Below are 230,172 nucleotides of genomic sequence, written 5' to 3'. Positions count from 1 at the left end.
CGGTTCTCGTGAATGACGCTACCCAGAAGCCGTTCAGCTACAATGATGAATGCGTGAGCATAGGCCCGACCGTCGGATTCGATCCAGAGGCCACGCAGGCCGTCACGTCAGCGGTCCAGGCTTTCCTAAAATCGACATTGGGCGCCCAGTAGTCGATCGCCGCGACGCCGATCTCTCGACAACGAAGGAAGCGAATTGTCCCTCGTTACCCGAACTGAATCGCAGGGGTAGAGCAAGTCTACCCCTGCGACTTCGAGCTTTATTTGCCTTTGGAGCGTTTTCTTCCCGCGAACCGGAGTTCGTTTCGCTCGAAAACGTTCAGAAGCGGCGTATCGCGTCGCGTCAGACCAGTTCGGCCAGCGCCGCGACATCGAAGCCCTTCAGCAGCTCTGTCTCACAGCCCGCGGGATCGCGGGAAAATCTGATGATCACAACAGCCTCTAGGGGCTTGGACAGCCTGTCGAATTGGCCGGCAAGACCGCGCGCATCGCTGCGTCGAGCTGGGGGTCCTGGCCTTTGGACCAGGCCGTGGGGTTCGACAGAACCGGGATATCGGGCGTGATATCCTCGTTCTCGATGAGCTTGCCGTTGAGCTTGCGGATCGGAAGCTGCGGGAGGCCGTAGACGAGCCCCGGGATGAGGTTGGATTCGGCCCACCAGACGAATGTGCCGGTCCCGGCGACGGAATCTCCGACGAGCGGCCCGAGCTTCAGGTCACGATAGGCTTGCGGGAAGACCGAGGCGTCGGAATAGCTCACCGCATTCATGATGACGGCGGAGGGTTTGGACCAACGGTCGCGCGGCTCCTGCTGCGTCGGGCCGCCGCGCGGCGGAACATAGGTCATATAGCTCCGGCCCGAGAGCAGCGTCAGCAACTGGTTATGGAGATTGCCGCCGCCATTGTAGCGAACGTCGACGATCAGGGCATCGGCCTGCTGGAAGCGCCCGAAAATCTCCGAGAACACCCAGCGATAGGATTTCTCGTCCATATCAGCCACATAGACATAGCCCAGATGCCCGCAGGATTTGGCGACGACATAGTCGCGCTTGCGCTTGAGCCAGCGGGCGGCCGCAAGCTCCTGTTCCTTGCCAAGGCTGACGGGGACATGCTTTTCGGTGAAGCGCTGGCCGCCGGGATGTTCCGCGGTGATCGCCAGGAGCTGCTTGGCGCGGCCCCGCAGGGAGCGTCGGATACCGCCTTCATTCGGCACCGGCTCGCCATCGATCTCCAGAATGACGTCGCCTGGCCTGAGGGCGGAATCGGCACTATCGAAGGGGCCGTTCGCCAGGACCTCCGTGACCTTCATCCCCGGGCCGGAATAGCGCTCGTCATAATAGAGTCCCAGCGACGCCGTCTGTTCGGCCGGGGGAACGCTGCTGCGCAGCCTGCCGCCGGTGTGAGAGGCGTTCAGCTCGCCGGCCATCTCTGACAGGAGCTCGGCCAGATCCCTGGTATCGACGATGGACGGCAGGAGCTTGCTGTATTTGACCCGAACCGCCTCCCAGTCGACGCCGTTGAAATTGGGGTCGTAGAATTTCTTCTTCGTCAGCATCCAGAACTGGTCGAACGCCGCCTGTCGGGTTTCCGCGGCGTCGCGCGTCGTGTCGGCGGTGATCTTGATGACGCGCGAGCTGCCTTTGCCCGTATCGACCTCGGTGACGCCGTCCTGGGAGAGGAAATAGAGCTTCTTCTGATCCTTGCTCATCCGAACGGGGCCGGAGCGGACATAGCTCAAGCCGGAGAACAGGGTCCTGCGCCGCTCCCGGCGGAGGTCGCGCACGACGCCGGTGACGGTAAAGCCATCGCCTTGCGGGGTTGGATACCGTTCTACGGACAAAACGCTGACGCCATCGGCCAGGAAGCCGAAATAGACCAGGTTCGCCGGCTGTTGGGTCAGCCTGATCGTCCTGTCCTCAATGCCTGCCGGTTCGAAGGTGAACGCCTCGCGCGGCTTGGAGGTCCTTGGCCTGGCGCCGTCCTTTGGCGGGGTATTCGCCTCTTTCTCGTCCGGCGTGCCGGGGCGTCGTTCCTCTTCGTCCGATCCGGAAGGCGCGTCGCCGATCACGGGCACGCGCAGCTTCTGCTCGAAGGCGTCGCGAGCCTTGCGCGAAACATAGACTCCCTCGATGTCGGCACTCCAGGTGCGGCCATTGATGTAACGCAGGCCTTCCGCGTCGGAGGCCCAGAGCAGGAAGCTGCCATCCTGGCTCCATTGCGCCGGGGACTGGTCTTCTCCCGAGGGAGCAACCCGCATCGCAGGCGCGTGGCCATCGGCCGGCGCGACGGCGACGTTGTCGATCTGCTGGCTGGGCTGGATGGGAAAAGCGAGCCATTTCGAATCCGGCGACCAGGACAGCCACCACGACCAATCCCCGTAGAAATAGTTCATCCCCTTGGGCAGAATCTCGATATCGGCCTTGGTCGCGACATCCACAACCCGCACGGAGTCGCGGTTGGCGATATAGGCGACATGCTTGCCGTCCGGCGCGTAGACCGGCGTCATCGCGTCCTCCTTGCCGGCCTGGAGCAGCTTTTCGTCAATGCGCGTCGCTTCGAAGAAGCTCTTCTCGTCGGGGTCGACGATCCCAGCCTCATAGAGGCCCCAGCGCCCGTCGCGTTCCGCGGCGTAGACGAGTTTGCGGCCATCGGGCGAAAAGCTCGGATTGCGCTCTTCTCCCGGCGTCCTGGTGATCCGCTTGACATAGCGGCCGTTGAGCGAGGCGACGAAGATATCGCCACGTGTCACCAGCGCGATCTCCTTGCCGGTCGGCGACGGAACGATGTCGTTGAAGCTGGAGGTCTGGCTTGGGCTTTCGCCACTAAGGGCCGATTGCGCGACATTGACCGCGACCCGCTCGGGGTCTTTCGCACCAGGCCGGAGCAGATAAAGTTCGCCGCTCCGCGAGAAGGCCAATGTGCCGGAGCGCGACATCGACAGCGACCGGACGGGATCGCCGGTGAGATGCGTGACCTGCTCGGGCTTGCGGTCCTTCAAGGACAGGCGCCAGATGTTCAGCGAGCCCGATGCCTCGCCAAGATAGTAGACGGCGCCATCGGGCGACCACACGGCATCGCGGCTCTCATGCGTGTCGTCGGTCAAACGCTCATGCCGGCCGCTGCCGGCCTCATAGAGCCAGACCTGACGGGCCGCGCTCGATGTCTGTCCCTTGCGGAAGGACTGCTCGATGCTCGGCGCGGTATAGAGCAGGCGCTTGCCGTCTGCGTCCCAGCGCGCATCGAAAGCGGCGTTCGGCAGAACGAGCGTGTCGCGCCCGCCGGAGATCGGGACCTGATAAAGCTGGCTGCCCTGCTCGAAGCGGTTGGGAATGGCGAATGTCTCGACGGCATCGCCAAGGCGTCGCGCCGAAAACATCACGGCCTTGCCGTCCGGCGTGAAGCTCGACGGCCTTTCATCGAGGGAATACCAGGTCAGCCTCCTCGCTTCCCCGCCATTGGCGGGCACCGCAAAGATGTTCATCGCGCCGAAACGATCGGCGGCAAAAGCGATGCTGTTGCCGTCAGGCGACCAGATCGGCGTGGCCGCATGAGAACCGGCCGGCGTCAGCGGCTGTGCGTCCCCTCCCGAAGTCGACACGGTCCAGATCTGGCCTTGATACCGAAAAGCCAATCGGGTTCCGTCGGGCGAAATCGCGGGCTCGCGCAGCCATAGCGGCCGGCTTGCCGCTTGAGCTGATGAGAACAGGCCGCTCAAGGCAAAGGCCATCAGAATTCTGAGCACATGCGCAATCATGAGATGATGAGCTGCATGAAATGATGACCTGACCGAGTGGAGCGCCCGCGCAATTCGTAGCGATGGCCTCTGGCCGGGTAAAGCAGGCTTGGCGTGAGAAGGAAGCGCCCTGGAGGCGGTTGAATGCAGCAGCCTATCAGGTGGAGGCGTTGCGCCGCTTCGGCACCGGCCGCAGCCTTGGATTCAAGCGGCCTTGGATTCAACCGGCGGCGGCGGAACCGCGCATGGCCCGGCGCCAGACGGCCGGCGTCTCGCCGGTCACGCGGCGGAAGGCGCGCGTGAAATGCGCCTGATCGGAGAAACCCGCCTCGATCGCGATCTCGGTCAGGGAGCGTTGTCCGGCGAGCAGCATCTCCTGCCCTTTGCGGACGCGCTCCTGAATCTGCCATTGGTGCGGCGGCACCCCGGTCGAGGCCTTGAAGGCATGGCTGAAATAGGATTGCGACAGCCCGACCAGCTTTGCCAGATCCTGCAGCCTGATTGAACCATTGCAATGCTCGGTGATGTAGTCGGTCACGCGCCGCAATTGCCAGGCGGACAAGGTGCTGCCGCGGCTCGGCTCGCGCCGCTCGACGCCGAACAGATCGATCAGCAGGGCCAGGATCAGGCTGTCGCCATAGAGGTCGTGTCGCGCATCGGGTTCGGCCACCTCGCGCGCGATCAGCCCGGCCAGCGCGAAGAGATGCGGATCATCGAACATCAGCCGCGGCTTGGCCATCTGGCGCGCCGAAAGCCGCTCGCAAATCTGTTCACACAGAGCCTCGGGATCGAAATGCAGATCGAGGTGGCGCAGACGCATCGGCGCCTCCACCCGTCCCCAGAGCGGCAGATGAGCGGGTACGAAATTGATCGAGCCCCGGCCGCCAAACCCGCGCAGATCGTCGCCATGCGGCTTCAATCGGGTCTCGAACGACCCGCCCTCCGCCTCCAGCACGATGAACAGGCGCGGATGCGCCGAGACATAGTGACCGCGCGCCTGGAATTCGCAGGCGGCATGCCAGAGATCCACCACCACGCCGTTCCAGCGGCGCCAGCGCAGTGGCTCCAGAACCGTCACGCCCTCATGGGTCGAGGTCATCGAGGGCTGGAAGGTCATGAGGCCTCAGACACCGTTTGAGAATGTGAGCCCTCTTCCTGAGGAGGCCCGAAAGGGCCGTCTCGAAGGATGCTCCAGATGGTTCGGGAGCCTCCTGGAGTATCCTTCGAGACGCCATTCCCAAGGGAATGGCTCCTCGGGATGAGGGCTGAGGGAATTCTCAAACGGACTCTCAGCTTCGCGTCAACGCGCATTGTTGGCAGGTACCAGCCATGATAATTCCATGAGCAAGAACGTTCAATGCAAAGCATGAACGATCAATCAAAATACCAATATCGCTGATATTCGCAACTCTATCAGGATTGACCCGCTTTTGAATGATTCTAAATTTGAATAATTCTGAGATGGCGGGCTAATATCAGCTCGGAACCGGATATGCGCTGCGGCAGACAGATCATTACTCGCCTTATCCTTGCGTCGACAGTGTCGCTGGCCGCGTTTCATCTTCCCGGAGCAGCGCTGGCGCAGCAGCCCGAGGCCACGGTCCAGCTCGACACGGTCGTCGTCGAGGGACAGGGCGGCCCGGCCGCGCCGGTCAATGGCTATGTCGCCACGCGCTCGGCGACGGGTTCGAAAAGCGACACGCCGATCGCCGCGATCCCGCAGAGCGTCTCGGTCGTCGGCCGCGAGGAGATCGACGATCGCAAGGCCCTGAAGGTCGATGAGGCGCTGCGCTACACCTCGGGCGTCACGGCGCAGCCCTTCGGGCCGGATCCGGATACGGACTGGTTCTTCATCCGCGGTTTCCAGGCGACGCAGACCGGCGTCTTCCTCGACGGCATGCCGCTCTACGCCTATGGCTTCGGCGGCTTCCAGATCGACCCCTTCCTGCTCGAGCGCGTCGAGGTGCTGAAGGGGCCGGCCTCGGTGCTCTATGGCGGCGCCAATCCCGGCGGCATCGTCAGCCTGGTCGGCAAGCGCCCGAACTTCAAGAATTTCGGCTTCGCCGAGGTCGGCATCAACAATTCCGGCAATGCCTATGTCGCGATCGACATGGGGCTGACCGACAAGCAGGGCATCTGGAGCACGCGCCTGACCGGCCGGCTCGCCGGCGGCGACCAATATACCGACGTTTCCAAGGATTTCCGCGGGGTCATCCTGCCGCAGATCACCTATCAGCCGTCAGGCGCGACCCGTTTCACCGCCTATGCAATGTATGAGGCGCTCGACCAGGTTCGAGCTGGCGGCGGCTTCCTGCCCTATGTCGGCACGGTGGTCGACGCCCCCTTCGGCAAGATCGCGCGCAAGGCCTTTCTGGGCGAACCCTCGATCGACAATCAGGATCGCACCCAGGCGCTCGTCGGCTACGAGTTCCAGCACCAGTTCGACAATGGCTGGAGCTTCAGCCAGAACGCGCGCTACGGCCATATGACGGGCTCGCAGATCGGCCCTTATGGCTACGGTTATTCCGCCGCCGATTCGCCCTTCGGAAACCGCTACCTGCCGGTCGGGCCCGACTATCAGCTCTATCGCATCGGTTTCCAGGAACGCACGCGCGTCGAGACCTTCACCATCGACAACCGGCTGGAGCGCAAATTCGCGACGGGCTTCCTCGACCATGCGCTGATGCTCGGGGTCGACTACAAATACTTCAACATCGACCATGTCCAGGCCTCGGGCGGAGCGACGACGATCAGCGTCACCAACCCGGTCTATGGCGCGCCTCAAGGGTCGACCTTCACCTATCTCGACCAGAACCTGAAGCAGCACCAGCTCGGCTTCTACCTGCAGGACCAGATCCGCTTCGGCGGCGGCTGGCTCCTGACGCTGAACGGCCGCTACGACTATGTCGACAAGAAATCCGTCAGCCCAGCCTCGCTCGCCTTCTCCCCGAGCTTCGAGAAGACGGAAGCCGCCTGGAGCGGCCGCGCCGGCCTGGCCTATGAATTCGCCAATGGGCTGACGCCCTATGTCAGCGCCGCGACCTTCTTCAATCCCGTATTCGACGCCAACGGAACCAATGTGCCGGGCGTGTTCGTGCCCTTCCAGCCGGAGAAGGGTTATCAGCTCGAGGCGGGCGTGAAGTACAAGCCGGCCTTCATGGATGCGCTGATCACGGCTTCCGTGTTCCATCTCGTCAAGCAGAACGTGCTGACCCCGGCGCCGACCTCCTACAACGCCTTCGCCCAGCAGCAACTCGGCGAGGTGACCTCGACCGGCGTCGAGCTCGAGGCCAAGGCGAACCTGACCGAGAACCTCAAGCTCATCGCCGCCTTCACCGCCTTCGATCTCGAAACCACCAAGGACACCCGCCCGGCCTATGTCGGCAAGACGCCGCAGATCGTGCCCGAGGTCACGGCCTCCGGCTGGGTCGATTACAGCTTCAACGAGGGCATGCTGAAGGGCGTGAGCCTGGGCGCCGGTGTGCGCTATGTCGGCAGCTCCTGGGCCGACAACGAGAACACCTTGAAGGTGCCGGGCGCGACGCTGGTCGACGCTGCGCTGCGCTACAAGATCGGCGATTGGGGGCTGGCGTTGAACGTCACCAATCTCTTCGACAAGGTGTATGTGAAGAGCTGCCAGGGCTATTCCAGCTGCGCCTATGGCGACGCCCGCACGGTCACTGTCTCCGCCAATTACAAGTGGTAGACAGGAGGATCGACTGGGGTGGGGCACAGCAGTCGCGTCCCGTTTCCGCAGCACAGCAAGAGCAGATGTGACCGCGCCACGCTTCGATCTCGCCGACATCAGCTTCACGGTCCCTGGCCGCGCGGTCCCCGGCCGCGATATCCTGAAGCCGCTTTCGCTCGCGCTCGAGCCCGGCCGGATCCACGGCCTGATCGGGCCAAACGGCTCGGGCAAGAGCACGCTGGTCAAGCTCCTAGCGCGCCAGCTCGCGCCGAGCGCGGGCAGCGCGCGGTTTGCAGGCCTTCCGCTCGAGCACTGGCGCGACCGTGCCTTCGCCCGCCGCGTCGCCTATATGCCGCAATTCACCCCGGCCGCCGACGGCATGAGCGTGCGCGAGCTCGTCGCGCTCGGTCGCTTTCCCTGGCATGGCACGCTCGGCCGCTTCACGGCGGAGGATGCCCAACATGTCGAGCAGGCGCTCGCCCGCACCGACCTCCTCGGCATGGCCCAGCGCATGGTCGACACGCTCTCGGGCGGCGAACGGCAGCGGGCCTGGCTCGCTCTGATGTTCGCGCAGGCCGGCGACTGCATCCTCCTGGACGAGCCGACCTCGGCACTCGACATCGCGCATGAGGCGCAGATGCTCAAGCTCGTGCGCGAGATCAGCCGCGAGCGCGGCGCCACCGTCATCGTGGTGCTGCACGACATCAACCTCGCCGCGCGCAGCTGCGACGACATCCTGGCGCTGCGCGACGGCCGCCTCGTCGCGCATGGCCCGGTCGCCGCGATCATGCAGCCCGATGTTCTCGGCGCGATCTATGGCGTGCCGATGGGCGTGATGCCTCACCCCAGCCGCGACGAGCTGATCGGCTATGTGCTGTGACAGGGTCGCAACCGTCCCGCCGCCAGGCGCTTGCCGGTGGCCTTGCCCTGACGCTGGCCCTGCCTGGCGCGGGGCGCGCCGCCCTGCCCCGCCGCATCGCGACGGTCGATTGGTCGGTGCTGGAGACGCTGCTGGCGCTCGGTGTCGCGCCGGTTGCGGCCACAGAACTCAGGCAGTTCGCCGAGATCGCGGTCGAGCCCGCCGTCCCGGCAGCGACGGCCGATCTCGGCCTGCGCGGCACGGTCAATTTCGAGATGCTGCGGCTGGTCGAGCCCGAGCTGATCTATAGTTCGAGCTTCTATGCCGCCTCGGAGCCCCAGCTTCGCAGCATCGCGCCCGTCGAGAGCTTCTCGATCTATACGCGCGGCGGCGAGCCCTTCGCCGCCTGCGAGGCGATGACACGCCGCATCGGCGAGCGCCTCGGGGTCTCCGAGCGGGCCGAGCGCTATCTTGCGGAGACGCAGGCCGAATTCGCGGCGCTGCGCGCTGGCTTACCGGGGGATGGGCGGCCCGTCATCCCGATCAATCTCGGCGATGCCCGCCATTTCCGCGTCTTCGGCGCCGACAGCATGTTCGGCGAGGCGCTGGCCCGCCTCGGCATCGCCAATGCCTGGACGCAGGCGACGAGCTATTCGGCCATGGCGCCGGTCGGGCTGGAAGCGCTGGCGCGCGTTCCCGAGGCCTGGATCGCACTCATCCCGCCGGTCCCGCCCGAAGCGATGCCGGTGCTCGCGCGCAGCGCCTTCTGGAACGCCTTGCCGAATATCCGCGCCGGCCGGCTCCTGATCTTGCCTTCGATCAATCCCTATGGCGCGCTGCCGGCGGCGCGCCGCTTCGCGCGACAGCTCGCGCAAGCCCTGAACGCGGCGGCGCGACGATGAGCCTGGCCGTCTCGACGCCCTCACGCGGAGTGCTCGCCTGGAGTGGCCTCGCCTTAGTGAGTCTCGGGCTGCTCGCTGCCGTCATCGCGACGCGCCCGCTTGTGCCGGGCGATCCCGCCACGGCGCAGATCTTGGACGCCATCCTGCTCTGGCGCAGCACCTTGCCGCGCTTCGTCACGGCCCTGCTCGCCGGGGCGGCGCTCGGCCTGTCCGGCGCGCTGCTGCAGCGCGTGCTGCGCAACCCGATCGCCGATCCCTCGACGCTCGGCATCGCCTCGGGCGCACAGCTGGCGCTGACGCTCGCCACCGTCTTCGCGCCCTCGCTGCTGGCGATCTCGCGCGAAGCCGTCGCCTTCGCGGGCGGGCTTGCCGCCGTTGCGCTCATCCTGGGGCTGAGCTGGCGGCGCGGGCTCGATCCCGTCACCGTCGTCCTCTCCGGCATGGTGATCTCGCTCGTCGCGGCGGCGCTGAGCGCGACGCTCATCCTGGCCAAGGGCGAATATGTCCTCTCGCTGTTCATCTGGGGAGCGGGCTCGCTCAACCAGCAGAGCTGGGATGCGGCCCTGACACTGGCGCCGCGCATCCTGCTCGGCGGCCTGGCGGCGGTGCTGCTGCTGCGGCCGCTCGCCTTGCTCGGTCTCGACGATACCGGCGCCCGCAGCCTTGGCCTGGCCCTGCACAGCGCGCGGTTTCTCGTCCTCGCCGTTGCCGTGTGGCTTGCCGCCAGCGTGACGGCCGAGCTTGGCGTCATCGGCTTCGTCGGGCTTGCGGCGCCGGCGCTCGCGCGCCTGAGCGGCGCGCGCTCGGCGCGGCAGATCCTGCTCGCCACCCCGCCGATCGGTGCGGTGCTGCTCGCCTTGACCGACGGCCTGGTCCAGCTTCTCGGCAGCGGCTTCGCCGATCTCGCACCGACCGGCGCCGCAACCGCTCTGCTGGGCGGCCCCCTGCTCCTCTGGCTGCTGCCGCGCCTGCCCATGCTCGCCTCGGCGCGCACCGGGCTGCCGCCGTCCCCGATGCGCGCCCTCGCTCGGCCCTGGCGCGGCGCCATCATTCTGGCGGCGCTGGCTGCGGCCCTCCTGCTTATCGCGCTCGTGATCGGGCGCGGGCCGCAGGGCTGGAGCCTGGCAAGCGGCGCGCTCTTCCTGGATCTCCTGCCGTTTCGCGGCCCCCGCATCGTCGCCGCCGGCACAGCCGGCGCCATGCTCGGCGCCGCCGGCGTGCTGATGCAGCGCCTGACCGGAAATCCGCTGGCGGGGCCCGAGGTCCTCGGGGTCAGCGCCGGCGGCGGCGTCGGACTCACCGCCGCGCTCTACCTCTCCCCGGCGATGACACCGCTCGTCATGATGCTCGGCGCGGCGGGCGGCTCGCTCTGCGTCATCGCGGTGATGGTGGCGCTCGCAGCCCGCGCCGGCTTCGGCTCGACGCGGCTCTTGCTCGCCGGCATCGCCATGGGCGCGCTGAGCATGGCCATCATCTCGACCGCGCTGGCGCAGGGCGATCTGCGCTCCTACACGCTGCTGCTCTGGCTGTCGGGCTCGACCAACCGCACTGGCGCGCTCGAGGCCTGGACCGGTATCGCAGCCAGCATCGTCCTGATTGCGCCGCTCTTCCTGGTGTCGCGCTGGCTCGACATCCTGCCGCTCGGCCCGGCGGCAAGCGCCGGCCTCGGCCTGGCGCGCCGCGGCGCGCCAGCGCTGCTTGCGGTGGTCGCGGCCCTGCTGACGGCCATCGCCTCTCTGCTCGTCGGACCACTCAGCCTGATCGGGCTCGTTGCGCCGCATCTGGCGCGGCTGCTCGGTTTCGCACGCGGCCGCCATCAGCTCGCCGCAGCCGCGCTCTGCGGCTTGGCGATCATGATCGCCGCCGACTGGCTGTCGCGTATCGTCGCGTTTCCCTACCAGGTGCCGGTCGGGCTCTTCGCCTCGCTGATCGGCGGCCCCTATCTGATCTGGCTGCTGAGCCGGGGAGGCTCGCGCCAGAATTGACGAAAGCGTGGGGTGTGTCCCTCGCCTTTCGGCTCGGAATGGCATCACGACCCTCCGGGACCAAGCGCCTGGGTGGAAACGCGACTGACCAGTCTAGAACTCGCCTCTGACCGCGACCATTCACGGTTGCCACGCAGACACCACAGCAACCATAAGGAACGATGTTCAGCTTCTTCGACACTCTCGTTGATTCGACAGCATCGCCTCCGGGCGAGCCTCCCAGCGGACTACGAAGCTTCTATTGGCATTTCGTCCGTCAGGCGAAGGGCCTGTTCGCAGCGCTGTTCCTGCTCGGCTTTGCGCTTGCCGTCGTTGAGGCCGTGGTGCCTTATCTTGTCGGACGCCTCGTATCTGCCTTGTCGTCGGTGCCGCGCGAGCGCGTTTTCGATGCTGCTGGCCATCTGCTTCTGATCTTGGCGGCGATCGTGCTCTTGGTGCGGCCGCTGGGCACGATCCTGTTTCGCCTGCTCGTGAACCACTCGATCGCCGTCTCCTTCACGACGCTGGTTCACTGGCAGAATTACTGGCATGTCGTCCGCCAGCCGCTCGCCTTCTTTCATGACGACTTCGCCGGGCGCTTGGCCAACCGGGTCATGCAGACGGGCCGGCCGCTGCGGGATACGATCGTCTCCTTCGTTCGCGCGGTCTGGCAGATCCTCATTTTCGGCGCGACCGCGATCGGTCTTCTCGGCACGCAGGACATTCGCCTGGCCGCGCCGATGATGGCCTGGTTTCTGTTCTACGGAGCGCTCCTCGCCTACACGCTGCCGAAGGTGCAGGTCCGCTCGCGCGAGACCTCGGAGACGCGCTCGGCCATCACCGGCAAGGTCGTCGACACCTTCACCAATATGATGACCGTCAAGCTGTTCGGGCGCCGGAGCGATGATGACGCCTATATGCGCGACGGCTTCCGACGCTTCCAGGCCGCTTTCGCCCGCCAGCAGCGGCTCAATACCGTCTATGTGTTCTGCCTGGTCTGCCTCAACGCGATCCTGCTGGCGACGACGGGCGGTATCGGCGTCTGGCTGTTCTCGCTGGGACGCGTTGATGCGGGCACGCTGACGACCGCCGTTCTCCTGACAACCCAGATCATCGCCATGTCAAATTGGGTGGCGTTCGAAATCTCAGGCATCTTCGAGAATATCGGCGTCGTGCAGGAGGGCATGAAGACGATCGCGCAGCCGCTGAGCCAGCTCGACCGGCCTGATGCGCGTCCGCTCGCGGCTCCCCATGGCGAGATCCGGTTCGAGGACCTGCATTTTCATTACACCAAGCCGCACCGCGTGGTGGACGGGCTGTCCTTGACCGTCGGTGCCGGTGAAAAGGTCGGCCTGGTCGGGCGCTCGGGCGCGGGCAAGTCCACGCTCGTCAATCTGCTGCTGCGCTTTTACGAACCGCAATCGGGCCGTATCCTGATCGACGGTCAGGACATCGCCGGTGTCACTGAGGAAACGCTGCGCGCCCGGATCGCATTGGTGGCCCAGGATTCCTCGCTCCTGCACCGCTCCGTCGGCGAGAACATCCTCTACGCCCGCCACGACGCCGATGACGGGATGATGCGCGACGCGGCCCGGAAGGCGCAGGCGGAAAGCTTCATCGACAAGCTGGTGGACAGCAAGGGGCGCCAAGGTTTCGAGGCCTTCGTCGGCGAGCGCGGCGTCAAGCTCTCCGGCGGACAGCGCCAGCGCATCGCCATCGCGCGGGTGATCCTGAAGGACGCCCCGATCCTCCTGCTCGACGAGGCGACGTCATCCCTCGACTCGCAGGTCGAGGCCGCGATCCAGGATGCGCTCTCGGACCTCATGCAGGGCAAGACCGTCATCGCCATCGCGCATCGCCTGTCCACGCTGCAACTCATGGACCGGCTTGTGGTGATGGATGGCGGGCGCATCGTCGATCAAGGCACCCATGCGGAGTTGCTCGATCGCGGCGGGCTCTACGCCGAGCTGTGGGCGCATCAATCCGGAGGCTTCATCGTGCCACAACGCCCGCAGGGCTCCCGGAAGCGGTAAACGCCCCTGCCGGCGCAACTTCTGCCGGCTTGCCGTCTCGAAGGATGCTCCAGATGGTTCGAGTGCCTCCTGGAGCATCCTTCGAGACGCCGCTGACGCGGCTCCTCAGGATGAGGGCTGGAGTTTCCAAACGGGCTCTTAGAGCGCTTTCGAGCGACGTGGAGCCCGGTTCGCGTGAGAAAACACGTCAAAACAAACCGCAGGAGCCATTGAACGATCCGATTGGGTCGGAACCTGCTCTAGAAGCTGACCCTCAACTGCGCTGTGCCGCCAACACGGCGGGTGTTTGCCGAGAGTTCGGAATCGACGCGCAGGCCGAGGCTGACGCTTTGGCTCAGCCTGATATCCGCGCCGGCGGCGAGCAGGGCCGCGTTGCGAGCGGGCCGGACGCCCGCGGCGGAGAAGTTCGCGCCGGGGAGGCCGTTGAGCGAGGCGGTAAGATCGGCGTCACGCTGATAATAGTGGGCCCATGCGGCGCGGACGAAGCCCGTGACCGGTGTCGCGCCCGCCATCAGCTTCACGTCGATCTGCAAGCCGAGTTCGCTGCGGCTGGTGATGTCGGAGCGGCGGGCGAGCGTCAGCGTACCGGGGGCCGCGCCCGACCCGTCGCGCTCGATCGCGGCCGGGCTGGTCGCGCGCACCGCCTGGAAGGCGGCAAGCGGCGAGAGCGTGAGGCCGCCCCAGTTCGCCACCGGCAGGTTCGCTTCGATCCGCCCGCTCCAGGCCTGCGTCGCATAGGAGGCGGTGACGCCCGTGCGGGCGAGCGCGGGAATGGCACGGGTGGTGTCGGTGTCGAGCCGGGCATAGCCGAGCGCTGCAGCGAGGTTGACGGCTCCCAGCGTCGTGCGCCCGTAAAGCCCAGCCTGGAAGACATCGGCTTCCGCCTTGCCGAGCCCGCCCGAGAGCGAGGCGCGCGACTGGCCGCCCGAGACCGCGACGCCCGCCACCGTGTTGGAGCCGAGCCGGATGTCGGCTCCAACCGCGACATGGCCGTCGGAGAGGTTGCGATTGGCCGAGCCCACGGTCCGGTCGCCATCCGTGCGGCCGGTCGAGCCGAAACTCGCGCCCCAGACCGAAAAGCGCGAGGGGTCGAAGCTCGCCCGGCCCGGCCCGTCCTGTCTGGAGGGCCGGTCGGCGGTGAAACCGGCGGCGGCGGCGGGACCGCCCGACGCGCCCGCGAGCCGGCCGGTGGCGGAGCCGTCGAGCATGGTGGCGAGGAACTGGCCCGCCGCGCTGTTGGCCATGGCGGGCGCGGCCGCATGGACCTCGCCCGAAAGCTGGTTCACGGCGGCGGGTATCGCCGCGGCCGGCAGGTTGTAGATCGCAAACAGCGCCGACGGATCGGCACCACTGGCCACCGCCGCGTCGATGCCCGTCGCCACCGCAAGCGCATTGGCCGGGCGGCCCAGGCCGAGGCGCGGCGCGGGGGCGGGCGTCGGAATGGGCGTAACAACCGGCGGCGGCGTGGGGTCGGCGACGATCGGCGCCAGCGGCTTCGGCACCAGGGTCAGCGTGACGTCGGTTCCGCTATAGGCGATGCTCGTGGTGACGCCGTCGCCGAAGGAGCCGGCCGTGTCGAGGGTTCCAAAGCTCGTGCCGCCGAGCCCGCCCGCCGCCGAGAGCAGCGTATAGGGCGCGGAGAAGAGATAGGCCCCGCCGAGCGGCACCAGCCGCAAAGTGCCCGCGAGCGCAGCCGTCCCCGTGACATTGACCCGGTCCGACACCGCGCCCTGAACCTCGGCAAGATAAAGCGAGCCCGCCCCCAGCACGAGGTTGCCGTTGACTGTCAGCGTGCCCGGCGAATTGCCCGGGGACAGAATGCCGTTGACCGTGGTCGAGGGCAGTTGGCCCGAGCCGCCGAGCGTCGCACCGGCTGCCACGGTGAGACCGGAGGACGAGGCGATCGAGCTGTTCACCACCAGCTTGCCGGCATCGACGTGGGTGGTTCCGGTATAGGTGATCGTGCCGGTCAGGACCGTCGTCCCGGTGCCGGATTGGATCAGCGCTCCCGTGCCGGAAATGTCATTATTCACCGTCAGCACATCCGAGCGCTTGAAGGCCAGGGTGCTCGTGTTGACGACGGCACCCGTGCCGAGCGTCCCGGAGGTGCCGCCGTTCCCGATCTGCAGCGGGCCGCCGAAAATCTCCGTAGTACCGGTATAGCTGTTGCTTCCTGTCAGGATCGTCGTTCCTGCCCCGTCGCTGGACAGCCGACCCGTTCCTGAAATGTCATTGCCGATGACGACATCATCGGAGCGCTGGATATGCAGGAGACCGTTGTTGACGACGGCACCCGTGCCCAGCGTCCCGGAAGGGCCGCCGCCCCCGACATTCAGCACACCACTGCTGATCGTCGTTGTCCCCGTGTAAGTGTTGGCCCCTGTCAGGATCGTCATTCCGCTGCTGGACTGGACCAGAGAGCCGGTTCCGGAAATCGGGTTGCTGACGACATGCGCATCCGAGCGGGCGAACGCCAGGACGCCATTGTTGACGACCGCACCGGTGCCCAGGGTCCCGGAGGTGGCACCGCTCCCGATTTGCAGCGTGCCGCCGCTGATCGTCGTCGTGCCGGTGTAAGCATTGGTGCCCGTCAGCGTCAGGGTTCCAGTGCCCGCCTTGATCAGCGCGCCGGCGCCGGACAGCACACCAGAGAAGGTCGTGCTGCCGCCGTCCGCGCCCGCGCTCAGGGTTGCCGCCCCCAGCGTCACTGCGCCGGCGCCCGCAAGCGAGCCGATCGTCTGGCTGAAACCGTTGAGGTCGAGCGTCGCGCCGGTCGCCACGGTGAAGGCCGAGTTCGGTGCGAAGCTACCTGCCGCCCCCGCGCGCAAGGTGCCGGCATCGACCAGGGTCGTGCCGGTATAGGTGTTCAGTCCCGACAGCGTCAGCACGTCCCCGCCGGCCTTGGTCAGCGATGTCTGCCCGGTGCCGTCGCGGATCACTCCGGAGAAGGTCGAGGCGAAGGCGCTATTATCGGCCGTCAGCGTCGCCGCCGCGCCGCTGTCATTGGTGACCGTGCCGCCACCTGCCAGGCTATGCACTGTCGCCGGGCCGTTGATGTCGAGCGTTGCGCCGGCGGCGATTTCGGTGCTGGTCGCAGCGTCGGTGATGAGCGCGCCGTTGCTTCCCAATTTCACGATGCCGCCATCGACGAAGAAGAAGATATCCGACATGGTCACGGATGACGGGCTAAGGATGACCGTGCCGTTGTCCGTGGCATGCCCGGTGCGGAAAGAAGCGCCGCCCCCGGCGAACGCGCCAGTCATGGTCAGGGTTTGGCCTGTCGAGGCGGAAAGCCAGGCCTGACTCGCGCTTATGACCAGGAAGTTGTTCGCGAGCGTGCCGGTCAATGTCGCGTTGAGGCGGCCGCCGCCCATCGAGATCTGTCCGGAGCCCAACGCCGCCATATTGGCGAGATTGACGACCCCGCTGCCAGAGATGCTCGTTCCGCCGGTGTAGGTGTTGGTGCCCGAGAGGGTGAACGTGCCGCTGCCGCTCTTGGCGACAGTGCCGGAGCCCGAGATGACGCCGCTGATAGTGCCGTTTCCTGCGCCTTCGAGGCTGAGCGCATTGCCGCCCGTAGCGATCGTGCCGCTGAAGGTCGCGGTCGTGTCCAGCACACGGATCGCGCTGGAGCTGGTCAGCGAGACGTTGTTGCCGATGGCGCGCGCACCCGTGGTCGCCAGCGTGCCGCCATTCAGCGTGACTAAACCGGTGCTGAAGGCCGAATCGCTGCCTGCGATGATTGAGCCGGCATTGATCGTCGTTCCGCCGGTATAGAGATTGGTGCCTGACAGAGTAAGCGCGCCGGTACCGACTTTGGTGAGGGCAACGAATTCCTGGATCGTGCCGGCATAGGTCGTGCTCGAACCCAGGCCGCCCACCGACAGAGTTTGTGCCACCCCGAGGGCTCGTATTATCCCGGTGCCCTCGATCGAACCGATCGACAGCGAGTCACCAGCGCCCATGGTCAGATTCAGGAACCCATTCTGGCCGATAAATCGCGAGCCCGCAGCCGAGGCCCCGGCGTTAAACTGGATCGAGCCGTTGCTTGGTCCAGCAATAAGTGCCATCGCGCCCGCAACCGTGCCAGAGATGGCGAACCCGCCCCCCGCTCCTGCAAACAGCGTCTGCTCGAAGGTCGAGTTATTGGTGATGCTGCCGATATACAGAATGTTGCCGGGGGCCGTCGACAGCGTGTAGCCGAGCGCGTTGTTGTTGTACTCGAGCAGCGTGAGTGTACCACCGCCGGACGTAACGGTGACATTTCGCACCGCCGTGGGGCTGTTCGTGAAGGTCGCCGTTGTCGGCACCCCTCCGCCAACCCAGTTCGAACCGAGGTTGAAGTCCCCGGTGGCGCCTAGCCAGTCCGCCCCACGCGCGGTGCCGGGCATCATCGCAGCAACGGCGATGGCGACACCGGTCATCATCGTTGTGCCCAACAGCGCACCGCGCCACCGCGAAAACGTCATGGCGGCGAGGTCAGGGCCTATCAAAAGTGTCATTTTATGCCCGCCCACAGAGCATCGAATTATTGGCGGAGGCTGGCCCAACCCTGTCACATTGCCCAAAAAGCCCTACGGAAGTCAGGTCAGCGTCAGGAGCCATTGTTGTGCACTCGCAGCGCCGGCCGTAGTTTGGCCGGCAGAGCCAGGGGGCCCTGTCGCGACGATGCCCGGAGCCCACCGCCACATCGCCGTGAACACCGCCGGTGCCGCCTGTCGTGCAAGCTACCGGGCTGCTGCCGGCGCCTCCTGTCCCCACGCCAGCACCGCCGCCGTCGCCACCGCGGGCACCAGCAAGCGAAAGCGACATTGAAAGTGACGGCACGACGAAGGCTGTCGTCCGGCGCAGAGCGCGGCAGAAATCGTAGCTCATCAATCCCTCAGCCATCGCCATTGCAGCGATCCGCTGCGCGATACGTTCAGCAATGTAACTCAGGGCGGCCGGGCCTACTTGACGCTGCGTCCGCTATCTTTTGATATTCCGTTCCGGGAATGAGGCGTTGCTGATTTGCAACGGGCGCGGGGGCGATGGTTGATGACGGACGAGAATCGGCAACCGGGCGACTCGGGCGGCACCATGCCCTCCGCCGAGCAGGTCCTCGGCGGCCCGCAGATCGCCATCGTGCTGCCGCCGACGGCGGACGGCGCCTCGTTCAAGGCCTGGCAGCACCATCTCACCTTCGCCTGCAGTGCGGAACTCGTCACACCGAGCGAGGCCCCGGCGTTCCACGCCTCGACCAGCCTCTACATGCTCGACCGCTTCATCCTCAGCCTGTCGACGAGCTCGCATGCCAACCACCTCGTCCGCACGGCCAAGGATGCGGCGCGCACCGGCGTCGACCATGTCAACATCTCGCTGCATCTCGAAGGCAGCTATGAGGGACGCTGCGGAAGCCGCGCCTTCCATGCGAGGCCCGGCGATGTCAGCTTCATCGATTTCGGCCTGCCCTTCGACTTCGAGACCGCGCCCTACCGCACGCTGGCGCTGACGGTGCCGCGCAGCGCCATGCCCGAAGCCCTGCGCCAGCGCGCGATCCACGGCCTCGTGCCGGATGCGAAGCTGCCGGCGACGCGCCTCCTGTCGCAATTGATGCGGGATGTTTACGCAGCCCTGCCGGGCCTGACATTGGGCCAGGGCATCGCCGCCGCCAGCGCCATCGTCGAGCTGGCGATCGCGGCCTCGCAGGGCGAGCATGGCCCGCGCGAGGAACTGACGCCCGCCGATCTCGACCTGTTCAGCCGGGCCCAGATGCATATCGAACGTTCGCTGGGCGATTTCGGCCTGACCGTTACCTCACTCACGCGCAAGCTCGCCGCCACGCGAGGCGCACTCTACCGCGCCTTCGGCGAGCATGGCGGCGTGCAGGCCTATATCAGCGAACGCCGGCTGCAGCGCTGCTACGAGGTCATCAATGGCGATGACCGCAGCAGCGAGACGCTCAGCGCCATCGCTTTCTCCTACGGCTTCCGCAGCGAGGCGCATTTCAGCCGCGTCTTCAAGGAGCGCTTCGGCATGGCCCCGCGCGAGCTGCGCGCCGTGGCCCGCCAGCGCGGCGTCGACATGCTGCCGCCGACCGTGATCGGCGTTGCCCCGGACAGTGTCCAGAGGCTTGGGCGCTGATGGGCCTTGGGCGCATATAGTTCTTGGCGCTGATAAGCACAGCCCGTGGGCCGCTTATGCGAGCCGCGAAGACGGAACGAGGGACGCGTCGCGCTTCGACGATACCTTACGCCCGAGCGCGATCATCGGGCGTTCGACCGTTCGGTAGACCAGCCAGGAGACCATCAAGGTCAAGCCGATGCAGAGCAGCATCGTGGCGATGTCGCCGCGCTCTCCGGTCAAGGGCAGGACGCGATAGACGAGCGCGTTGACCGGCCCGTGGAACAGATACATCGAATAGCTGATCAGCCCGATCCGCGCGAGCAGGGCGGAATGCGGCCGACCCAGCCCGACCGCGGCAAGGAAGACCGCGAAGGCGAGCATATAGGCGCTCAGGACGGGGGTGAGCCCCTCCATGATGAAATTGTCGCCGCGCGCCAGGGAAAGTTGCGAGACCGACAACAGCGCAGCGATTTGCACGAGACCGAGAGCCAGCACCGAGAGGCACGATTCAACTTATACGATCAAAATCGCAAGCGACGCGTAAAGCGAGGATGAGGGTGCGCTTTGAACCACGCCGTCATTCTCGGGCTTAGCCTGACCCACTGCTGTCCGGTTGGGGTTTGGCCCTGAGCAGATCATGCAGGGCTCTCCCCTCGCGGGCGAGACGAAGCGAAGTGCCAGATGAAGGGCGCGGGGAACCCTTCAATGAACGAGGCTTCTCGACGGGCGCTCACAGCGAACCGGACAGCCTTGGGTCAAGCCCGACCATGACGGATGAGACCAATGGCCATCGACACCGACCCACGGCAGAGAACAACACCCGCGCTCATCGCTGAAAGCCGTCAGTAACGCCGGAACATCGCCTCGATCTCGTTGACGTCATCCGATCGCGTCAGTGCGAGCGCCAGCAGGATGCGCGCCTTCTGCGGGGTCAGGTCGTCGGCGCTGAGGAAGCCGCTTGTCGCAAGCCCGCTGGTCTCGGGGACACGCCCCATCCCTGCGCGTGAGGATTGGACGACGATGATGCCATTCGCGGCAGCCTCGCGTAGCGCTGCCTTCTCCGCCTGAGTGGTTGCTCCGGGTGCGAAACCCGCGGAGACGATGCCTTTGGCCCCGGCCCCGATCGCGGCACGGGCCAGCACATCGTCCCCGCCGACATAGGCATAGAGGATGTCGACGCGCGGCAAGGCCTCGATGCGCTCGATGTCAAATTCCGTATCGGGCGCGTGCGTGCGCAGTGGACGGCGATAAAATGCGATCCGGTCCGAATCCACCTGCCCCAGAAGTCCATGGACGGGAGACTGGAATGCCTGCACGCGGGAGTTGGAGCATTTCGTCACGTCCCTGGCCGAATGGATCTCGTCGTTCAGGACGACGAGGACGCCGAGACCGACAGCCTCCGGACAGGCCGCGACGCGGATGCCGTTTCGCAGGTTCAGCGCGCCATCGCTCGACAGGCCGTTCGACGGGCGCATCGACCCGACCAGGACAACCGGGATCGCCACTGTGACGGTGAGATTGAGGAAATACGCCGTCTCCTCCAGGGTCGAGGTGCCATGCGTGATCACGATCCCCGTCAGCTCCGGATCGTCCGCGACGAGCCTGGTGCAGAGCCGGGCAAGCTCGCGCCATTCCGCAAAGCCGATGCGCGTGCTCGGCACGGCGCTGAACGGAACCGCATAACAGACAGGGTCATCCTCCCTGCGGGGCAAGGCTTCCAGCAATTGCCCGGCATCGAGGATGACGCCGTTGGCATCGTAGTCGTGGAGGTCGAAGACATCCCGTCCGACCGCACCGATCGTGCCCCCCGTGCCGATAACCGCGACCCGCCCCCTGCCCATGCGCTTGTCCTCTTCCGCTCGCTCACCAAAGCCAGAGCAATTGCTCTAGCTCTTTGTTTTGACGCGTTTTCCGGGCGCGAACCGGTGTCCACTTCGCGCGAAAACGCTCTTGCTAGGCCACATCCCGTGCCCGCGGCAGCATAGCGCCGCGCTCAGTGAGAATCTGGGCGAAACGGTCGACATCCCCGGCATTATTGAACAGGCCGAACGAGACGCGGATGCCGTCGCGCTCCGGCGAGACGCGCACCTGCCGGCTCGCGAGATAGTCGGCCCAGTCCTGCGCCGGCAGGTCGAGCACGTAGATATGGGGCGAGCGGTCGGCGCGGGCGCGCGGCCCCACCAGCCGGATTCCGAGCGCGTCGATATGCTCGATCAGGCGGTCGCCGAGATCCTGGAGATGGGCCTCGATCGCGGCGACACCGACACTTTCGATCAGGCTCAGCGCGGCGTCGAGCGCGTGGATATCGGGCAGGTTGACATTCCCGATCTCGAACCGGCCCGCACCCGGCTTCAGCGCCATATTGTCGGCGCGCGCAATGTAATCGCCCGGCGGATCGGCGAGGCTCGACATCGCCATATAGGCCGGCTGCAACTCACCGAGGTCCTGCCGGCAATAGAGGATGCCGAGGCCCTGGGGGACGAGCAGCCCCTTATGGCAGCCCGAGCCGATCAGGCTTGCGCCGCTCGCTGTGACGTCGAGCGGCACGACGCCCGTCGACTGCATCGCATCGACCACGAAATACAGGCCTTTCTCCGCGCAAAGCGCGCCGATCGAGGCAAGGTCGAAGCGGTGCCCGGCATGGAAGGTGACGTGGGAGAGCGAGATCGCCCGTGTCCGGCCATCGATATGGGGGGCGAACATCTCGGCCCGTGCCGTCGCGCCCGAGATCGGCACGAAGCGCACCTCGACGCCCCGCCGCCGCAGATTGAGGAAGGCATAGGCATTATTGGGATGGTCGCCCTCGACCAGGAGCACATTGTCCCCGGCCGCCAGCGGCAGGGCGTTCGCGGCGATGTTCATGCCTTCCGAGGTGTTCTTGGTGAAGGCGATTTCGGAAGGCTGCGCGTTGAAGAGCTTCGCCACCCTGGCACGAACCTGTTCGACCCGGTCGAGCCAGACAGGCTTGGGCCCGGCGGTTTCGCTGCCCTCCCGGTAGAAGCGCATGAGCGCGTCGCGGACACTGGTGGCGAGCGGCGTCTGATGGGCGGAATCGAGATAGAGCATGCGCTCGGTCACCGGGAACTGGCGACGGATCGCGGCGACGTCGTAATGGCGGGTCATGATCGGCTCCGGCAATCGGGTGGTAAAGCCGGCCGGCGCTCGTGAAGGCTGCCATCGCGGCTGCCCTTCACGCTTGCGCCGGCGGCGCGGCTTCTCAGTCGACGCGGCATTTCAATCGACAAATGACGGGATCGGGTGGGCGGCGGCCAGGTCTTGCAGCCGGCGCAGCCGCGCGGGCTCCACGGAAGCGGCGGGGCCGGCGCGCAGGATGCCGGCGACCTCGCGGCCCAGGCTCATGGCCTCGCTTGGCCTGAGACCACGGATCGTCAGGGCGACGCTGCCGAAGCGGAAGGCGGTGCGCGGCTCTCCCCCCTGCCCCGGCGCGCGCATCGCATTGCCGAGAATGCCGTGGGCGGCGAGCCCGGTGACGAGCGCAGTTTGCGTCCAGTTCTCGCCGGTATAGGCCATGATCATGTGGGAGTCGGTGCCTCCGGTGTAGAGCTCGATCCCACCGTCCTCGAGGCCCGTCGCGAAAGCCTTCGCATTCGCCACGACATCAGTCATCAGCTGCGCGAAGGCGGGCCTTGCGATCATCTCCATCTGCACGGCGCGGGCCGCGATCATGTTCGACGCCGCCGGCCCCTGCAGCCCGGGGTAGATGGCAGCATCGATGGCCGCGCCGAAGCGCTCTTTGGCGAAAACGAAGGCGCCGTTGCGCGGTCCGCACAGCGTCTTCTGCGTCGAGGTGGTGGAGACGTCGGAGAACGGCACCGGGTTGGCGTGGAGGCCGGCCGCGATCAGGCCCGCCACATGGGCGATATCGCTGAAGAGCAGCGCTCCGACCTCGTCGGCGATGCTCCTCAGCGCGGCAAAATCGATCTCGCGTGGATAGGACGAAGGCCCGGCGAGCAGGACATGCGGCCTCGTCTTGCGCGCAAGCTCACGGGCCTGGTCGAGATCGACCGCACCGGTGCCGGTCACGCCGAAGGAAACGACCTCGCGGCCCACCCCGGTGATGTGGCGCAAGGCGCCGTGGCTGACATGGCCGCCGGCGAGCTCGTCAAAGGTGAGCAGCCGCGCGCCTTCGACGGGCAGGATCGCACGCAGCACCGCGACATTGGCGATGGTCGAGGAGAGGGCCTGGACGTTGACGTATTCGGCACCGAAGATCGCCTTCGCCCGGTCGATGGCGAGATTCTCGATCGTGTCGAGCTGCTCGCAATTGGCGACGCTGCGGCGGCCGGGCAGGCCCATCGGCGCGCGGTTGACGAGATGGCTTCCCTCGATCTGGCGCAGGCCCAGCGGGGCGTAGGAGGCCGAGGCGATCATGTTGAGGGATTGCGTCTCCCTCTCGCGATCCTGGTCGATCAGCGCGACGACATCGGCGCCGAGCTGCCGGGCGTCAGTGCCGAAGAAGCCATGCCAGTCGGCATCGGGGGAGCGTGTCTGCAGGGCGGCCGTCGTCGGTGACATGTCATGTCCTCTTTGAAGGGGGGTGAGCGCCCGCTCGCGGCGCGGGCGGGATAGCAAGCGTTGCGTTTCGTCAGTGCCGCAGCACGCGCGACAGGAAGGTTCGGGTGCGCTCATGCGAGGGCCTGTCGAAGATCTCGGCGGGTGTGCCGATCTCGAGGATGCGACCGTGGTCGATGTAGACGACGCGGTCCGCCACCTCGCGGGCGAAGCCCATCTCGTGCGTGACGATCATCATGGTCATGCCTTCGCGAGCGAGTTCGCGCATGACGTCGAGCACCTCGCCGACCATTTCGGGGTCGAGCGCCGAGGTCGGCTCGTCGAACAGCATGATGTGCGGCTCCATCGCCAGCGAGCGGGCGATGGCGACGCGCTGCTGCTGGCCGCCGGAGAGCTGGCCCGGGAATTTATCGGCGTGATCGCGCAACCCAACCCGCTCCAGCAGGCGCAGCGCGATGGCCTTCGCCTCCTCGCGTGTCCGGCCGCGGACCCTGACCGGCGCGATCGCGACATTGTCAAGCGCGCTCATATGCGGGAACAGATTGAACTGCTGGAACACCATGCCGACGCCCTTGCGTATCCCTGCCAGCTCCTTCTCCCCGCCGATCTCGCGGTCGGCCTGGGTCGGCATCTGGAAGCCGTCGACCGTGAGCTTGCCGCTCTGGTACATCTCGAGCCCGTTGACGCAGCGGATCAGGGTCGATTTGCCCGAGCCGCTGGCGCCGATGATCACGAGGACTTCGCCGCGCCCGACAGCGAGATCGACATCCCTGAGGACATGGAAGGCGCCGAAGGATTTGTTGAGGCGGGAGATGCTGACGATCGCCTCGCGCGCAGGAGCGGCGGACAGGTTCTGGATGGCGCTCATCGCGACCCCCTTGCGAGATGGGCTTCGAGCCGGCGCGAGGCGTAGGTGATGGCCCCGCCGATGGCGAAGTAGACGGCGAAGAGGAAGACGTAGATCTCGTAGGTCCGCCCGCCATTCTGCGGATCGGCCAGGATCATCTGGCCGGCGCGCAGGAAATCGGTCAGGCCGATGATGAAGACCAGCGTCGCGCCGTTGAAGATGTCGAGGATCTGCCCGACCAGCGAGGGCACGACGACGCGCAGCGCCTGCGGCAGGACGATGTCGAGATTGAGCGTCCAGGTGCCCATGCCGAGCGAACGCGCCGCCTCGATCTGGCCCTTGGGCACGGCCTGCAGGCCGCTGCGGACATATTCCGCGACATAAGCGGCGAAGAACAGCGCGTAGCCGGCCATGCCGCGCAGCAGGCTCGGAACCGCGGTATCCGGCGCGAGCAGCGGCACGATGATCCAGATCCAGTAGACCACGAGGATCAGCGGCACCGACCGCATCGTCTCGATATAGGCTGTCGCGATCAGGCGCAGGCTGGCGATGCGGCTCTGCCGCCCGAGCGCGAGCAGGATGCCGAAGGGCACGCTCAGGATCGAAACCGTGATCGTCAGCACGATGCTGAGCAGCAGGCCGCCCCAGACCTCGAAGCCCGGCGCCGAGAGCACGACGAAGATCGCGGCCACCCCGGCAAACAGCCCGGGCAGGACGAGGCGCTGGGCGCGCGTGGAATGATGGACGCCGCTCCAGGCCGCGAGGCCGAGCGCAGCGCTGCCTGCCGCGAGAACCCCGGCGCCTGCGCCGATCACGGCCGCGACCGTCGCCGCGATCAGGACGGCGACCGAGGCGACGGCCGTCAGCGCAACCAGGCCGGGGCGCATAGCGAGGCCAAGGCCCGCCCCGAACATCGCGCAGAGCGTCGCGGCCGAGAACCAGGCCCGCCAGATCTGGTCGGCGGGATAGATGCCGACCATGAGCACCTTGAGGCTGCCGCCGATCACCTCCCAGCGCGCCTCGACCAGCACCCAATGGAGCGAGGCATAGGCTGCCCAGGCCAGCGCCGGAATGACGACGAGCGAGAGCGCGGCATCGAACGGCTTGGCGAAGAGATTGCGGTGGAGCCAGCGCAGCGCGACAGCGTTCATCGCGTCCCTCCCTGCCCGTTGATGCGGGCGTTGAGGGCATTGACGCAGGCGCTGATGATCCAGCTCAGGGCGAGATAGGTCAGCATCACGATGATGACGCCTTCGAGATTCCGCCCGGTCTGGTTCGAGACGGTGCCGTAGACGTTGAACAGGTCGGGAAAGCCGATCGCGATCCCCAGGGACGTGTCCTTCGTCAGGCTGATATAGCGGTTGGCGAGCGAAGGCAGGACGATCCGCACGACCTGGGGCAGGATGATGTCGCGCAGCGTGTGGGAGCGCGACAGCCCCAGCGAGGCGGCAGCCTCCCATTGCCCCTTCGGAAGTGCGTCGATTGCGCCGCGCACGATCTCGGCGACATAGGCTGAGCTGTTGACGGTGATCGCGAGCAGGATCGCGGTCATTTCCGGCGAGAGCGCAAAGCCGCCGCGCGCACCGAAGCGGGTCGCGACCGGCAGGTCGAAGCTGAGCGGGAAACCGAGCGCAGCCGCGAGAGCAAGTGCAACAAGCGCCACAGCCAGGCAGGCCAGCTTGCGCCGCCCTCCCCGCATGACGAGCGCGGCGATTGTCGAAGCGACGGCCGCGACCAGCAGCCCCAGGGATACCAGGCTCGCATCCTCGGACACCGCCAGCCCCGGCAGGAACAGGCCCGAACGGCTGGCGATGACGCCGCTGAGCCAGCTGGAAGCGGCATTGGCCGGCGGGAAGCGCAGGACGACGGCGAAGTACCAGAACACGATCTGGATCAGCAGCGGCGTGTTGCGCACGCACTCCACCAGTCCAAAGCACAGGTTTCGCACCAGCCAGTTGGTGGAAAGGCGGCCGATGCCGAGCAGCGTGCCGGACACGGTGCACAGGACGATCGCGGTGAGCGCGACCTTGAGAGAGTTCCAGAGGCCGGCAAACAGCGCCTGCGCATTGCTATGGGTGGGGCTGAACGGCTCCAGAACCGGCCAGACGCCATCGAGCGACAGGCTGAGCCCCTCGCTCAGGCTGATATTGGCGGCGTTCCAGAGATAGCCGAACGAAAACTGGATGCCCTTGCGCGCCAGCGCTTCGCGGACTGCGAGGCCGAGCCAGATCGCGAACCCCGCCACCACGGCCACGATCGCGGCCTGGAGCAGCCATCTGGACGCCACCAGAACACGCCGGCGCCTCGGGGTGATGTAATGAGCTTCGGCGATCTGCATCGTCATGACCCGCTCTCCCGATCGGGGCGAGCCGGACGGCCCGCCCCTGCTCTCACCTGGATGAGAAACGGCTCAGTTCCACGGCGGCGAGTATTCGGCGCCGCCCTTGACCCAGGAGGCGTTGGGGGTGCCGGCGCGATCGATGAAATAGGGCGTCTTCGGCCCGAGGCTGCGGTCGTAGATCTCGCCGTAATTGCCGACGGACTTGATCATCGCGGTGATGAAACTGTCCGAAACGCCGAAATCCTTGCCGAAACCGCCCTTCACGCCGAGGAATTTCTGGATGAAGGGATTTTCGTCCTTCAGCTTCTCAGCGAGGTTGGCGGAGGTGATGTCCCATTCCTCGGCCTGGAACAGCGCATAGCTCGCCCAGCGCAGGAGGTTGCGCCATTTGGAGTCGTTGGCGACGACGAAGCCGGCGAAGGGCGATTTGTCGAGCGTGTCCGGCAGGATCATGTACTCGGACGGATTGGCCGAATTGCCGCGCCAGGCGGCGAGCGCCGATTTGTCGGTCGACATCGCGTTGCAGCGGTCGCCCTGCAGGGCAGCGAACAGCTTCTCGAGGTTCTCGAACGTCAGCACCTTCGTGCCCTTGAAGCCGCGCTGCCGGATGACGCCGGCCAGCGTGCTCTCGGTGCCCGAGCCCTGCGTGGTGCAGATCGTGGCGCCGTCCAACTCGGCGACCGACTTCACGCCCGAGGCCGCCTTCACCATCACGCCGGTGCCGTCATAGAAATTGATCGGCAGGAAATCGATGCCGATGGCGGATTCACGCACCGGCTTGACCGTGGTGTGGGCGAAGACGACATCGACCTGCCCGGTCTGCAGGGCGTTGAAGCGGCTTTTGTCGGTGACAACGACGAAATTGACCTTGCCGGCGTCGCCGAGCACGGCGGCCGCCATGGCGCGACAGAAATCGGCGTCGAGCCCCTCGATCTTGCCCGTCCTGGTGTTGAGATAGCCGAAGCCGGGCGCGGTGTTGTCGGTGCCGCAGTTCAGCACGCCGCGCTGCTTGACGGCGTCGAGGACGGTCGCGGAGGCGCCGGTTGCCGAGAGCCCGGTCATCAGGAGCGCTGCCGTGGCAGCGAGCGCAGTGGCAAGACGTTTCGAGTGAGACAGTTTTAAGCAGGACATAGGAACACCCCTCTTTTTCGTTGTCGTTGAGTTCAGTCGTCGTTGAGTTCAGTCATCGTTGAGTTCAGTCATGGCAGCCGAGATCACAGGCGCAGACACAGGCTGGCGGGACCGCTCCGGAACCGCGCTCCACGCGCCCCCTTGCCGCCGGACGCCCCCCGAAAGCCGCGGCCGGGCTCGGCGAAGCGCTCCTCCCGCTCGCGAGACATCGACCGTGCTCCCTGGGCACCCTGTTGGGGCAGCCCGGCGTCTTGAGGAGGAGGCTACTGCCGGAAAACAATTCTGGTCTACTTAATTAACTTTGAGCTATACATTAGAGAAAATGCATGATTGCGCTTCAGGCAGAATGGGGTTCCCTGCGATGGATCTGGCCCGGCTTCGCACGCTCCGTGAGCTGTCCCTGCGAAAAACCATGGCCTCGGTGGCCGAGGCCCTGCTGATCTCGCCATCGGCGGTTTCGCAGCAGATCGCCCTGCTCGAGGACGAGACGGGGATCGAGCTGGTGGAGCGTCGCGGCCGGGGCGTGCGGCTGACGCCAGCGGGGCAGCGCCTCGTCGAGCATGCTGGTCGCGTCATCGGCATTCTGGAGGAGGCGAAGACCGATCTCGCGGAGCTGAAGAAGACCGTCGCGGGTGAATTGCGCGTCGCGGCCTTTCCCTCCGTCGCGGCTTCGCTGATCCCGCCGACGATCCGCGCCTTGTCGGCACGCTTCCCCGATCTGATGACGACCTTCGAGGAGCTGGAACCGACAGACAGCCTGGCCGCGCTGCGGGCCTGGCAGACGGATGTCGCGATCGTCGACGACCTCACCACGGCGTCCGGTCTCGCGGAAGCGCAGGTTGAAACGTTGCATCTGCTGGACGACCAGCTCCACGTCCTGCTGCCGCCCGGCCACCGGCTGGCCGAGCGGGCCCATGTCACGCTTGAGGAACTGGCGACCGAACGCTGGGCGCTCGACACGAATTCGTCCACCTATTCCGACGTCATCGTCGGAGCCTGTCGCGATGCCGGCTTCGACCCGATCATCAATGGCCGCTGCCACAGCTTCGAGGTGGTCCGGGCCATGGTGGAGGCAGGCTGCTCGGTTTCGATCAATCCCGGCCTGCGGGGGCGCGACTATATCGGGAGGCTACTGCTCAAGCAGATCCGGCCTGCGATCATGCGACGGATCTTCGTCACCTTCCGCAGCGGCGAGCGGCGCAATCCGGCCGTGGCCGGCTTCGTCACCGAACTTCAAGCCGTGGCGGCAGCGATGAACACCCAGGCCGCTCCTGCGCCAGGCTGAGGTCTTCGCGTAGCAGGTGAACACGCGGCCGGCTGTCGTCGCGCTTGCGATCCATCCAGACGAAAAGGCAGAGCTCTATTACGCAACGTCCTGCGGTTTGCCGGAGAGACACAGGCGCTGCTTCGCCCCCCGGGCGCTAGGCGATGTGGTCGTAGAAGGTGAAGCTCTGGCCGAGGAGATTGCCGAGAGCGCCGTCCGGAACCGCGGCGCCGTTATAGGTCGCCGAGTCCAGGTAGAGATTGCGATCGGTGGTTGGTGTGCCGTCCCAGCGATCGTTGAGGAAGTGGATGAAGACGCTGTGTGCGCCGGCGCTCCAGCTTCCCTGCACCGTGACGATGTCGGACTGTCCCGTTCCATGGGAGGCGCCGGCCGTGAGTGGCCCTCCGACCTGCACGCCATCCACGTACACCGTGTAGAGCGCGTCGCCGAGATAGGCGTCCTGGCTCAGCTTGAGCACGAGCTTGTCGGCGCCGCTGCCGATCGTCGTCCCCGCCGGATCCGAGGGGGTCGGAGGCGGCGTGGTCGCGGGCGGCGGGGTGGTTGCTGGAGGAGGCGTCGTCGCCGAATTCTGGAAGGTGAAGCTCTGGCCGAGGAGATTGCCGAGAGCGCCGCCCGGAACTGCGACATCGTTATAGGTCGCCGAATCCAGATAGAGATTGCGGTCGGTGGTTGGTGTGCCGTCCCAGCGATCGTTGAGGAAGTGGACGAAGACGTTGTGTGCGCCGGCGCTCCAGCTTCCCAGCACCGTGACGATGTCGGACTGTCCCGTTCCATGGGAGGCGCTGGCCGTGAGTGTCCCCCCGACCTGCACGCCATCCACGGACACCGTGTAGAGCGCGTCGCCGAGATAGGCGTCCTGGCTGAACTTGAGCACGAGCTTGTCGGAGCCGCTGCCGATCGTGACCGCGGTCGCACCGCCAGGCTGGGATGGCGGGGGGGTTCCGGCCGCGGAGGCGCCGTGGAGACCGGGATCATAACCGTCCGGCGACGAGACGGTGCCCAGGGCAACCGCCTGCGCATTGGGATCGGCGGAGTAGACGCGGACATAGTCGATCTTCGAGGTCAGCGGCACGCCGGCGATCTCGGCCGGATCCTGCACGGCGAGGTCGAGCAGCAGATACATCGGCGCATGCATGTCGCTCGGCGTCGCCTGCGAACCGACCAATTGCCCATCGATGTAGAAGCTGATCCGGTCCGCCTGCCAGTTCATGCCATAGGTGTGATAGCCGGACGGGCTGGGCATCTCGCTGTAGACCTGGAGATATTGCTGCCAGTGTTCGTTCGGGGCGGCGTCAGTGGTGTGGATGCCGCTGTAGATGCCCTTGTCCCACACGCCGTAGTGCTCGAGCACGTCGAGTTCCTGCCAGTGCCCGAGGTTGTTCGGGTCGGGAATCTGTGCGTTCGGCAACAGCCAGAAAGCATCCCATCCACCCGGAGCGTCGGAAAGGTCCGCACGAACCTCGAAATAACCGTAGGTCTGCGAGAAATTTCCTTGCGTGGTGATGAGCCCCGACTCCCAGGCGCCGGGATAGCCGTAAGGTGTGCGGTCCGGGACGGCGGTGATCGCGAGCGCGCCGTTCGAGATATTGAATGGGTCGTAGCCAGAGCTCGCATCGACGAAGGAACTGATCCCGAAGCCGATGTCGGAATAGCCATCGTGGCGCCATTCCTGACGCGTGCTGGCCCAACTCGTCCCGCTGCCGGTCAGCGAGATGCTTCGCGTATTGAATTCCTCGTCGAAGGTCAGGCGGTATCCGGTGAGATCGACCATAGGCATGTCCTCGCCATCTGAAATCGTTCCAGCGGGAGGCAGCGCCCGCCCTCGCTCATGACACTCAAGCAACCTGTGAAACGGAGACTATGACGATCGGGCCCGCGCCATCTCAACCAGAGGCGCAGTTTGCCCGCCCGATCGGACCGCTCTTAGATCCGCCAGGGCGATTGGGAACTGCCGGCAGGCATATCGATAGGCATCTTCGCCGCGTCGCCGCGGCGAGTATCCGCTGTCGAGGGAGCTTCTCGGACCTGGCCGATGTCTCGGCTCGTCCGATCGTCGGGCATCGATTACCGTGACTATGACGCGCTGCAGCATCTGCGGCAAGTGCCGTGGCTCGATTCTCGCATGAGCGTTCGGCCTGGCCTGCCCGGGCCCGAGAGCCGAACCGGTCACGTTGGAGCGATACGGTCGGCGCTTTGGCCTTTGCCTATGCGACCGAGAGCGCACGAGCGGATCGGCCCGTGCCCCGAAGTCGTCCCTGCCCGAAGTCGCCCCACCGGAATTCGCGACCTTTGCCGTTCGTCGTCGCGGCGCAGGCGATCCCGACGCGGTTTCGGAAGCCGAAAATCGCCGAAAGGTGCCTGATGAGGCAGCGCGAGCATCTAGCCGGAGTGATGTCGGGTGTCAGATCCGAGCTGGAATCGATCGGTTCCTGGCTCCTCTGGGTCGCGATCTTCTCCGCATTCATCAGTGTTCTCTACCTCGCCGGCACGCTTTACATGCTTCAGGTATACGACCGGGTTCTGACCAGCCGCTCGCTTCCGACCCTGCTGGCGCTCTCCGCGATCGCTTTCGCGGCTTATCTTTTCCAGGGCATCATCGACGCCGTAAGGGCACGCATGCTCGCACGCATCGGAGCGCGTTTCGAGCAGATGCTGTCGCCCCGTGCTTATGCGATGGCAGTAGAATTGCCGGTCCGTGGATCGCCCGATCAGCAGGGCGTGGCGCCGATCCGCGATCTGGACCAGGTGCGCAGCTTCCTGGCGGGGCTAGGCCCTGCCGCATTGTTCGACCTGCCCTTCGCGCCGCTCTTCATCATCGTGGCGTTTCTGCTTCATCCCTGGCTCGGCTGGTTTGCTCTGCTGGGCGCTGTCCTCGTCGTCGCCGTGGCCGCCTGCACCGAAATGCAGAGCCGTGCGCCAGCGCGGGCTTTCTCTGCGATCTCGCTCGAGCGCCAGGCACTTCTCGACGCCACGCGCCGCAATGCCGAAGTCATCTGCGCGCTGGGCATGCGGCAGGCATTCGCCGGGCGCTACCGCGAGATCAACAACAGGCTCGCCGGCCAGGCGCTGCGCATGAGCGATGTCGTCAGCGCGACCGGAGCGCTCGCCAAGACCCTGCGCCTCGTCCTGCAATCGGGAGCCATCGGGCTCGGCGCCTATCTCGCGATCACCGGAGCGATCTCGGGAGGTGCGATCATTGCCGCGTCGATCCTCACCGCACGTGCGCTTGCGCCGATCGAGGCCGCCATCCTGCATTGGAAAGGCTTCATTGCAGCCAGGCAGGCTCTCGGGCGTCTCGATCGCGACCTCGCGGCACATCCGACTGGCGAGCGCGAATTCGCCCTGCCTGCTCCGGAGGCGCGCCTCGAGGTCGAGAATCTCGTCGTCGCCCCTCCCCGCGCGTCCCTGCCTGTCCTCAAGGGCGTCTCGTTACAGCTATCCGCAGGCGACGCGCTCGGGATCATCGGCCCCACCGGCTCAGGAAAATCGACACTCGCCCGTGCCTTGGTCGGGGTGTGGCCCGCTGCCATGGGGAAACTGCGCCTCGACGGCGCGGACCTCGCGCAATGGGGGAACGAGCTTGGCCGGCATGTCGGCTATCTGCCGCAGGACATCGAGCTTTTCGAAGGCACAGTGGCCCAGAACATTGCGCGCTTCCGGAACGTCACCGACTCTGCGGCGATCATTGCTGCCGCGAGAGCCGCGGCCGCCCATGACCTGATCCTGGGCCTGCCTCATGGCTACCAGACGCAGATCGGTCCATCCGGCGTCCTGCTGTCTGGTGGGCAGCGCCAGCGGATCGCCCTGGCGCGCGCGCTCTTCGGCGATCCCTTCCTGATCGTGCTCGACGAGCCCAATGGCAATCTCGATCGCGAGGGCGACGAGGCCCTGTCGAAAGCGATCGCATCGGTAAGGTCGAGAGGCGGCATCGTCGTGATCATCACGCACAGGCCTTCGGGTCTCGCTTCCGTCAATCTCGTCGCCCTGCTCGATGGCGGGCGGATCACCATGCTGGGTGCGCGCGACGAGATCATTCGCGCACTGACGCGGCCGGCCTCGCCCCCCGCACCGGCGGGCCATGTCCGGCCGACCTTCGCATGAAGGCTCTTCGTCCTGCCCAGCCGACCGCCGGGGATGGCCCCGACTATCTGCAGGCGCTGCGTCGGCAGCGGCGCGTCGCGCTGGCAGCCATGCTGGTCTTTGGGGGCAGCCTGGCTGCGTGGGGCTGGAGCGCGAGCCTTCAGGGCGCAGTCGTGTCGAGCGGCCAGCTCGTCGTGGCCGACGAGGTGAAGAAGATCCAGCACCAGACCGGGGGCACGGTCGTGGCGCTTCCCGTGAAGGAAGGGCAATCGGTGAAAGCAGGCGATGTCCTGCTGCGGCTCGACGAGACGGTAACAAGAACCACGCACCAGATTCTCTCTCGTCAGCTGGACGAGTTCTCCGTCAAGTCATCCAGGCTGGTTGCCGAGCGGGAGGGGCGGAAGGAGCCCGACTTCGCGGCTGCAATCCTTGGTCGGGCGGCTTTGCCGGACATCGCGGAACTGATCGCAGCGGAGCGGAGGCTCTTCGAAGTCCGCCGCACATCGCGAGAGGGCCTGCGCTCCCAATTGCGCAAGCGCATCGTCCAGCTCAACGAGGAAATTCGTGGAACGAGGGCTCAGCAGGTCGCGAAGGACCGTGAGGCAAGGATCATCGCCGTCGAGCTTGCCGGCGTCGAAACGCTGTACAGGAAGAATCTGGTGCAGCTGACGCGCCTGAGCGAATTGCAGCGTGGCCAGGCGGCAATCGAGGGCCAGATCGGCCAGCTGATCGCCAGCATCGCGCAGGCGGAAGGCAAGATTGCCGAGACCTCGCTGCAGATCATGCAGATCGACGACGATCTGCGCGCGGAGGTTTCGAAGGAGCTCACCGAAGTCAAGGCGCGCGAGAGCGAGGCGATGGAGCGGCGTGCGGCTATTGACGCGCAGCTCCGGCAGATCGACCTGCGTGCTCCGGTGAGCGGCGTCGTGCATCAACTCGCCATGCATACGATCGGCGGCGTCCTGCAGCCGGGAGAAGTGGCGATGCTGATCGTGCCAGGCGACGTCGACCTCGTCGTCGAGAGCAGGGTCGCGCCGACGGACGTCGATCAGCTCGCGGTCGGGCACAGCGCACGTGTGAAAATCCTCGCCGGAAATCGCGCCAGCGTTCCCGAGATCACCGGTCGCCTCTCGCAGGTCGGCGCCGATATCCGGCGCGACGAGCGCACCAACCTCTCATACTACGCCGCGCGAATCGTTCTGGAGCCGGCAGAGATCGCCCGCCTCGCGCCGCTCAGGCTCGTTCCCGGCATGCAGGCCGAGGTCTTCATCGAAACGGAGGCCCGCCGACCGATCGATTTTCTCCTCAAGCCGATCAGCGATCATTTCCGACGGGCCTTGACCGAGCGCTAGCGCATTTTCGAGCGAAGTGGACGCCGGTTCGCGCGAATAAAATGCGATAAAACAAATAGTTAAAGCATTTCCGCGATTCGGAGAAACGCGGAAATGCTCTAGAAAGCGGAGATTTGCGTCTCGGCTGTCGCAGCGGCGAGCGGCGCAATCCGGCTGTGGCCGGCTTCTTCACCGAGCTTCAATCCGTGGCGGCGGCGATGAACAGCCAGGCCGCTCCTGCGACAGGTTGAGGCTTAGGCGACGCAGGTGAAGACGCGGCCTGCTGTCGTCTCGATTGCGCCATTAACGGGCTCTGGCCTCTTGCCCGAAGGCGGACCCAGCCAAGCCGGGTCGTATGCTTGACGGTGTTTGCGCGGCAGTGCCACGGAAGGCGAGCCTCAGCTCGCTGGCTTCGCAGCCGCCTCTTTCTGAAATCCGATGGCGAGGTGGTCGATCAACGCCCGAACCGCAGGTGGCAGACCACGCCGGGTTGTGAAGACCAGATGCACGATGCCTTCGAGACCATGCCAGGCGGGCAATACTTGGACCAGGCGCCCATCGGAAAGCGCGTCACGGCAAACATGATCCGGCAGGATCGCGACACCCAACCCGTCGATCGCAGCACGGCGAACGGCCATCATATCGGCGCAACCCATCCTCGGCACGATACGCACGGAACGGCTGCGCCCGTCTTTTGCCTCCAGATGCCATTCGAGATCGTCCGCGTCATCGCTGGTCGAGAGGGTCGGCAGTGCCGTCAACTGCTCCACATCTGCGACCTTGCTCGCAAGCCTTGGAGCGGCAACGAGAATGCGCATTGACAGCCCGAGCGTGCGCATCGTCAAAGCAGCGTCGCTCGTCAGCGCCGCCCGGACCCGCAGCGCGAGATCGATGCGCTCGGCGATCAAATCGACCGGCCGGTCGGTCGCCACGAGTTGCAGCCGCACCTTGGGAAATTTGGCTAGGAACGACGATATCAGGCTCGATATCGGCTCCACCATGCCGGTGGGACAACTGAAGCGGATGCGGCCGTGCGGTTCCGCCTGGGCTTGCATCACGAGTGCCTCGGCCTGTTCCGCCTCCGCCATGATCGCCCGGCACCGGTCGTAAAACGCCAGGCCGGTATCGGTCACGCGAAAGCGCCGGCTTGAGCGCTCGATGAGGCGTAGTCCGAGCCGATCTTCCAGCGCGGCGACGCGCCGGCTGAGCTTTGACTTGGGCTCGCGCAGCGCCCGGCCGGCCGGCGCAAACCCACCATGGGCCACGACCTCGGCGAAGTAGGCATAGTCGTTGAGATCGATCTTCATCATCGTCCCTTGCATGGAACGATGAGTGCCGCAATTGGCGACTACACGCATTATCGTTCTTGCATCATCTCTGAAGCACAGCGGCGCGTCGCCGCGAACACGCTTTCAGGAGATTGACCATGACGAGTAAGTTCTCAAGCAAGGTTGTGGTCGTTACGGGTGGGACCAGCGGCATCGGCCTTTCGACCGCCAAGGCATTCGCTGCCGAAGGCGCGTCGGTGTTCATCACAGGCCGCCGGCAGGATGCTCTCGATGCAGCGATCAAACAGATCGGCGGCAATGTCACTGGTGTCCGCGGGGACATGTCGAGCCTTTCCGACATTGATCGGCTCTATGATGCTATCCAGCAGAAACACGCCCAGATCGATGTGGTCTTCGCCAATGCCGGCGGCGGCGAAATGGCTCCTCTCGGCGCGATCACGGAGGAGCACTATCAGCGCACTTTCGACACCAATGTGAAGGGCGTGCTCTTTACCGTCCAGAAAGCCCTGCCACTGCTGAGGGATGGGGCGTCGGTTATTCTGACAAGCTCGACCACAAGCATTTCCGGCACGCCGGCCTTCAGCGTCTACTCCGCCACAAAAGCCGCAGTGCGCAACTTTGCCCGAAACTGGATTCTGGACCTCAAGGGCCGGCGCATCCGCGTCAACGCGATCAGTCCCGGCGTGACCGAGACGGCGGGACTCAATGAGCTCTTCGGCGGCGGCGAGCAGGCGCAGAGCACGAAGGACTATCTCGCCAGCTTGATCCCTGCGGGACGAGTCGGTCAGCCCGAGGAAATCGCCAAGGCCGTTCTGTTCCTTGCCTCCGATGACGCAAGCTTCGTCAACGGTATCGAGCTCTTCGTCGATGGCGGCCAGGCGCAAATCTGAGTTGCTCGCCCCAATCGGGCAACCGCACCTGGCGCTAGCCCTCTCCCCCTCAAACTCGATCGAACAGGCTCATCCAGTCATGCCGACCAATGAAGAAACCATCCGGACGCTGTATGCCGTGGCCGAGGCTTCGTCCAAGGACACGGACAAGTTCGTCTCTCTATTCGCCGATGACGGCTATTTCTACGATGTGCCAGGCGGCCGCAAATACTATGGCAAGGACATCGGCATGCCTGTCGATGCGATGGTGGCGGCGTTCCCCGACATGCATCGCGAGCTCTACAAATTTTACGTCAAGGACGATGTGGTCATCGTCGAGCTGGCTCTGCAAGGAACGCACAAGGGCGACTTTCATATAGCTGGCGGGGTTCTGGCGCCGACCGGCAAGACAATGGATGCGCCCTGCTGCGACGTGTTCCACCTGAGGGAGGGCAAGGTCACCTCCTTCCACTGCTACAATCTTCCATCGGTCGTCCTTCAGCAGCTCGGCGTCCTAGAAAACCTGGCTGCTGCGCTGAAGCTCGGATGACCCACCTCCAACCGCACGTCCGAGAGCAAGGCGTCTCGGACTTACGGTTTGACGATCGAAATCTCGTCGAGACAATCATTCGTCATTCCTTCCAGGGGAGTGACGGACTGCTTGGGTATTCTCATGGCGGGCGGCATTCGCAGCAACTGAGTTCTTCGTCGACGGCGGCCAAGCTCGGATCTGAATCAATCACGCGCCTCCGGCGCAATCCAGGCCAGCGGTTCAGGCCATAAGGGAGGTATTTCATGATACAGACGAACGAATCCGCAGAACGTATCCGCGAGTTGCTTGAAAGGAACCTTCAGGAGATCTTCGGCGAAGGCGACAACGAGCGCCGTCGCGCGGCGATCAGCGAACTCTGGGCAAAAGACGGAATTCTTTACGTGCCGCCGGGTGCGATCGTCGGGCACGATGCGATCGGCGAGTTTGCCGGCGATCTGCGGGCGACGCATCCAGATTATGTCTATACACCGATTGGCAAGCCACAGGTTCTTCATAACGCCGGCCGCTTGGCCTGGGGCTCCGGCCCGCGCGGTGCGACGCCTGAGTACACCGGCTGGGACGTCATCACCGTCCGCGATGGCAGGATCACGGCGCTTTATGTCTTCCTCGACGAGGCCTCCGAAGAATTTCGCCGGACAACCGGCGAGGTTTCGCAATGACCTCGACGGCCCAATGCGCCCGCCATCGTGCGAACGCTACCTCGTCTGGTTCAGGCTCAGGCCAGCAGCGCCGGCGTCGAGAAGCCGCTGTCTGTCGCAGCCAGCTCGGCCACGATCTCTCGCAGTGCTGCGCAGAATTCCAGCGATGAAGCGCTCTGCGCCGCTCCGACGGGAAGCGCGAGCCGTCCGACAATCGTCTCCGTGGGGAAGAACGGGACGAAAGCCAGCTTGTCGGAGCCCGACCGCCCCAGGACGCCAAGCTTGTCAATCAAGGCGATGCCTGCGCCAGCCTCGACGAGCACGCAGGCGATGTTCGATTGTGAGACCTCGACGGCGGGCCGCAGCTGGAGGTCGGCTCGCTCGAAGATTCGGTGGGCAAGCGCTCCGAGCGGCAACACCCGGTCGAGGCAGATGATCGGCTGCGGCGACAGATCGTCGATCGTGAGGTACGGCTTCTGCGCCAAAGCATGGCCGCTCGGCAGGACGCAGCCAAAGCGCGAAGTGCAGAGATCCTCCAGGAGGATTCCCGAAACCGCCGCCGCGTCGATGAGCAGTCCGAGTTCGCTCTTGAAGCTGGCCACACGTTGGGCAACGTCACGCGCCGTGAGGATCTCGACGACGAACTCGACGCCGGGCTTCCTGCTTCGGAGACGCGAAATGGCATAAGGCAGGATGGAGTTCGCGAATGCGGCAATCGTGGCAATCCTCAGTGCGCCTGTTCGACCCTCCCTGAGATCGCGGGCGCGCCGGGAAACGGTCTCGATGGAAGACACCGCCTGCACGACATCTGCGTAGAGAAGTTCCGTCTCCCGCGTCGGATGCAGTCGTTGCTTTTCGCGCCGGAACAGGACGATGCCGATGTGCTCCTCGATCTGTTGCAGCGTACGGCTCACGGCCGGCTGCGACACGTTCAGCGCCGCGGCCGCTGCAGTGACGCTGCCTTTCTCGATCACGGCACGAAGCACCGAGAGTTCACGGGAGTCGAATGTCATAATCCACGGACATTAAGTCAGGCGATCTTTGTATTGGCGAGCATGAACCCTTCGGCGTCAAGATCGTTCCCGATCGTTCGCGTGAGTGGGAAGCCGATGAGAGTCACCGAGATCCGCGGCCATCATGTCGGCTTCGCTCCAGCGCCGGCGATCGGCAACGCCCGGACCATGATCCGTCGCCGCGATTTCCTTCTGCTGGAAGTCGTCACGGACACCGGCAAAAGTGGCTGGGGCGAGGTGTTTTCGTCTCCGGACGCGGCCGCCGCTCTCATTCGCTCGCGTTATGCGCAGATCGTCATCGGAGAAGCGCCGGCGCGCTACCGCGCACTTTGGGAGAATATGGTCGCCAACCTGGGCTATGATCGCCGAGGGCCTGCCATGATGGCGATCTCCGCGCTCGATATGGCTCTCTGCGACCTCGCTGCGCAAGAACGCGGCGTCAGCGTCGCCGCCATGTTGGGCGGCGGGCTTCGCAGCGAGGTCTTCGCCTATGGCAGCGGCCCTTTCATCACGGAAGGGAACGACCCATACGGACATTACACGGACGAGATCGAACGGGCTCTGAAGGAAGGCTATCGCGCCTTGAAGCCCCGCGCGGGCGTCTCTCCGCGAGCTGACGGAGCGATGCTGGCGCAAGTTCGCAAGCTGGTCGGCCCGGAGATCGGGCTCATGGTCGACATCAACCAGGCCTATACGGCTCGCGCCGCCATCGCCTCGGCTCGCCGGATGGAAGCGTCCGACTTGCTCTGGATCGAGGAGCCGGTGGGACCGGAAGACATCGCGGGCTATGCCGAGGTCGCCAAGGCGGTTTCCACTGCGGTGGCCGGGGGAGAAGCGCTCGCCAGCGCGGGGGCATTTCGCGAGGTCCTGCTGGCGGGCTCGATGTCCGTTCTCCAGCCCGATCTCACGGTCTGTGGCGGCTATACCGGGTTCCTGCGGATCGCAGCCTTGGCGGCGGCCTTCGAACTACCGATCATGCCTCATGTGTTCGGTACGATCGTCAATCATCAGGCGGCGCTGCAGGTCGCCAGCCTGCTTCCGGCGCGGCGGGGTGGTGGTCCGGCGCCCTACCCTTATGTCGAGGTCGACATCTCCGGAAACCCTCTTCTCTCGCTCCAGGGCGCGGTCGGGCCCACGGCGACTGGCACGCTTGAAATTCCTGACCGTCCGGGAACGGGGCTCGACCTCGATGCGGCGCGTCTGGAGCCATGGCGAAGCGAAACATGGACCTGCCGCTAACCGACAGCGGCAGCAGCTCCATCAAAAAAGAGAAATGGGAGGAGAGAATGCTCATGAGGAGGCGGACCTTCATGCTGTCCCTTGTCGCCGTCGCTGCGACAAGAGGGGCAAGCGCCGCGGTGTGGCCTGAGCGCGCATCGACTTTCGTGGTGCCGTTCCCCGCGGGCGGCAGCACCGACGTTGTGGCGCGACTATTCGCTGAACGCTTTGCCGAGCGCCTGCGCCAAGGCTTTGTGGTCGAGAACCGGCCCGGCGCGAACGGCAACATCGCCGCCGCGGCGGTCGCGAAGGCAGAGCCCGATGGCTACACCATCCTTGTGTCCGGCAACGGCCAGAACGCCATGAACCACTCGCTCTATGCCCGGATGCCCTACGACTCGACCAAGGACTTCGAACACATCTGCCTGCTGGCCCTGACACCAAACGTCATCATCGTCCCGGCAAATTCGCCGATACGAACGCTGGAGGAACTCATCGCCGGAGCTCGCCGATCTGGCGGCGATCTCTCCTTCGCAAGCCCGGGGACCGGGTCATCGGGGCACCTCTCCTTGGCGATGCTCGAGGGCGCCGCGAAGATCAAGGCGCGGCATGTCCCTTATCGCGGAGCAGCTCCGCTCGTCACCGATGTTCTGGGCGGGCACGTTTCCGTAGGCATCGTCAACGCTGATATCCCGCTTCCACATATCCAGGGCGGAAAAATCCGTGCGCTTGCCTTAACGAGTTCCAGCCGCACCCCCCTCTACCCCGATGTCCCGACTGTTGCCGAGAGTGGTTTCCCGGGGTTTGAAGCGCAAGGCTGGTTCGGGCTGTCGGCGCCCGCCAAGACGCCGCGCTCGATCGTAGAAACGTTGAACAAGCTCGCCAACGAGGTCCTCAAGGAGGACAAAATCAAGCAGCGCTTTGCGGCAGGCGGCTATGTGGCCGGCGGCGGCAGCCCGGAGGATTACGCGCAGTTCATCGGGCGGGAGATCACCAAATGGGCCGCGGTCGTGAAAGAGAACGGGATCTCGATCGAGTGAGCCGGCAGCCCGGGTCGAGAGGTGCGAGATCCGAGTGGGATTGGAGACGTGGACGCTGCTGCCGGCCCTGCACAAGGTGGCCGAACGTCGTGCCGGGCCATCTACTCAGATAAGCGCTCGGCGGAGCCTTGCCCCCCGACGTGCCAGCGTGCTTGACACCATCGGTCGGCTTCGCACCCGGCCACACACTCGCTAGCAGGGAGGTATACCATGTTGCGATATCATAGGCTTATGCGCCACGCTGCCGTCTTCGTGGCGTTGATCGCAGGGTTGTCCTCGACAGCTCGGGCCGACCAGGTCGCCCAGGCGCCGGCAGCCGAGACGAAGCCGATCGCCTGCGACGAACTTGCCGGGCTTTCCATCCCGGCAAGCGTGACGCCGTTGCCAACGAGCGGGGCCAAGGTCACGTCTGTGGCGGCGCAGCCGGCCTCCGGCACAGGCGCCAAGGCGGTCGGCGCATTCTGCCGCGTTCTGCTGGAGATTGCCTCCCTCGACCCGAAGGCGCCGCCGATCAAGGTCGAGGTCAATCTTCCGGAGCATTGGAACGGCAAGGCGCTGATGTATGGCGGAGGTGGCTATAACGGCGTGATCCTCAGCACGAGCGGAACCCTACGGTTGCAGCCGCCCGACATGCCGATCCCGCTCGCGCGTGGCTTTGTCACCTTCGGCGGCGATTCCGGACATGAGGGCGCCAACCGCGGCGATTTCGCCTTGAACGATGAGGCGCTGGGAAACTACGCGTTCGACGCCGTCAAGAAGACGCGAGACGTGGCCGCGCACTTGATCAAGCTTCGTTACGGGCGGCCGCAAGAGAAGCTTTACTTCCATGGCAGCTCCAACGGAGGCAAGGAGGCGCTGGGCCTCATCCAGCGATATCCCGATGACCTCGACGGCGCCATGGTGTTTTGGCCGGCGACGCATATTGGCACGGCCCATCTCCAGTTCGGCCGCATCGCGCGCGCCTTCGCTGCGCCTGGCGCCTATCTGTCGATGCCCCAGCGCAAGCTCGTCCTGGACGCCGCGTTGGAGAGTTGCGACGAACTGGATGGCATCCGGGATGGCGTGATCTCGAATGCCCGCGCATGCCAACAGACCTTCGACCCCGACAAGGCCACAGTCGCCGGCAGACCGTTGCGCTGTCTGGCAGATGCCGTCGACCGCGATAGTTGCCTCTCGGACATCCAGATTGCTGCCCTCAAAGTCATGGGCTCCCCCTTGAAGCTCGACGCAGCGCTCGCGAGTGGGGAAAAGGGCTATCCGGGATTTTATATCTGGGGCGTGGACCTTGGCTGGCGGGAAACCGACGACCTCGCCAAGGGCGTCCTGGCGCAGGGGCTCGGCAAGGTTGCCCCCGCTTATCCCGCCGCTCCTGGCACGCCGTTCCTTCATGCTTTCGCCGACCAGTACGCGCGCTTTTTCGTCACGCGAAACCCGCAGGGAAGCTGGCAGAATATCGACCCTGAAAAACCGGGCGAGTGGCAGGATCGCCTGAGCATGCTCGCCGGATTGCTCGACATGAGCAGCACAAATCTCTCCAGCTTCCAAAAGCGCGGCGGCAAGATCATCTTGATGCATGGTCTCGCCGACCAGATCGTGCCGCCTCAAGCGTCGGTCGAATATTACGAGCGCGTCGTCGCCACCATGGGCCGTGAGGCCGTCTCCCAGTTCTTGCGGTTCTACGAGTTGCCCGGCACGGCCCATAGCGGCTTCGGAATCACCTTCAATCCGAGCTGGGACGCTCTCGGCGCACTGGATGCGTGGTCCGCTGGCGGCACCCCGCCGACCTCTCCAGTCGTGACGGACACGCATTTCAAGCCGGGCCGGACCCGCCCCCTCTGCGAGTATCCGGGCTACCCCCGATATCGGGGCGGCGACGCCGACCAAGCGACGAGCTTTGCCTGCGAGAGGTAAAGGGGGCGCGCAACCCGCTGCGAAAGAAGGTGCGCTCAGAGCGGAGCTTCGACCGCCCTTGCAGCGCAGCCACCTCGACCTCGTCGAGACGGCCCGGCGGGGCTCGCTTCACGCGACGTTCCTCGGCTCAAGCGCGGCCGCCGAAGTCGCGCCCCTAACGCCGCGGCTGACCCGCGTTCGAATCCGCGATGGCCCTTTCAAGGTCCTTTTGCCAGAACGGCTTTGACAGGCGCTTGACATGTGCCGGCAGACTGTCCGGCAACTCGGCATATCCGGTCGCGAGAATGATGGGGATGCCGGGCCACCGGTCGTTCAACTCGGTGATCAACTGGCTCCCCGTCATGTGCGGCATCGCCTGGTCGGTGATGACGAGATCGAAGGCCGCGTCCTCGCCCATCATCCTGAGCGCCTCGCGCCCGGAACCGGCCTCGACGACCTCATGCCCCAGATCCTCTAGCAGCGCGACCGTGTTCATGAGGACCAAGGCATCATCGTCCACCGCCAGGACCCTGATCGACGGGGTCGTTTTGGCAGGCTCGGCATTCGCTTCCGGAGCATCTGAAAGCGACCCTGACAACGGCTGGCTGACCGGGAGCCACAGCGCGGCGGTGGTACCCTCGCCGACCCGGCTCTCGAGCTCGAGGCGACCGCCCAGCTGCGCCGCCGTGCCCATTACCATAGGCAGGCCGAGACCCGTCCCCTTCCCGATGCCCTTGGTAGTGAAGAAAGGCTCCGAGGCCCTCGCGAGGGTTTCCTGATCCATTCCCGCGCCGGTGTCAGTAACGGCCAAGCGGACATATTCGCCGGGCTGCAGCGAACCGGCGCTCCCTGCGGGAACCGTCTCGTTCTTAGCCGAGATCGTGATCTTGCCGCCCTCGGGCATGGCATCGCGTGCATTCACGGCAAGGTTCAGAACGGCGAGCTCTATCTGGTTGGGATCGGCTGCGACCGGCTTGAGACTTGTCGGAAAGGACGTCTCCAGTTCGATCGAGGTCCCGAGAGAGCGGCTCAGAAGATCGGTCATGCCGGCGACGAGCTCGTAGACGTTCACCGAGCTGACCTGGAGATCCTGCTTCCTGGCGAAGGCGAGGAGGCGCTGGGTCAGCGTTATCCCACGGGTGGCCCCCTTCAGGGCGTTCTCGATCAGCCCCAGTTGCCTTTCGTCCGTCACCTGCTTGCGCAGCAGTTCCAGGCTGCCGACGACGGCATTCAGCAGGTTGTTGAAGTCGTGGGCGACGCCGCCGGTCAGCTGGCCGAGGGCGTCCATCTTCTGGGACTGGTAGAGGGCCTCGCGTGCGGCCTCCAGGGCCTGTTCGGCCTGGCGTCGCTCCGTCATGTCGCGGGTGATCTTGGCGAAGCCGATGATGTTGTGCTGATCGTCGCGGATTGGATCGATCGCGACGCTGGCCCAGAAGCGCTCGCCGTTCTTGCGAACCCGCCACCCTTCCGTCTGGTAGTTCCCTGCGGAGCGCGCTACCGCCAGCGCCCGCTCCCAGACCTTGGCCTCGCGCTCCTCCTGCGTGTAGAAGACGGAGAAATGCCGGCCGATGATCTCGTCGGGCCGATATCCCTTGATGCGCTCCGCGCCCGCATTCCAGTTGGTGACGGTGCCTTGCTCATCGAGCATGTAGATGGCGTAGTCGGTCACGCCCTGAACGAGGAGCCGGAAGGACTGCTCGCTGCGCCGCAGGGCCTCGTCCTGCTTCCTGCGCTCGGTCAGGTCGCGCGTGATCTTTGCGAAGCCCAGGGCGCGTCCGCTCACGGGATGGACGATAGGGTCGATGATGACATGGGCCCAGAAGCGGGTCCCGTCCTTCCGGACGCGCCAGCCCTCGTTCTCGAACCGCCCTTCGCTCTGTGCGATCTTGAGCGCCCTCGACGGCAATGCGGCCGCCTGATCCTCCGGCGTGTAGAAGCGCGAGAAGTGTTCCCCGATGATCTCGTGGTCCTCATAGCCCTTAAAACGCCGTGCTCCCGCGTTCCAGCTGACGATGTTGCCATCTGGGTCAAGCATGTAGATCGCGTAGTCCGTGACCGCCTCGATCAACAGGCGATAGCGATCTTGCGTCACGTCATCCTGCGAAGTCATACCGTCGAGCGCTCCAAATCCATTCCTGGGCAACTCAGGAGAACCCAAAGGCGCAGGAATGGTTCCAGTCGAGCGCAAGCTGCGTTGGCAGATGCGGCCATGAGCCGGGTGGGAAAGCGAATTCTACGGGTGGGAGCGGCGCGACGCACTGGCGCCCGAAAGCCGCAGGTAGGTGCATGCCCTCGCAGTCCTTCCCCGATTCGGCGCCATACGGATGCACCTGCTACCGGCCCAGATTGTGGTCATCGGGCATGCCCGGCTTCAGGCGGCCATGACAGGTGCCGTTCGTCGCAACAGTCGTTGCTTATCGCCACGGCGGCGAGCCTGGCTTGGCCATTGCAGACACTGATCCGATCCAGCCCATAGGCGACGTCCGCGGCGGCATGGAACCCGATCGAAAGAGCCCACCCCGACAGGGGTGGGCTCCTGTAGATCACTCGATGATCTGAACGATCCTGCGGGTCTTCGGCTCGACCAGAACGGTCTTGTCGTTGACCACGGTGTAGCGATATTCGGTCTTGCCGTAGCGAGTGGGAACCTCGCGATAGGTCACCGTTTCGGGCAAGGTGGCGCCGACGACAACCTTCTCGCGATACGCCACAGAGGGTACCTTCTGCTGCGTCACATAAGTGCGGAACTCGGTGCGCTGGTCGGCCGCAATGCCGCCGACGATCGCGCCCGCAGCAGCGCCGCCGACTGCACCCACGGCTGCTCCCGCAGGTCCGCCGACGATCGCGCCGCCGACAGCGCCTGTGGCCGCGCCGCTCGCGGCTCCACCGGCCGCGCCCGAGTTCGACTGCGCAAATGCCGTCGCGGGAACAACAGCGAGCGCGGCAACCAGAACAAGATTCCTGATCATGGTTCTTCTCCCTTTGATGTGCCCCCGCCGCAAATCTAAACGGCTGGCTTGATCGCCTGTTCCATGAATAACCGTTCATAATGAGCGGGTTAGCGTGTGCCCGCCTCCCACATCGGGCTGGGGCTCACGCGCAGCAGGTGAGCAAGCGGCCTGCTGTTCTCGTCTCGCTTGCGCCGCTCGAAAACGCTCTAACGGAGCTTGGCGATCGCGATGCCGTCGAGCTTGGCGCGGTCCTTGATGGATTCCTCGCTGCGGGTCATCGCTTTCGAAATCGCCTTGAGCGCCATGCCCTTCCTGGCGAGCAATTTCAGCTTCTCGAGTTCCTCATAGGTCCAGGGCTGGCGATGCCGTTCAAATCGGTCGGTCATGATCTGCTCCTGCCCTGCCGGAATATCTCCGGCATGCGCGCTCCTTATAGCAATGATGGCGACGGATTGGGCCGGACATATCGATGCGTGCCGAGCCCATCGCGGCGCTCAGTGCCATAGGCTGACACCGGCTCGACGCCGGTCAGCAGAGATTCGTTCATCGGGATAGCAGAACCAGATCGCAACGCAGACGGCCTGAGTCCGACAATTCGGCTTCGATCGCCGCGTGGTGCTCCTTCCAGATCGGCACGGCTTTGGTCAGCACGGCTCTGCCGGCCGCTGTCAGAGACAGCAGGCGGACCCGCCGGTCCGCTCCGTCATGGCTGGTCTCGACGAGTTCGCGGCGCTCCAGCGGCTTGAGGTTTGCGGTCAGCGTCGTCCGGTCCATCGCCAGCAGGCTGGCGACACTGCCAAGGCTTGGCGGCTTGGGACGGTTCAGCGACATCAGGAGCGAGAATTGGCCGCTGCTGATGCCGACAGGCTTCAGCGCCAGATCGAAGCGCCGTGCCAGCGCGCGGGCCGCCCGTTGTGCGTGAAGGCACAGGCAGGCATCGCGCACCAGGAGCGTCGTTTCAAAGGAAGGTTCGGTTTCAGCGTGCATCAGGTGGGTTGACATCGGGCTACTATATAGGTTGATATCAACTAAATAAAGCGAGCATCGATCGATGTCCGTGCCGATCCGCAGCGACGCTTGGATCGGACGGGGGGATTCGATCGAACAAGAACTTGAATCGAACAGGGGCTTGGATCGAACAGGGAGAAGACCATGAAGATCGTGACCAGCTTGAGCTTTCAGGGGCAATGCCGGGAGGCCTTCGAATTCTACGCGACGGTTCTCGGCGGCAAGATCACCGCTGCGTTTCCCTATGGCGACGCGCCTCCCGGCATGCCGATCACCGACGAGAAGTATAAGAGCTGGCTGATGCATTGCTGGCTGGAGGTCGGTGATCAGGCCCTGATGGGCGCCGATATGGATGCCGCCTGGGCGCCCAACATCGAAAAGCCGAAGAACGGCTTCGACGTCACCCTGCACAGCACGGACAAGGCGCAAGGCCAGCGCTGGTTCGAGCAGCTCTCCGCCGGCGGCAAGGCGGTCATGCCTTTCGGCGAGACCTTCTGGTCACCGGGCTTCGGCTCGCTGATCGACAAGTTCGGCATCCCCTGGATGGTCAACACCATTCCATCAGCCGATTGGAAGCCGCAGGGCTGACGCGGCAGGCGCGGCTCGATGCCAGGGCCGGCACACACGCCGCCAGGACCGATCCGTCATGCATAGCCAGGAGATCAGCATGAACCGTCCTTATCGATGGGTGATCGTTGGCGCCGGTGGATTGCTCGGCTGCGCCGCGGTTGGGGCCATGTTCTCGCTGCCGGTCTTCCTGCGGCCGATGGCGCAGGACACGGGCTGGTCGGTGACCGGCATTTCCACCGCCATGACGATCGGCTTTCTCGCCATGGCGGCCGCCAGCATGGTCTGGGGCGGCCTCTCCGACAGGTTCGGGCCGCGCCCCGTGGTCCTGACCGGTTCGGTCGTGCTCGCAGCGAGCCTTGCCCTCGCCAGCCGGGCGAATTCGCTGATCGAATTCCAGCTGCTGTTCGGCCTGCTGGTCGGGGCGGCGACGGCAGCCGTCTTCGCGCCGATGATGGCCTGCGTCACCGGCTGGTTCGAGACGCAGCGCGGCCTGGCGGTCTCGCTGGTTTCAGCGGGCATGGGCATGGCCCCGATGACCATGGCCCCGCTCGCGGCCTGGCTGGTCACGATCCACAACTGGCGCGGCGCCATGCTGATCATCGCCGGCATCGCGGCCACACTGATGATCCCGGCTGCGCTGCTGGTGCGCCGGCCGCCAGTGCAGGATGATGAGCCGGCCCAGGCATCCAACGACGCGGCGGAGCCTGGCATGACGGTCGGCCAGGCGGTGCGCTCGCCGCAATTCATCACCCTGATGCTGGCGAATTTCTTCTGTTGCGCCACGCATTCCGGGCCGATCTTCCACACGGTGGCCTATGCCGTGACCTGCGGCATCCCGATGGTCGCGGCCGTCTCGATCTATAGCGTCGAAGGCTTGGCCGGCATGTTCGGCCGCATCGGCTTCGGCCTTGCAGGGGACCGGCTCGGGGCGCAGCGCGTGCTTGTCGCCGGGCTGCTGGCCCAGGCCTTCGGCGTGCTCGCCTATGCCTTCGCAGGCCAGCTCGGCAGCTTCTATGCGGTGGCCGTCCTGGTCGGCTTCATCTACGCCGGCACGATGCCGCTCTACGCCGTTATCATCCGCGAGAATTTCCCGCAGAGGATGATGGGCACGATCATCGGTGGAACCGCGATGGCCGGCAGCCTCGGCATGTCGACGGGGCCTGTGCTCGGCGGCCTGATCTACGACAATTTCGGGAGCTATGCGCCGCTGTACGTCGCGTCCTGGGGCTTAGGCTTGGCGGCAACGCTGGTGCTGGCCACCTTCAGGCCGTTCCCGGCAAAATCGCCGCTGCAACTCGCCACGGCGTGAAGGCGCTGCCCGGATAAGACGAGCGCTTGGGCGAAGACAGGCGCTTGGCACCCTGACTTAAGAAGACAGCGGCTGGGGATATCGGGCCGGAAATCGGCTTCACAGCGAAAGGACGCGTCATGGCAATGAACACGATCTGTCTCTGGTTCGATAGGGATGCCGAGGCTGCCGCCCGGTTCTACGCGCAGACCTTTCCCGATAGCGCTGTCGGCGCCGTCCACCGTGCACCCAGCGACTACCCTTCCGGCAAGGCGGGCGACGTGCTGACGGTCGAATTCACGGTTGCCGGCGTCGCGTGTCTGGGCCTCAATGGCGGTCCCGCGTTCAAGCATGACGAAGCCTTCTCGTTCCAGATCGCCACCGACGATCAGGAGGAGACCGACCGCTACTGGAATGCCATCGTCGGCAATGGCGGCCAGGAGAGCGCCTGCGGCTGGTGCAAGGACAAATGGGGGCTTTCCTGGCAGATTACGCCGCGCGTCCTGACCGACGCCATGGCGGCTGGCGGCGATGAGGCCAAGCGCGCTTTTGAGGCCATGATGACCATGGGGAAAATCGATGTCGCCGCGATCGAGGCGGCGCGGCGCGGCTGAGGCTCCGTCGCGTCTCGCGGCCCAATGCTGTGACCGCAGTTGCGGCCGATGCCCCTTGCCGGCCCTCAATATGGCTCCGCCATCCGGGCCCGCAGGCGCGGCGCAGTCCAGTCCAGGAAACACCTGACCTTCAGTGGCAACGGCACGGCCTCCGGATAGACGAGACTGACCGGAAGCGGCTCTGGCGCGAAATCCGGGAGGAGGACCTGCAGTCGGCCGGACGCCAACTCATCTGCGACCTGATAGGACAACACGCGGATGACCCCGAGATCGGCCAGGGCGGCCTGGATGGCCGCTTCCGTCGTGTTGACGGCCAGCCTTGGGTGCGGTTCGACGGTGAAGGCCGCGCTGTCTCGCCGGTAGCGCCATTCAGGCGATGTCGCGAAACCCTGGAAGCTAATACCATCATGCTGCGCCAGATCCTCCGGCAGCCGCGGCACGCCGCGACGGGCGAGATAGGCAGGGCTGGCGCAGATGACCCGGCGCACATCGCCCACTCGCGTGGCGATCAGAGCGCTGTCCGTCAAATGCCCGATACGCAGGGCCACGTCGATATGCTCGTTGACCAGGTCAATCTGCTGGTCGGTCAGCGTAAGCCGCAAGTTGATCTCGGGCTGCGCTGCCAGGAAATCCAGCGCGATCGGCAACAGGCGGCGCTCCCCGAAAGCGATCGGCGCGGTGACATGCAGCGCGCCGCGTGCCGCCTTGTACTCGCCGGCGGCCTCTCGTTCGGCTTCCTCCAGCTGTCCGAGAATGCGCCGGGACGCGGCGACGAAGGCGCGGCCGGCCTCCGTCAGAGCGATGTGGCGGCTGGTGCGGATCACCAGCCGGGTGCCCAGATGCTGTTCGAGCCCAGCAATCTTGCGGCTGACTGTGGAGAGCGGGGCACGCAACTGCCGCGCTCCGGCCGAAAGACTGCCGGCCTCGACAACGGCCAGCAGCATCGACATGGCCTCGAGCCGGTCCATCTCTCCTCCCATGCAGTGGGAGGAAAACTCCCGAAACCCCAGGATACTACGTCTGCGATAGAGGCTCTAGCTTTGAGATCAGACGGGAGGGGCCGGTCCGGAGGGCATGTCCTGTGTCGCGTCAGTGATCAGACGGAGCAAGTCATGTCTAACCTGTCCCGCCGCGCCGTCGCGAGCGGCCTTCCTCTCAGCATCGTCGGCGGCGGTCTTCTGTCACTCGTCACCCCAGCCCGAAGCGTGGCCGCGGTTCCCGCGGCAGCCAGTGTGACGCCCCTGGCGCAGATCCGGATCGGTCGCTTCACCGTGACGGCGCTGACCGACGGCTATGCGGACATGCCCTACACGTTTTTCCCTGGCCGCACGGCCGCCGAGGTCGAACAGGCGGCAACCGCACAGTTCGTTGCCCGTGCCAGCGGCGTCCGCTTCGTCTTCAACCAGTATCTGATCGAGGATGGCGAGCGCAGGGTCCTGCTGGATGCCGGGCCTGCCGGCTCGATCGGGCAGACGGGCGCGCTGCCGCAGGCCCTTGCAGCGCTCGGCCTGCGCCGCGACCAGATCGACGCCGTGATCGTGACCCACATGCATCAGGACCATATGGGCGGTCTCATCTTCGGCGGGCAGAACAACTTTCCCAATGCCGAGCTGTATATCGATCGGCGCGACGTCACCCACTGGACCGACCCGGCAAAGCGTAACGGTGCCCCCGATTATCTGCAGACCAGCTTTCGGATGTCGACGGATGTCGTGCGCCTCTACCCGCGGCTGCAGGCGATCGACGGCCCGCGCGAGATCTCTCGCGGCATCTCCATCGTCGACCTGACCGGCCATACGCCCGGCCATATCGGGGTGCGGGTCGAGGATGCCGGCAAGAGCCTCATCATGGTGTCCGACATGATCTTCCCAGTGGTGCATCCGGTTGCAACCGATGTGAATTTCCTGTTCGAGCAGGACCGCGCTGCGGCAAAGGCGATGCGCGATCGATTTTTTCCGCTCGCCGCGGCGGAAGGCGCCCTGATCGCTGCAACGCATATGCCCTTCCCGGGCCTCGGCCGCATCGTCTCCGACCGAGGGCAACCGCGCTGGCAAGTGGCGGATTGGGCCTGGCAGACCTGATCGGTCTGACGTGGCGCCGGTGATGGTGCCGACCCCGGTGAAGCTGGAGCGTGCATGATGCGTCACAGATATCTCGAGATCGCTTCGACGCCATCGGTCGGGGCTGCGCGCGAGCGCTATGGCAGCGCCCCCCGATCCATGCGTGCGGGCGCAATCGATCATCAGGATGAGGTCGTCCACAACGACCGACTGGGCAGCGCCGAGCAGGAGTTCATCGCCGCCCGCGACGGCTTCTATGTGGCCAGCGTCTCCGAGACCGGCTGGCCCTATGTCCAGTTCCGCGGCGGGCCGGCTGGCTTCCTGCGGGTCATTGACGAGCAGACGCTGGGCTATGCGGATTTCCGCGGCAACCGGCAGTACATCACGACCGGCAATGTCCAGGCGAATGACCGCGTGTCGGTGTTTCTGATGGACTACGCGCGTCAGCCGCGCCTGAAGATATTCGGCCGCATGCGCATCATCGACGCCGCGGACGACACCGCGCTCGCGGAAAAGCTGGCGGTGCCGCGCTATGCGGGTCGCGTCGAGCGCCTCGTCCTGATCTCGGTCGAGGCTTTCGACTGGAACTGTCCCCAGCACATTACGCCGCGCTTCACGCAAGCGGAGCTGGAGGTCGTCCTGGGACCGGTCCGCGACGAGATGGCACAGCTTCGCCTGGAGAACGAGCGGCTGCGGCGCGGGATGCCGAGCGCTGAGTAGGCGCCGAGACGGTGCGAGCCGCCTCCCCCCACAACGACACGGGCGAACAGCGGCGGCGATACAACGTTCCGGCTCGGCGCCAGGAGCGGACAGTAAGCCGTCGCCAGCAAGCGGCCTCTGCGAGGGCGCTGCGCCATGCGGCCAGCGGTCACAACCGCCGGCCCCTCCCGTTCAAAGCCTCGAACGTAGCCGATCGGCGACGCGGCTGGCGATCTCGGCAGGCGCCTCCTCGGGGATCGGGAACACCGAACTGACGTTGATCTCGCCAAGCACGTAAGCATCGGCGCCGTCCTCCCCCGGCGGGCCGAGCATGAAGTCTGCGTCCCAGATCATCGGCAGGTCGCATTGCTGGATGCCCAGCAATGTGGTGAGCTGTGGCGTCCACTCATCTTCCATCAACCGGCGCAGACGCTGAAAGCGCGGCTCGGCCTTGGATGTGTAGAGCCGCGGCCCGGCCTGCGCGCGCTCCGCCGGCGCCTCCACCAAAGCCTTGACCTTCTGATGCCCGAAGCCGGCGCAGCGATCGCCTGCCATATAACAACGCACCACGCCTTCGCTCAGACGCGCCTGGAAAGCCTGATCGATCACACAGCCGTCGTCGAAATACGCGACGCAGCGTTCCAGAAACGCATCCAGCGCCAGCTCCTCCGAAACATCCTTGGTGGCGTCCAGCACGCGCGCCATCGGCCGATTGGCGGGACTTGCCGGCATCTCAAGACTTGCCGGCATCTCGACCTTCCAGACGCCTTGGCCGCCATTGCCGCGATTGCGCTTGATCACGCGCGGTCCGGCCGCAAGCCGCGCTGGAAATTCGGCGCGCATCGCCTCGACTGTTCGATAAAGCGCCGTGTCGCCACCCCAGCTCATCATCCGGGTCCGATGGAGAACCTCCTTGACGCCCATCTTGAGGATGACATCGGGATGAGCGCTCACCCAGACGCCACGCGCCGCGACCTCGCGCAGCAACCCGTCGAGCTTTGAGCGGTTTCGCCCCTCATGGATCGGATTGACCCAGACGAGCACGCCATCGAACCTGGCGAGCTCTGCGCGAACGGCGTCCACAACCTCGTCCTCGTAGACGACGGGTTCGGCGTTGACGCCGACATCCGCAAGCGCCGCGAATACGGCCTTGAAGCGGCTGGTCGCCCCTATGGCGCTGCGGCGTTCCGCTTCATCGCCCCGCCACAGAATGGCGACGCGGCCAAGGCGAGTTCTGGATTCGGACATGAAAAAACGGCTCCCATTCAATCGTGCTCCGGCCGCGCGCGAAGACGCCAACCGCGAGCAGGACTTGGACGGGGAACCGTCTTGAGGCGCCGGGAGCCTGCAACGCCCCGACGCTCGAAAGATAGATCCGGCACGCCGCGCGATCAAGCTTCAGCGTCAGTTGGAAACGGGCGACCTGTCGATCTGACGTCGCCCCGGATTATCGGAGCGGCCGTATCGCGGCGACTGGAGACATGCCGACGCGGCTCGTCGCATGATCATTCCGACAACAAGCTCAAATCAGCCTTCAGACGCATGGGCTCTGCCAAGCGGGCTTCAATCGCGGAATGCAGCCGAAGCCATATCGGCAAGGCTTCGGCAAGCACCGCGCGGCCTTCTGGCGTCAACGCTAAAATGCGGACCCGCCCGTCCCTCTCATCGATGCTCGTCTTGACCAGCTTGCGGCGCTCCAGCGGCTTGAGGTTTGCCGTCACTGTCGTTCTGTCCATCGCCAACAGCGCCGCGATGGCGCCCAGGCTTGGTGATTTCGCCTGATCGATCGACATCAACAGCGAGACCTGCCCGCTGTTGATCCCCGCGGGCTGCAAGGCGCTGTCAAAACGCCGCGTCAGGACGCGAGCCGCACGCTGCGCCTGCACCAACACGCCTGAGCTCCACTCAGGTCCAATCGGGGTCGTGGCGGACCAGGCCTTCATCCGGCGAGTTCCGGCGCGCCTTCGGCCCCTGCCTCCAATGCCACGTGCGGTTCCGGGCTACCCGACGAAGCCCGGCTTTCGTGATCGGTCGTCGGCTTGATGCGGAACCAGGCGGTATAGAGCGCGGGAAGGAACAGCAGGATCAGCACGGTGCCGACGGCAGTGCCGCCGATCAGCGTGTAGGCCATCGATCCCCAGAAGACGGAATGCGTCAGGGGGATGAAGGCGAGCACGGCGGCGAGTGCCGTCAGGATCACCGGCCTTGTTCGCTGCACCGTCGCTTCGATGACGGCGTGATAGTCGTCGAGGCCGGCAGCGCGGTTTTCCTCGATCTGCTCGGTCAGGATCAAGGTGTTGCGCATCAGGATGCCGGCCAGCCCGATCAGGCCGAGGATGGCGTTGAACCCGAAGGGCTGATTGAAGAGGAGCAATGTCGGGACGACGCCGATCACGCCCAGCGGCGCGGTGAGCAGCACCATCGCCATCATCGAGAACGAGCGCACCTGGAGCATGATGACGATCAGCGTGGCGGCGATCATCACCGGAAAGACCTTCCCCAAGGCGGTATTGGCTTTGGTCGCCTCCTCGATCGATCCTCCCATTTCGATGCGATAGCCCGCCGGGAGTGAAGCGATCAGCGGCTGCAGGGCCGTGATGATCTGCTTGGAGACCTCCGGAGGCTGGGTGGCCTCATTGATATCCGCGCGAATCGTGATGACGGGCGTGCGGTCGCGCCGTTTCAGGATCGGCTCCTCCAGGCGCATTTCGGAGTGACCGATCTGGTCGAGCGGGATCTGGCGACCGTCGCGGCTCATCAGCGAGAAGTCCGCGAGACGCGCCGGGTCGAGTCGCTCGCTACCGGCGCTGCGCGCCACCACCGGCACGTTGCGGATATCCTCGCGAACCTGCGTGACGGTGACGCCGGTCAGCAGGAATTGAAGCTGCTGGCCAACCGCCGCGGGCGAAAGGCCGATGAGGTTAAGCCGGTCCTGGTCGGGCACGAAGCGCAGCACGGGCGTGCGATTGCCCCAGTCGCGGTTGGCCTGACGGACGTCCGCAACGCCCCGCATCACCTCCAGCGCCTGTGCGGAAATCGCATAGAGCTGCGCCGGATCGGGGCCCATCACGCGGAACTCGACCGGGAACGGTGTATAGGGCCCGAAGACGAGCTGGGTGACGCGCACGAAGGCTTCAGGGACAAGGCCATGGGACACGGCCTCGCGCAGCCTGTGCTTCAAGGCCTCTCGCGCGCCGGCATCAGCTGTCAGGACGACGATCTTGGCGAAGGCGGGATCGGGCAGTTCGGGCGCCATCGCGAAGAAGAAGCGCGGCGCGCCCTGGCCGACATAGCTGGTGACGATGGTCGCCTCGGCCTGACCGCCCAGCCAGCTTTCCAGCTTCTGGACCGCAGCCGTCGTCGTCTCAACGCTGGTGCCTTCGGGCAGGCGCACCTCGACCAGCACTTCGGGGCGGTCCGATGTCGGGAAGAACTGCTGTTTGACGCCGCCCATGCCGATGCCCGACAGCACGAAGGCCACGACGACGATCGCGCATGTCATGAACTTGTGGCGCACGGCAAAGGTGATCAGCCCCCTCAGCCGCCGATAATTCGGCGTATCGTAGATCGCGTGCACACCGCCGGGAATCGGCTTGATGTCGGGCAGCATCTTGACGCCGAGATAGGGCGTGAAGACCACCGCCACGATCCAGGAGACGATGAGAGCAAACCCCACGACCCAGAAGATGTTGCCGGCATATTCGCCGGCCGTCGAACGTGCGAAACCGACCGGCAGGAAGCCGGCGATCGTCACCAGCGTGCCCGACAGCATCGGCGCCGCCGTATGGCTCCAGGCATAGGCGGCCGCCTTGATGCGATCCATGCCCTCTTCCATCTTCACCACCATGACCTCGATGGCGATGATGGCGTCATCGACCAGGAGGCCGAGCGCCAGGATGAGGGCGCCGAGCGTGATGCGGTCGAAGAACCGGCCGGTCTCCAGCATGATCAGGAACACGACGGCAAGCGTCAGCGGCACGGCCGCGGCCACGACGATGCCGACGCGCCAGCCGAGGCTGAGCAGGCTCACCAGCAGCACCACGCCGAGCGCCATCGCGAACTTCATCATGAACTCGTCGACCGCCGAGGTGATGTTGACGGCCTGGTCGGTCACCTTGTCGAGCGTCATGCCGAGCGGCAGCGTCTGCGCGATTGCCGCGGTCTTGTCTTCCAGCGCCTTGCCGAGCGCGAGGCCATCCCAGCCCGCCTGCATGACGGCGGCAACCAGGATCGTGGCCTCGCCCTGACGGCGGATCAGATAGGTCGGGGGGTCCTGGTAGCCACGGCGGACATCGGCGATATCGGAGAGCTTCAGCGTCCGTCCCGCGGCGACGATGGGCGTGTCGGCGATCGCCTTCAGGCCTTGATAGGCGCCGTCGACCCGAATGAACATCTGCGGACCGCTCGTATCGATCGAGCCTGCGGGCGTGACGGTGTTCTGCCGCTGCAGGGCCGTGATGATGTCCTGCGCCGATATGCCCAGCGTCGCGAGCTTTGAGAACGAGAACTCGACGAAGATCTGCTCGGGCCGCTCGCCGAGGATGTTGATTTTCTTGACGCCGGGAACATGCAGGAGGTCCTGACGGATGGTCTCCGCCTGCCGCGCCAACTCGCGCATCGGCATCCCCCTGGCCTTCAAGGCATAGAGGGCGAAACTCACATCCGAGTATTCGTCATTGACGAAGGGGCCGAGAACGCCAGGCGGCAGGTTGCGAGCCTCGTCTCCAAGCTTCTTGCGGGCCTGATAGAACTCGCCCTCGACCGCGGCAGGCGGCGTGCTGTCCTTCAGCGTGACTGTCATATAGGCGTAACCCGGCCGGGTCGTCGTCTCCACGCGGTCGTACCAGGTCAACTCCTGGATCCGTTTCTCCAGCGGCTCGGCGACCAGGTCCTGCATCTCGCGCGCGGTCGCACCCGGCCATACGGTCGTGACGGTCAGCGTCTTGATGGTGAAGCTCGGATCCTCCGCCCGGCCGAGCATGAAGAAGGCGTAGATGCCGGCGGCCACCAGCAGAATGATCGAGAACAGGGTGACGGCCCGTTCGCGAACCGCGATCGCTGAAAGATTGAGGCTCATTTGGTGCCCCCGCTTTGGGACACGGTCCTGACGCGCGCACCGTCCTGCAGCAAGTGAGCCCCGAGTGACACCACCGGCTCGGCCGCGCTCAGCCCAGCTATGATCGCAGTCTCGCTGGTCACCCGGACCAGGGTGATCGGGCGGAATTTCACGGTCGAGGAGGCAGCGTCCAGCAGCCAGACACCCGTCTTCCGGCCATCGTCCAGCACCGCACCGAGCGGCACTTCCATCTCGGGCTGGCTCGTCTGATGGGCCAGCCGGATCGTCACGGTTGCGCCGAGCGGCGCTGAGGCGGCCTCGCCGTCGAGCACATAGCGCGCTTCATAGGTGCGGGTCTGGGGATCCGCGGAATCCGAGAGCTGCCGGAGGGTGGCCGCGTAGCGGCGGGCCTCCGCGCCATAGAGAGTGGCCACGGCCGGAGAACCGATGGCCGGCCTGATCGTCTCAGGCAGCGCGACGACCGCCTCGCGCGGGCCGGCCTGGGCAAGCCGGATGACGGTCTGCCCGGCGGTTACGACCTGGCCCGGCTCACCGAGGGTCTCGACGACGATTCCATCGGCGTCGGCGACGAGGACCGAATAGCTCGATCCGTTCTCAGCCACTTTCTCGTCGGCCTCGGCGGCCGCAAGCTGGGCGGCGGCGGTGTCGAGTGCAGCCTTTGCCTGTTCATAGCGCTGTGGGCTGGCCGCGAAACCGTCCTTGACCAGAACGGCATAACGCTTCTCGTCGGCACGGGCCTGTACCAGGACAGCGCGAGCCGCCGCAACGGCGTTGCGTTTGGCAGCGAGGGCGAGCCGCAAATCCGTCTCGTCGATCCGCAGCAACGGCTGACCGGCCGCCACGGCATGGCCAACATTCACCAGGCGTTCGACGATCTTGCCGGGAACGCGGAAGCCCAGATTGCTCTGCACCCGGGCCGCGACCGCACCGGTGAAGCGGCGTTCGGCGTCCACCACCGGCGTCGGCGTCACCATCCTGACGATCGGAGCATTCTGCCTGGGATCGCCGACAGCAGATGCGCTCTGGGGGCGCGCCGACAAGGTGACGAATCCCGCCACTGCCGCCACGGCGAGCACGACGCCCCCAGCGGCGATCACCGACTTCTTTTTCTTGCTCATCGTCCTGAACCAATTAGATTGCATTCGACCGCTATACCGAATATAGATGTCGAACGCAATCTAATTATGGAGGGTCCCGATGCGTGTCACGCGGCAGCAGGCCGAGGAAAACCGGGAAATGGTCATCGAGGTGGCCAGCCGTCTCTTCCGGGAGCATGGCTTCGACGGCATCGGGCTGAAGGATCTGATGGCCGGCGCCGGGCTGACGCAGGGCGCCTTCTACAAGCAGTTCGAATCCAAGGACGACCTCGCGGCGCAAGCGTCCAGGCGCGCGCTGGAGAGCGCCACGGGCCGGTGGTCGGCTGCCGCCCTGTCCCATCCTGAGGCCCCGCTGGCGGCGGTGGTCGATTTCTATCTCAGCATGGGTCACTGCGCCGAGAAAACCGATGGTTGTCCCATCGTCGCGCTGGGTTCGGATGCCGCCAGGCAAGGCCCGAACGTGAAGGCGGCGTTCGAAGCCGGGATCGCAGACCATCTTGAGATGCTGAGCAGCTGGGTCGGCAAGGCAGACGGTGACGTGCCCGATGGCAAGGCCATGGCCATTCTCTCGACGATGGTCGGCGCAGTTCTGCTCGCGCGCTCTGTCAACGACGAGCGCCTGTCGAAGCAGTTCCTGCAGGCGGCGGCCGCTAGCGCCATGGCGCAGTCGTCTGCGCACGATGGGCAGCCGAGCCCGCGCCAATGACGACCGCTTCGGCGGAGGCCCTCATCGCAAGCGCAGCGGGCACTGAGCCCGTGCGGGATGCTCCAACGACCACGCTCTCCGGCCAACGGGCGACCAGGGGATCCTGTTCCTGCTCGCCGGCCTGGCAGCGCTTGGCGCGCTGGCCATCAATATCATCCGGCCGGCCTTTCCGCAGATCGGTGCCCAGCTTGCAAGCGCCTCGCCGGAACGCGGCCTCCTGCTCAGCAGCTTCTTCATGGCGTTCGCGCTTGAGCAGCTTGGCGTTGGTCGTTCGTCGACCGCTTCGCCGCAAACCGGTGGTTCCTGGAGGCCTTGCCGTATGCACTCGAGGCGGCCTGGCGCCACACTTCCAGACATTGGGACTTTGCCTGCAAGCTGACGTCCCCAATGGACTGCCTGATTTCTGGTCCGGGCCCAGTGCGGAAATCCGCGCTGGCGTTGTTCGTTGTGCCTCTGCTGCTTCGGTGACCACCGGCAGGGGATCTGCTGTTCGGGACAGCGATTGCCTTGATGGCTACGCCCCCAGCGGTCACCGCAACTGGCTACCGCAAGCCCTTCCCGTGGTTGGCCGGGTGGGCAGGTCCTCAAGCCGCATTTTCGTCAGCGTCCCGAGGCCGTGTTCCCGAGGATGCCCATGCGGATCACGGTGACCCCGCCATCGGCGAGTTCTGGCAGGCGTGCGAACCAGGACTGGACATGCGGGGTCCGATTATGCGCTTCGAAATCGGCCAGGCTGGCGAAAATCTCGGTGAAGATGAAATGCCCGGGGCTCTCGCGGCTCTCCTGGAGAAAGTAGAGCAGGTTGTTCGGCTCGGCGCGCACCTGCGCCACGAGCGGTAGCGTGATTGCACGCAAGGCATCTTCCTTGCCCGGCTTGGCGCGAACCTGGGCCACGACAGCATAAGCGTCGGCAGGAATATCGGCGTAGCGCACTCCATCAGTGTCTCGGGCGATCGCCACTGGTATGGGGAGCGCGGCCGCTACCAATGTTGCCAGCATGACGCGGGACAAGAACTTGCTCGGCATTGCTTATCTCCTTGCGTCCTGGGTTTCGCGGCTCGTATGTCGCGCTCACGCCTCGCGGGAGCCAGTTGCACCCCCGCTGGGGAGGGGCGTGCAATGCCGCGGTAGATGCGAAATTCTGGTCCGCTTTTGCCCCGTTCAACGGGATGACGACGCCATCTTGCGCCGCGCTTCGAGCGCGCCGTCGAAGGTCCGCTTGACCGGACCCAGTGCCTGCACGAACTCGAGCTGCTCGCCTTCCGAGCCGGTGCAGTAGATCAAGCGCCACCCGTCCGACTTGCCTTCGGCGATCCCGTTGGAATTGGCGTCGCGCGGGGCTGCGCGGCGCTCGGCTTCGTTCGCCACAGTCACGATGCGGTTCGCGCGGACGCTCGTCATGCCGCGCCGAGTAGACTCCGCTTCGAGGTCGGCAATGAACTGGTTGAAATCAACATCGTCGCGGATGTGGAAGCAGATATGCATCATCCGCGGAAATGCGGGGCTCATGTGATCAAGCGGCTCGGCGAACGCCCGTGGCCCGCCCATCGGCTGGTCGGCATCGCGATATTGCAGGAGCTCGACCACGACATTATCGAACTGGATGAAGCGCACGTCGAGCCGCTGCGCACCGCTGCGAAGGTCAGGAATACCCATCGTGCGTGGGTTGACGCCGCGTGCGCGAGCTTCGATCTCCTGGCCAGTCAGCAGCGTATTGTGGATCCGTTCGCCTTGGAAATCGCCGTCGCGCATCACCTCGGTTCCGCCTAGCACCTCGGTGTAGAAGATGAAGGCTCGCTCCATGTTCTGGACCGTGAGGCCGAAATGTTGAACGCCTTGCATCCGCTGGCCGATCGGCAGCTCGTCGGACTTGGCCGATGCTGTCCGCCGCCCCTGCGCCGCGGCCGGCGCTGCCATTCCGGTGACCGACGCCGCCAGCACCGTCCCCGCGGTTTTCAGCGCGTCCCGGCGATCGAGCCCCCCTGAAATCTGTCCATGATTTTCCATCGTCCCTCTCCCTGAACTTGCCGCAGGCGCTCGGCGGCCCTTCTCACAGCGGCCAGGCGCTCTTGCCGCTGCATTGCGCTGCAACTCGCCTCGTATGCAGGCAATTTTGCCAGCATCCCCGCGCCGAACGGTGCGAATGCCCGTTGACGCCTAGATGCGGGCGCCGCGGCCGGCGTGTATTACAGAATCTTGCTTTTTTGCCGCGCCAAGAGCTTCGATGGCGATAGGATTTCCCCAGATCCCACCGACCTCTGGACGACGTCTCGATAGGCTGCGGCGCGGGTGGATCCGTCCCGGCACGGCCTTCCTGACATGCTGCAGATGGTGTAAATTCGAGCCTGCCAAAATGCGTCGAAGCACCCCGGAGCACGGGCGGTTGAAATTCGAAGACGCCTGGAAGGGGATCGGTAACGGCCAGACGGGTGATGGCGTGGACACCGGCCTTGCGCCCTATAAGGCGATTCATTCCCCGCACGTACCGCTTTACTGGAGAGACCATCTGATCGCCCCGGTACGCACGATCGGTGCAGCTACGGCGACGTCGCTCAAGATGAGCTACTGGTTCTCGACCATCGAGGATTCTCCGCAGGAGGGCGACCCGACATTCGTCAGTGCCTCACTGCGAACGAGCCCTGCAACGGCCTGGCGCGATACCGCGCCGTCGGGCCTGGTGTCCATGTTGCCGTTCGAGGGCGCGCGATGGCGCTTCGAACAGCCGGTAAGCTTCGTGCAGTTCCATCTTCCTTTCGATCTGATGGGCATGGTTTGCGCTTCGCTGTTCGGAAGGGAGCTCACCCACGATCATCTCCGGATGCCCGCCGACGTCGCGGATGCCCAGCTATGCCGTCGGCTGGACCGCATTCGCCATAGGACCTCCTTGATCGAGCCGACGAACCTGCTTCTCGACAGTTGGGCGTTGATCCTCGCCGAAACGTTCCTCCAGCGGCTATCGAGCCACGGCGAGCGAAACGGGCACGGGCCGTTCGGCAAGCTTCCCGCACGGGGGATCGCACGCGTCGTCGACTATATTGAGGACCGTATCGACCAAGACCTACGGCTGTCGTCCCTCGCCGCTGTCGCCGGTATGAGCGTTTATCATTTTGCCCGCCGCTTCCAGGAAACAGTCGGCATATCCCCTTATTCCTATGTGCTGGTGCGGCGTATCGAACGCGCTCGTGCGCTGCTGCGCTGGAAGGACGAGCGGCTCGTCGACGTGGCGCTGGCTTGCGGCTTCTCAAGCCAGTCTCATTTGACGACAGTCTTCCGCCAATGTCTCGGTGTTACCCCGGGAGAATATCGCCGGCGCGTTCAGGGGTGAAATGGCTTGAACGGCAACGAGGCTGCCTGAAAGCGGACATTCGCAGCGTCGCCGGCATAGTCGTCAGCTTGAACCAGCGGCGCGATGACGGCCGGGTTCAGGCCGCGCGCCCCACGGCCCCCTCGACGACGACATAAGGCTGTTCGCCCTCCAGCATCTCGACCCGGGCGCGCACGCCATAGACATCGGCGAGCAGCGCCGGCGTCACGATCTCCCGCGGCGTTCCCAGCGCCACCAGCCGCGAACGTGCCAGCACCATGATGCGGTCGGCGAAGCGCAGCGCCTGATTGAGATCGTGGATCGAGATCAGCACCAGCATGCCGCGCTCGCGGGCCAGCCGCTGCACCAGTGAGAGAACCTCGAACTGGCGGTGGAGATCGAGCGCGCTGGTCGGTTCGTCGAGCAGCAGGATGTCGGGCTCGCGCGCCAGCGTCTGGGCAATCGAGACGAGCTGGCGCTGGCCGCCCGAGAGCTCGCCCAGCCCGCGGAAGGCCAGGTCCTCGATCTCGAGTTCGCGCAGCACCGTGTCGATGCGCTTCAGCTCATCGTCGCTGACCGACCAGGAGCCGCCCTGCTTGAAGGCGAGCAGGATCGACTCGTAGACGGTGAGCACGGCATTCACCGCCGTGTCCTGAGGCAGGTAGCAAGCGTTTGGCCGGCTGCGCCCCGCCACCGCGCTGCGACCTTCGATCGCGACCTCACCGACGCCGGGGATCAACCCGGCGATACGCCGGAACAGGCTCGACTTGCCAGCCGCGTTGGGCCCGACCACCGCGACGACTTCGCCGCCCGCGAGCACAGGCGTGGTGATCCCTTCCAGGACGCTGCGGCGGCCATAGGACACGCCGACGCCGTCGAGCCTGAGGCTCACCATGACCGCTTCCTGCTCGTCATGATCAGGCTGAAGAAGAAGGGCACGCCGATCAGCGCGGTCACGATGCTGATCGGGAAGATCAGGCCCGGGATCAGCGATTTCGAGACGACAGAGGAAGCCGAGAGGATCGCCGCTCCCGCCAGCGCCGAGGCCGGCACGAAGAAGCGCTGGTCCTCGCCGATCACCATGCGCGCGATATGGGGGCCGACGAGGCCGATGAAGCCGATCGTGCCGACGAAGGAGACTGGGACGGCAGCGAGCAGGCTGACGAGCAGCATGATCTCGAGCCGCAGCCGCTTGACGTTGATGCCGAAGCTCGCCGCCTTGTCGTCACCGAGCCTGAGCGTCGTCAGCGCCCAGGCGCGGTGGAAGAAGAAGGGCAGGCTCAAGGCGAACACGCCGGTGGTGATGGCGAGCTTGTTCCAGCTCGCCTTGGTCAGCGAGCCCATCATCCAGAACACCACTGCGCCGAGAGCCTGTTCTGAGGCGAAGAATTGCAGCAATGCGAGCAGCGCGTTGAAGGTGAAGACCAGCGCGATGCCGAGCAGGATCACGGTCTCGGTGGTGACGCCGCGCGACTGGCTGAGAACGTGGATCAGCAGCGCTGCGCCCATCGCCACGATGAAGGCGTTGATCGAGACGATATAGTCGGCTGCGATCGGCAGCAGGCCGACGCCGAAGACGAGCGCCAGCGCAGCGCCAAAGCTCGCCGCAGCCGAGATACCGAGCGTGAAGGGGCTGGCGAGCGGGTTGTTCAGGATGGTCTGCATCTGCGCGCCCGCCACCGCGAGCGACGCGCCAGTGACGACCGCCATCAGCGCGACCGGCAGCCGGATATCCCAGATCACCACCCGCAGCGCAGCCGGCACGCCCGCGGGATCGAACAGCGCCTGGAGCACCTGGCTGGCGCTGTAGCGGGCCGGGCCCAGCATCAGGTCGACGACGAAGCTCGCCAGCAGCAGCCCGAACAGCCCAAGCAGGATCAGGCGCCGGCGGAATGTCAGGGCGCGATAGGCGAAGCGCGCCTGCACCGCGTCCCGGGCAGCGGTTACGGTCATTGCGCCGGCCTGCTCTCGACCGTGACCCAGTAGCCGGGCTCATAAGGCAGCGGCAGGAAGCGCTCATGCAGCGTCTTCAACGTCGCAGCCGCATCGATATCCTTGAACAGTTCGGGATGCAGCCATGTCGCGATCTCCTGGATCGCCACGAACTGATAGGGGCTGTTGTAGAACTGGTGCCAGATCGCGTGGACGCGACCATTTTTCACGGCTTGCGTCTGCACGAAGGCAGGGCGCTTGGCGAGCGCGGCAAGCCGGCGGCGCGCTTCAGGAAGATCGCTGCCCGGCCCAAGCCCGACCCAGGCGCCGTTGGGCACATAGGCGCTCCAATTGCCGCCGGTCACGATCACCACTTCGGGATTGGCCGCGACGACCGCCTCCGCATTGACGGTGCCGAAGGTGCCGGGGATCAGGTCCGCGGCGAGATTCCTGCCGCCCGCGATCTCGACCATCTTGCCGAAATTCTCGTTGCCGAAGGACATGCAGCAATCGTCGGAATAACCACCGGCGCGCTCGATCATCACGACGGGCTTCTTCAGGTTAGGAGCCTTGGCGAGCCGCTCGGTGACGCGGGCGATCTCGGCTGAGCGGAAGGAGACGAAGTCCTCGGCGATCGCCTCCTTGCCGAAGAGCTTGCCGATCAATCGCATCGAGGGCTCGGTGTTCTGGAACGGCTTCTCGCGGAAATCGACATAGACCACCGGGATACCGACCGCGGCGAGCTTCTCGACCAGGCTCGCCTCGTCGCTGGCGATCTTCGCCTCGACATTGAGGAAGAGCACGTCGGGCTTGAGAGCAATCGCCTGCTCGATGTCGAAGGCGCCCTCCTTCATGCCGCCGAAGGTCGGGAGTTTGGCGATCCCGGGATAGCGCGCGAGATAGGCCTTGTAGCTGTCGGGGTCGGCCTTCGGCAGGTCGTCGCGCCAGCCGACGACACGCTTGAACGGCTCGTCCCGATCCAGCGCGGCGACGAAATACATCTGCCGCCCCTCGCCCAGGATCACGCGCTGGACCGGCGCCTCGACCTCGACCTTGCGGCCGAGCACGTCGGTGACCGCGACCTTCTCCGCCTGCGCCGGCGAGATCGCGACCAGCAGCACTGCCGCAAGGCCTGCAGCACCAAGAATTCTGCGGAGAGAAAACATCAGAAAAGCCCTTCGGAGAAGTCTCGGGCTCGTATGTCTGGGTCCGTATAGGGTCAAGGTTTATCTTTTTGAATTGGTCTAAACAAAGATTTGGCCGCGATCCGGTACAGTTGAATCCCGACCTGCCCTGGCCCTATTCCGCGCTTGCCCGGGCCACTGCTTTCGTGCTCTGCAAACCGTCCAACGTGACGGGCGCCCAGCCATGACGGCCTTGCATCATAATCTCAGCCTGAAAGACGAGATCCGCGACTATTGGTCGATGCGCTCGGAGAGTTTTGACAGCCAGCCCGGCCACGAGATCTTCTCGGCCGATGAGCGGCTGGCCTGGCTTGCGCTGTTCGCGCGCCATCTCGGCGAGGCCCAGGACGGCGAGATGAAAGGCGGAAGAGCCCTCGATCTTGCCAGCGGAACAGGCGTGATTTCACTGCTGCTGGCGGAGCTCGGCTATAGCGTGACGGGGCTCGACCTCTCCGAGGCGATGCTTGCCCGGGCGCGCGCCAAGACCGCGGGCAAGCCGATCCGCCTCTATGCCGGCGACGCCGAGGACACGCTCGAGGCAGACGGCAGCTATGACGTGGTGGCGACGCGCCATCTGGTCTGGACGCTGCCGAATCCGCCCGCCTCTTTCCGCGAGTGGTTCCGCGTCCTCAAGCCCGGCGGCAAGGTCGCGATCATCGATGTCGACATGACCAATCCACGCCCGGGCAATGGCAGGGCGCTGCGCCTGCTCGCCGGGATCGCCAAGCGTTTCGCGAAACTGCCGCCGCCGGCGGCGCACGCCGCCGTGCATGCCGGCATCGTCTCGCGGGTCTATTTCTCCCAGGGATGCCGGCCCGAAGAGGTCGCAAGACTGCTCGGCGAGGCAGGCTTCGTCGACATCGCGATCGACCGCGACCTGCATGCGATCCATCGCGCGCAAGGCCGCTTCATGCCGCTGCACCAGCGGCTGGAGCGCGCCAGCCAGGACCGCTTCCTGGTCTCCGCCCGAAAGCCCGATTGACGGCATCGACCGCGCGGAGCCGCCACGCTTCACGGTGCAGGCTTGTCGCCCTTTCGCCTCTCATCGAGCCCAACCCAGTAGCCGGGCCGATAAGGCAGCGGCAGGAAGCGCTCATGGAGTTGGCGCAGTGTCTCCTCCGGATCGAGATCGGCGAAGAGCGCGGGATGGAGCCAGCCTGCGATCCGCTGGATCGCCACGAACTGGTAGGGGTTGTTGTAGAACTGGTGCCAGATCGCATAGACGCGACCATTCGCGACGGCCGCCGTCTGGGCGAAGGCGGGACGCCTGGCGAGTGCCGCGAGCTTGCGCTTGGCCTCATCGAGATCGGCTCCCGGCCCCAGGCCGACCCAGCCTCCCCCGGGAGCAAGCGTGCCCCAATTGCCGCCGGTCGCGATGACGATTTCGGGATTGCGGGCGACGATCGTTTCCGGATTGATCGTCCCGAATGTCCCCGACAGCAATTCGCTTCCAAGATTCGTCCCGCCGGCGATCTCGACCATCTTGCCGAAGTTCTCAGGGCCGAAGGTCATGCAGCAATCGTCGGAATAGCCGGGTATCCGGTCGAGCATCACCAGCGGCCGCCTGAGATCCTGCGCCTTGGCCAGCTGCTCGGTCACCCGCGCGATCTCGCTCGCGCGAAAGGCGATCAACGCCTCCGCGACCTCCGACCGGCCAAAGAGCCGCCCCATCAGCCTTATCGACGGTTCGGTGTTGCGGAACGGCGCATGACGAAAATCGATGTAGACGACCGGCACGCCGACAGCAGCGAGTTTTTCGATGAGCTGCATCTCCTCCCCGGCACGCTGCGCCTCGACATTCAGAAAGACTACGTCCGGCTTCAACGAGACGGCCTTTTCGATATCGAAGCCGCCCTGGCTCGCTGAGCCGAATTTGGGCAATGCGGCGATCTCGGGATTGCGGGCGAGATAGGCCCGGTAGGTGTCGGGGTCGGCCTTTTCGAGATCATCCCCCCACCCGATCACGCGGCGGAAGGGAGCCTCGCGATCGAGCGCGGCGACGATGTGGATCTGCCGCCCCTCGCCAAGCAGCACCCGCTCGACCGGCACCGTCACTTTGACGCTGCGCCCAAGCACATCCGTCACCGTGACCTGCTCTGCGCCGGCAGCCGCGCTGCAGAGGATGACGCTCAGCGACAGCAGGATGGACCCCGGCAAGCCGATGGCGAGCCCCGTCACCCTCAAAGCTCGTTTGGAAATTCGAGCCCTCATCCTGAGGAGCCGCGAAGCGGCGTCTCGAAGGATGCTCCAGATATCTCCGGAGCCTCCTGGAGCATCCTTTGAGACGCCATTCCTTGCGGAATGGCTCCTCAGGATGAGGGCTCGCGGAGCTTCCAAACCGGCTCTCACAGGTCGACCGCCATGGACAGCCGGAAGGTCCGCGGCGCGCCGAGATAGAAGGTCCCGAAGGAGGCGACGCTCGACCAGTATTTTTCCGCCGTGACGTTCTGGACGGAGGCTCGGAAGGTCGTCTTGCGGCCGGCGATCTCGGTGGCGTAGCGCGCCCCGATATCGAGCCGCGCCCAGTCCGGCAGGGATTGGGTGTTGGCGGCGTCGATATACTGCTTGCCGGTGTAGACCAGCGTGCCCGTCAGCGTCAGGCCCTTGAACCAGGGCACATCCCATTCGGCGCCGAGATTGAATTGGGTCGAGGGCACGCCGATCGGGTCGTTGCCGCGATTGGCGACGACTGCCGTCTTGGTCAGTTTTCCATCGAGCAAGGCGAGCCCGCCCAGGAGCCGCAGCCCGGACGCGACCTCGCCGTAAACATTGAACTCTAACCCGCGAACGCGCTGCTCGCCACCGACGACGAACAGATTGCCGTTGAGCTCGCCGCTCGGCTTGGTGATCTGAAAGCCGGCAAGCGTCGCGCCGAAGCTGCCATATTGCAGCTTCGCGCCGGCCTCGTACTGCTTCGTCCGATAGGGGGCGAAGGTCTCTCCGGCATTGCTGGCCGTGTTGGGGGCGATGTCGCCACGGCTCAGCCCTTCCACATAATTGGCATAGAGCGACAGGTTCTGGTGCGGCCGCAGGACGAGTCCGACCAGCGGGGTCGTGGCGCTCTCGTCATAGGACGAGGTGACCGCCCCATTCGTCGTCGCATAATTGGTGGATTGGACCGACTGCCTGCGGACACCGAGCGTCAGGGCGACACGCTCGTCCAGCACCGACAGCGTGTCGGCCAGAGCGACGCTCGTCAGGTCGCTGTCAGAGAGCCTGATGCGGGGCGCGCGCGTCGCGAATTGCGGTGCCGTCAGGGCCGGAGCGTAGATGTTCGAGGCGAAGGCGCGCCCAGTGGTCAGAGCCCGATCGGTCTCCTCGCGGTAGTAGGAGGCCTGGAACGTCAGCGCATGCTTGACGAAGCCAGTATCGAAACGAGCGCGGAAACCGGCGTCATAGGTCTGCCGAGCGATCGTCATGTCGAAATATTGCGGCGCCTGAGTGGTGTCGCCATTCAGATTGAGAATCGTGGGCAAGGGCGAATTGGCGAAGAAGCGGTTGACCCGCGTCCGCGAGCCTCCGGCATTGGCGAACAGCGTTACAGTGTCTGTGAGATCATATTCGTTCTTGATCAGCGCCGAAGAGTCGTCGACCTGCGAGAATTCCCAGGGCTGGATCATGTTGCGGGCGCCACCCGGCGCGTTCGGAACCGGAATGCCGGGGCTCATCCTGTAGGGGCGCGACGGCGCATCCCAGCTGTCGCGCTGGGCCAGCACATAGACCCAGCTTCGGAAACGCTCGCCCTGATAGTCCAGCGCCAGCGAGCCGATCCCCGTGGTGTTGCGCTGGTTGTCGATCGCCGTGTCGCCACCGCGCAAGCTGCCATTGACGCGCACGCCGAATTCGCGCGCCGCTCCGTAGCGCCGAGCGATGTCAAAGCTGGCGCCGCCATAGGCTTTCGAGGAAAACTCCGTTCCGACACGCGTCAGATCGGCTTCCGCGCGCTTCGGCACGATGTTGATGACCCCGCCGATGCCGCCATTGGGCGCGATACCGGACAGCGCCGCGGCGGGCCCCTTCAGCACCTCGATGCGCTCGGCATAGTCGGTGAAGACGCGGTAGTTCGGCGCCACGCCGAAGACGCCGTCGAAGGCGATCTCGCCGCTGTTGCCCTCTCCCACCGGGAAGCCGCGGATGTTGAAGGATTCGACGATGCCGCCGCTCGGATGAGAGCTGCGCACCGAGGGGTCGAGGATCAGCGCGTCGGCGACGCTCGAAGCCTGCAGATTTGCGATCAGCTCGGCCGTATAGCTCGTCATATTGAAGGGGGATTTGAGGGTCTCGGCATTGCCAAGCAGGCCAAGCCGCCCACCCTGCGCCACCTGCCCCCCGGCGAAAACCGGCGGAACCGCACCCGGCTTCGCCGGGCCGTCCACGACGATCTCGTCAAGCTGCAGCGCGCCCCCGCCCCGCTCCTGGGCCCAGGCTGCGGCTGTCGCGAGACCGAGGCCCACACTCCCCAGAAGCAGCGACGCCAGCCCTTGCGTCAGGTAGCGGTAGCGGCCTCCGCCACAGCGCGGGGCGGCGACATCTGCGGGCGGAACATCGGCAAGCTTCATGGCAGTCTCTCGGGAACAAGGCGCGCCGGGCACGCCGGCAAAGCGGCAACAATCTCGTCGCTTATCGTTCCTGAGAGTAATTTACGTCAATATACTCTGTATATTCAGAATTTGATTCAATCTTAATGTGCTGAATCGGCAACTATTACTTTATAATTATTATAATACGCTCGATCTTCACAAGAGAAGCGCTCCTGTCGGCGGTACGCGCCAGCCGATTCGACGCGCATCGCGCAGGGGAACTCAACTGCCCCGAGGCTCGATGCGCTGTCGATGTCAATTTCTGGAAGCAGGGTTCTAAAAAGCAGAGGCAGGGCGAAAGCTCAGACTGCGCAGCGGCGCAGCAGCTCCCGCGCGGCCTCGCTCTCCCGGCAGATTCACGCGCCGAGGCTTGAACCTGACTGCCCCGGCGCAGAGGTTCGCGGCGTCGAGACAGGCTCATGAGCGGCAGCTGGTCAGCCCTGGGAAAGCCGAGATTTGCGTCCCGGCTGGTGCGGCGGCATGCTGGCATGCCCATGGCTGAAACAGTCGAAGCGTCTTGGTTTTTTTGAAGCGTCCTGGATCTCTTCGAAGCGTCCTGGAATTCTTCGAAACTGATTCAATAATTCTATGTAACCATTTGTGATTATAACGAATTCTATCGCGTTGAGATCACGACTACAGGAGGCGTCGTTGCAAGAAAAATTCGCGGCGGCGCTGCTGATGCTGGCCCTGGTCGCGGCCTTGCCGGCGTCCGCCCAGGCGCCGCCGGAGGCGGGCTCGCCCCGGGCTCTCTACCAGATCGGCGCGGCCAACGAGGCGGCGTCGCGCTGCCGCGGCCTCGCGCTCGTCGAGACGGGATCGCAGGCGCAAGCCTATCGCGACAGCAAGGCTGGGGGCATCTCGTCACGGGCAATAACGATGGGCAGTGCGGACTTCGCCAAGGAGTTCTCCGCGGCTCACGCCAAAGGCCTGGAACAACGGGTCTGCGACAGATATCTGCGCCGCTACCCCTGGCTGCTGACGCGTCGCTGAACCGGCTCGCGCGACCATAGCAGCGCGGTCGCACACAACGCGTAGGCGATGGCGAGCAGCACATAGAAGACCCGCGTCGAGAACGATTCCGGCGTCGATGTCGGCAAGGGCGACAGGCCGGTTCCCAGCAGGATCAGGAATGTCGTCAGCGCCCCGCCATAGACCTTGCCCAGTGGTGACAGCATCGCGGCCCGGCCACCCAGGATGAGGCCGACCAGCAGCGTGACGAGAAACAGCAGGAGCAGCGACGGGCGGATTTCGAGGAAGGTGAACGCCAGCGAGGCGAGCACCCCGCCGAGCAGGTTGACCGCAACGAGGCCCAGCGCCGCGCGCGCGCCGCCGGCGAGATCGAGCTGGAGCAGCAGCGACGCGACGGTGATCGGGATGACGATCGCCGAGGAGAAAGCGCTGTTGGTCAGGCACAGCGTCACCGAACCCAGCAGGATGGCCGTGTTGGCCAAGGCGCGGGCGGTCGGGTTGCTCAGCGCGACGGCCTGTGGCGGCAATTTATCCGCGGCCCCAGTAGGCTCAGGCACAGCGGCATGGGCGAGCCAGGACAGCACGACGCCGCTGACGGCGCCCTGGAACAGAACCATGATCATGCTCTGGTCGAGATCGCCATGGAGCAGGTCGAGCAGCGGCACCATGACCGCGATGACCAGGGACAGGAAGATGGCCGGCCCACCCTTGCCCTGCGCCTGAACAAAAAAGCACAGGAAGAAGAACAGCCCGAGCAGGCTGAGCAGTTGCAACGGCCGGCTGCCGAACAGGCCGGCCATGACGATGAAGAATTGTCCGGCCAGCAGGATCAGCCCAACAGTTCCGATCGCCTTCGCAAGCGGCAGCGGCCTGGCGCCGCCGAGCAGGAACTGCGCGGCGAAAAGCGGGCCCAGAAACGGAATCAACGCGCCGCTTCCGATGCCGAAGCTCAGCCCGACCGAGACCGCCAGCGCGACCCGCAGCCCCATCCGCCGCTGACGGGCGATCTCCTGGCTTTGCGGGGATGCCTCAGCTGGCATAGGTCAGGACCGAGATAATCCGGATCCAGGCGGCGCCGAGCGCATTGGCGACGGGATTTTGGCCGGTATACACGACCACATTGACCTGGGAGCCGAAACGCACCCGGCTGGGCGGGTCACCGTCGAAGATCAATCGCACCGGGAAGCGCTGCGGATCGCGGATCCAGCTGCTGCTGTTGCGGATGGTGGGCAGGCCCGTGCTGGGATCGACGCTGTTTTGCGAGACCCCCCAGCCGATGCTCTCCACCTTTGCCTTGAAGACGCTGCCTGGCAGCGCGTCGATCACGATCTCGGCGCTGTCGGCCTGCGACATATGCTCCAGGCTGTTTTCCTTGAAGTTCGCCGAAATCCAGATCGAGCTCGCATCGATGAAGGTCAGGGCGGCCTGGCCCGCGCCGATGAACTGGCCGGTGGCGAGCTGAAGATTGGAGACCACGCCGGCTGCCGGCGCCACGACCGAGGTGTGCAGCAGGTTGAGGCGGGCCCGCTCGAGCTGCGCCAGGGCTCCCCGCAATTGCGGGTTGTCGGCGCCTGCCGGTCCAAGCTCCTGGCGCGCCTTCGCCAGGTCGGCCTGCGCGCCGTCGACCGCCGCACGTGCCCCCTCCAGAGCCGCGCGCGCCTCGTCGCCCTTGGCCTTGGCGGTGATGCCGCGCTGCACCAGTTCGAGCGTGCGCTGCGTCTGGGACTGCACATTCTCGAAATCGGCCCCCGCCTTGACCAGCTTCGCCTGGGCCGCCTCGACTGCGGCCGTCGAGGCGCCCAGCGTCTGGCCGATGCGCTCGACCTGCGCCTGCGCCTCCGTCACCGCAATCTCGAAAGGCCTGGCATCGATCCGGAACAGGAGCTGGCCCGCCGCGACGCGGGCATTGTCGACGACACCGACCTCGACCACGCGGCCGGAGACATCGGGCGCCATCCGCACCACATAGGCCTGAACCACCGCCTGCGCAGAGGATGGCGTCAGGCGTTCCATCGCGATCGACAGCGCAAACAGCACCGCGACGACCGCCACGACCACCAGCGCCGTCTTGCGCAAGGGGTTGCCTTTAGCCTCGCCTGCCGCAGGCGGCGGCGGCTCCTCCACCATCGGGACGCCTTGCGCCTCGGTGCTCATCGGGCTTCCTTTCGGCCGTTAGGGCCATGTCCGATCCAGTTTGATCGGACATGGCTCTAGATCATTGTTTCAACGCGGTTTCTTCACGTGAAGCGGTCGTCACTTCGCTCGCAAGCGGTCGAGCTGCTTGAACGCCCTAGCTGCTTGCGCCGCGGTCGACGACCGTGGTCGTGCGCACGAACAAGGCGCGAATCTTGTTCCAGAAATCGCCACCCAGAACGAAGAAGCTGGCGATCAGCATGAGGTCGCCGAGCGCCTGGAGCTGCCAGATATTCGGCCTCAGCCCCGGAAAGAACTGGTCGACATAGGGTTCGAGCATCGCCGTGACGAGCGGCAGGCAAAACATCACCAATCCGATGACATGGCGTGCCGGGCCAATCGGGCCGCTCGGCGCCAAACCCTTGGCATAGCCGAAGATCAGCCCCTTGAGCTGCTGGAAGCCGGCCTTGCCCATCACCGCGATGCAAGTCAGGAGCAGGACCTTGTTGGCGATGAAGATCACACCCGTCATCGCTGCGATGCGTGGCCCCGCAACGCCCATAGAGGCTGCAATCGGAATGAGCAGCCACAATGCGAAGGCGAAGATGAAGATGAAGATGCCGAGCTTGAACCGCCATCCGGCCGAAGCTGGTGCCGACGCATCCGTCGTCATGTTCGTCATGTCGAAACTCCCCCTGTTGTAACGCGTTTTCTTCACGCGAACCGGTAGCCACTTCGCTCGAAAACGCTTTGGCGACACCGAGGACGGGCGCCGCGCACGGCGCCCGTCCTCGGTGCATGATGGAGCTATTGCTTGAAGCCGATCACGACCCCGTCGGCGCCAAGCGAGATCTGGAGACCGCGCCGCTGGGTGTTGAGGCGCAAGGTCACGCCCTTGGCATTGCGCAGCCAGAGCCTGCCGCGCCCCTCGTCGCCGATCGCCCAGCCCTCGCGCAGCTGGACATAGGGACCGACGAAATCATCGACGCGCTTCAAGCCATAGACCGGCCCGCGGGCAAGCAGACGCGATGCGCCGATGCCGCCGACGCCCAGGCCCGCCACGGTGATGTCGTAGGAGCGCCCGCCGAATTTGAGAACCCCGCCGCCGATTGCGCCCGAGCCGATGAAGGCGACCTGGAGTTGGCGGATGCTGACCGAGCCAGTCGCCGGCCCGAGATTGCGTTGCTGGGCGCCGGCCGGAGCGCTCCAGAGGAAGCCGGCGATTGCTAGGGATAGTGCGGTCTTGATCATGCTCTTCTCCTCCCGTGATGGTTCGTAAAGCGGCCTTCAGCGGCCTGTTATGATTTTGATCGGCTGCGCCACATCCATCGTCACTGTCCCGCCTCCGTGGACAGGGCCAGTTCGGCCCGCGATCGGTTCTGGGCCGAGCTCGCGGCCGCGGCAGCGGCCTGATCGCCGCCTGCGCCCATCGTCTGGACCGCGACCATCGAATCCGCGAACTCGATCCCCACGGTCGGGAAGGTCGTGACCATGGTCTTCACCGCGACGCGCTGGACATAGCTCGGCTGGATCGGTTTGACGGTGAATTTGAAGCGAACCAGGATCGCATTGTCCAGGATGTCGGCGACGCCCTGCATGCGCAGCGGAGCGATGAAATCATTGGCGAATTCGGGATCCGCCTGCATCTGGTCGCCGATCTTCTTGACCGTCTTGCGCAGCTTCTCGAGATCGGTGTCGCGCTTGAAGCGGAGGTTGAATTTGACGGTCGCCCAGTCCCGGCTGAAATTGGTGATCTGGCCGAGCTGGCCGAACGGAATGGTGTGGACCTGGCCGTTCTGATGGCGCAGACGAATCGAGCGCAGCGTGAAGCCCTCGACGGATCCCTTCGCCTTGCCGCAGTCGATGTACTCGCCGATGCGGAAGGCATCGTCGCTCAGGTAGAATATCCCTGAGACGATGTCGCGGACGAGCGCCTGGCTGCCGAAGGACAAGGCCAGCCCGAACACCGACGCCCCGGCCAGAAGCGGCGCGATGTTGACCCCCATCTCCGAGAGCACGATGAGCAGGGCCAGCACACCGATCGTGATCGCAAGCACGACCCGCAACAGCGGCAGCATGGTCGCAAGGCGGGAGCCGGAACCGCCGCCGCCCTCTCCTGCCGCCGCGACGTCGTGGGCCGCAGCTGGTGTCGCGCGGGTGAAAAAATCGACCAGCTCCCAGGCCACGAAGGCGAGGAACAGCGTCACCGCCGTCGCCAGAGACGAACGGGCGAGCGTCCGCCAGCCCTGCTCGTCGACAAGCGCGAAGACATCCACGATCCAGCTTTGTGCGACGAAGACCATGATCGCGAGCAGGATGGCCGTCCGGATGCAGCGCACGACGACATCGGTGAAACCGCGAGGGGCCGGCATGGCCGCCGCATCGGCGGCGGGCTCTGCGGCCGGCTCACCCTGCATGATGTCAGGCAGGGCCGCCTGGCGTGGCCGGGTCAGGTAGCGCGCCAGCGTTTGAAACAGGATCAGCGCGATCAGCGCATTGAGCGTCAGCAGTACGGCATTGGGCACGGTGTAGCGCGCAACCACGGCGCCGTAGATCTGAGTGAGCCCGAGCGCCAGGAAAAGCGGCGCCGCGACGGTGAGCCAGTGAGCGCCCAGCCAGCCGGCCAGGCTGTTTCGGGCCGAGGCCAGCCCGGCCAGCCAGCGGCCGACGGCGATGCGCGAGCGCGCGGCCATCCAGAAGACGAAGCTCAGCACGAGGCTCGTCACCAGGATCTGGCCGGCGGCGATCGCCTCCGCCGGGGTCCCGGTCGCGAGCAGCAGGCGGATCACGATGCGCAGAGCCATGATCAGGAGGACGATCAGCGTGATGCGGCGATACAGGGCAGCGGCCTCGCCATCCTCCATTGCCGCGAGGCGGGCGCCGGCGAGGCCCGGCCGCAGCACGAAGCGGAAAGCCAGCATGTAAAGCCGCCAGGCGAAGATCCCCGCCAGGATCGCGGCCGCCAGCTTGTCCTGGCCGACGCCGCGCGAAAACCAGATCCCGATCGCGCCATAGCTGACGAGCCAGACGGCGGCGACGCCGACAAGATCGAGCGCCAGGATCGCGCCGATCGGCAGCAGCGCGGCCGGGCCGGGTGTCGCGGCCACTCTTGCACCCAGGCGCGTTCGCAGGCCGCCGAACAGCGCCGCCACGAGCCGCTCGACGGCGAGCGCCAGCGCCGCGGAGATCAACAGGAGCAGGAGAAACGCCGCCAATCCGCGGCCATCGCCGGCTTGCACGATCAGCCGGGGAAATTCCGCCAGCCGGCGGCCGAGCTCGGGGAAAGCCGCCAAAGCGGCAGCGCCTCTGTCGACGAACTGCGCCACCCGGGCTTCGAGCGGGTCCGGCGTTGCGGCCCCGGCGGGGTCCGAGGTCCCTCCTCCCGCTGCGGGCGCGGGTGCCTTCAGCTTCGCTGCGACCGACCGACCGATAGCTTCGACAAGTGCGTCGAACTGTTCCTGGCTGATCCCGGCAGGCGGAGCCGGGGTTTGGGCGAGCGCTGGAAGCGAGAGGGCGTGCAAACATAAAAACAGGCAAAATAAAGGCGCGATCGCCATAAACCTCAAAGCTGACGTAAAGGGGCGCCTGATGAAGCATTTCTGATAAGACATTGACGCACGACCATTAGTCACCGGATTATAAAAATCGCTGTAGTCAGCCTTGGCAAACAAGCCCGTAGCGCCGATATCATCCGCCATTTTATAGAGCTGAATTCAACAACGCATAGAGATATCTTCTTGTAAAGACTAATTTTGTCATCGATGACTTATAACAGAACAATTTTACATACGAAAATTATATAGCCCCAGCCTGAATTGACCGACGCCTCCTATGGGATCAAGATTAGTCGATGCGAACCGCGCCGACAAGCTTTACGACCTCTGCAAGGCCAAGTTTATGTGCAGTCACTTCATCGCATGCCCCGCTGGAGCGTTGCGGCAGGGCCGAGCCATCACTAGGGAATGCGGAGCTGATGTCCCAGGACCTCGTGTCTCCTGAACTCGCCCGCCCCGGCCGCGCGCGGCGGCCGACACCGTTCAGCTGGACGCGCCACCGGCTCCTGGTGGCGCTTGCGCTCGCATGCGCCCTTCCCGCCCCGGCCAGCCTTGCCGAAGAGCGGCCGCGCCCGGCAGCGCCCGGCCCGGAGGCGACCGCCTCGGAGGCCGAGCCGTCAGCGACAGGGCCGGTGATCTATATCGACGCCTCCGCGACAATGGCGAGGTCGCCGGGAAACAGCTTCGTCATTGGCCGGCGCGGGTTTTTCTCGATCACGGGCAGCTCCAGCAAGTCCCTCTCCATCGATGCCCCGCTGACCATCGACATCACCGATGATCTGAGCCTCTATGCGGGCTTCGATTTCGCCAGTTCCAAGACGGCTTCCACGCCATGGTCGCAGCTGGCGCTGGGCAGCTTCACCACCGGTTTCGACTATACCTTCCTCGATCAGGCCGGGTTTCTCCCCGAGCTTTCGGTCTCCGGCTCGGTCTCCCGCCCTGTCAGAATTCCCGCCGGATCAGCCCTGACGACGACCTGGTCAGGCGGGATCGATGCGGATTTTTCCTTCGACGAGGCGGGACATCGCGGCCTCATCGCCGGTCTCGCGCTCACCTATGTCACGGTCAATTTCGGGCTGGGCCAGCTTCAGCCGCTCTATGGCGGCTATGTCGGGGCCTACCATCAATGGGAATCCGGCTGGAAGCTGACGGGAAAGGCCGGCTATGCCAGCTTTGGCGGCGGCAGTCTCGGCACGGTCATTCGCGCCACACCGGCCCGACAGGTCTTTGCGGTCGTGGAGTTCGAAAAATACGATGCCGCCGACAACAAGATGTTCGGCGTCGGGCTGGCCGGAGCGCTGTCGCGGAGCACGACCGGCAAGACCAGCACCTCCATCCAGCTCGTGCTCTCCGTACCGCTTTACCTGACGCGAAAGCACTGAGTTTCGGCCAGAGGTCGCGGGAAACCCGCAACCGGGCCCTGCAGACAGCGCGCCGGCCGGTCGCATTGGTTCCAGATCCGCGGCTTTTCAAGCCTGCTTCTTTTCAACTCTGCTTGGGCGGCTCCGGCTTCGGCGGCTCCTCGATGGCTTTGCCAAGCCGGTCGAGCTCGAGCGAATAGCAGAACAGGGCAAACAGCACCCAGAGCACGATGAAGCCCCTGGCCAGGCCCTGGTCGAGCGAGGGCAGTGCGGCGAGCTCGGGCAGATGCCGGAAGAACAGCACCGAGAACACCGCGCCGCCAAAGAAGAAACTGGCGCGGCCGGCAAACTGGACGAGATGACCGAGAAAGGGGTTGTGGACCGGCGTAGCGACCGCGACCCAGCGATAGCGCGCCCAATAGGCACAATGCAGGGTCAACGTCGCCAGCACGATTTCCAGCTCGACGAGGCGGCTCACCTGCTGCGGTTCGCCTATCCGCGTGATCATCTGGCGAAACAGCGGAAACATCACCCAGAATAGCACCGTCGCCGCCGCCGTCTGGACAGCCAGGAGGCCAAGATAGGCGGCGTCCTTCCGGAGAGCCGCAAGGGTCGCGCGACGGGGCATGCCCGATGGTGCAGAGCCGCACCGCTCATGGCAAGTCTGATCATGGCAAGTCTGGCTAGGGCGAGTCCGACGCCGGATTGATGAGCCTGTCTCATAAAGCCAATCGGCCCTCCTTCTGGAACGCTTCCAAACTCTGAGCAGTTAGGAGGACAGGCATCCGCGAAGCGCGGCATCGCGACGGCGTGCCCTCCATGGGGCGAGTTCTCCATGGCGGTCGCCGGTCAGCGCGAGGTCGCTGCGAGCGTCGGTTATTCCGGAGTGAGCATGAATTTACCCACCGATCTGGCGGCGACGCGCCGCGACGTGTTGGTCGCCACCGCAGCCGCGGTCGCAACGACATCATCCGCCTCGCGGCTCGCCGCACAAACCCCGCCGGAGACTGGCTCTGCCAGCCCGGGGCCCGTCATCTTGCCCGTTTCATTCGAGGTCAACGGCGGGCAACGCGAACTCAATCTCGATGCGCGAACGACGCTGCTCGACGCGCTGCGGGAAAATCTTCGCCTGAACGGCACGAAGAAGGGCTGCGATCACGGCCAGTGCGGCGCCTGCACCGTCCTCGTCGAGGGCCGGCGCATCAATTCCTGCCTGACGCTCGCCGTCATGCACCAGGGCGAGCGCATCACTACGATCGAAGGCCTCGGCACGCCCGACGACCTGCACCCGATGCAGGCCGCCTTCGTCAGGCATGACGGCTTTCAGTGCGGCTACTGCACGCCAGGCCAGATCTGCTCGGCGGTCGGCGTTCTCGAAGAGATCAAGGCCGGCATCCCCAGCCATGTCAGCGCCGACCTGACCGCGCTTCCCGAAGGATCGCAAGCCGAGATCCGGGAGCGCATGAGCGGCAACATCTGCCGCTGCGGCGCCTATTCCAACATCGTCGACGCCATCACCGAAGTGTCCGGGAGGAAGGCATGAAATCCTTCACCTATGAGCGCGCCGCCACGCCGGCGCAGGCTGCGTCAGCCGCCGCCCGAAATCCGGATGCGCGCTTCATCGCCGGCGGAACCAACCTGCTCGACCTGATGAAGCTGGAGATCGAGACCCCGCGCCACCTGATCGACGTCAACGACCTGGCGCTCGACACCATCGAGCCGACGCAGGACGGCGGCCTGAGGATCGGCGCCCTCGTGCGCAACACCGATCTCGCGGCCGATGCGCGCATCCGGCGCGATTACGGCCTGCTGTCGCGCGCGCTTCTGGCCGGCGCTTCGGGCCAGCTCCGCAACAAGGCGACGACGGCCGGCAACCTGCTGCAGCGCACCCGCTGCCCCTATTTCTACGACACCAACCAGCCCTGCAACAAACGGCAGCCCGGCACCGGCTGCTCGGCGCTGGGCGGTTTCAGCCGGTCTCTGGCGGTGGTGGGCGCAAGCGAGGCCTGCATCGCCACCCATCCCAGCGACATGGCGGTGGCGATGCGGGCGCTGGACGCGCAGGTCGAGACGGTGAGGCCCGATGGCGAGACGCGCAGCCTGCCGATCGCCGAATTCTACCGGGCGCCGGGCGAGACACCCCACCTTGAAACCACCCTCGCCGCGGGAGAACTGATCACGGCGGTGACCCTGCCCAGACCGGTCGGCGGCAAGCATGTCTATCGCAAGGTGCGCGACCGCGCTTCCTATGCATTCGCGCTGATTTCGGTCGGCGCGATCGTGCAGCGTGACGGCACCGGGCGCGTTGCCCTGGGCGGCGTCGCCCACAAGCCGTGGCGGATCGAGGCGGCGGAGACCCAATTGCCTGAAGGCGCCAGGGCCGTGACGGAGCGCCTGCTGGCGAATGCCAGAACCACCCACGACAATGCCTTAAAGCTCCCGCTGGTCGAGCGCACGCTCGCCGCCGTGCTTGTCGAAGCGAGGGCCTGAAGCCATGAAATTCGACACACAAGCCACCACCAACCCTATCGACAGGCTCGCGGTCATCGGGCAGCCGCTGGACCGGATCGACGGACCGCGCAAGGTGACCGGCACGGCCCGCTACGCCTATGAGCAGCACGATGTCGCACCGAACCAGGCCTATGGCCATGTCGTCGGCGCGGCCATCGCCAAGGGTCGGATCACCGGAATGGACCTTGCCGCCGCGCGGCAGGCTCCAGGCGTATTGACCATCGTCACGGCGCAGAGCGCCGGCAAGCTCGACAAGGGCAGGTACAATACGGCCAAGCTGCTGGGCGGCCCGGAGATCCAGCACTACCATCAGGCGGTGGCTCTCGTCGTCGCCGAGACCTTCGAGCAGGCCCGCGCTGCCGCGCAACTGGTCAAAGTGCATTACGCGGACGCGAAGGGCAGCTTCGATCTCGCAGCCGTCATGGACAGCGCGCCCGACGCCCCGGCGGATGGGGAGACACCGACCCAGACCGCCACCGGCGACTTCGCGGGCGCCTTCGCCGCCGCGCCGGTGAAGCTCGACCAGAGCTATTCGACGCCCGATCAGGCTCACGCGATGATGGAGCCGCACGCCTCCATCGCCCGCTGGGAGGGCGACAAGCTGACGCTGTGGACCTCGAACCAGATGATCGCCTGGAGTACGGGCGACATGGCCAGGACGCTGGGCATTCCCAGGGAGAATATCCGGTTGATCTCGCCCTTCATCGGCGGCGGCTTCGGCGGCAAGCTTTTCAACCGCGCCGACGCGCTGCTGGCGGCGCTGGGGGCGCGCGCCGCCGGGCGGCCGGTCAAGGTCGCCCTGACGCGGCCGATGATGTTCAACAACACCACCCACCGTCCCGCCACGATCCAGCGCATTCGCATTGGCGCGACGCCCGACGGCAAGATCACCGCGATCGGGCATGAGAGCTGGTCCGGGGACCTGAAGGATGGCGGGCCGGAGCTCGCGACGCAGCAAACGCGCCTGCTCTATGCCGGCGCCAACCGGATGACCTCGCTGAAGCTTGCGGTCCTTGATCTGCCCGAGGGCAATGCGATGCGCGCACCGGGTGAGGCGCCGGGTCTGATGGCGCTGGAGATCGCCATGGACGAGATGGCGGAGACACTCGGCCTGGACCCGATCGAGTTCCGCATTCGCAACGACACCCAGGTCGATCCGGAGAAGCCGCAGCGGCCGTTTTCGCAGCGCCGCCTGGTCGAGTGCCTGCGCCTGGGCGCCGAACGCTTCGGCTGGGACAAGCGCTCGGCGACGCCGGCTACGGTCCGGGACGGCAAATGGCTCGTCGGCATCGGCGTCGCCTCCGCCTTCCGCAACAATCTCGTCATGAAATCGGGCGCGCGGGTCCGGCTCGATCGCGACGGCATCATTACGGTTCAATCCGACATGACCGACATCGGCACCGGCAGCTACACCATCATCGCCCAGACGGCCGCGGAAATGATGGGCCTGACCATCGACAAGGTGAAGGTCGAACTCGGCGACTCGACCTTCCCTGTCTCGGCCGGTTCCGGCGGCCAGTGGGGCGCAAACTCGGCGACCGCGGGCGTCTACGCGGCCTGCGTCAAACTGCGCGAGGCCGTGCTGCAAAAGCTCGGAATCAACACGGCCGATGCGGTGTTCGAGGATGGCGCCGTGAGGTCGGGCAACCGCGCCGTCCCGCTGGCACTGGCCGCGCGTGAGGCCGACATCACCGTCGAGGACACCATCGAGTTCGGCGACCTCGACAAGACGCACCAGCAATCGACCTTCGGCGGCCATTTCGTCGAGGTCGGCGTGGACGCCGCCACCGGCGAGGTCCGGCTCCGGCGCATGCTCGCCGTCTGCGCGGCAGGGCGCATCCTCAACCCCAAATCCGCCCGCAGCCAGGTCATCGGCGCGATGACGATGGGCGCGGGCGCGGCCCTGATGGAGGATCTCGTCATCGACAGGCGCCGCGGCTTCTTCGTCAATCACGACCTGGCCGGCTACGAGGTTCCCGTCCACGCCGACATCCCCCACCAGGATGTCGTCTTCCTCGATGAAACCGACCCGATGTCGTCACCGATGAAAGCCAAGGGCGTCGGCGAACTCGGCATCTGCGGCGTTGGCGCGGCGGTCGCCAACGCGGTCTACAATGCCACCGGCGTGCGCGTGCGCCATTATCCGATCACCTTGGACAAGCTGCTCGACAGGCTGCCATCGGTGAGCTGAGACGCAGGATCGGTTCAGCAGCTGAACGGCTCCTGAAGGCTGCGACGATCAGCGCCGGCATGCCGGCGGCGGGCCGAGCCTTCAGGGCGGCGAGAGCCTGCATGTGGAGGCCTGCCGAAATCCTATCGCCCATTCCATGATAACCGCCGCACCCAGATTCAGCCCGTCCGCTCCGGCCACTCCTGGTGGAGATCGTCGATGACGAAGGCATGCGCGTGGCCGTTGTCGTCGATGCCTGCGAGGTGGGGATGATCAGCGGGCAGGTCGTCATGGCTGTGGGCGATGTCGCCGATCTCATCGGACGGCCAGACACGCCTGGCGACGACCACCGAGGCCAGCGTGAGCAGCGCGAAGAGGCCGAAGGTCAGGGAGGCGGGCAATGCCGCGCCGAGCCATCCAGCCAGTGGATAGGTGATCAGCCAGCAGGCATGGGACAATGCGAACTGGGCGGCGAAGACGGCCGGGCGATCGGCGGCATGGGCGGAGCGGCGGAGCAGCCTGCCGGAGGGCGTCTGGACGGCCGAATAGCCCAGGCCGAGCAAAAGCCATGTCGCCAGCAGCCCCGGCCAGAGGCTGGCGCTCGCAACTGTCGTCGCGGCCGAGACGGCGATGCCGTCGACCGCGAGCAGGAACGCGGCCGCGATCAGCAGCACGCAGCCGAGATAGATCGCAGCCATGAACATGACCCGTCGATCGGCAAGCTTCTCCAGCAGGCGTGGCAAGGTCAGCGCAGCGATCATCGAACCGCCGCCGAAGCAGGCCAGCGCGAGCGCGACCTGGCCGTCGCCGAGCCCGAGGCGGCCCTTCACGAACACGACCGTGTTGACGATCACCATCGCGCCGCCGGTGGCGGCCGCCATGTCGAGCGCTAGCAGGCCACGCAGGCGCGGCGTGGCCAGATAGATCCGCATGCCGCGCGTGGTCTTGTCGTAGATGCCGCCCGCCCGTGCCGTAGCCGGCGAGACCGGCAGCGTCACCGAGAGCACCAGCGCAGCGGAGGCGAGAAACCCCACGACCGTGCCGGAGAACAGCCAATGATAGTTGATCAGCGTCAGCAGCGCGGCTGCCAGCATCGGACTGGTCAGGCTCTCCAGATCATAGGACAGCCGGGAGAGGGAGAGCGCCTTGGTGTAGTCGTTCTCGTCGGGCAGCACGTCGGGGATGGTCGCCTGGAAGGTCGGCGTGAAGGCGGCCGAGGCCGACTGCAGCAGGAAGATCAGGACGTAGATCTGCCAGATCTCGGTGATGAAGGGCAGCAGCAGGGCGATGGCCGCCCGGACCAGGTCCATCGCGATCAGGAAGGCCTTGCGCGGCAGCTGTGCCGCAAAAGCCCCCACGACCGGCGCGACGGTGACATAGGCGACCATCTTGATCGCCAGCGCGGTGCCCAGAACCGTGCCCGCCTTGTCGCCGGCGAGGTTGAAGGCGAGCAGCCCGAGCGCGACGGTCAGCAGCCCTGTGCCGAGCAGCGCGATGATCTGCGCGAGAAAGAGGCGACCATATGTGCGGTTGGCCAAAACGGCGAGCATGAGATCAATCTTGCCTGATATCGGGTCGGGAATGCTGCGGGGTCAGAGGTACTTGGTGATCGCCTTGATGGCCTTCGGCCCGTTTCAGGCGCCTGGCTATGTCGGGATGGCTGGCGTGGACATGCGGTTCCGACATCGCTGTATCGTATCCCCCTGGATAGGATATTGTCAAAGCGGAAGCCGGCGGGCGGCCCCAAGGAGAAGAGCTGCAAGGCCGGCCGCGGCGTGGCTGGCGACGAAGGCGTGCTGACCGCCGAAGGCGATTGCGCTCATGGCCGGTTCTGGCGCAACCACGGCAGCAAGGATGTTACGATCCGGCTGAAGACCAATGGAGTCTATAGCGAGATCAAACGCATGGTCTGACGACCTCGACGCGGGGCCGGCCGGTCGCCTGGCGCTCCAGCCGGTCCCTTCACCCGGGAGAAGCCGACGATCACCCCACCTATATGAGAGAGGTCGCACCGGTCGAGCCGCATGCGTTCGATGCCGAGCTGCAACCGGGCGCATCAGGAAGTTCGGGGGACACTCCATGCAAAATAGCGGAATCTGGGAGCGCTCAGGCCGATGAAAGCCGCCCTGGCTCGCCTCTGGTTGAGGTGCGCGCTTGGCGCGATGACCGGGCTCGCTGCTTTGGGTCTAGCCATGCTGGTCGCGTGGCACAGCGGCACCCCAGCCGACACTTCGCCTCCGACCAGGATTGCACTCGCGGTGCTGGGTGATTCCAGCAGCCATTCCTATCAGGATAGCCTGAGCTTCCCGCCGGGCTCCGCCGACCGGGGCGGGGCGTTTCACGCCCGCACCTTCCAGTGGATCGAAGTGCTGGCGCGACTGCGCGGCAATGAGCTCAATCCCGGACCCTGGGTACGTTGGGGACAGCCCAGCCAAATGGCCTGGCTGCGCGATCTCATCGGGCTGCATGCCGGCCGGACGCCAAGGAAGGAGGATTACCTCTATAATTTCGCAAATTCCGGCGCCACCTGCAGGAATCTGATGGGCGGTCCGCTACACCGCTATCCCCAGGCGCCGCGGCTGGTGGAGCTGATGGACCATGACCCGGGGCGCTGGCGCAACGGCATCGTCGTCATCCGGATCGGCAATAACGACTCATCGGCAGTGATCGATGACCAGGCGCGCGATCCCAAGGCGCCTGAGGTCCTTGCTGCGGCGGCGTATTGCGTGGAACAGATCGCGGCTGCCATACGCTTGATCCATGCCGCTCATCCCAAGACCCGCATCCTGCTGGTGGGCACGGATAATGAGGTGAGTGACCCGACGATCGACAAACGTCATTCCACTGCGGCCATCGCCAATATTCAAACCGCCTTCGACGACTTCAACGCCCAACTGCGTGGGCTGACCAGCGCCGACGCACGCATCGCCTTCTTCGATCTCGGAGCCTGGTTTGACGGCCTCTGGGGCAGACGCGGCCCCGACGGCACTCCGGCATTCAAGACCGTCACCATCGGCGGAAAGCTGCGAGTCACCAACACGATCGGGGACGAGCCCACTCATGCGGAGCTGGCGGATCATCACGGTGGTCTTGTCTGGAATGCGCTATGGGCACAATCGCTTGTCATGCGCCTGCGCGAGGCCTTCGATCTGCCTTTGACACCGATCAGCGATGAGGAGGTGGCACGATTCGTCACCGCCCGGTGAGCAGGTCAGCAATCAGTTCCTGCCATGACGGTGGGCGTGGTCGCGCTCGCCGCTTGCTGATTGTCCGTGCTCTCCGACTTTGGCGCTCGATTGCGATGTCGGACCTGTCCTCGCCTTGACCCTCCCCTAGAAGCGATCGGCCGCGAAGGGCTTGAGGTCGCAGAAGGCCGGCGCGCCGGTCATCGCTTCCGCCAGGAGCCGCCCGGTGGCTGGGCCCAGGGTGAAGCCGTGATGGGCGTGGCCGAAGGCGAACCACAGGCCGCTATGCCGGGCAGCCCGGCCGATGACCGGAAGCATGTCGGGCAGGCAGGGGCGCGCGCCGCGCCAGGGCTGCGCATCCAGGCGCGGGCCCAGCGGCATGATCTCGCGCGCGACGTTTTCCGCCTGGTCGAGCTGCCAGTTGTCCGAGGGCTCGTCGCGGCCGGCAAGCTCGATGCCGGTGGTCAGGCGAATGCCGCGCTGCATCGCGCTCAGCACGAAACCGGCTTGGGCGTCGCAGAGCGGGTGCCGCGGCGCAGCCTCATTCACGGCTGCGTAGTGCATGTGGTAGCCGCGCTTGAAGGCGAGCGGGAAGCGATAGCCGAGGCGCTGGTAAAGATCGCCCGACCAGGGCCCGAGCGCGACGACGACCTCGGGCGCCCGCCAGTCTCCGGCCTCGCTCGGCAGGCGCCATTGCGCACCCTCCTGGCGCAGCGCCAGCGCGTCCGCCTTCACCAGTGTGCCGCCGCGCGCGACGAACAGCCCGGCATAGGCGCGCGTCACCGCGCCGGGATCGCTGACGGTGACCGGGTCGCGCCAGTGCAAGGCGCCGGCAACGGTGCCGGGCAGCAGAGCGGGCTCCAGGGCGCGCAGGGTCTCAAGGTCCAGCACATCATAGGTGAGCCCGTAGCCGTGCAAGCCCGCCGCGGCGGAAACCGCCTGCTCGAGCGTGCGCGGGCTGCGGTAGAGCTCGATCCAGCCCTCGCCGCGCATCAGAGCCTGCGTGCCGGCGGCCGCCGTCCAGCGCTGGTGCTCATCGATGCTGCGTTCGATCAGCGGCAGGATGGCGCGCCCCTGCCGCTCGAGCCGGCCGGGCGCCGAATTCCACCAGTAGCGCGCCAGCCACGGCGCCATCCGCAAGAGCGTCGCCGGCCGGTAGCGCACGGCGATGGAGCGGTTCGAGGCGAAGGCGGCAAGCGTCGCGAAATCGCGCGGGAAGGCGTAGGGCACGACGGAGGAGCGCTCGATCAGCCCGGCATTGCCATGGCTGGTTTGCCCTCCCGGTTCGCCGCGATCGACCAGCAGGACGCTGCGGCCGCGCTCCTGCAGATGCAGGGCCGCGCTGACGCCGATGATGCCGGCCCCGAGCACGATCACGTCAGCCTGGCGTAGCTGAACCTGTCGCATTCCGGCCTGCCCCGTTTGCGCCTGTTCTGTTGCAGTCGTCATCGCGTCGGGCAAACCCGTCTCCCTATCGACCGATACCGGGCAGCGGCCTAGAGCCCGCTTGGAAAGGTGAGCCCTCATCCTGAGGAGCCATTCCGCGAGGAATGGCGTCTCGAAGGATGCTCCAGGAGGCTCCAGTGCGGGCTGGAGCATCCTTCGAGACGCCGCTTCGCGGCTCCTCAGGATGAGGGCTCAGGATATTTCCAAACAGTCTCATAGGGCGCGCGACCTGGGGCATTGCTGCCTGTGGCCTTACCCCAGACGAGCCTCAAACCGCCATGATTTGCAAGAAAATAAAAATCCTTTGACAGCGTGATAGAAAAATTTCTTGATTGCGACATCGCCGGGAGCACCGATGTCGCAGACACTCCGCCAGAGATTGCAGGCCTGCCTCGCTGGGGGCTCCCGCGCCGACAAGGCGCTGGCGAGCTACATGCTGGCGCGGATGTCGAGCTTGCCCTTCGAGACGGCGGCGAGCCTGGCCGAGAAGGTTTCGTTGAGCGAGCCGACGGTCGGGCGCTTCTGCCGGACGCTGGGCTACAGGAGCCTGAAGGATCTCAAGGCGAGCCTGGCCGATGAGATCGGCGACAGCCCCTGGCTGATCAGCGACCGGCTGCGCGATTTCCAGCAGCGCAGCCGCGCTGGCGACGACCAGCTCGCACGCAGCCTCGAGCTCGAGATCGCCGGCCTCGTCAGGCTCTATGAGCTTGCCCAGAGCGAGGAGTGGAAGCGCGTGGCGCGCCGCCTCGCCAGCGCACCCACAGTCTACATCACCGGCTTCCAGACCGAACGCGGCCTGGCGCAATACCTCGCCAACCAGCTCCAGTATCTGCGCGACGGCGTGCATCTGGTCGACCTCGCCGCCGGCAATTTCTCCGAGCTCCTGCTCCCGGACGAGCCCGGGCGCTGCCTGGTGATCTTCGAGGCGCGGCGCTATTCGCGCATGGCCAAGGTGCTGGCGCGCGAAGCGAAGGCTGCCGGCATCGCCACCACGCTCGTCACCGATTCCTTCTGCGACTGGGGGCGCGGGCTGGTCGACGAGATGCTGGTCGTCTCGACCGAGTTCAACCTGTTCTGGGACTCGACCGCCCAGATGGCGAGCCTGAGCAACCTCATGATCAACGCCGTCTTCGTCGAGCTCGGCCCGCAGGTCGAGCCGCGGCTGAACCGGATGGCGGAACTCTACGGCCGCTTCACCGGCCATGTCGGCGACAATACGGGCCCGCTCGACTGAGGGGCCTACCTTCCATGCCTGCGCAGCATCTCACGACAAAAAGGGGAAACGGGATGAAGACGATGATGACACGCAGCCTGCTGGCCTTGAGCCTCGCGGGCTTGAGCCTCACCGGGCTCACCGCAACCGGCGCGCAGGCGCAGGAGGCGACCTTCGTGATGACCGCGCGCCTCGTCGGCGCGCCGACCTACAACCCGACCAAGGCGACCAAGCTCAATACGGCGACGACGCTGATCTTCGACCGTCTCGTCGTGCAGGACGCCGACCAGAGCTTCCATGGCCAGCTCGCCTCCTCCTGGGAGGCCAGCCCCGACGGCATGCAATGGACCTTCAAGCTGAAGCCCGGCGTCAAGTTCCACAATGGCGAGCCGTTCAACGCTCGCACGATCGAATGGTGGGTGCCGCAATTCAAGGGCACCGAGAACGCCTTCACCGTGGAGGCGATCGAGCGTGTCGAGGTCGTCGACGATCTGACCGTGCGCTTCCACATGAAGCACCCCGACCCGAACCTGCTGTTCAACCTCGCCACATCCTTCATGTGCATTCCCGAGCCGAAATCCTACACGGCGCTCGGCGACAAATTCGGCGTGACCGAGGCCATCGGCACCGGCCCCTACAAGATGCAGCAGTTCAGCGTCGGCCAGCAGACCGTGCTGGTGCGCAATGACGACTATGCCTGGGCTTCCGACCTCTCGGCCAATCGCGGGCCGGCCAAGTTCAAGAAGCTGACCTTCCGCGAAATCGCCGAGGAATCGACCGCCTATCTCGAATTGAAGACCGGCGGCGCCGACATGCTGGTCAATGTCCCCACCGACTTCCTGCCGCGCATCCAGGCCGACAAGGCGGTGAAGCTCGTCACTCTTCCCGGCAATGAGCTGGTCTATATGCCGATCAACACCAGCGTCGAGCCGTTCACCGACGTCAAGCTGCGCGAGGCGACCGCGTTCGCCGTCAACCAGAAGGAGATCCTGACCAGCCTCTATGGCGGCAATGGCGCGGCGGCGGACACCTTCCTGATCTCCTCGCTGAAAGAGTCGCAGGTCGAGCCGAAATACAAGATCTCCTATGATCCGGAGCGCTCGAAGAAGCTGTTCGACGCAGCCGGCTGGAAGGCCGGTCCCGACGGCATCCGTGTCAAGGACGGCAAGCGCCTCGAGGTCAAGCTCTGGACACAGAACGGAACCGAGTTCAAGCGCCTCGTCGAGATCGTCCAGGCCCAGCTCAAGGCTGTCGGCATGCAGGCCGATATCAGCATCATCGATGCCGGCTCGATCAACGCGCAGTACCGCAAGAAGACCGAGCACCAGCTCGCGATCCGCTCCTATCAATGGACCAATGCCGACATCGTCGACTGGTTCTTCGCGGCCAAGCGCGCCGGCTACCCCAATGTCTCGATGTTCAACGACCCGGAAGCGGAGCGGCTGAACGACATCGCCATGAACAAGTCCAAGACCTGGGAGGAGCGCGTCGCGAACTTCACCCGCTATCATGAATATGTGCTGTCGCAGTACGCCTTCGCGCCGATCTACCAGCCGGCGCAGAGCCTGGCCTATGGCAAGCGCATCGTCCTGCCCCAGGTGATCCGCGGCACCGGGCTCTATGGGCCGACCATGCTCGATATCGCCCCGGCGAATTGAGCCCGGCCAGGGTCGCGGAGGGGAGAGCGCCTTGCTGCAATTCGCGATCCGGCGGCTCGCCATGCTGGTGCCGGTGTTCCTCGCCGTCTCGCTGGTGATCTTCATGATCATCCATCTCGTGCCGGGCGATCCGCTGGAGCATCTGATCCAGGTCGGCTCCTCGCCCGAGCAGCGGGCGCAGATGATCGCCCGCTACGGCCTCGACCAGCCGCTGCTCGTGCAGTACGGGCGCTGGCTCGCCAAGGTCGTCACGGGCGATCTCGGCGACGCCATCGTGATGCGCCAGCCGGTCGCACGGCTGATCGCGGAGAACATGCCGCACAGCCTGGCGCTCGGCGGTGCGGCGCTGATCTTCTCCACCACTGTGGGGATCGTCACCGGCGTGCTTGCCGCCTCCTTCCGCGACAGTCTGTTCGACCGGGCGGTGATGGGCTTCATCCTGCTCGGCTCGACGCTGCCGAGCTTCTGGCTGGCGCTGCTGATGATCCTGATGTTCGCCGTGCAGTTCGAATGGTTCCCGGTCTCCGGCGCGCGCAGCTGGGACGCGCTGGTCCTGCCGGCGCTGACCATCGGTATCGGCGGCACGGCGCTGATCGCCCGCGTCACCCGCGCCGCGATGATCGAGATCGCCGGCCGCGATTTCGTGCGCGTGCTCCACGCCAAGGGGCTGCCCTTCTGGCGCATCCAGCTGCGCCATGTGCTCCAGCACGCGATGCTGCCGGTGATGACGATCCTGGGCCTGCGCATCGGCTGGATCCTCGGCGGCGCCGTCACCGTCGAATATGTCTTCGCCCGGCCAGGCCTCGGCTCGCTGCTGATCACCGCGCTGGGCCAGCGCGACTATCCGCTGGTGCAGGGCTGCCTGTTGATGCTCGCAATCGCGGTGATGCTCGGCACGCTGCTTGGCGATCTCGCCCAGGCGGCGCTCGATCCGCGCCTGCGCGAAGCCATGGGTGCAAGATGAACCGGACCGAGAGCCCGCTTGGACGTTTCCTGAGCCCTCATCCTGAGGAGCGCTCCGCAGAGCTGCGTCTCGAAGGATGCTCCAGGAGGCTCCCGAACCATCTGGCGCATCCTTCGAGACGCCGCTGCGCGGCTCCTCAGGATGAGGGCTGGAGGTTCCAGACGGGCTCCAAGACGAACCGGTGCAAGATGGGCCGTCCACGATGAGCCGTTCGTCGCTGCCCGCCCGCCTCGCCCGCTCGCCGCGCGGCGCCATCTGCGCATTGTTCCTGATCGCGCTCGTCTTCTGCGCGATCTTCGCGCCCTGGATCGCGCCTTACGACTATGCGGCCCAGCAACTCTCGATCGCCAACACGCCGCCCTCTCCAGCGCATTGGCTCGGCACCGACGAATTCGGGCGCGACCTGCTCTCGCGCATCATCCAGGGCGCGCGCACCTCGCTCAGCGTCAGCGTGCTGTCGATCGCGCTGTCGGTTCTCGCTGGAGCGACGCTTGGCGCCGCCGCCGGCTATTTCGGTGGCCTGTTCGACCGGGCCGTGACCGTCATCGTCGACCTGACCTGGTCCTTCCCCGAGATCCTGCTGGCACTGATCCTGATCGCGATCCTGGGACCGGGGCTGCATTCCACCGCGATCGCCATCGCGATCGCCTATCTCGCCCAGTTCACCCGATTGACGCGGGCGCAGGTGATGTCGCTCAAGGGCGAGCTCTTCGTCGATGCGGCGGTGGCGGCCGGTGCCCATCCCGGCCGCGTGCTCTTCCGCCATCTCCTGCCCAATGCGATGACCCCTGTCATCGTCGCCGGCATGCTGGCGACGGGTGACGCCATCGTGCTCGAGGCGACGCTGGGCTTCTTCGGGCTCGGCGCGCAGCCGCCGGTGCCAAGCTGGGGCGCGATGATGAGCTCCGGCACGGCGCAGATCTTCATCGCGCCCTGGATCATCATCTTTCCCGGCCTCGTCATCGCCACCACCGTGATCGCCATCAACCTGTTCGGGGACGCGCTGATCGAGGCGCTCGATATCCGCGCCTCGCTGCGCGACGGCTGACGCGCGACGCCATCCAAACAGAACCGCATCCAAGCCAAACCCATCCGAGACACGCAAAAAGAGACCGCAGGGAAACGCCATGAGCTTCACCGTGCTGACCGCCGAGTTCTCGCATGAGAGCAACACCTTCAGCCGCTGCCCGGCCGATTACGCCGCCTTCACGGATCGCGGCATCAGGCTCGGCCACGCCGCCATCACGGAGCGCGGTGAGGCCAATACGCCGATTGCCGGCTTCCTCGATATCGGCCGCCCCGCCGGCTGGCGGGTGGTCCATGCGATCAGCGCCGCTGCCCAGCCCTCCGGCCCGGTGACGGGCGATGCCTTCGACCGCATCGCCGATGTCATCGTCGACGCAGCCAAGGTCCATGCCGGGACGATCGACGGCGTGCTGCTCGGCCTGCATGGCGCGATGGTGACGGAGTTCTGCGAGGATGGCGAAGGCGAATTGCTCAAGCGGCTGCGCGCCGTGCTCGGCCCCAAAGTGCCGATCGGCGTCACGCTCGACCCCCATGCCAATGTCACCCGGGCGATGACGGAGCTCGCCGACATCGTCGTCTCCTACAAGACCTATCCGCATGTCGATGTCCGCGAGACCGGGCGGCTGGCGGCGGGCATCCTGCAGCGCGCCATGGCGGGCGAGATCAGGCCGGTGACGCTGCGCGCCGAGCGGCCGATGCTGGAGGAGGTCAATGGCGGGCGCACCGATATCGGCCCGATGGTCGCGCGCATCGCCAAGGCGAAGGCCTATGAGCAGGAGCCGGGCGTCTTCGCCGTCAGCGTCAATGGCGGTTTCGGCAATGCCGATATCGCCGAGGTCGGCCCGACCGTGCTGGTCACCTGCGAGGGCGATCTCGATCGTCATCGCGGCTTCGCCGAGGCGCTGGTCGACGACATGTGGCAGCGCCGCTTCGAGATGGTGACGCCCTTCCTCACGGTGGCGGACGCCGTCGCGGAGGCTGCCGCCTATGTCGCGACATCGGGCCCGCTGATTATCGCCGACTACGCCGACAATCCCGGCGGCGGCGGCTATGGCGACGCCACCGGGCTTTTGCAGGCCATGATCGAGGCCGACCTGAAAGATGCCTGCTTCGGCCCGATCGTCGATCCTGAAGCCGCGGCCGAACTGCACCGGGCTCAGCCGGGCACGACGGTCTCGGTCAGGCTCGGCGGCAAGGTCGACCCCGAGATCGGTGGTGGGCCGCTTGCCCTCACCGGCACGCTCGTCAGCCTGAGCGCGGGCGACTATATCGGCGACGGTCCGATGCTCGGCGGCCTGCATGCGAGCTGGGGGCCCTGCGCCGTGCTGCGCGTCGGCGATATCGAGATCCTGGTCACCACGATCCGGGCGCAGATGAACGACCTGCAGCAATTCCGCGCCTTCGGCATCGATCCCGCGGCCAAGCGCGTGGTGGCGCTGAAGTCGATGCAGCATTTCCGGGCCGCCTTCGAGCCGATCGCCGGCAAGGTCATCGTCTGCGACAGCGGCGCGCTGTGCACGCCGGACCTGACGAAACTGCCCTATCGCCGCGCCCGCCGGCCGATCTTCCCGCTCGATCGCGATTGTGCCGCGCGATGAATGACGGCCGGGTAGCGGCCGCCCGCGCCAACCGGCCCAAAGGCTCAGGGCGCTCGAACAGTGGCGCCCGATCGGCAGGGTTGACCGGTGTCCCGCCCCGCCCCGTATCTGCGTCCATCGGGTCCGCGAGCGATACCCCGAAAGCCGCAACATCAGCGGCGCGACCAATGCTTTCGTCCGGGTGATGCTGCTGCCGGCGTCGCTTGCCGGCGGCCAGAGTTCGTTCATTCCGGCCAATCCGGACGAAGCCACCAAACCGTGCGCAGTCAAGCTGGAGCTGCTCGGCGAATACCAGCTTGCGGGAAAGGCCGACACCGCGAATTCCGCAGGGCGCAAGCAAATCTCCAGCCCGCAATAATCGCCGATTCTTCGGCACAAAATTCAGCCGTTCTGCCATCCGCCTTGTAGTAGCCTCGCGCGGCTGGGGCTGCCGAGCCATTGCGGATGACGGCCTTCAGAGCATGGGCCCGAAAAGTGGAATCCGGTTTTCGGAAGAAGCCGATGCAAGATCAAAGAGCTATGGGCGCGAACGCAATCCCGGGAGAAGGCTGTGCAGAATACCGATAGGATTTGGACGATCGTCGATTCAAAGCAGGCGGACTATATCGAGCTCAGCGACCGCGTCTTCGAGATGCCCGAGCTCAACTACCGCGAGGTCAAATCGGCTGCAGCCCATGCCGAGCAGCTTCGGCGCGAGGGATTTCGCGTCGAGACGGGCATCGCCGGATTGCCGACCGCCGTCATGGGCGAAGCGGGAGAAGACGGGCCGGTGATCGCCATCCTCGGCGAATACGACGCGCTGCCGGAGCTTTCGCAGGCGCCTGGCGTGTCCGAGCATCAGCCGCTTCCCAACCAGCCGGCTGGCCATGGCTGCGGCCACAATTTGCTGGGCGCCGGCGCCATGCTGGCGGCCGCGGCGGTCAAGGATTTCCTGGCGGAGCGTGGGCTCAAGGGCCGCGTCCGCTATTATGGCTGCCCGGCGGAGGAAGGCGGGGCCGGCAAAGCCTTTATGGTCAAGGACGGCGCCTTCAAGGATGTCGACATCGCCATTTCCTGGCATCCGGCCGATTTCGCGGCGGTGACGGCAGCCATATCCCTGGCCAATACGACGCTCGACTTCGAGTTCTCCGGCCGCGCCTCGCATGCCGCCGCCGCGCCGCATCTCGGCCGTTCGGCGCTCGACGCCGCCGAGCTGATGAATGTCGGCGTCAACTACATGCGCGAGCATATGCCCTCCGACGCCCGCATTCACTATGCCTATCTCGATGCCGGCGGCATCGCGCCCAACGTCGTGCAGGCCAAGGCCAGGCTGCGCTATGTCGTGCGTGCGACGATGGTCTCCCAGGTCCATGAGCTGATCGCCCGCGTCCGGAAAATCGCCGAAGGCGCGGCGCTGATGACCGAGACGACCGTCACCAGCGAAGTCGTCAGCGCGATGAGCAGCCTGCTGGCGAACACGCCCCTGGAAGACGCGATGCAGCGCAATTTCGATCGGCTCGGCCCGCCGCCTTTCGATGCGGACGACGTCGCCTTCGCCAGGCGCATGCAGACAACCGTGACGCCCGCCCATATCGAAAGCGCTTTTCGCCGCTCGGGCTTGCCGGCGACGGATTTCCCCCTGTGCAACGCGATCGCACCCAGGGAGGTGCCGGGGCCGCGGATGATGGGCTCGACCGATGTCGGCGATGTCTCCTGGGCCGTTCCCACGGTCCAGGCGCGCGGCGCGACCTATACGATCGGCACACCCGGGCATTCCTGGCAGCTGACGGCCCATGGTCAATCGCCGCTGGCGCATAAGGGCATGGTTCACGTTGCAAAAATCATGGCGGGCGTGGCCGCGGATGTGCTCGTTGAACCGGGGCTGCTGGAAAAGGCCAAGGCCGACTTCGCGGAGCGTCTTGTCCGCAACCCCTATAAGCCGCTCCTGCCGGACGACGCCAAGCCGCCCTTCCACATGTTCTGACGCGGGAAAGCCAGTTCTGACGAAATCCATGGCCCGGTCGACGATCGGCCGGGCCATGCCGACGTGCTTACGTCAACTCGCCAACCGCCGAGCCTCCCAAGCCCAGGATCGACTGCGCCGCAACGGCATTTTTAAAATCCCTTGCGGAGGGAGGTTTTCGCTTTCGATCGCCGCGTACCGCATGCCCAACACGCGCCGTCATTCCTGCGCGTGCTTGATCAGATTGTCGCGGAGCTTGACCACCGCCTTCTGCGTCCCGGCAAACTCGTCGGCCTCCATGCCGGTCGCCTTGACCAATGTCCTCTGCGCACCCTTCTCGCGCAGGCGGCGCCCCTCCTCGGTCAGGCTGACGATAACCTGCCGCTCATCACCGGGATCGCGCCGGCGGCGCAGATAGCCCAATTCCTCGAGCTTCTTGAGCATCGGCGTCAGCGTGTTCGACTCGAGGAACAGCTTCTCGCCCAGGCTCTTGACCGTCTGGTTGTCCTCCTCCCACAGGGCCACGATCGCGATCCACTGGGTGTAGGTGAGGCCGAGCGCCTCGAGGATCGGCTTATAGGCCCGGCCATAGGCGAGATTGGCCGAATAGACCGCAAAGCACAGGAAATCGGCGAGTTTCGGCGTTGCAGGGCCAGAGGCCTTCGATGTGGTCATGGACGTCTCCGCTCCGGCATGGGCCGGACAGGAGCAATATAGATCGCATACGATTAAATCGGAAGGGGTTGACAATTTGGGGTGCGCCGCCCATTTGGATCGCATCCGATTGAAGCGGATACGATGCAAATTGAAAGGAGACCGTCATGGCCACCAAGATCCTCTATACCGGCAAGACCCACACCACCGGCGGGCGTGAAGGCGCCGCTCGCAGCTCCGATGGCCGCCTCGACATCGCCCTCTCCTCGCCCGGCTCCTCGGGCGCCGGCACCAATCCCGAGCAGCTCTTCGCCGCCGGCTGGTCCGCCTGCTTCATCGGCGCGCTCGGCCTTGCCGCCGGCGCACGCAAGATCCGGCTTCCCGCCGACACGGCCGTCGATGCCGAGATCGATCTCGCCAATACCGACGGGGCCTATTTCCTGCGCGCCCGCCTCAATGTCAGCCTGCCCGGCATCGAGCCCGAGACCGCCCAGTCGCTGGTCGAAGCCGCGCACCAGACCTGCCCTTATTCCAAGGCCACGCGCGGCAATATCGAGGTGGAGACCACCATCATCTGACCGGCTGCACGGCTCCGGCGACCGCACGCCCATCGCGGCAAGGGTTCGCGACAAGACTTCGCAGCAAGCGTGCGGCCGCCCGGCCCTGACTTCCAGCGCCACGCGGACGCAAGCCTTGCACCGAAAACCCGTTTGGACATTCGAGCCCTCATCCTGAGGAGCCGCGTCAGCGGCGTCTCGAAGGGTGCTCCAGGAGGCTCCGGAACCCGCTGGAGCATCCTTCGAGACGCCGCTGACGCGGAGCGCTCCTCAGGATGAGGGCTCAGGGAGTTTCCAATCCAGCTCTGAGAAGGAGGGTATCGATGTCCCTGTTCATCCCAGCCTATCTCGCAGGCGTGCTGACGATCCTCTCGCCCTGCATCCTCCCGGTCTTGCCGTTCGTCCTGGCGCAGGCGAGCCGGTCCTTCGACCGCCAGTCCTTCCGTCGACATGGTTTGCCGATGCTGCTGGGGCTGGCCTTTGCCTTCGCCGCGGTGGCGAGCCTGGCGGCAGTCGCCGGGGGCTGGGCTGTCCAGGCGAACCGCTTCGGCCGCGCCGTCGCCTTGGTCCTGCTCGCCGGCTTCGGTCTCAGCCTGATCTTTCCAGCGCTCGCCGCCCGCCTCTCCTCGCCGCTGGTGGGGGCTGGATCGCGGCTGGCGGCATGGACACAGAGAGGACGGGCGCAGGGCGGACGGGCGGGCGTGATCTCATCGGTCGTCCTCGGCGTGGCCACCGGGCTGCTCTGGACGCCTTGCGCCGGCCCGGTGCTGGGGCTGATCCTGTCCGGCGCGGCGTTGAGCGGGCCCGGTCCGCAGACCAGCGCGCTCCTGCTCGCCTATGGCCTCGGCGCCGCCACCTCGCTCGCCGCCGCCCTTCTCGCCGGGCGGCAACTCCTCGCCCGCCTGCGGCCTTCGCTGCTCTGGGTCGAGCGGGCACGCCGGCTCACTGGAGCCGCTGTGGTCGGCAGCGTGGCGCTGCTGGGACTGGGCCTCGACACCAGCCTGCTGCAGCGCCTCTCCGCCGAGCAGACCGCCAAGCTGGAGAACACGCTCATGACAAGCATCGCAAATGTCTTTGGCGGCTTCGGGCAATCCGCCGGCGCCGCCGTCCCCGATACGCTACCCGGTCCACTCGCTGCGCTGCTCGACCGGCAGGGCTGGATCAATTCGCCGCCGCTGCACGCCGAAGCTTTGCGCGGCAAGGTCGTCGTCGTCAGTTTCTGGACCTATTCCTGCATCAACTGCCTGCGCGCGCTGCCGCATCTGAAGGCCTGGGCGGACAGGTACAAGGATCAAGGTCTCGTCGTCATCGGGGTGCACGCCCCGGAATTCGCCTTCGAGCGGGATCGCAACAATGTGGTCAAGGCCAGCCTATCGCTCGGCCTGGGTTATCCGGTCGTGCTCGACAATGATTTTCGCATCTGGCGGGCTTTCGGCAATAGCGGCTGGCCGGGCATCCATATCGTCGGCAGCGACGGCCGCATCCGCCATCAGGTGACCGGCGAAGGCCGCTACGACCAGTCCGAGCAGGTCATCCGGCGCCTGCTGACTGAGGCGAATGCGATCGACGCCGCCGGCGCCAGCCAACCGGTCGAAGGCCAGGGCACCCAGAAGCAAGCGGATTGGAGCAATCTCCGTTCGCCCGAAACCTATCTGGGCCATGACAAGGCGGAGCGCTTTGCCTCGCCGGGCTCGCTCACCCCGGACGAACCGCGCGAATACCGGCATCCCGCCACGCTGCCGACGAATGCCTGGAGCCTTTCGGGCAACTGGACGGTCGGCCCCGAATTCGCTGGACTGAACCAGGCTGGAGGCGGACTGCGCTACCGCGTCCATGCCCGCGACCTGCATCTCGTGCTGGTTCCGGGCTCGCCCGACCGCGCGGTCCGGTTTCGCGTCAGGATCGACGGCGCCGCGCCGGGAGCAAGCCACGGCTCGGACATCGACGAGCAGGGTTTTGGCACCGTCCGCGACGGGCGGCTCTACCAGCTCGTGCGCCAGGCCGGCCCGGTCACGGATCGGACCGTCGAGATCGAGTTCCTCGATCCGGGCGTGCGCGCCTACGCCTTCACCTTCGGCTGAGGGCGCCAACCCGGCGCCCCCTTCAAGACAACCGGACAACCCAGCAAGACAATCCCAGGAGAATGACAATGCAGCCTCCCCGCTCCGCTGAACCCATCGACCAGAACCGCCGTCGCCTGCTGGCAAGCGCAACTGCTGCGCTCGCAGCCATGCAGCTTGGCCCGATCAGCCCGGCCATCGCCCAGCCGGCGGCAGCGCCACCGCGCGCCTCCGGCTTCCCCGCCCTCAAGCAGATCGAGGCCGGGGTCCTTAATATCGGCTATGTCGATGCCGGCCCGAGCGACGGCCCCGTCGTCATCCTGCTGCATGGCTGGCCCTACGACATCCATAGCTACATCGATGTCGTGCCCCTGCTGGCGGCCAGAGGCTACCGCGTGATCGTGCCGCATCTGCGCGGCTACGGCACGACCCGGTTTCTCTCGGATGCGACGCCGCGCAACGGACAGCAAGCGGCGCTCGCGGTCGACGTGATCGCGCTGATGGACGCACTCAAGATCGAGAAGGCCGTGCTCGGCGGCTACGATTGGGGCGCGCGAACGGTCAACATCGTCGCCGCGCTCTGGCCGCAGCGCGTCAAGGCCATGGTCTCGGTCAGCGGCTATCTGATCGGCAGCCAGAGCGCGAACCGGACGCCGCTGCCGCCCAAGGCCGAGCAGGACTGGTGGTACCAGTACTATTTTGCGACCGAGCGCGGCCGGCTCGGCTATCAGCAGAACACCCATGCTTTCGCGCGATTGATCTGGCAGACCGCATCGCCGCGCTGGGCCTTCGATGACGCCACCTTCGCGCGCAGCGCAGCCTCCCTCGACAATCCCGATCACGTCGCGATCACCATCCACAACTACCGCTGGCGGCTGAGCCTGGCGGAGGGCGAGGCCCGCTATGACGATCTGGAGCAGCGGCTCGCCCAGGCTCCCACGATCGCCGTGCCGACCATCACGCTGGAAGGCGACGCCAACGGCGCCCCGCACCCGGCCCCGGCGGCCTATGCCGGGAAGTTCTCGGGCTGGTATCAGCACAGGACCCTCTCCGGCGGGGTCGGACACAACCCTCCGCAGGAGGCGCCTGCAGCCTTCGCGGAGGCGATCATCGCGGTCGATCGCGCTTGAACCCGGTCGGGGAATGACCGAGTTTAGGCGCCTCGCGGGAGCCCAGGGCGTGCATGGATCGCATCGATGCGATGAGGGTGTTCATCGCCGCCCTCGATGAGGGAAGCCTCGCCAAAGCGGGCCGCCAGCTCGGCCGCTCCCCGGCAGCGGTCAGCCGGGCGGTCGCCTTCCTCGAGCAACAGGTCGGCGCCACGCTGCTGCACCGAACCACCCGGGCGATCAGGCTCAGCGAGATCGGCGAGCGCTATGCCGCGGCTTGCCGGCGCGTCCTCGCCGAGCTGCAGGAGGCCGAGGCCGTGGGAGGCGACGAGCGCGTCGCGCCCCACGGCACCCTGACCATCACGGCGCCGCCGATCAGCGGCGAGGAGATCCTGCGCCCGATCATCGACGCCTATATCGAGGCCTTCCCCGCCGTCTCGGTCAATCTCGTCCTGCTCGTGCGCAGCGCGAACCTGATCGAGGAAGGCATCGACATCGCGCTGCGTATCCTGGAGCTGCCGGATTCCGCGATGACGGCGATCCGCATCGGCGGCGAGGTCAAGCCGGTGATCGTCGCCTCGCCGCGTTATCTCAGCCAGCATCCCCGCATCGACGAGCCCGGCGACCTGACCAGGCACAGCATCATTGCCTGCACCGATTTCGGGCGCGAGGCCTGGGTGTTTCCCCCCGTGAAGGGCGGCTCCATCCCCCGCTCCGTCCCGTTCAAGCCAAGGCTGACGGTCAACAGTGTCAGGGCGGCGCTGGGCGCTGCGGTCGGCGGGCTCGGCGTCACGCGCCTGCTCTCCTATCATGTCGCCGAGCGCGTGCAGGACGGCTCGCTGGTGCTCCTCCTGCGAGACGCCGAGCCGCCGGCCCGCCCGGTCAATCTGGTGCTGCCGCAGGGCCGCTCCTCGGTTCCCAAGGTTCGTGCCTTCCTGGACTTCGCGGTGCCACGCCTGCGCGTCGACTTCGCCCGGCTCTCGGCCGAGTCGATCGCCATGCACGGCTGAGATGCATCGCTAACGAGAAGCATTCTTCCGCTTGACGGAAGAATGCCTGCCGAACGACGGGCATTCAGCCGCCCCGCGAAATCGCCAAAATGATCCTCACCAGGCCAGACGGGCCGGGCAGCGGCGATTTCGCTCGCTGTCGAGGAGATGAGGATCATCATGAGCAACGAACGGAAAGTGGCCGTCATCACCGGCGCTTCGCAGGGCATCGGGGCTGCGCTGGTGAAGGGATTTCGCGACCGCAACTATCGCGTCGTGGCGACGTCGCGCTCGATCAGGCAGGGCAGCGACCCCGACATTCTCGCCGTTCCCGGCGACATCGCCGATCCGGCGACGGCCGAGGCGGTCATCCGCGAGGCGCTCGCGCGCTTTGGACGGGTCGACACGCTGGTGAACAATGCCGGCGTCTTCATCGCAAAACCCTTCACCGACTACACCGCCGCCGATTTCGAGACCAAGATCGCGACCAACCTCGCCGGCTTCTTCCACATCACGCAGCGGGCCGCGGGCGCGATGCTGAAGCAGGGCTACGGCCATATCGTCAGCATCACCACGAGCCTGACCGACCATGCGATCGCAGGTGTCCCGACCGTTCTTGCCAATCTGACCAAGGGCGGCATCAATTCGGCGACGAAGGCGCTCGCCATCGAATATGCGGGGCGGGGTATCCGCGTGAACGCCGTCTCGCCGGGCGTGATCAAGACGCCGATGCATCCGCCGCAGACGCATGAATTCCTCGCCGCTCTCCACCCGGTGAAGCGGATGGGCGAGATCCGCGACATCGTCGAGGCCGTGCTGTTCCTGGAGAGCGCCGGCTTCGTCACCGGCGAGATCCTGCATGTCGATGGCGGCCAGAGCGCCGGGCACTAAAGCGTTTTCAAGCGAAGTGGACACCGGTTCGCGTGAAGAAAACGCGTTAAAACAAAAAGGGAGATCGTCATGCCGATCGTCACCATCCAGGTCACGCGGGAGGGTTCCGGCCCCGGACGCAGCTCGGTTACGCCCGAGGAGAAGGCGCAACTCATCGCCGGCGTCAGCCAGCTCCTGCTCGATGTGCTGCACAAGCCTCTCGACGCGACCTTCGTCGTGATCGAGGAGGTGGAGCTCGAAAACTGGGGCTGGGGCGGCCTGCCCGTCCCCGAATATCGCAAGCGCCGGGCGGCGGGTTAGAGACACCGGTTCGCGCGAAGACCATGCGATGAAATAAGGAGCTGGAGCATTTCCGCGCTTCGGAGAAACGCAAGGAAGGCTCTGGTCTCGCCGACGCCCTGACCCCACCCTATCTGCGACACAGCGTTGAAGGAATCCGCCATGACCGCGTCAAGCCAGACACGACTGCTCGAGCTTCTCGGCGTCGAGCTTCCGATCATCCAGGCGCCGATGGCGGGCTCCTCGACGCCGGAGATGGCGATCGCGGTCAGCGAGGCCGGCGGGCTCGGCTCCCTGCCGAGCGCCCAATATGACGAAAGCGGGCTGCGGGCGGCGCTGGACCGGGTGCGGGCCGGCACGCGCCGTCCGATCAATCTCAATTTCTTCAGCCACAGCAATCCGGCCGATGATCCCGGGCGCCAGGCCGCCTGGCTGAAGCGCCTCGCCGGCTATTATGGCGAGGCCGGGCTCGACCCCGACATGCCCAAGCCCGCCACGGGGCGCACACCCTTCGACGCGGTGGCGGCAGGCGTGGTCGAGGACTACAGGCCGGAGGTCGTCAGCTTCCATTTCGGGCTGCCGCCAGCCGATCTGCTCGCGCGCGTCAAGCGCAGCGGGGCGAAGATCCTCTCCTCCGCCACCACGGTCGCCGAGGCGCGCTGGCTCGCTGAGCGCGGCGTCGATGCGATCATCGCGATGGGCGCCGAGGCTGGCGGCCATCGCGGCAGCTTCCTGACCGATGAGATGTCGGAGCAGATCGGCACCTTCGCGCTGGTGCCGCAGGTCGTCGATGCCGTCTCCGTCCCGGTGATCGCGGCCGGCGGCATTTCCGACCGGCGCGGCGTCATCGCCGCCTTCGCGCTCGGCGCTGCCGCCGCGCAGGTGGGCACGGCCTATCTGTTCACGCCGGAGGCGAAGATCTCGCCGGTCTATCGCAAGGCGCTCGGCATGGGCGAGCGGCCGACCGCGCTCACCAATCTGTTCACCGGCCGGCCGGCGCGCGGCATCGTCAACCGCGCCATGGCGGAGCTTGGACCGCTCAGCGAGCTCGCGCCGCCCTTCCCGACCGCCGGCACAATGCTGGGACCGCTGCGCAGCGCCGGAGAAGCTGCCGGCCGCGACGACTTCAGCCCGCTCTGGGCCGGGCAATCCTTCCCGCTCGCCCGGCCGATGCCGGCGGCGGCATTGACCAGACTGCTCGCGGGCGTGGAGGTCTGAAGGGTCTGTGAGGTGGCCTGGCACGCAGGCCGCGCCGACGCTGGCCGATCGTCCCGCTCGGTCGATGACGGCCCGGTAGCGGACTTTCCCGATGCCGGCGAGGCGCCAACTGCCGACATTCGACCGATGTCGGAAAGCGGAAATATCCAAACAACGATTCGCGGCTGTCAGCGTCCGACCGACGGCGGCAGTCACGCTCTTCGCTCATTGCCTGGGGCTCTCGCGCTGCCGCGCACGTGGCCGACGGGGTGGCTGGAGGGCTGTCAGCCCGCTGCGGGCTCGCTGGGAGCCGCGAAGATCATGGGCGCCGGTCCTGCAGCTTTCGCCGTGTCAACAACATCCAGGCGCGAAGATCGAACAGCGCGACCGCGCTGGCTGTGACGACGAGCGCGCAGAGCACGAGCTTGGAGACGCTCCCCATCGTCCCGTCGATCAGCAGCGCGTGGACGACCCCGCCGAGCACGACGAACACCACGAGCACGGTATGGCCGAGACGCCAGAGCCGCGGCCTGATGCGCAGGGGCCGGCGCAGCGCGGCGAGCAGCGCCGCGGCGAAGGCGGCCCACATGGCGACGACGCCCCAGACCGAAAACGGCGTTGGCGAGTCGAAGAGAAGCGCGTCGACGACGTCGGGCGGGCTGGTCAGCCAAAGGCCGGCGACGTGGATGAGGATCGCCGCGACGAGAGCAGCTCCGACCCAGCGATGCACCTGACGCCCGCGCGGGACCGGGAGCCCCGGCAGGTATCCGGCCGCGAGCAGCGGCTGCAGCAGAACGAGCGCCAGAGCCAAGACGCCGGCAAAACCGGCCACGACATAGGTCGGCCCACGCCAAGCGAGCAGCGGGCTTGTTGCCGCGACCGCGAACGAAACAACAATCGCGCCCGCGACCACGGCCCAGATCAGGGCCGCCCTCATCAACGCCATGCGGCTCACGCCGGCTGGAGCACGAAGTCAGCCTTCAGGCTCTTGTCTCGGGGACTCTGCATCACCGGGCGCAGGAACACGGTCTTGAAGGCTGCGTCGTCGTAAGCGAGATGACCGTGCGCCTGCCCGAAGGCCGGGATGATCTGCGGCATCTCAAGACGAAAGACACCGTTGGGATCGGTCAGCGTCGCACCGTGGCTGTGCGCATCGGTCTCGTAGCCCTCCGTGGTATGGGCCCAAATCTGGATGCGGATACCAGGAAGCGGCGCGCCGTCTCCGGCCCGGCGCACCGTCCCGGACATCCAGAAGCCGCCATTGCCGATGCGCTGCACAGTCGGCGCGCCGGGACGGTAATTATTGGCGCCGCCGCGCATCGAGTCCGTCGGCGCCAAACCTTGGGCCTGCGCCGGACGAATAATCGCCGGCGCTCCCGCTGTCAGCGCCGCCGCACCGAAGGCGGAGCCTGCAGCGAGCAGGCCGCGGCGTGTCGTCGAAATGGGCAGCATCGCGTGCTCCATGGGTCAAAGTGATAGCCCGTCGGCCAAGGCCACGAGCCTCCCGTTCAGCTGCAGCCTACTGAAGCTACTCGTCGAAATCTCGTCGCCCAAGGGGGCACACGGCTTCGTGACGACCGTTGCCGAGGGACGCCCTTCGCTCCGACTCTCGGCATGGCATGGCCGCGCGCGCTTAGGGCTCATCCATCTCTGCGTGACCGAGGCGCATCGACCATCGACCGGGCTCGTCCGCTCGGCGCCAGGAGCGGAGATCGAGCCCTCTGCACGAAGCGGAGGCTGGTCGTGTCCGTCTGCGTGGGTCGGCAGCTTAACTCTCAGCGGCTCGCTCAGCAGGCCCGTGCTCGGGCTCGGCTTCCCTCGTTCGCGGCCGACGGCCCCATTGACTTGCGACGCTTCGCTATGAAACATTCGTTTCGTTCAATCTCGAACGAGAAGTCATGCGTTCCAGAACTCAAGACACCGTTGCCCTTCTCACCGCCGCGCTGCGCCGCCTGCCGCCGCAGCAGGCCGATGCGGCGCGCTTCGTGATCGGGCGCAGCTTCGAGGCGGCGACAATGCCGATGCGGGGGCTGGCGCGGGCCGCGGGCCTTCCACCTGCAACGTTTACCCGGATGGCCCAGTCTCTGGGCCTCCCCGGTTGGGAGGAATTGCGCGCTGGTTTGATCGCCGATGCGCGCGACGACCTCGGTGCGCGGCGGCCCTTCTCAGTCCGGCCCTTGCCGGAGGGAGGACCCGAGCCGCTCGCAGGCGCGATGATCGCGGCCGATCGGGCCATCCTCGACAATCTCGACGCAGCCCGTATCGAGCAGGCGGCGACGCTGCTGGAGGCCGCGCCGCGCGTTATCGTCGCTGGCTTCCGCAGCTGCCACGCCCCGGCGCTTCTGTTTCATTACCAGTATCGGCTGTTCCGTCCGGACACCGCGCTGATAGGGGGCGTCGGCGGCGTGCTCGATGTCGAACTCGGCGGCCTCAAATCCGGCGACGCGCTCGTGCTTTTCGGCTTCGATCCCTATTCGCGCGATGGCCTGCTCTGCGCGGAGGCTGCGGCCGATGCCGGCGCGAAGGTCGTCGCTATCGTCGACCGCCCCGACGCGCCAGTGGCCGAGGGCGCCGCGGCGGTGCTCACCTTCGGCACGGATTCGAGCGGCTTCTTTCCTTCGCTCACGGGCTGCATCGCGCTGGTGCAGGCGCTCGCCGCCACGCTCTATTCCCGCGCGGGGGATGCGGGTCGCGAGCAGTTGCGCCGCACCGAGGCGCGCATCGCCGCCCATACGCCCTATCTCGAAACCGGGCCACGTCGGCGATGACACGACTGCTGCACCGTTCACCGGCCTTGCCCCCGCCAGTCGCCGCCGAAAGCAGCGGCATCCTCATTCGCACCGCCGACGGGCGCACGATCATCGACGCCGCCGGCGGCGCAGCGGTCTCCTGCCTGGGCCATGGCCATCCTGCGGTCATCGCGGCGATCCGGGAACAGGTCGGCAAGCTCGCCTATGTCCATAGCGGCGCCTTCAGCAGCGCGCCGGCGGAGGAGCTGGCGGAGTGTCTCGTCGGCCACGAACCTGGTGGGCTGAGCCATGCCTATTTCGTCTCCTCGGGCTCCGAGGCCTGCGAGGGCGCCTTCAAGCTGGCGCGGCAATATTTTCTGGAGGTCGGCCAGCCAGGCCGGACGCACTTCATCGCGCGGCGCCAGAGCTACCACGGCAATACGCTCGGTGCCTTGGCGGCGGGCGGCAATGCGGGCCGCCGGGCCCCCTATGCGCCGCTGCTGCCCGAGAGCTTCAGCCATGTCTCGGCGCCCAACGCCTATCGCCGCCCGGCCGGAACCAGCGAAGCCGATTTCGTCGATGTGCTGGAGGCCGAGCTCGAAGCCGAGTTCCAGCGCCTCGGCCCCGCCAGCGTCGCCGGCTTCGTCGCCGAGACGGTGATCGGAGCGACCGCGGGCGCGATGCCCGCGCCAGCCGGCTATCTCGCCATGGCCCGTCGCCTTTGCGACCGACACGGCGCGCTGCTCATCCTCGACGAGGTGATGTGCGGCATGGGCCGGACCGGGACGACACATGCCTGGGAGCAGGACGGCGCGAGTCCGGACCTCCAGACCATCGCCAAGGGGCTGGGAGGCGGCTACCAGCCGATCGCCGCCGTGCTGATGCGCGAGCCGATCTTCGCCGCGATCCGCGCCGGCAGCGGCCGTCTCTGGCACGGTCACACCTATATGAACCACCCGGTCGCCTGCGCGGCGGCGCTCGCGGTGCAGCGGACCATCGCGTCGGACGGGTTGCTCGACCGGGTCCAGGCGATGGGCGAGCGGCTCTCGCAGCGGCTCAACGCTCGCTTCGGCAACCATCCCCATATCGGCGACATCCGCGGCCGCGGCCTGCTCCAGGCGATCGAGCTCGTGTCCGACCGCTCGGCCAAGGAACCCTTCGACCCGGCGCTCAGGCTCAACGAGCGGGTCAAGCAGGCCGCCTTCGATCTCGGCCTTGCCTGCTACCCCTCCGGCGGCACTGTCGACGGCGTCCGCGGCGACCATGTGCTGCTCGCTCCGCCCTACATCGTCACGGCCGAAGAGATCGACCGAATCGTCGAGATCCTCGGCGAAGCGGTCGATCTGGCTCTTGCTTCCTGAAGGTTATCGCTGATGCCCCGCCTCGCCGTTGCCCGGTTCTCGCATGAAGGCAATTCCTTCTCGCCGGTGATGACCGGGCTCAACGAGTTCCGGCGTGAATGGTATCAGGGCCAGGAGGCCGAGGCTGTCTATCGCGGCACCACGACCGAGGGCGGCGGCGCCGTCGCGTTCCTCGACGCCCATCCCGAATGGCGCGGCACTTTCCTGCGCATGACGGGCGCAACGCCCGCCGGCCCCGTGACCCGCGAGGCCTACGACACGATCATCGACGAGATCGTCGCCGACCTTACGCAGGGCGAATGGGATGCGGTCTTCCTCTCGCTGCATGGGGCGATGGTGGTCGAGGGCATGGACCTCGCCGATTACGAGATCGTCCGGCGCGTGCGCGAGGCGATCGGGCCTGAGATGCCTTTCGGCGTCAGCTTCGACCTGCACGCCAATCTCGACACGCGCATCGCCGATCTCGTCACCTTCGCCGCCGGGTTCAAGGAACATCCGCATATCGACATGAAGGAGACCGCCGAGCGGGTGCTCGACGTGCTCGACCGCACGGTGAAGGGCGAGGTCCGACCCGTCGGCCACATCGCCAAGCTCGACGCGATCCTGCCCAGCATCAACATGCGCACGGCGGAGGGGCCGATGGCGGAGCTGGAGGCCTTCGCGCGCGGCCTCGAATTCGATCCGCGCGTCCTCGATGCTTCGCCCTTCGGCGGCTTCTCCTATGGCGACACGGTCGTCGCGGGCGCCGGCGCGCTGGTTTATGCCGATGGCGACCGGGAGCTGGCGAAGCGCGCCGCCGAGCGCATCGTCGAAGAGACCCGCAAGCGGCTCGACCGCTTCTATATCGCGCTACCCGATGCGGCAGCCGGCATCGCGCAGGCGCTCCGGCTCGGGCCGGAGGCGCAACCCGTAGCGGTGATCGATTCAGGCGACAACCCGCTCTCGGGCGGCATCGGCGACACGCCGGAGATGCTGCGTGCGCTGCTGGATGTCGCCCCTCAGGTGCCGACCGTCTTCGCCTTCTTCGCCGATCCCGCGCTGGTCGAGCGATGTGTCGCGGCAGGCGAAGGCGCTGCGATCCGCGGCACGCTCGGCGGGCGGATCAGCACCGATTTCGGCTCGCCTGTGCCGTTCTCGGGGACTGTGCTCAAACTCACGGATGGCCATTACGCTAACAGCGGCCCGATGATGCGCGGCCTGCCGATGTCGCTCGGCCCCACCGCAGTGATCGGCATCGGGCAGATCAGGGTGATCGTCACCACGGCCTGCGGCTCGGCGCATGACCCGGCCTTCTATACGCTGCACGGCGTCGACTTCGCTCAGGTCGCGCTGCTCTGCGCCAAGGCCAAGAACCATTTCCGCGCCGCCTTCACCGCGATCTGCCCGACCATGATCGACATCGACGCGCCCGGTCCCGCTGCGCTCGATATCAACCGCTTTCCGTTCCGCCTGGCCCCGCCCACCCTCTATCCGCTCCGTATCAGGGAGGCTTCGTGATGAGACGCCGTGATTTCCTCGCCGCCGCTGCCGCGACCGCAATCGCTCGTCCGGCGCTCTCACAAAGCCGCCAGCGGGTCCTGAGGTTCATTCCCCAGGCCGACCTCGCCAATCCCGATCCGATCTGGACGACCACGACCGTCGCCTACAACCACGGCTTCATGGTTTGGGACACGCCTTATGCGCTCGATGCAAACTACTTGCCCAGGCCGCAGATGGTGGCGGGCCATGAACTCTCCGACGACAAGCTGACCTGGCGCTTCACCTTGCGCGACGGCCTCGTCTTCCATGATGGCGAGCCGGTGCGCTCGATCGACCTTGTCACCTCGATCCAGCGCTGGGCCAAGCGCCGGCCGCTCGGCCAACTCATGATGAGCTTTGGCGCCGAACTGACCACCGAGGGCGACAAGGTCTTCACGATCCGACTGAAGAAGCCCTTCGGGCTGATGCTGAACGCGCTCGCCGATTACTGCTTCATCATGCCCGAGCGCATCGCCAGGACCGATCCATTCAAGCAGATCTCGGACTATGTCGGCTCCGGCCCCTACCGCTTCCTGCGCGACGAATGGAAGCCCGGGGCCGGCGCGGCCTATGCCCGGCACGAGCGCTACCTGCCGCGCCAGGACGAGACGAGCCTGCTGGCCGGAGCGCGTATCGCCCATTTCGACCGGATCGAATGGCTCGTCATGCCCGATCCTGCCTCGGCAGCCGCAGCGCTCCAGACCGGCGAGGCCGACTGGCTGGAGAGCCCGCTGCCGGACCTGCTGCCGATCCTGCGCGGCAACCCTGCGACCCGCGTGCTGCGCAACGACCGTATCGGCGCCATCGGCATGGCGGCGATCAACCACCTGCATCCGCCCTTCAACAACCGCAAGCTGCTGCAGGCGGTGCTGACTGCAGTCGACCAGAAGGAATTCATGCAGGCCGCCTTCAACAACGAGCCCGAGCTCTTCGCCACCGGCGTCGGGGTCTTCACAAAGGGCCTGCCGATGGACAATGACGAGGGCATCGGCATCCTCAAGGCGGATGTCGCGTTGGCGAAGACGATGGTGGCCGAAAGCGGCTACAAGGGCGAGCGCGCCGTGTTGATGGCGCCGGGCGATCAGGCTGTGCTCGGGGCCTTCGCGCCGGTGATGGCGGCGACGCTGGAGCGTATCGGCATCAATGTCGACCATGTCACGACGGATTGGGGGACGCTGGTGCAGCGCCGCTCCAGCCAGGAGCCCCTCGAGAAGGGCGGCTGGTCGATGTTCTGTACCTCCTATACCGGGCTTTCGGTAATGGACCCCGCCGTGCACCTGCCACTGCGCGGCACCGGCAAGGCCGGCTGGTTCGGCTGGCCGACCGATCCTGACATGGAGAAGCTGCGCGACAGCTGGATCGATGCGCCGGACCTTGCCGCCCAGAAGCAGATCGCCCGCAGGATGCAGGCTCTCGCCTTCGAAAACGTGCCGTTCATTCCGCTCGGCCAGTATTATTTCGCGACGGCGGCGCGTGCCGACCTTACGGGCTTCGTTCCGTGGCCCACGCCGATCTTCTGGAACGTCCGCCGCAGCGGCTGAGCGCGGGCGTGATCAAAACGCCGATGCATCCGCCGCAGACGCATGAATTCCTTGCCGCTCTCCACCCGGTGAAGCGGATGGGAGCATATCCGACCGGCGCGGCGTCATCGCCGCCTTCGCGCTCGGCGCTGCCGCCGTGCAGGTGAGCACGGCCTAGCTGTTCACGCCCGAGGCGAAGATCTCGCCGGTCTACCGCAAGGCGCTCGGCATGGGCGAGCGGCCGACAGCGCTCACCAACCTGTTCACCGGCCGGCCGGCGCGCGGCATCGTCAACCGCGCCATGGCGGAGCTGGGACCGCTCAGCGACCTCGCGCCGCCCTTCCCGACCGCCGGCACAATGCTGGGGCCGCTGCGCAGCGCCGCGGAGGCCGCCGGCCGCGACGACTTCAGCCCGCTCTGGGCCGGCCAATCCTTCCCGCTCGCCCGGCCGACGCAAGCGGCGGCACTGACCAGAATGCTCGCGGGCGCGGAGATTTGAAGGTTCTGTGAGGTGGGCCGGCATCCGGGCCGCGCCCGCTGGCCGATCGTCCCGCTCGCTCGATGACGGCCGGGTTGATCAATGGCGGCCGGGTAGTCGCCACCTGCTCCAGCCGCGCCAAAAGCCGGAGTGAGCGATTGCCAGCCCCTCGCCGCTCGTGGCGCGGAGATGTCGTCGCCAATCGTGTGGCGCAGAGCCGCAATGACCGTGGGCACAGCGCCCTATCCGCGCACCGGCCAGGTAACGTGATGCTTTGCAGCTCGCGCCAAGACTTGCCCGAAAGCCAACTTGCCCGATGCCAGCAGAGCGCCAATGCCGGAATTGGTGTCCTGCCCAAAACCAGACATCCGTAGGGCGGCATTGTAAGAGTTTGGCTCGACTGTCACTGAGTTTTCACTTCGCGGGCAGGCTATCCGCCGTGCTTGCGGACTCTGACGGTTGAAGCGACCAGGATGAGCGCCAATCCCGGCAGCAAAATTGCGCTGACGGCTAGGCTGAGCATTGGGCGTCCAGGAAGGTGCTCAAGCAAGACGCACCTCGTACCGCGAGCCCGCTACCAGCCTTGCGCGAGTTGGGTCAACTGCGCACAAGCCGCCGCGCCTGCAGCAGCAACTGGGCTGAGTTGCTGATTGAGGTGCGAGGCGGCAAGACCATTCTGCTATCATCTATAAGGATCAAACAGCTTCGATCATGACCATCGCATGTGCGAGTTCGCCACGATAGCCGATGGAAAGATGGATGCGGAATGCCCTCTTGCTCGCGAGCCAACGCGCTCGCCGCAGCGCTCCACCGCTTAGTGTCATGATTGGTGGGCTCGCATTGTGGTTTAGCACCTCGATGTCGTGCCACCGCACGCGATCTGTAATGCCAGTACCGAGCGCTTTTGCCATCGCTTCCTTGGCGGCGAAACACCCAGCGTAGAATGTAGCAACATCGACAAGCCCGTCTGCGAGCTGCAGCTCAGCCAGCGTGCAGATTCGTTTCTTGAAGCGATCACCGTAACGGCGAATAGCCTCCCGCACTCTCTCGATCTCGCAGATATCGACACCAATGCCTAGGACCAAGGCCTTTCTCCAAACTCACGATAATCGGACACTCGATGTTTGATTTTCGAACATTCCGTGCTAATGAGGTACTCAGATCAGGAGGCTCCATGGCAATCGTTGTTTCCACTCGATCAATTGTCAGCCCTGTTTTTCCGGCGACGGATGTCGCCGCTGTTTTGCGCGACGAGCTCCTTAGCAGGGTCCGTAGCCGCTATCGCCGTAAGGGAGTGCCTCTTCCCAAGGCTGACAAGGACGTTGTGATCAAGACGATTGATATCGATTCTCTGACAGTCGTCGAGATTCTTTCCAGCCTAGATGACCTTCTCCCATTTCCGGTAACCGAGAGCGTTGTGAGGTCGGGAGGGTACAACTCGATTACGGATGCGGTGGAGCACGTAACGGGTCGCATCGAGAAGAGATGGAAGACCCATCATGGCGGAGAACACCGATGACGACACATAATCTGCCGGATGGGGACGCAGAGCGTAAACGGCTGGGCGAGATGCTCCGAGAGGCGCGCGAGTACGTCGGGTTTTCACAGGATGAGGTGGCGGGTTTTTTGAAGATCCCACGCACTGCGATCGGGCATATCGAGAGCGGGCAACGGAAAGTCGAGGCCCTTGAATTGAAGCGCCTGGCTGAACTTTATCGCAAACCGATTAGCCATTTCACCGACGATGGCCCCAGCGACGCGCTGCCACCTGATGTCGAGCATCTGGCCAGGCAGGCGGCCAAGCTATCTCCTACCGATCGGGAGGAGCTCGGTCGGTTTGCTGAATTCCTGCGGATGCGTGCCAAGGAGAAGTAAGCGATGGTGGACTACGCAGCTGCGATCCGCCGGGCGACACTCGAGGCAGGACGACTTCACCGGGACCTCGCCATCCAGGCGCGCGTGGTTCGAGGTCACGGTCGCATCGATGTTTACGAGGCCATCACCAAGTTAAACGTTCCGCTGCTTTTCACCAAGCTGGATGGGCTGCTGGGCGTTTATTTGCGTGAGCCATCACCTGGAATTCTGGTGACTACCCAGCGGCGTCAGAACCTGCAGCGCTATACGGCCGCGCACGAGCTTGGCCACCACTATCTCGGGCACAGACCCAGCCTGGATGATGAGGACGCTCTGCGGCGCGCTCCCTTTCAGGCGAAGGCAGGCGACGACCCGCAAGAGGTTGAGGCAGAATCCTTCGCCGCCGCCTTCCTGCTGCCTCGTTGGCTGCTTGACTGGCACTGCGAGCGCCAGGAGTGGACGGACCAGGATCTTCATGACCCGATCAATCTCTATCAACTCGCCTTGCGAGTGGGCATGAGCTTCAAGGCCACAATCTGGACGGCGCTCCGCTATGGTGTGTTCAACCTGGCTGTGGCGAGGGAGATGGCGGCGCTCCCGCTCAAGGCAGTCAAGCAAAAGATCCTGCACGGCTACGAACCTGACGACTATCGCGGTGACGTGTGGCTTGTCACCGATTCCGACAAGAATCTGCGTCTCGAAGGCGGACCTGGCGATCTGGTTGTCGTGCGTCTGCCCGAACATAGTTCTTCAGGCTATCTTTGGCGGATTGAATCCATCGACGGCGAAGCACTTGATATCGTGGCGGACAGTCGCGAGAGGCTGGTGGAAACTGGATTGATAGGCGGGTCGACGCTTCGGCGCATCACCGCCGCCGCTCGCAATAGTTGCGATGGCGAATTTCGGCTCGCAGAGGAACGGCCGTGGATGCGGGCGAAACCGCTCAACACCTTTGCGGTGCACTACAATCTGGCGGGCGCCTCGCGGCAGGGATGGTACGAGCCGCAGCGACTGGCTCATCTCCAGGCTGCTGCGTAGTGTCCTTAGTCATCACTCAGGACCTGCGACGACTGTTCGGGCCTGCTCGGGATCAGAGCGACCGTCCGACTTGCCTGGCTTTTGCGGCAAGCGACGTCCACGCCGCCTTGCGGTCTCCGTGGAGAGCGTTGAGCTGCGAATTCGTGTTCTATCATGCCCAGCGACGCGCCGGACTTCCTCCGACAGAGGGCGCATACCTGGGGCATATCCTGGAGGCTGTTGCCGTCGATGGCCAACCGGTGGAGAGCGATTGGCCCTATCTGACATGCATTCCCGATAACACCGACGATTACGGTCCGCCGGCCGGCCTCCGTGTTTACCGACGCGGCAATGAGCTGGTCGGGATAGGCGTCGACGAGATCGTGCGCAGTCTAGATGCCGGCGTACCGAGCCTAATTGTGATGATGCTGTCGGACTCGTTTTATTTGCCCTCTGCAGATGGTGTGGTGATCTGCACGCCGGGCGAGAAGCCTGACCGGCTTCGGCTGCACGCTGTGGTGGCCGTCGCACACGGCAGCGTCGCTGAAGAACGCGCGATCTTGATACGCAATAGCTGGGGAGATGATTGGGGCGTCTCAGGCTATGCCTGGATTCCCGAGAGCTTCCTGACACCGCGGCTACAAGCGCTTGCCCTGCTTACGGAGGATGTCGATGTTTCTGGAGCGGATCTCGCAGCCTAGCAATGCGCGGGCTTGGTTGGCGGCATCACGAGCGGTGCACGCACGGTCTGGCCACGAGGCTCACCACGTCGTGATCGACGTTGAGAACTCGACCGTCGAAAGCGCTACCGATACCGCTATTATTGCGGAATTGGATGGCTTTCTTGTCCGGCACACCGAGACGGGTTTCCCTGTCAGAACCGTCGCGAACACGATCTTCCCCCAGTCGACGTATGAAGATCATGGCTCGCCGGATTTTTACGAAGCCTACATCACACGGGTTTTCCCGAAACTGAAGCGATCGCCGCGGGACTGGGGACGCTACTTTGAGCGCATGATCGCGTATCCAACGCCGAAAGGGCCGGTAAATTTGCTCGACACGCTGGTTCGGAAGATGAAGCGCAATGTGGCGGGCACGTCCGCTTATAGGAACATCTATGAACTGCCGATCTATAATCCGATGAAGGATGCAGAAGGTTCACCACGTGGCGGGCAGTGCCTGAGTTTCCTGAGTTTCAAGATAGATAAGGACCATCGCCTGCTTCTGTCGGCGATGTATCGCAACCACTACTACACCGAGAAACTTCTCGGGAACCTCGCAGGCCTGGGTCGGCTGATGCAGTTTGTTGCCGACGAAGCCGGGCTGATTGTAGGGCCACTCACGGTGGTTTCGACGCATGCGGTGGTGGACAATGGCAACGCGTCGCAGGCTGAACTGAAGGCAATGCATGCTCGCTGTTCGGCTATACTCGCTGCAGCAGCGCAGGTAGCAGCGGCATAGCTAGCTCATGGGTCGCTGTCGTCATCGAGTTGCGTTTCGAAACTGGCGCCGACCGCGTCATCTTCGCGCCCTTGCGACTATCCTATGGATGTCCGAAAAGCACCGCGCGCTAGTCCGATCGGGCGCGCAGGAGTCGGAGGACAAGCACATCTCTCACGCTATACCGCATCTGTCGTCGCTACCTACGCCAACAGCCGTCTATGACACGTTCTGGCGCTTCGCGGCCGAGCGGCTTGCGATGTATTATCGCCGTCTGATTCAGCCGACCGGACCGTGGTCCGCTGACGGGATCCTCAACAGCTACCGGTTCACAAACACCTATCGGGTGACCGACCGTGTCAGCCAGTATCTGATCCGCGAGGTGCAATATGGGAAGGACCGCTCGCAGGAGCCGCAGGAGGTCTTCTTTCGCACCCTGCTTTTCAAGACCTTCAACAAGATAGAGACTTGGGAGCGGCTCGAAGCCGTTCACGGATCGATGGTCTGGCGCACGGCAAAGCTGGCGGATTTCGACAAGACGCTCGACATGGAGATGGCGCGGGGCAGGACGATCTATTCAGCTGCGTACATCATGCCGGCGCCTCCTTTCGGGCAACGGCGCAAGCACAGTAACCATCTTTATCTCATCGCGAAGATGATGGATGACCGCTTACCAGATCGGCTGAGACAGGCTCCCGACCTGGGCAGCGTCTATGAGACTATCCGGCGCTATCCAGGGCTTGGGCCATTCCTTGCGTTCCAATACGCCATCGATCTGAACTATTCCTCGCTCATCGATTTCGACGAAGATAGCTTCGTCGTTGCCGGGCCGGGCGCATTGGACGGCATAGCTAAGTGCTTCGGTGTGGCAGCGGCGCGAACGCCCGAGGCAATCATCCATCTCGTGACAGAGCGACAAGAACAGGAACTCGCCAGCCGGGGGCTAGAGTTTCCGGGTCTGTTTGGAAGGCGACTTCAACCAATCGATGTTCAGAACCTGTTCTGCGAGATCTCGAAATACGCTCGGGTTGCGCACCCGGATGTGATTGGGACCTCGGGGCGCCAGCGGATCAAGCAGAGCTTTATCCCAGCAGCTCGACCGGTGCCGCCTGCCCTCTTCCCACCGAGCTGGAAACTCGATCCTTCTGTCTTGCCGTTAGCAGTTGAGAGCGTCGCTCCAGCTACGCATTCGCCGCATGACTTGTTCGCCGTGGGGATGGCTCGCCGAGGCCATTCTTTCTCAAAGGGGAGATAGATATTTGATAGGAGCTCTTCCATCGTCCAGAGCTCCTGTGGACTGTCAGGGTGGCGCTATAATGCGGCACTGCGGTTCGCTGACTAGGATGATATACTCGTCGAAATCGGCGATTCAGACACCAGAGGTGATGTGAGAGATGGGCAACGCCGCCAGAGATTCCAAGCGAGTCCGCGACGTTCTGTCTGCGAGCGAATTGCACAAGCTTCAGACGGAGCAATTTCGCCACGACCAGCGCAACCATAGCGATATCATCTGCTTGTCGAAACCCGACCGACTCAAGCACTACGGTCTGCACTTTGCAAAATACGCTGGGCGGATGGCGCGTGGAACAAAGGAAGCCATTGCGTTCGAGCGAACGGTTACAGACGCTGCGTTGGTCTGCTTTAGCGCCGCCAACACTCTACATCAGCGTCTTGATGCGTTTGAAGCCAAGAATGTTGGGCAGCAGGATCACCTGCTGGTCTTGACGGACGCCGCTGGCCGCTTCGCAGATGCATGCGAGAAGATTGATCACCTTGAGGAATTTGTGTCGATCGCTCGCGAAGCGAACCTGGATATCCTGAACTGGATTTTGGTTGTCTCGGCAGACTTCGACTTCGACCTGAGGTCCAACATTATGCAAAGGCGCAAAGAGCTGGCCTCTAGGCAGTTTTTCGTCGAGGAAACCTGAATGACCTTCTGGAGTGGAGAGAAAATCCTAAAAAACAAGGATGTAGTCGAATTTTTTGATGAAGGTAAGGTAGATGCCAACGCTTACAACCTAAGCATGGGCAGTTACTACTTTAAAACTTCGGACGGAGCGAACCCTGCACCAACTGCTATTCTGAAGGAGAATGAATCAATATTTATCCCGCCAGGGCAGTTCGCTTTCCTTTTGTCAAAAGAGACCATCCATATTCCCAACGGCGCGATGGCGTTTATTTCCATGCGCACGGGCATCAAATTCCAGGGCCTGATCAACGTCTCGGGGTTCCACGTCGACCCTGGCTACAGCGGCAAGCTAATTTACGCGGTCTTCAACGCAAGCCCGTCGCCAGTCCTAATTTCAGAGGGCGCGGCAATCTTTAAGATCTGGTTCGCTGACCTCGACAGGGAGTCCTCAAGCGATTTCATCTTCAAGGGAAAAGCGCAGAGCGCGATCAGCAACGATCTTGTCAAGGGCATGAGCAGGGAAATCTACTCGCTGCAGGCACTCTCCGATAAAATTCGCGATCTCGACCATCGTGTCGAGAAAGAGATGAGCGCGCAAAAGCCCACTATCGACAATCTGATGCTGGTTTGGGGCACTATCGTGATGGGAGTGATTGGAGCACTTATTCTCGCGCTGCTGACCTTCGTTCTTCCCAGCCTTTGGAGCGCGGGGCAGTGGTTACGTTCTCAACTCGAGACGCGACAGCAGGCGACGGCACCGCAGGCGCAACGCGTCGGGGACCCGCCAAAAAACTGACAACCGCTCCTGATCTCGCGATGCGGGTTGCTCGGCTGACGTAAACTACGAGTTCGCGTTCATTCTCCGGCCGTCCTTGCAGCAAGCCGAGGCGCACTGCGAGCGTGAAGTACAACTGTCGTGTCGCCCACACACTGCCTTCTTTAGCTCAGCAGGATCGTGCGGATCTCCTGCCAGCTCTCGGCGTCGGGCGCGCAGAGCAGGCCGAGCGTCGGCTGGGCCGGCCGGTAAGGCTCTCCGTCCAGCATGCGGACATGGCCGCCGGCCTCGGCATAGATCAGCGATCCCGGCGCGTGATCCCAGGGGCTGAGCCGGCCATAGAGCAGGAAATGGCCATTGCCCGCGGCAGCGAGCCGGTATTCATGGCCGCAGCAGCGCAGCGACGAGACATTGGCGAAGGCCGGCATGTGGCCGGGCAGCTTGCTGCGCAGCGGCTCCGGGAAATACTGCCAGCTCATCATGCCGGTCATCTCGCGGGGAGCCGCGGCCGGCGCCACCCGCAGATCGCGGGTCTTGCCGCCGGCGGAGCCGAGCCAGGCGCCCTCGCCGCGCAGCGCCATCGCACTGTCCTCGACGATGGGATCGTGGATCACCGCGGCGACGACCTCGCCCCTGACCAGCACCGCGGCCATGACGGCGAAGAGCGGCAGGTCGGAGGCGTAGTTGAGGGTGCCGTCGATCGGGTCGATGACGACGGCGAGCTCGGCATCGCCGAGACGCTCGACCAGCGCCGGATCGGCGGCGACCGCCTCCTCGCCGATCAGCACGGCGCCCGGAAAGGCCCGGGCGAGCTCGGCGCTGATGAAGCGCTCCGCCGCCTCGTCGGCCTCGGTGACGAGATCGGTCGCCGAGCGCTTCTCGCGGATCTCGCCCGCGGCCAGGTTGCGGAAGCGCGGCATGACCTCGCGGCGGCCCGCCTCGGCGAGGATTCCTGCAAGCGTCTCATGGTCCTGGCGTGTGAAGATCATTGTGGTCCAGTCGGTTAGAGCGTTTTGCATCTGAGTGAAACACGGACCCGTCATTGCGAGAAGCGAAGCGACGAAGCAATCCAGGAAGACGCAGAGCTCTGCCGTTCCTGGATTGCTTCGCGGAGCCTGTACTCGGGCTTGCCGAAGGCAAGACCCGGGTGCTCGCAATGACGGCTCAGTCAGATCGAAAACAGCTCACATCCAGAGCGTTTTCGAGCGAAGTGGATACCGGTTCGCGTGAAGACAATGTGATCAAATAAGGAGGTAGCCCGATGCGGCGGTCAGTCGAACTCGACGAGGATCGGCTGGTGGTCTGAGACCTTGGTCTCGACATCGCAGATGATGGTGCGGGCGCGCGCCGCGAGATCGGGCGTCGCCAGCACATAGTCGAGGCAGCTGGGCTCGCCATAGATCTGGTCGAACAGGTTCGCGGTCGGCGGATGCGGCGCCTGCCCCATCACCGCGGGCCAGAGGTCGACGAATGGCGGCTCACCACCGTCGAACGGCGCCAGCAATCGCGCCAGCACCGGATCATCCGGGCGCATGTTGAAGTCGCCGGTCAGCACGGCGCTCGCCGCGCTCGGCGTCATCCGATAGGTGTGCGGCCCGGCCTCGCGCGGCCTGGCGTGGCGGGCGAGCGCCATACGATGGGCCTCGCGAATGCCGTCGACCTGCGCGGCGCGTAAGCGCGACGACGAGTATTCGAGATGCGTCGTCATCAGCCGGACCGGGCCGAGCGGGGTTTGCGCCACCGCCTCGATCAGCATGCGCGGCATGTTGCGGGTCTCGGCCGCCTCCCAGGGCAGGAGATGGCGCAGCGCCTGGGCGACAGGATAGCGCGTCAGCAGGAGATTGCCGAAGCGGCTGCGGCCGCCCCTGCCGTCGTCGACATCGACGCCGATGCCCTCGATCGCGGTGAAGCCCGGCAGCAATTCGGCGAAGCAGGCGAACTGGTCGGTCTCGTCATTGCCGTCGAGCTCGGGGAAATTATCTGCGACCTCCTGCAGGCAGAGCACGTCGAAATCCGCCATCTGCCGGGCATGAGCGACGATGCGCGCCGGATCGACGCGGTCGTCCATGCCGCGGGCCCACTGAATGTTCCAGGTGATCAGCCGCATCTCACTTGATTCCCGTCACTTGATTCTCGTCACTTGATTCCTGCACGCATGAAGCTCTGCACGAACTGGCGCTGGAACAGCAGGAAGCCGACCAGCAACGGCGCCGAGGTCATCAGCGTCGCCGCGCAGATCACCGCCCAGTCGATGCCCTGATCGCTCGACGAGAAGACCTGGAGGCCGACCGTCAGCGGCCGCGACTCCACCGAATTGGTGACCAGCAGCGGCCAGAGGAAGTTGTTCCAGTGATAGCTCACCGAGACCAGCCCGTAGGCGATATAGGTCGGCCTGGCGAGCGGCACATAGACCTTCATCAGCACCTGCAAAGGGCTTGCGCCCTCGACGCGGGCCGCGTCGTCGAGCTCCTTCGGCACGGTCTTGAAGGTCTGCCGCAGCAGGAAAATGCCGAAGGCCGAGGCGATATAGGGCAAGGCGATGGCCGGGATCGTGTCGATCAGATTGACCCTGGCAAGCGTGCGGTAGTTCTCGACGATCAGCGCGTCGGGCATGATCATCAGCTGTGCCAGGATCAGCGCAAACGCGATGTCCCTGCCCCAGAAATCCTGCCGCGCCAGCGCATAGGCCGCCAGCGTCCCCAGCACGAGCTGGAAGGCAAGGATCATGGTGACGAGGACGAAGGTGTTGAGGAAATAGCGTGCGAAGGGCGCGGCCGCCCAGGCGCGGGTGAAGTTGTCCAGCGTCAGCGGCGCGGTCAGCACGAAACGGGTCGTGTACTCGGCTGGATGGATCGCGGCCCAGACGGCATAGGCCAGGGGCAGAACCCAGATCAAAGCGAGCAGGATCGCGCCGGTCGATTCGAGCGTCAGCGCCAGGCCCTTGGGCGCGTAAGGGTCGGGACGGGTGGTGGCCGCCGGCTGCGGTTGAGGCGCGCCGCTCATTGATAATGCGTCCTGCGTTCGAGCCAGCCATATTGGACGAAGGCCACCAGCGCGAGCAGCAGCAGGAGCACGCAGGTCAGCGCCGCGGCATAGCTCGTATCCCAGAAGCCGAAGCCGACCTGGTAGATGTAGAACAGCAGCAGCGTCGTCGCATTGTCGGGGCCGCCGCGCGTCATCACGAAGATATGGTCGATCATGCGGAAGGCGTTGATCACTGCATTGATCAGCACGAACAGCGTCGTCGGCATCAGCAGCGGGAACTGGACACGCCGGAAGAACGTCCAGCGCGAGGCGCCCTCGATCGCCGCAGCCTCACCGAGGCTGGGCGGGATCGCCTGCAGCGCCGCGAGGTAGAAGATCATGAAGAAGCCGGCCTCCTTCCAGATCGCAACGATGGTGACGGCGTAGAGCGCGGTGTCCTGCGACCCCAGCCAGTTGGTGCTGCGCCCGCCGAAGGCACCCACGATCTGCTCGAGCAGGCCGTATTGCGGGGTGAAGAAGAACAGCCAGATATTGGCGACCGCGATCATCGGCAGGATGGTCGGGGTGAAATAGGCCATCCGGACCAAAGTGCGGCCGGCGATCTTGTCGTTGACCCAGACCGCCATCAGCATGGCGAGCGCGATCGAGGCCGGGATCGTGCCGGTGGCGAACCAGAGATTATTCGCCATCGCCTTCCAGAAGATCGGGTCGGCCAGCATCTGCTGGTAATTGTCGAGCCCGACGAAACGCGCCGGGCGGCGCGCCCGCGGGGTCGACATGAAGCTGTCGACGAAGCTCGCGAGCGCGGGCCAATGCGTGAACAGGGCCAGGCAAGCCATGGCCGGCAGCAGCAGCAGCCAGCCATGGATCGTTGCGGTCGCGCGGCTGTTCATCGGCTCAGCGATAGGCCTTCAGGATGCGCTCGGCTTCCGCCTGGGCCTCGGTCATCGCCTGCAACGGCTGCTTCGTGCCGGTGAGGACCGCCTGCAGGCCGTCATTCAGCGCCTTGGTGACGCGCTGGTTCTCATGGGTCGAGAGCTCGGCGACGGCGGTCGGCAACTGGTCGCGGGCGACGAGGGCCTGGGGGAAATCGGCGACGTATTTCTTCATCGCCTCGGTCTCGTAGGCCGCCGGCGTCACCGCGACATAGCCGGTATCGGCGCTCCATTGCGCGGCCCGCTCCGGCGTGGTGATCCAGCGCACGAATTTGAACGCGGCTTCCTGCTCGGCCGGGCTCGCCTTCTTGGAGAGGTAGAAATTGCCGCCGCCGGTCGGGCTGCCCGGCTTCTTGCCGGCGGGCAGCACGGCGACGCCGAAGGGGAATTTTGCGTTGGCCCTGACATTGGTCAGGTTGCCGGTGGTGGTCCACATCATTGCGACCTTCTTCTCGAAGAAGTCGCGTGGCGTGGTGCCCCATTCGACGATGCCGGGCGGGTGAACCTTGTATTTCTGCGCCAGGTCGACCCAGTACTGCAGAGCCTCGACGACGCCAGGATTGGCATAGTCGGTCTTGTCGCCGGCCGGATTGGCGAGAATGGCGCCGGCCTGCGTGGCCAACCCCTGGAAGAGCCAATAGGGGAAGCCGGAAGACGGTATCTGGATGCCCCACTGGCTGGTGTTGCCCGCAGCATCGCGCTTGGTCAGCTTCTGCGCGAATTCGAGTTGCTGCGCCCAGCTGGTCGGCGGCTTCTCGGGATCGAGCCCCGCCTCCTTGAACAGCTCCTTGTTCCAGTAGAGCACCACCGTGGAACGCTGGAACGGAATGCCCCAGGTCTTCCCACCTGTCTGGCTGTTCTCCATGAAGCCGGGGAAGAAGCCCGAGAGCCACTTCTTGTCGTCTTCGGTCTTGATGAAGGGGTCGAAGGGAACGATCGCTTCCTCGTCGATCAAGGTGAACATGTCGGTCGAGAGCAGCACCGAGAGCACCGGCGGCGTGCCGCTCTTATGCGCGGTCAGCGCCTTGACGATGGTCTCCTGATAGGTGCCGGCATAGATCGGCTTGACCTTGATGGTCGGATTTTCCTTCTCGAACCCGGCAGCGTAGGTGTCGATCAGCTTGGTGATCGGCCCGCCCACGGCGACCGGGTAGAAGAAGGACAGCTCGGCCGATTGGGCCAGTGCCGGTTGCGCCATCGCAAGCGAGCCGGCCAGAGCCGCGCTGCCGCCGATGAATTCACGCCTGTCCAGATCTCGCTTGCTCATCTGTTGTACTCCCCTTCGTACGGCGTCTTGAACGCCTTGGTTATCCAGTCGTCAGCCGAGGACGAGCCTCTGCTCGGTCTTCAGGTCGAACCAGTGCACCGCCGCCTGTGACAGCTTGATGTGCACCCGCTCGCCCGCCGCGGCGCGGACCTTGCCGGGCCGGCGCACGATGAAGGGCTGGCCGTCGATCCGGGTCTCGACCAGCGTGTCGGCGCCGAGATACTCGACCGCAACGACATCGGCGGCGATGCCGGCATCGCTGAGTTCGGTCATTTCGGGCCGGATTCCCACCGCAAGCAGGCCGGGCTCGGCATGGGCGGGAGGCGTGAGGTCGGCGCCGCCGCCGGCCGCCAGGACCGAGGCGAGCGGGATGACGTTCATCGGCGGCGTACCGACGAAGCGCGCGACGAAGATCGTCGCCGGATTCTCGTAGAGCTGGTCGGGTGGCGCATCCTGCTCGATCCGCCCGTTGCGCATCAGCACGACCTGGTCGGCCATCGTCATCGCCTCGACCTGGTCATGCGTGACATAGACCATGGTGATGCCGAGGCGCTGCTGCAGCTCGCGGATCTCGCGGCGCATCTCGACGCGCAATTGTGCGTCGAGATTGGAGAGCGGCTCGTCCATCAGGCAGACTGGGGCCTGCGCGACGATCGCCCGGCCGAGCGCGACGCGCTGCTGCTGGCCGCCCGACAGCTGCGAGGGCTTGCGCTCGAGCAGGGTGGTGAGCCCCAGGATCGAGGCGGCGCGGGCGAGCCGCTCGTCGCGATCCGCGCGCGAGACCTTGCGCACCTTCAGCCCGAACAGGATGTTCTCCGCCACGGACAGATGCGGGAACAGCGCATAATTCTGGAACACCATGGCGATGCCACGTTGCGAGGGAGCCGCGCCGGTGACGTCGCGCCCGCCAATGACGATCGACCCGGTGCTGCTGTCCTCCAGCCCTGCGATCAGCCTGAGCGTGGTCGACTTGCCGCAGCCGGACGGGCCAAGCAATGCCACGAGCTTGCCGCCCGCGACGGTGAAGCTGACGTCATCGACGGCGGCCGCGCCGCCCCAGCTCTTCGAAACGGCCTTGAGCTCTACCGAAACCATCCGCGACCCGGCCCCCAGCAAGGCGTCGTGAGCAGGACGCTGGCCTGCCGGCTACGAGCCGAGGCACGAGCATGATGCTAAAATTTGTGCGGAGACAAGAGCGTGCCGGTACGGGTTCGGCGCGCTCCAGTGCGATCTTCCGCAAGCGGTCGAGCTTCGTCCGCGCCGGCCCCTCACACGCGCCCGAAACCCGTATGTCGCGAAGAGCCGGAATGGACGCCATTTGGATGTATCGAACGCGATGCCCGGCCGCTGACGTCAAGCGGTCGCCGGAAAGCGGAGATCGAGCCCGCGGCCTTCGGCTTGACGCTCCCGAGGCGCGGTTGAGTCTTGTCCGGCCGCCGGAAGGGCTTGTCATCTTTTGCCGGCGTTCAGTTCGGCGAGAATGCCGACCACCTCGCGCCGGCTTTACTGCTCCCGCATACAGGGCGTTCATACTAGGAGAAGTATTGACCTGAATCGCCTCTGCGATATCGACGTATTGACTCAACCGCTCAAACGCGTTCCGCTTCGTTACCATAGGCGAGGCTGGCAAGATGATCTGGCGATTGGCTTTGATTAGTTTCGTCCTGAGCGCGCCTGCTGCCGCGCAGGAGCAGTCCGCCTACCGTGTTGGGATGAAGATCGCGCAGGGACGAGGGTATGACAACGCCGACTGCTACGCGCGCGTCTTTGCCCGGCATGCGGTCGCCGTTGAGAGAGAGAGCGGCAGACGCGGCTGGCATGCGGCATCGACGCCTGAGTACAATGCCGAGCAACGTTCGCGCTGCGGTATCGACCGGCTGCAGGCCCGGACGCCACGTCGCCAGGCGCAGGCTGACGGCGCCGGCAGCATCCCCTACCGGATCGGTCTTGGGCTGGCCGCACATCGTGATATCTACGGAGCCAGCGGCCGCTGCTATGCACGTATCTTCGAGACGTTCGCTTCCCGAGTGCCTTCTCCCGACCGGAACATCAGATACGGCGTCTTCGGCGCGGCCGAGCAGGGTTTCGCTCGAGAATTGCAGCGCTCATGTGGCCTGTCCTATTAGAAGCCGTTCGAGCGAAGCGGAGACCGGCTCGCTTGAAGACAATGCGGTAAAACAAGGAGCTGGAGCATGTCCGCGTTTCGGAGACGCGCGGAAGTGCTCCAGGAAAAGGTGGCGGCCAGGGCTCGAGAATGCGCCGCCGCGCCCCGGCGGTTCGGCTCCGTGGCCTTGACTCATGATCTGACGAATGGTCACTTGGCCAGGATTGGCCTGACCAACTGGCCAAAATTCCCGCAACGTCGGGACCAGGAAACGCCGGGAGAGAGTTTTTGCCGCTCGAAGTGGTCGAGTCGCCGCGCCTGTATCGCCAGATCGCCGATCAGCTGCGCGGGCTGATCGAGCGGCGCGAATTCGGCGTCGGCTCGCGCCTCCCGCCCGAGCGCGAACTCGCCGAAAAGCTCGGGGTCTCCCGCCCCTCCGTTCGCGAGGCGCTGATCGCGCTCGAGGTCGAGGGGATCGTGCGGATCAAGATGGGCTCGGGCATCTATGTGCTCGATCAGCCCGCTGGCGCGCACCGCAAGGCGACCCCGCCCGAGGGCGAAGGTCCCTTCGAGTTGCTCAAGGCCCGCGAGCTCATCGAGAGCGGCATCTGCCGGGAGGCGGCGAAAGTCATCACTCCCGGCGACATCGCCGCGCTCGATGCGATCCTGCTCCAGATGGGCACTGGGGGCCTCAGCAGCGACGAGCTGATCCGGCTCGACCGGGCGTTCCATGTCACGATCGCCGGCACGCTGGGCAACGGCGTGCTGGTGCGCTGCGTCGGCGAATTGTTCGACCAGCGGATCAACCCATATTTTGCGCGGCTGGCCCGCTATTTCGAAGACGACCAGTCATGGCGCGAAACCTGGGGCGAGCACGGCGTCGTCCGCGACGCGCTCGCCGCCCGCGATGGCGCGGCGGCCGGCCGCGCCATGCGCCGGCACATCCAGAATTCGCAGATGCGTTTCTCGCGCAGCTTTGGCGACGGCCAGGGCGCCGAGAACCATGCCTCCGAGAAGCAGAGCTTGGAGAACCGGATCTCAAGCGGACGAGCGAGCGTCAGCGCGCGTCCGCCACGGCAGAAATGACGCAACTCGTTCGCAACGACCCAGGGAGAACGCCACCATGAAGACCTTCGTCACCATTGCCGCGCTCGCCGCCGGCATCGGCCTGCTCAACGCCCCCGTGCAGGCCCAGACCAAGCTGAAATGGGCCCATGTCTATGAGACCTCCGAGCCCTTCCACACCGAGTCCGTCTGGGCCGCCGACGAGATCAAGAAGCGCACCAATGGCCGCTACGAGGTCACGGTTTATCCGGCCTCGCAGCTCGGCAAGGAAACCGACATCAACCAGGGCCTGACGCTCGGCACCGTCGACATGATCATCTCGGGCTCCAGCTTCGCAGCCCGCGCCTACCCGCCGATCGGCGTGACCTACTACCCCTTCACCTTCCGCGGGCCCGACCATCTGCTCGCCTATGTCAAAAGCGACGTCTTCGCCGAGATGGCCAAGGGCTATCAGGAGAAGAGCGGCCACCAGATCCTGGCTGTGAGCTATTACGGCACGCGCCACACCACCTCCAACCGGCCGATCAAGTCCTGCGCCGACATGAAGGGCCTCAAGATCCGCGTGCCCGACGTGCCGGCCTATCTCGCCATGCCGCGCGCCTGCGGCGCGAACACCACGCCGATCGCCTTCGCCGAAGTCTATCTCGCGCTGCAGAACGGCACGGTCGAGGCGCAGGAGAACCCGCTCAACACCATCGAGGCCAAGAAGTTCTACGAGGTGCAGAAGAACATCATCCTGACCGGCCATATCGTCGATCACCTCAACACGGTCGCCTCCAAGCAGCTCTGGGACAAGCTCTCGCCGGAAGACCGCAAGATCTTCAGCGAGGTCGCCCAGGAGGCGGCCGCGCGCACCACCAAGAAGATCCAGGCCGACGAAATCAAGCTGGTGCAGTTCTTCAAGGACAAGGGCATTGCGGTCACCGAGATCGACAAGGCCGACTTCCTCGCCAACGTCCAGAAGAACGTCACCTTCGAGCAGTTCGGCTACCGCAAGGCCGACTGGGAAAAGATCCAGGCGATCAAGGACGGTCAGGGCTCCTGAGCTCTCGCGACCGGCATCGCGTCTTCCCGTCATGGTCGGGCTTGTCCCGGCCATGACGGTCTTCGCTTCATCGACCCAACGCAGTGATCAGGATGGCGATGCTCGCCATGTGCGCGAGCATCGCGACGGACACTGCGTCGCCTCACCCGTCGCCCCACCCCGCCGCTGGACCCGTCCATGACACCGACGCCCGAAATCCACACCAAGGTCACCGGCGACGAGCTCGCCCATGTCTTCGACGAGGCGCCCCCGCCCGCCGATCTCAGCGGCTACGGCATCGAGGACTGGGTCACGCTTGCCGCCTTCTGGGTGATGGTCGGCTGCGTCATCCTGCAGTTCTTCACCCGCTACGTCCTGAACGACAGCTTCGCCTGGACCGAGGAGATCGCGATCTACGCGCTGATCGTCGTGGTCTTCCTGGGCGCGTCGCTGTGCGTGCGCGCCTCGCGCCATATCCAGGTGGATTTCCTCTACCGCTATCTCTCACCACGCACGGGGCGGGTGCTGGCCAGCTTCGTCGACATCGTCCGCATCGGCTTCTTCGCCTATGCGACCGTGCTGATGCACCGCTACGCCTCGCTGATCCCCGACGAGATGATGACCACGATCCAGTTCCCGAAAGCGGTGATCTTCTATGCCGTCGTCCTCGCCTTCGCGCTGATGACGCTGCGCTCCATCCATGTCGCCTGGCTGAACTGGCAGCGCGGCTATTCCGTTCTCGAGAGACCGTCCGCCTTCGACGGTTCGGAAGCCTGAGGCCGCCATGCTCATTCTCCTCGGCTCCTTTCTCGGCCTGATGATCCTGGGCGTACCCGTCGCGATCGCGATGGCCGTTGCCTCGCTGGCCTTCATCCTGATCAGCGGGACGGTGCCCGACGTCATCCTGGCCCAGCGCATGATCGCCGGCGTCGAGAGCTTCCCGCTGCTGGCCGTGCCGTTCTTCATCCTGGCCGGCAACCTGATGAACATCGCCGGAGTGACGGGGCGCATCTATGCCTTTGCCGTCTCGCTCGTCGGCTGGATGCGTGGCGGTCTCGCACAGGTGAACATCATCGGCTCGGTGATCTTCTCCGGCATGTCGGGCACCGCGATCGCGGACGCTGCCGGCATCGGCACGATCGAGATCAAGGCGATGAAGGACCATGGCTACTCGACCGAGGTCGCGGTCGGCGTCACCGCCGCATCGGCGACGCTGGGGCCGATCATCCCGCCTTCGCTGCCTTTCGTCATCTATGGCATGATGTCGAACACCTCGATCGGCGCGCTCTTTCTCGGCGGCGTCATCCCCGGTGTGGTGATGACGCTGTTCATGATGGCCACCGTCGCGATCTTCGCGCGCATCTACAGCTGGGGCGCCGACGCCAAGTTCTCCCTGCGCGACCTCGGCACGGCCGGCGTCGAGGTGGTCGTCGTGCTCGGCTTTCCCGTCCTCGCCTATGGGCTGGTCTGGATGGGCCTGTCGGAGAACGTCGCCATCGGGCTGGCGCTCGCCGCGCTCTTGGCGCTGGATTATTACTTCGACTTCTCGGCGGTGATGGCGCTGATGACGCCGGTCATCCTGATCGGCGGCATGACGCTGGGCTGGTTTACGCCGACGGAAGCCGCCGCCGCAGCCGTGATCTGGTCTTTGTTCCTGGGCCTCGTCCGCTATCGCTCGATGACGCTGCGCAGCCTGACCAAGGCGACCTTCGACACGATCGAGACAACGGCCTCCGTGCTGTTCATCGTGACCGCGGCCTCGATCTTCGCCTGGCTCCTGACCGTTTCGCAGACGGCTCAGATCCTGTCGGACCTCATCCTCGGCCTGACCCAGAACAAATGGGTGTTCCTGATCCTGGTGAACCTGCTGCTGCTGTTCATCGGCTGCTTCCTCGACACCATCGCCGCCATCACCATCGTCGTGCCGATCCTGCTGCCGATCGCACTCAAGCTCGGCGTCGATCCGATCCATTTCGGGCTGATCATGACGCTCAACCTGATGATCGGGCTGCTGCATCCGCCGCTCGGCATGGTGCTGTTCGTGCTCTCGCGCGTCGCGGGACTGTCGGTCGAGCGGACCACCATGGCGATCCTGCCCTGGCTGATGCCGCTCTTTGCGGCGCTGTTTGCGATCACCTTCATTCCCGAGCTGACGCTGTGGTTGCCGCGCTTCATGGGGATGATCCGCTGAGAGCCTGTTTGGAAACTCCGGCCCTCATCCAGAGGAGCCTGGCCCTTGGCAACAATCGCGCCGTCATCCCGGGCGACCGCAGGGAGACCCGGGATCCATGCCTGGACCTTTCGCGATAGGCGTTCCGGCATGGATCCCGGGTCTGCGCTTCGCTCCGCCCGGGATGACGGCGCATTTCGGCACGAAACTCCAACCTGCTGAAATCATTGACCACATTATCTAAGGGCCCTGGCTTCCGCCCGCGCCGAATTCGAACTCAAGGGACAGGAACAGGATGAAGATCGTCGCCGTCGAACCGTTCATCATGCATCTGCCGTTGACGCAGAGCTCGATTTCCGACTCCACACACAACGTCACGCATTGGGGCGTCGTGGGAACCCGCATCCGCACCGATGACGGGCTGGAAGGCTACGGCTTTACCGGGACGCATTCCCACCTCACCTCGGACAGGCTGATCACCAGCTGCATCTCGGACTGCTATGCGCCGCTGTTGATCGGAGAGGATGCGAACGACCGCACGCGGCTCTGGACCAAGCTCGCGCGCCATCCCGCCCTGCAATGGGTCGGACGTGCGGGCATCACGCATCTCGCGCTGGCTGCGGTCGATGTCGCGCTCTGGGATCTCGCGGCCAAGAAAGCGCAGATGCCGCTGTGGAAGTTCCTGGGCGGACAGGGCACGCAGCGGCTCGAAGGCTACAACACCGATATCGGCTGGCTGTCCTTCACCCAGGACGAATTGGTCGCCGGGTCCAAGCGCGCCGTCGAGGTCGACGGCTTCACCCGCATCAAGCTCAAGGTCGGCCATGACGATCCGACGACCGATATCGACCGGCTCACCGCGGTGCGCGCAGCGGTCGGACCGTCCGTGCGCATCGCGATCGACGGCAACGGAAAATGGGACCTGCCGACCTGCCTGCGCTTCTGCGCGCAGGCCACGCCGCTCGACATCTTCTGGTTCGAGGAGCCGCTCTGGTATGACGACGTCGCCAGCCACGCCGCGCTGGCAAGGGCGACCTCCATTCCCGTCGCGCTTGGCGAGCAGCTCTATACGCTCGACGCCTTCAAGGCCTTCCTCTCGGCTGGCGCGCTCAGCTTCGTACAGCCCGATGTGACGCGGCTTGCCGGGATCACCGAATACATCCAGGTCGCCGACCTCGCCCATGCGCACCGGCTCCCGGTCGTGCCGCATGCCGGCGAGATGAGCCAGGTCCATGTCCACCTGTCCTACTGGCACCCGGCCTCGACGATCCTGGAATACATTCCCTGGATAAAGGATCATTTCGAGGAACCGATCCGCGTCGAAGGCGGCGTCTACGCCCTGCCCCAGCATCCCGGCGCGGGGACGACACCGCTGGCGGCAAGCCTCGAGCGCTTCGGTCAATCGCTCCGCTAGAGCCACGAAGTCATTGTCAGGCGGCCGATGCGAGGGCTTGGCCGCATAGCCACCATCTGCGTTCAGCGTCGCGCGCCGGGCTTGCGGCTTTCACCGCCGTGCCGCAGCTTGTCCTGGCGAGCGCCGCTTGCTTCGGCCGGCGGCCGTCCGAATATGTCGAGGCTCGACCATGCGCATCCCGGCATTCGCCGCAGACCGATGACATGCTGATGTCCCTGCGCTCCCTGCTGATCGGGCTCTGGATTCTGATCGTCCTGTCGGCGGCCGCGACCGGCTTCCTCTTCGTTTCGTTCTACCGGGAGACGGCGAGCGTTCAGGCCGGGCGGGCGCAGGACAGGCTGGTCTCGGCCTGCCGCGGCATCGCCGACCGCTATGCGTTCTTTGCGTCCGGCTGGCGCGGGCCGGGTACGGGCCGGACCGACGACGAGCTGCGCCGGCAGTTGACGAATCTCGTCCAGCTCGCGCTCGCCCGCTCTCCGGAGATCGAGGGCGGCATCTGGCGCGAATCCGAGGGGTCGCTCGCCTATGCCTTCCCGACCTATGAGGGAACCGGCCCGAAGACGGACCTGCCGGCGGCGGAGCTTGCGACGATCGGCGAGGTCAACGCCGCTACCGCCACCGCCGGCAAGCCGGCGACGGTGGAGCGGCGGGGGCGGTCGCAGATTCTTCTCCTGCACGCCTGCCCGCTCGGCGGGCCCACTGACGCCACGCTGACCGGCTGGACCATGACGCGGATCGCGGCCGGCGTCGGGCCGGCCTATGACCGGCTCATGACCGGGTTCGCGGTTCTCGCACTGACGGTGCTGGGCTCGGCGCTCTGGCTGGGCTGGCTCCTGGTCGCGTGGTCGCGGCGGATCGCGCGGCTGGAGGCCGATCTCGCGGCCGGCCACGATGCCGACCTGCCCCGCCTCGCGCCGACGGGCCTGCCCGAGCTCGACCGCCTCGTGCATGCGCTCAATGCCAGCGGGGAGAGACTGTCCGACGCCCGGCGACGGGCCACCAGTGCCGAGCGGCTGGCGGCGGTCGGACGCCTCGTCGCGGGCGTCGCCCATGAGGTCAGGAACCCCGTGGCCGCCATGCGGCTCAAGGCGGAGAACGCTCTCGCCGCGGGAGACGCGCAGCGCCGCACAGCCGCGCTCGGCTTCATCCTCGAGCAGATCGCCAGGCTCGACCGCCTGTTGCGCGACCTGCTGACGATGAGCCAGCCGCGCGAACCCAGGGCCGAGACGGTCGATCTCGCCCGCTTCCTCGCCGGGATCATCGCCGCCTTCGGCGACCGGGCGGCCGCGGTCTCGGTCAAGCTGATCGACTGGCTCGGCGCGGATGCCGCAACCGGAGAGCCGCCGCGCTTCGACGCTGGCGAGATTGGACGCATCGTCGAGAATCTCGTCGGCAACGCCTTGCGGCATACGCCGGCCGGCGGCAGCGTCGAGCTGACCGCGGCAAGGCGGGGCGAGAATCTCGTGATCGCGGTGCGCGACGACGGCCCCGGCGTGCCCGCCGAGATCCGCGAACGCCTGTTCGAACCCTTCGTGACCGGCCACCCGGAGGGCACCGGCCTTGGCCTGGCCATCGCGCGGGAAATCGCCGGCGTCAATCGCGCGACCTTGCGCCTGCTGCCCTCGGATCGGGGAGCCCATTTCGAGATCGAGCTGCCATGGCACCATCGACCATCCTGATCGTCGACGACGAAGCCGGCTTGCGGGAGAGCCTGGAAGAGACGGTGCGCGATCTCGGTTACGAGGCCGCAACGGCCGCATCCGGGCGAACCGGCCTCGACCGCCTGCGGGCCGAGCCGATCGATGCGGTCCTGCTCGATCTGCGCCTGGGTGGCGAGATGGACGGCCTTGCGGTTCTCAAGGCGATCCGCGCCCTCCCCGCGCCGCCCCCGGTCACGATCCTCACCGCCTATGCGACGGCGGATAACACCATCGAGGCGATCCGGCTCGGCGCCTTCGACCATCTCACCAAGCCGATCGGCCGCGCCGAGCTCGCCGACACCCTGATGCGGATGCTCGCCTTGCGGGCGATGGAGCAGGCGGCTCCGACGACTGCGGAGGACGGGCAGAGCGCCTCCCGCTTCACCCTGGTCGGGTTGAGCGAGCCGATGCGGATGGTGCAGAAGGCCATCGGACTGGCCGCCGACAGCGACACCACCGTCCTCGTCACCGGCGAGACCGGCACCGGCAAGGAGCTCGTCGCGCGCGCGCTGCACGAATACAGCCGGCGCAAGCCGAGGCCGTTCATCGCCGTCAACTGCGCCGCCATCCCGTCCGAGCTGCTCGAATCCGAGCTCTTCGGGCATGTGAAGGGCGCCTTTACCGGTGCGGCAGCCGACCGGAACGGCGCGTTCCGCGATGCCGATGGCGGCACGCTCTTCCTCGACGAGATCGGCGACATGCCGCCTGCCATGCAGGCCAAGATCCTGCGGGTGCTGCAGGACAAGATCGTCACGCCGGTCGGAGGGCGCCCGGCCCAGGTCGATGTCCGTATCGTCGCGGCCACGCATCGCAAGCTGCCCGAGCGCGTCGCGCAGGGCCTCTTCCGCGAGGACCTCTACTACCGGCTCAACGTGCTTACGATCCCGCTCGCTCCGCTGCGCGAGCGGCTCGCCGATATCGTGCCGCTGGCCGAGCATTTCCTGCGCCTGGCAGCGCGCCCGGGCGAACGTCCGAAACGGATGACGGGCGCGCTGGCGGCGTCTCTGCTCTCCCGCCCTTGGCCCGGAAACATCCGGGAGCTCAAGAACGCCATCGACCGCGCCGTCGTGCTGGCGCGGGGCGATGCGCTCGATGTCGCAGATATGGGCGATGCCGGTATCGAGACGGGGCCGGCCACCTCCCCTGCCGGATGGCTCGACGGCGACCTGCCCGCCGCCGTGGCCAGGCTCGAGACCGAGATGATCCGCCGCGCACTCCTGGCCTGCGCCGGGAACCGGACCGAGGCCGCCCGGCGCCTCGGCATCAATCGGCAGCTTCTCTACACCAAGATCGAGCGCTACGGGCTCGACGCCGACGAGGCGTCCGGATCCCTGACGGCGGCTGTCAGGAATACGGACGGATGAGAGAACGACTGACCAAGCAAGCCTTTGAAATATAACGGCCTGGCTGTTGGCACACCGGTTGCGGATGAGACATCATCCCGCCGGGCAGCCGGCACGACAGCAGGTGAAATCATGACGAACAGAGTTCGCTCGACAGCCGCCGCACTCTTGTTGCTGGGCGGCACGGCGCTCGGGGCCGCCACCGTCCTTGCCCAGGCCCGTGGCGGCCTGGCCTATGACGCCTCCCAGCTTCCGCAGACCAAGGGCATCGTGAAGCAGTTCACGCTGAGCCCGCGCGGCGAGATCGACGGCCTGCTGCTCGCCGACGGAACCGAGGTCAAGCTGCCGCCGCATCTCTCCACCCAGACGGCGTTCGCACTGCGGCCGGGCGATGCGGTCACCGTCCGCGGCCTCAAGGCGCGGGCCCTGCCGCTGGTCGACGCCGTCTCGGTCACCAACGACGCGACCGGCGCCGTGGTGCTCGACCAGGGCGGCCCGGAGGACCGTTCGGCCGCCTCCGAGGTCATCACGAGCAAGATCGTCGCCGTGCTGCACGGCAAGCGCGGCGAGATCAACGGGGCGGTTCTCGACAACGGCGCCCAATTGCGGTTGCCGCCGCATGAGGCCGAGCGCTTCGCCGACGTTCTCAAGCCCGACCAGACGATCTCGGTTCGCGGCGAAAGCACGAAGAACGCGCTCGGCACCGTGATCGAGACGACCGCGCTCGGCGCCACGCCGGACCGCCTGGCGCAGCTGGACGCGCGCCGCCCGAAGCCGCCGCGTCCGGACGATCGCGCGCCGCCGCCGCCTCCCGGACCGCGCGGCTGAGCTTCCAGAACGCGCCGGCCGCCGTCTCCCGACGCGGCCGGCACCCCAGACAGGATTTTCCAATGCCCCATCCGGATATTCATCTCCGTGGCACGGTGCGTGATCTCTTCGCCCACCGCTTCACCCTCGAAACCGACCAGGGCCTGCTATTGGCCGACCTCACTCCCGAAGGTCAGGGTCTGATCAGCCTCTCCTGCGGCGACAGCATCGCGATCGCAGGCGAACGCAAGCCGTCGGAGATCAAGGTTTGCCAGCTGACGCGCGGCGAAACCACGATCGAGATCGCGCCCAAGCCCAAGCCAGAGCCAGAGCCCAAGACCAAGCCCGGCAAGCATGACGGCCCCGAGGCGCAGGCCGATTCTGCCAGGGCGGTCGATGCGGTGCGGCAGGCCGGGTTCGAGCCGGATGGCGCGCCGCGCCGCAAACCGAAGCACTTCGAAATCGATGCGGCCAAGAACGGCAGGCGCTTCGAAATGCACGTCACCTTCGCCGGCGAGGTGCGGCATGCGAAACCGCGCCTCGGCGCCGATTGACGCAAGGGCAGAATGTCGCGGAGCCGGCGGGAACCGCCGCACGCTCTGCGGGTTTGAAGCGCTGGTCACGTCGGGGCTCCCTTGCGGAATTCCCTACGCGATCCCCGGCCCGGCGCGGCCGATCCCCTTCCCGGCTCGATCGTCAGCGCGCTGCGGCGCGCCCGCCGAACCAGGCCTTCGCACCACCAGATCCACGCAATGCCCCTGTCCGGCGCACGCCGGACGGCCTCTCCCCGCCTGTCGATCACTTCCTTGCCGCGAGACCCTCCCATGCCCACGCAAAGCCAGTCAGGCGCCACAGCTCAATCGGGCGAGCGCTCGCCGTCCCGGCGGGCGCTTCTGGGCCTGGACGCCCTGAACTTCTTCCTCGCCGATGTGCGCGACGGGCTTGGACCCTATCTCGCCATCTATCTGATCGCGGTGCGCGGTCCGGAGCAGGGCTGGAACGAGGCGACGGTAGGCCTCGTCATGAGCATCGCCGGCATTGTCGGCCTGATCGCACAGACCCCGGCCGGCGCGTTGATCGACAAGGGCCGTCACAAGCCGGCGATCGTCATCGCCTCCGCGCTCGCGGTGACGCTTTCGTGCCTGGCGCTTCCCTTCATCGGCAATTTCTATCTGGTCGTCGGCACGCAATCGGTCGCCGCGATCGCGGGCGCAATCTTCCCGCCGGCACTGGCCGCGATCACGCTCGGCCTCGTGGGGCCGAAGCTGTTCTCCAGGCGCATCGGCCGCAACGAGGCGTTCAACCATCTCGGCAACGCGGCCTCGGCTGCGATCGCGGGCGCGACCGCCTATTTCTTCGGGCCGATCGTAGTGTTCTGGCTCATGGCCGTGCTCGCGGTCTTCAGCGTCGGCGCCATGCTGCTGGTCCCGGAAAAGGAGATCGACGACGACCTCGCGCGCGGTCTCGACGAGGCTGTCGACGAGGAGAAGCCGTCCGGGCTCAAGGCGCTGCTGCACAACCGCCATCTGATGCTGTTTGCGCTGCTTTGCGCCATCTTCCACCTCTCCAACGCCGCGATGCTCACCTCCGTCGGCCAGCTGCTCACCCGCATCGCCGGCAAGGAACAGGCGACCTCGCTGATCGCGGCCTGCATCGTGGCGGCGCAATGCGTCATGGTGCCGATGGCGATCATGGTCGGCGCCAAGGTCGATGCCTGGGGCCGCAAGCCGATCTTCCTCGTCGCCTTCGGCGTGCTGGCGCTGCGCGGCGCGCTCTATGTCGTCTCGGACAACCCGTTCTGGCTGGTGGCCGTGCAGGCGCTCGACGGCGTCGGCGCCGGAATCTTCGGCGCGCTGTTTCCCATCGTGGTGGCGGACCTGACGCGAGGCACCGGCCGCTTCAACGTCTCGCAAGGCGCCGTCGCGACGGTCCAGGGCGTGGGGGCCTCGATCTCCGCTTCGCTGGCGGGTGTGATCATCGTCACCGCCGGCTATTCCGCAGCCTTCGTCACGCTCGCGGCAATCGCGGCCTGCGGGCTTGTCCTCTATCTCGTGGCCATGCCGGAGACCCGCGGATATGAGCCGCCGACCGACCACGGCGCCGCCGCGCCGCGCGCGCCCGCGAACGAGAAAATGGCCTGATCTGCATGACCGTCTGGGGCCTCGACGCGACGCAGATCCTCGCGATCGCGATCTTCCTTGCGACCTATGTCGCCATTGCGATCGGCCGGATGCCTGGCCTGCGCGTCGACCGGGCCGGTGCAGCCCTGATCGGCGCCGCGCTCATGGTCGGCTGCGGCGTGCTCTCGCTGGAGGACGCCTATCGCGCGATCGATCTCGACACCATCACGCTGCTGCTCGGCATGATGATCGTGGTCGCCAATCTGCGGCTCTCTGGCTTCTTCCGCATGGTGACCGGCTGGGCGGCGGGCCGGGCGCGGCACCCGGTGCTGCTGCTGTCGGTCGTGGTGATGACGACCGGCGTGCTCTCCGCCTTCCTCGTCAACGACGCGATCTGCCTCGTGATGGCGCCGATCGTCATCACGCTGACCCGCGCGCTCGAGCGCAACCCGGTGCCCTATCTCATCGCCGTTGCGCTCGCCTCGAATGTCGGCTCGACGGCGACGATCACCGGCAACCCGCAGAACATGATCATCGGCAATCTCTCAGGGATTTCCTACGGCGCCTTCACCGGCGCGCTGCTGCCGATCGCGGCGCTGGGCCTGCTGGTGACGATCCTGTTCGTGCTCCTGCTCAATCCCCGCGAGTACATGACGCGGCAGGCGCTGCGGAGCGTCACCGTTCCCGCCCACTATCACGGCTGGCTTGCGACCAAGGCAGCGCTGGTTTCGGTGGCGATGATCGCCCTGTTCTTCCTCGGCCACCCCGTCGCCAAGGTGGCGATCTGCGCAGCGGCACTGCTGCTGCTCACCCGCCGGATCGAGCCCCGCAAGGTCTATGCTGAGATCGACGGGCCGCTGCTGCTGATGTTCGCGGGGCTGTTCATCGTGGTAAGGGGGCTCGAACACGCGGTGCTGACGCCCGACCTGCTGGCGCAGGCCGCCCGTCTCGACCTCGGGAACGTGGCCGTGCTGACGGGGGTTACGGCGGTGCTGTCGAACCTCGTCAGCAATGTCCCGGCCGTGCTGGTGCTGAAGCCCTTCGTCGAGCATCTGCAAGACCCCCGGCGCGCCTGGCTCGTCGTGGCAATGGCCTCGACGCTCGCGGGCAACTTCACGCTGCTGGGTTCGGTCGCCAACCTGATCGTGGCCGAGCGCGCCGCCAAGGACGGGATCGCGATCGATTTCTGGACCTATTTCAAGGTCGGCGCGCCGCTGACGCTGGCGACGCTGGCGATCGGCATCGTCATGATGCCCTGAATTCGAACGCTTGAACATCAAGGACAAACGCGCCGTCATCCCGGACAAGCCGCGTCAGCGGCGCCGATCCGGGATCCATGCCGGAGCCTCGCCAGGCAACGCTCAGGCATGGATCCCGGGTCTCCTTGCAGTCGCCCGGGATGACGGCGCGTTTCCCGAAATTCCAACCCACTGAAATCCTTGCTCACATGATCGGCCAGCCTATGAGGAGCCATTCCGCAGGGAATGGCGTCTCGAAGGATGAGGGCTGGAGGTTCCAAACCAGCGCTGAGCGCCCCGGATCGGGTCAGCCGCCCGCCACGGATTGCGAACAGAGATTCATTCAAAAATAGGTCTTTAGGCGTAGGCGGCTCACGCTCTCGCTTCGCTTTCGGTCAGACGATGGATCTTGCTACAGTTCTTCTGCTTCACAAATCCTCGTTCATCGTCGGCGCGATCTGCTTTTTTTACGTCAGGTGGCGTTCCAAGGAGCCGGGTCTCGATTTTCTGGCGATCGGCTATGGCCTTCTCGGCTTTGCCTCGACGCTCGCCGGCGCCGGCGAGCAGGGCACGCTGCCCTATGAGGTCTGGACTTTCGCAAGCTTTTCCATCGGCGTCACCGGCTATTCCTTGATGGCGATGGGGCTGCTCCGGCTGAGCGGGCGGCAGAGAAAGGCTTCGGGCTGGCTCCTCCTGGCCATCGCGCTCAGCCTATCGGCGATCGTCGGAGGCATGCATTGGCATGCCAATAATCAAGCGCGTGCCGCGATATTCAACGCCGACACCGCCGCGTTCCTCGGTTTCTCCTGCTTTGTCGTCCTGAGAGATTTCTTCGCTGAACGCCTGCCCGCAAGATGGGGACTTCTTGCATCGCTCGCGGCCGCAATGGGCTTCTCTGCATTGGTCGTGATCAAGATGATCGCTCCGCAATATGGGCCGCTCGAAGCCCGTTATGCGTTTTTCATGCTGATCATGTGCCACTTCTCGATTGCATTATTTGTGATCGTCCTCGTCCAGGAGCGCGCAGAAGCTCAGCTCAAGCGCCTGGCAAATACCGATGCGCTCACCGGGATACCGAACCGGCAGCATTTCCTGGCATCGATTCCAAACCAGCTCAGGACCGGGGACGCCTTTGTCATGATCGACATCGATCATTTCAAGGGCGTCAATGACCGTTACGGTCATGAGGCGGGCGATCTGGTTCTCACGGGCGTCGCACAGGCGATCGCCGCCGCGGCCGGGCCCGGATGCACCCTCGGCCGCCTGGGTGGCGAAGAGTTTGCGCTGTTTCTGCGCGACCAGACCGAGGCAACCGGCTTCGCCATGGCCGACCGGATCCGGCGGGCGGTCAATATCCTGGGATTCACGTCGGGCAAGGAGACGATCACACCGAGCGTGAGCGCGGGCGTTGCCCTGTGGCGGGCCGATTGCAGTGCACAGAAGCTGCGCGACCGGGCCGACCAGGCGCTCTACCTGGCAAAGCGAGGCGGCCGCGACCGCGTCGAGCTCTATGCCAATCTTCCAAGCATTGAGAAGCGCCCTATCAGCGTGACCCCGGCAGCGGATATCCACCATTCCGGCAGTGGCCAGCCCCCTCGCGCGCGGCAGCGCGCAGCCTGATGACTTGGACCGGCGCAGCCTGATGACTTGGACCGGCGCCGCGGAAGGCGCCGGTATCGGCGCAGGGATTGGCGCCGCCGCAGGGCTGCTCGCGGACCTGGTCTGCTCGGAGCCTGGCTGGACATTCCACGAGCCCTGATCATGGCCAGACAGGTGCGCCGTCCAGCCCCGCGGTTTCCGGCAGGCCGCAGATCAGGTTCGCATTCTGCACCGCCTGGCCGGCCGCCCCCTTGCCGAGATTGTCGACGACCCCCATCGCGATCACCAGGTTGCGCTCCGGATCGGCCGCATAGCTGACGAATGCGAGGTTCGAGCCGGTGGCCCATTTGGTCTGTGGCGGCTTGTCGGTCACGCGGATGAACGCCCGCCCGGCATAGAAGCGCCGGGCCGCTTCCAGGCACTGCTGCGTGGTGGCGCTGCCGCGGCAGTAGATGGTCGCGAGTACGCCGCGGGTCATCGGCACCAGATGTGGCGTGAACACCAGCCCGGCGGCGCTGCCACCGCTCAGCCGCTCGATCGTCCTGGCCATCTCGGGCATGTGGACATGCTTGAGCAGACCGTAAGGCACCAGGTTCTCGTTGCTCTCGGCATAGCCGAACTTGCTGTCGCCGCCGCCCCGGCCGGCACCGGAGATACCGGTCTTCGCGTCGATGACGATGTTGCCGGGCTCGATCAGCCTGTTGGCCAGCAGCGGCGCCAACGCGTTCAGCGTCGCGGCGGGGAAGCAGCCGGGGTTGGCAATGCGGGTCTGCCCCTCGATCTCGGCTGGCCAGACATCTGCCAGGCCGTAGGTCCACCCCGCGACGTAGCGGTGGTCGCCGCCGATATCGACGATCTTCACGTCCCTGGCGACGCGCGCCAGCGCCTCGGCCGAGGCGCCCGTGGGCAGCGACGCGAACAGCAGGTCGAGCTTCGGCAGGGTCGCAGGGTCCCATTTCTCGATCACCAGCTCGGCCAGCTTGGCCGGCACACCGGGGAAGCGGTCCACCAGACGGCTGCCGGCGCTGCCCTCGCCTGCGGCGTAGACCAGCTCGAAAGAGGGGTGGCTTGCGACCAGGCGCAGCGCCTCGCCGCCGCCGAAACCGCTGATCCCGACAATGCCGACGCGAATGCTCATGGTGGTGTCCTTCCGGGGTTCGGGCAAAAGAAAACCCCCGAAGCCAGGGGCTGCGGGGGTTCAGGAACGCGGGCCGGGGCCGCTCCGGCAGGTGGCCTAGAATGAGGCCGTCACCACGCGGAAGGACGCTGATCGACGCGCAGCCGGAAGAGCCGCCGCTTGGATGCAGTGGCGTCGGCGTCGGTCACAGAGTTTCCGGTTCCTGAGCATGTCTCGCGACACTGTCGCGACCCCTATTCATCGTCAAGCGGAATGTCCGCCGACGATCCAGGCCGGCCGCCCGGGCGAAGCCGATCCGTTCCCCCGCTGTTGCAATGAATAGGTCCCTGGGGAAGCAGTCCGGTGGCGCCCCCTCGACACAGCCTGAATCGGCTTATTCGCTCTTGGGCACTGTGTGGCCATGTTGCCGGGGCGTGGACGCCCAGACGCGGTAGCGCTCGGACGGCTCGACCTGTCCGCTGGCCATCAGTTCGGTCCAAACGCCGCAGGCGTCGAGGAAATGGTTCACGCCGACGGGCCACATGATCAGGCTCAGCGCCTCGACCAGCTGATCCTCCGAGGCGCGCTGGTCATAGAGCGCCTTGATATGGGCCTTGAGCCCCCAATGCCTGCCAAGCGTCGCCTGCAAGGCTGCGATGGCGAGGTGCGAAAGCGCGCGAGGCAGCACCGCCTCATCGAGCAGCGCCTCGAAAGCGGCGAGATAGGCGCCTTCGCCCGCCAGGCCCGGAAACGAGGCGCTCCAGTGGCGATCCATGAAGGCGAAGGCTTCCGCGCCCAGCGCAAAGGCGCAGAGCCGGGTCAACAGTTCAGCCTGGGCTTGCGTCCCGGCCGCCTTGAAGAACAATTCGACGTGATGCGTGCCGATCGCTTCCTTGGCCGCGATCAGGATAGCGAGCCAGACGACTTCGCGCTCGAAGGGCGTCAGGTGCCGGTCGGTCTGGGTCAGGGCCGCATACATGCGGAAATAGGCATCCTGCAGATCGGGCGCCGCAACCGCCATGGCGCCGTGATGCGGCAGCAGGAAGCCGCGCGTCTTGCGCAACGCCTCGATCCGCTCCCGCAAGGCGGCGGGAACGCTGTCGTCGTCCATGCTCATCGCGTTTCGATACCTCTTGCCAAAGCCGCGCGCGTCAGGCCCGCCAGCGCAGCAGCCAGCCTTCGGTCGCCTTCAGGATGCTGTTTATGATGGCGCCGACCACGGCCAGGATGATGATCCCCGCAAAGACCGAATTGGTGTCGAACAGCCCCGTCGCCTGGGCGATGATGAAGCCGATGCCGCGGTTGGACGACATGAACTCGCCGATCACCGTGCCGACCAGCGCATAAGGCACCGAGACCTTCAGCCCGGTGATGACCCAGGCGGTGGCCGAGGGGATGATCACCGTGCGCATCACGCCCCATTGCGATGCACCCATGATCTGGGTGGCGTGGATGTAGATCGGGTTGACCTCACGCACGCCCGAAAAGGTGTTCAGGAACACGACGAAGAACACGATCGAAGCCGAAACCGCGATCTTCGACTCGATGCCGATGCCGAACCAGATGATGAAGAGCGGCGCGAGTGCCAGCTTTGGAATGCTGTAGAGCGCGGTGATGTAAGGGTCCAAAACCTCGGCCAGGAAGGCGAATTTGCCGAAAAGCAGGCCCAGCGCAAAGCCGATCGTCGAGCCGATGATGAACCCGATCGCGGTCGCGTAGAGCGTGATCGAGAGATGGCGGTAAAGCTCGCCATTCATCAGCCAGGTATAGAGCTTGCCGAAGACGGCGCTTGGCGAGGACACGAAGAACGGATCGATCAGCCGACCCGACGCCCATTGCCAGAATGCCAGAAAGACGATGCCGAAGACCGCCTGGCAGACATAGACCATAACCTTGCGACGGACGAGGCCCGCCTCGAAGTCGCGAACCGCCCGGGATGGCGCGCCCGTGCCGACGGCGGCGCTTTCATCGACTTGCATGATGCTTCCACCGCTCACAGGTCTTCCCCCTTGGCGATCTCGGGGGAGAGTTCACGCCACAGATTATCGTAGGCGGTCTCGAATTCGCGCAGGAAGCGGACTTTGAAGACGTCACGCGGATAGGGGATCTTGATCTCCTCGACATATTTGATCTTGCCCGGCCGGCCCGAGAACACGATGACGCGCGAAGCCAGCGCGATCGCTTCGGCCAGATCATGCGTCACGAAGACGATCGTCTTCTTCTGCTCCTGCCAGATCCGCAGCAATTGCTGCTGCATCACCAGCTTGAGCTGGGCGTCGAGCGCGCCGAACGGCTCGTCCATCAACAGCGTGTCGGGGCCATAGGCCAGCATCTGGGCCAGCGCGACGCGCTTGCGCATGCCGCCCGAGAGCTCCTTCGGGAAGGCCTTGTCGAAGCCCTTGAGATCGACGAGCGCGAGCATCTCGGCCACGCGCTTCTGGCGCTGCGCCGCCGGCATGCCGCGATATTCCAAGGGCAGGCCGACATTCTGCTCCACGGTCCGCCAGGGCAGCACGCTGTCGGCCTGCGTCAGGTAGCCGACATGCCGGTTGATGGCGGTGACCTTGCGGCCCTCATGCATGATCGAGCCGGAGGTCATCGGGATAATGCCCGCGATCATGTTGAGCAGGGTCGATTTCCCGCAGCCGGAAGGACCGACGAAGGCGACGAATTCGCCCTCCTCGATCTCCAGCGAGACATGGTCGAGCGCGACGACCTCGCGGCCGCGCCCGATGTAACGCTTGTCGACGCCGTCGATGCTGATCGCAGCGCCGGCCATCACAGGCCCTTCATGGCCGCGGCCGCGATCGAGGGATCGCTGACGTTGGCGAAGGTCAGCGTGTCCTGCAGCGGGGCCGCGCCCATCTGCTTGTTCACGGTGTTGATGAAGGCGATGTTGCCGTCGAGCAGCGCCTGCTTCGGCGTTGGATCGTCGAAATAGATCGCGCCGTTGTTGGCGAAGGCGAGCTCGAAGGTCTCGGGCTCCAACCCTTCGAACCAGTCCTTGGCCCAGGCCTTGAACTTTTGCGGCTCGGATTTGATCGAGCGCAGCGCCAGGGCGATGCCGCGTGCATAGCGCTCCAGCGCGTCGCGCTTGCTGGCGATCGTCGCCTCGCCGGAGGAGGCGACGATGTACTGCACCTCCTTGAGCTGCGCCGGCGGGTTCAACGCCATCTGAAAGAGGTAGCCGCAATTCTGCCGCTGCACCGCCATGTCGGCTGTCGGCGACGACAGGCAGAAGCCTTCGATGACACCCTGCTGCAGCGCGGCCAGGATCGCGGGCCCACCGCCCTGGATCGGCACGAGCTGGAAGTCGCGATTGGCGTCCATGCCCGCCAGCGAGGCGAGATAGCGGAACAGCGCGTCAGGCGCTGCGCCCGGGCCCGTGGTGCCGAGCTTGAGGCCCTTCAGCGCCTCGATCTTCTTGGCCTCGGGCGACTTCTCGTCGACGCCCCGCTTGGACAGGATATCGCTCTTCAGCATGACATGGCTGGCATAGCGGCTGACCGTCGCGATGAAGGTGCGGATCTGCAGGTTCTGCGCCCGCGCCCGCAGCACCTCGCCGGGATCGCCCAGCACGATGTCGACGCCGCCGCCCTGCAGGGCCGCGACATTGGTCCCGCGATTGGAGGCGTTGGAGTTCACCTTGACCCGCGCTTCGGTGAAGAACCCGGCCGAGCTCGCATAGTCCTCGGCAGCCCAGAGCCAGGATTTGGAGGTCGAGCGCAATGTCGTCAGCTCCGGCATCGAAGCCTGGGCATGGACGATTTTGGGAAGGAAGGCGCCGGCGGCGGCGCCCGTGGCTGTCACGAGCAGCGAACGGCGGGAGAAAGCGGTCTTGTCGGTCATGATCCTGTTCCCCTGTTTTTAGGTCTGTGATTATTCGGCTTCGACGATGGAGCGGACGCGCGCCATGATCAGGCCGTGGTCGTCCTCATGCGGGAGCCCCGAGACCGCCAGCGCGCCGACGACCTGGCCCTGCGCGAACAGCGGCACGCCGCCGCCGACATCGACGACCGCGCGCGGATCGGCCCAGGCGACATCGGCGAGTGTCCGCCCCGTGCCGCGCAGGTGATGATGCCACCACAGCGAGCTATGGCCGCAATTGAAGACCGTATTGATCTTGAGGTCGAGGAAGCGCTCATTGTCGATGCTGGTGCCGGCGTCGGCCAGGAGCAGAACCGTCCGCCGCCCCAGCACGATTTTCACCGCAAGCGGCGCGGGGCTGTTGGCCAGGAGGTCGCGGCCGAGCGCGTGCAAGGTCGTGGTATCGAGCGGCAGCCGGGCTAGGACCTGCTCATTGGCCTCGATGGCCTTCTTGGCGGCTGCGTGATCCATCGTCGCTCCGCCCGTTTCACTCATGCCGCAAGCTCATGCCGCAAGCACTCATGCCGCAAGCACTCATGCCGCAAGTCACTCATGCCGCAAGAACGATGCCGCCGGTGACGTTCAGGATCGTCCCGGTCATGTAGGATGAATCCGGACCGCACAGGAACCGCACCGGCCCCGCCACATCCTCCGCCGTACCCACCCGGCGCAGCGGGATTGTAATCGGATCCGGCTTCGCGAACGCCGCCGTCATCTCCGTGGCGATCACGCCCGGCGCCACGGCATTGCACAGGATGCCGTGCTGGCCGCCATTGCGGGCGATATGCCGCGCCATCGCGGCGACCGCGCCTTTCGAGGCGGAATACTCCGTCCCGACGATCACACCGCCCTGATAATAAGCCATGGAGCTCACCAGCACGATCCGGCCATAGCGACGTTCGACCATGTGCCCCCAGACGGCGGCAACGCAGTGCTGGGTGCCGTGGAGATTGACGTCGATCACGCGGTCCCACTGCGCCCAGTCACCCGCCACGGTTCCAGGCGGGCAGATGCCGGCATTGCAGATCAGGATATCGAGCCGGCCCGAACTGGCGATGATCTCATCGGCGAGCGTTTTGCAGGCGGCGCGGTCGGTCACGTCGAGGGCGTGGGCGTGGCCATGAGCGGCTCCCCCCGCTGCCACAATGCCGTCGACGGTTTCATCGCAAGCCAGGATGTCGGCGACATGGATCGTCGCGCCATCGGCAGCCAGCGCCCGGCAGATCGCGGCGCCGATCCCGCGCGCACCACCTGTCACCAGGGCAACCTGCCCCGAAAGCGGCCGAGCGGCCGGGCTTGCCTGCATCGCGACTCTCCCCCGCGCCGGCAAGTGGAGCTTCTTTGTCCCCAAATTACCGCTAGGCTTTCATCTTATGATCTGGTTGTTATAAACAAAGTACAAGTTAGCTGTCAAACGAGGTAAGCGCTTGGAATTCGACTTTATCATCGTCGGAGCAGGCTCTGCAGGCTGCGTTTTGGCCAATCGCCTCTCGGTCGACCCGGCCCTCAAGGTCCTGCTTCTGGAGGCTGGCGGCCCGGACTGGAATCCGCTCTTCCGGGTGCCTCTGATGACAGGCGTGCTGCTGCGCAGCCGCTACGCCAACTGGTTCTATCGCACCGAACCCGAGCCGCATCTGCAGGGCCGGCGTCTGTTCTGGCCACGCGGGCGTGTGCTCGGCGGCTCCTCCGCGATCAACGGCATGGTCTACACCCGCGGCACGCCGATGGATTATGACGGCTGGAGCCAGATGGGCCTGCCCGACTGGTCCTTCGACAAAGTGCTGCCCGCCTTCAAGCGCAGCGAAAGCTACCAGCCGGGCGGCAACGGCTTGCGCGGCGGCAACGGCCCGCTGCCGGTCTCACGTCCCAATACGCCAAACCCGCTGTTCGATGCCTTCGTGGAAGCGGGCCAGCAGGCCGGCTATCCTTATAATCCCGATTTCAACGGCGCGACCCAGGAAGGTTTTGGCCGCTACGACTTCACCACCAAGAATGGAGAGCGCTGGAGCGCGGCACGCTCCTTCCTCGACCCTGTTCGCAATCGCCCTAATCTGACGATCAAGACCAAGGCACGCCTGCTGCGCGTCACCTTCGAGGGCGAGCGCGCCACGGGCGTGGAGATCGCGAGCGCCACCGGGCGCGAGACGATCAAGGCTTCACGCGAGATCATCCTGTCCTGCGGGACCGTCAATTCACCCGCGGCGTTGCTGCATTCCGGCATCGGCGACGCCGATCTGCTGCGCCGTTACGGCATTCCGATCATTGCCGACCTCAAAGGCGTCGGCAAGAACCTGCAGGATCATCTGCTCGCCCGCGTCGAGCATGCCTGTCTCGAACCGATCACGCTCCACGGCACACTGCGCGGCGACCGGGCCGCGCTCGCCCTGCTGCAGGCGATCGTCCTCAAGCGCGGCCCTGCCGCCTCCTTCCCGCTCGAAGCCGGCGCCTTCTTCAAATCGGACCCGGCCCTCGACGAGCCCGACCTGCAGTCGCATTTCCTGCCGGGCCTCTCGACGGCGGCGCTGCGCCTGCCTTTCCTGGCGCGCGCCGGGAACCGCCATGACGGGCATGGCTTCTTCGCCAATGTCTATCAGCTGCGTCCCCACAGCACCGGCGAGATCTCGATCGGCAGCGCCGATCCGCTGGCGGCGCCGCTGATCCGGCCGAACTACCTGTCCGACCCGACTGATCTCAGGGTTCTGCGCGAGGGCGTGAAAGCGCTGCGCCGCGTCTTCGCGCAGCCCGCCTTCGATCGCTATCGCGGTCCCGAGCTCTCGCCCGGTCCCGAGGTCGTCACGGACGCCGAGCTCGAGGCCTGGCTGCGCGCCACGGCCGACACGGTGTTCCATCCGGTCGGCAGTTGCCGGATGGGGACCGACGACATGGCGGTCGTCGACCAGCATCTGCGCGTTCGCGGTCTCGCGGGCTTGCGCGTGGTCGATGCCTCGGTGATGCCGCGGATGCCCTCGTCGAACACGCACGCGCCCACGATGATGGTCGCGGAGCGCGCGGCCGAGTTCATCCTCGGGGCTGCGGCATGATGTACCGCCGGCCCCAGCGGATGCGAGCCTCCTCAGCGTTTCGCGCGGCTGGCTTCGTCGAAGCCGCCCTGGCCCGACAGGTTTGCCCAGTCCAGGAAAGGTTGGGAGGCGGAAACTTTTCCAGCCACGATCAGTTCGCGCCAGACCCGCGCGGCCTCGACGAAATGCGGCACGCTGCCGGGGAACATGGCCAGCGAGATCGCCTCGGCAAGTTCGAGTTCCGGCACGGCGTCGTCATAGGCCGCCACGATCTGCAGCGCGAGCGCGTCCCAGCCCGCCTTGCAGACGAAGACGGAGGCGACGGCCATGTTGACGAGGCGCATCGGCACAGCGCCGGCGCTCTTGCGCAAGGCGCGCAGATAGATCGCCTGCGGGTCGCAGTCCGGCAAGTGACCGAGCCAGTTCCTGGCGACGAAGCGGTAGGATTCGAAGCCCAGCGCGAGCGCCGTGATCGTCAGGATGACCTCGAGCTCGGCATCGCTGCCGCCAGCCGCCTTGAACTTGGCGATGTGATGGGTCGCGATCGCCTCATCGGTGGCGATCAGGATCGCCAGCCAGACGAATTCGCGGTCATGATGGCTCAGCACGCGATCCGCGAGCGCGATCTGGGTATAGGCTGCGTCATAGGCATCCAGCAGCGCCGGCGAGGTGATCGCCATCAGCCCGTGATGCGGCAGCAGATAGCCGCGCTTGGCGCGGACGCCGGCAAGCAGCTCAACCAGGTTCGGGGGCGTGGTCATCGAGACAGATCTCCTGGGCTCAGGTCACGCCAAGGATTGCAGATATGACAAGTAATACAAGTTTGGCCGGCCGGCGCCTGCTGGTGACGGGAGCGGGATCGGGAATCGGGCTGGCCTTCCTCAAGCTCGCTCTCGCCGATGGCGCCGCCTGCTTCGCCCTGGTGCGCGACGAGCGTGAGCGCGAGGCTCTGCTGCGCGAGGTCGATGGGACGCCCGGCAACACCATCGCGGCCGCCGATCTGACCGATTTTGCGCGCTCGGCGGAGCGGGTGGAGGCTGCGCGCGCACAGCTTGGCGGCCTCGACGGCCTGGTCTCCAGCGCCGGCATGTTCGACCATCGGCCGGGCCTCGAAACAGGCCTCGCCGATTGGCAACGCGTGCTCAACATCAACCTGACCGCCGGCTTCTCGCTTGCTCGCGATGCTGCACTCGCAATGGCTCCGGGCGGGGCCATCACCTTCGTATCGAGCCAGATCGGCATCGTCGGGCATCCGCGTGCTGCCGCCTATGCGGCTTCCAAAGCGGGGCTCAACGGCCTGACCAAGGCACTGGCGCTTGAGCTGGCGCCGCGTGGCATCAGGGTCAATGCGGTGGCGCCGGGTCCGATCGCGACGCCGATGACCGCTGTCGCACGCGCCGATGCAGAGCGGGCCGAGCGGCTTGTCGCCAGCATTCCGCTCGGGCGCTTCGGCGAATCCGGCGAAGTCGCCGAAGCCCTGCGCTTCCTGACCTCTCAGGGGGCGTCTTTCATCACCGGGCAGGTGCTGTGCGTCGATGGCGGCGTCACGGCCGCTTGAATGACCGGGATGGCTAATGTTGCGCGCGGGAATCGCTGTATCGAGATTGAGCGGGCCGGCAGCGGCGGCGGGCAAAGCAGTGACGAGCGGAGTTGAAGGACGATGACGATCGGCATGAGCAGGCGAGGCGGCGAGGCGCGCCAGGAGATCGCGGCGCCGCTGCATCATCAGGTCTATGTCGTCCTGCGCCAGCAGATCATCGATGGCCAGTACCAGCCCGGCAAGGCGCTGCCCTCGGAACACAAGCTCGAGGAGCTGTTCAAGGTCTCGCGCATCACCGTGCGCCGCGCACTCGACCGGCTGGCCTCGGAGGGCCTCGTGGTACGCCGGCACGGCAAGGGCAATTTCGCCCAGCCGGTGATCACGCCGCCGCCGATCGACACCAATCTGCGCGGCATGCTCGAAAACCTGCTCGCCATGGGGCTGCGTACGCGCGTCGACCTGATCGAGTTCGATTATGTTCCAGCCTCGCCCGAAGTTGCGACGCGGCTGGAATTGCAGCAAGGCGCCATCGTCCAGCGTGTTGTCCGCGTCCGGCACCATGAGAACACACCGTTCTCCTTCCTGACGACCTATGTGCCGGAAACGGTCGGCCGCACCTACGGCCCCAACGATCTCCTGGAGCGGCCGTTGCTCAGTTTGTTCGAGGCAGCCGGAATCAAGGTCGCGAGGGCCGATCAGACCATCACAGCCAAGCTCGCCGACACCCGCGTCGCCCCGCTGCTGGAGGTCGAGATCGGTGCCGCGCTGCTCGGCATCCGCCGGCTCGTCCGCGACGAGAAGGGTCGGCCGATAGAACTGCTCGAAGCTCTCTATCGCCCTGACATCTACGAATACCAGATGGCGATGACCCGCAAAGGCAAGAAGCCAGAGTTCATCTGGTCCGACAGCTCGACGATGACGCGCTGACTGACGTATCGGCGCAGCTTTGATTGAAGACCCACGCGATCCGAAACGAAAAAATATCGGGATAATCTCGATTTCGCCTCGAAGACCGCGGAGGAACTGGAAGGCAGGGGATCGCAAGGGTTTCGGGTCCAGGCTGACCGAGCGGATCGTTCCCGCCTACTTCAGCGGCAAGGCGGGCGTCCATTACGATCCGTCCGGCATTCGTTACCTGCTGGAAGGTTTCCTTGAGATCGACGAGTAATCGTCGGTGAGCGATGCAACGAAGCGGTCGGACCCGAGTTCACTGCAAATGCCCAGTACCTCACGGATCACGGTCCTCGTCGTGGAAGACGAACCTCTCGTTCGCATGGATGCCGTCGACATTGTCGAGGAGGCCGGCTTCATCGCGGTCGAGGCGGCGAACGCCGACGAGGCCATCCATATCCTTGAGACGAACCCCGACATCCGGATCGTCTTCACCGATATCGATATGCCGGGCTCGATGGACGGCATCAAGCTTGCCTTCGCGGTTCGCGACCGCTGGCCGCCCGTCATCATCATGATCGCGTCCGGCCATCGCAGGCCGCTTGCGGCGGAGATGCCGGATCGTGTTCGCTTCTTCTCCAAGCCCTACGGTCACGCCGCGATCAGGACGGCTTTGCTCGAAGTCGCCTGAGGCGCCCGAAAGGTCATAAGAAAACATGGCCGCCCAGGATAAAGAAACGTCGCAAAAGCCGGCGTAATCGCGCGCATTGCGCTGATCTTCCATGCGTAAATTCCCCGTGATCAATTCGTTCTGCGTGGAATTTTTTGGAACCAACCCCGCTTTCTACCCGTTTTCGTTGTCGTTCGGCGCTCGACGCCATGACAGGGGTAGGGATGGTGCTTCAGAAAGACGATTGGCATCTGACGGAATTGCTTCATCACGAACACGGTCGGGGTGATCCGTTCGCCGCCGCCGTGCGGGCGACGCGCATGGCAATGTGCATCACCAACCCGGCGCTACCCGACAACCCGATCGTGTTCTGCAACGAGGCCTTCCAGCGTCTCACGGGCTATGACCGCGAGGAGATCATTGGCCAGAACTGCCGCTTCCTCCAGGGTCCCGATACCGACAAGGCGGGCATCGACAAGGTTCGCAAATGCATCGCGGAGGGCAGCGACGTCGCCATCGACCTGTTGAACTATCGCAAGGATGGAACGACGTTCTGGAACGCGCTCTACCTCAGCACGGTCCGTGGCGAGAACGGTGAGATCAAGTTCTATTTCGCCTCGCAGCTGGACGTGACGTCCCGGATCGAAGCCAAGGCCGCCGTCGAGGAACAGCGCGACGTCGTCGAGCGGGAGGTCGCACGTCGCACGGCCCAGCTCGAGGAGGCCCTGGCGGCGAAGACGCTGCTGCTCCATGAGGTCGACCATCGGGTCAAGAACAACCTGACCATGATCGGCGCCTTGCTGCGCCTCCAGTCCCGCCAGCTCGACAATCCCGAGATGGCGCGGAAACTGGAGATCATGATGGAGCGCATCGACGCGCTCGCGACCGTGCATCGCCGTCTCTACCAGTCGAACGATGTCACGCGTTTCGACATTGCCGGTTTCGCCGAGACGCTGGCCTCGGATGTCATCGCATCCAGCGGCCGCTCCGACATCACGTTGGAGAGCGCCATCGAGCCGATCGACATCTCCTCGGAATTCGCCTCGTCGCTGGGTCTCATACTGAACGAGATCCTGACGAATGCGATCAAACATGGCCTGGACGGCAGGCGTGGCTCGATCCGGCTGTCGGCGGTCAAGAGCAACGGCACCTCCGTCATCACGGTCGAAGACGACGGCCACGGCATCGTGCTCGGCAAGTCCGATGGCGGGCTGGGAAAGACCCTGATCACCCGCCTCTCCAAGCAAGCGGATGCGAAGGTTGCGTGGGTTCGCCTGGACCAAGGCACCCGGGTCACTCTGACGATGGCGAGTTCAGCGTAGCGATGGCAAAGGCAAAACCCCTGAAGATCCTCATCGTCGAGGACGAGCCCCTCCTGGTGATGGACGTCGAGATGATGGTCGAGGACTCGGGGCATCAGGTCATCGGCGACGCCGCTTCGCTCGGCGAGGTCGAGGCACTGACTCTCGCCAGCGAGCCAGACCTGGTCTTTGTCGACATGCAGCTGGCCAAGGGGAGCAACGGTCTGGACGTCTCGGCCCTGGTGCAGCGCAGGTGGCCGGAAGCCTTCATCGTTTACGTCACGGCCAATCCCCGCATGATCCCCGAGGACTTCGCCGGCGGCCACGGCGTCATCGCCAAGCCGTTCTCGCGCACCGGGTTCCTGGCGGCGATGCGCTATCTCGAAGAGGGGATCATCGCGCCGCCGCCTTCGATAGCGCGGCCCGTGGATTTCGTCGGGGCGCGAGCTCTGGATGCATGGCAGGTCGCTACCTAGGGTCGCGGCCCCGGCAACCCAGGAGGTGCCAGGAGCCACCGTTCCTGAGCCGTTGCAGCAATCTGTGTCGATGCCCGAAATGAGCCCGCGATGATGGCGCTCGCGTCGTCCTTCTGAAGCGGCTAGGCCGGTGAGATGAGCCAGGTCAATGTCACCTGTCCTGCCGGCATCCGGCCTCGACGACCTCGCATTCAGTCCCTGGATAAAGGATCGCGTCGCGGAACCGATCCGCGTTGAAGGCGGCCTATGCGCCCTGCCCCGGCATCCCGGCGCGAGGACGATCCGCCAAGCTCCGCTCCTCGGCATCGGCGGGCATTGCCGATCGCCCCGGGCGTGCGAGCCGTGGCTTCGACCAGCCGCGCTCCCGACCCCTCCTCCATGGTGATGGCCGCCTTCGATCGCTCAGGCTGCGGCCCCTGCACGATGACGGCGGATACTGGCCCTAGGAGACTCAGATTGTAATTGGAATAATTCTAAACTAAGAATCGGTGACCGAGGCAAAATCCGTTCGACGGGACGACACCGCCATGACGACAGTCACCCTTTCCAGCCCCTTGTGCCCCGCAAGCCACCAGCCCTGCACCTGCTTCCGGCCCTTCGAGCCCACCTGCTCGGCGAGCGCGGCCGAGCAGGCCAAGCGGTCGCCCGGCTGGATGGGAGACCGGATTCCGCGGGCGCTCAGCCTGTTTGGCCATGATGTCGAGACCGTCGAGGTCTTGCGGGTTGCGGTCGTCGCGGTCTCGGCGGCGCTGGTCTGGTTCGGCCTGACCGGGAGCGTGGCCGGCGTCGATGTCGTGGGCGCGGCGGGGTTGCTGTTCGGCGCCTGGCCGATCCTGCGCGAGGCTTTTGAGAACATCAAAGAGCGGCGGATGACGATGGAGTTGTCCATGTCGATCGCCATCCTCGCGGCTGCGGCGATCTCGGAGTTCTTCACGGCGCTGGTCGTGACCTTCTTCGTGCTGGTCGCGGAGGAGCTTGAGCATCTGACCGTCGATCGCGGGCGGGCGGCGATCGCCGACCTCATCGATGTCATGCCGCATGAGGCGACCGTGCGCCGCAACGGCGTGATCTCGCTGGTTCCGATCGAGACGATCGTCGTCGGCGACCGGGTGCTGGTCGCGCCCGGCGAAAACATCCCCGTCGACGGCGTGGTCAGGTCCGGCCTCTCCTATGTCGACCAGGCGCGCATCTCCGGCGAATCGATGCCTGTCCGGCGCAGCGAAGGCGACGCCGTCTTTGCCGGGTCGATCAACCAGTCCGGCGCGCTCGACATCCAGGTGGATCGCATCGGGCGCGACACCAGCTTCGGCCGGATCATCGACGCCATCGAGAACGCCGAGCAGTCGCGGGCGCCGGTCCAGCGCCTGGCCGACCAGCTCGCCGGTTATCTCGTCTATTTTTCCTTCGCCGCGGCGATCCTGACCTATTGGCTCACCGGGAACGTCCGCGACACGATCTCCGTGATCATCGTCGCCGGCGCCTGCGGCGTGGCTGCCGGCACGCCGCTGGCGGTGCTCGGCGGCATCGGCCGCGCCGCACGCAGCGGCGCGATCATCAAAGGCGGCATGCATCTCGAAACGCTCGGCCGCATCGACACGATCGTGCTCGACAAGACGGGTACGCTGACATTCGGCGAACCACGGGTCTCGGCAATCCACCCGGCGCCCGGCCGTTCGGAGCTTGAGCTCTTGACGCTGGCGGCATCGGCGGAGCTGCGCTCCGAGCATCCGCTTGCCAAGGCGATCGTCGCGGAAGCGCGTGCACGCGGCATCGCGGTGCCGGAGCCCGACAGCTTCGACTATACGCTCGGGCGTGGCGTCGCAGCCCAGCTCGGCTCCAGCCGCATCCTGATCGGCAGCGTCAAGCTGCTGCAGGCGGAGGGCGTCGCCCTCCCCGCCGAGAGCGCCCAGGCCATGTCCTCCGAGATCTGCGTCGCGGTCAACGGGCTCTTTGCCGGGTCTTTCGCTGTCGCCGACGAGGTCAGGCCCGAGGCCGCGGCCGCGATCGCCGCCCTGCACGCGATGAAGATCCGCACCATCCTGCTCACCGGCGACAATGCCACGGTCGCCGAAAGCGTCGGCGCGTCGCTGCGGATCGGGACCGTCGAGGCCGGCATGCTGCCCGAGCAGAAGCTGGAACGGGTTCGGCAACTGGTGGCGTCCGGCGCCAAGGTGGCCATGCTCGGCGACGGCATCAACGACGCCCCGGCCCTGACGGCGGCAAGCGTCGGCATCGCCATGGGCTCGGGCACCGACGTCGCCAAGGAGAGCGCCGATATCGTCCTTCTCGCCAATGATCTGGAGCGTCTCGTCGAGACGGTGCGGATCGCGCAGAGGACGCGCGGCGTCATCTGGCAGAATTTCTCGGGCACGATCGCGGTCGACGCGCTCGGCATCGGGCTTGCCGCCTTCGGCTTCCTCAACCCGCTCTTCGCGGCCTTCATCCACGTATCGTCCGAGCTGATCTTCATCTCCAACTCGGCGCGGCTGCTTCCCGCCGCCGACGAGCTGAAGCTTGGACGCGCGCCGCGGAGCGCAGCTGTCGGCACCGCGAGCGACCCGACCAGCCGGCACTGAGCCTCAGGGTCGGCCTCGCACCGGCGGCGCGAGCGGCCTGCGAGGCCTTGGTGGTGGATGGCGCCGTCGCGCGCCATCCGGGCATGGACAGGGCCAACCGCGCATCGTTGCGGGTGAGTGCGCCCATAAACGCCAGTCGGACGTCCCGGTGAATTGCGCCACAACCAGACACTGGAAGATCGCCCGAAACCGGACATTGCTTGTGCGCCGCCGAAGGTAAGCTCCCGACCCATCCAGGACTGCGGGCGGGCCCGGTTCCTGGCGGGCCGATCGACCCGGCAGGTGACGCCAGGATTGGACCGGCGCTGCGTGCAAGCGATCGCCCGCGCCCCGACCGCGTGGCCAGAGCGTTTTCGAGCGAAGTGGACACCGGTTCCCCCGCGACAAACGCGAAGCGTTTGCGCGGAGAAAATGCGATAAAACAAGGAGCGAGAGCATTTTCGAGATTCGGAGAAACGCGGAAATGCGCTAGGCGGTCCATCCGCCATCGATGGTCAGGCTAGCGCCGGTCATGTAGCCGGCCCCATGGCCCGTCAGCCAGGCGACCAAGTCGGCGATTTCATCCGGCTTGCCGATGCGGCCCAGCGGCAGCTTGGGAACGATGTACGCCATCAGGTCAGCGGTCATATCCGTTTCCACCGGGCCGGGCTGAACGTTGTTGATGGTGATCTGGCGGGGCGCGAAGTCGAGTGCGGCGCCGCGCACCAACTGGGCCACGGCAGCCTTGGTCATGGCGTAGACGCTGGAACCGGGCGAGCCGATCCGCTCGGCGGTGTTGCTCCCGATGGTCACGATACGCCCCCCCTTCAACAGGTGGGGGGCAGCGTAGCGGATCGCGGCGAACACCCCGCGCACATTGATTGCCAGCATGCGGTCGAAGTCGTCCATGGCGAACTGATCGATGGCGCCGCCCATCAGGATGCCGGCGTTGACGACCAGCACCCCTAGCGTGCCGACGCGCTCGACAGCGGCCTCGACCGCCAGGCGCACGGCCTCGGGATCAGCGCTGTCGGCCCGAATGGCAAGCGCCGTCCCGCCGCCGGCTTCGATGTCCTGGACCAGCGCGGCGGCTCGATCCGGCGCGCTGACATAGGTGAAGGCGACGGCGCGTCCGTCGGCGGCCAGACGACGAACGATGGCGGCGCCCATGCCGCGCGCGCCGCCGAAAATCAGGGCTGGCGCGGTGGCGGAAAAGCTGGTGGTCATGTGCGATCCTCATTCTTGACTGATTGGTCCTAAATCAATCCTGCATTCGGGACCGTTCAGTCAAGAGCGTTCTGGACTGATCGATCAAAATTGGTACAATGCGATCATGGCCAGACCTACCGAGTTCGATCGAGACGAGGCCATCGCCAGCGCGATCAAGGTGTTCGCGCGCCAGGGCTTCGAGGCGGCCTCGACCAGCGACTTGCTCGAAGCTATGGGCATCGCCCGGCAAAGCCTCTACGGCGCGTTCGGAGACAAGCGCAGCCTGTTCCTGGAGGCCCTGCGCCGCTACGCGGCCGGCTCACTTGCGCAGATGCGCGAGGCCCTTGCGGAAGGGACGGCGGCCGAAGGCATCGAGGCGGCCCTGCTGGTCGGGTTGGGCTCCAGTGACGATGTCGAAAGCGGCTGCCTGGGGGTCGGGTCGGTTGTCGAGTTCAGCCGCTCGGACCCCGAGATCAACGCCCTCAATGACGCCGCCGGCGAGACCGTAGCCGCGGCCTTCTCTGCCAGAGTTCGCGATGGTGTCGAGGCCGGCGAACTTGACGCGGGGCTCGACACCGACGCTGTCGGCCGGATGCTGCTGGTCCTGCGTTCGGGCCTCAAGGTCGCGGCGCGAGGCGGCGCCGGCGAGGCTGAACTCCGCGACACAGCCCGTCTGGCGCTGCGCGGCCTGACCTCAACAAGATCTGGCAGCGAGTGTCGCTCTCCACCCTAACTGAGCCCTTGGACGCACGCTTCGGCAGCAGTCGGCCCTGCGCCCATTGCCGACATTCGAAACCACCCGGACAGCGGACATAGCTGAAACGCGCGGAACCACTGTCCAGGCGCGCTGCCTGCCGAACAGCCCTTTTCGTCTCAGCGACGGCCGCTCGAAACCCGAGCCTGATGCCCACTGGACAGGAACTGCATGAAAGCCGGCGGGAGCTCGATGAATTCGAGCGCTTCCTGACGGATATCGAAATCCGCGATAGCCTCGGTCAGCATCTCGAATTCCCGCTCACCGTCGGAATCCCGCGACGATGAGATCAGCTGTGCAGCTCGCAGCACAGCAGCCTTCCGCTGTTCATAAGACGAGATCATCACGGCGTCGGCGTTGGGCATGACACCACCTCATCGCTACGCAACCTCACATCGGCCAAGCTAGCGACCAATGCGCTGGAATACGAGTCGCTTGTACAAGATGGCTCGGTAGCCGGCCCCTCCCCCTAGTGTCGCCGAGAGTGTGCCGCAGCGCCGCAATGACCGTGCGCCCTGCGCCCTACCCGTACATCGGCGAGCACGCGTGATGATTTGCAGCTCGCGCCAAGATTTGCCTGAGAGCCGATTTGCCCGATGCCGGTGAAGCGCCAGTTCCTGACATGCGACTACCGTCTGGAAGCGGACGTTGGATTGAACTCGCCAGTGTACGATGACGGCGCGAAGGTCATTCTCGCTGTCATGGTTCGATGTGTCGCGCGAACGACCTGCGAGCGCGACGCGGCACCCTTTTGACCAAGTTCTGACTTTATTGGGGGATGGCCAGCCGATCGTGGTGCAAGCGCATCGCATTGATCTTCTCGATATCGACGCCAACAGCTCCAGCAGCAAACGCCAATCGCCACCCTATAGATGCTCGATGCGGTCTCGGCCGAAACGAAGCCGTGCTTCACATCGCGTAGCTCGGCCGCGAGATCACGCATAGTCCATATCACCATGCCGCTGCGGAAACGCCCGGCACCGGCTGTATCCGCGAGCAACTCTCTGCGCCGGACAAAGACCAGCGCGTTCATCTCCTGAACTCCGACCAGCGTATTGGTGCCGTTGGTCGGAGAGGTCGTGGCTTGCTGCCCATCGCGATGGCGAAGGGCGCCAATACCGCCGATCGCCATCATCCAGGAAAGATTGCCTTTGAACCGGTCTCGGTGAGGCTGCTAGCCAAGGTTTCGGACGGCGCGGAGGATAAACGCGGGAATACGATTGCACCGGTCCCCCGTGAGCACTGGGCCCACGGGAAGACGATCAAGGAGGCCGACCGCGGCTGGCCGTGGTCGCGGCGGAACGGTGTAAGGCAGGGCTCTCGCCTGCGTCGCGAGCGGGACCTCCGGCATTACTTGCGCGGCTCCCACTCCTGGCGCGCAAGGGCAAGCCAGCCATTGTCGTAGATGGGCTGTCCGGCGATCGACAACGGCCCTCCGGAATCGTCCTTGAGTTGGTTATCAGGAGCGCCGTCGCCATCGTTGTCGACACCGCGGCCGGCGATCCGTGGGCATTTGAGCATCAGCGGGAACGCGCCTTCGGCCAGGCGAAGACCGCCTCTGGTGTCGCTCGGATAATGCACTCCGAGGACCTCGCGGAGCTTCGCGATGCGCTCGGCCAGCAGCCAGAACGGACCCGGCTGGCCCTCGGGGTTGGTGGCGTCCGGGGGGCGTGAACCGAGCGCAACCGGAACCACTTGCTCCAGGCATTTCGCAATGAGGAAGGACTGGGTTGCATGCCCGCTCGGATAGGCTGGATGCCCTGGGGGATCGATTGGCGCGAGCAGGCTCGGATCGAGGCGGACGGGCCGCGGGCGATTGAATATGTCCTTATAGTACATGCAAAGGAATTGCCCAAGTCGCAGCGCCGCAGCTGCGAAGTAATATGTATACGGATGCGTCTGAAGGTTGAATTGCAGCAAGGCGCGGAAATATCCGATGATGCCGTTGCGTTGAGCCAGCGATTCTGCCATCGCTCCGGACCGGAATTGAGCAAGTCGCCGCAGGTGTTTTAATTCTCTTTGAACCGTCGAACAGTTATCATCATCGATATCGCTAATTAAATCGATGTCGGCCTGCATGTCGCTGAGATGCATGAGCTTTGTCCAGGCCAATTGACCTGATGAATTCTTCAACTTCATAAATTCTGCAAGAACGAGCAAAGAGGCGTTGTCGGGTGTGAAGTCAGTCAGACGCGGCTCGATCGCCTCGGGGGCGATAGGCCAGCAATCGGTCGGCAAAGTGGGCGGCCAGGCATGGCCCAGGCGCGGCGGCCAGCGATGGCCGCGATAATCCGTTTCGCCGTTGCTTTTCCGGATATCCCTTTCCGGCGCGACGCCGATTGGGCGGATAACAGAACCGCGGCCGCCGCCCAGCGCGTCGAAGTTCTCAAAGCCTTCCGCTCCATCGGCCCCGTCAGCCCCGTCGGCGGGACCGAATGCACCATTGCGCGCCATCTCCCCCTCCACGTTAGGACATTGATGCTATTATGCCCTCGCTATCAGTTCGGCAGGCCTGCCTGCTGCAAATGCGCGGCGAAGGCCTCGCGCAGGCCAGGTTCGAAAAACGGCAGGCGTGTACGTGAATACGTTTCCAGCGAGAAGCCGGGGCGCACGGCCATGAACCGGGCAGCCACCTGCCGGGCATCGTCTCGCGAGCCTGCCGCGGCCAAAGCCGCCGCGAGCAGCAGGAGCGTCGCCCCATGCAGCGGGTTTTCAGCCAATGAGCGGCGTTGCCAGCGCACAGCCTCGTCGAAGCTGCCGTTGGCATAGTGCGCGATGCCCAGAAACATGAGCTGTGAATAGCGCATCGGATCATGCGGCGAGAGCCGAAGTCCTTGTTCGGCGCGGCGCACCGCCTCCTCGCCTTTACCAAGATAGGCGAGCGTCGCGCTCGACAGCGTCCAGACGAGCGGGTGGTTCGGGCAGGCCGCGAGAGCCTGGCTAAAACATTGCAGCGCGGCGTCGCTGTCACGCCGCAGCATCGTGTTCATATGGCCCAGAGTGGCAAGAGCCAATGCGTTCGCCCTGTCGATGTTTGTGGCACGCGTTGCAAGCTCAAGCGCCTGCAAAGCGTCGTCGTCGGGATGCTGCGACCACCCGCGCCCGATCCGCACGCTGTGCCAGCGTGCGGCCCAAGCGACCGGCAGGGCGAAATCGGGCTCCTCAACCATGGCCTCGCCCAGGTAGCTGCGCGCTCGCTCGAACGTGGCGTAATCCGCACTCGCTATTGTGTAGAGGGCGCGCAGCATCCGATCATAGGCCGTCAGACTCTCCGGCGCCTTGCGCATCGCGCGCTGGAGTTCGGCGGAGCGCACCTGTGGCGCGAGCCCCATCGCGATCTTGCGGGCCACCTCGTCCTGCAGATCGAAAATCTCGCCCATGCCGATACGGGCGCGCTCGCCCCAGAGCGTTTCACCCGAATGCGTGTCGCAAAGCTGCACAGAGATGCCGTATCCTTCGTTTACGCGGCGCATTCTCCCGAGAAGCGCGTAGCGTACGCCCAGTGCACGACCTACCTCTCGGGGGTCCGGCTGGCGGCCGCGGAAGATGGCACTTGAGGCCGGGGAAACGACGAACAGCTCGTGCAGGCCGGCGAGCGACATGCCCACGTCCTCCGCGAATCCGTCTCCGAAATGAGCATCTTCCGTATCCCCATCCTGATCGAGGAGTGGCAGCACGGCGAGGGAGGGCAGCCCCGCTCCTGTCTGAATCGGAACAGTGACCCGTACCAGCTCGGTCTCGATCGCGAACAGGCGCGCGCGCTTGTGGAAGCCCTTCAGATCGGCATATCCTAGGTCCCGCAGATCAACCTGAGCCGAGGCGTCCAGCGCGTCCCGTGTGCGTTCGGAGATCACGATTCCGCCGGGCGCTGCGTGTGACTGCAGCCGCGCCGCGAAATTCACCGCATCTCCGAAAATCTGGGAGTTACTCTCGATCACGTCGCCGACATGGATTCCGATGCGGAGGACGACAGGCACGGGGTCGACCGAGCCTGCGGCCTCGAGATCGGCCTTGATGCCGTGCTGGATGGCGCGAGCCCATGCGACGGCATCGCCTGCGTTCTGAAACCCGGCCAGGACGCCGTCGCCCAACACGTCCACGATCCGGCCTCTGCACCGTTCCGTCTCGGGCTCGATCAAGCCGCGCAGCAGGGCCATCCATCGCCCATAGGTACCGGCCTCATCCGCGGCCATGAGCGTCGAGTAGCCGACAACGTCGGCGAAGGCGATGGCGACCATGTGGCGCTCGCCGTGGGCTGGCGCGGGTACATTTCCGTCGACGTCGGAAGCGAACACCATCGGCACACCCACCTGCGGCTGGATCCGATCGGTCGGGGCGCCGTGCGCCGGCCCCCGTGGTATAACAATTATCATGGCGCTCGAAGCGCCCGAGCGCTAGTCTTTTGAGAATGGTGGCCTGCGGGAGCCTGCCCGCGGCAGGATCGGGGGGCTCAGGATGTCGGACCCGAACGAAGTCCGCCTGGTATTGTCCGTTCGCGCCTGGAATGAACTGCGCCAAGCTTACAAGCGTTGGGACTCCGAAGAAGTCCATAGGCAGCTCAACGCCAGAATGCGCCTGGGGCGCGATGACTTGTTCAGCGTGGTTGCCTACCCGTCGAACATTCCGCCCCCTGCTGGCGTCGACATCTCTAGGGATGAGCTTCTCGAGTTTCTGGTTTTCGGGATCATCATTCATGGTGGGCAGGAGGCTGCGGAAGTCTTTGCCAACAGTGTGACGCGCGAGAATCTTGGACCTGGCGCCGCTGTCGGGGCCGATCTCGTGGTGAATCCGGCGCACGATCCATTCTCAACTCATTGGTGCCCGAACGAAGCTGGCGATGGCTTGATGGGAGATCGCGCCGCAGCGCTCAGGACGATCCGAGCGAACCCGTCGTTGCTGACGGCGGCTGGACTGCCCGGGCCTGAGCAAGTCAACATCGTCTTCGTGGACACCGGCTTGCCGTTGCGTCTTCTTCCTGCGGGCAGCTTCAAAGGTTGGCCCGTCCTGGAGGCTTCCGCGCATTCCGGCGCAGTGCGGCTGCCGGGCAACCCGCTGACCTCTCACGGCGAAATGGTGGCGCGAAACGCACGGGCCGTTGCGCTGGCGGCGGCGCCCCCCGCCAAGCTAAAGCTGCTGGATTGCCCGGCAATTCCGGACGGCATCACGCGGTTCCCGGTCTTCCTGAGTTCCGTCGCAGCCGCGCTGTTTTCCATATTCAGCACCATAGCCACCGGGGCGCGGAAGGCAGAGGGTTGGGTGATCTGCAACGCCTGGGCGGTCTTCGATCCAACCGTGAAGCCCGGCCAGGCCAGCTATGCCAACAATCCCGACCACCCGATTGCGATCGCATTGCGGCTGTTGAACGATACTGGAGCCGATCTGGTCTTTGCCGCCGGCAATTGTGGCCAATTCTGCCCAAACCCACGCTGCTCACCGGATTTCACCGGTCCCTCCCGCGGCATCAACGGGGCCAACGCGTTGCGGGAGGTGCTGACGGTGGGCGCCGTGCGCAACGATCAGGTTTGGCTCGGCTATTCGGGCCAGGGTCCGGGTATCGCCGGCATGGCCAACAACAAACCGGACATATGTGCGCCCAGCCAGTTTGCGAGTGACGACTACCCAGGCAGCAACACCGGCACCTCCGCGGCATGTGGCCTTGCGGCGGGCGCTGTCGCGCTCCTGCGCACGAGATGGCCGTCCGGCAGGCTGATGCCAGACACGCTCGCGGGTGCCATCCGGCGCAACGCGGATCAGCCCTATGGTCCTGCGGACTGGCAGGAGCGAACTGGGCACGGCATTCTCGACCTCGCGGCGACCGCAGCAGACCTGCATCAGCGATTTCCACCCGCGGCGCGACGAAGCGCTGTTCGACGGTCAGGAGCGCATTAGCTGTTTCGCGGGCGGCTGTTGCTAGCTGTGTTACTTCGTCGGCTGAGAGCGCGCGGTGAGCTTGTTTCCGTCCGGATCGCGAAGGTAGGCGACGAAGGCTCCGTTCGGGCGCTCGCTGGGTGGGCTCTCGATCGCCGTGCCTCCATGCGTGGTGCCGGCCTTATGCCAAGCGAGCACATGGTCACGGCTCGCAGCGGCGATACCGATAGTCCCACCGTTGGCCGCGGTCGCTGGACTGCCGTCGATCGGCTTCGTGATCATCAGCCGACCGCCCTTGTGGGCATAAAACAGCCTGCCTCTGGCATCGATCTCGCCAGGCTCGCCTCCCAAGCGGCGAATGTGGCGTCGTAGAAATCTCTAGCCCGCTCCAGGTCGTTGCTGCCGATCATGACGTGAGTGAACATAGTTTTATCCCCAAAGAGGGCCTGCGCGAGATAATCGAACGCGGAGACGAGCGGCTGACCGCGAATAAAGACCGATGATCGTCAGCCGCCCTGTGCGGCCTTGGAGACATGATCAGTACGCAGCCTTCAATTCAGCGGGCCGGAGCGCCGACGCCTAGCATATCTCTTTCGATGACGAATTCAGGCGTGACACGTCTCCATGATAAGGGGGACGCTGATTTCGGCTCTTCATTGCGTGCGCAGCGCCTCGCACTCGCCAGACTGGGCGTTCCGAAGGCCGAGCCGGACGACGATCAGGTCCGTTTTCCCGTCAGGGGTAACTCGGACGACGCTGCCATCCTCCTTCAGGATATAAGCCGAAAGCCCCGCGCGACGCGTCTGCTCGACTGCGCGCCGATGGAATTGTTCGAGCCTATCCTCAGGAATGGCGGTCATGTCGCGCGCTCCAAGGCTTCCAGAGCCTCAACGGATACGCGCTCCGGCATCCAGGGAATGTGAGGTGGATCACATAAGGAACGTCGTGCTGCGGGCCTCGTCTTGAGGTGTGGGACATGGGTATCGGCTTTCGGAGGGCAGGCTGTGCGGCTATACTGCCGTTCGGTCACCGGGGCAGATTGCGCGCTGCAGGACAACAGCGGCTTCTGGTTCGAAGGGGATGAGTTTGCGTTTCTTGCCCTCCGCTCCCGCCCGAGCTGCGGGTCGAATGAGGCGGCGCGATTTTATCGCGCTTGCCGGCGGGGCAGCGGCGTGGATGAGCCCGGCCCGCGCCCAGCGGCCAGCCATGCCGGTGATCGGCTATCTCGGCTCCGAGGCCCCCGAACCCTATGCCAGCCGCCTCGATGCCTTCCGCGAGGGCTTGGCGGAATCCGGTTACGTTGAGGGTCGCAATGTAAGCATCGCATTTCGATGGGCAGAGGGCCAATATCGTCGCCTGCCCGCGCTCGCGATGGATCTCGTCGACCGTCAGGTGACCGTGATCGTGGCGCCCGGAGGGGCGGAGGTCGCGCTTGCGGCAAAATCGGCAACGGCAACGATCCCAATCGTCTTCGAGATGGGGGGCGACCCCATTGCACTCGGCGTGGTCGGCAGCCTGTCTCGGCCAGGAGGCAATCTCACGGGGGTGTCGAGCCTGAGCGTCGAGGTCTCGAGCAAGCGCCTGGAGTTCATGACCGAGCTGTTTCCGGCCGCCGAGATAATCGCGGTGGCCGTCAATCCGACCAGCCCGACCTCGGGCTCGCAGATGAGGACGCTGCAGGCGGCGGCAAGCAGCCTGAGATTGCAGCTTCGCATTTTGAATGCCAGCACCGAACAGGAGTTCGACGCGGTGTTCGCGGCCGTGCCTCAGATGGGTGCAAAAGGCCTCGTCTTCACCTCGGATCCCTATTTCGCCTATCGCAGCCAGCGGCTCGCCGAACTTGCGAGCCGCCATGGGGTGCCGGCGATCACCCAGGCTCGCGACTTCCCGATGGCCGGCGGCCTGATGAGCTATGGCGGCGATTTCCGACAGTCGCACCGTCACACCGGGATCTACGCCGGCCGTATCCTCAAGGGCGAGAAACCTTCCAATCTGCCGGTCCAGCGGGTCACCAAAGTCGAGCTTGTCATCAATCTGAAGGCTGCCACTGCCCTGGGAATACCTCTCCCGGTCCCGCTGCTGAGCAGCGCCGACGTCGTGATCGAATGATTGAGCCGGCGAGCCGGCGCAGGGGCCAACACGGTGTCCGATTTACCTCTCGCCCCCCGATCATCACTGTTCGCGAAGTCCTTTCTCGCCCTGTTTGCGGCGGTCGTCGTGCCTCTTCTCATGGCGGGTGGGAGCGAAGCGTGGTTCGGCTTCAATGACCGGCGGGACAGGCTGAATGAGCTTCTGGATGTGGAGGCCCGATCGGCGGCAGCCAAGATCCAGGATTTCATGGATGGAATCCGCGATCAGCTTCAGTGGACCGTTCAGCTGCCCTGGTCGGAGACTGCCGATGACAGGCGCCGGCTCGATGCCCTGCGCCTGCTACGCCAGGTTCCGGCGGTCGTGAGCCTGACCCTCGTCGACGGGGCCGGCAAAGAGCGGCTGTTCGTCTCGCGCATCGGTCTGAACAAGATCGAGGACGGTACCGACCATTCGGGCAATCCAGCCGTCAGGGGTGCGCGCGCGGATCGGGCCTGGCTCGGCCCGGTGACGTTTTATGGCGGCTCGGAACCCTTCGTGACCATCGCCGTCGCAGGCAACCGATCGGCGGCCGGCGTGGCCGTCGCAGAGGTCAACCTCAAATTCATCTGGGATGTCATCTCGGCGATACGGGTGGGGCGAACCGGCGAGGCGTTCGTACTCGACCAGCCCGGCCGCCTCATCGCCCACCCCGACATCAGCCTCGTGTTGCGCGCCGACGAGACGGCGACGCGACCGCTCCAGGCCCTGCGAGCGGCCATTCTCGCGAAGTCCGGCCACGCGATCGCCGGCCGGGACATGGCGGGACAAACGGTGCTGGCGGCGATGGCGGGGATACCCGGTTCCGGCTGGAGCGTCATCGTCAAGCAACCCTTGGCCGAGGCCTTCGCACCCATCTACGCCGGCCTTTGGCGCACCGCCGCGTTGCTTATTGCAGGCGCGGCCCTCGCGGCGATGCTTGCCTACTGGCTGACCCAGCGCATGATCGGACCGATCCGCCTTCTGGAGGACGGCGTCGCGCGGATCGGGGCCGGACAATTCGAGCATCGGATCGACCTCGCCACAGGCGACGAATTCGAGCGGGTGGCGACGCGATTCAATGAGATGGCCGTCGAGTTGGCGGTCTCACAGGAGCGTTCGGAGCGCATCGGCCGGCTCAAGCGCTTTCTCGCGCCGCAAGTCGCCGAACTGGTCGACAGCACGGCCGACGACCATGTGCTCGACGGCCGGCGTGTCGAAGTGGTTGTGGTCTTCTGCGACCTGCGGGGTTTCACTGCCTTCTCCGCTCGGGCGGAGCCCGAAACCGTCATGGCCGTCTTGAGCGAATACTACGACGCTCTCGAACGGGTGATCAGCGCCCATGCCGCGACTTTGACGAGCTTCTCCGGCGACGGAATGATGGTCCTGGTCAACGCTCCGGTATCTTGCCCGGACCCGGCCGTGCGCGCCATCAGGATGGCGAGCGACATGCAAAGGAGCGTGCAGAAGCTCCTGCTCGGCTGGCACGCCCTTGACCATCGGCTTGGCTTCGGCGTCGGGCTGGCGATGGGACCCGCCACGGTCGGGCGGATCGGCTCCGAAGGCCGCCTCGATTACACCGCGATCGGCAACGTCGTGAACCTCGCATCGCGCCTGTGCTCGAGCGCCAACGATACCGAGATCCTCGTCGACCACGTCGCAGCGCTCGCGGCCGGATCGAGCGTCCCTCTCGTCGAACTGGATGTGCGGGCCTTGAAGGGTTTTGACCGGCCTGTGCCGATCTTCGCAGCCGCCATCGGCAGCACCGGCTAAGCACTCACGGCAGCGATCACCGACCAGAGTTCCGCGCTTCGTCTGGCTGTGCCCCAAGCGTGCGAAGGTCGGACCCCGAAGTGATACCGCGTCTAGCTGCGGACCGTCCCGATCTTCGCCAGTGCGCGGAACTGGTCGATATCATGGATCGTCAGGCGCCCACGCCCCAGGGCGAGAAACCCGGCGCGCTTCCAGCCCTGAAGCTGGCGGTTCACCGTTTCACGCGTGACGCCGGCGAGCGATGCCAGTTCCTCCTGAGAGACGTGGATCTCCGACCCGTAATCGGCCGCGAGCATGAGGATACGCCGTGCCAGCCGCGCCGCGGCTGGCAGGAACGCCGTCTCCTCCATGCGCTCGATGACGTCGCGCAGCCGGGCACAAAGGAGGCCGATCAACTGCTGCGCGATCGAGGGCTCGCAATCGAGCAGGGTCAGGAAATCGCGACGTGGCAGGAAGAACATGTCGGTGTCCTCCATCGCGACGGCATCGGCCGTTCGCGAACGACCGTCTAGCAACGCGATTTCACCGATAACGTCGCCACCTCCGACAAGATTCATCGTCATCTGCTGGCCGAGCTCGTCCGTGGTTCCGATGCGGATCAGGCCGCGCCGGATCGCATAAAGCCCGTCGCTCGGGTCTCCTTTCAGGAACAGGACCTCTCGCGCCGCAAGACGCCTATGCCGGCAGATGCCCGCGATCTTGGCAAGGGTGTCCTCAGCAAGGCCTGCGAAGAACGGATTCGCAGACAAGAGGCTCACGATACGAGGAGCCGCATCGTTCATGCGTCGGCCTCCGGTTCGTGTCTTTCCGGCGCGGGTCGGAGCTTGTGTGACGTGGCGCACAGAAGGCCAGACGGGAACGGTCCAGAAACCCGCCCGGACCAGCCGCCGCGACCGTTTCCCACAGTCATGGCGCGACTGACCCGAGGAGGAGGTTTCACCGTGCACAATACTCTGGATCTTCGTCACGCGCCCTTGAAATTAGTGGCCCTGGAACCGCTTCGCGAGACCGCGCAGCCCTTTCAGACTCGGGAATGCCCGTTCCTGGCAGGCGTGACGCGTGCGATCGGGAGCCTGCGGCCTTGGCTGGCGGGGCTTCGCGACAACCGCTGGGCCCGCTTCTGTGCCGGCTCCATCGACGACCGCACGCTCGACGACATTGGTCTGACGCGTACCGATACTCTGTACACCGGCCCGAAGTCCTCACGAGAGAGCAGCCTCGGCCTGCCCAGGGATCTGCGGTCCGATCTTTGAACGGCGCTTTCGTCCTGGCCTCGAGGGAGCGACGCGGGCGCTCAGGGATCGCGCCCGCCATCGTCCTGGCGAGGCTGGCCCGAAGCGGCCACATTGGTCTGGAGGCGCTTGACCATCAGTAGCATGACCGAGAGCGCCATCTGCGGGAACTCGGCGAGCAGCGCCAGGAAGACCTCCTTGCGCAGCTTCAACGCCTCGCCGGACGACGTTGCGACGATCGTCGCCGAGCGAGGATCGCCAGTGACGAGGCCCATCTCGCCGACGATCGCATTCCGGGCGAGGCTCGACATCCGGACGGGTTCGCTTGTGTCGGTCTCGCTCATGACATCGACCGTGCCTGACAGCAGCACATAGGCCGCATCCGATTCATCGCCCCGCCGAAACAGCACGTCGCCTTGGGCAAAGGCGATGCGCTCGCTGGTGAAGGCGAGAAGCTTCAGTCGAGCAGTGTCGAGATTGCCGAAGATGGGCACTGACCGCAGAACCCGGATTTCCGCGCTGTCGAGCAGAACCGCCCGGTCCGGCCCGGAATCGCCCGGGGTCGGCCTGTCCTGCGGGACGGCCGGTCTCGCGCCGTCGAATGCGATGTGCAGATCGTAACCCTGGTCGGGTCCGACATCGCGCCCCGCGACGATCAATGTCCGTCCAGCCATCTCCGCTCGGATGCGATCCAGGATCAGGCCCGCTTCGTTCTGGCCGAAGGCTCCGAAGGCGTTGTTGAGAATGAGCAGTTGCGGCCGCTTGATGAGGCAGCGCGCAAGCGCGATCTGGGCTTTCATGACCGGAAAGAGCAACCGGCCCGCATAGCCGGCCGGCTGATCCAGGCCCCATCCATAGACCTCGGCGTCGAGGCCGAGTTCCGCGAGCGTTTCGCGGACAACCTCGTCGGCGGCATCATGCGTCACCGCCCCGAACAGCAGATTGTCGCGCAGGGGCGCCGCCGGGCAGTAGCGCTGCGGGTCGTAGAAGGCGATCGGCTGGGCCGGATCCGCCGAGCTCCACTCACGAAACGCCGACCGTGCCGCCAGGATGCGGGTCTCGATCGTCATATCCAGCAGGCCGAGACGGTGGCGCGGTTCTGCATAGAGAAAGGCCAGCCCAATCAACCGCGTGCGGTCGGCCTCGCTGCCTGCGCCGACCTCCAGCCGGCCGAGCAGCTCGCGATAGTCCTGGAAATCTTCCGCGGCGATGAAGGAGAACTGCTCGAAGAGCACATGGCTCGGCGCAAGATCGCGGAAGATTTCCAGCATCGTGGCGGCGATGCGCCGCCCGATCCCGGCCAGCGTTTCGGTCAGGGCCAACCCGGCGAGCAGCCGCCGTGTCGGTTCGTGGCTGGCCAGCCGCGTGCCGACCAAAGCGGGGTCGACCGGCATGCCGAAAACGATGTTCTCGCCGATCGTCGCGTTGCGGGTATAGCGCGCCGGGTCGTAGGGCTCGATCGCGCCCTCGGCGCCGCGCGCGGCGAGCCCGGCCTGGATGCGGGCGCGGATGTCCGAAATCCGGAGCACCACATCGGTGGGAGTGGCGGGATCGAGCTTGCGGGCCAGCCCGAACTTGAACACCGGATCGGCGAGCCCGACGATGCGCAAGACCTCGACCAGCCGCGAGGCCAGCTCGCCATGGTCCGCGGCATGGGCCTGGCGATGATCGATGGACCAGCCCGCCAGGTTGGTCGCGTCGCCATTCACGCGGCGCAGGCCGTAGAGGATGTTGTCCCGCAGGCTCCCGTCGAGAATGACCGGTTCGGGCCCGACATAGGCAATCGCCCCGCCGCGCGCCTCCGGCGAGAGTGCCGCCAGCGGAACGCCGGCAATCGTCAGCGCGCCGTCGCCAGCGCTGATACCGCCGCCCAGCAGCTGCGCCAGGATCCCGGCGGCCTCGCTCGCCCCGCCGGACAGGCCGATGTGCCGCTGTAGCGGCAGCGACAACGACAGCCGGTCCAGCACCTGGTCGCCCGCCGCATTCACGACGGTAACGCCCTGCAGCACGATCAGTCCGGCGGCGGGCAAGCCCGCCCTCTCGCCGGCGCCGGTTTCGGCAGGCGTATCGCCCGTCAGCGCGAAATGCTGGGCGACCTGCTCGAACTTGGCCTCTACGTCCAGCCGCTGCTGGTCCCAGTCGATCAGATCTTTGACCGGAGGCGGCAGGTCGCGATACGCCGCGATGACCGCGACGAGCTGGCCGAGATCGAGGCGCCCGGTCAGCGCGAAATAACCTCCGACAGCGTAAAACAGAAAGGGCGTGAGCTGCGCCAGCAGGCTGTTCAGCATCTTGACTGCGAATTTGCGCTCAAAAAGCCGGTAGCGGATACCGAAGAGCTGCTCCAGTCGCTGCGCGACCTGGCTTTTCTCGACGGCGGATGTGCCGTGGTTGAGAACTTCGCCGATGGTCTCGACCACTTCGCCGATCTTGCCGGCCAGGGCCCGCGACGCCATCTGCCGCTCTTTGCCGAGGCGGATCTGCTCGCGCCGCAAGGCGGGAATGACCGCGCCCTGGATCAGGACCATGCTCGCCGCGATCACGCCGAGCGCAAGGTTCTGCACCAGAATGAAAGTCAGCGCGGTCAGCACCTGGCCGCCGAGAAAGACCGGTTGCACGAAGGCATCGCCCACGAACCCGCCGATCGGCTCGACCTCGTCCTTGATGATCGTCGCCGCCTCGGACGGCCTGATGCGCTGCAATGCCTCCGGCTTGAAACTCAGCAGGGCGGAGAACAGATCGAAGCGCAGGCGCTGCAGCAGCCGTTCGCCCAACGCTCCCTTGCGCATGTTCACACGGTATTTGAACCCGCCATTGATCAGGACAAGCAGGAGGAACAGGCCCGAAAGCGCAAACAGATAGGATAGCCGATCGAGCCGGACCCCATCGAACAGCGCGAACGATCCACCAAATGCGCCCGGCAGATTGAGCACGATGTGAAAGAGGCGCGCGGTCTCCTGTCCGCCTGCGAACGCACGGCCCTGCAAGGCATCGGAGATGATGTATTTCGGCAGATCAAGGGAGAGATAATAGAACGGCAAGGACACGACTACGATGCAGAGGATTTTTATCTGCTCAAGTCGACTATTGCGCCAGATATAGCCAAAAATGCTTATCATTGCCGTATTTCTTTACTGCTCGAAAAACTCCAATCACGACACTCGGTAAAGCAACGATAGACGTCATTAGTCGCGGCAGCCCTGATGAAGGGCCAATTCCAGTGAACAGAAACCGCCGGCATTTCGAACCCGACGACAAGGAACTCGATATGCTTAGGCGGCCCGGCGGTGCTGCGACGCGAACCGGCGGCCCTTAACGCGGCAGATGCGCCACTTTGCCTACTGGCTGCCTTGCAAACAAGCATGCCTGAAAGGCAGACGTCTCTGGATTCCGGAAAGGGCCTGAAACGCCCTTCGCCCCCCAGCTCGCATGCACCACGATCGGAACCTGGGCTGCGCCGCCCAAAAGCTGACGCCTGCGGCGTGGACGGCTGGCGCCCCGCGCTCGGAGGTCAGCGTAAAATTAGCGACGCTGGATGCGCTACCTGATATGTACGGATCGGGGGCTGTCTGATCCATCTGATGGTGGTCAGGATGCGCGAAGAGTTTTCAACTCATCCGCACGCTCATCGCAGGCTTGCGGCGATCCTCGCGGCGGACATCGCCGGCTACAGCCGGATGATGGGCCACGACGAGGAGGGAACGGTTCGTCGGCTGAAGCAGGTTCGCCGCGAGATCGTCGATCCCACGCTGGAAGAGCATTACGGCAGGCTCATCAAGACCACCGGCGATGGCTTCCTCGCCATGTTCGACAGCCCGCTCGAAGCCGTGAGATGCGCGATCGTCGTTCAGCAGTCCGTGGCGGCAAGGAACACCGGTCTGCCGCGCGATTACTGGCTGCAATACCGGATAGGGGTGAATCTGGGCGACGTTATCGTCGAGCCGGACGATGTCTTTGGCGATGGCGTCAACATCGCCGCCCGCCTGGAGGCTCTGGCGATGCCCGGCGGGGTCTATATCTCCGGCGGCGTCTACGAACAGATCAAGAATAAGCTGGTCTGCGGATATCAGTCGCTTGGCGACGAGAAGCTGAAGAACATCACCGATCCCGTTCGCATCTATAGTGTCCTTCCCGACCCGGCTTCGTTCGCTAGCGCGACGAAAAATAGACGGCTTTTCGCGGTCCCGGCGGGGATCGTGGCGGCCTTTGCGCTGGTTGCCGCAGGCCTCTACGCCGCCGGCTACTGGCCCGTCGGCGGCCAGCCAAGCCTGGTGTCTGTCGGACAGGTCCACCAATGGGTGCCCGTCCCTTTGACCTCGGTGACCAACCGGCCTGCCCCGACCCCGCGGGTTGAACCGCCAGCCAGCAGGAATGCGGATGCGGCCAAACCTTTGGCGCCGACAGCCGATCCCGTGCCTGCCGCCCCAGCTCCGGATCCGCAGGTCGCGATTTTGACTCCGAGCCTTCCTGCCGCACGGACGATCCAAACCGCTTCGGGCTTCCGCGACTGCGAAACCTGCCCCGAGATGCTCCGCATACCCGGCGGATCTTTCCGGATGGGCAGCGACGAAGACCCCTCGGAGCAGCCGATCCGGACCGTGGCCATCGCGCCCTTCGCAATCGGTCGGTCTCCCATCTCCGTCGCCGAGTGGAACCGATGCGCGGCGGCAAAGGGCTGCAACATCCCGCTCGACGGAAGCGACGCAGCGCCAGCGCGCAATCTGAGCTGGCTCGATGCCAAGCAATATGTCGACTGGCTCGCGCAATCGACCGGCAAACCTTACCGCTTGCCGAGCGAAGCGGAGTGGGAATACGCCGCCAGGGCGGGTAGCTCGACCCGCTTCTGGTGGGGGCGAGATCTCGAACCTGGCAAGGCCAATTGCAAGGATTGCGGCGGCCCCCAGGATCCGAAGGCTCCGATGCCGGTCGGCAGTTTCGCACGCAATGCGTTCGGTGGCGCCGATTTCGGAGGCGGGGTCGCGCAATGGGTGGCCGATTGCTGGCTGCCCAACTACCGGGATGCGCCGTCGGATGGCTCCCCTCGTATGGCTGAGAATTGCCGCGAGAACGTCCTGAGAGGCGGCTCCTGGCGCAGCAACATTGCCTCCGTGAGGCCAGCGAGCCGGACTCACTACGATACGGGAGTGCGCTACCCCGCGCATGGTTTCAGGATAGCGCGTTCGCTCTGACAGGAGGATTCCATGGGCCGATCAGCCAGCGGCATCGTGCTTGCCTTTGCTGCAGTGAGCCTTTTCCCTCCAGCTGCCCTGGCGCAGACGGCGCCGACCCCAAACCCCTCCCCACCGCAACGCGCGCCTTCTCCGGATGCGCGCCTGTACATCATCTATCCTTGGGACGGAGCGCAGATCCGTGGCGAATTCTGGGTGCGGTTCGGCCTGCGGAATATGGGCGTGACGCAGGCCGGTAGCTCCGCTCCGAATGCCGGACATCACCACCTCCTGGTCGATGTCACCGATGTGATCGATCCGGAGGAACCGCTTCCGACGGACAACAAGCATCTTCACTTCGGTGCGGGCCAGACGGAGGCGAGGCTTGAGCTGCCGCCTGGACAACATACCCTCCAATTGGTGCTCGGCGACTCCGAACACAGGCCGTTCAAACCGATGCTCATCTCGAAGAAGGTGACCATAACCGTGTTGCCGGCAGCTCCCGCGAAGACGTCGAAGAAAGTCAGTGGGAAGGGTGCCTAGGGCAAAGGAAACCCACCCCTGGCGGACGGACCTCGGCGAGCCGCATGCCGGCGAGATGAGCCAGGTCCATGTCCACCTGTCCTACTGGCACCCGGCCTCGACGATCCTCGAATACATTCTCTGCGTAAAGGATCATTTCGGGGAACCGATCCGCGTCGAAGGCAGCGTCTACGCCCTGCCCCAGCATCCCGGCGCGGGGACGACACCGCTGGCGGCGAGCCTTGAGCGCTTCGGTCAATCGCTCCGCTAGAGCCGCGAAGTCGTAAAGCCGCGAAATCTTGGAGCCACGAATTCTTGGTGCAGCGCGGTCTTGGAGCGGCGCAGTCTTGGAGCAATCGCGCCATCCGTGCTCGGCAAGGGCCAACCGCCCATCGTTGCGGATGCATGCGCCCATAGACGCCAATCGGACGTCCCGATGAATCGCGCCAACTGCTGCCATTCGAAAGCACTCAGAAGGCGGACGCAGGTGAAACGCGCGGAACCGCTTTCCAAGCGCGCGGCCTGCCGAACAGCCCTGTTCGTCTCAGCGACGGCCGCTCGAAACCCGACCGTGATCCCCACTGGACAGGAACCGCATGAAAGCCGGCGGGAGCTCAATGAAGCCGAGAGCTTCCTGACGGATATCGAAATCCGCGATAGCCTCGGTCAGCATCTCGAATTCCCGCTCACCATCGGAAGCCCGCGATGATGAGATGAGCTGTGCAGCTCGCAGCACAGCAGCCTTCCGCAGTTCATAAGACGAGATCATCACGGCGTCGGCGTTGGGCATGACACCACCTCATCGCTACGCAACCTCACATCGGCTAAACTAGCGACCAAAGCGCTGGAATACGAGTCGCTTACGCAACACTGCTCGGTATCCGGCCCCAGACGCCGAAGATGGAGTTGGCTGACGGACCGCGCTCAGAGACGTCCGTCAGTTCGGCGATGCGTTCGGTCACTCGGCGACCCAACGCTCGGGGCCGCAGAGTGACGTGGAATAGCCGGGGTGAATTGCAGTCGGCGGAGATGGCCCCGGCGGCTGCAACTCAAGCTTTCGCGACCAGGTCAGTTAATCGCTTTGACGCTGGAGAGGATCGAATCGATCGCCTTGCCGTGCTTCGTGCGTTCCTCATCGTTGCCCCAGAGCGTAAGCAGGACAACGCGGTCCTTACCGCCGGGCAGCATGATGAAATCTACAGTGGTCGGCTCATCCTTGTAGGTCGTCTCGAATTTGTAAATCGTCGCCGCGATACCGTTCAAATTCGTTTCGGCCTCGATTGGCTTATTCACTTTAATACCAGTATCTTTCATCCACTTCTGGTTGGCTTCCATCATTGCCTTAACATTCTTGATTGCGGCGAATTCAACAGAAATATAGACATCCTTGTTGGGCGACCAACCCTCGTATCCGTACTTAACTTCTTTGGTATCCCAGTCGTTTGGGATCGAAACAATGATGGCCGGATCCTTGTCGGGGACGGCAAAATTCTTTGCGAGCACGGGGGAGACAAGGAGCGACAAAGCTAGCGCAATTACGGCTGTGCGACGAAATTTCAACTTGATACGCTCCACGACGCGAGATGCGGGCTGCATCTACGGCTTCCCCTCATCGCGTTCACTGCGCCCAGGTGCAATGTATTTTACGTAACTCACTTAACCGACGCTGGGGCAGGAGCCGTAGAGCCGGCCGACGCGCGAGCACGACGGCCCTTCGAACCGACAAACTAGACTGCCGGACTCTGGACATTGGTGGTGTCGGCAACGGGCTGGAGCCGACGCTTCCGGACCGTTACCGCAATCTGTGCCAACGAGACCTAAAATGGGCCGGCGATGATGGTGCTTGCGTCGTCCTTTTAGACCCACCAGCCATCCGGCGGATCGCCCGCCCCTCATCGGCCCCTGGCGATGCGGTCCCGCGCCGCCCAACCTTAAGCCTAGTCGCAAGGATCGTCGCCCTCGCCACGCCTCAACCCGCCGACACCCCCACCAACCTCGCCCCAAGCCAGGCTTTCGCCTTGTCGATGATCTCGTCGGCCAGCAGCAGGCGCGGAGCCTGCGGCGGGCGGATGGCGACGTGGTTTGGAGGATGAACTGCCTGCGCCAGGAGGCTCCGAACACATCTGGAACATCCTTCGAGACGCCGCTTACGCGGCCCCCTCAGAATGAGGACACACCGTTCCAAACCAGCGCCGCCCGCATCACCCGCCCTGCCCTTGGCTCGCAAGCCCCACGCAGACGAGCTCCACCAACCGCTCGACCTGCCGGTCGAGCTCGCGCTGCGGCACTGCCACGAGCTTCTCCTCGAGCCCGAGCATGACGACGCCGTGGACGGCCGAGAACAGGGTTCGGCTCAGCAGGACGAGATCCGCCTCGCCGGCCTGCGGCTGGAGCCGCTGCAGCGGCGCCAGGATGTAACGGAACATCGTCATCTGCTCGTCGATCGCCCATTCCGGCACGATGGCGCCTTCCGCCATGCGGTGCTCGAACAGGGTGCGCCAGAGCTGCAGGTTCCCGCGCGCGAAGGCGCAATAAGCCTGCGCGACCGCGACCAGCTGGGCGCTCGCTTCTTCCTTGGAATCCAGGCGGCGGCCTTGCGTCGCCTGCGCCAAGGCGGCGTCGAGCCGGGCCAGCGTTCGCGAACCGACGCGCAGCACGAGCTCGTCCATATCCTGGACGAGATTGTAGATCGCCCCCAGCGCGCAGCCGACCTCGCTCGCCAGCTCGCGCGCCTTGAGGCCGGCAAGCCCCCTCCCAGCAATGGCGCGCTCTGCCGCCAGCACCAGGGCCTCGCGCTGCCGCTCCCGGCGTTCCGTCGTCTTGACCATGTTTGATCCTAACCCTGAACAACGTTCAAAATATGTCTTGAACGGCGTTCAAGTTCGTGTCATGCCTATCTTCGTGAACGATGTTCATAACGGAGAACCAGCCATGTTCAAGATGTTTGTGACCCTCTTCCGCGGCAGCGTCGCTGAAGCGGGCGAAGCCATCGCCGACCGCAACGCGCTGTTGATCCTCGACCAGCAGCTGCGCGATGCAACCGCCGCCTTCGACCGGGCCAAGAAGGCGCTCGCCGTGGCGATCGCCCAGGACCAGCAGGAGAGCGCCCGCCTCGCGGCGACCAAAGGCCGGGTCGTCGATCTGGAGAACCGGGTCGGCGCGGCGCTTCATGCCGGCGACGAGATCCTGGCCCGCGAGGGGGCGGAGGCGATCGCGACGCTGGAGGCCGATCGCGATGCCGCTGCCGCCGCGCAGGCCCTCTTCGCCACGGAAATCCTGCGGCTGCGGCGCCATCTCGCCCAGGCCCAGACGCGCATCGCCGAGCTCGACCGTGGCCGGCGCCTGGCGCGCGCCTCGGAGGCCGTGCGCGAGATGCGGCGCGGCCGGACGGAAGCCGCCAGGCCCCATGAGGCGACGCTTGGCGAGGCCGAGCAGACGCTGAAGCGGCTGCGCGAGCGCCAGACGCAAGCCGAGGCCGCCGATCTCGCGCTCGATGAGCTCGACGGCGCGGCCACGGTCTCGGTCACCGAGAAGCTCGCGGCGCGCGGCTACGGCCCGCGCCTGAAGCCGACCGCCGACGACGTGCTGGCTCGCCTGCGCGGCCAGGCCGCCGCGACCGCCTGAGCATCACCCAAACCCCGCCAATTCCCTCTCACACACGGAGATCCACGATGAACCAGAATTCCCAACCCCATAGCGGCGCCTGGGTCAGCTTCACCTATGCCTCGTTCCTCGCCGCTGCCGTCATGGTCGGCACCGGCATCCTGTTCCTGCCGCTCGACTGGTGGGCCAAGGGCTATCTCGGCATGGGCGTGGTCATGCTCGTCCAGTCCTGCGTGACCATGACCAAGACGGTGCGCGACATGCACGAAGCCTCGCGCCTGGTGAACCGCATCGAGGATGCGCGCACCGAGCGCTTGCTGATGGATGTCGGCAAGCCGGCGCTCTGAGGGACCGTTTGGCCCTCGTCCTTCGAGACGCCGCTTACGCGGCGCCTCAGAGGCTGGCCGATAACGATGCCGCTGTTTTCAAAAGCTTGAACATCGCGGAAAAACGCGCCGTCATCCCGGACAAGCCGCGTCAGCGGCGCCGATCCGGGATCCATGCCGGAGCGCTTGCAGGTGAGGTTCCGGCATGGATCCCGGGTCTCCTTGCAGTCGCCCGGGATGACGGCGCGTTTCCCGAAATTCCAACCGACTGAAATCCTTGCCGACGTTGTCGGCCGGGCTCCTCAGGATGAGGGCTCGAATGTCCAAACGAGCTCTGAGCCGCCCGATCGCGCAAAACTCCGGCGCGCCGGTAAGCGCGACTTAACCGAGAAACCGCATCGCCACTCGCGTGAAACGATTGTTTTCCCATGGCGATGCAACCCTTCCTCGAACGTAACAAGGGCCAGCCATGACCGATAATCTGATGCTGAAGCGGCGCTTCGCGCCGTTGTTCTGGGCGCAGTTCTTCTCCGCCTTCAACGACAACTTCCTCAAGAACGCGCTGGTCTTCATCATCCTCTACAAGCTCGCCGGCTCGCATGGCGAAGCCCTGGTGACCCTGGCCGGCGGCATCTTCATCGCGCCGTTCTTCCTGCTCTCGGGCCTCGGCGGCCAGATGGCCGATCGCTTCGACAAGGCGCTGGTCGCGCGCCGGCTGAAGCTCGCCGAGATCGGCGCATCCGGGATCGCGGTTGTGGGCTTCATGCTGCAATCGGTGCCGGTGCTGTTCGTGGCGCTGGCGGCCTTCGGCATCATCGCGGCGCTGTTTGGCCCGATCAAATACGGCATCCTGCCCGATCATCTCAGGCGCGAGGAGCTGCCGGCGGCCAACGCGCTGATCGAGGGCGCGACCTTCATCGCGATCCTGCTCGGCACCGTCGCGGGTGGCCTGACGGCGCGGGAGGGCGGCAATGTCGCCTCGCTCAGCGGCCTGATCATGGTCTTTGCGCTGCTGTGCTGGGTTGCGACCCTGTTCATCCCCAAGACCGAGGCCGCCGCTCCCGACCTCAAGATCGATGCCAATATCCTTCGCTCGACCGGCGGCCTGCTCAGGGATCTCTGGGCCGATGCCCGGCTCTGGCGCACCGGCGTCATGGTCAGCCTGTTCTGGCTGATCGGCGCGGTGGTGATGTCGCTGCTGCCCTCGCTGGTCAAGAACGGCATGGGCGGCACCGAACTCGTGGTCAGCGTCTATCTCGGCCTCTTCGCCATCGCGATTGCGGTCGGTTCGGGCATCGGCTCCTTCCTGTCGAGCGGGCGGATCGTGCTCCTGCCGGTGCCGGTCGCCTGCGTCGTCATGGGCCTGTTCGCGCTCGATCTCGGCTGGGCGATCTCGGGCGTCGTGGCGCATCAGCCGGCACGCGATGTCGCCGCCTTCTTCCAGGACGGCCTGGCCTGGCGCGTCGGCATCGACCTTACCGGCCTCGCCATCGCCGGCGGCGTCTTCATCGTGCCCTCCTTCGCGGCGATGCAGGTCTGGGCTCCGGCCGAGAAGCGCGCGCGCATCATCGCTGCCGCCAATGTGCTCTCGGCTGCCTTCATGGTCGCAGGCGCCGTCATCGTCGCGCTGCTGCAGGCCGCGGGATTAAGTCTGTCGCAGCTCTTCCTGATCATCGGCGCGGGCACGCTCGCGGCTTCCGTCTGGATCTTCAAGGCGCTGCCGACCAATCCGCTGCGCGATTTCCTCTCGATCCTGCTGCGCGCCTTCTACCGGCTCGAGATCACCGGCCAGGAGAATATCGCCAAGGCCGGCCCCAATGCGATCATCGCGCTGAACCATGTCAGCTTCCTCGATGCGGCGCTGGCGCTCTCGATCCTCGACAAGGACCCGGTCTTCGCCATCGATCACGGCATCGCCCAGCGCTGGTGGGTCAAGCCCTTCCTGAAGCTGACGCGCGCCATGCCGCTCGACCCGACGCGCCCGCTGGCGACGCGCTCGCTGATCAACGCGGTCAAGGCTGGCGAGAGCCTGATCATCTTCCCGGAAGGACGCCTCACCGTCACCGGCAGCCTGATGAAGGTCTATGACGGCGCCGCCATGATCGCCGAGAAATCCGGCGCCATGGTCGTGCCGGTTCGCATCGAGGGGCTGGAGGCGACCGTGTTCTCGCGATTGACCCGCGAGCAGGTCCGCCGCCGCTGGTTCCCGAAGGTGCGCGTCACCATCCTGGAGCCGGTCGCGCTCAGCGTTGCCGAGGAGCTCAAGGGCAAGGCGCGCCGCCAGGCGGCAGGCGCCGCGCTCTACCAGATCATGTCGGACCTGATCTTCAAGACCACGGATATCGACCGCAGCGTCTTCGAGGCCGTCGTCGAGGCTGCGAAGGTCCATGGCATGGGCCGCGTCGCGGTCGAGGATCCGATCACCGGCACGCTCACCTATAAGCGCCTGCTGATCGGCGCCGAGGTGCTCGGCCGCAAGCTCGCCCCGCTGGCCAAGCCCGGCGAAGCGCTCGGCGTGATGCTGCCCAATGCCAATGGCGCGGCGGTGACGCTGCTCGGCCTGCTCTCGGCGGCCCGCGTGCCGGCGATGATCAACTTCACCGCCGGCGCCACCAATATCGCTGCAGCCTGCAAGGCGGCCGAGATCCGCACGATCGTGACCTCGCGCGCCTTCATCGAGAAGGGCCGGATGGTGCCGCTGGTCGAGGCGCTCAGGGACACCGTCGCGATCGTCTATCTGGAGGATGTCCGCGCCACCGTCTCTACCAGCGACAAGCTCAAGGCGCTGTGGCGCCATGGCCGGCCGATCCTCGCCTCGAAAGGCCAGGACCGGGCCGCGATCCTGTTCACCTCCGGCTCGGAGGGCACGCCCAAGGGCGTCGTCCTGTCCCATGCCAATATGCTCGCCAACACGGCCCAGGCCGCGGCGCGGATCGATTTCGGCCGGCGCGACAAGGTCTTCAACGTGCTGCCGGTGTTCCATTCCTTCGGCCTGACGGTCGGCCTCGTGCTGCCGCTGGTCTCGGGCGTGCCCGTCTATCTCTATCCCTCGCCGCTGCATTACCGGCTGGTGCCGGAGCTGCTCTACGGCTCCAACGCCACCATCCTGTTCGGCACCGACACCTTCCTCTCCGGCTATGCCCGTGCGGCCCATCCTTACGATTTGCGCTCGCTGCGCTACATCCTGGCCGGGGCCGAGCCGGTCAAGGAGGCGACGCGCCGGATCTATATGGAGAAGTTCGGCGTGCGCATCCTGGAGGGCTACGGCGTCACCGAGACCGCGCCGGTGCTGGCGATCAACACGCCGATGTTCAACCGCTTCGGCACCGTCGGCCGGATCATGCCGGGCATGGAAGCCAGGCTCGAACAGGTCCCCGGCGTCGAGGACGGCGGGCGCCTGCATGTGCGCGGCCCCAATATCATGCTGGGCTATCTGCGCGCCGAGAATCCAGGCGTGCTGGAGCCCCCGGTCGAGGGCTGGCACGACACCGGCGACATCGTCACCATCGACAAGGACGGCTTCGTGGTGATCAAGGGCCGCGCCAAGCGCTTCGCCAAGATCGCCGGCGAAATGGTCTCGCTCGCTGCGATCGAGACCCTGGCGGCCGAGCTCTGGCCCGATGCGCTCTCGGCGGTGGCGAGCCTGCCCGATGCGCGCAAGGGCGAGCGCCTGGTGCTGGTCACGGCCCAGCGCGATGCGACCAAGGCGGCGTTCCAGGCCCATGCCAAGAGCAAGGGCGCCTCCGAATTGATGGTCCCCGCCGAGGTCCTGGTCGTGCCGGCCGTGCCGGTGCTCGGCTCCGGCAAGCTCGACTTCGCCGGGGTCACGCGCCTGGTGCGTGAGCGCTCCGCCGCGCTGGCCGCCTGACGCGATGCTACGCTTCTGGCTCAGGGCTCTGACCAAGCCGGCGCTCGATCTGACGCTGACCACCCATCCCGGGCTGGTGACGCGGATCCGGGAGAAGGGTTCCCCGCGCCCTTCATCCGGCGCTTCGCTTCATCTCGCCCGCTAGGGGAGCGCCGTGCATGATCCGCTCATCAGTCAGTGCGAGCGTAAAGGGCTATGGCCCGCTCCGCGATCTCGCGGTCGAAGGCGAGATTACCGGTTAGATCCATTCGGGCCGTCACAACCCAATTCAGATATTCGGCGACTGCCTGGGAGGTCGTGCCAGCAGTCAGCATGCCGTGAAGGTGGAAGGCGTATGAATCATACTCATCTACAGCCTCGGGAACATCCGCCACGCCAATCGGGTCCCAGTCATTCAGGAGCAGGCTCTTGAGCTTCTCGAGTTCGGCTAAATTTCGAGATGACATACCTCTGCCCACCCAAAGACCACGCCCGTCAGGCAACGCTCACGTTCAATCCTCGTCCTCGCGGGCCCTGCCGGTTTCGACGAGGATCTCGCGCTTGCCGGCGTGGTTGGCGGGGCCGACGATGCCTTCGTTCTCCATCCGCTCCATGATCGAGGCGGCGCGGTTGTAGCCGATCTGGAGGCGGCGCTGGATATAGGAGGTCGAGGCCTTCTTGTCGCGCAGCACCACCGCCACCGCCTGGTCGTAAGGGTCGTCGCTCTCGGCCTGCGCAATCGCGCTCTTGTCGAAGACCGCGCCGTCCTCGCCCTCGGATGCGCCCTCCTCCTCCTCGGAGGTGACGGCCTCGAGATATTGCGGCCGGCCTTGCGTCTTCAGGTGGGCGACGACCTTCTCGACCTCGGCATCGCTGACGAAGGGGCCGTGGACGCGGGTGATGCGCCCGCCGCCGGCCATGTAGAGCATGTCGCCCTGGCCGAGCAGCTGCTCGGCGCCCTGCTCGCCCAGGATCGTGCGCGAGTCGATCTTGGAGGTGACCTGGAAGGAGATCCGGGTCGGGAAGTTCGCCTTGATCGTGCCGGTGATGACGTCGACCGAGGGGCGCTGCGTCGCCAGCACGACATGGATGCCGGCCGCACGCGCCATCTGGGCCAGGCGCTGGATCGTGCCTTCGATCTCCTTGCCGGCGACCATCATCAGATCGGCCATCTCGTCGACGATGACGACGATATAGGGCAGAGGCTCGAGGTCCATGACCTCCTCCTCATAGATCGCCTCGCCGGAATGCTTGTCGAAGCCGGTCTGCACGGTGCGGGTGATGACCTCGCCGGCGGCCTTCGCCTCTCCGACGCGGGCGTTGAAGCCGTCGATGTTGCGCACCGAGAGCTTCGACATCTTCTTGTAGCGCTCCTCCATCTCGCGCACCGCCCATTTCAGGGCGACGACCGCCTTCTTCGGGTCGGTGACGACAGGGGTGAGCAGATGGGGAATGCCGTCATAGACGGAGAGCTCGAGCATTTTTGGATCGACCATGATCAGGCGGCACTCCTCCGGTTTCAGCCGGTAGAGCAGCGACAGGATCATGGTGTTGATCGCCACCGACTTGCCGGAGCCGGTGGTGCCGGCGACGAGCAGATGCGGCATGCGGGCGAGATCGACGATCACCGGCTCGCCGCCGATGGTCTTGCCCAGCCCCAAGGCGAGCTTGTGCTTGGAGCTCTCGAAATCCTGGCTCGCCAGCAATTCGCGCAGGAAGACGGTCTCGCGCTTGGCGTTGGGCAGTTCGATGCCGATGGCGTTCTTGCCCGGGATCACGGCGACGCGGGCAGCGATCGCGCTCATCGAGCGGGCGATGTCGTCGGCCAACGAGATCACCCGCGAGGATTTGGTCCCGGGCGCCGGCTCGAGCTCATAGAGCGTCACCACAGGGCCGGGGCAGGCCTGGACGATTTCACCACGGACGTTGAAATCCTCGAGCACCCCCTCGAGAAAGCCGGCGTTCTGCTGCAGGATTTCGGTGGGAACGGTAGCCTCGAAGGTCCGCGGCGGTTCGGCGAGAATCGTGATCGGCGGCAGCTCGAAGGCGGCCGGCTGCACGGCCTGCGAAAGCGTCTGCGCTACAAGGCGGGTTGGAACGCTGCGGGTTGGCGCAGTGCGGGGAGGCTCGACGCGGGAAGGCTCGAGCCGAGAAGGCGAGATCCGAGAAGGCTTGGCTGCCTGCGCCGCCCCGGTTTCGCGGGTCTTGCGCGTGACGACGATGCCGCGGCCAGTAGCGGGGATGGCGTCGGCGGCAGATGAGACGTCGGAGGCAAGCGGGACGGCGAGTGAGGTGACCGGTGAGGTGGTCGCGGGGGCCCTGCCCTGGCCGGCATCGGACCATGACCGCGGCGATAGCTTGAGGCTGACAGTGTAGGCCTGGCTCGCGCTCGTCCAGCGCCCGGCAGGATCGGCTGCCGGCAGGGCTACGGGAATAGCGACACCCTTGCGGTGCGCGATAGGCTCCGCCTCGGCGAGAGCGAAGGGCGTCATGCCTGCAATAGCGGGCTCGGTCGTGTCGGCAGGCTCGTTCTCATCGGCGTGCCACTCGGCCTCGACATCCCGCGGACGGCTTTCCGGCAAGAGCTCCCAGAAGGCGTGGTCGGAAATCAAGGCGAAGGGCGTCGAGGCCGCGTTGTCGTCCACTGGTGCCGCATCATCCCGCGCCAGCACTGCAGCAGCTTCGGCCTCCCCGTCATAGAAGGCCTCGCCAGGAGCGTAATCGGCCTCCGGCGCCACTGAAGGCAGCATTTCCGGCTCGGCCGGCTGCTTCAGCAGGCGGTCCGGCGTGCGCCAATAGCGCACTTCGCTGCGCTTCGACTGGCTCGGCTGCGATCGCGAAATCCCGGCCGGATTGTCGCCGCCGACGGGTGCCGCGATCGCTGGGCCGGGCAAAGCCCTTTGCGCTCGGGCCCCGTGCGCTTGGGGCCCGAGCAGTTGGCCCCCCTGCGCTGGCGCCGGATTCAGGACCGGGTTTGCGCGCCTGAGCCTGTTGGGTACTGGAACAGCCGGCAAGGTCTTGATCCCAGCCTTGTCGCGCGCCTCAGGGCTGAGGGGCCGATCGCTTCGGGACCCAGGAAATCGCTCGGAAACGGCATCCTGCGGCAGGCTGTCAACGTCGAATTCGGGCATCGGATACCGCAGGTTTTGGAGATTTACTGACCGCCCACAGGCCTAGTCCGGCAGGGTTAAGAGGCGATAAATGTTCCCCTACCGAGAGCGCTTTCGCGCGAGGTGGAGATCAGGTCGCATCAAGAAAATGCGTCAGAACAAAGAGTTGTATCCTTCCGTTTATCTTTTGAATCACGCCGTCATCCCGGGCGCAGCGAAGCGCAGACCCGGGATCCATGCCGGAGCGCTGCCTGGTCAGGCTCTGGCATGGATCCCGGATCGGCGCGGCTAAAGCCGCTTGTCCGGGATGACGCCGCGTTAGTGGTCAGGACAGAGCCATCACCGGAGCCTGCTGGAGCATCCTTCGAGACGCCATTCCCTGCGGAATGGCTCCTCAGGATGAGGGCTGTAGGATGAGCGAATCTCCGACGGCCCGTGAGGGCCTGCCGCTGCTTCATGGAGTTGCCCCGCAGATGAGCACTGAGACCGCGCAACCGCGCCAGCATCTTCCGCGCGGCGAGGACTTCCTGCTGCTCTCGCCGAGCTGGCAGGCCTATGCCTACCGCAATGTCGACCGCATCTTCGCGACGCGGACGATCGCGCGGGGCGAGGCTGCCTTTCCCCTGGTGCGCGGGCCGGAGATCGCACCGGAATATCAGCTCGGCGGCGCGCTTTACGGGGTCGAGGATTATATCCACCGCACCAATATCGCCGGGCTCCTGGTGCTGCAGGGCGACACCATCCGGCTCGAGCGCTATGGGCTCGGGCTGGAGGAGCATCTGCGCTGGTCGTCGATGTCGATGATCAAGTCGCTGACCTCGACGCTGGTGGGCGCTGCCCTCAAGGACGGCGCGATCGCCAGCCTCGACGATCCGGTCTCGCGCTACCTGCCGGCGCTGGGCGGCAGCGCCTATGACGAGGTCAGCGTCGCCAGCCTGATCACCATGTCGTCGGGTGTCGACTGGAACGAGGACTACACCGACCGCAACTCGCATGTGAACCGCTACAGCAAATCGCTGGGCGACAAGGTGCCGGGCGGCGTGCTCGCCATGATGGGCGGCGTGCGCGGCCTGCATCCGCCAGGCCAGCGGTTCAACTACAACACCGGCGACACCTATGTGCTGGGCGCACTGCTTTCGGCGGCGACCGGGCAGACCCTGGCGCACTACATGTCGCGCAAGATCTGGTCGCGCTTCGGCATGGAGTTCGACGCGTTCTATACGCTGGAATCGGAGGGCGGGCAGGAGATCGGCGGCAGCCGCGCCGGCATGGCGCTCCGGGATTTCGGCCGCTTCGGCCTCTTCCTGCTCGGCGGCGGCGTCATCGCCGGCGAGCCCATCCTGCCTGAGGGATGGCTCGATGCCGCGGGCTCGCGCGTCTTTACGCTGGATCCGGCGACGAACAGCTACGGGGCCGACGGCTATGGCTATAGCTGGTGGATCGATCCCGACGGCGCCATGGTCGCCTCCGGCTTCGCCGGCCAGACGCTTTACGTCAATCGCCGGGACAACGTCGTCATCGTGACGCTGTCATGCCACCCGCAGCCGCCCTTCGCCGCAAGCTATGGCATGGATTTCAAGGCCGAACGCTTCGCCTTCAAGCGGGCCGTGCTCGACCGGCTCTGAGACGCCGTTTGAGACTTGAGCCCTCATCCTGAGGAGGCCCGCAAGGGCCGTCTCGAAGGATGCTCCAGATGGTTCCGGAGCCTCCTGGAGCATCCTTCGAGACGCCGCTTCGCGGCTCCTCAGGATGAGGGCTGTGGGAATTCTCAAACGGATTCTGAGATCCGGTGCCGCGGCCGGCGTTGCTGCCGCACAGAGACCGGCCGGACCAGGGCACGCCAAGGCGCCTGCACATATCGGCACTGCATGCTGTCGGGGTTGAAACCAAGCCCCTCAGCGCCGCTATAAAGGCGCCGACACGCAATGACGCAATAGAATCGCAAGAAGGACAGGCCCGCATGGCCCAGGAACTCACCGGCAGAGAATTCACCGGCAAGCGCGTGATCGTGATGGGCGGCAGCCGCGGCATCGGACGCTCCATTGCGCTGGGCTTCGCGGCATCAGGCGCATCCGTTTCGATCTGTGCCCGGGGCGCAGGACCGCTCGAAGCGACGCGCCGGGAGCTCGAGGCGCTCAGCGTCACCGCACATGCGGCCAGCGTCGACCTCGCCGATGCGGCTGCCATCGAGGCCTATCTGCCTGAGGCGGTGCAGGCGCTGGGAGGGCTCGACGTCCTCGTCAACAATGCCTCGGGCTTTGGCCATTCCGATGACGAGGCGGGCTGGGCAGCCTCGCTCAATGTCGACATGATGGCGGTTGTCCGCGGCAGCCATGCGGCGATCCCGCATATGAAGCCGGGCTCGTCGATCGTGAACGTCTCGTCGATCTCGGCCCTGCGGGCCTCGTCGCGTTCGGCGCCTTACGGCGCCGTCAAGGCGGCCGTGATGCACTACACGGCGAGCCAGGCGAAGATGCTGTCGCGGCAGGGCATCCGGGTGAACTGCGTCGCGCCCGGTTCGATCGAGTTTCCGGGCGGCACCTGGGAAGACCGCAAGACCTCCAACCCCGACCTTTACCAATCGACGCTGGCCAACATCCCGTTCGGCCGGATGGGCAAGCCCGAGGAGGTCGCCGAGGTCGTGCTCTTCCTCGCTTCCGCCAAGGCCAGCTGGGTCACCGCCCAGACCATCGTGGTCGATGGCGGGCAACTCGTCGGGCCCTGACCCCAGCTCATACGAAGAGCTGCGACGATCAGGAATCCGAAGCGCGTCATGGTCGGGCCTGCGCCGACCATCTCGTAAACCAGAGCGCGCTGGTTGTGAGATTCTTAAGGCGCAAGCCCGAGAATGACGCGTTGTGATGGCTCCCGGTCGGCGCCGCTTCGGCCACTCCATGCCGCGATGTCTCACCGGGCTTGCCAGCCACGCCCCGGGACGGCAATCTCCGCCCGGCCAGACAATCCCCGCTCGGCAAGAGGCTCAGCGGGCTATGCGCGACGATGCTCTCGTCGGGCAACAGGATATGGGACGACCAAGATCATGATCATGAATGGTGGGAATGCCGCCGCCGGCGAGGATGCCGGCAAGCTGGACGCGAGCGCTCGGCTTAAGCCTCAGGCGGGGCTTCTCGACCGCCGCGCCTTTCTGGCGGGCTCGGCCGCCGGTCTCAGTGCGCTCGGCCTCGCCGGTTGCGCCACGACCGACGGCATGAGCCTCGCCGAGGCGCAGAAGGTCTACGGGCCGGTGCCGGAGGAGAAATTCCCGATTCCTGCGGTCGATATCAGCAAGGTCGATCCGCAATATTTCCGCCGCACCGTGCGCTACGAGACCAAGGAAGCGCCCGGCACGATCATCGTCGATCCCGGCAATTACTATGTCTATCGCATCGAGGATGACGGCTCCGCCACCCGCTACGGCGCCAATGTCGGCCGCGACGGCTTCCGCTGGAGCGGTGCGGCCTATGTCGGGCGCAAATCGGAATGGGCGACCTGGACCCCGCCCAAGGAGATGATCAAGCGCCAGCCGGAGGCCGCGAAATACGCGCGCGGCATGCCCGGCGGCCTCGACAACCCGCTCGGCGCCCGCACGCTCCATCTCTACCAGAACGGCGTCTACACGCTCTACACGATCTATGCCTCGAGCGACCCGGAAACGATCGGCTCGGGCATCACCAGCGGCTGCGTCGGCCTGCTCAGCCAGGACATGATCCACCTCTATGACCGCACGCCGGTGAAGACGAAGGTCGTCGTCCTGCCGGCGTAAGGCATGCCGGCGTAAAGCGACTTGCCGGCCTCTCCCGTCATGGTCGGGCTTGTCCCGACCATCTCGTAAGCCAGAGCCCCCTGGTCATGAGATTCTCAAGGCGCACAGGCCCGAGAATGACGCCCTGTGATGGATCCCGGATCGGCGCGGCTTCGCCGCTTGTCCGGGATGACGCCGTGGTTCCGAGGATGAAGGCATGCGCCAGGAGAGTGTCTGGAAACCTCCGAGCCCTCATCCTGAGGAGCCGCGTCAGCAGCGGCTCAACGGGAGGAGCGCGCTGAGCGTCGCGCGGCTTCAGATGGCGTCTCGCCGAAACGGCGGCGAAAGGCGGCAGTGAAGCGGGACGAATTGGTGAAACCGTAGCGGCGCGCGACCGTGGCCACCGAGGCGACGGATGCGCCAAAACCGGACGCACCACGTGTCAGGTCGTCACGCGCCAGCTCAAGCCGGATGGCGTGCAGCACGCCAAGGGGCGTGCTGCCGCGGAAATGCCTGAACACATGGCCCAGGGTCCGCACGCTGCATCCGGCTGCGGCGGCGACCTGCGGTATGCGGATCGGCTCCGCGCCATTGGCGCGCATGAAGTCCTCCGCGCGCCGAATATAGGCCGGGACCACGGCCGAGGCTGCCCTGTCCAACTGGTCGACATAGTTGTGTGGCGCGCCGCGGAGCACCAGCGCGACAAGCAGATCGGTCAAAGACGCCAATGCGACGGGGCTGCTGGCGACGCCGTCGGGTCGCTGAAACTCGTCCATGACAAAATCGAGCTGGCGCTTCAGGCTGGTCGCAAGCCCGCTGCCCCAATCGAGATCGGGCCCGAATTCGAGCGGCTGCCGCAGGCGCTCATCGAGCATCTGCTCCAGCGCATCCTCGAGATCGGCGACCTTGAAGAAGACATTCCTGCGCGCGTTGTCATCGCTGATCAGGAGCCGGCCGCCGGGACCGGGCCTCCAGACGAGGCCGCGACCGTCCGTGGTCGTCGTGGAATTGCCTTTTTTGACCAATGTGATGTGGCCGCTGAGCATCGTCGTGAAGCAAAACAGATCGCCCTCGTCGCCATCGACCGAGACATCCGTTGCAAAGCTGCTATCGGCGTAGCTTGCCAGGATCGAGCCGGCGGCACGGGTCGCGAGCGTAAAAATCGGCTTGTCGAACGTCGCGCTCCACAGGGCGCGATCCTGGAGCTGGTAGGTGTAGATGCGCTCCGATTTGACGACGCGTTCGGTGATGCGCAACCGGCCGTCCAGATCCTCCGGATGCCTTGCCCGGACAATATCAAACATCGCCGGCAGCGCAGGCTCGATCACAGGCACGGCCATCGATCTGCCCCCATCCCGGCCGCGTCAGCCGTTCGCATCCGCAGCATAGACAGATTTCGCGATGCGTGGACAGATTTGGCGACCAAGACGCGAGAACCTTCAGAATTGGCATCCGACACGTCGATAACGTGGCAGGCTGAGCCGATCGCAAGCGGGGGTTGTCAGGTTCGCACAGGGTGACCGCAAGATCCCCTGCCCGCCTTGGGCTGCGGAGAGTTTGATTTGGCGGGGATTGACCAACTGGAATCGCCGCGCACCCTCCTCGCCTTCGATGGCTTCATCCTCGACCTCACGCGCGGGGTTTTGACTGCCGAGGCGCGGGAGGTGGTGCTGCGCCCCAAGACCACGGCGGTGCTCGCGCATCTGCTCGCCCATGCCGGCCAGATCGTGTCGCGAGACGCCTTGCTCACCGCCGTCTGGGGCGATGTCGCCGTCTCGGACGACAGCTTGACGCAATGCGTCTCGGAAATCCGGCGCGCGCTGGGAACCGTCCAGGCGGACTTGCTGCAGACCCATGCAAGGCGGGGCTATGTGATGGCGACGCGGTTGCGCCCGGTTGCGCCAGCCGCCGATCCGTCAGGGCTGCTCACCCCGGGCGCCGGCCCCAATGCCGCAACGCAGCCCGGCCCGGACGCAGCGATGCAGGTCGGCAGTCGACCGCGCAGCCGCCTGGCCTGGGCCGCCCTTGCCGTGGGCGGCTTCGCCCTTGTCGTGGGAGGCTTGGGCCTGGTGTTTTCGGCCGCCACCTGGATCGGCGCAAACCGCCTGCCTGAGCCAGTAGCGCCGCCCGTCGTGGCATCTGCGCACCCCTCCTCCTGGGACGAGGCGCGGCGACTGCTGGCAGAAGGGCGCAACGCCCAGCAGGGCGGCGGGACGTATGAGGAACGCCTGCGTGCGAGCCTGCCGCTGTTCCTGCGCGCGCTCGCGGTCGAACCGCGTCTGGCGGAAGCGGCCGCCGAGGCGGTTTTCGTCCATACGAATCTGCGCACCACCGGTGCCAGTCGGGACCCGGAGCTGGACTTGCGCGAGGCGGAGCGTTTGGCCGCCCTGGCGATGACGGCAAGGCCTGAGGCGTCGCTTTCGCTGGCTGCCCAGGCGGCTGTCCTGCGGCAGCAACGCCGCTTCACGGAGGCGATCGTTTTCTACGAGCGCGCCGGCGCAGACCCCGTCCGGGTCATAGACCGTGCCAATGCCGGCATCATGCATCTGATGCTGGGCGACGCCGAATCCGCCCAGCCGCCGCTGCGGGCCGCATTGCAGGAAAGCCCTCTTCACCAGTTCTCGGCAGGCTGGCGGGTCTTTCTAGGATTGGCGAAGCTGATGACGGGGCAGCCGGACCAGGCAGCCGATGATTTTCTGACGTCGACTGCGCTCAGTTTCCCGACTGAGGAACGGCTGTTTTATCGCCTGGTTGCACTGCAAGGCGCGGGTCGCCTGGCCGAGGCGCAGGCGCTCGATACCAATCTGCGGCAGCGGGATCTGGCGCTCCTGGCGCGTCCGCTGCGGGCGCTTGGCATGTCGGATGAGGCCGCCTATCGCGCCCGTTTCGCGACGGCGGTGCTGGCCCCGCTGCACCGGATGGGCTGGGCCGAGATCGGCCGTTAGAGCGTTTTCGCCCGTTAAGTTTCGGGTCAATTTCGGATGTTTTTCGTTCGGACTTCAGGACTGGCGGCCGCCACCTCTGCCTAGTTCCGCGCAGGGGTTCTGTCGCCCTGCCGGAGACCTCGCCATGAAGCGCACCGCGGCCCTCCTGAAACCGTAGCCCCGCTCAACGGGTCCACGCACGACCGGCGCTGCAAAGGCCGGGAACGTCAAACGCGATATCTGGGCTGCGGGGAATTTGTCTTGGTCTGTATTCTGGTCTCACCTCACCGCACTTTTTCGCGCAGCGATCGCCCCCCGAATGCCTCGGAACGCCGCCGCGGCCTGCTCCGCGCCACCGCGCTGGTCGGCGGCGTATCAATCGCCCTGATCGTCGCTGGCGCCGTGCCGACAGCCGCGCAGAGCGGCGGCAATGGCGGCGGTAGCGACAACTCCTGCAGCGGCGGCGCAGGTGGCGCTTACGGTCAATCCGGTGCAACCGGGGGCCTCGCCACCCAGGGCCCTGGCCAGGGCGGCGGCGGCGGCTGCGGCGGCGGCGGCGGCGGTAGTGGCGGCGGCGCCGGCGGTAGCGGCACCGCGGGCTTCGACTATCCGCCCTTTGACACGGGTGGCGGGGGCGGCGCGGGTGCCGGGGCCGGGGGGACGGGCGCGGCTGGGGGTGACGGAACGGCAAGTGGCATTGGCGGCGTTGGCGGCGGCGGTGGCGGCGGCGGTGGCGGTGGTGGTGGCGGCCTTGCCGGGCTGACGATTGCGGGGCCGGCCAGCAACGTAACCCCTGTGACCGGCAGCAATGGCGGCGCCGGTGGCGCCGGCGGCAAGGGCGGCGGTCCAATCAATGCCGGTGGCGGCGGCGGCGGCGGTGCCGGCGGCGACGGCCTCCAGCTGACCGGAGCCAACACGGTCTTTTCCAACTCATCGACCATCAGCGGTGGCGGCGGCGGTACGGGCGGCCTCGGTGGCTCGGTCGTCACAACGGCACCACCACCGGGGCAAGGCGGCTTTGGCGGCAATGGCGGCAACGCCGGCGCCGGGGGCAACGGCGTCACGGTCATGGATTTGGGTGTGACGCTGACGAACACCGGTAGCATCCTGGGCGGCGCTGGCGGTACCGGCGGCAATGGCGGCGGCGGAGGCGGCGGCATCAATGCCGGCCATTCCGGCTCAGCTGGCGCGAACGGTCAAGGCGGCGCCGGCATTGCCGGCAGCGGACTGACCATCAACAACAGCGGGCTGATCGCGGGCGGGGCGGGTGGCGGCGCCGGCGTTCTCGGCAGCAGCGTGACGATCAACAACAGCGGGACCATCGCGGGCGGGTCGGGCGGCAATGCGATCACCTTCACGGGCGGCGCCAATACGATCAACCTCCAGAACGGCTGGGCTCTGACCGGCGCCATCAACGTCGCCGGTAGCGTGGCGTTCAATCAATCCTCCGATGTTACCCTGTCCAATCCCATCACCGGCTCGGGGTCGGTGATTCAGAACGGCGCGGGCAGGCTCACGCTCACGAATGTCAACACCTATACCGGCTCGACCACGGTGAGCGCGGGCAGCACTTTGGCTCTTATCGGCAGCGCCAAAATTGCGACTTCGAGCAGCGTGATTTTGACGGCGGGCGCGGTTTTCGACATTTCGGCCTCGACGACCTCTGGCACCGACATCGGGTCGCTGGTCGGCAACGGTGGAACCGTCCTGCTCGGCGCCAACACGCTGACCGTGAATATGGGAGTCGCCTCCACGACGTTCGACGGCGTGATCAATGGAAGCGGCAACCTCGAGGTGTTGGTCTCGCTGGGCGCGCCCCTGATCCTGACCGGGAACAACGGCTACACCGGGGGCACGTACGTATCGCTTGCCACGCTGGCCTTGAGCGGCACGGGCAGCATCGCGGCTTCGAGCATCGTGAACCTGTCATATCAGGGTCATCTCGACATTTCCGGTATGACGGGTCCTGGTACGACCATCCGATCGCTGGCCGATGACTTCAGCAGCGGGGGTGGAACGGTCTCGCTCGGCACTAAGACGCTGACGCTGTCGAACGCTGCCAGCGGGTTCCGCGGCTCCATCAATGGCAGTGGCGGGCTGACGCTGACGGCAGGCGCGCAATACCTGACCGGGGTCAACGGCTATACAGGCGCCACCACCATCAATGGCGGCACTTTATTGGTGGCCGGAGACGGCAGCATCGCGGCTTCGAGTGGCGTGATACTGGCAACGGGCGCGGAGTTTGACATTTCCTTAGCGAACATGCCTGGCACGACCATCAAGTCGCTCGCCGGCACCGGCGGGACCGTCATGCTGGGCTCCAACACGCTGACGCTGTCGAACGCGCACAACAGCTTCGGTGGCGACCTTACCGGAAGCGGCGGGCTGACGCTCACGGGCGGGACCCAGACCCTGACCGGCACCTCCACCTACACCGGCGCTACCACCGTCACCGGCGGCACATTGGCGCTGAGCGGCGCCGGCAGCATCGCCGCTTCGAGTGGCGTGCTCACTGCCGCGGGCGCGGTCCTTGATATCTCCGCTGCGACGGGCGGCGGCGCGACCATCCAGTCGCTGGGCGGCACTGGCGGAACCGTGACGCTCGGCGCGAATACGCTGTCACTGTCCAACGCCACAGCCGGCTTCTTTGACCCCTCCGGCACATTCGCCGGCGCCATCAATGGAACCGGCGGGCTGACGCTGATGGCCGGCGGCGAAGCCCTGACCGGGATCAATGGCTATACCGGCGCGACAACCATCGATGGCGGCGTTCTGGCTATCGCCGGTAATGGCAGCATCGCCGCGTCCAGCGGCGTGAACCTTGCGACCAATGCGGGCCTCGACCTCACTTGGGCGAACTCCGGCGTGACCATCAAGTCGCTGGCCGGCACTGGGGGCACCGTGACGTTCGGCGCCAGGACGCTGACCCTTTCGAACGCCTCGGGAACGTTCGGCGGCATCATTTCGGACACGGGCGGAGTGACGCTCGCGGCCGGCACGCAGAGTCTCTCCGGCACGAATACCTATTCCGGTGCGACCACCATCAATGGTGGCACGCTGGCGCTGAGCGGCGCCGGCAGCATCGCGGCTTCGAGCGGCGTGAGCACGGCAGCGGGCGGGTTCTTTGATATTTCCGCTTCGACAGGCGGTGGCGCGACGATCAAATCGCTGACCGGCACCGGCGGCACCGTCACGCTCGGCACCAGGACGCTGTCGCTGTCGAACGCGTCAGGCACGTTTGGCGGCGCAATCAACGGCAGCGGCGGGTTGGCGCTGACGGCGGGGACGCAGACCCTGACCGGGAACAATGGCTACACCGGCGCGACCACCATCAATAGTGGCAGATTGGCGTTGAGCGGCGCCGGCGGCATCGCGGCTTCGATTGGCGTGACCATCAGTGCAGGCGGGAATTTCGACATTGCTGCTTCGTCAGGCCCTGGCGCGACCATCAAGGCGCTCAATGGCGCCGGCGGCAGCACCGTCACGCTCGGCAGCAACACACTGATATTGTCGAACACCTTGGTTAGCGCGTTTGGCGGCGCGATCAATGGCAATGGCGGACTGACGCTCTTGGCCGGAACCCAAGGCTTGAGCGGGAGCAACGGCTATACCGGCGCGACCACCCTCAACGGTGGCACGCTGGCACTGAGCGGTGCCGGCAGCATCGCGGCTTCGAGCGGCGTGAGCACGGCAGCGGGCGCATCCTTCGACATCTCCCTGTCAACCGGTCCTGGCGCGACGATCAAGTCGCTGGCCGGCACCGGCGGCACCGTGGCGCTCGGCACTAAGACGCTGACGCTGTCGAACGCGTCAGGCACGTTTGGCGGCGCCTTTGTTGGAAGCGGCGGGCTGACGCTGACGGCAGGGACCCAGACCCTGACCGGGAACAGCTCGGCTTTCACAGGCACGGCCACTATCAATTCCGGCAGGCTGCTGCTCGGCGCTGGCGGAACGCTCGGCAACGGCGCGGCCGCCGTCAACGTCAACACTGGCGGCACGCTGGGCGGAAGCGGCACGGTCGGCGGCAATGTCACGGTCAATGCCGGCGGCATCCTGTCCGCGGGCTTCAGCCCGGGGACACTGACCATCACCGGCAATCTGGTTCAGGATAGTGGCGCGATCAGCACTTTCGAGCTCGGGCAGTCCGGTGTCGTCGGCGGCGCGAGCAATGATTTCGTGAATGTCGGCGGCAATCTGTCGATGGGCGGCACGCTCAACCTCAATGCTGCAACGGCAGGCTGGTACCGCCTTTACGAGGTGGCGGGAACGATCTCGGGATCCTACGGCACCGTCAATTCCGGCGCGTTGAACCATACGATCTACGCGACGATTCCGAACCAGCTGAACGTGCTGCTGGCCGGCGCCGGCCAGATCGTTCAATTCTGGGACGGCACTGACGCGACCGGCAACGGGGCCGTCAATGGCGGCACCGGCTCCTGGAGCGCCGCCAACACCAACTGGACCTCGCAACCGGGCGCTGGGATCAACGACCAGCAGCGTGGCGGCGTCGGCGTTTTCTCAGGTCTGGCGGGAACGGTCACCCTCGCCGGCGCGCAGAACATCCAGGGCCTGCAATTCACGGTCGACGGCTATTCGCTGGTCGGCGGAACCCTGACCATGACCGGCGATCCCTTCAGCGATCCGACCAAGAGTTTCATCACGACCGATGCAGGCGTCACGGCGACGATCGGCTCGACCATCGCCGGCACCGGCATCGGCCTGACCAAGCAGGGCGCCGGCACGCTCGTCCTGACCGGCGCCAACAGCTATGATGGTGGCACCACGATCAATGCCGGCACCTTGCAGCTCGGCGATGGCGGCACCACCGGCTCGATTATCGGCGATATCACCGACAACGCGATCCTTGCGATCAACCGCTCGGACATCGTGACCTTCGCCAATATCGTCTCCGGCACCGGCGCATTGCATCAAAACGGCAGCGGCACGCTCATCCTGACCGGCACCAACCTCTATACCGGCGGCACCACGATCAATGCCGGCACCTTGCAGATCGGCGATGGCGGCACCACCGGCTCGATTGTCGGCGATGTCACCAATAACGCGATCCTTGCCGTCAATCGCACGGACGCGCTGACGCTGTCCGGCGATATCTCCGGCAGCGGCGTGCTGCAGCAGAACGGCAGCGGCACGCTCATCCTGACCGGCACCAACAGCTATACCGGCGGCACCACGATCAGCGCCGGCACCTTGCAGATCGGCGATGGCGGCACCGCCGGCTCGATTGCCAGCGATATCACCAACAACAGCGTCCTTGCGATCAACCGCTCGGACGCGCTGACGCTGCCCGGCGACATCTCGGGCACCGGCGAGTTGCAGCAGAACGGCACCGGCGTCACCACGCTTGCGGGCGCGGCAAGCTATCTCGGCGCAACAATGGTCAATGCCGGCACGCTGCGGGCGAATGCGGCCAACCGGTTCAGCGCCGCGAGCGCGGTCACGATCGCGGCGGGAGCTGCCCTCGACGCCAACGGCTTCGATCAGGCCATCGCCTCGCTCACTGGGGCGGGCAATGTGGCGCTCGGCGCCGGGCGATTGACGCTCGCCAACGCCGCATCCACCACATTTTCCGGTACGATCGCCGGCGGTGGCGGGCTGACGCTCGCCGCCGGCACGCAGACCCTGTCGGGCATCAGCAGCTATACCGGCGCGACCGCGATCAATGGCGGCACGCTCATCGTCAACGGCTCCATCCTCGCATCGTCCGGCGTCACCGTGGCAGCCGGCGCCGCGATCGGTGGCTCGGGCCAGTTGCCCTCGCTGACCGTGAACGGCACGGTCTCGCCGGGAAACTCGCCGGGCACGCTGACGGTGAACGGCAATCTCGTGCTGGGGGCGGGCTCGCTCTATCTCGCCGAGGTGCAGGGCGCGGTGTCCGACCGGATCAGCGTCACCGGCACGGCTTCGCTCGCCGGCACGCTGCGGCTGGTGCCGCTCGGGGGCGCCTATCTGTTCTCCACGCCCTACACGCTGCTCTCGGCGGCAGGCGGGCGGACCGGCAGCTTCAGCCCGGTCGATACGACAGGCGTCTTCGGCGACGGCGTGACGACCAATGTCGCCTATACCGCAACCGAGGTGCAGCTGACCTTGGCGCCAAAGCCGCTGGCGCCGATCGTCATCGATCCCACCCCGACGCCGTCCACGCGTCTTGGCTCGGGCCTACCAGGCCTGGGCCGCTCGACCAATGCCTATGCAGTGGCGCTGGGCATAGACGCGGCGGTGGCGAACGGCGCCGATCCCTCCGTGCTCTTCGCGATCTATAACCTGCCGGGCGCCGCCATCCCCGGCGCCGTGAACCAGCTCTCGGGCGAGGCACACACCGCCGCGCCCGCGATGGCCAACAGCGCGGCAGGACAGTTCCTGCGCACCATGCTCGACGGGTCCGGCGCTGGGCGGCTCGCAAACGGCCCCGCAGGCGCGGCCAGCTTCACAGCCGACCTGCCATCAAGGCAAGACGGGCAGGCACAAGCGAGCCTCGACCCGGCGCGCTTCTCGCTCTGGGGCGCGAGCTTCGGCTCGACCGGGGGCAGCGACGGCGACAGGGCCGCGGGCTCGGCGAACCGCAACCTTTCCGACGGCCATCTCGCTGTCGGCGCCGATATCCGGCTGGGCAGCAATACGGTGGTCGGCGCTGCGGTCTCGGGCGGCCAGTCGCGCGCCTCGCTTTCGGGCGGGCTCGGCAAGGCGCAGGCCGATGTCTTCCAGGCCGGTCTCTATGGCCGCACCGTGCTGGGCCCGGTCAATCTCGGTGCGGCGCTCGGCTATGCCAGGCTCGACACCGATACCAACCGCGCTATTCCCGCCCTCGCCCGCACCGGCGTCGCCGCCTCCTATGTCACGCAAGCGTGGAGCGGGCGGATCGAGGCCAGTCTCCCTTTGGCGACGATCCCGATGGCTGGGTGGGGCGGGTTCACTGTCGCGCCCTTCGCCGCGTTCCAGGCGGTGCAGGCCAGGAGCCCCGCCGCGGTCGAGCGTGACAAGGCCGGCGCGACAGCGGGCATGCTGACGCTGGCGAGGCGTTCCGACATGACCAGCCGCAGCGAGCTCGGCCTCCAGCTCGACGCCACGCTGATGCTCGGCGCGACGCCGGTCACCGGCTTCGTCCGCGCCGCCTGGGCGCGCTATTACCAGCGCGACGCGGAGCTCACCGCCTCGATCAACGGGCTCGCCGGCGCCAGCTTCAGCATCACGGGCGCGAGGCCCGATCGCAATGCGGCCCTGCTCTCGGCAGGGGCCGACATCAAGCTCAGCCCCAGCGTCAGCCTCGGCATGCGCCTCGACTCCGAACTCTCGGCGAACACCCGCCGCATCGGCGGTACCGCCCAGTTGAGGGTCAGCTTCTGAGCCGAGACACCGTTTGAGACTTGAGCCCTCATCCTGATGAGCGCTTCGCAGGAGCGCGTCTCGAAGGATGCTCCAGATGGTTCGAGAGCCTCCTGGAGCATCCTTCGAGACGCCGCTGCGCGGCTCCTCAGGATGAGGGCTGGCGTTTCAAAACGGGCTCTGAGCGCATTCCAGCGAAAGCGGAGGCTGATCGACAGGCGTGACCCTGCGGCAGTCGAGCGCCAGTCCCGGAGGCGGCGAGATCGACGAGGCCAGGCGCAAAAAGCTGGCGCTGGATGTGGTCAAGCCCGTCTCCAGCGACGCCTCGATCATCCCGCTCCAGTCCCCCCGCGCCGCCGAGATTTTCGCAAAGCCGCCTTGCACCAATCCCGGCGAACTCAGGCCGACGGGCCGTCGATTGTCTTCGAGGGCTGGGCCAGTCCCAGCAAGGCTTCGCGGTCCCGGATTTCGATTGCCGGGCCGGAAACCGCGACCCCGTAGGGGATCAGGGCCGAGATCGAGCGCGACAGAACCTCCGGGGCCATGCCCAGGCGCGCGGCCAGCACCTTCTTGTCGAAAGGCAAGATGAAGCGGCCGCTCTGGCCGGTTTCGAGATCGTGGCTCAGCAGCCAGTTCGCGAGCCGCTCCAGGCTGGAACGGAGCTTCTGGTTCTTCAGCTCGCACACGACGCCGCGATAGGCCATCGCCAGGTCTTGCGCCAGGGTTCGCGCGAAGGCGGCATCCTCGGCGAAGACGCGGCGCACCATCTCGGCGGGAACGAGCAGGACACGCGAGGGAGCCAGCGTCCGGGCCGACTTCAGATAGACACGGTCGCTGATCACCGCCGCGACGATGAAGCCGTGCCCGGGCCCGACGATCGAGATCGTCGTCTCCCGGTCGCGATAGGCGCAATACATCTCGATCTGGCCGTCGATGACGACATGCAGGAAATCGGCGGGATCTCCCTCCCGCGCCAATTCGACATGCGCGGGAAAGCGCTGCAGGAACGAAGCCCGCAGCATCATCTCGGCATTTGCCGGGCTCACGCCGTCAAACAGCCGAATCGAGCGCATCTCCTCGATTTCGTCGCTGCGCATGTCCAGCCCCTGCCGCGTCTCGATACAAGTCAGAACTTGATTAATATCAAGAAAATGCACAGTAGATCAAGACAAATGAATTGCAGAAAAAAACGCCGCGCCTTGATCAAACGCCAGCGTATTCTTGAAAGATTCCGATGCCGATCCCGCGTTGATGTGGATCAAGGCTAAACTATAGCCACCCTGAAAATCCTGTCGCCAGCAGTATCGCTAGCTTGGCGAAGGACCCGACACATGGCAGGCGCCTCGATCTCATCGGCTGAACAAGACAGGGCCCTGTGGCTCTCCACGGTCGCCTTCACAGTCTGCTTTGCCGTCTGGACGATCTTCGCGATCATCGGAATCCAGATCAAGAAGGACCTCGGACTGTCGGATACGCAGTTCGGCCTCCTGGTCGGCACGCCGATCCTGACGGGATCGCTGATCCGCCTGCTGCTGGGCATCTGGGCCGACCAATATGGCGGACGGGTGGTCTACACCATCACCATGCTCTCGGCGGCGGTGATGACCGCTCTCCTGGTCTTCGCCTATGACTACACCACCTTCCTGATCGCAGCGCTCGGCGTCGGCATCGCCGGCGGCTCCTTCTCGGTCGGCGTCGCCTATGTCGCCAAATGGTTTCCCAGGGAGAAGCAGGGCACGGCGCTCGGCATTTTCGGGGCGGGCAATGTCGGCGCAGCCGTCACCAAATTCGCGGCGCCCGTCATCATGGTCGCCTATGGCTGGAAGACGGTCGCGCTGGTGTGGGCGATCGTGCTTGCGATCACGGCGGTAGTGTTCTTCCTCTTCACCAAGGACGACCCCGACCTGGCCCGTCGCCGCGCCTCCGGCCAGAAGCCCGAGCCGCTCTCGGCGATGATGGAGCCGCTGAAGAACATTCAGGTCTGGCGCTTTTCGCTCTACTACTTCTTTGTCTTCGGCGGCTTCGTCGCGCTCGCGCTCTGGCTGCCGCGTTACCTGATCGGCGTCTACGGCCTCGACATCGCCACGGCGGGCATGGTCGGCGCCGCATATTCGATCCCGGCTTCAGTGTTCCGGGCCTATGGCGGGCATCTCTCCGACAAATACGGCGCTCGCCGGATCATGTACTGGACCTTCCTGGTCGCGGTCATCTGCACCTTCGTTCTCGCCTATCCGCCGACGCAGTATGTGATCGAGGGCATCGGTGGCCCGATCGCATTCTCGACGCGGATGAGCCTGTCCGGCTTCATGGTGGTGGCCTTCGTGCTCGGCTTCTTCATGAGCCTGGGCAAGGCCGCGGTCTATAAGCACATCCCGGTCTATTATCCCGATCGCGTCGGCGCGGTCGGCGGCGTGGTCGGCCTTGTCGGCGGCCTCGGCGGCTTCGTCATGCCGATCGCCTTCGGCGCGCTCAACGATCTCACCGGCGTCTGGCAGAGCTGCTTCTGGCTGCTCTTCCTGGTCGCCTCCGTCTCGCTGCTCTGGATGCATGTCGCCGTCCGGCAGATGGAGAAGGCCGCAGCCGAGGCCGGCGTGCCGGCGCGCAACCTGCCCGAGTTGCCCGAAATGCAGCCGGTCCATGGCGCGGCCCAGACGGGCGCGCTCGCGGCCAGCGGCGCCATCGCCGACTGGCGCCCCGAGGACAGGAGCTTCTGGGACACGCAGGGCAAGGCGATCGCGCGGCGCAATCTGTGGATCTCCGTTCCCTGCCTGCTGCTCTCCTTCGCGGTCTGGATGGTCTGGTCGGTCGTCGTCGCCAAGCTGCCCAGCGTCGGCTTCGCCTTCACCAATGAGCAATTGTTCTGGCTCGCCGCGCTGCCGGGCCTGTCGGGCGCGACGCTGCGCATCTTCTACAGCTTCATGCCGGCGATCTTCGGCGGCCGGCTCTGGACGACGCTGGCGACCTGGTCGCTGCTGATCCCGGCGCTCGGCATGGGCTTTGCCGTGCAGGACCCGCAGACGCCCTACTGGATCTTCCTCGGCCTGGCGCTGCTATGCGGCTTCGGCGGGGGCAATTTCGCCTCCTCCATGGCCAATATCTCCTTCTTCTTCCCCAAGGCGGAGAAGGGCAACGCGCTCGCCATCAATGCCGGGCTCGGCAATCTCGGCGTCAGCGTGGTCCAGTTCGTGGTGCCGCTCGCCATCACGGCCGGCGTCTTCGGCAGCCTGGGCGGCCTGCCCCAGACGGCGACAGTGGCAGGCGTCACCTCGACGCTCTGGCTGCAGAATGCCGGCTTCGTCTTCGTGCCCTTCATCGTCGCATCGGCCTTCGCGGCCTGGTTTGGGATGAACGACATCGCGACGATGAAGGCCTCCTTCGCCGACCAGGCGGTGATCTTCCGGCGCACCCATAACTGGATCATGTGCTGGCTCTATACCGGCACCTTCGGCTCCTTCATCGGCTTCTCCGCGGCCTTCCCGCTGCTCTCGAAGATCCTCTTCCCGGAGGTGAACGTCCTGCAATACGCCTTCCTGGGGCCATTGGTCGGCGCAGTCTCGCGCGCCGCCTCCGGCAAGGCCTGTGACAGGATCGGCGGCGGGCGGATCACCTTCTGGGTGTTCATCGCGATGAGCTTCGGCGTCGCCGGCGTGCTCTACGCCATCGGCATGAAGGGCGACCCGAGCGCCTTCCCGGTCTTCTTCGCGAGCTTCCTCTTCCTCTTCGCCGCGACCGGCATCGGCAACGCCTCCACCTTCCAGATGATCCCCGCGATCATGCGCATCGAGGTGGCGCGCCTCGAGCCCGGCCTGAATCCGGCGGAACGGGTCAAGCAATCCGACAAGGAGGCCGCGGCCATCATCGGCTTCACCTCGGCGGTGGCCGCCTATGGCGCCTTCTTCATTCCCAAGAGCTTCGGCACCTCGATCGCCGCCACCGGCGGCGCCTCGGCGGCGCTCTACGGCTTCCTCGGCTTCTATCTGAGCTGCATCGCGATCACCTGGTGGTTCTACACCAGGCGCGGCGGCCTGCTCTTCGAGACCGAGCATGGCCGCAAGGCAGTGCCCGCGACGCCTGCCCTTACCGCGGCCGAATGACCCTCGCCTTGCGCCCCTGACTTCCCTGAGAGGGATCCGACATGAGTCACTTTCTCGATCGCCTGACCTTCTTCAACAAGGTCTCCGAGCCCTTCTCGAACGGTCACGGCATCATGACCAGCGAAGACCGGCGCTGGGAGGACGGCTACAGGAAGCGCTGGCAGCACGACAAGATCGTGCGCTCCACCCATGGCGCCAACTGCACCGGCTCCTGCTCCTGGAAGATCTACGTCAAGGGCGGCATCGTCACCTGGGAGACGCAGCAGACCGACTATCCGCGCACCCGGCCGGACCTGCCCAACCACGAGCCGCGCGGCTGCTCGCGCGGCGCCTCCTATAGCTGGTATCTCTACTCCGGAAACCGGGTGAAATACCCGCTGATCCGCGCCCGGCTGCTGAAACTGTGGCGCGAGGCGCGCGCCACCCTGACGCCGGTCGCCGCATGGAAGAGCATCGTCGAGAACCCCGACAAGCGTGCCGCCTACACCTCCAAGCGCGGCCATGGCGGCTTCGTGCGGGCCGGCTGGGACGAGGCCACCGAGATCATCGCCTCCGCCAATGCCTATACCGCCAAGACCTATGGCCCCGATCGCGTTTTCGGCTTCTCGCCAATCCCGGCGATGTCGATGGTCTCCTATGCCGCGGGCTCGCGCTACCTGTCGCTGATGGGCGGCGTCTGCATGTCCTTCTACGACTGGTATTGCGACCTGCCGCCCGCCTCCCCCCAGACCTGGGGCGAGCAGACGGACGTGCCGGAATCGGCCGACTGGTACAATGCCGGCTTCATCATCCTGTGGGGCTCGAACGTGCCCCAGACCCGTACGCCCGACGCGCATTTCTACACCGAAGCGCGCTATCGCGGCATGAAAAGCGCGGTGATCTGCCCCGACTACTCAGAGGCCTCCAAGTTCGGCGATATCTGGCTCAGCGTGAAGCAGGGCACGGACTCGGCGCTGGCGATGGCGATGGGCCACGTCATCCTGAAGGAATACCATGTCGACCGGCAGGCGGCGTATTTCCGCGATTACGTGCGCCAGTACAGCGACATGCCGATGCTGGTGAAGCTGGTGAAGCAGGGCGACAACCTGGTGCCCGACCGCTTCCTTCGGGCGTCGGATTTCGAAGCCGGCCTCGGCGAGGCCAACAACCCGGAATGGAAGACCGTCGCCTATGACGAGACCTCCGGCAAGATCGTCGTCCCTGGCGGCACGATCGGCTTCCGCTGGGGCGAGAGCGGCAAATGGAATCTCGAGGAGAAGGACGCAGGCGGCGTCGAGACGCGGCTGCGGCTCTCGCTGGCCGAGATCAAGGACGATCTGGCCGAGGTCGCCTTCCCCTATTTCGGCAATATCGAGCACGAGCATTTCGCCTCGACCGATCACGGCAGCATCCTGAAGCGCCGCCTGCCGGTGAAGCGCCTGGCGCTGAGCGAGGGCGAAACGCTCGTCGCCTCGGTGCACGACCTCTTCCTCGCCAATTATGGCGTCGATTGCGGCTATGGCGGCGACAACGTCGCCGCCTCGCTGGATGACGACACGCCCTACACCCCGGCCTGGGCGGAGAAGATCACCGGCGTCTCGCGCGACAAGATCATCCAGGTCGCCCGCGAATTCGCGACCAATGCCGAGAAGACCAAGGGCCGCTCGATGATCATCATCGGGGCGGCGATGAACCATTGGTACCACGCCGACATGAACTATCGCGGCGTGATCAACATGCTCGTGATGTGCGGCTGCGTCGGCCAGTCCGGCGGCGGCTGGGCGCATTATGTCGGCCAGGAGAAGCTGCGCCCGCAGGCCGGCTGGGCGCCGCTCGCCTTCGCGCTGGACTGGGGCCGCCCGCCGCGGCAGCAGAACTCGACCTCGGCCTTCTACGCCCATACCGACCAGTGGCGCTACGAGACGGTCCGCGTCGGCGATCTCGTCTCGCCGACCGCACCCGACGGCCCCTGGGACGGCGCGCTGATCGACTACAACATCCGCGCCGAGCGGATGGGCTGGCTGCCCTCGGCGCCGCAACTGGAAACCAACCCGCTCCAGGTCGCCAGGGATGCAGCGGCCGCCGGCATGGAGGCCAAGGACTATGTCGCGAAATCGCTGAAGGACGGCTCGCTGAAGCTCTCCTGCGAGGACCCCGACAATCCGGTGAACTGGCCGCGCAACCTGTTCGTCTGGCGCTCCAACCTGCTCGGCTCCTCAGGCAAGGGCCATGAGTATTTCCTGAAGCACCTTCTGGGCACGACCCATGGCGTGCTCGGCAAGGATCTGGGCCAGGAGGGCAAGGCGCGCTCGACCGAGGCGGCCTGGCACGAGAAAGCGCCGGAGGGAAAGCTCGACCTGCTGGTCACGCTCGACTTCCGGATGTCGACGACCTGCGTCTATTCCGACATCGTCCTGCCGACGGCGACCTGGTACGAGAAGAACGACCTCAACACCTCCGACATGCACCCCTTCATCCACCCGCTGACCAGCGCGGTCGATCCGGCATGGGAGGCGCGCTCGGACTGGGAGATCTACAAGGGGCTGTCCAAGGCCTTCTCGCAGGTCGCCCCCGAGGTGCTCGGCGTCGAGCAGGACGTCGTCCTCAACCCGATCAAGCACGACAGCGCCAACGAGATCGCGCAGCCCTTCGAGCCGAAGGACTGGAAGAAGGGCGAGTGCGAGCCGATCCCCGGCAAGACGATGCCGGTGGTGAGCGTGGTCGAGCGCGATTATCCCAACCTCTATGCCCGCTTCACCGCGCTCGGCCCGCTGATGGACACGGTCGGCAACGGCATCAAGGGCATGGCCTGGAAGACTGGCCATGAGGTCGAGCATCTGAAGGCGCTGAACGGCGTGCATCTCGAGGGCGCCAACAAGGGGCTCGCCCGGATCGTCAGCGACATCGACGCCGCCGAGATGATCCTGATGCTGGCGCCGGAGACCAATGGCGAGGTCGCGGTCAAGGCCTGGGCCGCGCTCGGCAAGGCGACGGGGCGCGAGCACACCCATCTGGCGCTGCCGAAGGAAGACGAGAAGATTCGCTTCCGCGATGTCGTCGCGCAGCCGCGCAAGATCATTTCCGCGCCGACCTGGTCGGGGCTGGAAAGCGAGAAGGTCTGCTACAACGCCGGATACACCAACGTCCACGAGCTGATCCCGTGGCGCACGCTGACCGGCCGCCAGCAGCTCTATCAGGACCATCTCTGGATGCGCGCCTTCGGCGCGGGCTTGTGCGTCTACCGGCCGCCGCTCGACCTGCGCTCGGTCGCTCCGGTGATCGACCTGAAGCCGAACGGCGAGAAGCAGATCGTCCTCAACTTCATCACGCCGCACCAGAAATGGGGCATCCACTCCACCTATACCGACAATCTGATGATGCTGACGCTCTCGCGCGGCGGGCCGATCGTCTGGCTGAGCGAGACCGACGCCGCGCGCGCCGGCATCGTCGACAATGACTGGGTCGAAGCCTTCAACAGCAACGGCGCCCTGGTCGCCCGCGCCGTGGTCTCGCAACGCATGAAGGACGGCACGCTCTTCATGTACCACGCCCAGGAAAAGATCGTGAACGTGCCGGGCTCGGAGATGACCGGCAACCGCGGCGGCATCCACAACTCGGTCACGCGCATCGTCATCAACCCGACGCACATGATCGGCGGCTACGCGCAGCTGTCCTACGACTTCAACTATTACGGCACGATCGGAACCAACCGCGACGAGTTCGTGGTCATCCGCAAGGTCAAGACCGTCGACTGGCTGGAGCGCCCGCACAGGGACGCTGCGAACGCCTCCGCCCTCGCCCAAGCCGCCGAGTGAAAAGGACGACGACGATGAAAATCCGCGCTCAGATCGGCATGGTGCTGAATCTCGACAAATGCATCGGCTGCCATACCTGCTCGGTCACCTGCAAGAACGTTTGGACGAACCGCGAGGGCATGGAATACGCCTGGTTCAACAACGTCGAGACCAAGCCCGGCATCGGTTACCCCAAGGATTGGGAGAACCAGGACAAGTGGAAGGGCGGCTGGCGCCGCAAGGCGAACGGCAAGATCGAGCCGCGGATCGGTGGCAAATGGCGGATCCTGGCGAACATCTTCGCCAATCCCGACATGCCGGAGATCGACGACTACTACGAGCCCTTCACCTTCGACTACGAGCACCTGCAGAAGGCCCCGGAGCTGGAGGCCTTCCCGACCGCCCGGCCGCGTTCGCTGATCACCGGCGAGCGCATGGAAAAGATCGAATGGGGGCCGAACTGGGAGGAGATCCTGGGCGGCGAATTCGCCAAGCGCTCCAAGGACGCCAATTTCGAAGGCATCCAGAAGGAGATGTACGGCCAGTTCGAAAACACCTTCATGATGTATCTGCCGAGGCTCTGCGAGCACTGCCTCAACCCGACCTGCGCCGCCGCCTGCCCCTCGGGCGCGATCTACAAGCGCGAGGAGGACGGCATCGTCCTGATCGACCAGGACAAGTGCCGCGGCTGGCGCATGTGCGTCTCGGCCTGTCCCTACAAGAAGATCTACTTCAACTGGTCCTCGGGCAAATCCGAGAAATGCATCTTCTGCTATCCGCGCATCGAGGCCGGCCAGCCGACGGTGTGCTCGGAAACCTGCGTCGGCCGCATCCGCTATCTCGGCGTGATGCTGTTCGATGCCGACCGCATCCAGGAGGCGGCGTCGACCCCATCCGAGCAGAACCTCTATGAGGCCCAGATGGACATCTTCCTGGACCCCAACGATCCGGCGGTCATCGCCCAGGCGCGCGCCGACGGCATCTCGGAAAACTGGCTCGAGGCGGCGCGCCAATCGCCGATCTGGAAGATGGCGATGGAGTGGAAGGTCGCCTTTCCCCTGCACCCGGAATACCGCACGCTGCCGATGGTCTGGTACGTGCCGCCGCTCTCGCCGATCACCGCCGCCGCAGAGGCCGGCAAGATGGGCATCGATGGCGGCATGCCGGATGTGAAGTCGCTGCGCATCCCGCTGAAATACCTCGCCAACCTGCTCACCGCGGGTGACGAGGCGCCGATCGCCAGGGGGCTCGAACGCATGCTGGCGATGCGCGCCTATATGCGCGCCAAGACCGTCGACGGCGTGATCGACGAGGCCATCGCCAGGCGCGTCGGCCTCACCGCCGCGCAGATCGAGGCGATGTACCACGTCATGGCGATCGCCAATTACGAGGACCGCTTCGTCATCCCCACCACGCATCGCGAGGTCAGCGAAGACGCCTATGAGCTTCGCGGCAGCTGCGGCTTCAGCTTCGGCGACGGCTGCCTGCCCTCCGATACGGGCGTCAACCTGTTCGGCGGCGTCAAGGCCAAGAACGACAAACCGAAGCTGGGAGCGCTGTGAGATGAAAACGCTGAAGGTTCTCTCCGCGCTGCTGTCCTACCCGACTGAGGAATTGCTCGCGGCGCGCGGCGAGCTCATCGAGGTGATCGAGCGCGAGGGTGTCCTGCCTGGGAGCGAGCGCGCCGCGGTCAAGCGGCTGATCGACGGGCTGGCGGATGGCGATCTGATGGATCTGCAGGAGCGCTACATCCTGCTGTTCGACCGGACGCGCGCGCTCTCGCTGCATCTCTTCGAGCATGTGCACGGCGAAAGCCGCGACCGTGGCCAGGCGATGGTCGACCTGATCAAGGTCTATGAGGATGGCGGCTACACGCCGACCGTGACCGAGCTGCCGGACTTCCTGCCGCTCTTCCTCGAATACGCCGCGACGCGCTCACCGGCGGAGGCCGTCGAGCTCATCGGCCAGCCCGCGCATGTCTTTGCGGCGCTGCGCGAGCGGCTGCGCAAGCGCAGCTCGCCTTACGAGGCTGTCTTCGCCGCGCTGGCCAAGCTCAGCAAGGTCAAGCCCGACGCCGCCATGATCGCGCGGCTCCTGGCCGAGCCCGATCCCGAGCCCGACGATCTCGAGGCGCTGGACGCCGCCTGGGCGGAAGAGGAGGTGCTGTTTGGTCCAGGCGCCGCCGCCGAGGACTGCGGCAAGGACACGCTGTCGGCGAAGCTGCGCCAGGCGCGCCGCCCCGCCCCCGGTCTGGAGCCGGTTCCGGGAGCCGGCCCCCGCACCCAGATCACCCATTCCGGCGTTTCGCCCCGCACGGGAGCCTGAGCCATGCGCGACATGATCTTTCAAGTTCTCTTCGTCTGGTATCCGTATTTCTGCCTCACCGCCTTCCTGTTCGGCAGCCTGATCCGCTTCGATCGGGAGCAGTACAGCTGGAAGGCGAGCTCCAGCCAGTTTCTGCGCAAGCGCCAGATGCGCTGGGGCTCGAACCTCTTCCATGTCGGCATCCTGTTCCTGTTCTTCGGCCATGCGGCCGGGCTGCTGACGCCGAAATTCATCTACACCCTGTTCATCACGGTCGAGCAGAAGCAGCTGATCGCCATCGTTGCCGGCGGTATCGCCGGCAGCCTCTGCTTCGTCGGCCTGTCCTTGCTGCTGCATCGCCGGCTGTTCGATCCGCGCATCCGCCTGACCTCGACCACAATGGACATCGCGGTCCTCGCCATCCTGTGGGTGCAGCTCTGCCTCGGCCTGCTGACCCTGCCCTTCTCGCTGTCGCACACCGACGGCTCGGTGATGCTGACGCTGGCCCATTGGGCCCAGGGCATCGTCACGCTCCAGCCTGTCGACGGCGCCACGCTGCAGGGGCTGGCCTGGCCCTATCTCGTCCATCTCGTGCTGGGGATGACGATTTTCCTGATCTTCCCGTTCTCGCGCCTCGTCCATGTCTGGTCCGCACCGGTCTGGTATCTCGGCCGCAGGGGCTTCCAGCTTGTCCGGACCCGCCGCGCGCTCGCGCCGCGCAGCGCCGGCCGATCCTCCACGCAGCCGGCGGAGTAAGACATCATGACCACACCCCTTGCCTCCCCCTGCGCGGTCAAGCCCGCCATCACCGCCAAGCCCCGGACGGTCAGCGTCAACGGCGTCGCGATCTCGCGTGCCGCGATCGGACGCGAGACGCAAAACCACCCCGCCGCCAAGCCGATCGAGGCCTGGCAGGCGGCGGCGCGCGCGCTGGCCGTGCGTGAGCTCCTGCTGCAAGAGGCCAGGCGCCTGGCGCTTGAGCCCGACCCGGCGCAGGATGACGAAGGCCGGCGCGAGACCGACGAGGAGGCGCTGATCCGCCAGCTCGCCGCGCAGGAAATCGTCACGCCCGAGGCGGACGAGGCCGCCTGCCGGCGCTATTTCGAGGCCAACCGCCAGCGCTTCCAGTCGCCGGCGATCATCGAGGCCAGGCATATCCTGCTGCCGGCCGGGCCGAAGGATGAGGCCGCCCGCGCCGAAGCGCGCCGGCATGCCGCGCTGCTGATCCTGCAGATCCAGCAGGAGCCGGGCTGCTTCGCCGATCTGGCGGCAGCGGTCTCGGCCTGCCCATCGGGCAAGACCGGCGGCCATCTCGGGCAGATCGGCCCGGGCCAGACCGTGCCCGAATTCGAGACGGCGCTCGGCCATCTGCCGGTGGGAACGGTCGGCGAGGCTGCGGTCGAGACCCGCTATGGCCTGCATGTCGTCTGGGTGGAGCGCCGGATCGCGGGGCAGAAGCTGCCTTTCGAGGCCGTGCGCCAGCGCATCGGCACCTGGCTCGGCGAGAAGGTCCGCCGCCTGGCGATCCAGCAATACATCACGATCCTCGCCGGACGCGCCGAGATCATCGGGGTGGACATCGCCTCCAGCCCGTCACCGCTCGTCCAGTAGGAGGCCGCCATGCAGCTTGGAGCACTTCTGACCCGGTTGTCGGACGAGACCGACGCGGCGACCGCGCTCGACGCGCTGGGCGACGTCGTCCTGCTCGCGCAGGTCCAGGCGCTGGGCGACGAGCATGACGAGACTCCAGGCGAATATGTCGCCAATGCCTCGCGCCGCTACGCCGCCTTGGCGAGCGACGAGGACTGGCTGGCGCTGATGACGGCGATCGAGCGCGCCGAGGATCCAGGCCGGGCCGTGATCGGCAAGATGCTGCGCTGGGCGATCGCGCGCGACATCGCACCGGTTCCGCAAGCGGGCGGCTGCTCATGCGGCTCCGGAGGCTGCGATGACCACTCATGAGCCCGCCAGCCGCGACCAGCTCAGCATCGAAGCCATTCCCCCGGCGCTTCTCGACGATCCGCTTGCGTATATTTTCGCCGATCATTTCCGCCAGCGCCGTCTCTGCGCCGCGCTGCGCCACCATGCCGAGACGGGCCATGTCGGTCGCGCGGAGGCCAGGATGATCGTGGCCTATCTGCGTCGCGACCTTGTCCTGCACTACCGCGACGAAGACGAGGACCTGTTTCCGCTGCTGCTGCGCCGCGCTTTGCCCGAGGACGATCTCGCCGCGGCGCTCGGCCGCCTTGCGCAAGACCACCGCCAGGTCCGGCAATCGCTCGAGGCCATCATCGGCGCCCTGACCGGGCGGCCGGCGGAAGACCCGGTGAAGCTGGCGCGCGGCATGTGCAAGCTGATGCTGGCCTATGCGGCGAGCGAGCATCTTCACATGGCGGCGGAGAACGGCATCGTCCTGGCCATCGCCCGCATTCGGCTGCGGCGCGAAGACCTGAAGGCGATGAGCCGGACCATGAAGGAACGGCGCGGAGTGCCGGCCTGATGTCGCGCACGCTCGACCATCTCTTCGACCGCAATGTCGCCTGGGCCCGTTCCAAGACGCGCGACGACCCGCAGTTCTTCCGGCGCATGGCCGAGCAGCAGACGCCGCGCTATCTCTGGATCGGCTGTTCGGACAGCCGCGTCACCGCCAATGACGTGCTCGGCCTCGACCCCGGCGAGGTCTTCGTCCACCGCAACATCGCCAATATCGTCCACACCAGCGATATGAACATCCTGTCGGTGATCGAATATGCCGTCGAGCAGCTGAAGGTCGAACACATCATCGTCTGCGGCCATTATGGCTGCGGCGGTGTCGAGCGCGCGCTGATGGCCGAACGCGGCGCCATCCTGGACCACTGGCTGCAGCCGATCTCGATGCTCCATCGCAAGCATCTTGCCACCTTCGCCGCGATCCGGGACGAGACCGCCCGCCTCGACCGGATGTGCGAGATCAATGTCGAGATGCAGGTTCGCCGGGTGGCGCAGACGCCGATCATCGAGAACGCCTGGGCGCGCGGCCAGGAGCTCAACCTGCATGGCTGGATCTACCGCATCCAGGACGGCCTGCTGCGCGAGCTCGGCCCGCATCTGTCATCGATTTGCGAGCGCGACGCCCTGCCCTCGATCGACCAGCGCGTCCTCGCCCCGCTCGCGGCCGCCGCGCCTGCCCGGGGCAAGGCTCACGCCATCCGCGCCAGCCGGGCGCGGCGCGATATCGCGACGGGCTGTTCCTGCCCGGCAGCCACGGAGGAACGCGCGTGACCCTGTCGAGCTTCCCTCAGGATTTCCCCTCCGCATCCGGCACGGGCGGCGGGCCCGGCCTCGCCGGCGGCCCGCCGATCGCGCGTGCGCCGCTGGTCGATCCGTTCGGCCGCGATATTTCCTATCTGCGCATCTCGGTGACGGATCGCTGCGATCTCCGCTGCGTCTACTGCATGTCCGAGGATATGAGCTTCCTGCCCAAACGCGAATTGCTGACGCTGGAGGAGATCGACCGCCTCGCCACCGCCTTCATCGCACGCGGCACGCGCAAGCTCAGGCTCACCGGCGGCGAGCCCCTCGTGCGGCGCGATGTGATGAGCCTGTTCCGCTCGCTCTCGCGCCATCTCGCCACCGGTGCGCTGGAAGAGCTGACGCTGACCACCAACGGCTCGCTGCTCGACCGCTATGCCCAGGAGCTGGCCGATTGCGGCGTGCGCCGGATCAATGTCTCGCTCGACACGCTCGACCCCGACAAGTTCCGCAAGATCACGCGCTGGGGCGATCTCGACAAGGTGCTCGGCGGCATCGAGGCGGCGCGCAAGGCAGGCCTTCGGGTCAAGATCAACGCGGTCGCGCTCAAGGGCGTCAATGAGGACGAGATCGAAGGTTTGATGACCTGGGCCCACGGGCTGGGCATGGACCTGACTCTGATCGAGGTGATGCCGCTGGGCGAGATCGAGCCCGGACGGATCGACCAGTTCCTGCCGCTCTCGGTCGTCAGGGCGCGGTTGATGGATACCTACAATCTGGTCGAGGACCCCTACCGGACCGGCGGGCCGGCGCGCTATGTCCGCGTCAAGGAAACCGGCGGGCTTGTCGGCTTCATCACGCCGATGACGCATAATTTCTGCGAGAGCTGCAACCGGGTGCGCCTGACCTGCACCGGCACGCTCTATATGTGCCTGGGCCAGGAGGACGCCGCCGATCTGCGCACACCCTTACGCGCCTCGCCCGACGAGGCCGGCCTCCACCGCGCCATGGAAGAGGCGATCTCGCGCAAGCCCAAGGGCCATGACTTCATCATCGACCGCCGCCGCGCCAAGCCCGCCGTCGGCCGCCATATGAGCGTCACCGGCGGCTGAGAGCCGGGTTCCACATGAGCATGATCTGCGGCTGATCGAAGACCGAAACGGAGATGACGGATGCCAGAAATACGGACGCCAGGAATACGGACGCCAGAAATTTTGCCAATCACCGCCCTGGTCTACAGCGATGGCGAGGCGGCCGACCGGGCCCTGCGGAGCGTCTGTTCGGCGCTGCGGGACAGGGGCTGCAGGCTTGCCGGCCTGGTGCAGCATAACCGGCCCAATCCCGGGCGCTCGCGCTGCGACATGGAGCTGGAAGATCTGGCGAGCGGCGCACTGACCGGCATCACGCAGGATCGCGGCCGCTTGGCGCGCGGCTGCGCGCTGGATATCGGCCAGCTCCTGAATGCGATGCAGATCACGCGTGCCTCGTTGTGCGAGAAGCCCGACCTGGTGATCCTCAACAAATTCGGCAAGACCGAAGCGGAGGGCGGGGGCTTGCGCCCGCTGATTGCCGAGACGATCGAAGCCGGCCTGCCGCTCCTGGTCGCGGTGCCCTGGCGCAATATCGAGGGCTGGCGGCATTTCACCGGCGAGATGGCGCGGGAATGCGATCTCGACGCCCTGCCCGCCGATGAGCAGGGCCTTTGCGCTGCGCTGGGCCTGAGCATCCACCCCGGCCAGCCGCGCCATCGCGAGCCGCATTCCCAGCTTTCGCAGTGAGCCATGCCTGCAAGATCTCGAGCCAACCGGATCCGTTGATGTCAGTCCAGACCAGCCAGGCGGCGCGGCCCATGGCCGGCGCAGCCGAACGCATAACCGAAGCCGAGATCAGGACGCTGGTCCACAGCTTCTATGAGCGCGTTCTCGACGATGCCGAACTGGCGCCCGTATTCGAGCAAGCGCTGTCGCATCGCTGGGATGCCCATCTCGAAACCATGGTGCGCTTCTGGTCGTCCGTCGTGCTCAAGACCGGGAGCTATTCCGGCAAGCCGCACCTGGCCCATATGCAACTTGGCCTGACGCCGGAGATGTTCGGGCGCTGGCTCAGCCTGTTTGCCGCGACGGCCGGGCAGGTCTGCGAGCCCGAGGTCGCGGCCCTGTTCATCGACCGGGCCGGGCGCATCGCCGACAGCCTCCAGATCAGCCTCGGCATCGGCCCGAAGGCGCTGCCCCTTCCCGCAGCCGGGCCGCGCTGAGGTCAAGGGCGCGCCGGACCTGGCCGTGCTTCAGGCAACGCTGGTGCGCACGATCCTGGCGATGGAAGCCAGCGACGCGTCGCGGGACAGACCGGCGCGCTCAGCCCACGCATGACGCGCCTCGGTGGCCGGCATGAGAGCAGCCGGTGAGATCATTCCTGGCTTTCCGAAGACGCGACCGTCCCGGCCGGCCGGCGTCATCGCCGTCATGAACGGCCCGGCATCTCTCGGGGATGTCGAGCCAACCGGCCCAGGCGCTCCGAGCGCAGTTCAATCCGGCGGCGCATTCCACCATTGGCGGGTCATGAACCTGACACTGGCGACGAGCCATTCGAGAAACTCGGCATCCTTCGCCGCTTCGCCGCGGTCTACCCAGAGCAGATAGGCGTCGAGCAGGACGTTCGAGATCATCTGCGCCAGCATGGCAGGATCGCCGGGCATTGCGCCCGGTTCGCCCAGCGCCTCCCGGATGCGCCCGACGGTGCGCTCGGCCAGCACGGCGTGCAGGCGCTTCACATGCTTGCCGAAGCGGGGATCGTAAGATGCCTGGCGCAACAGGACGCGCAATGCAGCGCGCTTTTCATGGGCCAGCGCCAGCGTGTGCGGCAGGCGTTCGGTCCACCATTGCGCCGGCATGTCGTCCACCCCGAGCAGGGCATCGACCATATCGGCGAGGACGGCATCGATCAGCGCATCCTTCGATCGGAAGTAGCGATAGAGCACGACCTTCGCGACCCCGGCATGGTCGGCAATGGCGTCGATGGTGACGCTGCGAAGACCATGCGTGTCGATCGCCTCCGCCGCCTTGACCAGCAGCAAGGCGCGCCGGCTGGCGCGATGTTCGTCGAGCATGTCCGCATAGCTGCTGGTCATGCCGTCGGTGATAGCCATATACTCGTTGGGAACAAACTGTTACTGCTTAGTAACAGATTCGAATTCAGCCTTTGATCACGGGAGGAGCGGGTCGATGCGGGCATTGGGCATCGCCATCGTCGGCGCCATGATGGGCGCCTTGCTCACTGGCACAGCGGAGGCGCAGCCCCGTTTGCTGGAGCGGTGGCGCAAGGCGCGCGGCGCGCATTCCCAGGGCACAAGCGGCGCTGTCACGCAGACATTGCGCGCCGGCGGCCTCGAGCGCAGCTACCTGTTGCTGGCCGCGCCGCGTGGCAATGGCCCGGCGCCGCTCGTGATCGTGCTGCATGGCGGCGGCGGCAGCCCCGAGACGATGCTGCCGCGCTGGGCAGACAAGGCGCGCGCGGCGGGCCTTATCATCGCCGCGCCAAAGGGGATCGGCCGCAACGACCGGATGGGGACATGGAATGCCACCGGCTGCTGCGGCGAAGCGGTGTCGCGCGGTGTCGACGATATCGGTTTCATCAACGCGCTCATCGACGACGTCTCGAAACAGACGCCGATCGATCCCAGGCGCATCTATATTACCGGCTTCTCCAATGGCGGAATGCTGACCCATCGCGTCGCCATCGCGCTCGGCAGCCGGATCGCGGCGGCAGCCGTGGTGTCGGGTGCCTTGTTCGGCAATGAAGCCGTGCCGCGCACGCCCGTGCCCATGCTGATCATCCACGGCGAACAGGATCCTGCCGTGGGCTTCAACGGTGGCATGAGCCAGACCGGCTTTGTCGCAAATGCGCAGACCATGCCGTACCGGCCCGTCCGCGATGCGGTGGATTTCTGGCGCAGGGCAAACGGATGCTCAGGCCCGCCCGTCGTAACCAGGACGCCGGGAGTACAGCAGGAACTCAGCAAAGCCTGTCGTGGCCGAGCGGACGTCGTGTTTTACGACCTGCCGCAAGGCGGCCACTCCTGGCCGGGATCGCCGGCCAGGGGCCGGTTTGCCGGCGGCGCCGAAGCCGCGGCCCCGATCGACGCGACCGACACGATCTGGGAGTTCTTTCGCAGTCACCCGCGATGATCGGCCACGTTTTGGTGGACAGACCGCGTCAACGACCGGGCGCCGACGCAAAATCTCATGGCGCAGAAGACGGTTTGGACATTCCAGCCCTCATCCTGAGGAGCCGCGAAGCGGCGTCTCGAAGGATACTCCAGATGGTTCGGGAGCCTCCTGGAGCATCCTTCGAGACGCCATTCCCAGCGGAATGGCTCCTCAGGATGAGGGCTCAGGGCGTTTTCAAACAGTCTCCTATCGGGCGCCTGAAAACCGTCCCTTCACCCGATCGCCACTCTGCTGCTGAATAGAACGGGAACGTCGAGCGTGCGGACCACTCGCATACTATTTCTGATGCTGGGCGCCTTGCTGTCTTCCTGCAGCAATGGGCATGGCCGAACAGCCGAAGCGGTCGCTTTCCCGAGTGGCGACAAGCTTCTGCATGGCTATCTCTACAAGCCCGCCGGCCCCGGCCCTTTTCCCGCCATGCTTTACAACCACGGCAGCGCACCCGGTGATCTCAATACCCAGGCGTTCGACGCGATAGCGCCCGTCTTCGTGGCGCATGGCTGGGCCTTTTTCGCGCCGTACCGACGTGGCCAGGGTCTGAGCGCCGATGCGGGGCCCTATATCATGGATGAGATCAAGGGAGCCCGGGCCCGCGGTGGTACGGAGGCGGCGGCAGAAACCCTCCTGCGGCTGCTCACGACGGATCATTTGAACGATCAGCTTGCGGCGCTCGCATGGCTGAAGCAGCAAGCTTTCGTTCGACCGGACGCCATAGCCGTCATGGGCAATTCCTTTGGCGGGATCGAGACCGTTCTTGGCGCCCGCAATGGCGCCTATTGCGCTGCCGTCGATGCCGCAGGCGGCGCAGAGAGTTGGGACGAGGCGCCGGCGTTGCGCGACACCATGACATGGGCCGTGCGTGAAGCGTCACAGCCAATCCTGTTCTTTCAGGCCGAAAACGACGTGACGACGGCGCCCAGCCGTGAACTGTTCGCGGCGCGCAAGGCGGTGGGGCGTCCAGCGGAGATCCGGATATTCCCCGCATTCGGAGCCTCCTCGCGCGAGGGCCATGCATTTCCCTATCGGGGCGTGGACATCTGGAAGGATGAGGTTATCCGCTTCCTCGAGCGACATTGCGGGACGATGGACCCCGGCATGGCATCGGGCTCGTCCAAGCAGCGCTGACGAACACGCGGCCGCATCGGTGATTTCGGCCTTGCCGGCGATCGGGCTTCATTGTTGAACCGGCCGATCCTCAACGAGCAGGGGCGTTTGCGCCCTTGCAGCGGCATCGGAGCGATACGGGGCGTTGTGGGCGCGGTTGGACAGCCGGAGGGATGACATGGGACGCGAGGCAGTCACACGAGCGGAGATCGGCGGCGCGGTGGGCGATGTCCGCGCCCTGCTTGAAAGTACGGAGCTGATCCTGCGCGGCGACATCCGGCGACGCTTCCCGCGCGAGCGGCTCGTCAATGTCCGCGTGGAGGGCGAGGCGCTGTGCTTCACCTGCGTTGGCGAAGCCGTCTTCCTGCATATGGGCGCCCTTGCGGCAGAGAAATGGTCCAGGGCGATTGCCACCCCGCCGCCGAGCCTGCGCGCCAAACTGGGGCTCAAGCAGGATGCAAAAGTCTTTCTGATCGGTGCTTGCGACGATGCTGCGCTTGCCAACGCTGTGGAGGGCGCATTGACCGACGATGTCGTGGAGGCGGCGATGATCATTGCCCGCATCGAGGGCCCCGGCGATCTCACGGCGGCTCGGGTGGCACAGGCAAAATGCCCCGACCTGCCGATCTGGGCGATCTACCCCAAGGGACATGATATCCGCTATGGCGACGGCGCGATCAGGGCCGCGCTGCGCGAGGCAGGCTTTCGGGACAGCAAGTCTTGCGCGGTCTCCGAGCGGCTGACAGCCACCCGATACAATCCGAGGCGATCTTATTGACTGTTTGGGAAACGCCCTGAGCCCTCATCCTGAGGAGCCATTCCCTTGGGAAGGGCGTCTCGAAGGATGCTCCAGCTTGCACGGGAGCCTCCTGGAGGATCCTTCGAGACGCGCTCCTCATGATGAGGGCTGGAGTTTAGGATGAGAGCTCACCGAGCATCCAAACGGGCCCTCAGCAGGGCTCGAAGCCGAGATGCTTGCGGAACCGGTTCTTGACATGCACCGCATCGCGCGGTGGCAAGGAACGGGGCAGGTTTTCGGCCGCGACCTTGAGAACGAACAGACGCGGCCCCGCGCTGGGCTGCCTCAGGCTGTCGCAGAGCCGATCCACCTCTGCGAGCGTGCGCAATTCGGCGGTCTCGGCGAAACCACAGGCGGCCGCGACCTGGTCGAAGGCGATGCCGCGCCCGGTATGGCTCGCCTGCATGCCGGTTTCGCCGAAATGCTGGTTGTCGAGCACGATCACGTCGAGATTCTTAGGAGCGGCCACGGCGATCGTCGCCAGCGCACCAAAAGCCATGAGCTGCTCGCCGTCGCCGGTGATGACCATCACCCGCTTGTCCGGCCGGGCCTGGGCGATCCCCAGACCCACCAGCGCAGCCCCGCCCATCGCGCCCCAGAGATAATAGTTGTCGTCCCGATCGCCGGCGGCGTGAACGTCATAGCTCGGCGAGCCCAGCCCGGTGACGACGAGCGCGCCATCACGCGCATCGAGCAGCGCCTTCACCGCGACGCGGCGATTCATCGTCGGAGCGGCCATGGTCGGAAGCGTCATCGGATTCACCACTTCTTCTTGCCGAGAAGGCGCTGGCCGATCAGCACGGCGATCTGCTGGTCGGCCTCAAAAGCCATCGTCGCGGCCTGGGCTACCGTCTCGACCAGATCGGCGCCGGTCTCGGCACGCAGGACGGTCACACCGATCGCTTCCAGCGCGGCCTGCGTCGCCTGCCCCATCGGGACCTGCCAGGGATTGAACTCGGCCCATTCGCCGCGCATCGTCACCAGGGTCAGGAACGGAAAGCGCGCCTGGACCGGCAGCGAGAGCATGTTGATGCAGTTCCCGACACCCGAGGACTGCATCAAGAGGACGCTGCGCTTGCCACCGAGCCAGCTGCCGGCCGCAATCGCGACCCCTTCCTCCTCGGTCGTCAGCACATTGGTGACGACGTCCGGATCGGCATTGAACAGCTTGATCAATGTCGCGTGCCCGGCATCGGGCACATAGGAGATGTGGCTGATCCCGGCCGTCTTCAGCGTCTCATAGAGCGCGACCGGCCAATCGACCGACAGGTCCCGGGCGACTGACAGATCCCGGGTCTTGGGGGGCTCGGCTATGACGTCGACGGCAACCACGGCGCGGCTCCTCAGCAGGACATGTCCGTGCATATAGCCATGCCCGAACTATTCCGACATCGAGCCTTTTTCGCGATCAGCTATAGCGATATTCTATAGCATGGACATCAACCAGCTCCGCACCCTGATCCATGTCGCCGAGCTCGGCAGCCTCTCCAAGGCGGCGGACCGTTTGCATATCGCCCAGCCTGCGCTGAGCCGGCAGATCAGGCTTCTGGAAGACGAACTGGAGACACGCCTCTTCGACCGGCACGGGCGCGGCATGATCGTCACCGAGGCCGGCCAGGATGTGCTGCGCCGCGCACTTCGCATCATGGCGGAGATGGAGGAGATCCGCGCCGTCGTCTCCGATGAGAACGCCCCGTTGCGCGGACATGTCTCGATCGGGATGCCGCCGACGGCCTCCGACATCCTGTCCGAGCCGCTGGTTTCGGCGTTTCGCGAAGCGCATCCGGAGGCGACCTTGCGCATCGTCAGCGCCTATTCCGGCTATCTTCTCGACTGGCTTCACCGCGGCGAGGTCGATGCCGCCATCCTCTACGATCCGAAATCGGCGCGCACGCTGCGCATCCGCCCCTTGCTGGACGAGACGCTGTTCCTGATCGGCCCTCCCGGCGCCGGCTTGTCTCCCGACAGCCGTGTCGACTTTGCCCAGCTGGAGCACCAGCGGCTGCTGCTGCCGAGCCGTGGGCATGGGCTGCGCGAGATCGTCGAGCGCTGCGCCCAGGAGCGCGGCTTTGCGCTCGACATCAAGGTCGAGGCCGACAGCTATGCCACGCTCAAGGGGCTGGTGCGGAGCGGCCATGGCATGACCGTGCTGCCGCTGGCGCCGATCCATGAAGAATTGCGCGAAGGCCGCCTCTGCGCCGCGCCGCTCGTCGACCCGGTGCCGACGCGCCGCCTGGTCATGGCGTTTCCGACGGACCGGCCGACATCGCGCCTGGCGCGTTTCGCCGGCCAGGTCATCACGACCACCATTGAAGATCTCGTGGCGCAAGGCATCTGGTCGGGTCGCATACCCGACCAGGACATCCCGACCGAGGCGATCCGGAGCGATCGAAAACCGGCATAGCTGATCCCGCCGGCTTGTCGTCGTCACAGGGCCCGTCATCCCGGACAAGCCGCGTCAGCGGCGCCGATCCGGCGATCTAGCTGTGAGTACGCTGTTTATGCTCGGAACTACGCCGTCGTCCCGGACAAGCGGCGAAGCCGCGCCGATCCGGGATCCATGCCTGAACCTAACCAGGCAGCGCTCCGGCATGGATCCCGGGTCTGCGCTTCGCTACGCCCGGGATGACGGCGTGTTTCCGAGCCAAGTGTATCCGAGCCAAGTGTTTCCCCGCCAAGGCAGCAAGCCCCAGCTCCCTGCTTCAGCGCGTTGTCTTCACGCGAACCGCTATCCACTTCGCTCGAAAACGCTCTACCGAGCCAGCGGACTGTCCCAGACGAGAAACAGCAGCGCCTTGAGCTGGGCGAAACGCTCCGGCCCCAGTTCGGCGCTCCACTCGCGCTCGATGTCGCGCAGGATGTCGACCATCCTGGCGAATGCGGCGTGCCCGCGTTCGGTAAAATAGACCAGGCGCGCGCCGCCCTCACCTTCAACGTCGGACCGGGTGATATAGCCGAACCCCTCGAGGCTCCCCAGGAGCTGGTTGATGGCCTGTTTGCTCATGCCGGCGCGCTCGGCGAGCGTAACCGGGCGAACCTTGTCCGGCCCGGGAAACTGCAGGACCGCCATATGCGGCAGGCGCAGCTCGTCGAAACCGGCAGCGTTGAGCTCCTTGATCAGCCGGCGCTGGATCGCCTGCGCGGGAACGCGCAGCAGGGCGCCGATCAGCATGTCCTCGGTCTTCATCGGCACACTTTCGGGATAGGCATTGACTTCTAGTAAACGGAGTTTACCGTTAGATGGTAAATGTAATTTACTTGGGGAGGTCGGACAATGTCTCAGTCAGTCACAATGTCTCAGTCAGTCATGGACCCTCACGTCAATCCGTCCGAGGAGGCCATCGCCACCAAGGGGCTCGCGGTTCGCTTCCTGTTGGCCGGAGATCACTCGAACGGCAGCATTGCGACCTTTGAGCTGATGGTCCCGGCCGCGCAGCGCCTGCCTGCTCCCGCGCACAGCCACGACCATTACGAAGAGACGATCTACGGGCTGGACGGCGTGGTGACCTGGACCGTCGACGGCAAACAGATCGATGTCGGGCCGGGACAGGCCTTGTGCATTCCGCGAGGCGCCGTTCATCGCTTCGACAACAACGGCAGCCAGGACGCGAAGATGCTCTGCGTGATCACGCCGGCCGCGATCGGTCCGGAGTATTTTCGCGAGGTGTTCGCTGCGGTCGACGCCGCAGCCGGTGGCCCGCCGGACCGGGCCAGGATGGCCGAGATCATGCGCCGTCACGGTCTGACGCCGGCAGCGCCCCCAACATAGAGGCTGGTGAGCCGCCCTGCCCTTTTCAGTCGGCTTGCCCCGTCAATCAACCTGCCGGCGCGGGTTGAGGACGTCGCGCAGATGGTCGCCGATCAGGTTGATCGCGACCACGGTCGCGAGCAAGGCAAGGCCGGGATAGAAGCTGATCCAGAACTTGCCCGAGAGCATGTACTGGTAGCCATTGGCGATCAGCATGCCCAGGCTCGGCTCGGTCACGGGCACGCCGAGCCCAAGAAACGAGAGCGTCGCCTCCAGCGCGATGGCGCGCGCGATCTGCACGGTGGCGATCACCATCAATGGCGGCAGGCAGTTCGGCAGCAGGTGGCGCCACAGGATGCGCATCGGCCGCGCGCCCATGGCGCGGGCCGCCTCGATATACTCCTTGCGGCTTTCGATCAGCGCGCTGGCGCGGGCGGTGCGGGCATAGACCGCCCATTCCACGATGACGAGCGCGAGCACGACATTGGCGATGCCCTTGCCGAGGAAGGCGAGGATCATCAGCGCGATCAGGATCGTCGGAAAGGAGAGCTGCAGATCGACCAGCCGCATCAGCGCGGTCTCGATGCGCCCACCGGCATAGGCGGCAAACAGGCCAAGCGTCGTGCCGACCGCCGCCGCCAGCAGGGCCGATGAGATGCCGACGACAAGCGAGATCCGCAGGCCGTAGAGAATGGCCGAGAGCATGTCGCGGCCCTGGTCGTCGGTGCCCAGCCAAAAGGTCATGCCGGTGCCGGAGATCGCGCCCGGCGGCAGGCGCCCGTCCAGGATGTCGAGCTGCATCAGGTCGTAAGGGTTCTGCGGCGAGATCCAGGGCGCCAGCAATGCCGCCAGCACGATCGCGGCGAAGGCGACGAGGCCCGCCATCGCCACGCGCGACGCGGCGAAGGCGCGCAGGAAGCGGCGCAGCGGCGTCGCGCGCGCAAGGGGACTTGATGATGCGGTGCTTGCGGTCGAGGTCGGCGCGGTCATCGGCCGATCCTCACGCGCGGATCGAGCGCCGTGTAGAGGCAGTCGACCAGGAGGTTGATGATCACGAACATCAGCACGATGATCATGAGATAGGCGACGATCATCGGGCGATCCAAGACATGGATGCTGTCGATGATCAGCTTGCCCATGCCGGGCCAGGCGAAGATCGTCTCCGTGACCACGGAGAAGGCGATCACCGAGCCGAATTCGAGCCCGATGATGGTGACGACCGGGATCATGATGTTCTTCAGCAGATGCCGGAAGATGACCTTGCCCTCGGGCAGGCCCTTGGCGCGCGCCGTGCGGATGAAATCCTGGGGCACGACCTCGCGGGTCTCGGCCCGCACCAGCCGCATCACCAGCGAGATCTTGAACAGCGCCAGGTTGAGCGCCGGCAGCACGAGATGCTGCAGGCCGTCGAGCGTCAGGAAGGACCAGCCGATGCCGAGGAACACCCGGGTCTCGCCGCGCCCGCCCGAGGGCAGCCAGCCGAGCTGCACCGCAAAGACCATGATCAGCAGCAGGCCGACCCAGAAGCCCGGCAGGGAAAAGCCGAGGATCGAGCCGGTCATGATCACCCGCGCCAGCGGCGCATTCGGCTTGAGCCCGGCATAGAGACCGAGCGGTATGCCGATGAAGGTCGCCAGCAGCATGGCGCAAACCGCGAGTTCGAGCGTCGCCGGCATGCGCTGCAGGATGATCTTCAGGGCGGGCTCGTTATAGACGAAGCTGCGGCCGAGATCGCCATGCAGCGCCCCGTTCAGGAAGGACAGATACTGCGCCCAGAGCGGGCGATCGAGCCCGAAGGCGGTGATCGCGCGCAGCCGCTCGGCCTGGTCGGCATCGGGCGAGATCAGCACCGCGACAGGGTCGCCGATGACGCTGATGCCGATGAAGACGATCACCGTCATCGCCAGCACGACGAACCCGGCCTGGAGCAGGCGCTGAAGGAACCATCCAGCCATCGTTCCCCCGCTACCTGCCGAGCTTGGCGCCGGCGCCTTCGCGGTCGAAGCACCCGGCGACGCTGCGGCTCAGCTCGCTCTTCTTGATGCGCTGCGTCGGCGTCTTAGGGAATTCGTCGATGCCCTCGATATAGCGCGGAATCTGGAAATAGGGCAGCCGCTGCTCGCACCATGCGACGAGGCCGGCCGGGTCGAGCGCGCGGCCGGGCGCTGGCCGGATGAAGAGCTTGAGGTCGTCGTCGCCCATCTCGCTGGGCACGCCGATCAGCGCGCATTCCTCGATCTCGTCATGGGTCAGGACGACGCGTTCGACCTCCCAGGCCGAGATGTTGACGCCGCGCCGCCTGACGCTGTCCTTCTTGCGCCCGCAATAAAACAGGAAGCCGTCCTCGTCGCGGCGGGCGAGGTCGCCGGTTGAGAACCAGCCATCCCTGACCAGCGCCGCGCCGGCCTCTTCCATGCGGAAATAGCCCTTGAAGGCGAGGCCCGGCTCGCGCGGCAACACCACGATCTCGCCGGGCTCGCCGACCGCGACCTCGGCGCCCGCCTCGTCGAGCAGGCGCACCTCGTAGAAGGGCAAGGGTCTGCCGCAGGAGCCGAGCCGACCCTCCGGGTTGATCGTGACGAAGGTCGTCATCTCCGAGAGGCCGTAGCCCTCATAGAGCGAGACGCCGAAGCGCTCCTCGAAAGCGCGCCAGACATCGAGCGGGCAGCCGCCGCCCCAGGCCATCCGGACCTTGTGCTCGCGGTCGCGTGGGCTTGCCGGCTGCTTCAGCAGCAGCGGCAGCACGCCGCCGAGGTAGTGAATATGGGTGACGTCGTAGCGGCGCACCTGCTCCCAGAATTGCGAGGCGCTGAACTTCTCGACCATGGCGAGCGTGATCGGCTGCATCAGCGCCGCGATCAGCACCGCGACACCGGCGCCGTGATGCAGCGGCTCCCAGAGCAGGAAGACGTCGCCCGCGCCCGCGCCGGTCAGGGCAAGCGTGCCCATCGGGCCGGCGCGCAGGCTGCGGTCGGTCTTGAGCACGCCTTTCGGCTCGCCGGTGGTGCCGGAACTCGGGGTGATCGCGATGATGTCGTCGGCCGCGACCGTCACCGGCGGCGGCAAGGGGCTGCCGCGCTCGAACAGGTTGGCCAGGCTTTGCGCATCATCGCCGCCGCGCCAGAACACGGAAAGGTCCGGCAACCGCCGCAGGACCGGCGCGAGCGGCTCGGCATAGGCCGCATCGGCGATCAGCGCATGCGGCTCGAAGCGGTCAAAGACGAAATCGAGCGCCGCGCCCTTGAGATGGGTGTTGACGGGGATGCGCAGGAGCCCGGCCTTGGCCAGCGCGAAGATGACGATGATGTGCTCGGGATGGCTCGGCAGCATCACCGCAACGCGGTCGCCCTGCTTCAGCCCGGTTGCGAGCAGCGCATTGGCGAGGCGGTTGATGGCCGCGTCGAGCCGGCCGATCGTCCAGCTCTCATCTTGGAAGCGGCAATAGACATGGTCCGGGTCGCTGGCGGCGCGCCGGTCCCAGAGCTGGCTGATGGTGATCTCGTCTGTCTGCATGTCTTGCTGCATGTCGTGAATCTGCATGAGGCGGTCCGCACGGTCATTATCGATATGCAATAACTGTAATTGAATATTGATATTCGCTCGCGCCCCTGTCAAGCGGCCGGCCGTCCCGGCTGCGGTTGACAGGCCGCGGTACCGTTCATAATAATTATTATTATATAGCAATATCTACGGAGCAAGCGCCATGGCCGATATCGAGCGCGAGCGTCGCGGCAGCGTCGCCATCATCGCGATCAATCGCCCCGCCAAGCGCAACGCCCTGAACGCCGCGGCCTGGCAGGCGCTCGGGGACAGCTTCGTCGCGTTGCGCTCCGATCCCGCGATCCGCGCCATCATCCTGACCGGGCGTGGCGGCGCGTTCTGCGCCGGTGACGAGATCGGCGCCTTTGCCGCGGTCCGCGATGATCCCCCGGCGCGCCAGGCCTATTGGGATGCGATCATGGCCTGCTATGCCGCCGTCTCCGCCTCACTGGTGCCGGTGATCGCGGCGGTCAGCGGGCCTTGCGTCGGCGGCGGCTGCACGCTGGCGCTGCGGGCCGATTTCCGGCTCGCCGACGCGACCGCCCGCTTCGGCGTACCGCCGGCCAAGCTCGGGCTGGTCTATCCCGCCGACTCCACCCAGCTCCTCGCCGCCACCGCCGGCATCAGTATGGCCAGGCGCATGCTCTATACCGGCGAGCTCATCGATGCGCCCGCGGCCCTGGCCTGCGGCCTGGTCTCGGAGGTCGTCGAAGGCGATGTCGTCGAGGCGGCGCTGTGCCTGGCCGAGCCGATGATCGCCAATGCGCCGCTCTCGATCCGGGCCGCCAAACTCGCCTGCGATGCGATGCTGCAGGGCCGCCTCGCCGAGGTCGCCGGCGAAATCGCCGCCCTCTCCGACCTGGCCGACCGCAGCGCCGACTACCGCGAGGGCTCGCTCGCCTTCGCGCAGAAGCGCAAGCCGGTTTTTACGGGACGCTGAGGGGTCGCTGTGGGCTCACCACTTAACCGAGCGCGACGCCAACCTGACAGGGGACGGCGCCTGACGGCAGAGCTCGGGGAACCCTCTCCTGTAAGGAGAGGGCAGGGTGAGGTGTCGGCCGTTAGCCGCGTTGGGCTCGCGTCAGCAGCGGTGAGGTTTGCGCGTCACTGGTCCAGGGGCCGACACCTCATCCCTGCCCTTCTCCTTACAGGAGAAGGGTTCCCCGCGCTGGCTGGACTTGGGGCTGCGCGCTTCCCTTCTCCCCTCGCGGGAGAAGGTGGCTCGGCGAAGCCGAGACGGATGAGGGGGCGCTGTGAGCTCACCATTTAGCCGAGCGCGACGCCAACCGGACAGGGCACGGCGCCCCCTCATCCGGCGCTGCGCGCCACCTTCTCCCGCGAGGGGAGAAGGGAAGAGCCGGAATTTCTAGACGGGCTCCGAGCCCTGCGGATCAGGAAGACGACGCCATGTCCACGATCACCGAGCCCGCGATCACCGTGCCCGACGACGCCAATGTCTTTTCCGCCCTGGTCGCCCCAGTGCGCGACCCAGGGCGCGTCTTCATGGAAAACGCGGACGGGCGCGTCATCCGCTTTGGCGAGGTGGCCAGCATCACCGCCCGCTATGCCGGCCTGCTGGCGCGCGAGGGGGCGGGCAAGGGCGATTTCGTCGCCGGCATCCTCGAGAAATCGCCCGAGGCGGTGCTGCTTTATCTCGCGGCCTGCCGGCTCGGCGCGGTCTATGTGCCCGTGCATATCGGCCTGACCGATGCCGAGATCAGCCATATCCTCGGCGATGCCAGGCCCAAGCTCGTGGTCTGCGATCCCGCGCGGGAGAGCGTCGTCCGCGCCGCCGGCTGCAACGCCCTCACCCTCGACGCCGGCGGGACGGGCACGCTGATCGAACGCAGCGAAACCATGCCGGCCGAGCACGCGCTCGAGAGCGTCGCACCCTCCGACCCCAATGCGATGGTCTACACCTCCGGCACGACCGGCCGGCCGAAGGGGGCGCTGCTCTCGGCGGGCTCCGTCATCTGGAATGCGCGCTCGCTTGCCGCCTGCTGGGGCATCACCGAGAGCGACACGCTGCTCCACGCCAATCCGATGGCCTATGGCCTGTTCGGCACGACGACGCCGGCGCTGGCGGGCGGGGCCGCGATGATCCTGCTGCCGAAATTCGAGGCCGAGAGCGTGCTGGCCGCGCTGCCGCGCGCGACGATCTTTGCGGGCGTGCCGACCTATTACGCCCGGCTGATGGCCGATCCCCGCTTCGACCGGGCGCTCTGCGCCGGGATGCGCCTGTTCGTGACCGGCTCGGCGCCGATGCGGCCTGACGCCTTCGAGGCCTTCACCGAACGCAGCGGCCACCGCCTGCTCGACCGCTACGGCCTGACCGAGGTGCTGATCGCGACCTCGAACCGACCCGACGACAGCCGCCGGCCCGACACCTCGGGCCTTGCCCTGCCGGGCTCGGCGCTCCGCATCGTCGATGAGCAGGGCCAGCCCGTGCCGGCCGGCAGCGTCGGCATGATCGAACTGCGCCAGCCCTACCCGTTCCTCGGCTATTGGCAGGACCCGGATAAGACGGCGCAGGCTTTCCGGGACGGCTGGTTTCGAACAGGCGATTTCGGCCGGCTGGATGCACAAGGCTATGTCAGCGTGCTCGGGCGCGGCGCCGATCTGATCATCTCGGGCGGGCTCAATGTCTATCCCAGGGAGGTCGAGGCCGCCGTCAATGCGCTCGACGGCGTCATCGAGAGCGCCGTCATCGGCGTGCCCCATGCCGATTTCGGCGAGGCGGTGCTGGCGGTGGTGCAGCTCGCGAGCGGGACGGAGGGTTTCGACACCGCCGCCGCGATCGCCGCGCTCAAGCGCTCGCTTGCCGGGTACAAGGTGCCCAAGCGCATCGAGCTCGTCGCCGAGATGCCGCGCAATACGCTCGGCAAGATCCAGAAAAACCTGCTCAAGCAGCGTTTTGAGGGCGCATTCCGGGGCTGAAGCCCCGGGTTCTAGCTGCGCTGCAAAGATGCTAACGCTGCATCTGTTGGACGAGGAAGCATGAAGACGCGATGCCGGACGCAACGACGAAACCAAGCACGGCGCTGTCGCGCAGCGATGCCGAAGTGAGCGCAGGCGAGATCGATGAGCGCCTCTTCGTCGCCTCGGTCGGCAAGGCGATGAAGGTGCTGGAGACCTTCGACAAGACCACGGCGAGCTTGAGCCTGTCCGACATCGCCATCCGCACCGGGCTTGGCCGCAGCGCCTCGCAGCGCTTCATCTACACGCTCGAACGGCTCGGCTATCTCGACCGGGACGAGCAGACCAAGCGCTATACGCTGGCCAGGAAGGTCTTCCGCTTCGCCCAGAGCGTGGTCTCCTCGAACATCGCGCTCGACGCCGCCTACCCCGCCATGCGCGAGCTGGCCGAGCGCACGCGCGAGACGATCTCCTGGGTCGAGGTCGACCGCGCCGAGATCGTCATCATCGCCACGATTCCCAGCACCCATATCTCCTCGATCAACCTGCCGGTCGGCACCCGCTTCCCGGCGCTCTCCTCGTCCTCGGGCCAGGTGCTGCTCGGCCATTCCGCCCCGGCCCATATCGAAAAGGTCTGGAGCGCCTCGCATGACTCGGTGCCGTCGCGCACCCAGGCCAGGAACGCAGCCGAGATGATGCGGCTGCTCGAGGCGGTGAAGGCCGCCGGTTTCGCCGTCACCGAGAAGAACATGGAGCAGGGCTCGATCTCGGTCTCGGCCGCCGTGCATGACCGGGCCGGCCGCGCTGTCGGCGCAATCAATCTCTCGACCCTGACCACGCGCTTCGAGCGCCAGGCGGCCATCGCGCAGCTCGCCCCGCTGGTCGCCGCAGCCGCAGCCCGCGCAACCGAGACGCTGATCTCCTGAGGGCTTTCGGGCGGGGGCTCGTCATTCCGGACAAGCGGCGAAGCCGCGCAGCTCCGGGATCCATCGTAGAGCGTCATTCTCAGGCTTGTGCCCTGAGAATCGCATGACCAGAGTGCTCTGGTTTACGAGATGGTCGGATCAAGCCCGACCATGACGCGCCCTTCTTCCCTTCTCCGCTCGCGGGAGAAGGTGGCGCGCAGCGCCGGATGAGCGGCTGTGTTGTTGGTCAAGGGTTTTGTGTTCGCCAGGGGGTGTTGTCTCTGACGATTGCGTTGAGGGTTGTGAGCAGCTTTCGGAT

General features: G+C 65.7%; 192 protein-coding genes and 3 pseudogenes (1 of these 195 only partly in view). 116 read left to right on the top strand and 79 right to left on the bottom strand.

Going from position 1 to position 230,172, the window contains the following annotated elements; translation table 11 throughout:
* Window positions 1-152, top strand: the final stretch of a protein-coding gene (locus tag J2Y55_RS15765; protein WP_310154968.1) for a dienelactone hydrolase family protein. The gene continues 838 nt to the left of window position 1, outside the view; 152 of the gene's 990 nt are visible here — the last part of the coding sequence; the start codon falls outside the window, past its left edge; it ends in the stop codon at window positions 150-152.
* Between the two features lie 288 nt (window positions 153-440).
* Here J2Y55_RS15765 and J2Y55_RS15760 read toward each other — a convergent pair whose 3' ends face one another.
* Both J2Y55_RS15760 and J2Y55_RS15755 read right to left on the bottom strand, forming a co-directional pair.
* On the bottom strand, window positions 441-3,752 hold the full coding sequence (locus J2Y55_RS15760) for a S41 family peptidase (RefSeq protein ID WP_465247520.1): 3,312 nt from the start codon (window positions 3,750-3,752) through the stop codon (window positions 441-443).
* 199 nt (window positions 3,753-3,951) lie between these two features.
* Complete coding sequence (locus J2Y55_RS15755; protein WP_310154963.1) at window positions 3,952-4,848, bottom strand: helix-turn-helix domain-containing protein; 897 nt, start codon at window positions 4,846-4,848, stop codon at window positions 3,952-3,954.
* Between the two features lie 375 nt (window positions 4,849-5,223).
* On the opposite strand from J2Y55_RS15755, the gene J2Y55_RS15750 reads away from it, so the two are divergent.
* From J2Y55_RS15750 to J2Y55_RS15730, 5 genes are all read left to right on the top strand, one after another.
* Window positions 5,224-7,437, top strand: coding sequence for a TonB-dependent siderophore receptor (locus J2Y55_RS15750; protein ID WP_310154960.1), 2,214 nt, complete (start codon window positions 5,224-5,226; stop codon window positions 7,435-7,437).
* Between the two features lie 67 nt (window positions 7,438-7,504).
* Window positions 7,505-8,299: an ATP-binding cassette domain-containing protein gene (locus J2Y55_RS15745; protein WP_310154957.1), complete on the top strand. Its 795-nt coding sequence runs from the start codon at window positions 7,505-7,507 to the stop codon at window positions 8,297-8,299.
* Window positions 8,296-9,180, top strand: coding sequence for an ABC transporter substrate-binding protein (locus J2Y55_RS15740; protein ID WP_310154954.1), 885 nt, complete (start codon window positions 8,296-8,298; stop codon window positions 9,178-9,180). The genes J2Y55_RS15745 and J2Y55_RS15740 overlap by 4 nt, the downstream gene beginning before the upstream one ends.
* Window positions 9,177-11,165 carry a Fe(3+)-hydroxamate ABC transporter permease FhuB gene (gene fhuB / locus J2Y55_RS15735; protein ID WP_310154952.1) on the top strand — a complete coding sequence of 663 codons (1,989 nt, stop codon included), beginning with the start codon at window positions 9,177-9,179 and terminating at the stop codon, window positions 11,163-11,165. The genes J2Y55_RS15740 and fhuB overlap by 4 nt, the downstream gene beginning before the upstream one ends.
* Before the next feature lie 161 nt (window positions 11,166-11,326).
* The gene (locus J2Y55_RS15730; RefSeq protein WP_310154948.1) at window positions 11,327-13,177 is read left to right on the top strand and encodes an ABC transporter ATP-binding protein; all 1,851 of its coding nucleotides are present in this window, start codon (window positions 11,327-11,329) and stop codon (window positions 13,175-13,177) included.
* 239 nt (window positions 13,178-13,416) lie between these two features.
* Here the strand turns inward: J2Y55_RS15730 and J2Y55_RS15725 are convergent, their stop codons facing one another.
* Window positions 13,417-17,646: an autotransporter outer membrane beta-barrel domain-containing protein gene (locus J2Y55_RS15725; protein WP_310154945.1), complete on the bottom strand. Its 4,230-nt coding sequence runs from the start codon at window positions 17,644-17,646 to the stop codon at window positions 13,417-13,419.
* A gap of 568 nt (window positions 17,647-18,214) precedes the next feature.
* Between J2Y55_RS15725 and J2Y55_RS15720 the strand changes: the two genes are divergently transcribed.
* Window positions 18,215-19,300: an AraC-like ligand-binding domain-containing protein gene (locus J2Y55_RS15720; RefSeq protein WP_310154942.1), complete on the top strand. Its 1,086-nt coding sequence runs from the start codon at window positions 18,215-18,217 to the stop codon at window positions 19,298-19,300.
* A gap of 54 nt (window positions 19,301-19,354) precedes the next feature.
* On the opposite strand, the gene J2Y55_RS15715 is transcribed toward J2Y55_RS15720, so the two are convergent.
* The 8 genes from J2Y55_RS15715 to J2Y55_RS15680 form a co-directional block, all read right to left on the bottom strand.
* On the bottom strand, window positions 19,355-19,759 hold the full coding sequence (locus J2Y55_RS15715) for an acyltransferase family protein (RefSeq protein ID WP_310154939.1): 405 nt from the start codon (window positions 19,757-19,759) through the stop codon (window positions 19,355-19,357).
* A gap of 365 nt (window positions 19,760-20,124) precedes the next feature.
* Window positions 20,125-21,123 (bottom strand): asparaginase, encoded by a 999-nt coding sequence (locus J2Y55_RS15710; RefSeq protein WP_310154935.1) that lies wholly within the window; start codon window positions 21,121-21,123, stop codon window positions 20,125-20,127.
* Between the two features lie 112 nt (window positions 21,124-21,235).
* Complete coding sequence (locus J2Y55_RS15705; RefSeq protein ID WP_310154933.1) at window positions 21,236-22,405, bottom strand: aminotransferase class V-fold PLP-dependent enzyme; 1,170 nt, start codon at window positions 22,403-22,405, stop codon at window positions 21,236-21,238.
* A gap of 111 nt (window positions 22,406-22,516) precedes the next feature.
* Complete coding sequence (locus J2Y55_RS15700) at window positions 22,517-23,818, bottom strand: serine hydroxymethyltransferase (RefSeq protein ID WP_310154930.1); 1,302 nt, start codon at window positions 23,816-23,818, stop codon at window positions 22,517-22,519.
* A 70-nt stretch (window positions 23,819-23,888) separates the two neighbouring features.
* Window positions 23,889-24,683, bottom strand: coding sequence for an amino acid ABC transporter ATP-binding protein (locus tag J2Y55_RS15695; protein WP_310154927.1), 795 nt, complete (start codon window positions 24,681-24,683; stop codon window positions 23,889-23,891).
* The gene (locus J2Y55_RS15690) at window positions 24,680-25,813 is read right to left on the bottom strand and encodes an amino acid ABC transporter permease (RefSeq protein WP_310154923.1); all 1,134 of its coding nucleotides are present in this window, start codon (window positions 25,811-25,813) and stop codon (window positions 24,680-24,682) included. Before J2Y55_RS15690 ends, J2Y55_RS15695 begins: the two co-directional genes overlap by 4 nt.
* Window positions 25,810-27,006, bottom strand: a complete 1,197-nt coding sequence (locus J2Y55_RS15685) for an ABC transporter permease subunit (protein ID WP_310154920.1) — start codon at window positions 27,004-27,006, stop codon at window positions 25,810-25,812. Before J2Y55_RS15685 ends, J2Y55_RS15690 begins: the two co-directional genes overlap by 4 nt.
* Window positions 27,007-27,072: 66 nt before the next feature.
* Window positions 27,073-28,065, bottom strand: coding sequence for a transporter substrate-binding domain-containing protein (locus tag J2Y55_RS15680; RefSeq protein ID WP_310154917.1), 993 nt, complete (start codon window positions 28,063-28,065; stop codon window positions 27,073-27,075).
* A gap of 430 nt (window positions 28,066-28,495) precedes the next feature.
* On the opposite strand from J2Y55_RS15680, the gene J2Y55_RS15675 reads away from it, so the two are divergent.
* Window positions 28,496-29,419, top strand: coding sequence for a LysR family transcriptional regulator (locus J2Y55_RS15675; RefSeq protein ID WP_310154914.1), 924 nt, complete (start codon window positions 28,496-28,498; stop codon window positions 29,417-29,419).
* A 136-nt stretch (window positions 29,420-29,555) separates the two neighbouring features.
* On the opposite strand, the gene J2Y55_RS15670 is transcribed toward J2Y55_RS15675, so the two are convergent.
* Entirely contained in the window at window positions 29,556-31,190 is a 1,635-nt protein-coding gene (locus tag J2Y55_RS15670; protein WP_310154911.1) for a carbohydrate-binding domain-containing protein, read from the bottom strand.
* A gap of 620 nt (window positions 31,191-31,810) precedes the next feature.
* Here J2Y55_RS15670 and J2Y55_RS15665 point away from each other — a divergent pair.
* Together J2Y55_RS15665 and J2Y55_RS15660 are read left to right on the top strand one after the other, a co-directional pair.
* On the top strand, window positions 31,811-33,520 hold the full coding sequence (locus J2Y55_RS15665; RefSeq protein WP_310154908.1) for a type I secretion system permease/ATPase: 1,710 nt from the start codon (window positions 31,811-31,813) through the stop codon (window positions 33,518-33,520).
* A complete protein-coding gene (locus J2Y55_RS15660; protein WP_310154905.1) occupies window positions 33,517-34,851 on the top strand; it encodes an HlyD family type I secretion periplasmic adaptor subunit in 1,335 nt (444 codons plus the stop codon). The genes J2Y55_RS15665 and J2Y55_RS15660 overlap by 4 nt, the downstream gene beginning before the upstream one ends.
* A gap of 377 nt (window positions 34,852-35,228) precedes the next feature.
* Here the strand turns inward: J2Y55_RS15660 and J2Y55_RS15655 are convergent, their stop codons facing one another.
* The gene (locus J2Y55_RS15655; protein ID WP_310154903.1) at window positions 35,229-36,137 is read right to left on the bottom strand and encodes a LysR family transcriptional regulator; all 909 of its coding nucleotides are present in this window, start codon (window positions 36,135-36,137) and stop codon (window positions 35,229-35,231) included.
* 119 nt (window positions 36,138-36,256) lie between these two features.
* Between J2Y55_RS15655 and J2Y55_RS15650 the strand changes: the two genes are divergently transcribed.
* The 3 genes from J2Y55_RS15650 (at window position 36,257) to J2Y55_RS15640 (ending at window position 38,200) form a co-directional block, all read left to right on the top strand.
* A complete protein-coding gene (locus J2Y55_RS15650) occupies window positions 36,257-37,009 on the top strand; it encodes an SDR family NAD(P)-dependent oxidoreductase (protein ID WP_310154900.1) in 753 nt (250 codons plus the stop codon).
* A gap of 79 nt (window positions 37,010-37,088) precedes the next feature.
* A complete protein-coding gene (locus tag J2Y55_RS15645) occupies window positions 37,089-37,538 on the top strand; it encodes a nuclear transport factor 2 family protein (protein WP_310154898.1) in 450 nt (149 codons plus the stop codon).
* A gap of 245 nt (window positions 37,539-37,783) precedes the next feature.
* Window positions 37,784-38,200: a nuclear transport factor 2 family protein gene (locus J2Y55_RS15640; protein ID WP_310154896.1), complete on the top strand. Its 417-nt coding sequence runs from the start codon at window positions 37,784-37,786 to the stop codon at window positions 38,198-38,200.
* A 56-nt stretch (window positions 38,201-38,256) separates the two neighbouring features.
* On the opposite strand, the gene J2Y55_RS15635 is transcribed toward J2Y55_RS15640, so the two are convergent.
* Window positions 38,257-39,192 (bottom strand): LysR family transcriptional regulator, encoded by a 936-nt coding sequence (locus J2Y55_RS15635; protein ID WP_310154893.1) that lies wholly within the window; start codon window positions 39,190-39,192, stop codon window positions 38,257-38,259.
* A 96-nt stretch (window positions 39,193-39,288) separates the two neighbouring features.
* On the opposite strand from J2Y55_RS15635, the gene J2Y55_RS15630 reads away from it, so the two are divergent.
* The 3 genes from J2Y55_RS15630 to J2Y55_RS15620 all read left to right on the top strand — a co-directional run bounded on the left by J2Y55_RS15630 (window position 39,289) and on the right by J2Y55_RS15620 (window position 43,361).
* Window positions 39,289-40,431: a mandelate racemase/muconate lactonizing enzyme family protein gene (locus J2Y55_RS15630; protein ID WP_310154889.1), complete on the top strand. Its 1,143-nt coding sequence runs from the start codon at window positions 39,289-39,291 to the stop codon at window positions 40,429-40,431.
* The gene (locus tag J2Y55_RS15625) at window positions 40,416-41,450 is read left to right on the top strand and encodes a Bug family tripartite tricarboxylate transporter substrate binding protein (protein ID WP_310154886.1); all 1,035 of its coding nucleotides are present in this window, start codon (window positions 40,416-40,418) and stop codon (window positions 41,448-41,450) included. Before J2Y55_RS15630 ends, J2Y55_RS15625 begins: the two co-directional genes overlap by 16 nt.
* A gap of 231 nt (window positions 41,451-41,681) precedes the next feature.
* A complete protein-coding gene (locus J2Y55_RS15620) occupies window positions 41,682-43,361 on the top strand; it encodes a tannase/feruloyl esterase family alpha/beta hydrolase (protein ID WP_310154883.1) in 1,680 nt (559 codons plus the stop codon).
* A 154-nt stretch (window positions 43,362-43,515) separates the two neighbouring features.
* On the opposite strand, the gene J2Y55_RS30195 is transcribed toward J2Y55_RS15620, so the two are convergent.
* The 4 genes from J2Y55_RS30195 to J2Y55_RS15600 all read right to left on the bottom strand — a co-directional run bounded on the left by J2Y55_RS30195 (window position 43,516) and on the right by J2Y55_RS15600 (window position 47,278).
* Window positions 43,516-45,450 (bottom strand): PAS domain S-box protein, encoded by a 1,935-nt coding sequence (locus J2Y55_RS30195; RefSeq protein ID WP_310154880.1) that lies wholly within the window; start codon window positions 45,448-45,450, stop codon window positions 43,516-43,518.
* A 433-nt stretch (window positions 45,451-45,883) separates the two neighbouring features.
* On the bottom strand, window positions 45,884-46,309 hold the full coding sequence (locus J2Y55_RS15610; RefSeq protein WP_310154875.1) for a DUF1236 domain-containing protein: 426 nt from the start codon (window positions 46,307-46,309) through the stop codon (window positions 45,884-45,886).
* A gap of 188 nt (window positions 46,310-46,497) precedes the next feature.
* Window positions 46,498-46,677, bottom strand: a complete 180-nt coding sequence (locus J2Y55_RS15605; RefSeq protein WP_310154872.1) for a hypothetical protein — start codon at window positions 46,675-46,677, stop codon at window positions 46,498-46,500.
* Between the two features lie 157 nt (window positions 46,678-46,834).
* The gene (locus J2Y55_RS15600) at window positions 46,835-47,278 is read right to left on the bottom strand and encodes a MarR family winged helix-turn-helix transcriptional regulator (protein WP_310155329.1); all 444 of its coding nucleotides are present in this window, start codon (window positions 47,276-47,278) and stop codon (window positions 46,835-46,837) included.
* Between the two features lie 165 nt (window positions 47,279-47,443).
* Here J2Y55_RS15600 and J2Y55_RS15595 point away from each other — a divergent pair, with 165 nt between their 5' ends.
* The 3 genes from J2Y55_RS15595 to J2Y55_RS15585 all read left to right on the top strand — a co-directional run bounded on the left by J2Y55_RS15595 (window position 47,444) and on the right by J2Y55_RS15585 (window position 49,771).
* A complete protein-coding gene (locus tag J2Y55_RS15595; RefSeq protein ID WP_092177142.1) occupies window positions 47,444-47,887 on the top strand; it encodes a VOC family protein in 444 nt (147 codons plus the stop codon).
* Between the two features lie 79 nt (window positions 47,888-47,966).
* Window positions 47,967-49,178: an MFS transporter gene (locus J2Y55_RS15590; RefSeq protein WP_310154856.1), complete on the top strand. Its 1,212-nt coding sequence runs from the start codon at window positions 47,967-47,969 to the stop codon at window positions 49,176-49,178.
* Window positions 49,179-49,297: 119 nt separating this feature from the next.
* Complete coding sequence (locus tag J2Y55_RS15585) at window positions 49,298-49,771, top strand: VOC family protein (RefSeq protein ID WP_310154853.1); 474 nt, start codon at window positions 49,298-49,300, stop codon at window positions 49,769-49,771.
* A 65-nt stretch (window positions 49,772-49,836) separates the two neighbouring features.
* Here J2Y55_RS15585 and J2Y55_RS15580 read toward each other — a convergent pair whose 3' ends face one another.
* Window positions 49,837-50,739, bottom strand: coding sequence for a LysR family transcriptional regulator (locus J2Y55_RS15580; RefSeq protein WP_310154849.1), 903 nt, complete (start codon window positions 50,737-50,739; stop codon window positions 49,837-49,839).
* A 144-nt stretch (window positions 50,740-50,883) separates the two neighbouring features.
* On the opposite strand from J2Y55_RS15580, the gene J2Y55_RS15575 reads away from it, so the two are divergent.
* Together J2Y55_RS15575 and J2Y55_RS15570 are read left to right on the top strand one after the other, a co-directional pair.
* Entirely contained in the window at window positions 50,884-51,852 is a 969-nt protein-coding gene (locus J2Y55_RS15575) for an MBL fold metallo-hydrolase (RefSeq protein ID WP_310154846.1), read from the top strand.
* Between the two features lie 57 nt (window positions 51,853-51,909).
* Window positions 51,910-52,551, top strand: coding sequence for a pyridoxamine 5'-phosphate oxidase family protein (locus J2Y55_RS15570; protein WP_310155326.1), 642 nt, complete (start codon window positions 51,910-51,912; stop codon window positions 52,549-52,551).
* Between the two features lie 171 nt (window positions 52,552-52,722).
* Here J2Y55_RS15570 and J2Y55_RS15565 read toward each other — a convergent pair whose 3' ends face one another.
* From J2Y55_RS15565 to J2Y55_RS15550, 4 genes are all read right to left on the bottom strand, one after another.
* Complete coding sequence (locus J2Y55_RS15565) at window positions 52,723-53,778, bottom strand: Cj0069 family protein (RefSeq protein ID WP_310155323.1); 1,056 nt, start codon at window positions 53,776-53,778, stop codon at window positions 52,723-52,725.
* A 257-nt stretch (window positions 53,779-54,035) separates the two neighbouring features.
* Window positions 54,036-54,422, bottom strand: a complete 387-nt coding sequence (locus J2Y55_RS15560) for a MarR family winged helix-turn-helix transcriptional regulator (RefSeq protein WP_310154843.1) — start codon at window positions 54,420-54,422, stop codon at window positions 54,036-54,038.
* Window positions 54,423-54,469: 47 nt separating this feature from the next.
* Complete coding sequence (locus J2Y55_RS15555; RefSeq protein WP_310154839.1) at window positions 54,470-57,607, bottom strand: efflux RND transporter permease subunit; 3,138 nt, start codon at window positions 57,605-57,607, stop codon at window positions 54,470-54,472.
* Window positions 57,604-58,725: an efflux RND transporter periplasmic adaptor subunit gene (locus tag J2Y55_RS15550; RefSeq protein ID WP_310154835.1), complete on the bottom strand. Its 1,122-nt coding sequence runs from the start codon at window positions 58,723-58,725 to the stop codon at window positions 57,604-57,606. The genes J2Y55_RS15555 and J2Y55_RS15550 overlap by 4 nt, the downstream gene beginning before the upstream one ends.
* Before the next feature lie 79 nt (window positions 58,726-58,804).
* On the opposite strand from J2Y55_RS15550, the gene J2Y55_RS15545 reads away from it, so the two are divergent.
* Entirely contained in the window at window positions 58,805-59,410 is a 606-nt protein-coding gene (locus tag J2Y55_RS15545) for a TetR/AcrR family transcriptional regulator (RefSeq protein WP_310154833.1), read from the top strand.
* A gap of 600 nt (window positions 59,411-60,010) precedes the next feature.
* On the opposite strand, the gene J2Y55_RS15540 is transcribed toward J2Y55_RS15545, so the two are convergent.
* Both J2Y55_RS15540 and J2Y55_RS15535 read right to left on the bottom strand, forming a co-directional pair.
* Entirely contained in the window at window positions 60,011-60,436 is a 426-nt protein-coding gene (locus J2Y55_RS15540; protein WP_310154830.1) for a putative quinol monooxygenase, read from the bottom strand.
* Window positions 60,437-60,571: 135 nt separating this feature from the next.
* A complete protein-coding gene (locus J2Y55_RS15535) occupies window positions 60,572-61,417 on the bottom strand; it encodes a VOC family protein (RefSeq protein ID WP_310154827.1) in 846 nt (281 codons plus the stop codon).
* 376 nt (window positions 61,418-61,793) lie between these two features.
* Here J2Y55_RS15535 and J2Y55_RS15530 point away from each other — a divergent pair, with 376 nt between their 5' ends.
* On the top strand, window positions 61,794-62,735 hold the full coding sequence (locus J2Y55_RS15530) for an AraC family transcriptional regulator (RefSeq protein WP_310154824.1): 942 nt from the start codon (window positions 61,794-61,796) through the stop codon (window positions 62,733-62,735).
* Between the two features lie 97 nt (window positions 62,736-62,832).
* Here J2Y55_RS15530 and J2Y55_RS15525 read toward each other — a convergent pair whose 3' ends face one another.
* From J2Y55_RS15525 to J2Y55_RS15515, 3 genes are read right to left on the bottom strand one after another with little or no spacing between them, the layout of a single operon-like run.
* Complete coding sequence (locus J2Y55_RS15525) at window positions 62,833-63,609, bottom strand: ABC transporter ATP-binding protein (protein ID WP_310154822.1); 777 nt, start codon at window positions 63,607-63,609, stop codon at window positions 62,833-62,835.
* A complete protein-coding gene (locus tag J2Y55_RS15520) occupies window positions 63,603-64,667 on the bottom strand; it encodes a FecCD family ABC transporter permease (RefSeq protein ID WP_310154819.1) in 1,065 nt (354 codons plus the stop codon). The genes J2Y55_RS15525 and J2Y55_RS15520 overlap by 7 nt, the downstream gene beginning before the upstream one ends.
* Window positions 64,664-65,812, bottom strand: coding sequence for an ABC transporter substrate-binding protein (locus J2Y55_RS15515; protein WP_310154817.1), 1,149 nt, complete (start codon window positions 65,810-65,812; stop codon window positions 64,664-64,666). The genes J2Y55_RS15520 and J2Y55_RS15515 overlap by 4 nt, the downstream gene beginning before the upstream one ends.
* Window positions 65,813-66,014: 202 nt before the next feature.
* On the opposite strand from J2Y55_RS15515, the gene J2Y55_RS15510 reads away from it, so the two are divergent.
* The gene (locus J2Y55_RS15510) at window positions 66,015-66,812 is read left to right on the top strand and encodes a class I SAM-dependent methyltransferase (protein WP_310154815.1); all 798 of its coding nucleotides are present in this window, start codon (window positions 66,015-66,017) and stop codon (window positions 66,810-66,812) included.
* 29 nt (window positions 66,813-66,841) lie between these two features.
* Here J2Y55_RS15510 and J2Y55_RS15505 read toward each other — a convergent pair whose 3' ends face one another.
* Window positions 66,842-68,014: an ABC transporter substrate-binding protein gene (locus tag J2Y55_RS15505; protein WP_404978943.1), complete on the bottom strand. Its 1,173-nt coding sequence runs from the start codon at window positions 68,012-68,014 to the stop codon at window positions 66,842-66,844.
* A 161-nt stretch (window positions 68,015-68,175) separates the two neighbouring features.
* Complete coding sequence (locus tag J2Y55_RS15500) at window positions 68,176-70,389, bottom strand: TonB-dependent receptor (RefSeq protein ID WP_310154808.1); 2,214 nt, start codon at window positions 70,387-70,389, stop codon at window positions 68,176-68,178.
* 672 nt (window positions 70,390-71,061) lie between these two features.
* On the opposite strand from J2Y55_RS15500, the gene J2Y55_RS15495 reads away from it, so the two are divergent.
* Window positions 71,062-71,403, top strand: coding sequence for a hypothetical protein (locus J2Y55_RS15495; RefSeq protein ID WP_310154806.1), 342 nt, complete (start codon window positions 71,062-71,064; stop codon window positions 71,401-71,403).
* On the opposite strand, the gene J2Y55_RS15490 is transcribed toward J2Y55_RS15495, so the two are convergent.
* The 5 genes from J2Y55_RS15490 to J2Y55_RS15470 form a co-directional block, all read right to left on the bottom strand.
* Window positions 71,376-72,422, bottom strand: a complete 1,047-nt coding sequence (locus J2Y55_RS15490) for a hypothetical protein (protein WP_310154804.1) — start codon at window positions 72,420-72,422, stop codon at window positions 71,376-71,378. The genes J2Y55_RS15495 and J2Y55_RS15490 overlap by 28 nt on opposite strands.
* Window positions 72,412-73,536, bottom strand: coding sequence for an HlyD family secretion protein (locus tag J2Y55_RS15485; RefSeq protein ID WP_404978933.1), 1,125 nt, complete (start codon window positions 73,534-73,536; stop codon window positions 72,412-72,414). The genes J2Y55_RS15490 and J2Y55_RS15485 overlap by 11 nt, the downstream gene beginning before the upstream one ends.
* 136 nt (window positions 73,537-73,672) lie before the next feature.
* On the bottom strand, window positions 73,673-74,197 hold the full coding sequence (locus tag J2Y55_RS15480) for a transporter suffix domain-containing protein (RefSeq protein ID WP_310154801.1): 525 nt from the start codon (window positions 74,195-74,197) through the stop codon (window positions 73,673-73,675).
* A gap of 125 nt (window positions 74,198-74,322) precedes the next feature.
* The gene (locus tag J2Y55_RS15475) at window positions 74,323-74,766 is read right to left on the bottom strand and encodes a hypothetical protein (RefSeq protein WP_310154799.1); all 444 of its coding nucleotides are present in this window, start codon (window positions 74,764-74,766) and stop codon (window positions 74,323-74,325) included.
* Window positions 74,767-74,846: 80 nt separating this feature from the next.
* Window positions 74,847-76,841, bottom strand: a complete 1,995-nt coding sequence (locus J2Y55_RS15470) for a mechanosensitive ion channel domain-containing protein (protein WP_310154794.1) — start codon at window positions 76,839-76,841, stop codon at window positions 74,847-74,849.
* Window positions 76,842-77,488: 647 nt separating this feature from the next.
* Here J2Y55_RS15470 and J2Y55_RS15465 point away from each other — a divergent pair.
* The gene (locus J2Y55_RS15465; RefSeq protein WP_310154790.1) at window positions 77,489-78,451 is read left to right on the top strand and encodes a hypothetical protein; all 963 of its coding nucleotides are present in this window, start codon (window positions 77,489-77,491) and stop codon (window positions 78,449-78,451) included.
* Window positions 78,452-78,554: 103 nt separating this feature from the next.
* Here the strand turns inward: J2Y55_RS15465 and J2Y55_RS15460 are convergent, their stop codons facing one another.
* Window positions 78,555-79,058 (bottom strand): hypothetical protein, encoded by a 504-nt coding sequence (locus tag J2Y55_RS15460; protein ID WP_310154787.1) that lies wholly within the window; start codon window positions 79,056-79,058, stop codon window positions 78,555-78,557.
* 264 nt (window positions 79,059-79,322) lie between these two features.
* Here J2Y55_RS15460 and paoA point away from each other — a divergent pair, with 264 nt between their 5' ends.
* From paoA to paoC, 3 genes are read left to right on the top strand one after another with little or no spacing between them, the layout of a single operon-like run.
* Entirely contained in the window at window positions 79,323-79,973 is a 651-nt protein-coding gene (gene paoA, locus J2Y55_RS15455) for an aldehyde dehydrogenase iron-sulfur subunit PaoA (protein WP_310154784.1), read from the top strand.
* Window positions 79,970-80,920, top strand: coding sequence for an FAD binding domain-containing protein (locus J2Y55_RS15450; RefSeq protein ID WP_310154781.1), 951 nt, complete (start codon window positions 79,970-79,972; stop codon window positions 80,918-80,920). Before paoA ends, J2Y55_RS15450 begins: the two co-directional genes overlap by 4 nt.
* A 4-nt stretch (window positions 80,921-80,924) precedes the next feature.
* The gene (gene paoC, locus J2Y55_RS15445; RefSeq protein WP_310154778.1) at window positions 80,925-83,132 is read left to right on the top strand and encodes an aldehyde oxidoreductase molybdenum-binding subunit PaoC; all 2,208 of its coding nucleotides are present in this window, start codon (window positions 80,925-80,927) and stop codon (window positions 83,130-83,132) included.
* Between the two features lie 158 nt (window positions 83,133-83,290).
* Here paoC and J2Y55_RS15440 read toward each other — a convergent pair whose 3' ends face one another.
* The gene (locus tag J2Y55_RS15440; RefSeq protein ID WP_310154773.1) at window positions 83,291-84,661 is read right to left on the bottom strand and encodes an MFS transporter; all 1,371 of its coding nucleotides are present in this window, start codon (window positions 84,659-84,661) and stop codon (window positions 83,291-83,293) included.
* A gap of 165 nt (window positions 84,662-84,826) precedes the next feature.
* Between J2Y55_RS15440 and J2Y55_RS15435 the strand changes: the two genes are divergently transcribed.
* The gene (locus J2Y55_RS15435; protein WP_310154769.1) at window positions 84,827-85,024 is read left to right on the top strand and encodes a hypothetical protein; all 198 of its coding nucleotides are present in this window, start codon (window positions 84,827-84,829) and stop codon (window positions 85,022-85,024) included.
* Between the two features lie 201 nt (window positions 85,025-85,225).
* Window positions 85,226-86,317, top strand: a complete 1,092-nt coding sequence (locus J2Y55_RS15430; protein WP_310154765.1) for an SGNH/GDSL hydrolase family protein — start codon at window positions 85,226-85,228, stop codon at window positions 86,315-86,317.
* Window positions 86,318-86,443: 126 nt separating this feature from the next.
* On the opposite strand, the gene J2Y55_RS15425 is transcribed toward J2Y55_RS15430, so the two are convergent.
* On the bottom strand, window positions 86,444-87,703 hold the full coding sequence (locus tag J2Y55_RS15425) for an NAD(P)/FAD-dependent oxidoreductase (RefSeq protein ID WP_310154761.1): 1,260 nt from the start codon (window positions 87,701-87,703) through the stop codon (window positions 86,444-86,446).
* 394 nt (window positions 87,704-88,097) lie between these two features.
* Between J2Y55_RS15425 and J2Y55_RS15420 the strand changes: the two genes are divergently transcribed.
* From J2Y55_RS15420 to J2Y55_RS15390, 7 genes are all read left to right on the top strand, one after another.
* The gene (locus tag J2Y55_RS15420; protein ID WP_310154758.1) at window positions 88,098-88,976 is read left to right on the top strand and encodes a MurR/RpiR family transcriptional regulator; all 879 of its coding nucleotides are present in this window, start codon (window positions 88,098-88,100) and stop codon (window positions 88,974-88,976) included.
* A 62-nt stretch (window positions 88,977-89,038) separates the two neighbouring features.
* Window positions 89,039-90,613, top strand: a complete 1,575-nt coding sequence (locus J2Y55_RS15415; RefSeq protein ID WP_310154755.1) for an ABC transporter substrate-binding protein — start codon at window positions 89,039-89,041, stop codon at window positions 90,611-90,613.
* Window positions 90,614-90,644: 31 nt separating this feature from the next.
* On the top strand, window positions 90,645-91,577 hold the full coding sequence (locus J2Y55_RS15410; protein ID WP_310154752.1) for an ABC transporter permease: 933 nt from the start codon (window positions 90,645-90,647) through the stop codon (window positions 91,575-91,577).
* A 202-nt stretch (window positions 91,578-91,779) separates the two neighbouring features.
* Window positions 91,780-92,625, top strand: coding sequence for an ABC transporter permease (locus J2Y55_RS15405; RefSeq protein ID WP_310154749.1), 846 nt, complete (start codon window positions 91,780-91,782; stop codon window positions 92,623-92,625).
* Between the two features lie 79 nt (window positions 92,626-92,704).
* Window positions 92,705-94,201, top strand: a complete 1,497-nt coding sequence (locus J2Y55_RS15400; RefSeq protein ID WP_310154746.1) for a M81 family metallopeptidase — start codon at window positions 92,705-92,707, stop codon at window positions 94,199-94,201.
* 184 nt (window positions 94,202-94,385) lie between these two features.
* Complete coding sequence (locus J2Y55_RS15395) at window positions 94,386-94,559, top strand: hypothetical protein (protein WP_310154743.1); 174 nt, start codon at window positions 94,386-94,388, stop codon at window positions 94,557-94,559.
* 192 nt (window positions 94,560-94,751) lie between these two features.
* Window positions 94,752-96,164 (top strand): M20 family metallopeptidase, encoded by a 1,413-nt coding sequence (locus J2Y55_RS15390; protein ID WP_310154740.1) that lies wholly within the window; start codon window positions 94,752-94,754, stop codon window positions 96,162-96,164.
* A 198-nt stretch (window positions 96,165-96,362) separates the two neighbouring features.
* On the opposite strand, the gene J2Y55_RS15385 is transcribed toward J2Y55_RS15390, so the two are convergent.
* A complete protein-coding gene (locus tag J2Y55_RS15385) occupies window positions 96,363-96,818 on the bottom strand; it encodes a MarR family winged helix-turn-helix transcriptional regulator (protein WP_310154739.1) in 456 nt (151 codons plus the stop codon).
* 146 nt (window positions 96,819-96,964) lie between these two features.
* Here J2Y55_RS15385 and J2Y55_RS15380 point away from each other — a divergent pair, with 146 nt between their 5' ends.
* From J2Y55_RS15380 to J2Y55_RS15350, 7 genes are all read left to right on the top strand, one after another.
* Complete coding sequence (locus J2Y55_RS15380; RefSeq protein WP_310154737.1) at window positions 96,965-97,375, top strand: organic hydroperoxide resistance protein; 411 nt, start codon at window positions 96,965-96,967, stop codon at window positions 97,373-97,375.
* Between the two features lie 302 nt (window positions 97,376-97,677).
* On the top strand, window positions 97,678-99,435 hold the full coding sequence (locus J2Y55_RS15375; protein WP_310154735.1) for a redoxin domain-containing protein: 1,758 nt from the start codon (window positions 97,678-97,680) through the stop codon (window positions 99,433-99,435).
* 68 nt (window positions 99,436-99,503) lie between these two features.
* Window positions 99,504-100,544 (top strand): alpha/beta fold hydrolase, encoded by a 1,041-nt coding sequence (locus J2Y55_RS15370; RefSeq protein WP_310154732.1) that lies wholly within the window; start codon window positions 99,504-99,506, stop codon window positions 100,542-100,544.
* Window positions 100,545-100,597: 53 nt separating this feature from the next.
* On the top strand, window positions 100,598-101,533 hold the full coding sequence (locus J2Y55_RS15365) for a LysR family transcriptional regulator (protein ID WP_310154729.1): 936 nt from the start codon (window positions 100,598-100,600) through the stop codon (window positions 101,531-101,533).
* A gap of 159 nt (window positions 101,534-101,692) precedes the next feature.
* Window positions 101,693-102,403, top strand: coding sequence for an SDR family NAD(P)-dependent oxidoreductase (locus tag J2Y55_RS15360; RefSeq protein WP_310154726.1), 711 nt, complete (start codon window positions 101,693-101,695; stop codon window positions 102,401-102,403).
* A gap of 69 nt (window positions 102,404-102,472) precedes the next feature.
* Window positions 102,473-102,703: a tautomerase family protein gene (locus J2Y55_RS15355; RefSeq protein ID WP_310154723.1), complete on the top strand. Its 231-nt coding sequence runs from the start codon at window positions 102,473-102,475 to the stop codon at window positions 102,701-102,703.
* Window positions 102,704-102,844: 141 nt separating this feature from the next.
* Window positions 102,845-103,900, top strand: coding sequence for an NAD(P)H-dependent flavin oxidoreductase (locus J2Y55_RS15350; RefSeq protein ID WP_310154720.1), 1,056 nt, complete (start codon window positions 102,845-102,847; stop codon window positions 103,898-103,900).
* 298 nt (window positions 103,901-104,198) lie between these two features.
* Here J2Y55_RS15350 and J2Y55_RS15345 read toward each other — a convergent pair whose 3' ends face one another.
* A complete protein-coding gene (locus J2Y55_RS15345; RefSeq protein WP_310154717.1) occupies window positions 104,199-104,825 on the bottom strand; it encodes a ferric reductase-like transmembrane domain-containing protein in 627 nt (208 codons plus the stop codon).
* Between the two features lie 5 nt (window positions 104,826-104,830).
* Window positions 104,831-105,331, bottom strand: coding sequence for a peptidase associated/transthyretin-like domain-containing protein (locus J2Y55_RS15340; protein WP_310154714.1), 501 nt, complete (start codon window positions 105,329-105,331; stop codon window positions 104,831-104,833).
* A 446-nt stretch (window positions 105,332-105,777) separates the two neighbouring features.
* Here J2Y55_RS15340 and J2Y55_RS15335 point away from each other — a divergent pair, with 446 nt between their 5' ends.
* From J2Y55_RS15335 to J2Y55_RS15310, 6 genes and pseudogenes are all read left to right on the top strand, one after another.
* On the top strand, window positions 105,778-106,647 hold the full coding sequence (locus tag J2Y55_RS15335; protein ID WP_310154711.1) for a MurR/RpiR family transcriptional regulator: 870 nt from the start codon (window positions 105,778-105,780) through the stop codon (window positions 106,645-106,647).
* Entirely contained in the window at window positions 106,644-107,969 is a 1,326-nt protein-coding gene (locus tag J2Y55_RS15330; protein ID WP_310154708.1) for an aspartate aminotransferase family protein, read from the top strand. The genes J2Y55_RS15335 and J2Y55_RS15330 overlap by 4 nt, the downstream gene beginning before the upstream one ends.
* A gap of 12 nt (window positions 107,970-107,981) precedes the next feature.
* A complete protein-coding gene (locus tag J2Y55_RS15325; RefSeq protein WP_310154705.1) occupies window positions 107,982-109,466 on the top strand; it encodes a M81 family metallopeptidase in 1,485 nt (494 codons plus the stop codon).
* A complete protein-coding gene (locus J2Y55_RS15320; protein ID WP_310154702.1) occupies window positions 109,466-111,028 on the top strand; it encodes an ABC transporter substrate-binding protein in 1,563 nt (520 codons plus the stop codon). The genes J2Y55_RS15325 and J2Y55_RS15320 overlap by 1 nt, the downstream gene beginning before the upstream one ends.
* Window positions 111,025-111,111, top strand: a pseudogene (locus J2Y55_RS15315) (3-oxoacyl-ACP reductase); the annotation flags it as partial. The gene J2Y55_RS15320 and the pseudogene J2Y55_RS15315, both read left to right, overlap by 4 nt.
* Before the next feature lie 74 nt (window positions 111,112-111,185).
* Window positions 111,186-111,506, top strand: coding sequence for a nitronate monooxygenase (locus tag J2Y55_RS15310; protein ID WP_310155317.1), 321 nt, complete (start codon window positions 111,186-111,188; stop codon window positions 111,504-111,506).
* A gap of 674 nt (window positions 111,507-112,180) precedes the next feature.
* Here J2Y55_RS15310 and acpS read toward each other — a convergent pair.
* Window positions 112,181-112,570: a holo-ACP synthase gene (gene acpS / locus J2Y55_RS15305; RefSeq protein ID WP_310154698.1), complete on the bottom strand. Its 390-nt coding sequence runs from the start codon at window positions 112,568-112,570 to the stop codon at window positions 112,181-112,183.
* Window positions 112,571-112,659: 89 nt separating this feature from the next.
* Between acpS and J2Y55_RS15300 the strand changes: the two genes are divergently transcribed.
* The 8 genes from J2Y55_RS15300 (at window position 112,660) to J2Y55_RS15265 (ending at window position 118,501) form a co-directional block, all read left to right on the top strand.
* The gene (locus tag J2Y55_RS15300) at window positions 112,660-113,004 is read left to right on the top strand and encodes a hypothetical protein (protein WP_310154694.1); all 345 of its coding nucleotides are present in this window, start codon (window positions 112,660-112,662) and stop codon (window positions 113,002-113,004) included.
* Window positions 113,001-113,360 (top strand): helix-turn-helix domain-containing protein, encoded by a 360-nt coding sequence (locus J2Y55_RS15295; RefSeq protein ID WP_310154688.1) that lies wholly within the window; start codon window positions 113,001-113,003, stop codon window positions 113,358-113,360. Before J2Y55_RS15300 ends, J2Y55_RS15295 begins: the two co-directional genes overlap by 4 nt.
* A gap of 3 nt (window positions 113,361-113,363) precedes the next feature.
* A complete protein-coding gene (locus J2Y55_RS15290; RefSeq protein WP_310154685.1) occupies window positions 113,364-114,377 on the top strand; it encodes an ImmA/IrrE family metallo-endopeptidase in 1,014 nt (337 codons plus the stop codon).
* Between the two features lie 143 nt (window positions 114,378-114,520).
* Complete coding sequence (locus J2Y55_RS15285) at window positions 114,521-115,057, top strand: C1 family peptidase (RefSeq protein WP_310154682.1); 537 nt, start codon at window positions 114,521-114,523, stop codon at window positions 115,055-115,057.
* On the top strand, window positions 115,029-115,817 hold the full coding sequence (locus J2Y55_RS15280; protein WP_310154679.1) for a hypothetical protein: 789 nt from the start codon (window positions 115,029-115,031) through the stop codon (window positions 115,815-115,817). Before J2Y55_RS15285 ends, J2Y55_RS15280 begins: the two co-directional genes overlap by 29 nt.
* Window positions 115,818-115,905: 88 nt before the next feature.
* Window positions 115,906-117,051: a nucleotide kinase domain-containing protein gene (locus J2Y55_RS15275; protein WP_310154677.1), complete on the top strand. Its 1,146-nt coding sequence runs from the start codon at window positions 115,906-115,908 to the stop codon at window positions 117,049-117,051.
* A gap of 139 nt (window positions 117,052-117,190) precedes the next feature.
* On the top strand, window positions 117,191-117,724 hold the full coding sequence (locus J2Y55_RS15270; RefSeq protein WP_310154674.1) for a hypothetical protein: 534 nt from the start codon (window positions 117,191-117,193) through the stop codon (window positions 117,722-117,724).
* A complete protein-coding gene (locus tag J2Y55_RS15265) occupies window positions 117,725-118,501 on the top strand; it encodes a dCTP deaminase (RefSeq protein WP_310154670.1) in 777 nt (258 codons plus the stop codon).
* A 143-nt stretch (window positions 118,502-118,644) separates the two neighbouring features.
* Here the strand turns inward: J2Y55_RS15265 and J2Y55_RS15260 are convergent, their stop codons facing one another.
* From J2Y55_RS15260 to J2Y55_RS15235, 6 genes are all read right to left on the bottom strand, one after another.
* Window positions 118,645-119,469, bottom strand: a complete 825-nt coding sequence (locus J2Y55_RS15260; RefSeq protein ID WP_310154667.1) for an inositol monophosphatase family protein — start codon at window positions 119,467-119,469, stop codon at window positions 118,645-118,647.
* A 281-nt stretch (window positions 119,470-119,750) separates the two neighbouring features.
* Entirely contained in the window at window positions 119,751-120,587 is an 837-nt protein-coding gene (locus tag J2Y55_RS15255; protein ID WP_310154664.1) for an endonuclease/exonuclease/phosphatase family protein, read from the bottom strand.
* A gap of 29 nt (window positions 120,588-120,616) precedes the next feature.
* Window positions 120,617-121,483 (bottom strand): carbohydrate ABC transporter permease, encoded by an 867-nt coding sequence (locus tag J2Y55_RS15250; RefSeq protein WP_310154659.1) that lies wholly within the window; start codon window positions 121,481-121,483, stop codon window positions 120,617-120,619.
* Window positions 121,480-122,358, bottom strand: coding sequence for a carbohydrate ABC transporter permease (locus J2Y55_RS15245; protein WP_310154656.1), 879 nt, complete (start codon window positions 122,356-122,358; stop codon window positions 121,480-121,482). Before J2Y55_RS15245 ends, J2Y55_RS15250 begins: the two co-directional genes overlap by 4 nt.
* Before the next feature lie 4 nt (window positions 122,359-122,362).
* Window positions 122,363-123,667 carry an ABC transporter substrate-binding protein gene (locus J2Y55_RS15240; RefSeq protein ID WP_310154654.1) on the bottom strand — a complete coding sequence of 435 codons (1,305 nt, stop codon included), beginning with the start codon at window positions 123,665-123,667 and terminating at the stop codon, window positions 122,363-122,365.
* A gap of 51 nt (window positions 123,668-123,718) precedes the next feature.
* A complete protein-coding gene (locus J2Y55_RS15235; RefSeq protein WP_310154651.1) occupies window positions 123,719-124,762 on the bottom strand; it encodes an ABC transporter ATP-binding protein in 1,044 nt (347 codons plus the stop codon).
* 536 nt (window positions 124,763-125,298) lie between these two features.
* Here J2Y55_RS15235 and J2Y55_RS15230 point away from each other — a divergent pair.
* The 13 genes from J2Y55_RS15230 (at window position 125,299) to J2Y55_RS15170 (ending at window position 140,272) form a co-directional block, all read left to right on the top strand.
* On the top strand, window positions 125,299-125,793 hold the full coding sequence (locus J2Y55_RS15230; protein ID WP_310154645.1) for a hypothetical protein: 495 nt from the start codon (window positions 125,299-125,301) through the stop codon (window positions 125,791-125,793).
* 266 nt (window positions 125,794-126,059) lie between these two features.
* Window positions 126,060-126,857, top strand: a complete 798-nt coding sequence (locus J2Y55_RS15225) for a FadR/GntR family transcriptional regulator (RefSeq protein ID WP_310154642.1) — start codon at window positions 126,060-126,062, stop codon at window positions 126,855-126,857.
* Between the two features lie 37 nt (window positions 126,858-126,894).
* Window positions 126,895-127,881, top strand: a complete 987-nt coding sequence (locus J2Y55_RS15220; RefSeq protein ID WP_310154639.1) for a sialic acid TRAP transporter substrate-binding protein SiaP — start codon at window positions 126,895-126,897, stop codon at window positions 127,879-127,881.
* A 177-nt stretch (window positions 127,882-128,058) separates the two neighbouring features.
* On the top strand, window positions 128,059-128,637 hold the full coding sequence (locus J2Y55_RS15215) for a TRAP transporter small permease (RefSeq protein WP_310154636.1): 579 nt from the start codon (window positions 128,059-128,061) through the stop codon (window positions 128,635-128,637).
* A 7-nt stretch (window positions 128,638-128,644) separates the two neighbouring features.
* Window positions 128,645-130,051, top strand: a complete 1,407-nt coding sequence (locus J2Y55_RS15210) for a TRAP transporter large permease (protein ID WP_310154633.1) — start codon at window positions 128,645-128,647, stop codon at window positions 130,049-130,051.
* A gap of 274 nt (window positions 130,052-130,325) precedes the next feature.
* Entirely contained in the window at window positions 130,326-131,444 is a 1,119-nt protein-coding gene (locus J2Y55_RS15205; RefSeq protein WP_310154630.1) for a mandelate racemase/muconate lactonizing enzyme family protein, read from the top strand.
* Between the two features lie 209 nt (window positions 131,445-131,653).
* On the top strand, window positions 131,654-133,123 hold the full coding sequence (locus J2Y55_RS15200; RefSeq protein WP_310154627.1) for a sensor histidine kinase: 1,470 nt from the start codon (window positions 131,654-131,656) through the stop codon (window positions 133,121-133,123).
* Window positions 133,102-134,508 carry a sigma-54-dependent transcriptional regulator gene (locus J2Y55_RS15195; RefSeq protein ID WP_310154624.1) on the top strand — a complete coding sequence of 469 codons (1,407 nt, stop codon included), beginning with the start codon at window positions 133,102-133,104 and terminating at the stop codon, window positions 134,506-134,508. Before J2Y55_RS15200 ends, J2Y55_RS15195 begins: the two co-directional genes overlap by 22 nt.
* A gap of 111 nt (window positions 134,509-134,619) precedes the next feature.
* Window positions 134,620-135,315: a hypothetical protein gene (locus J2Y55_RS15190; RefSeq protein ID WP_310154621.1), complete on the top strand. Its 696-nt coding sequence runs from the start codon at window positions 134,620-134,622 to the stop codon at window positions 135,313-135,315.
* 62 nt (window positions 135,316-135,377) lie between these two features.
* Entirely contained in the window at window positions 135,378-135,848 is a 471-nt protein-coding gene (locus tag J2Y55_RS15185) for a hypothetical protein (RefSeq protein ID WP_310154618.1), read from the top strand.
* 270 nt (window positions 135,849-136,118) lie between these two features.
* Complete coding sequence (locus J2Y55_RS15180; protein WP_310154615.1) at window positions 136,119-137,435, top strand: MFS transporter; 1,317 nt, start codon at window positions 136,119-136,121, stop codon at window positions 137,433-137,435.
* A 5-nt stretch (window positions 137,436-137,440) separates the two neighbouring features.
* On the top strand, window positions 137,441-138,673 hold the full coding sequence (locus J2Y55_RS15175) for an anion transporter (protein ID WP_310154611.1): 1,233 nt from the start codon (window positions 137,441-137,443) through the stop codon (window positions 138,671-138,673).
* 381 nt (window positions 138,674-139,054) lie between these two features.
* Complete coding sequence (locus J2Y55_RS15170) at window positions 139,055-140,272, top strand: GGDEF domain-containing protein (RefSeq protein ID WP_310154608.1); 1,218 nt, start codon at window positions 139,055-139,057, stop codon at window positions 140,270-140,272.
* Window positions 140,273-140,411: 139 nt separating this feature from the next.
* Here J2Y55_RS15170 and argC read toward each other — a convergent pair whose 3' ends face one another.
* The 7 genes from argC to J2Y55_RS15135 form a co-directional block, all read right to left on the bottom strand.
* On the bottom strand, window positions 140,412-141,389 hold the full coding sequence (gene argC / locus J2Y55_RS15165; protein ID WP_310154606.1) for an N-acetyl-gamma-glutamyl-phosphate reductase: 978 nt from the start codon (window positions 141,387-141,389) through the stop codon (window positions 140,412-140,414).
* A 373-nt stretch (window positions 141,390-141,762) separates the two neighbouring features.
* Window positions 141,763-142,479, bottom strand: coding sequence for a carboxymuconolactone decarboxylase family protein (locus J2Y55_RS15160; protein WP_310154604.1), 717 nt, complete (start codon window positions 142,477-142,479; stop codon window positions 141,763-141,765).
* Between the two features lie 40 nt (window positions 142,480-142,519).
* Complete coding sequence (locus J2Y55_RS15155; RefSeq protein ID WP_310154601.1) at window positions 142,520-143,347, bottom strand: ABC transporter permease; 828 nt, start codon at window positions 143,345-143,347, stop codon at window positions 142,520-142,522.
* Window positions 143,348-143,361: 14 nt separating this feature from the next.
* Window positions 143,362-144,147 (bottom strand): ABC transporter ATP-binding protein, encoded by a 786-nt coding sequence (locus J2Y55_RS15150; RefSeq protein ID WP_092176892.1) that lies wholly within the window; start codon window positions 144,145-144,147, stop codon window positions 143,362-143,364.
* On the bottom strand, window positions 144,147-145,217 hold the full coding sequence (locus J2Y55_RS15145; protein WP_310154593.1) for an ABC transporter substrate-binding protein: 1,071 nt from the start codon (window positions 145,215-145,217) through the stop codon (window positions 144,147-144,149). The genes J2Y55_RS15150 and J2Y55_RS15145 overlap by 1 nt, the downstream gene beginning before the upstream one ends.
* Window positions 145,218-145,247: 30 nt before the next feature.
* Window positions 145,248-145,730, bottom strand: a complete 483-nt coding sequence (locus J2Y55_RS15140) for a heme-binding protein (RefSeq protein WP_310154589.1) — start codon at window positions 145,728-145,730, stop codon at window positions 145,248-145,250.
* A gap of 55 nt (window positions 145,731-145,785) precedes the next feature.
* The gene (locus J2Y55_RS15135; protein WP_310154586.1) at window positions 145,786-146,541 is read right to left on the bottom strand and encodes an SDR family NAD(P)-dependent oxidoreductase; all 756 of its coding nucleotides are present in this window, start codon (window positions 146,539-146,541) and stop codon (window positions 145,786-145,788) included.
* 121 nt (window positions 146,542-146,662) lie between these two features.
* Here J2Y55_RS15135 and J2Y55_RS15130 point away from each other — a divergent pair, with 121 nt between their 5' ends.
* Entirely contained in the window at window positions 146,663-148,276 is a 1,614-nt protein-coding gene (locus J2Y55_RS15130; protein ID WP_310154584.1) for a GMC family oxidoreductase, read from the top strand.
* 32 nt (window positions 148,277-148,308) lie between these two features.
* Here J2Y55_RS15130 and J2Y55_RS15125 read toward each other — a convergent pair whose 3' ends face one another.
* Window positions 148,309-149,016, bottom strand: a complete 708-nt coding sequence (locus J2Y55_RS15125) for a carboxymuconolactone decarboxylase family protein (RefSeq protein ID WP_310154581.1) — start codon at window positions 149,014-149,016, stop codon at window positions 148,309-148,311.
* Window positions 149,017-149,060: 44 nt separating this feature from the next.
* On the opposite strand from J2Y55_RS15125, the gene J2Y55_RS15120 reads away from it, so the two are divergent.
* From J2Y55_RS15120 to J2Y55_RS15095, 6 genes are all read left to right on the top strand, one after another.
* Window positions 149,061-149,813 (top strand): SDR family NAD(P)-dependent oxidoreductase, encoded by a 753-nt coding sequence (locus J2Y55_RS15120; RefSeq protein WP_310154576.1) that lies wholly within the window; start codon window positions 149,061-149,063, stop codon window positions 149,811-149,813.
* Window positions 149,814-149,927: 114 nt separating this feature from the next.
* The gene (locus J2Y55_RS15115; RefSeq protein ID WP_310154574.1) at window positions 149,928-150,722 is read left to right on the top strand and encodes a GntR family transcriptional regulator; all 795 of its coding nucleotides are present in this window, start codon (window positions 149,928-149,930) and stop codon (window positions 150,720-150,722) included.
* Between the two features lie 289 nt (window positions 150,723-151,011).
* Window positions 151,012-151,377 carry a response regulator gene (locus J2Y55_RS15110; RefSeq protein ID WP_310154571.1) on the top strand — a complete coding sequence of 122 codons (366 nt, stop codon included), beginning with the start codon at window positions 151,012-151,014 and terminating at the stop codon, window positions 151,375-151,377.
* 188 nt (window positions 151,378-151,565) lie between these two features.
* Window positions 151,566-152,678 carry a PAS domain-containing protein gene (locus J2Y55_RS15105; RefSeq protein WP_310154568.1) on the top strand — a complete coding sequence of 371 codons (1,113 nt, stop codon included), beginning with the start codon at window positions 151,566-151,568 and terminating at the stop codon, window positions 152,676-152,678.
* Window positions 152,679-152,680: 2 nt separating this feature from the next.
* Complete coding sequence (locus tag J2Y55_RS15100) at window positions 152,681-153,133, top strand: response regulator (RefSeq protein ID WP_310154566.1); 453 nt, start codon at window positions 152,681-152,683, stop codon at window positions 153,131-153,133.
* Window positions 153,134-153,660: 527 nt separating this feature from the next.
* Window positions 153,661-155,709, top strand: coding sequence for a heavy metal translocating P-type ATPase (locus tag J2Y55_RS15095; RefSeq protein ID WP_310154563.1), 2,049 nt, complete (start codon window positions 153,661-153,663; stop codon window positions 155,707-155,709).
* A gap of 468 nt (window positions 155,710-156,177) precedes the next feature.
* On the opposite strand, the gene J2Y55_RS15090 is transcribed toward J2Y55_RS15095, so the two are convergent.
* On the bottom strand, window positions 156,178-156,915 hold the full coding sequence (locus J2Y55_RS15090; protein WP_310154558.1) for an SDR family NAD(P)-dependent oxidoreductase: 738 nt from the start codon (window positions 156,913-156,915) through the stop codon (window positions 156,178-156,180).
* 106 nt (window positions 156,916-157,021) lie between these two features.
* Between J2Y55_RS15090 and J2Y55_RS15085 the strand changes: the two genes are divergently transcribed.
* Window positions 157,022-157,630, top strand: coding sequence for a TetR/AcrR family transcriptional regulator (locus J2Y55_RS15085; protein WP_310154556.1), 609 nt, complete (start codon window positions 157,022-157,024; stop codon window positions 157,628-157,630).
* 140 nt (window positions 157,631-157,770) lie between these two features.
* On the opposite strand, the gene J2Y55_RS15080 is transcribed toward J2Y55_RS15085, so the two are convergent.
* The 4 genes from J2Y55_RS15080 to J2Y55_RS15070 all read right to left on the bottom strand — a co-directional run bounded on the left by J2Y55_RS15080 (window position 157,771) and on the right by J2Y55_RS15070 (window position 161,889).
* Window positions 157,771-158,016, bottom strand: coding sequence for a hypothetical protein (locus J2Y55_RS15080; RefSeq protein ID WP_310154552.1), 246 nt, complete (start codon window positions 158,014-158,016; stop codon window positions 157,771-157,773).
* 263 nt (window positions 158,017-158,279) lie between these two features.
* Window positions 158,280-158,783 carry a hydantoinase B/oxoprolinase family protein gene (locus J2Y55_RS30100; protein ID WP_404978941.1) on the bottom strand — a complete coding sequence of 168 codons (504 nt, stop codon included), beginning with the start codon at window positions 158,781-158,783 and terminating at the stop codon, window positions 158,280-158,282.
* A gap of 218 nt (window positions 158,784-159,001) precedes the next feature.
* Window positions 159,002-160,105, bottom strand: a complete 1,104-nt coding sequence (locus J2Y55_RS15075; protein ID WP_310154550.1) for a phosphatase PAP2 family protein — start codon at window positions 160,103-160,105, stop codon at window positions 159,002-159,004.
* A 44-nt stretch (window positions 160,106-160,149) separates the two neighbouring features.
* Complete coding sequence (locus J2Y55_RS15070; protein WP_310154547.1) at window positions 160,150-161,889, bottom strand: adenylate/guanylate cyclase domain-containing protein; 1,740 nt, start codon at window positions 161,887-161,889, stop codon at window positions 160,150-160,152.
* Window positions 161,890-162,106: 217 nt separating this feature from the next.
* On the opposite strand from J2Y55_RS15070, the gene J2Y55_RS15065 reads away from it, so the two are divergent.
* Complete coding sequence (locus J2Y55_RS15065) at window positions 162,107-163,540, top strand: S8 family serine peptidase (protein WP_310154544.1); 1,434 nt, start codon at window positions 162,107-162,109, stop codon at window positions 163,538-163,540.
* A 30-nt stretch (window positions 163,541-163,570) separates the two neighbouring features.
* Here J2Y55_RS15065 and J2Y55_RS15060 read toward each other — a convergent pair.
* A pseudogene (locus J2Y55_RS15060) lies at window positions 163,571-163,944 on the bottom strand (VOC family protein).
* A 228-nt stretch (window positions 163,945-164,172) separates the two neighbouring features.
* Complete coding sequence (locus tag J2Y55_RS15055; RefSeq protein WP_310154542.1) at window positions 164,173-164,379, bottom strand: hypothetical protein; 207 nt, start codon at window positions 164,377-164,379, stop codon at window positions 164,173-164,175.
* A gap of 268 nt (window positions 164,380-164,647) precedes the next feature.
* Between J2Y55_RS15055 and J2Y55_RS15050 the strand changes: the two genes are divergently transcribed.
* Both J2Y55_RS15050 and J2Y55_RS15045 read left to right on the top strand, forming a co-directional pair.
* Window positions 164,648-165,628 (top strand): ABC transporter substrate-binding protein, encoded by a 981-nt coding sequence (locus tag J2Y55_RS15050; protein WP_310154538.1) that lies wholly within the window; start codon window positions 164,648-164,650, stop codon window positions 165,626-165,628.
* Window positions 165,629-165,661: 33 nt separating this feature from the next.
* Window positions 165,662-167,398 carry a cache domain-containing protein gene (locus J2Y55_RS15045; protein ID WP_310155314.1) on the top strand — a complete coding sequence of 579 codons (1,737 nt, stop codon included), beginning with the start codon at window positions 165,662-165,664 and terminating at the stop codon, window positions 167,396-167,398.
* Between the two features lie 92 nt (window positions 167,399-167,490).
* Here the strand turns inward: J2Y55_RS15045 and J2Y55_RS15040 are convergent, their stop codons facing one another.
* Window positions 167,491-168,366 carry a Crp/Fnr family transcriptional regulator gene (locus J2Y55_RS15040; RefSeq protein ID WP_310154535.1) on the bottom strand — a complete coding sequence of 292 codons (876 nt, stop codon included), beginning with the start codon at window positions 168,364-168,366 and terminating at the stop codon, window positions 167,491-167,493.
* On the opposite strand from J2Y55_RS15040, the gene J2Y55_RS15035 reads away from it, so the two are divergent.
* The gene (locus J2Y55_RS15035; protein WP_310154533.1) at window positions 168,340-168,651 is read left to right on the top strand and encodes a hypothetical protein; all 312 of its coding nucleotides are present in this window, start codon (window positions 168,340-168,342) and stop codon (window positions 168,649-168,651) included. The genes J2Y55_RS15040 and J2Y55_RS15035 overlap by 27 nt on opposite strands.
* Before the next feature lie 41 nt (window positions 168,652-168,692).
* Here the strand turns inward: J2Y55_RS15035 and J2Y55_RS15030 are convergent, their stop codons facing one another.
* Complete coding sequence (locus tag J2Y55_RS15030; protein ID WP_310154531.1) at window positions 168,693-171,677, bottom strand: cyclic nucleotide-binding domain-containing protein; 2,985 nt, start codon at window positions 171,675-171,677, stop codon at window positions 168,693-168,695.
* 534 nt (window positions 171,678-172,211) lie between these two features.
* On the opposite strand from J2Y55_RS15030, the gene J2Y55_RS15025 reads away from it, so the two are divergent.
* The 3 genes and pseudogenes from J2Y55_RS15025 to J2Y55_RS15015 all read left to right on the top strand — a co-directional run.
* Entirely contained in the window at window positions 172,212-173,819 is a 1,608-nt protein-coding gene (locus J2Y55_RS15025) for an SUMF1/EgtB/PvdO family nonheme iron enzyme (RefSeq protein WP_310154526.1), read from the top strand.
* 12 nt (window positions 173,820-173,831) lie between these two features.
* Window positions 173,832-174,341, top strand: a complete 510-nt coding sequence (locus J2Y55_RS15020) for a DUF4399 domain-containing protein (protein ID WP_310154523.1) — start codon at window positions 173,832-173,834, stop codon at window positions 174,339-174,341.
* Between the two features lie 40 nt (window positions 174,342-174,381).
* Window positions 174,382-174,591, top strand: a pseudogene (locus J2Y55_RS15015) (mandelate racemase/muconate lactonizing enzyme family protein); the annotation flags it as partial.
* Between the two features lie 273 nt (window positions 174,592-174,864).
* Here J2Y55_RS15015 and J2Y55_RS15010 read toward each other — a convergent pair.
* The 3 genes from J2Y55_RS15010 to J2Y55_RS15000 all read right to left on the bottom strand — a co-directional run bounded on the left by J2Y55_RS15010 (window position 174,865) and on the right by J2Y55_RS15000 (window position 177,148).
* Window positions 174,865-175,110: a hypothetical protein gene (locus J2Y55_RS15010; RefSeq protein WP_310154519.1), complete on the bottom strand. Its 246-nt coding sequence runs from the start codon at window positions 175,108-175,110 to the stop codon at window positions 174,865-174,867.
* 278 nt (window positions 175,111-175,388) lie between these two features.
* Window positions 175,389-175,916 (bottom strand): hypothetical protein, encoded by a 528-nt coding sequence (locus J2Y55_RS15005; protein ID WP_310154516.1) that lies wholly within the window; start codon window positions 175,914-175,916, stop codon window positions 175,389-175,391.
* A 605-nt stretch (window positions 175,917-176,521) separates the two neighbouring features.
* The gene (locus J2Y55_RS15000; RefSeq protein WP_310154513.1) at window positions 176,522-177,148 is read right to left on the bottom strand and encodes a TetR/AcrR family transcriptional regulator; all 627 of its coding nucleotides are present in this window, start codon (window positions 177,146-177,148) and stop codon (window positions 176,522-176,524) included.
* A 103-nt stretch (window positions 177,149-177,251) separates the two neighbouring features.
* Between J2Y55_RS15000 and J2Y55_RS14995 the strand changes: the two genes are divergently transcribed.
* The 4 genes from J2Y55_RS14995 (at window position 177,252) to J2Y55_RS14980 (ending at window position 182,262) form a co-directional block, all read left to right on the top strand.
* The gene (locus tag J2Y55_RS14995) at window positions 177,252-177,944 is read left to right on the top strand and encodes a PspA/IM30 family protein (protein ID WP_310154509.1); all 693 of its coding nucleotides are present in this window, start codon (window positions 177,252-177,254) and stop codon (window positions 177,942-177,944) included.
* Window positions 177,945-177,991: 47 nt separating this feature from the next.
* Window positions 177,992-178,270: a YiaA/YiaB family inner membrane protein gene (locus J2Y55_RS14990; protein WP_310154505.1), complete on the top strand. Its 279-nt coding sequence runs from the start codon at window positions 177,992-177,994 to the stop codon at window positions 178,268-178,270.
* Between the two features lie 448 nt (window positions 178,271-178,718).
* Complete coding sequence (locus J2Y55_RS14985; RefSeq protein WP_310154501.1) at window positions 178,719-182,117, top strand: acyl-[ACP]--phospholipid O-acyltransferase; 3,399 nt, start codon at window positions 178,719-178,721, stop codon at window positions 182,115-182,117.
* A gap of 4 nt (window positions 182,118-182,121) precedes the next feature.
* A complete protein-coding gene (locus tag J2Y55_RS14980; RefSeq protein WP_310154498.1) occupies window positions 182,122-182,262 on the top strand; it encodes a hypothetical protein in 141 nt (46 codons plus the stop codon).
* Window positions 182,263-182,287: 25 nt separating this feature from the next.
* On the opposite strand, the gene J2Y55_RS14975 is transcribed toward J2Y55_RS14980, so the two are convergent.
* Window positions 182,288-182,563 (bottom strand): hypothetical protein, encoded by a 276-nt coding sequence (locus tag J2Y55_RS14975; RefSeq protein ID WP_310154495.1) that lies wholly within the window; start codon window positions 182,561-182,563, stop codon window positions 182,288-182,290.
* 45 nt (window positions 182,564-182,608) lie between these two features.
* On the bottom strand, window positions 182,609-184,990 hold the full coding sequence (locus J2Y55_RS14970; protein WP_310154492.1) for a DNA translocase FtsK: 2,382 nt from the start codon (window positions 184,988-184,990) through the stop codon (window positions 182,609-182,611).
* A gap of 689 nt (window positions 184,991-185,679) precedes the next feature.
* On the opposite strand from J2Y55_RS14970, the gene J2Y55_RS14965 reads away from it, so the two are divergent.
* From J2Y55_RS14965 to J2Y55_RS14955, 3 genes are all read left to right on the top strand, one after another.
* Window positions 185,680-186,831: a serine hydrolase domain-containing protein gene (locus tag J2Y55_RS14965; protein WP_310154489.1), complete on the top strand. Its 1,152-nt coding sequence runs from the start codon at window positions 185,680-185,682 to the stop codon at window positions 186,829-186,831.
* Between the two features lie 335 nt (window positions 186,832-187,166).
* Window positions 187,167-187,931, top strand: a complete 765-nt coding sequence (locus J2Y55_RS14960) for an SDR family NAD(P)-dependent oxidoreductase (protein WP_310154486.1) — start codon at window positions 187,167-187,169, stop codon at window positions 187,929-187,931.
* Between the two features lie 315 nt (window positions 187,932-188,246).
* Complete coding sequence (locus J2Y55_RS14955; protein ID WP_310154483.1) at window positions 188,247-188,969, top strand: L,D-transpeptidase; 723 nt, start codon at window positions 188,247-188,249, stop codon at window positions 188,967-188,969.
* Between the two features lie 260 nt (window positions 188,970-189,229).
* Here the strand turns inward: J2Y55_RS14955 and J2Y55_RS14950 are convergent, their stop codons facing one another.
* Window positions 189,230-190,288, bottom strand: coding sequence for an AraC family transcriptional regulator (locus J2Y55_RS14950; protein ID WP_310154481.1), 1,059 nt, complete (start codon window positions 190,286-190,288; stop codon window positions 189,230-189,232).
* 201 nt (window positions 190,289-190,489) lie between these two features.
* Here J2Y55_RS14950 and J2Y55_RS14945 point away from each other — a divergent pair, with 201 nt between their 5' ends.
* Window positions 190,490-191,893, top strand: a complete 1,404-nt coding sequence (locus J2Y55_RS14945; protein WP_310154478.1) for a winged helix-turn-helix domain-containing protein — start codon at window positions 190,490-190,492, stop codon at window positions 191,891-191,893.
* A gap of 240 nt (window positions 191,894-192,133) precedes the next feature.
* The gene (locus J2Y55_RS14940; RefSeq protein ID WP_310154475.1) at window positions 192,134-199,234 is read left to right on the top strand and encodes an autotransporter-associated beta strand repeat-containing protein; all 7,101 of its coding nucleotides are present in this window, start codon (window positions 192,134-192,136) and stop codon (window positions 199,232-199,234) included.
* Window positions 199,235-199,611: 377 nt separating this feature from the next.
* Here the strand turns inward: J2Y55_RS14940 and J2Y55_RS14935 are convergent, their stop codons facing one another.
* Complete coding sequence (locus tag J2Y55_RS14935; RefSeq protein WP_310154472.1) at window positions 199,612-200,310, bottom strand: cyclic nucleotide-binding domain-containing protein; 699 nt, start codon at window positions 200,308-200,310, stop codon at window positions 199,612-199,614.
* Between the two features lie 234 nt (window positions 200,311-200,544).
* Between J2Y55_RS14935 and J2Y55_RS14930 the strand changes: the two genes are divergently transcribed.
* The 12 genes from J2Y55_RS14930 to J2Y55_RS14875 all read left to right on the top strand — a co-directional run bounded on the left by J2Y55_RS14930 (window position 200,545) and on the right by J2Y55_RS14875 (window position 214,869).
* Complete coding sequence (locus tag J2Y55_RS14930) at window positions 200,545-203,307, top strand: nitrate/nitrite transporter (RefSeq protein WP_310154469.1); 2,763 nt, start codon at window positions 200,545-200,547, stop codon at window positions 203,305-203,307.
* A 41-nt stretch (window positions 203,308-203,348) separates the two neighbouring features.
* Complete coding sequence (locus J2Y55_RS14925) at window positions 203,349-207,101, top strand: nitrate reductase subunit alpha (RefSeq protein ID WP_310154466.1); 3,753 nt, start codon at window positions 203,349-203,351, stop codon at window positions 207,099-207,101.
* Window positions 207,102-207,115: 14 nt separating this feature from the next.
* Window positions 207,116-208,642, top strand: a complete 1,527-nt coding sequence (gene narH, locus J2Y55_RS14920) for a nitrate reductase subunit beta (protein WP_310154463.1) — start codon at window positions 207,116-207,118, stop codon at window positions 208,640-208,642.
* A gap of 1 nt (window position 208,643) precedes the next feature.
* The gene (gene narJ, locus J2Y55_RS14915) at window positions 208,644-209,405 is read left to right on the top strand and encodes a nitrate reductase molybdenum cofactor assembly chaperone (protein WP_310154461.1); all 762 of its coding nucleotides are present in this window, start codon (window positions 208,644-208,646) and stop codon (window positions 209,403-209,405) included.
* A 3-nt stretch (window positions 209,406-209,408) separates the two neighbouring features.
* Window positions 209,409-210,140, top strand: coding sequence for a respiratory nitrate reductase subunit gamma (gene narI, locus J2Y55_RS14910; protein WP_310154458.1), 732 nt, complete (start codon window positions 209,409-209,411; stop codon window positions 210,138-210,140).
* 6 nt (window positions 210,141-210,146) lie between these two features.
* Window positions 210,147-210,995, top strand: a complete 849-nt coding sequence (locus J2Y55_RS14905) for a peptidylprolyl isomerase (protein ID WP_310154455.1) — start codon at window positions 210,147-210,149, stop codon at window positions 210,993-210,995.
* Window positions 210,996-211,004: 9 nt separating this feature from the next.
* Entirely contained in the window at window positions 211,005-211,346 is a 342-nt protein-coding gene (locus J2Y55_RS14900) for a hypothetical protein (RefSeq protein ID WP_310154452.1), read from the top strand.
* On the top strand, window positions 211,333-211,884 hold the full coding sequence (locus J2Y55_RS14895; protein ID WP_310154447.1) for a hemerythrin domain-containing protein: 552 nt from the start codon (window positions 211,333-211,335) through the stop codon (window positions 211,882-211,884). Before J2Y55_RS14900 ends, J2Y55_RS14895 begins: the two co-directional genes overlap by 14 nt.
* On the top strand, window positions 211,884-212,645 hold the full coding sequence (locus tag J2Y55_RS14890) for a carbonic anhydrase (protein ID WP_310154443.1): 762 nt from the start codon (window positions 211,884-211,886) through the stop codon (window positions 212,643-212,645). The genes J2Y55_RS14895 and J2Y55_RS14890 overlap by 1 nt, the downstream gene beginning before the upstream one ends.
* A gap of 77 nt (window positions 212,646-212,722) precedes the next feature.
* On the top strand, window positions 212,723-213,727 hold the full coding sequence (moaA, locus tag J2Y55_RS14885; protein WP_310155311.1) for a GTP 3',8-cyclase MoaA: 1,005 nt from the start codon (window positions 212,723-212,725) through the stop codon (window positions 213,725-213,727).
* Window positions 213,728-213,829: 102 nt separating this feature from the next.
* Window positions 213,830-214,393, top strand: coding sequence for a DUF2478 domain-containing protein (locus J2Y55_RS14880; RefSeq protein ID WP_310154440.1), 564 nt, complete (start codon window positions 213,830-213,832; stop codon window positions 214,391-214,393).
* Window positions 214,394-214,431: 38 nt separating this feature from the next.
* Complete coding sequence (locus J2Y55_RS14875) at window positions 214,432-214,869, top strand: group III truncated hemoglobin (protein ID WP_310154438.1); 438 nt, start codon at window positions 214,432-214,434, stop codon at window positions 214,867-214,869.
* Between the two features lie 270 nt (window positions 214,870-215,139).
* Here J2Y55_RS14875 and J2Y55_RS14870 read toward each other — a convergent pair whose 3' ends face one another.
* The gene (locus tag J2Y55_RS14870) at window positions 215,140-215,760 is read right to left on the bottom strand and encodes a TetR/AcrR family transcriptional regulator (RefSeq protein WP_310154434.1); all 621 of its coding nucleotides are present in this window, start codon (window positions 215,758-215,760) and stop codon (window positions 215,140-215,142) included.
* 76 nt (window positions 215,761-215,836) lie between these two features.
* On the opposite strand from J2Y55_RS14870, the gene J2Y55_RS14865 reads away from it, so the two are divergent.
* The 3 genes from J2Y55_RS14865 (at window position 215,837) to J2Y55_RS14855 (ending at window position 218,723) form a co-directional block, all read left to right on the top strand.
* A complete protein-coding gene (locus tag J2Y55_RS14865; RefSeq protein WP_310154432.1) occupies window positions 215,837-216,799 on the top strand; it encodes an extracellular catalytic domain type 1 short-chain-length polyhydroxyalkanoate depolymerase in 963 nt (320 codons plus the stop codon).
* A 327-nt stretch (window positions 216,800-217,126) separates the two neighbouring features.
* Window positions 217,127-217,966: an alpha/beta hydrolase family protein gene (locus tag J2Y55_RS14860; RefSeq protein ID WP_310154430.1), complete on the top strand. Its 840-nt coding sequence runs from the start codon at window positions 217,127-217,129 to the stop codon at window positions 217,964-217,966.
* 157 nt (window positions 217,967-218,123) lie between these two features.
* Window positions 218,124-218,723 (top strand): hypothetical protein, encoded by a 600-nt coding sequence (locus J2Y55_RS14855; protein ID WP_310154428.1) that lies wholly within the window; start codon window positions 218,124-218,126, stop codon window positions 218,721-218,723.
* Between the two features lie 172 nt (window positions 218,724-218,895).
* On the opposite strand, the gene J2Y55_RS14850 is transcribed toward J2Y55_RS14855, so the two are convergent.
* On the bottom strand, window positions 218,896-219,483 hold the full coding sequence (locus J2Y55_RS14850) for a thiamine pyrophosphate-dependent enzyme (RefSeq protein WP_310155308.1): 588 nt from the start codon (window positions 219,481-219,483) through the stop codon (window positions 218,896-218,898).
* A gap of 20 nt (window positions 219,484-219,503) precedes the next feature.
* Entirely contained in the window at window positions 219,504-220,031 is a 528-nt protein-coding gene (locus J2Y55_RS14845) for a thiamine pyrophosphate-binding protein (RefSeq protein ID WP_310155305.1), read from the bottom strand.
* A gap of 145 nt (window positions 220,032-220,176) precedes the next feature.
* Between J2Y55_RS14845 and J2Y55_RS14840 the strand changes: the two genes are divergently transcribed.
* Window positions 220,177-221,148: a LysR family transcriptional regulator gene (locus tag J2Y55_RS14840; RefSeq protein ID WP_310154425.1), complete on the top strand. Its 972-nt coding sequence runs from the start codon at window positions 220,177-220,179 to the stop codon at window positions 221,146-221,148.
* A gap of 348 nt (window positions 221,149-221,496) precedes the next feature.
* Here the strand turns inward: J2Y55_RS14840 and J2Y55_RS14835 are convergent, their stop codons facing one another.
* Window positions 221,497-221,916: a MarR family winged helix-turn-helix transcriptional regulator gene (locus J2Y55_RS14835; RefSeq protein ID WP_310154422.1), complete on the bottom strand. Its 420-nt coding sequence runs from the start codon at window positions 221,914-221,916 to the stop codon at window positions 221,497-221,499.
* A gap of 102 nt (window positions 221,917-222,018) precedes the next feature.
* On the opposite strand from J2Y55_RS14835, the gene J2Y55_RS14830 reads away from it, so the two are divergent.
* Entirely contained in the window at window positions 222,019-222,513 is a 495-nt protein-coding gene (locus tag J2Y55_RS14830) for a cupin domain-containing protein (RefSeq protein WP_310154419.1), read from the top strand.
* A gap of 42 nt (window positions 222,514-222,555) precedes the next feature.
* On the opposite strand, the gene J2Y55_RS14825 is transcribed toward J2Y55_RS14830, so the two are convergent.
* The 3 genes from J2Y55_RS14825 to J2Y55_RS14815 are packed head-to-tail and all read right to left on the bottom strand — an operon-like array spanning window position 222,556 to window position 226,032.
* The gene (locus J2Y55_RS14825) at window positions 222,556-223,482 is read right to left on the bottom strand and encodes an ABC transporter permease (protein WP_310154415.1); all 927 of its coding nucleotides are present in this window, start codon (window positions 223,480-223,482) and stop codon (window positions 222,556-222,558) included.
* Complete coding sequence (locus tag J2Y55_RS14820; RefSeq protein ID WP_310154412.1) at window positions 223,479-224,447, bottom strand: ABC transporter permease; 969 nt, start codon at window positions 224,445-224,447, stop codon at window positions 223,479-223,481. Before J2Y55_RS14820 ends, J2Y55_RS14825 begins: the two co-directional genes overlap by 4 nt.
* A 10-nt stretch (window positions 224,448-224,457) precedes the next feature.
* Window positions 224,458-226,032 carry an AMP-binding protein gene (locus J2Y55_RS14815; RefSeq protein ID WP_310154409.1) on the bottom strand — a complete coding sequence of 525 codons (1,575 nt, stop codon included), beginning with the start codon at window positions 226,030-226,032 and terminating at the stop codon, window positions 224,458-224,460.
* A gap of 163 nt (window positions 226,033-226,195) precedes the next feature.
* Between J2Y55_RS14815 and J2Y55_RS14810 the strand changes: the two genes are divergently transcribed.
* From J2Y55_RS14810 to J2Y55_RS14800, 3 genes are all read left to right on the top strand, one after another.
* Entirely contained in the window at window positions 226,196-226,972 is a 777-nt protein-coding gene (locus J2Y55_RS14810) for an enoyl-CoA hydratase/isomerase family protein (RefSeq protein ID WP_310154407.1), read from the top strand.
* A gap of 467 nt (window positions 226,973-227,439) precedes the next feature.
* Window positions 227,440-228,969: an AMP-binding protein gene (locus tag J2Y55_RS14805; RefSeq protein WP_310154404.1), complete on the top strand. Its 1,530-nt coding sequence runs from the start codon at window positions 227,440-227,442 to the stop codon at window positions 228,967-228,969.
* 71 nt (window positions 228,970-229,040) lie between these two features.
* The gene (locus J2Y55_RS14800; protein WP_310154400.1) at window positions 229,041-229,874 is read left to right on the top strand and encodes an IclR family transcriptional regulator; all 834 of its coding nucleotides are present in this window, start codon (window positions 229,041-229,043) and stop codon (window positions 229,872-229,874) included.
* Window positions 229,875-230,172 lie beyond the last annotated feature (298 nt).

The sequence above is a fragment of the Allobosea sp. BE125 genome, from assembly GCF_031456075.1.
GTDB lineage: Bacteria > Pseudomonadota > Alphaproteobacteria > Rhizobiales > Beijerinckiaceae > Allobosea.
Note: the sequence above shows the minus strand (reverse complement) of the source record. Positions and strands in the feature narration are given on the sequence as shown.

Bases quoted from the DNA above. Each gene is read 5' to 3' on its own strand.
- J2Y55_RS14990 (WP_310154505.1), top strand. From the start codon at position 177,992: ATGAACCAGAATTCCCAACCCCATAGCGGCGCCTGGGTCAGCTTCACC.
- J2Y55_RS15380 (WP_310154737.1), top strand. From the start codon at position 96,965: ATGGCCACCAAGATCCTCTATACCGGCAAGACCCACACCACCGGCGGG.
- J2Y55_RS15570 (WP_310155326.1), top strand. From the start codon at position 51,910: ATGCGTCACAGATATCTCGAGATCGCTTCGACGCCATCGGTCGGGGCT.
- J2Y55_RS14815 (WP_310154409.1), bottom strand. From the start codon at position 226,032: ATGCAGATTCACGACATGCAGCAAGACATGCAGACAGACGAGATCACC.
- J2Y55_RS15210 (WP_310154633.1), top strand. From the start codon at position 128,645: ATGCTCATTCTCCTCGGCTCCTTTCTCGGCCTGATGATCCTGGGCGTA.
- J2Y55_RS15370 (WP_310154732.1), top strand. From the start codon at position 99,504: ATGCAGCCTCCCCGCTCCGCTGAACCCATCGACCAGAACCGCCGTCGC.
- narI (WP_310154458.1), top strand. From the start codon at position 209,409: ATGCGCGACATGATCTTTCAAGTTCTCTTCGTCTGGTATCCGTATTTC.
- J2Y55_RS15140 (WP_310154589.1), bottom strand. From the start codon at position 145,730: ATGAGTGAAACGGGCGGAGCGACGATGGATCACGCAGCCGCCAAGAAG.
- J2Y55_RS15485 (WP_404978933.1), bottom strand. From the start codon at position 73,536: ATGAGCACCGAGGCGCAAGGCGTCCCGATGGTGGAGGAGCCGCCGCCG.
- J2Y55_RS14960 (WP_310154486.1), top strand. From the start codon at position 187,167: ATGGCCCAGGAACTCACCGGCAGAGAATTCACCGGCAAGCGCGTGATC.
- J2Y55_RS30195 (WP_310154880.1), bottom strand. From the start codon at position 45,450: ATGACTTCGCAGGATGACGTGACGCAAGATCGCTATCGCCTGTTGATC.
- J2Y55_RS15325 (WP_310154705.1), top strand. From the start codon at position 107,982: ATGCCCCGCCTCGCCGTTGCCCGGTTCTCGCATGAAGGCAATTCCTTC.
- J2Y55_RS15460 (WP_310154787.1), bottom strand. From the start codon at position 79,058: ATGCCCCGTCGCGCGACCCTTGCGGCTCTCCGGAAGGACGCCGCCTAT.
- J2Y55_RS15430 (WP_310154765.1), top strand. From the start codon at position 85,226: ATGAAAGCCGCCCTGGCTCGCCTCTGGTTGAGGTGCGCGCTTGGCGCG.
- J2Y55_RS15665 (WP_310154908.1), top strand. From the start codon at position 31,811: ATGTCGGGTGTCAGATCCGAGCTGGAATCGATCGGTTCCTGGCTCCTC.
- J2Y55_RS14900 (WP_310154452.1), top strand. From the start codon at position 211,005: ATGCAGCTTGGAGCACTTCTGACCCGGTTGTCGGACGAGACCGACGCG.
- J2Y55_RS15635 (WP_310154893.1), bottom strand. From the start codon at position 39,192: ATGACATTCGACTCCCGTGAACTCTCGGTGCTTCGTGCCGTGATCGAG.
- J2Y55_RS15330 (WP_310154708.1), top strand. From the start codon at position 106,644: ATGACACGACTGCTGCACCGTTCACCGGCCTTGCCCCCGCCAGTCGCC.
- J2Y55_RS14995 (WP_310154509.1), top strand. From the start codon at position 177,252: ATGTTCAAGATGTTTGTGACCCTCTTCCGCGGCAGCGTCGCTGAAGCG.
- J2Y55_RS15705 (WP_310154933.1), bottom strand. From the start codon at position 22,405: ATGACCCGCCATTACGACGTCGCCGCGATCCGTCGCCAGTTCCCGGTG.
- J2Y55_RS15265 (WP_310154670.1), top strand. From the start codon at position 117,725: ATGACCTTCTGGAGTGGAGAGAAAATCCTAAAAAACAAGGATGTAGTC.
- J2Y55_RS15630 (WP_310154889.1), top strand. From the start codon at position 39,289: ATGAGAGTCACCGAGATCCGCGGCCATCATGTCGGCTTCGCTCCAGCG.
- J2Y55_RS15525 (WP_310154822.1), bottom strand. From the start codon at position 63,609: ATGGTGAGCCTCAGGCTCGACGGCGTCGGCGTGTCCTATGGCCGCCGC.
- J2Y55_RS15730 (WP_310154948.1), top strand. From the start codon at position 11,327: ATGTTCAGCTTCTTCGACACTCTCGTTGATTCGACAGCATCGCCTCCG.
- J2Y55_RS14820 (WP_310154412.1), bottom strand. From the start codon at position 224,447: ATGGCTGGATGGTTCCTTCAGCGCCTGCTCCAGGCCGGGTTCGTCGTG.
- J2Y55_RS15405 (WP_310154749.1), top strand. From the start codon at position 91,780: ATGAGCCGTTCGTCGCTGCCCGCCCGCCTCGCCCGCTCGCCGCGCGGC.
- J2Y55_RS14840 (WP_310154425.1), top strand. From the start codon at position 220,177: ATGGACATCAACCAGCTCCGCACCCTGATCCATGTCGCCGAGCTCGGC.
- J2Y55_RS15250 (WP_310154659.1), bottom strand. From the start codon at position 121,483: ATGAGCGGCGCGCCTCAACCGCAGCCGGCGGCCACCACCCGTCCCGAC.
- J2Y55_RS15200 (WP_310154627.1), top strand. From the start codon at position 131,654: ATGTCCCTGCGCTCCCTGCTGATCGGGCTCTGGATTCTGATCGTCCTG.
- J2Y55_RS15240 (WP_310154654.1), bottom strand. From the start codon at position 123,667: ATGAGCAAGCGAGATCTGGACAGGCGTGAATTCATCGGCGGCAGCGCG.
- J2Y55_RS15750 (WP_310154960.1), top strand. From the start codon at position 5,224: ATGCGCTGCGGCAGACAGATCATTACTCGCCTTATCCTTGCGTCGACA.
- J2Y55_RS15255 (WP_310154664.1), bottom strand. From the start codon at position 120,587: ATGCGGCTGATCACCTGGAACATTCAGTGGGCCCGCGGCATGGACGAC.
- J2Y55_RS15085 (WP_310154556.1), top strand. From the start codon at position 157,022: ATGGCCAGACCTACCGAGTTCGATCGAGACGAGGCCATCGCCAGCGCG.
- argC (WP_310154606.1), bottom strand. From the start codon at position 141,389: ATGAGCATTCGCGTCGGCATTGTCGGGATCAGCGGTTTCGGCGGCGGC.
- J2Y55_RS15110 (WP_310154571.1), top strand. From the start codon at position 151,012: ATGCCCAGTACCTCACGGATCACGGTCCTCGTCGTGGAAGACGAACCT.
- J2Y55_RS15010 (WP_310154519.1), bottom strand. From the start codon at position 175,110: ATGCCCAACGCCGACGCCGTGATGATCTCGTCTTATGAACTGCGGAAG.
- J2Y55_RS15610 (WP_310154875.1), bottom strand. From the start codon at position 46,309: ATGATCAGGAATCTTGTTCTGGTTGCCGCGCTCGCTGTTGTTCCCGCG.
- J2Y55_RS14925 (WP_310154466.1), top strand. From the start codon at position 203,349: ATGAGTCACTTTCTCGATCGCCTGACCTTCTTCAACAAGGTCTCCGAG.
- J2Y55_RS14890 (WP_310154443.1), top strand. From the start codon at position 211,884: ATGTCGCGCACGCTCGACCATCTCTTCGACCGCAATGTCGCCTGGGCC.
- J2Y55_RS15205 (WP_310154630.1), top strand. From the start codon at position 130,326: ATGAAGATCGTCGCCGTCGAACCGTTCATCATGCATCTGCCGTTGACG.
- J2Y55_RS15105 (WP_310154568.1), top strand. From the start codon at position 151,566: ATGACAGGGGTAGGGATGGTGCTTCAGAAAGACGATTGGCATCTGACG.
- J2Y55_RS15335 (WP_310154711.1), top strand. From the start codon at position 105,778: ATGCGTTCCAGAACTCAAGACACCGTTGCCCTTCTCACCGCCGCGCTG.
- J2Y55_RS14835 (WP_310154422.1), bottom strand. From the start codon at position 221,916: ATGCTGATCGGCGCCCTGCTGCGCGTTCCCGCGCAGGCGATCCAGCGC.
- J2Y55_RS15595 (WP_092177142.1), top strand. From the start codon at position 47,444: ATGAAGATCGTGACCAGCTTGAGCTTTCAGGGGCAATGCCGGGAGGCC.
- J2Y55_RS15020 (WP_310154523.1), top strand. From the start codon at position 173,832: ATGGGCCGATCAGCCAGCGGCATCGTGCTTGCCTTTGCTGCAGTGAGC.
- J2Y55_RS14935 (WP_310154472.1), bottom strand. From the start codon at position 200,310: ATGCGCAGCGACGAAATCGAGGAGATGCGCTCGATTCGGCTGTTTGAC.
- J2Y55_RS15515 (WP_310154817.1), bottom strand. From the start codon at position 65,812: ATGTTTTCTCTCCGCAGAATTCTTGGTGCTGCAGGCCTTGCGGCAGTG.
- J2Y55_RS15295 (WP_310154688.1), top strand. From the start codon at position 113,001: ATGACGACACATAATCTGCCGGATGGGGACGCAGAGCGTAAACGGCTG.
- J2Y55_RS14965 (WP_310154489.1), top strand. From the start codon at position 185,680: ATGAGCACTGAGACCGCGCAACCGCGCCAGCATCTTCCGCGCGGCGAG.
- J2Y55_RS15025 (WP_310154526.1), top strand. From the start codon at position 172,212: ATGGTGGTCAGGATGCGCGAAGAGTTTTCAACTCATCCGCACGCTCAT.
- J2Y55_RS14850 (WP_310155308.1), bottom strand. From the start codon at position 219,483: ATGGCCGCTCCGACGATGAATCGCCGCGTCGCGGTGAAGGCGCTGCTC.
- J2Y55_RS15425 (WP_310154761.1), bottom strand. From the start codon at position 87,703: ATGCGACAGGTTCAGCTACGCCAGGCTGACGTGATCGTGCTCGGGGCC.
- J2Y55_RS15070 (WP_310154547.1), bottom strand. From the start codon at position 161,889: ATGGTCGCCATCGCCTTCGCCGACGTTGTCGGCTACTCGACGCTCATG.
- narH (WP_310154463.1), top strand. From the start codon at position 207,116: ATGAAAATCCGCGCTCAGATCGGCATGGTGCTGAATCTCGACAAATGC.
- J2Y55_RS14805 (WP_310154404.1), top strand. From the start codon at position 227,440: ATGTCCACGATCACCGAGCCCGCGATCACCGTGCCCGACGACGCCAAT.
- J2Y55_RS15580 (WP_310154849.1), bottom strand. From the start codon at position 50,739: ATGGACCGGCTCGAGGCCATGTCGATGCTGCTGGCCGTTGTCGAGGCC.
- J2Y55_RS15345 (WP_310154717.1), bottom strand. From the start codon at position 104,825: ATGGCGTTGATGAGGGCGGCCCTGATCTGGGCCGTGGTCGCGGGCGCG.
- J2Y55_RS14800 (WP_310154400.1), top strand. From the start codon at position 229,041: ATGCCGGACGCAACGACGAAACCAAGCACGGCGCTGTCGCGCAGCGAT.
- J2Y55_RS15695 (WP_310154927.1), bottom strand. From the start codon at position 24,683: ATGAGCGCCATCCAGAACCTGTCCGCCGCTCCTGCGCGCGAGGCGATC.
- J2Y55_RS15420 (WP_310154758.1), top strand. From the start codon at position 88,098: ATGTCGCAGACACTCCGCCAGAGATTGCAGGCCTGCCTCGCTGGGGGC.
- J2Y55_RS15340 (WP_310154714.1), bottom strand. From the start codon at position 105,331: ATGCTGCCCATTTCGACGACACGCCGCGGCCTGCTCGCTGCAGGCTCC.
- J2Y55_RS15755 (WP_310154963.1), bottom strand. From the start codon at position 4,848: ATGACCTTCCAGCCCTCGATGACCTCGACCCATGAGGGCGTGACGGTT.
- J2Y55_RS15675 (WP_310154914.1), top strand. From the start codon at position 28,496: ATGGATCTGGCCCGGCTTCGCACGCTCCGTGAGCTGTCCCTGCGAAAA.
- J2Y55_RS15150 (WP_092176892.1), bottom strand. From the start codon at position 144,147: ATGGCCGGCGCTGCGATCAGCATCGACGGCGTCGACAAGCGTTACATC.
- J2Y55_RS15365 (WP_310154729.1), top strand. From the start codon at position 100,598: ATGGATCGCATCGATGCGATGAGGGTGTTCATCGCCGCCCTCGATGAG.
- J2Y55_RS15725 (WP_310154945.1), bottom strand. From the start codon at position 17,646: ATGACGTTTTCGCGGTGGCGCGGTGCGCTGTTGGGCACAACGATGATG.
- J2Y55_RS14895 (WP_310154447.1), top strand. From the start codon at position 211,333: ATGACCACTCATGAGCCCGCCAGCCGCGACCAGCTCAGCATCGAAGCC.
- J2Y55_RS15440 (WP_310154773.1), bottom strand. From the start codon at position 84,661: ATGCTCGCCGTTTTGGCCAACCGCACATATGGTCGCCTCTTTCTCGCG.
- J2Y55_RS14955 (WP_310154483.1), top strand. From the start codon at position 188,247: ATGATCATGAATGGTGGGAATGCCGCCGCCGGCGAGGATGCCGGCAAG.
- J2Y55_RS15245 (WP_310154656.1), bottom strand. From the start codon at position 122,358: ATGAACAGCCGCGCGACCGCAACGATCCATGGCTGGCTGCTGCTGCTG.
- J2Y55_RS15195 (WP_310154624.1), top strand. From the start codon at position 133,102: ATGGCACCATCGACCATCCTGATCGTCGACGACGAAGCCGGCTTGCGG.
- J2Y55_RS15605 (WP_310154872.1), bottom strand. From the start codon at position 46,677: ATGACCGACCGATTTGAACGGCATCGCCAGCCCTGGACCTATGAGGAA.
- paoC (WP_310154778.1), top strand. From the start codon at position 80,925: ATGAAATTCGACACACAAGCCACCACCAACCCTATCGACAGGCTCGCG.
- J2Y55_RS15600 (WP_310155329.1), bottom strand. From the start codon at position 47,278: ATGCACGCTGAAACCGAACCTTCCTTTGAAACGACGCTCCTGGTGCGC.
- J2Y55_RS15270 (WP_310154674.1), top strand. From the start codon at position 117,191: ATGGGCAACGCCGCCAGAGATTCCAAGCGAGTCCGCGACGTTCTGTCT.
- J2Y55_RS15145 (WP_310154593.1), bottom strand. From the start codon at position 145,217: ATGACCGACAAGACCGCTTTCTCCCGCCGTTCGCTGCTCGTGACAGCC.
- J2Y55_RS15355 (WP_310154723.1), top strand. From the start codon at position 102,473: ATGCCGATCGTCACCATCCAGGTCACGCGGGAGGGTTCCGGCCCCGGA.
- J2Y55_RS15720 (WP_310154942.1), top strand. From the start codon at position 18,215: ATGACGGACGAGAATCGGCAACCGGGCGACTCGGGCGGCACCATGCCC.
- J2Y55_RS15065 (WP_310154544.1), top strand. From the start codon at position 162,107: ATGTCGGACCCGAACGAAGTCCGCCTGGTATTGTCCGTTCGCGCCTGG.
- J2Y55_RS15660 (WP_310154905.1), top strand. From the start codon at position 33,517: ATGAAGGCTCTTCGTCCTGCCCAGCCGACCGCCGGGGATGGCCCCGAC.
- J2Y55_RS15510 (WP_310154815.1), top strand. From the start codon at position 66,015: ATGACGGCCTTGCATCATAATCTCAGCCTGAAAGACGAGATCCGCGAC.
- J2Y55_RS15545 (WP_310154833.1), top strand. From the start codon at position 58,805: ATGCGTGTCACGCGGCAGCAGGCCGAGGAAAACCGGGAAATGGTCATC.
- paoA (WP_310154784.1), top strand. From the start codon at position 79,323: ATGAATTTACCCACCGATCTGGCGGCGACGCGCCGCGACGTGTTGGTC.
- J2Y55_RS14810 (WP_310154407.1), top strand. From the start codon at position 226,196: ATGGCCGATATCGAGCGCGAGCGTCGCGGCAGCGTCGCCATCATCGCG.
- J2Y55_RS15055 (WP_310154542.1), bottom strand. From the start codon at position 164,379: ATGACCGCCATTCCTGAGGATAGGCTCGAACAATTCCATCGGCGCGCA.
- J2Y55_RS15535 (WP_310154827.1), bottom strand. From the start codon at position 61,417: ATGGAAAATCATGGACAGATTTCAGGGGGGCTCGATCGCCGGGACGCG.
- J2Y55_RS15290 (WP_310154685.1), top strand. From the start codon at position 113,364: ATGGTGGACTACGCAGCTGCGATCCGCCGGGCGACACTCGAGGCAGGA.
- J2Y55_RS15160 (WP_310154604.1), bottom strand. From the start codon at position 142,479: ATGGACGACGACAGCGTTCCCGCCGCCTTGCGGGAGCGGATCGAGGCG.
- narJ (WP_310154461.1), top strand. From the start codon at position 208,644: ATGAAAACGCTGAAGGTTCTCTCCGCGCTGCTGTCCTACCCGACTGAG.
- J2Y55_RS15080 (WP_310154552.1), bottom strand. From the start codon at position 158,016: ATGCCCAACGCCGACGCCGTGATGATCTCGTCTTATGAACAGCGGAAG.
- J2Y55_RS15500 (WP_310154808.1), bottom strand. From the start codon at position 70,389: ATGAAGCTTGCCGATGTTCCGCCCGCAGATGTCGCCGCCCCGCGCTGT.
- J2Y55_RS14825 (WP_310154415.1), bottom strand. From the start codon at position 223,482: ATGACCGCGCCGACCTCGACCGCAAGCACCGCATCATCAAGTCCCCTT.
- J2Y55_RS15120 (WP_310154576.1), top strand. From the start codon at position 149,061: ATGACAAGTAATACAAGTTTGGCCGGCCGGCGCCTGCTGGTGACGGGA.
- J2Y55_RS15260 (WP_310154667.1), bottom strand. From the start codon at position 119,469: ATGATCTTCACACGCCAGGACCATGAGACGCTTGCAGGAATCCTCGCC.
- J2Y55_RS15175 (WP_310154611.1), top strand. From the start codon at position 137,441: ATGACCGTCTGGGGCCTCGACGCGACGCAGATCCTCGCGATCGCGATC.
- J2Y55_RS15575 (WP_310154846.1), top strand. From the start codon at position 50,884: ATGTCTAACCTGTCCCGCCGCGCCGTCGCGAGCGGCCTTCCTCTCAGC.
- J2Y55_RS15050 (WP_310154538.1), top strand. From the start codon at position 164,648: ATGAGGCGGCGCGATTTTATCGCGCTTGCCGGCGGGGCAGCGGCGTGG.
- J2Y55_RS15450 (WP_310154781.1), top strand. From the start codon at position 79,970: ATGAAATCCTTCACCTATGAGCGCGCCGCCACGCCGGCGCAGGCTGCG.
- J2Y55_RS30100 (WP_404978941.1), bottom strand. From the start codon at position 158,783: ATGGCGATCGGCGGTATTGGCGCCCTTCGCCATCGCGATGGGCAGCAA.
- J2Y55_RS15475 (WP_310154799.1), bottom strand. From the start codon at position 74,766: ATGATCAAGACCGCACTATCCCTAGCAATCGCCGGCTTCCTCTGGAGC.
- J2Y55_RS15075 (WP_310154550.1), bottom strand. From the start codon at position 160,105: ATGGCGCGCAATGGTGCATTCGGTCCCGCCGACGGGGCTGACGGGGCC.
- J2Y55_RS15100 (WP_310154566.1), top strand. From the start codon at position 152,681: ATGGCAAAGGCAAAACCCCTGAAGATCCTCATCGTCGAGGACGAGCCC.
- J2Y55_RS14905 (WP_310154455.1), top strand. From the start codon at position 210,147: ATGACCACACCCCTTGCCTCCCCCTGCGCGGTCAAGCCCGCCATCACC.
- J2Y55_RS15650 (WP_310154900.1), top strand. From the start codon at position 36,257: ATGACGAGTAAGTTCTCAAGCAAGGTTGTGGTCGTTACGGGTGGGACC.
- J2Y55_RS15180 (WP_310154615.1), top strand. From the start codon at position 136,119: ATGCCCACGCAAAGCCAGTCAGGCGCCACAGCTCAATCGGGCGAGCGC.
- J2Y55_RS15090 (WP_310154558.1), bottom strand. From the start codon at position 156,915: ATGACCACCAGCTTTTCCGCCACCGCGCCAGCCCTGATTTTCGGCGGC.
- J2Y55_RS15125 (WP_310154581.1), bottom strand. From the start codon at position 149,016: ATGACCACGCCCCCGAACCTGGTTGAGCTGCTTGCCGGCGTCCGCGCC.
- J2Y55_RS15320 (WP_310154702.1), top strand. From the start codon at position 109,466: ATGAGACGCCGTGATTTCCTCGCCGCCGCTGCCGCGACCGCAATCGCT.
- J2Y55_RS15275 (WP_310154677.1), top strand. From the start codon at position 115,906: ATGTCCGAAAAGCACCGCGCGCTAGTCCGATCGGGCGCGCAGGAGTCG.
- J2Y55_RS15480 (WP_310154801.1), bottom strand. From the start codon at position 74,197: ATGACGAACATGACGACGGATGCGTCGGCACCAGCTTCGGCCGGATGG.
- J2Y55_RS15300 (WP_310154694.1), top strand. From the start codon at position 112,660: ATGGCAATCGTTGTTTCCACTCGATCAATTGTCAGCCCTGTTTTTCCG.
- J2Y55_RS15190 (WP_310154621.1), top strand. From the start codon at position 134,620: ATGACGAACAGAGTTCGCTCGACAGCCGCCGCACTCTTGTTGCTGGGC.
- J2Y55_RS15585 (WP_310154853.1), top strand. From the start codon at position 49,298: ATGGCAATGAACACGATCTGTCTCTGGTTCGATAGGGATGCCGAGGCT.
- J2Y55_RS15645 (WP_310154898.1), top strand. From the start codon at position 37,089: ATGCCGACCAATGAAGAAACCATCCGGACGCTGTATGCCGTGGCCGAG.
- J2Y55_RS15415 (WP_310154755.1), top strand. From the start codon at position 89,039: ATGATGACACGCAGCCTGCTGGCCTTGAGCCTCGCGGGCTTGAGCCTC.
- J2Y55_RS15640 (WP_310154896.1), top strand. From the start codon at position 37,784: ATGATACAGACGAACGAATCCGCAGAACGTATCCGCGAGTTGCTTGAA.
- J2Y55_RS15400 (WP_310154746.1), top strand. From the start codon at position 92,705: ATGAGCTTCACCGTGCTGACCGCCGAGTTCTCGCATGAGAGCAACACC.
- J2Y55_RS15280 (WP_310154679.1), top strand. From the start codon at position 115,029: ATGTTTCTGGAGCGGATCTCGCAGCCTAGCAATGCGCGGGCTTGGTTG.
- J2Y55_RS15185 (WP_310154618.1), top strand. From the start codon at position 135,378: ATGCCCCATCCGGATATTCATCTCCGTGGCACGGTGCGTGATCTCTTC.
- J2Y55_RS15360 (WP_310154726.1), top strand. From the start codon at position 101,693: ATGAGCAACGAACGGAAAGTGGCCGTCATCACCGGCGCTTCGCAGGGC.
- J2Y55_RS15655 (WP_310154903.1), bottom strand. From the start codon at position 36,137: ATGAAGATCGATCTCAACGACTATGCCTACTTCGCCGAGGTCGTGGCC.
- J2Y55_RS15235 (WP_310154651.1), bottom strand. From the start codon at position 124,762: ATGGTTTCGGTAGAGCTCAAGGCCGTTTCGAAGAGCTGGGGCGGCGCG.
- J2Y55_RS14985 (WP_310154501.1), top strand. From the start codon at position 178,719: ATGACCGATAATCTGATGCTGAAGCGGCGCTTCGCGCCGTTGTTCTGG.
- J2Y55_RS15625 (WP_310154886.1), top strand. From the start codon at position 40,416: ATGGACCTGCCGCTAACCGACAGCGGCAGCAGCTCCATCAAAAAAGAG.
- J2Y55_RS15490 (WP_310154804.1), bottom strand. From the start codon at position 72,422: ATGCCAGCTGAGGCATCCCCGCAAAGCCAGGAGATCGCCCGTCAGCGG.
- J2Y55_RS15095 (WP_310154563.1), top strand. From the start codon at position 153,661: ATGACGACAGTCACCCTTTCCAGCCCCTTGTGCCCCGCAAGCCACCAG.
- J2Y55_RS15565 (WP_310155323.1), bottom strand. From the start codon at position 53,778: ATGTCCGAATCCAGAACTCGCCTTGGCCGCGTCGCCATTCTGTGGCGG.
- J2Y55_RS14855 (WP_310154428.1), top strand. From the start codon at position 218,124: ATGGGACGCGAGGCAGTCACACGAGCGGAGATCGGCGGCGCGGTGGGC.
- J2Y55_RS15555 (WP_310154839.1), bottom strand. From the start codon at position 57,607: ATGAGCCTCAATCTTTCAGCGATCGCGGTTCGCGAACGGGCCGTCACC.
- J2Y55_RS15620 (WP_310154883.1), top strand. From the start codon at position 41,682: ATGCGCCACGCTGCCGTCTTCGTGGCGTTGATCGCAGGGTTGTCCTCG.
- J2Y55_RS14975 (WP_310154495.1), bottom strand. From the start codon at position 182,563: ATGTCATCTCGAAATTTAGCCGAACTCGAGAAGCTCAAGAGCCTGCTC.
- J2Y55_RS15465 (WP_310154790.1), top strand. From the start codon at position 77,489: ATGTCCCAGGACCTCGTGTCTCCTGAACTCGCCCGCCCCGGCCGCGCG.
- J2Y55_RS15385 (WP_310154739.1), bottom strand. From the start codon at position 96,818: ATGACCACATCGAAGGCCTCTGGCCCTGCAACGCCGAAACTCGCCGAT.
- J2Y55_RS14950 (WP_310154481.1), bottom strand. From the start codon at position 190,288: ATGGCCGTGCCTGTGATCGAGCCTGCGCTGCCGGCGATGTTTGATATT.
- J2Y55_RS15690 (WP_310154923.1), bottom strand. From the start codon at position 25,813: ATGAACGCTGTCGCGCTGCGCTGGCTCCACCGCAATCTCTTCGCCAAG.
- J2Y55_RS15135 (WP_310154586.1), bottom strand. From the start codon at position 146,541: ATGCAGGCAAGCCCGGCCGCTCGGCCGCTTTCGGGGCAGGTTGCCCTG.
- J2Y55_RS15170 (WP_310154608.1), top strand. From the start codon at position 139,055: ATGGATCTTGCTACAGTTCTTCTGCTTCACAAATCCTCGTTCATCGTC.
- J2Y55_RS15215 (WP_310154636.1), top strand. From the start codon at position 128,059: ATGACACCGACGCCCGAAATCCACACCAAGGTCACCGGCGACGAGCTC.
- J2Y55_RS15540 (WP_310154830.1), bottom strand. From the start codon at position 60,436: ATGCCGAGCAAGTTCTTGTCCCGCGTCATGCTGGCAACATTGGTAGCG.
- J2Y55_RS15000 (WP_310154513.1), bottom strand. From the start codon at position 177,148: ATGGTCAAGACGACGGAACGCCGGGAGCGGCAGCGCGAGGCCCTGGTG.
- J2Y55_RS14875 (WP_310154438.1), top strand. From the start codon at position 214,432: ATGTCAGTCCAGACCAGCCAGGCGGCGCGGCCCATGGCCGGCGCAGCC.
- J2Y55_RS15550 (WP_310154835.1), bottom strand. From the start codon at position 58,725: ATGAGCAAGAAAAAGAAGTCGGTGATCGCCGCTGGGGGCGTCGTGCTC.
- J2Y55_RS15350 (WP_310154720.1), top strand. From the start codon at position 102,845: ATGACCGCGTCAAGCCAGACACGACTGCTCGAGCTTCTCGGCGTCGAG.
- J2Y55_RS15670 (WP_310154911.1), bottom strand. From the start codon at position 31,190: ATGGTCGATCTCACCGGATACCGCCTGACCTTCGACGAGGAATTCAAT.
- J2Y55_RS15220 (WP_310154639.1), top strand. From the start codon at position 126,895: ATGAAGACCTTCGTCACCATTGCCGCGCTCGCCGCCGGCATCGGCCTG.
- J2Y55_RS15685 (WP_310154920.1), bottom strand. From the start codon at position 27,006: ATGACGATGCAGATCGCCGAAGCTCATTACATCACCCCGAGGCGCCGG.
- J2Y55_RS14870 (WP_310154434.1), bottom strand. From the start codon at position 215,760: ATGGCTATCACCGACGGCATGACCAGCAGCTATGCGGACATGCTCGAC.
- J2Y55_RS14930 (WP_310154469.1), top strand. From the start codon at position 200,545: ATGGCAGGCGCCTCGATCTCATCGGCTGAACAAGACAGGGCCCTGTGG.
- J2Y55_RS15760 (WP_465247520.1), bottom strand. From the start codon at position 3,752: ATGATTGCGCATGTGCTCAGAATTCTGATGGCCTTTGCCTTGAGCGGC.
- J2Y55_RS15395 (WP_310154743.1), top strand. From the start codon at position 94,386: ATGCTGCTGCCGGCGTCGCTTGCCGGCGGCCAGAGTTCGTTCATTCCG.
- J2Y55_RS15375 (WP_310154735.1), top strand. From the start codon at position 97,678: ATGTCCCTGTTCATCCCAGCCTATCTCGCAGGCGTGCTGACGATCCTC.
- J2Y55_RS15680 (WP_310154917.1), bottom strand. From the start codon at position 28,065: ATGACCGGGCTCTCGGCAACCGGCGCCTCCGCGACCGTCCTCGACGCC.
- J2Y55_RS14860 (WP_310154430.1), top strand. From the start codon at position 217,127: ATGCTGGGCGCCTTGCTGTCTTCCTGCAGCAATGGGCATGGCCGAACA.
- J2Y55_RS15700 (WP_310154930.1), bottom strand. From the start codon at position 23,818: ATGTCACCGACGACGGCCGCCCTGCAGACACGCTCCCCCGATGCCGAC.
- J2Y55_RS14980 (WP_310154498.1), top strand. From the start codon at position 182,122: ATGCTACGCTTCTGGCTCAGGGCTCTGACCAAGCCGGCGCTCGATCTG.
- J2Y55_RS15520 (WP_310154819.1), bottom strand. From the start codon at position 64,667: ATGACCGTAACCGCTGCCCGGGACGCGGTGCAGGCGCGCTTCGCCTAT.
- fhuB (WP_310154952.1), top strand. From the start codon at position 9,177: ATGAGCCTGGCCGTCTCGACGCCCTCACGCGGAGTGCTCGCCTGGAGT.
- J2Y55_RS14865 (WP_310154432.1), top strand. From the start codon at position 215,837: ATGCGGGCATTGGGCATCGCCATCGTCGGCGCCATGATGGGCGCCTTG.
- J2Y55_RS15115 (WP_310154574.1), top strand. From the start codon at position 149,928: ATGAGCAGGCGAGGCGGCGAGGCGCGCCAGGAGATCGCGGCGCCGCTG.
- J2Y55_RS15155 (WP_310154601.1), bottom strand. From the start codon at position 143,347: ATGCAAGTCGATGAAAGCGCCGCCGTCGGCACGGGCGCGCCATCCCGG.
- J2Y55_RS14830 (WP_310154419.1), top strand. From the start codon at position 222,019: ATGTCTCAGTCAGTCACAATGTCTCAGTCAGTCATGGACCCTCACGTC.
- J2Y55_RS15230 (WP_310154645.1), top strand. From the start codon at position 125,299: ATGATCTGGCGATTGGCTTTGATTAGTTTCGTCCTGAGCGCGCCTGCT.
- J2Y55_RS15710 (WP_310154935.1), bottom strand. From the start codon at position 21,123: ATGGGCAGGGGGCGGGTCGCGGTTATCGGCACGGGGGGCACGATCGGT.
- J2Y55_RS15590 (WP_310154856.1), top strand. From the start codon at position 47,967: ATGAACCGTCCTTATCGATGGGTGATCGTTGGCGCCGGTGGATTGCTC.
- J2Y55_RS15005 (WP_310154516.1), bottom strand. From the start codon at position 175,916: ATGCAGCCCGCATCTCGCGTCGTGGAGCGTATCAAGTTGAAATTTCGT.